Below are 230,686 nucleotides of genomic sequence, written 5' to 3'. Positions count from 1 at the left end.
GTGCGAAGCAAGTGTTGACTGATAGGATCTGATCGCCCCGATCAGAACTTGGCTCGCCAGTTTCTGCGGGGCATTCAATAACGCTGTCGTGTGCGCTCCAGATCCAGTTCCGAAAAACGTCGACCTTCCAGGTTAACCCTCCAGCCCTTGCCGCTGAATTCAAACCGATGCGGTCACCTCAGTCAACGGTATACACCTCTCCCCTTAGTACCTCTGGCGGAGAGCTAGGCACGCCGACGGCGATGGTGCGGTTGTCCTCACCTCTGCTATCAATCGCCATTGGCTAGGCGCCCCAATGCTCACAGTAAAGCTGGGGATGCATAAAGGAATGCTACTCCCGCATTTGTTGCTCAATAGATAGATCTTAATCAACTCCAACGCATTTAAATCGCTCACAAAAACAAACGACTGGACGGTTTTTTATTGCCCCGCTACCGTTGATCGAAGGATCACTGCCAATCTACCGGCACCACTAGCTGCGCTATCGCAGTCTTCAGTGAGGCCACAGAGAAGGAGAGCCACCATGGCTGAAGAAAACACTACCGCGCAAAACCCGGAAGAGGATCTGACAAGCCGCTTTCCAACGGCCTATACCATCCTGCTGCTACTGATCGTTCTAGTTGCTGCGCTGAGCTGGGTTATTCCCGCCGGAAAGTATGAGCGGGTGATGAATGAAGAGGTCGGTCGTGAAGTGGCTGTGCCAGGTACTTACCAAGTGGTCGAGCCCATCCCCCAGGGCTTTATGGACGTCATGCTGGCTCCCATTGCGGGTTTTTATGATCCAGAAAGCTATGTCGCCAACGCCATCGACGTGGCGCTGTTCGTGCTGTTTCTGGGCGGCTTTCTCGGGGTGATAAATGCCACCGGTGCGATCGACACCGGTATACGCAGCGTCATGCAACATCTGGAAGGCCGAGAGATATGGATGATTCCGATCCTGATGACGCTGTTCGCGCTTGGCGGCACGACTTACGGCATGGCCGAGGAAACCCTTGCGTTCTACGGCATTCTGATTCCGATCGTCATTGCCGCCGGCTACGATGCGGTGACCGGGGTAGCGGTGATTCTGATCGGCGCCGGAGTCGGCGTGCTGGGCTCGACCATCAATCCATTCGCCACCGTCATCGCCTCCAATGCGGCGAGCATTCCCTTTACGGACGGCATGCTGCTGCGTCTAGTGCTGCTGGTAGGTGGGCTGGTGATCTGTGCCGCCTACGTGATGCGCTATGCCAAACGAGTCAAGGCCGACCCTTCGCGCTCCGTGGTAGCCAAACAGCGCGATGCCCACCGCAAAATTTTTCTACAGGGGCATGACGATTTAGACGACGTCAAGCTGAGCCTGACCCAGAAACTGGTCCTGTCTATCTTTGCACTGACCTTTGTGGTCATGATCTGGGGTGTTTCCTCCCAGGGCTGGTGGATGGACAAGATGGGCGCACTGTTCCTAGGTGCTGCGATCGTCGCTGGCCTTGTCGCCCGCCTAGGCGAGAAAAAGCTGACCGGCAGCTTCGTAGACGGTGCCCGCGATCTGCTTGGGGTGGCTCTGGTCGTTGGTCTGGCGCGAGGCATCGTTGTCATCATGGAGCAGGGCATGATTGCCGACACGATTCTGCACAGCGCTGAATTGCGCCTGGCCGACATGTCGGAACTGGGCTTCATCAACCTGATGTTCTGGATCGAGACAGGCATGAGCTTCCTCGTGCCTTCGTCATCCGGTCTTGCCGTACTGTCGATGCCCATTCTTGCCCCCCTGGCGGACTTTGCCAATGTCAGCCGCGACCTGGTGGTGACGGCTTATCAATCAGCCAACGGCCTGGTGAATCTAATCAACCCGACCTTCGCGGTGGTGATCGGCGGCCTGGCCATAGGTCGGGTCTCCTATGACCGCTGGCTCGTATTCATCTGGCCCTTGCTGGCGATCCTGACCGTGTTCATCACCTTGGTGATCAGCATCGGTGTCTTCCTGTAATTCCCTGATAAATGAGGTGGCACATGTCTGAACATGCTCTTGGTGTTCACTCCGAGACAGGTATTCTGCGGCAAGTCATCGTTTGTCGACCCGGCCTTGCCCATCGCAGGCTAACGCCCAGCAATTGCGACGCCCTGTTGTTTGATGATGTGTTCTGGGTCAAGCAGGCGCAAAAGGATCACGATGTATTCGCGAACCTGATGCGTGCCCGAGGGGTGGAGGTGCTGGACGTCAATCAACTGCTGGCCGAAATCCTCGACATCGCCGAAGCGCGAAGCTGGATTCTTGACCACCGGATCAGCTGGAATCATATTGGTGTCGGTATGGTCTCTGACTTGCGGGCCTGGATGGAAGAACTACCGGGACACACCCTGGCCGAATTCTTGATCGGTGGCTTGCAAGTGAACGATCTGCCGTTCGATCCGAGCGGTCTGTTCGGCAACCACTTGGGGCCTTATGGCTTTGTCCTGCCGCCCCTGCCGAACTTCCTCTTTACCCGCGACAACAGCGCCTGGATCTACGGTGGCGTCACCCTGAACCCCATGTACTGGGCCGCACGTAAACCCGAAACGCTGCTGACGGCGGCAATCTACCGGTTTCATCCAAAATTTTCTGGCAAGGTCGAGGTGCTCTGGGGGGATCCGCTCAAGGATCATGCGCTGGCCACCCTGGAGGGCGGCGACATCATGCCGGTCGGCAATGGCACCGTGCTGGTCGGCATGGGCGAGCGCTCATCACCCCAGGCGATCGGGCAAATGGCCAATGCACTGTTTGAACGCGGCACGGTCAATCGCGTGGTGGCCTGCCATATCCCCAAAAGCCGAGCGTCCATGCACCTGGATACGGTGTTCACCTTCTGCGGCGGCAATGTTGTTACCGCCTTCAAGGAAGTCGCCGATCAAATGGTTTGTTATGACTTGCGTCCCGGTACGAGCGGCAAGCACCTGACGTTCAGTCAGGATCCTCGCCCGATGTTCGACGTGGTCGCCGACGTGCTCGGCTATGAATCCCTGACCGTGATCCCCACCGGAGGCGATACGCCCGCCGAGCGTGAACGCGAGCAATGGAATGATGGTAACAACGTTCTGGCCTTGAGTCCGGGCGTGGTCATTGGCTATGACCGCAATGACGACACTAACGCCGCTCTGGAAGCGGCCGGAATCGAAGTCCTGAAAGTTCCCGGCGCAGAGCTGGGCCGAGGCCGCGGCGGTGGACGTTGCATGAGCTGCCCGACCATACGCGACGCCATCTGACACTCGAGGAGCATGCAATGGCCTTCAATCTGAAAAGCCGACACTTTCTCACGCTGCGGGATTTCAGCCCGCGCGAAATCGGTTTCCTGCTGAAACTGGCAGCCGACCTGAAAGCAGCCAAATATGCTGGTACCGAAGTGCCACAGTTGTGTGGCAAGGAAATCGCCCTGATCTTCGAGAAAGACTCCACCCGCACGCGGGTAGGTTTCGAGGTGGCGGCCTTTGATCAGGGCGCCAAAGTCACCTATCTGGGGCCGACTGGCACTCATATTGGCCACAAGGAATCGGTCAAGGATACCGCCCGGGTGTTGGGGCGCGTCTATGATGCCATCGAATACCGGGGCTTCGGCCAGACCGTGGTTGAGGAGTTAGCCGAGCATGCTGGTGTGCCGGTCTACAACGGCTTGACGGATGAATTCCACCCAACGCAGATACTGGCTGACTTTCTGACCATGCAGGAGCATGTGGAAAAACCATTGCGTGACATATCCTATGTTTTTATTGGCGATGCCGCCAACAATATAGGGGACAGCCTGCTGATCGGCGGCGCCAAAATGGGCATGGACGTTCGTCTGTGTGCTCCAAAGGTCTGCTGGCCGCATACTAATATCCAGCAGGAAGCACAGCGAATTGCCAGCACCACCGGCGCCCGGATCATGATCACAGAGGATATCGATAGCGCGGTCGCCGGTGTGGATTTCGTCTATACCGATGTTTGGGTGTCGATGGGCGAGCCCGAGGAAAAATGGGCCGAGCGGATCAAGCTGTTGCTGCCTTATCAGGTCAATACCGCACTTATGGAAAAAACCGGCAATCCGCGGGCGCACTTCATGCACTGCCTGCCGGCCTTCCACAACACCGAGACGACGATTGGTAAGGAGATTCAGCAAAAATTCGGTATCGACGCCATGGAAGTCACGGACGAGGTTTTCGAAAGCCCCGCCTCGATCGTTTTTGATCAGGCGGAAAACCGCATGCACACCATCAAGGCGGTGCTGGTCGCCACCCTGGGAGCCTGACATGCTGGTAGTAGCAGCCCTGGGCGGCAACGCCCTATTGAAGCGGGGCGAACCTCTGACCGCGCGTACCCAACGATCCAATGTGCGGATCGCCGCCCAGGGGCTAGCGGCCATCGTACGGGCTGGCCATGATCTGGTCATTACCCATGGCAACGGCCCTCAGGTGGGGCTTCTGGCTTTGCAGGGCGCTGCCTACAAACCGGACGAGGCCTATCCTCTGGATATGTTGGGGGCTGAAACCGAAGGCATGATTGGCTACGTCATCGAACAGGAGCTGGAGAATGCGCTGAATCACGACCGACCAGTAGCTACGTTGCTGACACAAGTCGTGGTGGATCAGCATGACCCAGCGTTCGATAACCCGACCAAATTCATAGGACCCGTGTATGAACGGGCCGAAGCCGAATCCCGGGCCAAAACCGCCGGTTGGCATATCGCTCAAGATGGCGACAGATGGCGAAGAGTGGTGCCCTCTCCCAAGCCGCTTGAAATCCCTGACATGCGGGTGATCAAGTTGCTGTTGGAACAAGGCGTAGTCGTGATCTGCGGCGGTGGTGGGGGCATTCCGATACTACGCAACGAAGACGGTAGTACCGTCGGCGTTGAGGCGGTCATCGACAAAGACGCAGCCAGCGCCCTGCTGGCGCAACAGCTCCAGGCCGATGCCCTATTGCTGCTGACTGATGTCGATGCGATCTATCGGGATTTCGGCACGGACAGCGCAGCGGCGATCAGGAGTTTGAGCGTGGAGGAAGGGCGTGCGCTCGATCTGCCGGCCGGTTCTATGGGGCCCAAACTGGCCGCTGCAGCCGACTTTGCTGAATTCGGAGGATTCAGCGGCATCGGCAGATTGGACGATGCGGTGGGTATGCTGCAGGGTTGCGTCGGGACTAGAATCCAGAGGAGGTTGAACCTGAGACATTCAAGCAGAAACTGAGCGGTCCTATCCTCATTCAATTCTGCAGCCGTTACCTGTGCGCGGACGAAACAGCGACTCCTCAAGACCGCGCTCATGGTATCGACTGCGACCCGGATCGTCGTCAAACATCACAGAATATCAGCGACGAATACGTTCACGTCATGACTATGATTGTGCTAGAACGATGAAACTTAGCCATTCCGAAGTTCGCCTCGTCAGCGGGGAGCCGGCATTTTCCTTGCGTCGGCCACTGGCAGAACTAGCACAGAGGTTTGTGCTCTAGTGCGAAATCAATACTGGACCTTCCCTTACCAGCCGGGCACACCATCGCGTATTACCCGAGAAAAGTCCATATTGTTACCTGCCCGCCGAGCCCGTTCGGTGATTCGTCCCTGCTGACGCAACTCCTCTAGTTTAAGATTCTGCTCTAAACCGCCTACATCCTGGACATATCCGGGTAGATAGCCGGTGAGCAGCAGCCTGTAATCTAGCGGCAACCCGCGGATGATCTGGCGCATCATCTCAAAGACGATGGTGGTGCAGTTGGCGGTAATGGTGTTGTAGAAACGAGGTTCTTGCTGCAGCTGATTTGTCTGCTGGATGTAGGACAGGAAGAGCGCCCGCATCGCCTCTTCGGACATATTTACCCGATACAGATAGACATCTTCGTTGCGAACGTTGGTGCGCACCCGCAACGCGTCTCGCTCGTCGGCGGCAACGATGCTCAGTTCGAACTGTTTGAAGAAGCCGCCAATTTCCGAATAGCTTTCGCCACGCTCTTTGCGGATTTCCACCGTGAATACCACGAACTGGCCATCATCGAAGCCGAACGAAACCAGAACGTGAGCGATGGCCGGCATCCCCCAGTAAGAGGTCGCCAAATCGACCGACGTCAGCTGATCCAGATCGTAGCGGCGGGTTTCCCAACGTGGGTCATAGTCCTCGTCGCTGCGCCAGTCGAAATTGCGCACGTTGTGCAAGGTTACCTGACTGCCCTCCGCACGTCCGTGGGTCATGCCCATCAGATCATCGGTCCAGACCCGATGGTTCGAGGGCTCTAGGGAGTTCCACCAAACCTGCAACAGCGCGAACAGCGACAGGTAGCCGCAAATCGCAATCCAGGGCCGAAGCCGCCAGAGCGCGATGAGCAGCGCCGAGGCGAGGATGCACCACAGGGCTATCGACGCGCTCTTGCCCGCAGCCATCATCGGCAACTGATACCACAGCGCCATGCCCCCCCAGGCTGTCGCCAGCAGCATTGCCAGCGAAGCCAGCACCTGCAGGAAAACACGCAGGGTCATGGTACCGGTCCCGCGAACCGGTCGCCGTCGGACTCGTGCAGATGAACGTGCAGAATGCGGCGGATTTCCATGATGGCCTCGGGCGTCTCCTGCACGCTGTGGCCGAAAGGAATCACGATTTCCGACTCTGCCGCGGCCAGATGGGCACTGGAATACGGCACCACACCATCGCTGGAATCCAGCAGTGACAACGCGGGGGTGTAGTTGCCGATGATCGAGTGGTAGCGCACCGCAGGCGAGATGGGCAGGTCGGCGCTCAGCCTGACAAAGGGGTCGTTGCTGCTGAGATTGTCGATGCTGTTGAGTGGCCGGGTCAACACCTCGGCATTGGCCGAGCCCGGGACGATCAGCAATTGCGCAACATCGGTGATCCGCCCAAGCACCGAGGCCGGCAGCTTGACGAGGCCAGCGGCCCAGCGGGAAATGCGGTTCTCAGCGAATGGCGTGCCGCGGTGCGGGGCCGCGACGAAGATCGCGCGGCTGACATCGGGCAAGGGCTCGAACCTCACATAGGGGCCGACCTCCTTCTGCACCCGCTCGAGCCTACGCCCCTGAAGCGGATACCTCTCAAGCAGGGCGGCCCACAGACGATCTCCGGAAGACGACAGCATCAACCGCGACAGCACCCCACCCATGCTATGCCCGATTACCACCATATCCCGAGAGGCCTGGGCCGTTCCGCTCGGATCGAAGTGCTCAAGGGTCTGCTCAAGGGCCGTACGGATCGCCTTGTTGTTGAATGCCAGCGGGGCGTTTGTCGGGTAATAGACTTGCCAGATCTGGTAGTTTTGCCGCAGGGCTTCGTCGCCCAGCACCTCGTTGGCGACATTGATCCAGGCTTCCGGACTGCTGGCCAGGCCATGCAGCATGATGATGATGCGGCGGTTCGGATCGTAGGGCTGCATCAGATAGACGTGTGGCTTTTCCAGTACCTCGCCCTTGCCCACTAGTGTCAGCAATGACTGGGAGGCAAATCCCGAACGAGCCAGCCAGAGCCCGTAGCCAGAGGTGAAGCTAGCCGCCAGTGGGATCTCTCGCCCGGCCATCGTGATGCTGTCCTGGCGAAATGGGTCGTAGCCGACGATATGCACCTTTTGCGTGCTCAGAACCTCGTCCAGGGTCGCTCCTGGAAAACTCGCCACTGCAGTGACGGCCGGGAACGGCGTCTCGCTCCAGGCCAGCTCCGCACTGTCCTTTCTCACCACTCTGCGGTCAGTCATGGCGACCAGTTCTGCTCCCAACCCGTCCCGCCGATACTGGTTACGCAAGCCCTTAAAGGAAAGCGAAGCCGCTGGAATCAGCGCCTCCGGCAGGTCCCGGCCGCCAGCCAGACGGACATCGCCCACCGTACCCTGAATCTGCCAGCGGCCGCTATGCAGCACGAAGTTGCCCTGGCCTTCGCCAGCCTGTGGCGGGTTGCCTTGATAGCGCGCAAAGAGCCCAGTCAACGCCTTTTGCACGGAGAAGTTGTAATAGTCGCGCACCTGGGTCTGCCTATCGTCCAGGGCCCTCTGCCCCACCGTGCGCTCGGTCATGAACAGGTAAGCGTAAGCGTGCCGGGCGCTTTCCAGGTAAGCATCCAGCATGGCGTCGGTCTGCGCATCGGTCTGCGCCGATCGATCCAGCCGCAACGCTTCCTGCAGCCAGAGTTCGGCCAATACCGACAGCCGTTGCTCGTCGCCCAGCGCTTTCGACTCGCCCAGCGTTCGAAGGCAGACGGCAGCGGCTGCCTTGCATTCGTCCTGGCCGATGCCGACCACCTGCAGCGCGGTCCCCACCGAAGAGCTGAGTTGCCCTGTGCTCAGCACATCCCCGCGGCGCAGGGAGATGTAGTCCCTGGTTTCGAGGGCGGACACCTTGACCCCGGCGCAACCGCTCAGCATCAGCAGCAGAAGCACGAGGAACGCTCCCCGCCGGAGGATGGAGCCATATAACTGTCCGCGGAGCGGAGCTGGTTGACGATTCAAACTGAGGAACTCGAATGCGAAAAAGGAAGCGGCCACCGGCACTCGCAGTACCGGCGCCATGCATGGCTTTTTCGGCCGCCAAGAATACGGAGCCTGTCACGCACCGCCGAAAGTGATGTACATCTTGTATCCCAGCACCGAAAACACACCGACGATGCCCAGTCCGATCAATGCAACCCCCCAGTTCCTCTCGCGCGCGGCGAACCCGACAGTCATCGTCAGGAACGCCACCAGCAGTATGGAAATCATTACATTAAATTCATCCATTTCCAGTTTCTTCCTGTTGAGATGGTTTGCTTGGGCCGCGCAGAGCCCCTCGTCAGCATTACAACCAGGTCGAGAGCGTGATCGAGCCGAACTGGTCGTGCTCCTGTTGTCCCTCGAACTCGCGGGTGCGCCAGACGCTGGCGAACGCCAGTTGCCAGCGGCTCCAGGTCAGCACGCCGCCGAGCGTGGCGTCGCCGACCCATTCGCGGCGATCCACCGAATGGCTGTTCTCGAAGGTGTTGCCGTCGAGGAGCATGTTCTGCGCCATATAGCGGCCCTCGAGATTGGCGAAGCCGTACCAACCGAACCCGCTGCCCGCGTGGAAGAACTGGTTGCCGCTTTGCCCAGGAGTGACCGAAGGAATGCTGAAGCTACGCTGCAGGTTCTGCCCGAGCCGCGCCCCCAGGCCTGTCGATGCGTAGGTGTACAGATTGCCGAGCGAGAAGCCCAGGCTGGGGCCGTATTCCAGCTCCAGCCCGCCCATGCGCTTCTGCAGCCACCAGCGGTGCTGGTAGGCCAGATTGACGAAGGGCTCGTTCTCCAATTGATGTTCCCAGCCGTTGGGCTCGTCGCTGCCGGTGGCCTTGTGCACGGCGCTCTGCAGTCGCTTGCCGCCTGCGGCTGGGCCGACGATGCCGACGTCCAGGTGCAGCTCCTCGGCTGAACGCCAGCCCTCGTGCTGGGTGTCGGAGAACAACGACACTCCGGCGAACATCAGCCCCGCATATGGACGGTCGTCCTTGATCAACCAATGGTTTTCGATTTCCTCAGGCGTATAGATCTGATGGCTAAAGCGATAGGCGACATTGTCCACCGCACTGCCCGACCAGTCCGGCAGGAGATCGGCGAGACTACGGCTCCAGTGATCCTGTTCGGGCTCAAAGCCCCAGATTACTTCCAGGCCGTTGCTGTAATGGCCGTCGCTTCCGGAGGAGATGATGTCGTTTTCCGCCTTGATCGACAGCGTATCGGCTTCTGCCGCGGCACAAGCGACCAGCAGCATGACCAGCAGGCCTGGCCGGAGTTGGCTGCGGTATTTCATCAATGATCCCTCTTGATATGTGTCAAAGGAGCGGGGTGCTCCTCGCTCGCGTGGATCGCATCCGCCTGCCAGCCCCCCCCCAGCGCCTGGTAGAGGTTGATCAGGTTGCCGATGCGGTTTTCTTCGATCTGGATCACCGCCAGCTCGGTGTTGAACAGGTTGCGCTGGGCGTCGAGTTCTTCGAGGTAGGAGGAGTAGCCGCCGCGGTAGCGGTCGCGGGCGATTTCCAGCGACCGCGCCAGAATCTCGCGCCGCGCCTCGACGCGCTCTGCCTGCGCGGCGAACTGCTGGATGCCGGAAAGGGCGCTCTCTACTTCGCTGAAGGCATTCAGCGCAGAGGCTCGATAACGGTAAGCGGCCTGATCGCGCTGAGCGGTAGCGATCGCAACCCCCGCTTCCAGCCGTCGGCCATTGAACAAAGGCGCCAGTACGCTGCCGCCCAGTCCCCAGACCCGCTCTGGATCGTAGTCCAGCGCGTTGACAAACAACTGGCCGATGTTCGCGGAAAGCTGAACCTGCGGCAGAAAACGATCACGCTCGGCGTCGAGGCTGAGATCGCTCGCGGCCAGCAGCAGTTCGGCCTGACGGATGTCGGGCCGGCGCCGCAACAGCTCCGACGGCAGAGCCGCGGGCACTGCTGGGAGGGCGATGGTGTCGAAGTGGCTGCCGCGCGTGACCGCACCGGGCAGCGTGCCGGTCAGCAGACGGATGGCATTCTCCTGCTGGCGGATCGCCTGTTCCAGTTCGGGAATCAGTTGTGCGGCGGCCTCGTATTCGGACTGCGCCTGGGTCAGCTCCAGTTGCGAGGTGTAGCCGAGGCTCGCCCGGTCGCCGGCGATGCGCAGGGCCTCCTGGCGGGATTCGGCGGTCTGGCGGGTCACCTGCAACTGGTAGTCCAGCGATAGCAGTGAGATGTAGGCCCTGGCCAGGGTGCTGACCACCGCGAGGCGCACCGCATCGTGATCCGCTTCGCTGGCCTGGTAATCCAGCTCGGCCGCTTCCCGCAGCTTGCCCAGACGGCCCCAGACATCCACCTCGTAGGATACCTGCAACTCCGGCTGAAAGGCCGTGGTGTGCTGGATTCCCGTCGTGCCGAGATCACGGGCGCGCTGCCCGCCGATCACGGCATCGACCCTGGGCAGCAGGGACGAGCGCGCCAGCCGAACCTGCTCGCGCGCCTCGTCGATCCGGGACATCGCCGTGAGGATGTCGGTGTTCGAGGCCAGTGCGGTTTCGATCAGGCGGTTCAGTTGCGGATCGGCGAAACCCTGCCACCAGCGCAGTTGGATGGCCGACCTGGCTGCCGTGCCGTCGCGCCAGGCATCCGGCACCTCGACCTGCGCCGCCGGCGGTATCGCCTGCCGAGCCGGCGCGCAAGCGGTCAGGGCCATGGCCAGCAGCAGGGGGGACAACGCCCGGCTGACCCTGTCGGGCCGCGTCATTGCACGCCCTCCTCGTCATCGGCGCTGGTATCGACATGGACGACCACTGAGAGGCCCGGACGCAGGCGCTCGGCCAGCGGCTGCTCGGCATTGATGGCGATGCGCACCGGCAGCCGCTGAACCACCTTGGTGAAGTTGCCGGTGGCGTTGTCGGGCGCCAGCACGCTGAACTCTGAACCGGTGGCAGGCGCCAGCCGCTCGACCCGTCCGGTGAGCGTGGCGCCGTCCAGCGCATCGATATCGAAGGTGACCGGCTGGCCGACGCGCATGTGGTGGATCTGGGTTTCCTTGTAGTTGGCGATGATCCAGAGTTGCCGCGGCACCAGATAGAGCAGTTGCGAACCCGCCGAGACGTACTGTCCGAGGCGCACCGTGACCTGGCTGACCTGGCCGCCTCTCGGTGCCTTGATCAGGGTGTTGGCGAGATCGATTTCGGCCAGGCGCAGGGACGCTTCGGCCAACGCGACCTGGGCCTGGAGCCCGCCCTTGGAGACGCCGGTGGCCTTGAGGCTTTCCTCGGCGATCTGGATCGCGGCTTCCGAGCGCTTCACATTGGCGGCGGCCGAGCGCGCGGTGGCGCGAATCTGGTCGCGCTCGCGAACCGAAACTGAGCCCCGCTCGGACAGCTCGTTGACGCGCAGTTCATCGGCCCGCGCACGGTCAAACTCAGCTTTCGCCGCGCCGATTTCGGCGCGTCGGGAAGCCAGCGTCGCCTGATCGGAGGCCAGCGTCTGCACCACGTTATCCAGTTCGAATTGGCGCGCGGCCAGCTCCGCCCTTGCCTGCGCCACCTTCTGACGATAGATGCGGTCGTCGATCCGGATCAGCGCCTGTCCCTGCTCCACCGCTTGGAAATCCTCGACCAGGACTTCAGAGACATAGCCGTTGACCTGCGGTGCCAGCACGGTGATCTGGCCCCGGACATAGGCGTTTTCCGTGGTGACGATGCCGCTGGTAAACGGCGGCAGCCGCCAGGCGTAGAGTATTGCGAGAATCCCGACCAGGGCGACGCCCAGCATCAGAACCACGGTGCGGGCCCTGGGCCTGATCGTCTTCGGCGGCTCGCTCTCGACCGGCCCGGCATCGGCCGGCGCGGCGGATTCCTCGACGACCGGGGCAGCGGGCAGATCTTCGCGGGGCTTCTTTTCGTCGGTCATGGCTCAGGTATCTTGGATATCGGTAGGGGGAGTCACGCTGGCCAGGCTCTCGCGCTTCTTTTGCCGGGCCGCGCGCAGAATGTGGAAGAGCGACCAGCTCAGTACGCTGATGGCCACCAGCCCGATCAGGCGAAACACATCATTGAAGGCCAGCACGTTGGCTTCGCGGCGCACCACCTGGCTCAACTGCGCGGAACCCTGCGCCTGCCTCAGCAGTGGATCGCTAATCAGCGGCGCATAGAGTTGCCCCTGCAGGTGCAGGCGCTGCGCCACGATCGGGTCGGCCGGGTTGATCTGTTCGGTCAGATAACTGGAATGGGCCTTCTCACGCACCACCTGGAAGGTGCCGAATACCGCCGGGCCGGCGAGACCGCCGAGGCTCTGGGTGATCGAGAACAGCACGGCGAAGCTCACCAGATAATTCGGCCCGTTCTTCAGCGCCTTCATGACCCCCGTCAACATCAGCGGCCCCATGAACAAGCCGCCGGCGAAGGACAGCATGCCCTGGCTGAGAAACATATCGTGGGGGCGGGTCAGGTTGGTCGCATCGGTATCCAGAAAGCTGCCCGTCGCGATCAGTACGATGGACAGGACGATCTGCGCGACGATGGTTCTGGGGCCGAAGGTCAGCGCACTGACGACGATGCCGAGCACCAGTCCGATCAGCATCACGGTATAGAGCCCCCGCAACTGATCAGCCCCCATGCCGAGCGTCTGCAGCAACCCGACCGCGCCGTAGTTCTGCTCTGTCAGGACGAAGCGCAGGGCGATCGCGCCGATGGCGAAACGCAGGGTGTCGGCCATACCCAGCCAGCGCGTCTGCACCAGAGGATTTTTCCGATGATGCTCGATCGTCAGGGCGGCGATCATCAGCACCAGCCCGGCGATCAGCGCATAGGCGATCCAGGGCTGCTCGAACCACCACTGCACCCGCCCCTGGGCCAGCACGGCGGCGAACAGCGCCAGCGCCGGAGCGATGAGGAGGAACGTGAGAAAATCCAGCGGTTCGAATGCCTTGATGTGTTCGCCCGGCGGCAGCTTGAGCACCACCACCGCCGCCAACGAGCACAGGGCGAGGCCCGCCTCGAATACGTACAGGCGATGCCACTCCCCCAGATCCAGCAAGGCCGGGGACAGCAGCCAGGCCAGCGGCGTCGCCAGTTGGGATATGCCGATGCCGATGATCAGCCCCTTGGGCATGTCGGCCTTGCGAAACGCCTGCAGCATGTAGAGCACGGCCAAGGTGCTGACCGTGGCACCGGCGAAACCGCTGACCGCCCGAACGAATACGGCCATGCCGAAGCCTTCGACGAAGATATGAGTAACGGTCACGAGCGCGTAGATCGTCAGGCCGATCTCCGCGAAACGGCGCAATCCGTATTGCTGCCGAAACTTGATCAGCAGGAGATTGGTGGAAACGTTGACCATCAGGTAGGCGGCGGGCAGCCAGGCGCCCTGCTCGGGCGTCAGCCCCAGCTCCCCCTGGATGGCGGCGAGATTGGCGCTAAACAACGCATTGCCCAGGCCGCCGGTGATGCCAACCAGCATGGCGACGAGCGCATAGGCGAGCCTGACCGGATTGCTGTGCAATGGCGTCGACGGCGAACCCGGCATAGATGGTCGCTCGTGAGGCTCCCAATTCGGATTGGGCTTCAAATACTGGGGCTGGGCCATGCGAGTCGATCTGGGATGAAGCTGCGCATGTTACTTAACTAGAAGTTTCTGTCTAGTATTACTGCACTCTTCGCTGCGTTCCGCTAGCATTCAGGCCATGACCCCAGAACTAGCGCCCACCACGCGTCCATCTGTGAAAGCAGGCCGGACGCCCCGCAAGCCACAGCAGGACCGTGGACACGAGCGTGTCGCCGCCATTCTGGATGCCTGCGCGAAGGTGTTGCAGCGCGATGGCGAAGCGGGCCTGACGATGCATCGTCTCGCCAAGGAGTCGGGCACCTCCATTGGCTCGCTCTATCACTTCTTCCCCGACAAGCACAGCGTCCTCGCCGCCCTCAATCAGCGTCACACCGACGCGCTGTGTACCATCACCAAGCGACTGGAGCAGATCGACGATCACGTCTGGAAGCGCCTTTCTACAGCGCAGATGGTGGAACGGCTCATCGTTCCCTTTCTTGAATACATTGCTCGTCACCGGGATATCCAGTTGCTGCTCAGCCCGACCCTAGGCGATCGGCAGCTTCATTCGCCAGCGCTTCGCGCCGCAGTGCGTTCCATCTACGAAAAGGTTCTCCACATGAGGTTGCCCGACGCCAGTGCCGAAGATTTGCGCGCCTATAGTGCGGTTCTGTTATCCATACCATCCGGGATGTTCCATTCGGCTCCTGAGACGGACGAAAGCCTGGAGCGGATCTGGCTACAGGAGATTCCGCGCGCCCTGATTGGCTATCTCAATGCGCTTGGGGACTGAAGCGAGAGCACCATCTCACCAGCAGAGGAAGACGCCGCAGATAGCGCGGACAGGTCTCCTGGCACCTCGGGCGCTCGCGGGCCACGGTCATTGGTGAGCGGCTCATTCCCCATGCTGGTGACGCCGACCTCGTCGGTCAGCCATTGTTCAAATAGCCGGCTTGCGGCTTGCCCTTCCCTCGCCGCGTAATAAACCAGACGTAGATCGCGGTCGACATCGATCGTAAGAGACGTATGGTCGAACACTACCAGCCCAATGTCCGGGATTCGCAAGTGCCGTACACCCTGGCAAGGACCGTGGATGTCGTGCTGACGCCACCAGGTCCTGAATTCCGTATCGACCTTTTCCAGATCCTTGACCAGCGTGCCGATGTCCGGATCGAGCGGCGCCCTGACGAAGTCGCGGCGGAAACTTGAAAGGATCTGCAGTGCCTGATCGTCCCAAGGATCAAACAGGGTCCGAATCGTAGGTGCGGTGAACAGCAGCCAGAGCAGGTTGCGGCGCTCGACTGGAAAACTAGAGAAGCTGAACACCCTGTCGGCCGCCGCATTCCAGGCGAGTACGTCCCAGCGCAGGTTCAAAACATACGCTGGGCGCATCGGCAGATCGGCTATCAATCTGTGAATCAGCGGCGGCACCACGCACCAAGTTTTACCAGGCTCCGGTGGCAATCGCTGGTGGGCCAATAGAAACAGATGGCGACGCTCTGTCGCATCTAGTTTGAGCGTCCTAGAGAGATTCTCGAGAAATGCTGCCGAAACGCCGATCTCCCGCCCCTGCTCGAGCCAGGTGTACCAGGACAAACCCACCCCAGCCAGAGCCGCGACCTCCTCACGTCGAAGTCCCGGCGTGCGTCGCCTGCCGCCCGACGGAAGCCCCACTTCCTCGGGCGTAATGCGTTCGCGGCGGCTGCGCAGGAAGTCCGCAAGCTCGGCCCGGTTTCGATCGAGGCTGCGTGGCGCGCTCATCTGGTGACCCTCAGTAACCCCTTAACGCCGCACTTAGACTAGCCAACGTCGCGCAAAACCCATTTCAGAGCGCTCAATCATGGGTGAGGCGGCTTGATCGATAGGAGATAAACGGATGTGTCATTTATTGCTTCACGAATAGCTGGAGTCATTGAAGTCGCCCAACCAATACCGCACTTTCACGACACTCATCCGCATCTGTGACTAACACCCCCGGCCCAAGCCCCACGACAATGACCAGCAACCGGTCGATTGTCTAATGCAGCAACGACTAATGGGCATGTTTCACGGTGACCCGATGGCGACCGCACCGACCACCGATCGTCTGTGAGACGGATAGGCTTAGGATGGATGATTACGCCATAGTGCAGCAAAATGCGAGCTACTAGAAAAACAGGCCTGAAAGGGAGACTACTGGTGGTAGTGCATAAAAGCATGGGTGCTCGTTCGAACATCCAACACCCGCCGTTATCTCAACGGAAGTATGCACTTGCCGGCCTACCTGGGATGAAGTGACAAAAAAGCAGAAAGTGCTAAACATCGCAATACGCAACATTTTCATGGCTCATGCCCCTTTTATTCTGTGTGAGGGTGAATGTCCAAGACTCAAGATAGGCTTTAGCTGGCCCTAGCGCCACTACCATTCGGAGCTTTTTTAGGCGTTATCAACAAAAACGTTTAAATAATGCCGTCGCTTTAGCTGATCAAGGCTAAGGGGGCCAGCGAAAACGATCTAAGCCCACAATCAGGATCGTCGACTCATCATCCAGTCAGCCAGCGTCGCGCCGAGCAATTCAGGGTCAGTTACAAACGGTTCATGTGGCGTATCGATTTCGATGAGGTGCTCACAGCCTAATCTTTCAGCGAACCGGCGCTGCCATTCCGGCGGCAAAATGCCATCCCTGGACGTTAGGATGTAAACCGAAGGTACGGAATTTGCGTAGCCTTTTCGGGTTGCCGGCTGGGTGGCTACTGCAGGAGGCGTAACGTCATCGGCTGCTTCTCCCAGTAACCAAACAAGCTGAGCGTCGCTCATATCAGCACCAAACATTGCTTTCTGCATGTCAGCTGGCGGGGTAGTAAGAGGATTCAGCGGCCAACCAACCTCTTCCGAATTCTGGCCATGCAAGGATGAACCGAGCAGTTGCATGATCGATTGACCTTCGGCCGGTATCGCAGTTGCGAGGTAGACAAGCCCCGAGTAGAGCGACTGATCTTCGAGGACCATCATTGGCAGCAAAACACCTGCAATCGAGTGGCCAAGCAGCACCGCGTCGCGAACGTTCGCAGCTCTCAACTCATCGTTGAGTTCTTTGACAATGTCGCCCAGGGTCAGCGTCGTTACATCCCGCCCACGCTTCGTGCCGCAACCAGGCATATCAAGGCAGATGACCCGCTCGAACAAGGCCTCGCGCTGCTTGACCGCATCGACCAAAAACTTCCAGCACCAAGACCCGTGTTGCCCGCCATGAAGCAATACTAGGTCGGTCATCGATACACCCTCCTTTAGCACCCTGTCCTACGCCGGTCGGCCATTAATCCAGTTTCATTGATTTCTCATACGAACCGACCGCGACGGCATAACCATCGACCTTTCTTAAAAGGGTCTTCTTATACTCGGTTTGGCCGGTTACAGGGTTGCGCCATATATATGAGACTTCCCCGGTATCGCCCTGCGCCATAGCCCGCAGCATCTGCTTCCCTATCGGCTGGCCGTCGGCAGAGCGTAACGCCTGGAAATCGGTGCCTACCAAGCGGCGTATGAAGCCATGAGCAATAAACTTCTGAGTGTTCAAATCAACCACGAATGCGTACAGGTCATCCTGACTCAGCGCCTTGTCGTGCCTGTTGATTCGGTCGAAAGTCGTCTTCGGATCGGCTTTTACTTCGCTGGCGACTTTCTCGAGCAACTTTTCTGCCGCTTCACTGCTGGAACGAGGCATGTAGTAGCCGACTGAGATGATGCGGTCGCCAACTCGCTGATAGAACACCTGCTTGCGTTCGACCTTGCCATGCTGCCAGTTCCACCAGCGGTAATCCGCGCTGCGAACCGTACCGTCTTCAGGCGCTTTTAATGCGGCTTCGAACGCAGCCTTCAGATCCTCGTCCAGAACATTGGTAACCTGCTTGCCAATCAGCGTCGCTGAAGGGCCACCACTGGCGAGCATCACCCCCGAAGTATCGACAACATAGATGTAGAGCTCACCATCGATGTAGTCGCCTTGTCGGCTGAACTTGGCCAACGCTTTGTCGCCTTCCGCCTGGTAAGCCGTCACGGCTTTGCCCAACAGCGCACTGGCGCGTTCGGCCTCAGCGCTATAGTCGTCCGCCTGACTGACGGGCTGGGCAACGCTCAGCAACGAAACCGCACTCAGGCACAAAGCAAGAAAGACTCGATAGAAGCCCATGGGTGTCATTCTCCTAGCTCCCGCTGGCTGGCATTTTGGAAATGTCACAAAGCGCGGCCAATAATTTCTTTCATGATTTCCGAGGTGCCGCCATATATACGCGCCACTCGGGCATCGACCCAGGCACGGCTAATCTTATATTCGCTCATGAACCCATAGCCGCCATGAAGCTGAAGGAACTCGTCGAGCAATTTGCCCTGCATTTCGGAGCCCAGCAATTTCGCCATTGCTGCGACGTCGGGTGTAAGCTCGCCACGCATGACCTTTTCCAGGCAATCATCAACGAATACACGCAGCATGGTCGCCTGCGCCTTGGCCTCCGCCAGCTTGAAGCGAGTGTTTTGGAACTCCAGCACCGGCTTGCCGAATACTTTGCGCTCGCGCGTGTAATCAATGGTTTCCTGCAACAAGGTTTCAATTGACTGCGCTGCGCGGATCGCAATAATCAGCCGCTCCCAGGCAAGCTGATGGGTGAGGTACTTAAAACCCATGCCTTCTTCGCCCAAGCGATTAGCGGCCGGGACTCGCACCTCATCGAAAAACAGCTCAGCGGTATCCTGGCCTTTAAGGCCGATCTTTTCCAGCCGCCGCCCTTTTGAAAAGCCCTCGCGCTCTTCTTCGATACAGATCAGCGTCAGCTCTTTAGCGGCTGGATCGAGCTTGGTTGCCGTGACTATCAGCCCAGCATTGCTACCGTTGGTAATGAAGGTTTTTTGTCCGGAAACGATGTAGTCATCGCCATCATGCCGGGCCGAGGTGCGCATCGAACGCAGATCGCTGCCGATGCCCGGCTCGCTCATGGCGATGACCCCAATCAGCTCACCGCTGACCATCCGGGGAAGCCACTTCTGTTTCTGCTCTTCACTGCCATAAGCAACGATATAAGGCGCGACTATTTCCGAATGAGTGGTGAACCCGACGGCGGTCGCATTGGCCCGCGCAAGCTCCTCGATCATGACGGCGGAGTGGCCGAAGTCGCCACCGGAGCCACCGTACTCTTCAGGAACGGTCGAACAGAGCAGCCCCAATTCGCCGGCCTTGAGCCAGACCTCCTTGGGCACAATGCCGTTCTTTTCCCACTCATGCAGGTTCGGCACGATTTCGCGATCGACGAAACGCCGGGCCATTTCGCGGAACATATTGTGATCTTCGCGGAAAACGCCACGCATCATTACTACTCCTAAATTCTTCGTTGCTTCTGCAAACGGCGCTGATCAGCGATCCAGGTAGTCAGGGTTACGCTTCTCGACGAAGGCAGCCACCGCTTCCTGATGATCTTCGGTGTGATGCGCCAAAGACTGGTACGCCGCGGACAGCTCCAGCAATGAGTCGAGTCGCATATGTTGGCCTTCGCGCAACAGGCGCTTGCACAGCCGTAGCGCATGCCCAGGATTGGCGGCGATTTGCTGAGCCAACGCCTGCGCTTCCGCCTGCAGCGTTTCATGTGTGCAGACTTGCTCCACCAAACCCCACTCCAATGCTTTCGCAGCATTGATGGTGTCGCCGGTGAACGCCATCAGGCTGGCCTTGGGGATTCCGATGATTCGCGGCAGCAACCAGGCGCCGCCATCTCCCGGCACGATGCCCAAGCGCACGAAACTTTCAGCAAAGAGTGCCGAGCTCGCAGCCAGACGGATGTCGCACATACAAGCCAAATCGAGGCCCGCACCGATCGCCGGGCCGTTGACCGCAGCGATTATGGGAATGTCCAGCTCATACAACGCGAGCGGGATCCTTTGAATACCGTCACGATAGGTGTTGCGCAGCTCATACGGCGAACCGGCGAAGATACCCGCGCGGTCGCGCATGTCCTTCACGTTGCCACCGGCGCAGAATGCACTGCCATTACCGGTCAACACCATTACCCGCGCGGTGCGGTCGCTGCGCAACTGGGCACAGAGATCGACGAACTCCTGGATCTGCTCGGGGGAAGTCAATGCATTGCGGGTTTCGGGATGGTTCATGCGAACGGTGACGATGCCGCCATCACGCTCGATTTGCAGGAATGTACTCATAGCGGTTTCTCCGCAGGGGTTGATAGCGACTGGCTGGCATGGCCAGTGATCAGCGGCCAATAGCCTCCACCACCTGATGAGCAGACCAACTGGCCGATGCGCTGGCTCCAGACGCTGGCCGAGCCGAACTCGCTGCGCCACGCCCACAGCCGGCGGGAAAACAGATGCAGCGAATATTCCTGGGTAAAGCCGATGGCACCGTGCACCGAATGGGCAATGCCTGCGCCAGCGCTGGCCGCCTCAGCACAGCTGACCTTCGCAGCTGCAATGGTCACCCCCGCAAGTGCGGCATCCGACTCAGCAAAGGCTGCCTCGGCAGCGACGTTCGCGGCTGCCGTCTGTTCGGCGAACACCGCAAGCTGCTGTTGAACGGCCTGGAATGCGCCGATTGGCCGCCCGAACTGTGAGCGCTCAGTGGCGTAGCCCGATGTCATGTCCAGCAGCGTATGCAAGGCACCTGCGATCTGCGCCGAGCGCAGCATGGCGCCACCCAAAAACAGCACATCGGCGGACAGCTCGTCAGGCAACGGAGCGCAAGCCAGTACCTGGGCTTTGTTGAAATGCAGGGAATCGCGAGGCTCGCCCGCGACGTTCAGGCTCAGTGTCTGACCGGCCGCGCTGGCTACCGACAGCAACACGACGCTGGGCGTCTCGCTACCCACGTCGGCTATAGCGACCAGCGACTCGACATGACGGCCCCACGGCACGTCTCGCACGGTGCCGTGTACCACCCCGCCATTCAGGCTCAGCTGCGCATTGGCTGAAAAACTTATGGCCGCGGTCCTCGGCTCAAGCCCGGCCTTACCCAGCAACCAGTTAGCCAATAGCGCTTCGCCCAGCGGCACAGGCGCGGCGTACCGTCCAGCAGCGCGCGCCAAGACATACACATCACCCCATCCCGCTTGTGCTCCGCCAAGGGATTCTGAAACAGCAGCCAGCGCAAATCCGGACTCTTCCACCGCAGCCCAAAGCTGCGCAGGCCACTCGCCGCCTTCGCAGCCTTGTACGTATTCAGGTGTCGCCAGATCAGCGAGCAGGCGCTCGATAGTCGATTCGAATAGTTCTCGCATGATTATCGCAACCCCAATCCGCGCGCGATGATCCCGCGCAGGATTTCGCGGGTGCCTCCGCGCAGTGAGAAAGACGGTGCCATTTGAGTCAGGTAGGCAAGAACCTGCGCGTGTTCGCTACCGCCGTTCTGACGAGGCTCAGCTTCGAGCAGCAATTGGGCGATCTCGGGTATTTCCTGCTCGAACTGGTTACCCAGGTCTTTCACGCATGACGCAGCCCAGGCTGGATGTGCGCCGGCAGCCAATTGTGCGGCCACTGCCAGCGACATGTTGCGCAACGTCAACAGCTTCGCGGTCAGTCGCCCAATTTCGCGGCTTTGCAAAGCGTCCGGCGCTGTGCCCATCCCGGCGATCAACGTTTTGAGCAGCTCTATACAGCTGAGAAAACGCTCCGGGCCGCTGCGCTCAAAAGCCAATTCGGCCGTTACCTGATCCCAGCCTTTGCCCTCGGTCCCAATCAGCGCGTCTGCATCGAGTTGCACATTGTCGAAGAACACCTCATTGAAATGCTCGCCGCCAGCAAGATCGCGAATTGGCCTAATGGTGATGCCCGGCAACTTAAGATCGACGATGAACTGCGACATGCCTTCGTGACGCGCCGCTTGTTTTTCACCGGTGCGCACCAAGGCGATCATGTAGTGCGAGTGCTGCGCGTTGGTCGTCCAGACCTTCTGCCCATTGAGCAGCCAGCCGGCGTCATTACGCACCGCTGAGGTCTTAATCGAGGCGAGATCGGAGCCGGAGTTCGGTTCGCTCATTCCGATGCAAAAATAACTCTCACCACGGCAAATCGATGGCAGATAGCGCGCTCTCTGCGCGTCGGTGCCGAATCGGTTGATCAGCGGCCCGCTCTGCCGGTCAGCAATCCAGTGCGCCGAAACCGGCGCGCCGGCTGCGAGCAGCTCTTCGATGATCACGTAACGGGCAAACGGACCTGCCGCGGCGCCGCCGTACTGTTCGGGCAACGCCATACCAACCCAGCCCTGGGCGCCTAGCTTGCGACTGAAGGCAGCGTCGAAACCCATCCAGGACTGCGCTTTGGCTGTCGCCGGATAGTCGGCAAGATTGCTTTTGAGAAACTCCCGCACCTGCGTCCGAAGGGACTCAGCCTCGGCGGGAATTCTGCTGTAACTGAACTGAGTGATAGACATGTGCACGCTCATCAACTGGACGCAAGACTCTAGAGGTAACCCCAAGGCAGGCGCACTCGCGAGGCGTTAGGACCTATCGCAAATGAACCTGCCCCAACGGGCAATTGTCGCGCCTTGCCGCTACTTTTTTACGGGCTTTTAGAGAGCAGTTCCGGCATCAGCCTTCTCGAACATCGCGTTGATGTCTCCCGACGTGACCGGCTTGCCGTCATTGCGTCCGTGGTCGGCGCCGCCGAGCCCCAATGCGGGCTCGATCTTAACGTGCGTCGCTTTCTTACGAAGCTCGCCTACCGTGCAGTTCTCGCGCCCATGAATGGAAAATGGATCGAAGGAGAATTCACGCATGGCGTTGAGGTGGGTGACCTTGTCGATGGTTTCCTTGGACAGGTGCTGCAGCCCTTCCCATGCGGACTCCGGCGAGTTCGGCCAGGTGCAATCCGAGTGCGGGTAGTCGCTTTCCCAGGTAACCATGTCTTCGTTCATGAATTTCAGGTTCTGCAGACCGAAGTTATCCTCGATGAAGCAGGTGATGAAATGCTTGTGGAAGATGTCGCTGGGCATCTGCCCGCCGAAGTTCGAGTTGGTCCACGCGTTGTGGTGGCGGTGCGTGAAATCGGCGCGCTCGAGCAGATAAGGAATCCAGCCGATGCTGCCCTCGGACAGCGCCATGCGCAGGTTGGGGAATTTCTTCCACATCGGTGCCCAGATCCAATCGGCCGCAGAGTTGGCGATGGAAATAGGCATGGACGTGATCCAGGCATCGATTGGCGAAAGGTCAGAGGCATGATTGGCCTTTACACCAGTACCAATGTGGCAGCAGATCACGACGTTATTATCCGAACAGGCTTGCCAGAGCGGATCCCAGTAATCGCTGTGGATCGACGGGTAGCCGTGGATCGCCGGATTGTCCGACAGTGACAGCGCATGCACACCCTGTTTCGCCAGGCGCGTGACCTCGGCGGCGGCGGCCTGCATGTCCCACCAAGGAACGAGCATCAGCGGAATGAAGCGGCCCGGCGCAGCGTTGCACCAGTCGTGCAGATGCCAGTCATTGTAGGCCTGAATCGCGGCCAGGGACACGGCGCGATCCGGATGATTCTGGAAACGCTGACCGGCAAAACCTGGGAACGTCGGGAAGCACAGCGAGCCGAGCACGCCGTTGGCGTTCATGTCGTCGACACGATCAGCCACGCTCCAAGTACCGCGACGCATCTGGTCATAACCCAACGGCTCCATGCCGTACTCTTCCTTCGGTCGGCCCACTACCGAGTTCAGGCCCATGTAGCCGGTGGCCTGCTCTTCGAAAACCCATACATCGCGGTCGCCGCGTTTGACGACATGAGGCTCGCGCCCTTTGAAGCGCTCAGGCATGTGGCGAGCAAAGGCGTTTGGTGGCTCGATGGCATGGTCATCAACGCTGACGAGAATGAGATCTTCAACCTTCATTGTTCTTCCCCTTCGCAAATGGGTTTGTTGTTGTGTCCAAAGCATAGAACACGTTGCGATCAAATTAAACACATATTTCGATTGTGTTCAAATCCAATCTTGAGAGCGAACACATTCATTTACCGGTACCAAGCACCGCAAAATTCAACGAGGGAAAAACAACAAGGGCAGGCGCCCTTCCCTGCGGGGCAGGAAAGGGCTGGACGTGGCGTGAGGGCAGTAAGCCGATGCCTCAATCCCAGAGGACGTGGAGATAGTGCGGTCCGCGCAACTGGGCGCCGATAATCTCTGGTGCAGGCTTGGAAGGATCCAGGCGGATATTCGGCATAAGGTCGAGAATCGCGTTTAGCGCGCAGTTGAGTTCCGTCTTCGCGACGAATTGCCCGATGCACATATGCGGCCCGAAACCAAAGCCGAACGAGGGTTTCGGTCGTCTGTCGATGTCGAATACGTCACCGTGCTCGAAGGCATCCTCATCACGGTTCGCCGAGGTGACGATGCACTGCACCATAGCGCCCTTGGGAATCTGCACACCGCGGATTTCCATATCCTTTGCAGCCTGGCGCACCTTAAAGGTGGCGACAGGCTCCAGACGTACGGCTTCGTCGATGGCCTTGGAGACCAGGCTGCGATCGTTGCGCACCCGCTCCAGTACCTCAGGGTTCTCGAGCAACAATGTCATTAACGTACCGAATGTGCGCGTAGTGGTTTCGCTGGCGGCCGGCAGCAACGAACGCACAAAGGTCGCGATTTCATGATCATCAAGCGAACGGCCTTCATACTCGGCTCGGATCAACCGACTGATCAGGTCATCCCCTTCGGCACCGGTTGCGCGGCGCTCGGCTACGACAACCTTTACGACGTCATAGAGCGCTTTGGCAGCTTCCATCGCGGCACCACGCGCGGCGGCGGCTTTTTCAGGATCAACTTGCGGGCCGGCAAGGATCGCCAGCGCCCAGGCAGCATATTGTTCGATCTCGTCCGGACGATCCTCAGGAAAGCCGATCAGGGAATAGATAACCCGAATCGGAAAATACAGGGCAAAGTCCATCAGATCGCCGCCTTTGCTCGGCACCAGCGGCTTGATGTATTCCTCGCGAATAACCCGATCGATCTTGGTTTCTTTCCAGCGGTTGACAGTTTCAGGCATGAACACCGGCTGCAGCAGGTTGCGAATGTTCTTGTGCGCGTCTCCATCCATCGCAGTGAGGATCAGCCCGTCAAAAAAAGCGCCCAGGCCTTCAGCGATAAAACCACTGGTGAAGTTGCTGGCATCGCGCATTACTGCCATGACATCGTTGTATTTGAACAAGGTGAACGTAGGACGGTTGGCGTCCAGGCCGGCGATGCTCGGCACCCCCAGACGCGCCATGAAGTTCTCTTCAAGAACCGGCGAATTCATGCGCATCTCGCGGTATACCGCATGAAGGTCCACATCGCTTCCACGATAGTTGCTGGCGACGTCCGCGAACGCCTTGCCCAGATTGTCCCGCGCCTGTGTAGACATTGTTCTTCTCCTTGTTATTGTTCAGGCATACGCCATTGCGTCTAAAAACTGACTGCATGGGCGAGATACTAGGCCCAACTGCGCACTTATTGAACGGCTTTTTACATTTCGATCAAATTTATCGGGCGGTCTGCTCCACATCCATGCAGGGCGTCGACCCGCTCAATACGCCTGCTGCACATAGGTCATCCGACCGCCCGCCAGCATCAGCGCGCAGTACATGTTCAGCTCGACCACTTGAGCCTCGGAGAAGAACTCGGCGAGACGCGCATAGTGTTCGTCGCTGATGGCCATGTAATCGCTGGCGAACAATTCAGCGAAGATCAAAGCAGCTCGTTCAGACGGTTCGAAACGATCGCTATTTGAAGAAAGGCAGGCGATGTCATCTTCCGTCACGTGGTCGGATTTACGAGCGAGTTGGCACGCTTGGCAGGTGGTGATGCTGGCGATTTTCAGGCGCACCAATTCACGCAGGCGCTCATCGAGCAGGCTGTCCTGATGCAGGCTTTCCAGCAAACCAAGCCAGGCTAATGCTGCACCGGGCCGATGCGCCCAGACCTGAACAGGTCTGGGCGAGCTCAGCATCCGACTTTGCTGGCCGCGCGCAACGGCGCTACGTAACTCTTTCGGCATTTCATCCAGCGGAACGAAAGACACGCGCGCCATAACCGCTACCTCACTGTCGGAAGATCAGTCGAGCCGCTCGATAATCGTTGCAGTACCCAGGCCGCCAGCGCAACAGATCGTCTGCAGGCCATAGCGGGCGCCCCGCCGCTCAAGTTCATTGAGCAGCGTAGTCATCAGCCGCGCGCCACTGGCACCCAGCGGGTGACCCAACGCAATGGCTCCGCCGTTGACGTTGAGCTTGTCATGCGGCACACCGGTTTCCTGCATCCAGGCAAGCGGTACCGAAGCGAAGGCTTCGTTGACCTCAAAAAGGTCGATGTCATCAATGGACAAACCAGCCTTGTCCAGCACCTTTTTGGTCGCCTCGATAGGGCCGGTCAACATCAGCGTTGGGTCTGCACCTACGGTCGCGAAGGCGCGGATGCGCGCGCGAGCCTTGAGGCCCAGCTGTTTGGCGGTGTCCGCGGACATCAACAGCAGCGCAGCGGCGCCATCGGATATCTGCGATGAATTACCTGCCGTGATCCGTCCATTCTCCGGGCGGAAACTGGTTTTCAGCGTCGAGAGCTTTTCCCTTGAGGTATCGCGACGGATGGTTTCGTCCGCCGCCAGATCAGCTGCTGGTTCGGTCAGCGCGCGCTCACGCAACGACTCGACCGGTACCGGAACGATCTGGCTATCGAAATAACCCGCATCAGCTGCCTTCGCGGCACGCTGATGACTTTCGAAAGCGTAGTCATCCAACGCTTCGCGACTGAGTGACCATTTGTCAGCCATCCGCTCGGAAGCCTCGCCCTGGCTTGTCAGCTCGTAACGCTCCGCCGCCATCCAACCAAAGGCTTCGCCGTGGATTTCACGATTGCTACCCATGGGCACGCGGCTCATGTTTTCCGCGCCGCCTGCAACGATGACATCAGCCATACCAGACGCAATAGCGCCTACCGCGGCATGCACCGCGGCTTCGCCCGAGCCACACTTGCGGTCGAGTGTCAGCCCCGGAATCGTCACCGGCCAGCCAGCGCCGAGAAGCGCGGTGCGTGCGATGTTTGCTGACTGCTCACCGATCTGCGTAACACAGCCGAAAATCACATCGCCGACCTGCGATGGCGATAGGTCGACACGCTCGAGCAGCTTGCCGATGACCAGCGAACCCAGATGGTCGGCTCGCACGCCCGCAAGACTTCCACGGAAACGACCGACCGGTGTCCGCACCGCATCAACAATTACGATGTCTTTCATAGCGCACTCGCCTTCAGACCGGAGCCCGACACTCGATTACCGTCCTCGTAACGATAGACGCCATGCCCCGTCTTGCGACCCAGACGTCCGGCGGCAACCATCTTGATGATCAGCGGACAGGGTCGGAACTTCTCTCCCAGTGTCTGGTGCAAGTACCGCAGCACCGACAGACGAGTATCCCAACCTGTCAGATCGCCGAGTTCCAGCGGCCCCATCGGATGGTTGAAACCCATGCGCAGCGCAGTGTCGATATCTTCGGCCGTCGCTGTGCCTTCCTGCAGCATGTACATGGCTTCGTTACCAAGTAGCGCGGACATGCGGCTGGTAGTAAGGCCGGGCGACTCGTTGACGGTAATCGAAGTCTTGCCGATCGCATCGCACAGGGCCTTGGTACGCACGACGACCTCGTCAGTGGTGGCCAGGCCGCGCACCAGTTCGACCAACTTCATCTTGTGCACTGGATTGAAGAAATGCATGCCAACGACCCGGTCGGCAAAGTCGGGTACCGATGCGGCAATCTCGGTGACGCTCAGCGCTGACGTATTGGTCGCAATGATCGCGTTCGGAGCCAGCAGAGGCGCAGCCTGACCGAGAACGGACTTCTTCACGGCAAGCTGTTCGGAAACGGTTTCGACCAGCCAGTTGGCACCAAGCGCCGCCTCAATCAAGTCACCACAGGTAATTAAATTCGCCAGCGATGATTGGGCTATCTCATCGGTAATTTTTCCCAGCTTCACGCCGGTGCTGAGAATGTTTTCGATGTTGCCTTTGGCACGGGTGAGCGACTCGGCGTTAGTGTCCACCAACAAGGTGGCGAATCCTGAACTGGCGAATGCATGCGCAATGCCGGTACCCATCAAGCCGGCACCAACCACTACAATTTTGTCTTCTTTATTAGTCATTTAATTCGCTCTCGATTTAGACGCTGGGCTTTTCGCCAACTACATTACGTAGCGTACCGATACCTTCCACGGTCGCCTCGACCACATCGCCAGGGTTTAAATACACGCCAGTTCCCATCCCGACTCCGGCCGGCGACCCCGTGAACAACACGTCACCGCAAGCAAAGCTGGAGCGCTGCTGGACGAAGCTGATCAACTCACCAACATGCCAGGTCATTTCGCTGGTAGAGCTGTCCTGACGGGTTTCGCCATTTACTTTCAAAGTCAACCTGAGAGCAGGAGACCCCGCCGGAAACTCATCCTTGGTAACGATCCATGGACCAAGTCCGGTGGTCTTGTCCTGGCTTTTGGCGGCGAACAGATCCATTCCGATCCCCGGCGGCCCGCTAAGCTGCAGGTCGCGGGCACTTACATCATTGCCAACGGTATACCCCAGGACGCAACCCAAGGGATCAGCCAGGTCGATTTCGCTGCTGCCAATGACTGCCACCAGCTCGACCTCGTGATCGAGCTTTTCGGTCAGCGGCGGAAAGCGAATCGGATCGTGGGCTCCAATGAGTGCACCGTAGGCCTTGAGGAAGGCCACGGGCTGTACCGGCGCGCTGAGACCAAAATCCTCGGCGAGGTGCTTGGTGTAATTCGCCCCAGCGACAACCACTCGATTAACGGGCTCGATCGGCGGTAACAAGCGAACCTGGGAAAGCGGCGCTGGCCGCCCCAGCAAACGCAACGCACTGACTCCCTTGCCTTGGGCGATGGCAGGAGCCCACTCGGAGAACGGGCCGACAATGGGAGTGACTTCGTCCTGTTGGATATCGACGATCGCCCAAAAGGGTTCTCCCTCATTGTGGGAACAACGCGCCAGCTTCATCAGACACCAACCTTCCCGACTTTAGCGGGATCAAGGCGCAGCAATTCGCACGCGTTCTTCCAGCGGATTTTCTGCAGGTCTTCGTCCGATAGGCGCAGCCCCTCGGTCAGGTCGTGGCGGACTGCGTCGCTGCCACCGAAGTTCGATCCATAAAGCACCCGATCCGCGCCGATCACATCGACCATGGCCTGACGCATGGGAAGCTCGTGAAGCTCCACGTCGAAATAGAAGTTCGGCAGATAGTCGAGAAAGGGCTTTTTGTTGTGAAAAACGTCGAGGTTCGGGTTGGTCTGGGCAAGCCGACCGAGCTGATAAGGAACGAAGCCACCACCGTGGGTGATGTAGATCTTCAGATTCGGGAAGCGATCGAGCACTCCGCCGTTAATGAGATACCACAGGCATTTGGTTTCGTCGTAATTCATACCGACGATCGCGGTCGTTTCATACCGATCGGTATTGGCGTCCTTGCCCCAGGTCACGGACTGGTTGTAGCCGTGAACGAAAATCGGCAGGTCAACTTCGCACAACGCTTCCCAAACCGGGTCCAGCTCTGGCGAGTCATATTCCAGCCCACCGAAGTTCGAGCCACCGGCGCTCAGGCCTTTCGCTCCCAACTCGTTGCAGGCGCGGCGGATTTCCTTGGCTGCTTCAAGGGGAACGTTCAACGGTGCGTGCGCCCAGAACATCAGCCGATTGGGCGCTGCCGAGCAATACTCAGCCATCACATCGTTGACCTTGCGAGCGAACGGGACCGCGAATTCAGCTTCGGTCCAATACATGTAGCAATGACTTGGAACGGACAGAACCTGAGCATCCTGCCCCGCCGCGTCCATAGCGGCGAGACGGTTGCTCGGGTCGCGCCATTTGGCCATGTATTCCTCGACGTTCAAGGTCTCGCCCCGGGCATGGGCCTCGCGCAAAGCTCTCTTACGCTCTGGTGCGCCTAGAGAAAGAATCCACTCACCGACACGCAATTTGATGTCGCCATCGGGCTGCGACTCAAAAGCCGGCCCCCAATGGGGATGCTGGTCATAGTAGTCAGGGTGTGGCGCGTGGGCGTGAAGATCGATAAGCATGTCCGGTTACCTCAGAAATTGTCACTTTTTGAAATTATGTATAGCGCAGTGCAGCTGCGCCGTATAACCGGGGTCAACTGTCCGTGAACGGCAGTCCTCAAGCCCCATTAGCAGAGCATAAAATTAATCTGCTCATAAATCAAAAAACTGTTCAATTTATTTTCACAAACACACCGAAAGCACTGCTCTAGAGCGGCTCATACCTGAAGCCATCACCTACAGAAACGTGTGAATTCGCCGGCATTGCGGCTCCATTCGCATGCTGGCTGCAAAAATGGTGCGCAAAAAAAACAGAGCTCTCGGAAGGAGAGCTCTGTTTTAGGTGAGGCGGGATGGAGGAACTAGCGGCGCGAGCGTGAAGTCGACCCGACCGTCAGCGCTGCAATCAGCTTCCTCACACGAACAGGAAGCATGCGACGGTTAGCCGATTCAGACACCAGCGTTTCGCTCATCACATAACGAATGATCAACTCACTGATCAATTCGCGATCAAGCCTGACGCCAAGACGTTCGTCCCACTGGTCGAAAACAATATCGAGCACATCCTGGAAGCGGACAATGGAGTCATGGAAAATTCGGCGGAAGAACCCCAGCGCATATTCAGGCGCGACCGTCAGCAGGCGCTGCGCGCGACTTTGCTCGAGGTAATTGTCCAAATAGACGATAAGCGCGTTGAGCCGCGCATCCGGATCGGCGATATCTCCCAACGCCTGGGTCAGCGATGTATGGAAACTGTCGCGCTTGTGTCTAGAGAAGGTATCGAGCAGGTCGTCTTGCGACGAGAAGTATCGATAGAACGTCCCACGGGAAACACCGGCGACCTGGCACACGTCAAGGATCGAAATGCGATCAGCACCTGATCGCAGCACTACTTCTTCGGTGGCCGCGAGGATATTGGAGATTGTCTCTTCCGACCGGCGGTTGGGTTTTACCTTGGCGCCAGAAGATGAAACGCCAATGCCCTGACGAACGGTTTTCTTGACGGTACTCACAGGTTTCACACGGGGTGCGGCCTTCTTTTTCGACGGAGGTGACGCTGCTTCAGCAAGCTGATTTGCGCGCTTTGGCATGGGTGCACGGGCTCATAACAAGAAAGATACGCAACACTAGCATATGAATAGGCAACATAATCTAGATTTGTTCAACTTTTGCCTAAAGACATTCTGTGAATTTGTATTTAGAATCGAATTCTCCCTTCAAAATAACATCGGGCGATCCAGCGACTGGCGGCGCCCCACAAGGAGAAGAGCCATGAGCGGCACGGGAAATTCAGACACCTGGGCAGTAGGCGAAAGAGACACTGTTATCGCAGCGCTTGAGCGCGCTGTGGCGCGGCATCCAGACAAGGTTCTGCTTGATTTTAGTGGTGAGTTATACACATACAGAGAAACTGATCTACTTTCCACCAAAATGGCTCATTCACTGGCTTCGTTGGGTGTGCAGGCAGGCGAAACGGTACTGACGATGCTGAACAACAACATCGACGCCGTCGTGACATGGCTCGCGATCAACAAGCTTCGCGCCGTTAGCGTGCCGATCAATACCGCCTTGAAGGGCGAGTTTTTGCGCCACCAGATAGCCGACACCAATACCAAGGTGGTGATCTGCGAGGCGGCCTATCTGGATCGTATAGTGCCGCTTGCATCGAAATTGTCTGAGGTGCAGAGCATTCTTTACCGTGGCCAGCTGGAATCGCTTCCTGAATGCGCCATTTCGGTCGCTTCGCTGGATGAGTTCCGCGGCCATGACGAAACGCCTTTCGAAACCAAGCCTCAGCCATCCGATCTCTCCTGCCTCATCTACACCTCGGGAACCACGGGACCATCGAAAGGCTGCATGATCAGCTACAACTTCATGTGCAACTTGGCGCGCCTGCAATTGCGGGCCGGACCTGCGAACGAGAACGACGTAACCATCACGCCGCTGCCGCTGTTTCATATGAATGCCCTGTGCGTGTCGATTATCGCCAGCATTCTGGTGGGCGCCCGGGCAGCGATACTGCCGCGCTTCTCCGTTTCCAACTTTTGGCAGGAAGTCGAACGCTCAGGTGCCACCATTGCCTCGATTCTCGGTGGCATGGGCGGGCTGCTGGCAAAGGCGCCTGAAAACGACGCGATGAAGCGGTGTTATGGCCAGATCCATACGGCTCGCGGCAATCCGTATACTGAGGAGACCAAGAAAATATGGCGTGAACGCTTCGGCACCAAGCTGGTAGGCGGTAATGGCTACGGTCTCACCGAGGCCTGCGTGATTACCTCGCTTGCAGGTGGCGAATATGCGGCGCCTGGCTCGTCAGGCAAGCGCATCCCGGACTTCGATGTACGTATTGTCGATGATGAAGATCGTGAAGTACCGGCGAACACGTCCGGTGAGGTTGTGGTACGCCCGCTGCGTCCGGACATCATGTTCCAAGGCTATTGGCAGCGCCCGGAGGACACCCTGAAGCTGATGCGCAACATGTGGTTCCACACGGGCGACATCGGCAAGTTCGATGACGACGGCTTCTTCTATTTCGTCGACCGGAAAAAGGACTACCTGCGCAGGCGTGGCGAGAACATTTCCAGCTTCGAGATGGAGGCCGCCTTCGCCGTGCACCCGGACATTTCCGAAGTTGCGGTACACGCCGTTCCGTCGGACAAAGGTGAAGATGACGTAAAGGTCACCGCGGTATTGCACGATGGCGCGACACTTCAGCCAGAGGAGCTATTCAGGTGGGCTACCGACTCGGTGCCTTACTACGCGCTGCCACGGTACATCGAATTCCGCGAGACACTGCCGAAAAATCCCCAGGGGCGAGTGTTGAAATACCTCCTTCGGGACGAAGGTAAAACAGCCTCGACCTGGGACTGGGAAGACACGGATATCAAGGTCGATAAACGCTAGGACTGCTGCGAGGGGCTGAGCACAGCCCTTTCCCGCCTCGCAAAGCAACCGGGGCGGGCTAAGGAATGGGAATGGCATGTGGGGGCAGCGAGAGCTGCGCCCACAATTGTTTCAGTACTCCCGAACTGGAACGTCTTTAGGGCGTGAGTTGTAGCCCGGCAAGTGCAGGCCGCCATCCACGTGAATGGTCTCGCCAGTAATGAAACGCGACATCTCCGATGCCAGAAATACGACTACCGGGCCGATGTCCTCCTCCGGATCGCCACAGCGTCCCAATGGCCGCATTGAGGCCGACATTTCCGCGAACCCCGGGTTTTCCGCCGCCAGCTTGTGAAAAGTAGCGCCCATGGCTGTGGGCGCTACGGCATTAACGCAAATGTTGAACCGCCCCCACTCCGAGGCAGCGCTGCGGGTCAGGCCGACAATGGCTGATTTAGCGGTGTTGTAATCGCCATGCAGCCACGCACCGATCTCGGTGTCGATGGAGTAGAAGTTGACTATCTTTCCACCGCCGCGTGCCTTCATATGAGGCAGCGCAGCCTTCATCGCCCACCAGGCCGCCCATACCGTGGAGTTAAGCGTTTGGGCCAGCATCTCATCGGTCTTATCTTCAAGCAGGACGTTGGGCGTAGGCGCGAAGGCGTTGTTCACCAGGACATCGAGCCCACCGAATTCATCCACGGCAGCCTGAATGGCCGCCTCGATGTCTTCCTTACTGGAAACATCAGTCTTCACAAAGAGGGCCCTGCCCCCCAACGCTTTCAGCTCTTGCGCAACAGCTGTACCACTTTGTTCGTCCAGCTCTGCAACTACCACCGCAGCGCCCGCCTTGGCGAAGCTCAACGCGACACCTCGACCTATACCGCCGCCCGAACCAGTAATAAGCGCCACACGCTCTTGTAGCAGTTTCATAGCCCCTCCTTTCTTGTTGTTAAGTAGACATTTTTCACTATAGTGTCCAAATATACTCTTGTCCGCATCCTCGGGCATTGTTCAGCAAAAAAGGATCACAAGATGAGTACGTTTCGCCGCCGAGTGGACATAGCGACCTGCGAAGAACACGGCGAAGGTGAAGTTCGCGCGGCTCTCGAAGATGACTTTCACCACTTTCGCGTTTGGGCAAAATACCAAGCTGGCGCACTCATCGCAGTCGGTGGCGAAGCGATACGGTACCCCTACACCGCTTGCCTGCAGGCAAGCGAGCCCCTTGTGCATCTGGTCGGCATGCAGCTCAGCCGGGTCTCGCATTCGGTAACACGCCAGACGGACGCAAAGCACCAGTGCACGCATCTACTCGATCTCGCGGGACTGGCGATTGCCGCAGCTGCCCGTCAGAGTCGGCGACGTCGTTACGATATCGAGATTCCTGGTCGGGTCGACAATCGAACAATCGCGAGATTGACGCGAGATCAGGACTGGAAACTTGAATGGTCCGTTAATGGTCCGCTTATCGAGGCTCCCAACACTTATTCCGGAGTCAATCTGCGCGAGGGAATGGCCCGCTGGGCATTGCAAACGTTATCGCAAGAGGAAGCGGAGGCTGCTTTAATTCTGCGCCGCTGTACGCTCATCTCGTTGGGAAGAGAACTTGACCTAGACAGGCAGATACATGCAGCCCCGAGCGGCCTTTGCTATAGCCAGCAACCCGAACGGGCCGAACAGGCCATACGGATGAAGGGGTCGACGTGGGATTTCGGATCGGCGCAAGAAGAGCTGTGCGCGACTGATCAGGATTGGCTGTCAACCGTGGGTCATAGAGAAGTATGAGTTTTTGCAATGAAAGGCCCGCATCCCGAAAGGCATGCGGGCTCACCATTAGAGGAATACAGCGAGGTTCGGAGTGCCCAGAACAGCCTGGTCGATAATGACTTCGCGACGCGCCAGCTTGAAGCCATCTTCATGCATACGCAGCACGTCGCGACGCTCGCCACTGACGATGTCGACATGGTGGTCCTTGAACCGGCTGCGCGTCAACAGCAGATAACTGGTTACCACATACTCATCAGGGGTTGCGGTTTCTTCGACGAAGACATTCGTCACCAGCCGCCGTGTACGCGATGGCGGGTCTTCCGCCCAGGCGCTCTTGCCGGAGAGACGCAGCACTCGCCCCATGATCGACCGATAGTCGTCGTGGTAATGCTGAACAGAACGCACTATGCTCGCCGACAGCTCGGACTGGGTGCGGGTATGCCGCAGCGGTACGGTATAGATTAGATCGGTATCAAGCCGTGCTGCCCACTCCTGCAAACGAATTTGATCCAGTAGCGTTGCTTCCTCATAGAGGAATGTCACGACTTGATTGTAAATATCCGCCCCGACCGGCACACGCTTGATACCGATCGGAGAGCCCGGCTGGATCTGGTCCTCGCCGCGTTGTTGAACTTCTGCCATGGAAATCTCCATTACTTTTTATTGTCATGACCCGGCCAGCGAGCGCTTATTTTTCGTCTGAAGCGGTCATCAGCTCATGCCAGTACTGCCACCAGTGCCACTGGGTGTCGTCTTTGGTAAAGCCTTCATTGACGATGCCAGGGCCAGGCCATCCTTCCGGGGCGCCGGTTTCGAAGCAGGCTTGATACTTCAGAGTGCTCTTGCGCCCCATCGCGCCCTTCGCGGCGTGAGTCATGTGTGGCCAAGTATCGGAGTCGTCCTGCTCAACCATGCCGGATGTGCCGAATAGCTGGATAGTCTGCTTAAGCATTTTTTCACGAAGCTCTGGCGGCGCATCCTTCTCGGCGAACACCCAATTGACAAACTCAAGCTTGTCCGGCCCTTGAGGAACATAGGCATGCAGAGTCATGGAACCAACCACGCTGCCATCCGGCTGCGGGATATATACGAAACCAAATAGGATATTCGGGAACATGCCTCCCACCTGCGGCGGCATGCTTGTCAGCACCTTGAGCTGATCTTCACTGAGATTACGCGCGAGTTGCTCGACCATGTCACGGGTCATGCCAGCAGGTGGCAGCGCGTTCAGTTTTTCCTGGACCGATAAGGTGGCCGGATCTAGGCCAGTCAGGCGCTTGATCTTGCGCGCCAGATCAATGCAACGCAGTGCATGGCCGTGGGGGGAGCTAATCTCAACGCCGATCATTTCCGGACTCAGGTCAGTACCTTCCCCCTCACCTTCGCCTTTTTTAGCATAGTTGCCCACTTCACCCAGCCAGCGATGCAAGGTGAGAGTATGGAAACCATCGGCAGCGGACTGCTCGCCAGCGGTCTTCCAGTTCGCGTTCACAATGAACCGCTGCGGTGGGCCCAACACCTCCATGCCCTTGTCGCTGCGGCAGAAGAGCATGTCGTAATACCATTTGGCATCGCCCAGGAACTCATCGAAAGAGGGGCCGTCGACGTTCCAGGTTGCGAAGATCAGACCGCCATAAAGCGTTACGCGCGCCTTTTTCAGACCCAGCTCTTCCTTAGCCATCATTTTGCCATGCATACACTCGCGCTCGACCGGCGAGCCGATGAAGTCACCGTTTGGCCGGAACGCCCAACCATGGTAGATGCACTTGTGAATCTGGGTATTACCGCAATCGGCGGTGCTGATGCGCATGCCGCGGTGTGGGCAAACATTGAGCGATACGTGAATTTCGCCGTCTTTAGTTCGGGCGGCGATCACCGAATCCGAGCCCATGTCGCGCACGATGAAATCGCCAGAGTCAGGGATTTCAGATTCGTGGCCGAGCAGGACCCAGATCTTGCCGAAGATCTTTTCCATCTCCAGCTCATAGATTTCCCGGTCGCTCAGGACCCGCATCTGTACTTCGCGTGTCGCTGGGTAGATAAGATCCGAGACCTTGGTTCCGTCGGACAATACGGGGCTCGTTGTTGTTAGCATGATTGCCTCCTATTTATAGGGCATAGCCGCCGATGGCGATTAGGACAAGCCAAATATAAGACACTTTTCGATAATATGTATACTAGATGACCATGTTCTTTATGTGACATCTTGCTGCTGAAATAAACCGGCATGGTTAGCTTGAGGCGCTGAGCAAGGCGAACTAGCCAAACTGGCGTACCTCAGGCATCGTTCGTGGCGGTGCCGACACGTGTTCGCAGCACGCCGATACCCTGCACTTCCAGCTCCACCAGGTCTCCTGGTTTGAGATACCGCAACTGCTCCAGCCCGCAACCATTGCCCACGGTACCGGAACCGAGAAACTCACCGGGGTACAGGGTTTCCGCACGCGAAACATGAGCGATGACATCTTCGAACTGCCAGCGCATGTCTCGGGTGTTGCCCCGCCCCCACTCCTCCCCATTCACCCGCGCCACCATTTCCAGGTCATAGGGATCGCCCAACTCATCGGTGGTGACCAGGCAGGGGCCCATGATGTTGGCCGTATCAAAATCCTTGCTCTTGGCGGGACCGAGCATCCCGGACATCTCTTTCGCCTGGGCGTCGCGCGCGCTCATGTCGTTGAAAATGGTGTAACCAACGATATGCGAGCGGGCCGCATCACGGCTAATATCCTTGCCACGCTTTCCGATGTAGCAGCCAAATTCCAGTTCGAAGTCCAGTGCCTTGCTAAAGCTCGGCCACTGGAACTCATCGTCGATACCGACTACCGCAAAGCGATTGCATTTGTAATAGATCGGCTGTCGGTTGAACGTCTCGATTACCCGGTCATCGGCACCCGTATTCATCGCTTTCAGCGTTGCTTCCGGATCCGGCGTACGTAGAGCACGCGCGCGTCTGGCAGCGGCGAAACTCTGTTTCAGGTGCAGTTCGAAGCATGAACAGTCACGCATCTGCGGCGGTGGCTGGATCGGCGCACGCAGCTTGACGGTGGCGCGTTCAATGACAGCCGCGGAAGGCGCCTTGGCTACCAGCGTCCGAGCCTGTTCGAGCACCTGCTCGCCACCTTCAATCAACGCCAGAACGCTCGCGAATTCAGGGCTCTCGCGACCTTGCAAGCTGCGATAGGCAATCTGCAGGTCGACAATCAGTCCATCGTTTTCGATCAATGCCCCGGCGCGCTCGAAGCCAGCACCATCGATATAGGTTACGAGTCTCATACGCGACCACACACAGGCAGACAGGCGCCGGTTACGGGGGCTGCGTCATTCGACAGGAGAAACGCGATTACCGACGCCAGAGCCGCTGGCGATACCCAGCGGCTCGGATCGGCATCCGGCATGTCGGCGCGATTGGTCGGCGTATCGATGATGCTTGGCAGCACGGCATTGACAGTGACGCCCCGATCCTTGACCTCCTCTGCCAGCGCCTCGGTCAGACGAACCACGCCAGCCTTGGACGCAGCGTAAGCACCCATACCCATGCCAGCCTTGAGTGCGGCCAATGCGCCGACATTTACGATCCGCCCCGATCCAGTCGCGGCGAGATGGGGCAGTGCCGCCTGGGAGGCTACCACCGCCGTGCGCACGTTCATTTGATACATGCGATCCCAGGTATCGAGGCTTCCGGATTCAAGCGTTTCCCAAGCGAAACCGCCGGCTACGTTGACCAATCCATCGATGCGCCCGAAGTGCTCGACTACCCTGTTAAATGCCTCCGCTGCCGCGTCGACGGACGTCAGGTCAACGCCGCCGATGGCATGCAATTTTGCAGCTTCAGCTAATGAGCCGGACAGCTCGGCGCGATCGAGTAGCGCTACTCGGGCACCTCGGGCCAGAAGCAGATCGCCAAGGGTTCTACCAAGCACGCCGAAGCCGCCCGTGACGACAATGGTCTTGTCTTGCAAAGACTGGGACATACTGAAAGCCTCTTGTTTTTTTCTACGACGCACCGCTCGGGGCAGTGCCAACTCAAAACGAAATATGACACTTTTCGATTTTATGTACAAATGATAACGTAACTGGAAGATGCGCACCTGGATGGAATGTCGATGCCTAGAAAACTACCCGCGCTGAACGCCGATACCCTCGCCTTCTGGCAGGGCGGCAAGCGAGGTGAACTGCTGATTCACCATTGCGAAGCATGTTCTCGGTTCTTTCATCCTCCCGGTCCCATATGTCCTCGCTGTGCCAGCTTCGAGGTCGGCCCACGCTCAGTCTCCGGTAAAGGTACGGTGGTGAGCTACACGCTTAACTACCAGCCATGGACCGCCGAACTCGACGTGCCGTACGTCGTAGCGATCATTGAATTGATCGAGCAGTCGGGTCTGCGCTTTGTCAGTAACGTTATCGGCATGGATCCGCAACAGGTGCATATCGACATGCCGGTCCGAGTCAGCTTCCTGAACGTCGAGGACGTCTGGCTGCCCATGTTCGAAAGGGATCAGTGAATGTTCGATCGTCGATACGATAAACAAGTAGCCATCACCGGCATCGGACAGTCCGAAATCGGGCGGCCATCTTCGCTGTCAGCAATGCGTCTGACGCTTGACGCCTGCCTGGAAGCCATTACCGACGCAGGCCTAGAGCGTAGCGACATAGACGGAGTCGCGTGCTGGCCGGGGGACAACAATAACGGCGACCCCTTTTCTCCCGTTGGCCCCAGCGCGCTCAAAAGCGCACTGGGCCTGAACGTAAACTGGTTCGGTGCCGGCTATGAAGGCCCCGGCCCGCTTGCTGGCTTAATCAACGCAGCCATGGCCATCGAAGCAGGCCTGTGCAAACATGTGCTGGTATTTCGCACCATCACCGAAGCATCCGCCCGCATGTCGAACAAGCAGGCTGGCGCGCTCACCAACAAGACTCAGGGCCGCGACAGCAGCTTCGCATGGCAATGGTTCACGCCGTTCAACGTAATGTCCGGCATCAATCTAATGGCGCTCTATGCGCAGCGCCATTTTCATGAGTACGGCACACGACCCGAACAGCTGGCTCAGATAGCCCTGACCTGTCGCCGAAATGCGATGCGCAATCCCAAAGCGCTTTATCGAACGCCGATGACCATGGACGACTACATGGCATCGCGGATGATCTCGACTCCACTGCGTATGTTCGATTGCGACGTACATTGCGATGCATCCACCGCAATCGTACTGTCGCGGCGAGATACCGCGCGCGACACACGCAATACGCCGATTCGTATCGAATCCATTGGCGCGGCCTTGAATCAGCCTTGGTCGTGGGATCAGATCTCACTCACCCAGATGGCGGCTTTCGACGTAGGTCGGATGATGTGGGACCGCACCGACTATTGCCCCCAGGATGTCGACTCCGCGCAGCTATACGACGGCTTTTCCATCCTCACCATGATCTGGCTGGAAGCCCTGGGGCTCTGCCCGACCGGCGAAAGTGGCGCTTTCGTCGAGGGCGGTCAGCGTATCGCGCTGGACGGCGAGCTACCTATCAATACTAATGGCGGCCAGCTTTCCGGCGGTCGCACCCACGGCCTGGGCTATGTGCATGAGGCCTGCCTGCAGCTATGGGGGCGAGCCGAGGGGCGGCAGACTAGGGAGAACCGAGTCTGCGCAGTGGCGGCTGGAGGTGGGCCATTGGGCGGAAGCCTTTTGCTGGTTCGGGAGTAGCTACTAGAAGAGAACGCGGGTCAGTTCGATACAGAATTCGACGAGGGCATCGCCCAACTCGGCAATTCCCTCCTCATCACGCTGACCGCGGAACATCACTGCCGAAACCGTAAAGTCAATGCTGCCGCCGGGGGAAAAAACAGGCGCGGCAACAGCAAGAATGCCCACGGAAAAATGACCATCGTCTGTTGCCCAGCCTCGTTTCTGAGCCTCGCGTACCTCTTCCCGGTACGTATCGAAAGGCAACGGTCGAGCCCAGCGGATGCTGTCGTAGGTCGCGCGTATTTCCGGGCTGTCAAGATCGATCTGCGTAGCGAACAATCTGCCGCTGGCACCCATCAGCATCGGCAGACGTTGCCCTTCGGCCATATCGATTCGAACGTCCGTGGGGCTCGCCGCGGAACTGACGATCACAATGCGGTCCGCACCCAGGCGCCGCCACAACGTGACCGTGATGCTCTGCCTCGCAGCCAGGCTTTGTAACAGCGGCTTCGCCAGCTGCACCCGCTGCCCCTGGGTGACCAGCTGCTCAACGAGACGCGCCAGCCCTATCCCCGCCGAATAGCGCTTTGACATGAGATTGAAATCCACCACGTCTTCAGCGACCAATGTGCGCAGGATGTTAAAGCATGTGCTTGGATTGATAGAAAGATGGCGTGCGATATCAACGGAGCGCTCAGGCGTACCGACTTGGCTCAGATGTCGCAAGATACGAATCGCATTAGACACCGGTTTGACAAGGACGGCACCGTTGGCCTTCTGCTGTTCACCTAGGTCTAAAATTTCATTGCTATTCATCAGATCCCTAACTCATGCTCGATTTAGATCTGTATTCTATACTGAGAATAAAACGCCGCAACTAACTCAGCATACGGATGCCAAGCGGTATTACTGATCGTTTACCGACGGGGCTTGGTAGATGTAGCGGCGCGTTGCCAAAGTGTCACATCGGAATCGCTGCAAGCTATTTTCTCTAGACTCGTCACCTTTGGTGACTCTAGCCTGCTGGCGCAGATATTCGAGCCAGGACTCGACGATAAAACGCTCAACGTAAAGGTTTTTTTCACTCAGATCGCGGTAAAGCCGCCAGTTCTGTGCCCCGTTTCGCCGTCTGGATTGGCCGACCTCATAGGCCGTGCGCACGAAAATGCCATGTTCGGCATCATTGACTCGGTAGCTGATTTCCACAGACACCGGACCATCGGAGTGAGAAACATCGCGTGCCAGCACCAGCTTGTCGGTCTGCTGTGCTTCAGCGAAATCAGCTTCGTTACCCAACTCGATTGGGCCATTACGGGTGATGAGAAGCCCCAACAGAATAGTCGCGGCAGAAATGATGAGCGCGTTATTGAGTCCTATATATTCTGCCAACGCCCCCCACAAAACCCCGCCCAGCGCCATGGCTCCCATAAGCATTAGCAGGTACACCGAAGCGACCCGGGCGCGCACCCAGTTCGCCGCGTAGGTTTGCACGACCGTGGAGATGGTCGCATTCACGGCCATCCAGCCCATTCCAGCGAAGATCAGCATCGCCCACACGACGTAACGGTTATGCGTTAGGGCAGCAGCAAGTGTTGCAGCTGCAAAAGCGATCGCGCCTGAGGCAATGAGCGTGCGCAACGTAAATCGGCGATACAGCTTCGTTAGATTGAGAGCAGCTACCACTGCTCCTCCGCCCATGAATGCCATGAGCAAGCCATAGCCGCCAGCGTCCATGTCGAGCTCTTCCTTGGCTACCAGAGGCATCAGCGCCCAAAGTGCGCTGGCGCAACTGGTAAAAACGAACACCTGTTTCAAAGCATTGAACAAGACTGACGAGTGCCGGATATAGCGCAAACCGCTGCGCATGCCGCCGCTAAACGTTTCCGGTGGCAGGTCATGCGCCTGCCGGCTGGATTTCAAGGTGAGAATAAACAGGATCACGGCCGTCATGCACAGTGCAATCACCAGAAACACCGATGCCGCGTTCCAGTATGCGATCAGCACGCCGGCAATCGCCGGCCCCAATGCCCTAGCGGCATTGGTCGCGATGCCATTCAGCGATACTGCGGCCGGAACCTCACTTCGCGGCAACACATCAACGATGGTCACCATCCACGCGGACATTCCCAACGCGCTGCCAGTACCCAGAACAAATGTCAGCAAAAGCAGCGTCCAGGCACCCAGTAGGCCACTGTAGGCAAGCAGACATAGCACTGCGGCCGCGCCGAGCATCGTCGCCTGCGTTACGATCAGCCAGCGGCGGCGATCCACCAGATCGGCGATCACTCCACCTGGCAGGCCGAATAAAAAGACCGGTAGCGTCATCGCTGTCTGTACCAGCGAGACCATCAGCGGTGACGACGACAGCGTCGTCATGATCCAGGCCGCACCTACCGTTTGCATCCAGATGGCCAGGTTTACGACAGCAGCAGCAAACCAGAGGCCTCGGAATACTCGGTGACGGAACGGAACCCAGGGTGATCCCTCTTTCATTGCTGCTCCTTCACACAAGGCCGCGAACGATGGGCGCCAGTTAGCCTATAACGTCATCACCCGCAGGCAGCCCAAGCCGGCCCACCTTGCGTGCAGCATGCAGCTCGCGCCGCTCACCGACGCGGTTGCACAGCTGCCCAACGCCCTCAATTCGGGCATCGATCGCATCGCCGGGTTTGAGGAAGTTGCCCGTTTCTAGCGCCACGCCATGCGTCGAGCCAGTAAAAACCAGATCCCCTGGGCGAAGCGCTATCCGTGCATCGAGGTAGTTCAGTAGCTCGTCCACCGGGAAAATCATGTTTCCAGTGTTGTCCCGCTGACGCAGTTCACCATTGACGCTTAGTTGCAAATTCAGTGCTGGCTGACCGGGACCACCGAGTTCATCGAGCGTAACGATCCAGGGACCTATTGGCGTGGTGCGATCCATCGCCTTTTGTGTAAGAAGGTCGAGACGGCCGATCAGCCGGCCTGCATCCCGCGCACTGATGTCATTGCCAACCGTATAGCCGAGCAAGCACGAGCTCGCCTGCGGCTCGTCCAATAAAGGACGCGCGACCACAGCGACCAGCTCAACCTCGTAGTCGAGCTCATCCGTCACGGCAGGAAACTGAATATCATCTCCCGCACCAACCAGAGCCGATTCCGGAATCGAATACGCCAAGGTATGTGCCGGTGTTTTACTACCTAGCCGCTCGAGATGGGTTAGATAGTTGAGACCAACGCCGAAAATGCGCCCGCCAGGGTGAAGTGGCGGTAACAGGCGGCACGCCGATAGCGGAATCCACTCAGGGTCGAGGTCCAGCGCCGCTTCCCCTTGATCACCAACCGTTTTTACCCATTCACTGAAAGACGCACGAATGGCCCGCAGGCGTACGCTGTCGGCGTCCAGCAAGGCCCAAAAGGCCTCACCGGCAACCTCCACACGCGCAATGCGCATCTCAGCGCTTGCTGGCCAAATAGTCCGGATCGAGCACCTCTTCAGGCGTTTTTACGCTCGGGCCGAGGATCGGGCCAACCATTTCATGCCCCCACACGCTCAACACTTCTGGATTGAGCTCGAACGGATCGCCCTGCCACGGCTCGATCTCGGCGATAGTCTCGATGGCGAAGCCCGAAGGCGTGAAATGGTAGAAGGACACGTGCGGGTCCTGCGCATGCTGACCGAGCGTCATCATCATTGGCAGCTCACGTTTACGTACGATGTCGTAGGTCTCTCCAACGTCGCGGATGCTGTTGACAACGATACCGACGTGCTGCACACCCATACGCCCCGGCCCAAAACCATATGCGATGTCATGGCTGGTGTGATGGTTCAGTTTGGAACGGAAAAAGCCAGTGCGGCCCTTGCCTGCGCCGGCGCCATACCAGCTGAAGCCCATCACATTGATCAGGAAATTCTCGAGTTCGGGGCCGTATTCCGGCGTGATCACCACGACGTGGCCAGCACCACGCTCATTGGCAACGAAGCCGCCATGGCAACGCCCTGGCATAAAGGAGCGTGGCGTCCATTTTTGTGCGTAAAATAGTTCATGCTGATAGCCGACCGGATCGCGAAAACGGATCAGCTCGCGCACGCCGCGCTTCTCGCAAAGCTCCGCGTCGCCGCGGGTGAACTCGACGCCGGCAGCGGTGAACTTCTTCAATGCATCCTCAAAGGCCATCCGCCCTATCGCTTCCCAGCCTATATAGGCGAGACGGTCGACCTTACCGGGGTGGAAGGCAAAACGATGGCGACGATCGTCGATCTTGAAATAAAGCGAATCGGGGTCGCTCTCGGGACTGCGGCCGATTCCGAAGCCCATGACGTTTGGACCATAGTCACGCCACTCATCGAGTTTAGTGGTTTCGAAGCCCATGTAACCGATGCCGATTATATCCACGAGAATTCACCTCTTTGTTGTTCTAGGTTCACGGGCGCCACCGGTGCCCGCACGGGCGCTGCTAGATTGCAAGCAGACCGCCGTCTATGACGAAATCCGACCCGGTAATGAACGAGGCCTCACTAGAAGCCACAAACAGTGCCATGGCGACCACCTCTTCAGGCTCACCGGGACGATCCATTAGTACGCCATCTAGCAACGCTGCACGCGCTTCCGGATTTTCCAGAAATGCTCGGGTACCAGGCGTCGCAACGAATCCGGGGCTGAGGCTGACAGCTCGTATGCCAACCGGCGCACCTTCCACCGCGAGCTGGCGGGTAAAGGACACCACCGCACCCTTCGCAGCCGAATGCGCCGATATACCGGCGACCTTGGAGCCGCCCCAAGCTGCAGTGGATGAAATATTGATAATCACGCCACGCTGCTCGGCAAGATGATGCCAAGCGTATTTGGTGGTGTAGAACAGCAGGTCCAACTCGTTCCGGATGGTGTAGTGCCAGTCATCGATCGACATCTCGTTAACCGCACCAAAACGCGCGGCCGAAGCGTTGTTATATAGGATGTCGATGCGACCGTGCTCGGCCACGGCGGCGTCGATCCAGGCCTTGGCCTGTTCGTGGTCGCCAAGATCCAGCGGAGCCATGCCATATAAGCGGAAACCCTGCTCCTGCATCAGCGCAGCGGTTTCCTCATGCGCCGGCCCATTGAAGTCGCAGCCGACCACAATGGCGCCTTCTTGAGCGAAACGCAGTGCGGCTGCCCTGCCCTGCCCACCACCAGTACCGGTGATCAGCGCAACCTTGTTCTGTAAGCGACCCACCATTGCTGTCCTCCCGATACCCCGTTCTGCCTAGTCCTAACTACCAGCGCCTAGGCCGATTCGTAGTTCATTTGATTTCTTCGAGCCAAATCGCTTCGGCGGGGCAAGCGGCCGCACCCTCGCGGGCTTCTTCTTCGAGCTCTACGGGAACAAGATCACTATCGAGATACACAAGACCATCTGCATCGAGCTTGTAGATGCTCGGGCAGACTGACGCGCACAGACCATATCCACAGCAGCGGCTACGGTCAGCAACCACTTTGAATTGTACTTTTTCTGAACTCATTTCTTGTCTCCTTATCAGGTCCAGCTACCACCGATAATGAACACTTATCGATTTTTTGTACATTATTATTTTGAACATTCCATCGCTTCAGATTCGAAGCTGAAACGGCCCACCGCAAGGTTGAGTTCCTGTGAAAGCTCGCGAAGCCCCGCAACAGCGCTTGCAACACTGTGAGTGATCGCATCCCCCTCGCCAGCCATACGCGCTATGCGCTCAACATTCGAGGCTATATCACGCCCACCTTCACTTTGAGTCTCGACTGCCCTTGCGATCTCATCCACGCCGCGTGTCGAATCCCCTACCAGCGCGGCTGCCTGTTGCAGCGTCCTCTCAAGTTCCACGAGGAGCTTACTGCTGTCGTCCAGCGCGACCGTACCAGCTTGCAGCGCTTGGTCGACCACTCCCGACTGATCATCCAACCTCAAGGTGAGGTCATTGATTGAATTCGCTGCCAGAGCAGAGCGTTGCGCCAGATTCCTTACCTCGTCGGCGACCACGCTGAAGCCTCGCCCGCTCTCGCCTGCACGTGCCGCCTCTATCGCCGCGTTCAATGCAAGAAGATTGGTCTGAGCCGACAATTCCTTTACCTGCGTGATGCTCGCTGTGATTGCCGATGTGCTCTCTACGAAATCACCCACCGACACGCGGATGGCGGCGAAGGCCTGGCGCACGCTTTCTATTTCTCGAAGCAGTCGCGTCAGTGTCGAGTGCCCCGCCTCAGCCCCCTTCAGGCTGGCATCGGCGGAACTGCGCAGTTCTTGGGCATGGGACGATATCGAGGCGATGCCAGCGCTCATTTGCTCGACCGTAGCGGATACCTCCGTCACTGCAGAGGATTGACTGGCCGAACTCTGCGCGACCTGCGTCGATGTCACAACCAGCTCCTCCGCCGAAGCCCCCACTGCTGCCGCCACGCCCGCCACGCGCCGCACCGCCTGCTGAAAGCTCTCGATCAGCTCGTTGAACGCTTGGCCTGTATGGGCGATTTCGTCACGACCGATGATTCGTACACGCTGAGTCAGATCGCCATCGCGCAGCTTGATCGACGCGCGCTCGATTACACGGATGGATCGGACAATCTGGCCCCGCAACATGACGCTCGCCAGCAAGGACACCGCCATTGCAGCTAACAGCACGCCGGCGAGCACTTCCACTACGGTTTTCACCCGGTCGCTGGCGCCGGCAAACGCAGCGGAGGTGAGCTCTTCCTGCAGCGTTAGCAAGCGGCTGAACTGCCCGGAAAGACTGTTGAAATCCGAACGTACAATGCCAAGAAGCGATACCGCTTGCGGTGGGTAGCTCAGGGCTGCCTGTTTCATGTCCGCCAAACCGTGCGCATAAATTTCCGCTTGTTCCCGCACGGTCTGGTAAGCAGTCTGCTCATCCTCGACAAGCCGTGTTTCTTTCGCCGCCGTGTCAAGCAGGCTTAGCATCTCAGCGGAACTCAAATCCATCTCTTCCAGATAGAACTCCAGCTCCTCACTTGAAGCCTGCCCATTGGACTCGAGAATTCGGACCACCATGGCGTACGCGTTGATCATCGCCGTCTGGGAAGCCGCGGACGTTTCAAGAACCCGCTTGTATTGTTGAAATCGCAACTGGTCTATTTCATCTATCACGGCCTGCTGCTTTTCAAGCCCCTGGTAGGCGACGCCCGAAAGGAAGACCAGCGAGACGATGAAAAACAGCGGAAGCAAGAGGAGCTTTGCTCCAATGGTGAAGCTGCCTAGGGTTGGCATGATTGTTCTCATCTTGTTGTTATAAGTTTGAGCCTCTATGGCTAGACAAGCTGCCACAGTCGCTTTATTCTCAATACAGTATTTGATTTCATATTAAGAATTCAACAGTACACCGCGTTTCACTTGGCTCAACAAAATCTATAAGGAAGCCAAACCATGCCCCCTTCGAAGAGCGAAGTGGCGATCGATACCCTCGAATTTCGCCAGAGCTGGAAAATCCTGATTCTCGCCGTGGCGGGCGTCGCGATCAGTATCAACGCGGCACTTCTCTACGGCTTCGGTACCCTCGTCGTACCGCTGGGCGACGCCTTTGGCTGGAGCAAGAGTGAGCTTCAAGCAAGCATCACTTTTCTGTTCGGTGGCGCGGTCATTTCGCTGCAGCTTGTCGGCTGGTTCAACCTTCGCTACGGCATGAAGCGGGTCACCGTCGTTTCCCTGCTACTGCTCTCTCTCGGTTACCTAGCAACCACGTTGTTGACTGGATCTATCTGGTCGCTGTATTTCGCCTTCGCCGTACTACCCATTCTTGGCATGGGTGCGCTGGCAGTCACCTGGACCCAATTGCTCAGCCTTTGGTACGACCGCAACCGTGGGCTGGCTCTGGCGATCGGGTTGTCCGGCACAGGCATCACGGCCGCAACCATTCCCCCATTGATGGCCTGGGGGATCGGCCAATGGGACTGGCGCGCCGCGTTCGTAATTCTGGCTTTGCTGAATCTGCTGGTACTGCTTCCGCTTATCCTACTTTGGTTTAAGGTTCCAGGCGCTGCCGGGGCCCAGTCAGACAAAAGGGAGGCCGATCTACAGAAACTGCCCGGCATGTCCTTCCGCAAAGGTATGACCTCGCGAAAGTTTTGGACCTGCAACCTCGCGCTCGGGCTGGTAATTTCCTCGATCGTGGGAATGGTCACCAGCACGGTACCGATGCTGCAGTCCAGAGGCTTGTCGGCAAGCGATGCGAATTTGATCTTCAGCGGCTTTGGCTTTTCGCTTATTTTCGGCCGCATGTTGATCGGCTATTTACTCGACCGTGTGTGGCCGCCCGGAATATCGGCCATTAGCCTGGCGCTTCCAGCCATCGGATGTGCGATCTATCTCAGCGGAACGGGGGAGTTTTCTTCACTGCTGCTGGCCGCGGTGCTCGTCGGCTTTGGCGCCGGGGCGGAGTTCGATATAGCCGCATTTCTGATCGCACGCTATTTCGGTCTGCGCGAATACGGCCGGCTGTTCGGCGTGCATCAAGGCTTGAACACCGTGGCCTCTGCTCTCGCCCCGTTGCTGTTCGCGTACATGCTGAGCACCACCGGAAATTACAACGCCATGCTGCTCTACTCAGCCGCCTGTTGCCTCGTTGGCCCGCTGTTGCTGCTTACATTGGGGCGAACACCGCGCTTTGCCGCGTTGCCCATGCTGACCCATCCCTGACCCACAATAAAAACGGAGCAGACCATGCCTACCTTGATCTTTATCGAACACAACGGCACGCAACATCAGGTTAGCGGTGCCATCGGTCAGTCGGTGATGCAGGCCGCAACCTTTGCCTCGGTTCCCGGACTTCCGGCGGACTGCGGTGGAGCCTGCGCATGCGCGACGTGTCACGCTTACGTCGAAGAAGCGTGGATGCAAAGACTTCCTGCCGCCGAAGGCATGGAGTCGGACATGCTGGACTATGCGTTCGAGCGGCGCGAGAACAGCCGGTTGACCTGTCAGCTGGTGATCAGCGAAGCCATGGACGGGTTGGTTATCCACCTGCCCGAGTCCCAATTCTAAGCGCCGAATGCTAGCGTAATTCAAGGAGGTCTTATGTCACTCGCCTCGGTAGTGATCATCGGTGCCGGCCACGCCGGCTTTCAGGTAGCTGCCTCGCTGCGTCAGGAAGGCTATGACGGAAAAATCACCCTAATCGGTGATGAGCCTGGCCTGCCCTATCAGCGGCCGCCTCTGTCCAAGGCCTACCTGCTCGGCAAGATCACCGAGACGAGTCTGCTCTTCCGTCCTGCCGAATTCTTCGACACTCAACGTATCGAGCTGTTGCATGACCAGGCCACGGCGATAGACCGTTTGAACCGCAGGGTATTGCTCGCTTCCGGCGCCGTTGCCACCTACGACCATCTGGTGCTTGCCACCGGCGCGCACAATCGTCCGCTGCCCGTTCCTGGTGCCGAACTGGAGGGTGTTTTCGGCATCAAGGCCAAGGCCGATGCTGATGTGCTGGCGCCGCTGGTAAAGGAAGCGCGAAATGTCGTCGTGGTTGGCGCCGGCTTTATCGGCCTCGAATTCGCAGCAGTCGCAGCAGCGCTTGGCACTAGCGTTCATGTGCTGGAACTGGGTGATCGCCCAATGGCCCGCGCACTGTCGCGAGAAATGTCGGAGCTATTCAGGGATGCACATGAACATTGGGGCGTCCATTTCGACTTTCGTCAGGGTCTCGCGCGCGTGGTTGGCGACAACGGGCGGGTTTGTGCCGTGGAAACTTCCGGTGGCCGTACGCTCCCGGCCGACCTCGTGGTCTTCGGCATCGGCGTGATCCCCAATGTACGATTGGCGGCGGAAGCAGGCCTACAGATCGAAAACGGCATCAAGGTCGACGCCAGCCTGCTCACCGTGGATCCACAGATTTCCGCCCTTGGCGATGCCGCTTGCTTCCCCTGTCTATATAACGATGAGCAGCCAACCCGGCTTGAGTCGGTGCAGAACGCCGTCGATCAGGGCCGCTGCATCGCGGCGCGGCTGACGGGCAAGCCCGCGCCCTACTCCGCCTTGCCGTGGTTCTGGACAGATCAGGGCAACCTCAAATTGCAGATAGCCGGGCTCTCGACCGGCTACGACAGCACCGTAGTGCTAGGCTCGGTCGAGTCGCGGGAAGTATCGGTCTTGTGTTTCCGCAATCAGCATCTGGTTGCTGTGGAGTCCTGTAATCGCATGGGCGATCACATGGCCGCACGCAAGATTCTTGCCCGCCCGCCTAGGCTCACTCCCCAGACAGCGGCTGCCGAGGGCTTCGATCTGAAAGCCTGGGAAGCGGCCAACCGCGATTGAACCTCGATGGCAAGCAGGCATTGACCACCACCTAAAGGAACATGAAATGAGCAGAACCTGGTTCATTACCGGGGCTTCTCGCGGCCTCGGCGCGGCGATTGCTCAGGCAGCGCTCGCCGCTGGCGATAGTGTAGTGGTCAGCGCCCGCCGGCTCGAACAGCTGGAGCAGTTCGTCGCGCAAGCTCCAGAACAGACGCTTGCAGTGGAGCTCGACGTTACCCGCGAAGACCAGGCAGCAGCGGCGGTTGAGGCTGCCATCACACGCTTCGGACGCATCGATGTGCTGGTCAACAACGCCGGCTATGGGCAACTCGCCCCATTCGAAGAAAATACAGCCAGCGATGCCGAGCGACAGTTCGCCACCAACGTATTCGGTGTGTTCAACCTATGCCGAGCGGCCTTGCCGATCATGCGCAAGCAGCGCAGCGGCCATATCTTCAATGTCTCGTCTGTAGCCGGCGTGGTAGCTATGGGCGGCGCCGCGCTGTACTGCGCCTCCAAATTCGCCGTGGAGGGATTTTCCGAGTCGCTGGCTCAGGAAGTCAGCCAATTCGACATCACGGTTACACTGGTTGAGCCCGGCGTGTTCCGTACGGATTTTCTCGATCCAAGCTCCGCAGCTTTCGGCGCCAATGGGCTTGGGGATTACGCAACGTTTACCGCGAAGATCAAGGCAGGCTCAGCCGCCAACAACCATCGCCAGACAGGCGATCCCGCCAAACTGGGTGAAGCGCTTGTGCAGCTGGCCAGCATCGAAAAGCCGCCGCTCCGTTACGTCGCGGGGTCCGACGCCTACCACGCGATTACCAGCAAGCTCGAAAAGGTGAAGGAAGAAATCGAGCAATGGCGTGACTTGTCCGCTTCATCTGACGGCGTTTCCTAGCCGAAACGTAGCCCGAATGCTCGAGCGTACGCACAGGTTCGCTCGGCCCCCTTCCTTCCTCTCGAGGTAAAGGCCAGCGTCGTCCATCTCAGGAGCAAGCCGCTTGGATACCGGAACTACAACCCCCACGCGGCTCAACCTGTCGATCATCTTCATTGTCTGCTTCAACTTCATGTCATACATAGCCAATGGACTGCCCCTGGCCGTGCTGCCCGGCTTCGTTCTCAACGACCTTGGATTCGGCACTGTCTTGGCAGGCATCGTAATCGGCACGCAGTACGTGTCAACCCTGCTGTCACGACCACTGGCCGGAGTGCTGGCTGATCGCTTCGGTGCGAAATGGGCTGTCATCGTCGGGCTGACCGGCCTTGCGCTTTGCGGCGTACTGACCACGGTGGCTATTGTTATGCATGCCTCGCCATGGCTCAGTGTCTCGACCCTGATTGGCGCTCGCATCATCCAGGGCATCGCTTCTGCCATGATTTCAACGCCTTGTTGTACCTGGGCCATCGGTTTACACGGCAATGCGCATACCGCACGAGTGATGTCCTGGAACGGCATTGCCGCCTATGGCGGTATCGCCGTCGGCGCGCCTTTGGGAGTACTGATCAGCGATCAATTCAATCTGGCCAGCATCGGGCTGTTCATTATTTTGCTGGGCCTGCTTGCGCTGCTCCTGGCGGCAGTTAGGCGTCCAGCCCCGCTGTTGCGCGGCGAACGGCTGCCCTTTTTCGACGTGTTCTGGTCGGTGACGCCCAACGGCTTGGCATTGGCATGCAGCTCGGCGGGCTTTGGCAGCCTCACTGCCTTCATTGCGCTGTATTTCGACAGCCTCGGCTGGGCGAACGCCGCATGGTGCCTGACCGGCTTCGGCGTCGCCTTCATTGTCACCCGGCTCGTCACGCCTAACGTGGTGGTACGTTTCGGGGGCTACGCAGTCGTGACAGTTTGCCTGCTGATACAGGGCCTCGGACTGCTGCTCGTCTGGCTGGCCCCCTCGCCCGAGGTCGCGATTCTCGGAGCCTCGCTGACTGGCATGGGAGTATCCTGGGTTTACCCCGGGCTTGCCGTAGAAACCCTGGCGCGTACGCCAGACGCCAATCGCAACTCCGCGTTAAGCGCGCTTTCGCTGTTCTTCGACCTGGCGGTCGGGTTGGCAGGCCCCTTGATGGGTTTGGCAGCGGTCAGCCTAGGCCTTGGTCACGTGTTCCTTGGCTCGGCGCTACTCTCTGCTATCGGCTTCATGCTGGTGGTATCCCTTCGCAGACGATACCAGAGCCAGCCGCTACTAGCGCGCTGAGCCACTCGACCTCACTGAATCAAAAAGCCGCCGTCGACAGCGAGTGTGTGCCCGTTGACGTAGCCGGCCGCAGGCGAACAGAGCCAGACAATTGCGCCGGCGATTTCCTCCAGCTGCCCCCAGCGCTTCATTGGGTTAGTCTGGGCAACCGCTTCATGTTTATCCCCGCTGAACAGACGTTCGGACATCTCGGTGGCAAATACGCCTGGCGCAACCGCGTTTATGCGCAGGCCTTGGGCGCCATATTCAATGGCAGCTGCGCGAGTCACGCCCAGAACGCCGTGTTTGCTGGCATGGTAAGCCGCTCCGAGAGACCCACCGTTGACGCCGCCGATCGATGAAACATTGACGATGCTCGCGCCCTGCTGCCGAAGCAGGTGGGGTATCGCGTATTTCATACAGAGCCAGGAGCCTTTGAGATTGATCCCCAATACCCGATCCCAGTCATCCTCGGAATAATCGGCTACCGGGACGAACGGCGTACCCTCAATGCCAGCGCTATTGATCAGCATATCGAGCTGCCCCCAAAGCCGCACCGTTTGCTCGACCAGCCTCTGTACTTCGGCGCCTCGGCTGACGTCGGCCTGAACGAACTCTGCTAGCCCTCCTAGCTCGCGAATGGTAGCAACAGCCTGCTCGCCCTCTCTGGTACGCCTTCCGGACACCACAACCCGAGCGCCTTCTGCGCCCAAAGCCAGCGCCGCTGCCAATCCAATCCCCGTCGTGCCGCCGGTTATCAACGCCACCTTTCCGTTGAGCCCAAGATTCATCTGCTTCGCCTTGTCGTTTTGCCTGCTTCCAATGTAGCCAACCCAATGAAATACACAAATTCGCAATCTGTCTTACTTTCAGATAAGGACGCGGAGGCCTCGAGTCAGACGCCAAGCGAGCTTCTTTTTTCTTGGATCGGACAGTTTACGTCTTCACTCATTTGCCCGCTGGCACCGGCATGCCTGGCGAATGGTTATGAAGCTGGCGAAAAAACTGCGATACGCGACTCGTATCGCGACGTGCCCATCTGTTGATCCATGTCAATTGCCTAATGGGAATCACGTGGATACTCGGCGAAACGTTGCACACTTATCCATTTTCTGTGCAGCGTGATAATAACAATGGATGGAGAGCGCAATGGTTACTAACACGAATCCGGTCCTGAGTGACGGGACTGCAGTGTCTGACCTCATCGACTTGGAAACTCATGAAGTGAAGATGCGGACACTGTCCGACCCCGAGCTTTATGCCCTGGAAATGAAAAAAATCTTCGCCAAGACCTGGGTCTTTCTCGGCCACGAAACCGAGATTCCGAACAAGGGCGACTTCATCGTCCGCGACATGGGCTCCGACTCGGTGATCGTCGCCCGCTCGAGTGACGAGCAGATTCATGTCTCCCTGAACGTCTGTCCGCACCGAGGCATGAAGATTGCCACGGTCGATGGCGGCAACGCCGCTGCTCATGTGTGCATCTACCACGGCTGGACCTTCAGGCCCAACGGTGACTTCATCGCCGCGCCGATGGAGAAAGAGTGCATGCACGGCAAAATGCGCACGAAGGCCGAACTCGGCCTGCACAAGGCCCGCGTGTCTATCTACGGTGGCTTGATCTTCGCCACCTGGAACATTGACGGACCGTCCTTCGAGGATTTCCTCGGCGATGCCAAATGGTATTTCGATACCCTCTGGTGCCGCACCACCGCCGGCATGGAAGTGCTCGGCCCACCGCAGCGCTTCATCATTCGCGCCAACTGGAAGACCGCCTGCGAGCAATCCGCCTCGGACGGTTTCCACACCCTGACGCTGCACCGCTGGCTTGGCGAGGTCGGCCCCTATGCGAAGAAACCGGATGCCGAAGGCAAGGGCGGCGACCTCAGCCCGGAAATGTACGGTGTAGAAGTCTGGACCGAGCACGGTCACACCATGCGTTGCATCGAACTGGACCGCAAGATTCAGCGCCTCACCGGACGCGACCCGTCGAGCATGAGCGCAGAGGAAAAGCTCACCCTGCTACCGCCGCCGGGCATTACGCGGGAAATGGTGCCCGAGCTGCTCAAGCGCTTCAGTCCGGAGCAACTGCACGTCATGAGCTGGCGTCCGCCGCAGGTAGGTAATTTTTTTCCCAACGGCCTGTTCGAGTTCATCTACCTGCCGCAGCCGGATGGCACTGTCCTCGGCGCCATGGCCTTGCATGCCTACATCCCCAAGGGTCCAGACAAGTTGGAATTCGTCAACTGGATCCTCGCTGAGAAGGACACCCCACCGGAAATCAAAGCGCGGATGCTCCGCCAGTCGATCCAGCTGCTCGGCACGTCCGGCATGGTGGAGCAGGATGACTCCGATACCTGGCCACATATGACCCTGGCCGCTAAGGGGGCGATGAGCGAGGACATCACCCTGAAGTATCAGGCCTTGTACGAAGACGACGCCAAGCCTGCCGACTGGCCTGGCCCCGGTTATGTCGGTGAGGGCTTCACCAAGGACGATACACAGTGGCAATGGTGGAAATACTGGCACGCGCTGATGACGGCCTGAACACCATCCATCTACACCATGCCCGGCTGCGCAGTGCGGCCGACGGCACGCACAGCCTCACGGAGCCCCCATGAACGACTTACAGACCCTACTCGCCCCCACCCCTCTGCCGCTGACCGACCGAAGCAAACGCATTGCCAGCGGCAGCCCGGTCCATAGCGAAATCGTCGACTTTCTCCACGACGAAGCGGAATTGCTAGACACCCTACAGCTGAAACAGTGGGGCGAAATATTGGCCAGCGATATCGAATACAACGCTCCGCTGCGCCTCACCCGCCCCAACCGGCAGCAACAGCAGACGGTGGTGCGCAACGTCCAGCACCTGCACGAAAGTCATGCCTCGCTGATGGTGCGGATCATGCGAATCACTGATACCCGCAGCGCTTGGGGCGAGGACCCGCCTTCGCGCACCCGGCGTCTGGTCAGCAATATCCGCGTGTTCGGAACCGAACGACCCGACGAATACAAAGTGCTGAGCTACCTGCTGGTGACTCGCAGCCGTTTCGACTTCGACGAATTCGACCTGATCCCCTGCGAACGCCATGACATCCTGCGGCGCGAGAATGGACAACTGAAACTGGCGCGGCGCGAAATCCTGCTCGATCAGGCAGTGATAGGCACCCCCAACCTTGGCATTTTTCTTTGATCGACCCGACAGGGGTTAAGGCCGCAGCCACGGCGGCCAACCACGGAGAACAACAAGAATGAAACTCGAAGACATGATCCTAGTCAGCGTGGACGACCACGCCATCGAACCGGCCGGGGCTTTCGACCGCCACATGCCGGAGCGCTTCAAGGGCCGCCAGCCGCGAGTTGAGCAGCACGGCGGCCGCGACGTCTGGGTATTCGAAGGCCAGGCCACCGGCTACATGGGCCTCAACTCGGTGGTGGGCCGGCCCAAAGAGGAGTACGGCATGGAACCACTGGGCTACGAGCACATGCGCCGTGGCACCTGGGACATCAAGGCCCGGGTCGATGACATGAGCGCTAACGGCATCCTCGGCTCGATCTGCTTTCCGACCTTTCCTGGCTTCGCCGGCCAGCGGTTCCAGAACCACCCGGACCGCGCCGTATCCCTGGCGGCGATCCAGGCCTACAACGACTGGCACCTGCATGACTGGTGCAACGTCGCGCCGGGACGCTTCATCCCGCTGATGCTGGTGCCCTGGTGGGACATGCAGGCCGCCGCCGCCGAGGTCACCCGCCTGGCGAAACTCGGCGTGCATGCGCTATCGTTGTCTGACAATCCGGCGCTGCACGGTTTTCCTTCGATCCACAGCGATTACTGGGACCCACTGTGGAAAGCCTGCGCCGACAACAAAGTGGTGATCTGCTGCCACATCGGCACCGGCATCAAGGCCGAGCACGCCTCCGAGCTGTCGCCGATCGACGCCTGGATCACCTCCATGCCGATATCTATCGCCAACTCGGCGGCCGACTGGATCTGGGCACCGATGTGGAACAAGTTTCCCGACCTGCGCATGGCCCTGTCCGAAGGCGGCATCGGCTGGATTCCATATCTACTGGAACGCGCCGACTTCACCCACCGCCACCACCACGCCTGGACCAACGCCGACTTCGGCGGCAAGAAGCCCAGCGACATCTTCCGCAAGCACATCATCACCTGCTTCATCGAGGACGATTTCGGCCTGCGCAACTTGCCGGACGTGGGCGAGGACATGGTCACTTGGGAATGCGACTACCCGCACTCCGACTGCACCTGGCCGAATTCGCCGGAAGTGGCTTGGGAAAGCCTGCGCAAGCTCCCCGAGGCGACCATCGACAAGGTCACCCACCTCAACGCCATGCGTGAATTCTCATACGACCCGTTCCCCCTGCTCGGACGGGAAAACTGCACGGTCGGCGCGCTGCGCGCCCAGGCCACGCACGTCAATATCGAGCCCGCACTGGGCATGGGTGGGGCTGCGCCCAAGCGCGAAAAAGGCAAGCCGGTGACCTCCGGCGACATCAACGCGATGTTCGCCCACGCGGACGCCCAAACCGCGCTGTAGGAAAGGCCAAGGCGCCCTCCCGGGCAGGCTGGGAGGGGACGGCTCAAGACAACGACACGAGGCCAGCATGGACATCATCGGCATTGGCTACCTGGGCTTCGAAAGCCCGAACCTGGACGCCTGGCACGAGTACGCACCGCAGGTACTTGCCCTGGGGCTGGGCAACGCCCCGGCGGGCGACCCCGACTCCCTGTACCTGCGCAGCGACGACCGCCGCCACCGCATTGCCTTCCACCCCGGCCCCGTCGACCGCATCGCCTACATCGGCTGGGAAGCGCGCGGGCGACAAGCCTTCGACGCGGCGGTGGCACGCTTCTGCGACGCCGGCGTGGCCCTAGAGGTGGGTAACGCCGCCCTCTGCGAGATACGCGGCGTGCGCGAGCTGGTGCGGTTCCGCTGTCCGGCGGGCTACCGCCATGAACTGTTCTACGCGCAGAAATGGACGCCCCGCTCGTTCGTCCCCGGCCGTCCGCACGGCGGCTTCATCGCCGGCGAGCGCGGCGTAGGCCACATCGTCCTGATGACTCCGGATTACGGCCCGGAACTGGAAGCCTTCTTCATCGACCTGATGGGCTTTCACTGGTACGGCGCCGGCGCCGGCAAGGGCCGCACCGGCTTCTTCCGCGCCAAGCTCAACGACAAGACCAGCCATGACATCGCCTTCGGCCACGCTCCCGGCATGAAAGGCGTGCAACACATCGGGCTGTTTGTCAGAAGCCTGCGCGACCTCGGCGAAACCTACGACATCGTGCGCAAACGCGAGCTGCCGATGCAGATGACCCTCGGCCAGCACAGCCAGGATCCGCACGTTTCCTTCTACCACTTCAGCCCGTCCGGCTTCGCCGTGGAGTGCATCCACGAACTGCAGCCCTGGCACCACGACGGCTTTGAGCTGAACCCCGAGCACCTGAGCGTCTGGGGCCATGAGCGGGTCGGACCGATCCTTGGCCCCAGCGTCATGCCCGTGGAGCGCTACCCCGACGACTGAGCGCGCGAATCCAACACCAACATCGACAGAAAAAGGACAAGAAGATGAGCAAGACCTACGACATCGTCATCGCCGGTGGTGGCCACAACGGCCTGGTCGCCGCCTGCTATCTGGCCAAGGCCGGGCGCAGCGTGTGCGTGGTGGAAAAGAATGACAAGGTCGGCGGCGGGGTCATGACCCGCGAACTGACTGTGCCCGGCTTCAAACATGATGTCTGCTCGGTGGCACATACGCTGCTGCAAGCCAATCCGCTGCTGCGCAACGACGAACTGGAACTGAAAGCCAAGTTCGGCCTTACATACATCAATCCCGACAAGATGACCGCGATCTTTTACGACGACGGCAGCACTTTGGAGTTCTATACCGACCTGGAGCGTACCTGCCAGGCTATCGCCAAGTTCTCCGAGCGCGACGCCGACGCCTATCGTCGCTTCAACCATCAGGTATTTCAGAACCTCGACATGCTTGTCATGGGCATGTTCAATACGCCGCCCAGCGCCTCGCACCAGGCGTTGATGATGGAGCAGAGCCTCGTTGGCCAGGAACTGATGCGCACCCAGGCGATGAGCGCATGGGACTACATCAGTGAATGGTTCGAGAACGACAAGGTCAAGATCGCCCTGGCCCGCTATGCCTCCGAGGCGATGATGAATCCGTTCGATAACGGTACCGGCTTCGGCTTTTACATCATCCTGCCGCTGATGCACCGCTATGGTGTAGGCATCCCGGTCGGCGGCTCCGGCGCCTTTGCCGATGCCCTGCGCGCGTGCCTGGAGCATCATGGCGGCGAAGTGCGGACCGAAGCACCGGTCAAGCAATTTAAGATCGAGGGCGGCAAAGTCATTGGCGTAATCCTTGAGAGCGGCGAGGAGATCCTGGCCCGCCAGGGGGTGATCTCCACGCTGCACGCAAAGCAGGTGTTCCCCGACATGGTGCCCGGCTGCGAATTACCCGAAGGCTTCGAGCAGCGAATCCGCACCCTCAAGCACAGCAGCTTCCAGCCGTTCAACATGCACGTCGCCCTGCGCGAGGCACCGCGCTACAAGGTCGGCCCGGCGGTGGACGATTTCTTCTGGGTGGAGCGCTCGCATTCCGACCCAGAGGAGTTCGCCCGGGCCTTCCGCGATCTGGAGTACGGTATCCCGCGCCGCGACTTCATCGCGTACGTGACCCAGGACACCTACGACAAGACCCGCGCCCCTGAAGGCAGTCGCGTGCTCAACATGTACGCCTTCTGCCCCTACAACCTCAAGGGAGGTGCCCAGCGCTGGGACGACATCGGAAAAGAGGTGGCCCACTCCTTCCTCGACGACCTGCGCAAGCTCACCACCAACATGGACGACGACAACATCCTCGGCTTTTCCTGGATGACTCCGCTGGACATCGAACGCCACAACAACGCCATGATCGGCGCCGACATCCTGCACTTCGGCTCATACTCCTGGCAGATCGCCGGCAACCGACCAGCCCCTGGCTATGCCCAGTACAAGTCACCGGTCGAGGGACTCTATATGGCAGGCGCCAGTACACACCCGGGCGGCGGAGTAACCGCAGCATCCGGCCGCAACGTCGCACGCGTATTGCTGGAAGAATATGACTATGATTTCGACAAACTGGTCCAAGCATGAACCGTCGCCGACTAATCACTCCTGCCAGATACGCGCACCGTGTCTGCGAGGCACAGACAACGCATCGCCGCTGAGACGCGGTAATCTCGTCGGGGAGCGCTTTAAACGATGAAGATATTCAGCAAAGAAGGCGTGGAAATGATGGACATCAAGTCCATCTCCCGCGATGGCGAGCGATTGATAGTCAAAGGCAAGGTCATGGGCGCCATGAGCACTACCCTTCTGATCAAGCCGGAAGATTGCTGGCAAGCCGCTCGATTGCTAGGGTTGCGCGTGATTATGTACCTGCCGCTGCTGCTGCTAAAAGGGTACTGGTCGTTACGCAAAAAGGATGTAGCCTAAATATCGGGTTCGCAGAAACCAACCGAACAAAATTGGCGGAAAAACACAGACAAGGGGCGGCATCCCGCCTCTTGCTTGCTCATCAGCCTCTACACGGCTGATATCAGTTCTTGATGAAATAACGCACCCACAGCCTGCCGCCGTCGAAGCGGTACAGCTCAATGGTTTCGATACCACCATTACCGTCACGCATTGCGTTGTAGTGGTAGCACGCGGCCTCTTCACCGTTAATGATGGTTTCCCTGACTTCGATGCGGCAGCGCGGTTGTTGCTGCGCCCACATCCCTTCGAGGATTTCCCAAGAGTCCGTCGGCAGCGGTCGTCCCACGAATTCAATGCTCAGACCGCTACGAGTCACGCTGCGGTAATGCTCGAAAAAACCTTCCTTGTCGCCGTTGTTCCAGCACTCCACTTGGCCATGCAGGAAGCGTTCGATAGCTTGTTTTGCCTCGTCACTCATTTGATTTCCTCGTTTCGATGAAGGCAGCTGTACCCGCCGGTCATGGTTAAAGCCTGGGCAGTCGCCTCAGGCGGTTTGCTGTTGGCGGGCGCGATATGCCGGCTCCATCCTCAGCCAGAGCAAAATCGACGGGCCAACAATCGCGAAAACCAGACAGCTCGTCAGCACAGCGGAGTAACCGTCATAAAGCTCGAACAGGTAACCAAAAAGCATTGGCACCATGCCTGAGACAACGGTAATCAACCCCAAGTGCAGGCCGAATATGCGGGCGTAGTCCTTGAGTCCGAAATAGCGCGCCATCAGGAACGCCGCCAGGTCGAACTCAGCACCGGCACTCGCCCCGATGGTCAGCGTAGCCAACACCAACAGCGGCACGTTCTGGCCATCGGAAAACAGAAAGATGGCGCAGCCAACCGCCGGCAGAGCCAAGCTGATCGCGGCCACGAGCGATGGCGAATAGCGGTCTAGCAGATAGCCGACCAGCAGCCGCCCGACGATGATCGCGATGCCGAAGGTTCCGAAGACCTGAGCAGCCGTCTGCGCGCTCAAACCTGTGCCTTGAAGCATCGGCACCATATTGGTGACCATACCGACGGTAAGCGACACCGACAGAATCAACGCAACGTTGAAACCCCAGTAGGTTCCGGAACGCAGGGCTTGCTTATATGACATACCGGGCAGTTCAGTGCTTTTATTCTCTGCAGTCTGATTTCGGGCCACAGTCTCCGAGGGCAAGCGCAACCACAGCAACGACAGCGGCAAGGTCGCCAATAGCGGCATCGCACCCAGCGCGAAAAAACCCGCCTGCCAGCCGTACTCCGAAACGAGCCGCGCCACCAGCGGGGGCAAGACCATTGCCATCAGCCCAGTCCCGCAAAGAATGACCGCCAACGCCAGCCCCCGGTTCCTCTCAAACCACAGATTGACCAGCTGGGTCCAGGTGATCGCGATAGTCCCCGCGCACACGATCGGCATCAGAAAAAAAGCCAGGTACAACCAGCCGATCGAACCCTCGATTTGGGTGATCGCGAAATAGCCGATGATTTGCAGCACGATAGAAATGATGGCGACCCGTCGAAGCCCGAAGCGCCGGTACAGCGGGCCAACCAATTGAGTGGAAATGGCGACTCCGGCAAACAGGAACGTGATGGACGCTTGCAGATCGCCCCGGCTCCAGCCGAAGGCCTGTTCCAGCGGGATGACCATGGTCCCGAAGCCATAGAGCAACGCGGCGGTGATGCTGGTGCAGATGCCTACCAAACCAAGCAGCACGATGCGCCAGCCCTGCTTGAACTCATTTGTTTCGTTTGTCGATGTCATGACGAGACTCCTGGCGCACTCCGCGGGCGATGAATGGGTGACGTGGTTAGTGCCCCTTGAGTATTTCATCGATCGGCAGTGAGACCATGGTTGCGCCGCCGTCCACCAGCAGCGACGTGCCGGTTATGTAGGAGGCCTCGTTGGAGGTCAGAAACAGCACGGCATTAGCGATGTCCAGAGCCTGCCCGAGGCGCGCAACCGGGAAATGCTCAGCCAGCTTATGGGGCAGATCTTCGCCCAGCGCTTCGGTCATCCGGTCAGTGCCGATCAGGCCTGGCTCGACCACGTTGACCAGGATGTTCAACGGTCCGAACTCCACCGCCAGCCCGCGTGCGAAAGCGTTCATGAACGCCTTGCTCGAGCCATAACCGATCAGCATCGGCGTGTATTTGCGGTTGGCTTCGCCAGAAGAAATGAAAATGAGGCGACCTTTGTCCTTCGCTTTGGATAAATGCGGCGCGGCATCCTTAGCCAGCCAAAATAGCGATTGGACGTTGCTGCGCACGAGACGATCGATGCTGTCGTCAGTCATCTCGGCGATGAGTCCATGAGGGGCGTCAGCAGCGCAATGCACTACGATATCCAGCGCGCCGAATGCTTCCGCGCCGCCGTCGACCATCGTTTTTATCGCTGTTCGATCAGCGATATCGCCCCCGACCAAACAGGCACTGCCACCGAGCGCGGTGATCTGTTCAACGGTTTCTTCGCCGTATCTCGCTGTCCGGGCCGACACCACGATCTTGGCGCCCTGCTTGGCATATTCCAGGGCAATGGCGCGCCCCATGCCACGGCCGGCGCCTGTGATCAGCACTACTTTGTCGCGGAATTTCATCGCCGTTCCTCATTCTTATTTTTGTTCTTACGAAAGCCGCGATACTTTATGCGCCGCAGCCACCCGATTCGCTATCGGATATCCACGCCAGGGACGTTGCGCGCCGAGCCGTTGCGTCGGTCTGACTCGCCCCAGCCAAGCCAATGCGACGGCTCGCGGCTATCGCCCACCCGACGCCAGCGCCCTTCCTGCTGCGCGGTAACTGGAAAACCGCCAACGAAGTCGATCATTTCGCCCTTCTCGTCCGGCAGAAACTCCCATTCTTCCCTGCCCTCGATGACGATCTTCGCGGACTTGAGGAAATAGCTGCCGTCCTTGTGTTCGGTCTGGCCTTCAATATCAGTGGTGACGCGCACCTCACCTTTTTCATTGTTGAAAATCGCGTAACCGAGGTGGTCGTGGCCCACCATGAACGAGCCAGCATCCCAGCTGCCGTCCTCGTATACCGTGACAAAGGACCACCAGAGGACGTGCTTGTTGTTATTCACCACCAGATCTTTTTTGTAGTGAATGGCGCCCCCTTCAGCCATGTAAAACTGATCGAGTGCAATGGCGCCTTTCACCGGACGGCCCTCGACCACGCCAGCCACATCCCACAGCTGCGATACGTAGAACGTGCCCCACTCCACGCCCGGCAGATACCACTGCAACCCGGTAAGCAAACGACCTTCGAGCTGAAACAGCCCGTCTTCCTTCCAGGTTAACCGTTCACTATTGGCGGTGATTTCCCAGTGATTGCCTTGCTCTGCTGGTTGGTTCGTCCAACGCACGGTGTCGCCTTCCAAGGTCTGGACTGGCATGGGTGTAAGGGCCTGCAGCGCCATCTTGTCGAAATCCATGCGCAGGTTCTTACCGTCCACATGGTTGTTCAAGTATAAGAACTTGGTTGGGTTCGGCGTACCGTTTGGCGCCATCAGCGATCGGACGAAGGAATAGATATTGCCCTCTTCGTCACGGACAGAACCGAACGGCGAGCTCTTGCTCAGCTGCAGTCCAAAAAAACCGCGAGTACCGGCCATGGCGGCACCGGTCACCTTGTGCGGCCCCACCAGCTGCTGAAAGCCGAAGTCTCCGCGTTCTGGAATGGCGTTAAAGGTTCTCATGAGTTCCTCATTTTATTGTCGTGGCTAAAGTACAGGCATAGCCGAGGTGGTCAGTTCCAGATCACCGGGATTGAAGAGACGCCACGCGGTTGCGCACCGCTGATCACGGGCACGGGCTTGCTTGCATCACGGCGGATATTGGGAAAAAGGTCGAGAATCGCGTTGATCGTACAGGTCAGCTCGAGCTTGGCTACGAACTGCCCGATGCACATCTGCGGGCCGAACCCAGCCAAATGACGGCTTGGTCTTGCGGTCGATGTCGAACAAATCAGGGTTCTCGAACGCATCCTCGTCACGGTTGGCCGACACGACCATGCACTGAACGAACGAACCCTTGGGAATCTGCATGCCACCGATCTCGACATCCTTGGACGTCTCGCGAACCTTGAATGTGGCGACAGGCTCATCGCGCACGGTCTCGTCGATCAGCGCGGGTATCAGGTTGCAGTCCGCCCGGATGCGGTCGATCAGCCCCGGAGTGGTCATCATCAGGGTGATCACAGAGCTGCAGGTACGCGTCGTGGTTTCGCCCGCGGCTGGCAGCAATGAACGGACAAAGCTGGTGACCTCGTGGTCATCCAGCATCCGGCCCTCGTGCTCGGCGCGCAGCAACTGACCGATCAGATCATCGCCTTCACTACCTGCGGCGCGGCGCTGGAGAACGACTTCCATGATGGCATCATAAAACGCCTTCACTGCGATGCCCGCCTGGCGACGGGCCTCAGGGGCTTTTGCCGGATCGATCTGATTGCCACCGACCATAGCCAATGCCCAGGCCGCGTACTGGCGGTACTTCTCCGGATCGCCATCAGGGAAGCCCATCAACGCGTACATTTCACGGATCGGAAAGTTGAGCCCGAAGTCCATCAAATCGGCGCGCTTCTGTTCAACCATGAGCTCAAGAAAATGATGGCGGATCACGTAGTCAATCTTGTCGCGCCATTTGTTCACTGTTTGCGGCATGAAGGCTGGCTGCAACAGCGCGCGCACCCGCCGATGCTGCTCACCGTCCATGGCGAGAATGATCAGGCCATCGAAGAACGCGCCCAGTCCTTCAGCGATGAATCCGCTGGTGAAACTGGTCCCGTCCCGCAGGACAGCCATCCCGTCGCTGTACTGGAACAGGGTGAATGTAGGGCGCGTGCCCTGTTGCATTCCGGCGTTCGTCGGTACGCCAAACTGAGCCACGAAATCACCCTCGTATACGGGAGCGTTGTGGCGCATCTCCCGGCTGAGGGCGTGGATGTCCAGATCCGCGCCGCGGTACATTTCGGATACCGCCGAGTAAGCGATTTCCAGATCCATCGCGGTATTTTCGGTGCTCATCAAAACTCTCCGGCCATCGAACAGTGGGGAAGCGAGTTGCCGCGATGCGCTCCAATCCACCGATATTCCTGCCCGCGATGCACGAGCTCAGCGCAAATCGCCAAGCTGATCGCGAGCGTGCAAACCGGAATCAGGTCTTGCTGCGACCAATTCGCCTTAATTTGCAAAGGCTTCGATCAACACCGGTCGGATGGGGTTCGATTGGCATGACGCGTCTCTTGTTTTTATCGTTCACCGCACCAAAACTGTCCGATTCGGAAGCCAGGCGGCTAGTCCCTCACCCAAGTCAACATCAATCCGAACCATGGGCTGAACACTGAAATCGATGGTAGGCGCCTTTGCGGCAATACGTACTTCGATTCGTTTGACCCATGGTCAAACGAACGCCCATCCCCTGGCAGCGTTACGATAAGGAGAATAAGAACGTGAAGAGTCCGGAGCCGGCCGAGTCAGGCAAGCGCAACACTATGAACAAACTGTTAGCTGCCGCGCGCAACGAGTTCGGCAGCAAAGGGCTTGGCGGTGCGAGGGTGGAAACCATCGCGAAGGAAGCGGGCGTCACTAAGCAGCTGGTCTATCACTACTACGGCTCCAAGGAGAGTCTGTTCGTCGCGGTGCTCGATGAATCGTCTGAAAGCATCATGTCCGAGCTGGTAGCGCTGGAAATAGAGCAGCTGACGCCGCCCGCCGCGCTGCGAGCGATGCTTAACCGATTCTTCGACCAGTACTGCCACGACCCACTACTCGGCGCGCTGGCACTGGAGGGCATCCGTTACCACCATGCCCACGAGACCCCGCGCAACCGGTTCTTGGAAATGGCTCCGGGGCTAATTACCAAAGTCGATGACATCCTCCAGCGTGGCGCCGCCACGGGAGAATTCAAGAAGGAAATCAATCCAAGATTGCTTCTTGCCACAGCGGCGCTGGTCACCACCGGCTGGTTCACCAATCGTTATTCGATGTCGACCCTGACCGGACTGAATACCGCCTCACCCGAGGGCATGGCAATCTGGCGGCAACATTCGGCGGATTTCATCCTGGCGGGTATCTCGGTTGCGCCTGGATGTGAAGTACAGGCGCCCCGATAGCGATCCAGAGAAACCCGCATGCGCAGGACGCGCAGCTTGTTCAACTCCCGTATTTGCTTACCTTGGCCAAGTATCTGGCTACGCGCTTGGCCGCGAGACGCCCCGCCATGCCGTTTACACCTCCGCCCGGATGGATGCCGGCACTGCCAAGGTAAAGACCTTCCACTGGCAAGATATTGCCGCCCAGTCCATGGGCTGGACGCATGGTGCTGGAGCGCAGGGTGGTGGTATCGATATGCACTACGCAGCCATTCACCGTATTTAAACGCGCGGTGAAGTCAGGTGCAGCCTCGATTCGCCGGCCGATGATGTTGCCCTTGAGCCCCTCGACATATTCCGAAGCCTGATCGATTATCTGATCGGCTACACGCTCTCTTATAGCGTCCCAACCTTCCACGGGATTGACCGGCATCACTGGCGGATATATGTATAAAACGTCCTGACCTGCGGGTGCCTGGGACGGGTCCGCCGCGCTGGGAGCTGCCATAGTGATGTAGGGAAGCGTCGGCACTTCACCTCGTATGGAGGCTGCAAAGTTCTCCAGCACGGCCTCCTCGGTACCTATCAGCAGACAGGTGTTGCGTAGGTCAACTCCATCGCCTCTGGCCGCCTCATACCGGGGCACCGATATTTGCCCGCTCAAAGCGACATCCACTTTCAACGGACCGGAGCCTTTGGCGTTGGCCGGTGCCATCGCGATACGCGTCAACAGATAGGACGGAATTTCGCCCGTGCTGACCATTTCCAGCGCCACTTTGGGATGACAGCCGGCTATCACCGCGCGCCCCGTGAATTCGCGGCCGTCGACCAACCGCACGCCCTTGACCCGACCGCCAGCCGAGACGATCTCAGCAACCGATGCGCTGACCAATACTTGGCCACCGAGCTCTTCAAGCCGTGCCTGCATGGCGTTGCTCAGCTTCTGCATCCCCCCCATAACCCGACCAACGCCGAAGCGATGAAGGAAGCCCAGCAACGCGTAATAGATGCCGCCGCCATCGGCGCTTATATCGCCCGCGAGCCCGGTCAGCGCGCACATCGCCGATATCGTCACGGGATGCTCGAAGCGTTCACGGGCGGCTTGATGAGCCGAGCCGGTCATCAGCGCCATCAGCTCGGGTTTGAGCTTGCGGTTCTTCAGCGCAGAGCCTATGACCTTGAACTTGGCCCCCAGATTCAGTTCGGCCGGGTCTGCGCGCATCATCGGCAACGCGATGTCCAGGAACATGTCGATCACGTCCATAAATTTGAGAAATGCCGCTGCGTCAGCTTCGCTGTAGCGCCTGATTTCCGCTGCAGTTCTGTTACGGTCTCGCCAGAAGATTAGCGATGTACCGTCCGGATGCAGGTAGACATAACCCGGCGTCAGCTCTATCGATCTGAACCCGTGCCGTTCGAGATTAAGTTCCTTCGGAACATGAGCGTGAACCCGCATTGACATCATGTCCAGTGCACAGGGATGGACGAGATGCTGGGGCGCCTCGGGGATCAAGTATCCCGAGGAAGCCATTCCGCCGACTTTGTCCAGGGCTTCAAGCACCAGTACCTTCTTGCCTTCCAGCCCCAGATAGCAGCCCGCTGACAAGCCGTTCGTGCCGCCGCCGACGATGATGACGTCGAAATCTGTATTTTTATTATTCATTCTTTGTTGGTCCTATCGGATTCCAACAACATTTGCCCAACGCAAAAGCCGTTGCAATCCACTTGCAAGAGTTCGGTTTAGAGCCGCAACATCGGGCAACGTGAACGCGACTGCCCACTCGGCAAAGCCAGGAAAATCGCGTTCAAGCAAGACGGTCAACGGTTTGTCTGTTGCCCATATCTTGGCGCTGAGCAGCACCCTAGCAACAAACGTCACCGGGCAACCCGGCATCCGTTTTACCAACGGTAAAAGAGTCGTAGAGCAGCGACGTGCAATACATTTTCAATAGGACGAGCAGCCCGCAGGCGAGAAATAGAAAACCAAAGCCGCGTCCAGCCCCGCTTTCGAGCAAGCTCGCGCCTACCAAAGGGGCAGCGCGGGTAACCTGCCGTATATGCAGCGCAGCCTGAAACGGCCTTCGCGCGCGGACGGTGTCTGAAATGACGATCGACGGAACGCCCGGCTCCCCTTACGTGGGCCGGGCGATCGGTACTTACATGCCTGTTCGCCCCATCTTTTCAAACAGGGCTCGCATGGCTACGAGGGAAGGCGTGTGGCTACTAAAACCACCGTCTGCGACGAGCGTTGTACCGGTCACGAACGAGGATTCGTCAGAGGCCAGGAACGCGACCACATCGGCAATCTGTCTAGGCGTGCCCAGTTCGGCCGTGCAATGGTTGTCACGCATGATTTCCAGCAGCGGCGCGGGCATTTCGTGCTGCGGTGCGAGGCCGATCTGCACTGCATTGCCACGGATCCCTTGCTTACCGTATTGAGACGCGACCAGGCGCGGAAGCATCATCAGCGCCGCTTTGGAGGTCGCATAGCCAGTCAGCGACATGTCGCCCTGCATCCCCAACCCGGAGGTGGCGAAAATGATCGAGCCTTTGCCCTGCTCCAGCATCACCGGAATGACGTATTTGGTGCAGAGCACGGAGCCACGCAGATTTACCGCTATAGCGCGGTCGAACGCTTCCATATCCAGGTTGGCCAGATCACGGTCCCGCTGGCGTTGGTCGGCGTTCAGCACGGCCGCATTGTTGTGCAGTACATCGATCCGACCAAATTTCTCCATTACCTGGGCAATCACCGCCTTGACGTCTTCCTCGGAAGAGACATCGGCGCGAAAGCCTTGGGTTGGCATGCCTTGCGCCGATATCAACTCCGCCACTCGGTTGGCGGCGTCGCCGTCGACATCTACTACCGCGACAGAAGCGCCGTGCTCGGCCAGCACCCGAGCGCACTCGGCGCCCAGCCCGTTGCCACCACCGGTGACGATCGCAACACGCCCCGCCAGCTTGCCCATACTCATCTGGTGTTCCTTATTTTGTTGTTAGCCATGCCAATCCTACTCGCCCGTGAAGCGCGGCTCGCGTCGCTCACTAAAAGCTTGCGCTGCTTCGCGCACATCCTTTGTTGGCGCTAGAAGGGCAAACAGGTCGAGTTCGAGATTGAGTCCGCTTTTCAGGTCCAGTTCCAGTGCAGCCCGAGCGGCCTGCTTGACGAAGGCCGACGCCGCTGGCGGCTTACTGGCGATGCGCTCGGCAAAAACTCTGACCTCCTCGACCAGAGTCGCGTTATCCGTAGCCAGGCGGCTAACCAGCCCGATCTGGAACGCTTGGTCAGCATTCATACGGTCACCCGTCAGCAGCATATCGAGTGCGCGCCCCGGCGCCACGACTCGCGAAAGCCGCTGAGTACCGCCACCGCCAGGAATCAGGCCCAGGCCGGTTTCCGGAAGCGCAAAAATCGCGTTGGGGGCGGCGAATCGAATATCGCAAGCCAAAGCAAACTCCAGCCCGCCACCCATGCAATAACCTTGGATTGCAGCGATGACCGGCTTGGCAATTCCGTCGAGCGACTCGATCCAGCGCGAACGCTCCATCCGCTGGCGCACCTGCAGAGAGGTTTCTTCACCGCGACGTTCCTTAATGTCGGCGCCAGCGCAAAATCCACGCTCGCCTTCACCGCGGATGACAATGACCCGCACCTGCGGGTCGTTGTCGAGCAATTGAAGCGCCTGAGGAACACCCTGACGGATGCTGTCGTTGATCGCGTTGATCTGGCCCGGGCGGGTCAATACGACCCAGCCGACCGAGACGCCGCGCTCTACCCGGACTGACTCGTTGATAACCAGCGGTGCCTGCTGATTGACTTCGGCGCTCATACTGAGCACTCCTCGAACTCGAACACCTGGCCATCCAATTCTTTCGGGTCGATTTTGATCAGCGGCTTGCCGCCTACGGCTTCGGACGACTCGATCCACTCGAAGGCCGTACCGCGAGCGCGCAAATCTTCAGCCTTGGCGGCCAGATCGTTAACGCCGATGCGGATGTAATACGGGCCCGGCCCCCAGTTGTTTACATAATGACCGGCGTCGGTATTCCAGTAAGTTGCCTCAAGCACGTCCAGCGTAGCGCTATTGGCGACGGTAAAGCCCATGCGCGCACGGCGGTAGCCTTCAGTTGCAATGTTCTCCACCGGGCAGGAAGGCTCCCAGTCGAGGTTGGTGGAAAGCTTGCGCAGCGTTTCATCGAGATCGCGTACCAAAAAGCCTCGCGCCGTAACACGCACCATGTCACCCGGCTTCTGCTCACGAGGCTGCGCCGGCGGCGTTGCATAGGTTTCCGGCGGCATCTGCAATGGTTCGGTGGGCATGATTTCGATGCACAGGCCGCCGTCCACGGATGGCTCGTAATACGGCTTCTCCGGCGTTGCGCCCAACCACAAACGGTCGAACGGCATTTCCGGTGTGCGCTGAGCCATGCGGAATGGCAGACGACGGCGCATCAATTTGCTGACCAGGGCATCGAACTTGTCGCCATGCAGGGCGAGCACAATCGAGTGAGTGATCATGGGCCGATGGTGGCCCTGGTAGTCCTTCAGGCTTTCCAAAAAATCATGAAACAGCGGGTCGCCCGGATTTGGACGATCCAGATGCCACTGCGGCTCGATACGGGTAGGTGAAACTGCCAGTGACTTGTGTACGCGCAAAAAATGCGCAATGTACGGATGGTTATCGAACGCCTGGCGCCAGCGCTCATGCTTGAAGATGCCGAGCTTATCCACCAGCTTTTCCGTCATCCCGTCCGGATCCGGAACCATCATGTCGGCACTCATCAACAACTCGAACATAACCCTCTCCCTTCAATAGCGCGCCATAGCTCTGGGCTTGGCTTTACAGTCAGTGGAAGCGCCAACCGGGCGCGTCCGATCAATGAGCGGCAGCCGCGTCAGTTAGTTTTTTTTTCTGGATAGCCTGTTCAACCGGCGTATCAAGCATGGCTGGCGATTCCGGTGAGGCCGAAGTGGTTTTTGGGTTCAGCAGGAAATGCGACAGAGCCGGGATCAGCACTAGGGCGCCGAGCATGTTCCACAAGAACATGAAGGTCAGCAAAATGCCCATGTCAGCCTGAAATTTGATGGGTGACCAGGCCCATGTAATCACTCCAGCCGCCATGGTCAAGCCGATCAGAGCGACCACTCGGCCGGTAAAGTCCAGAGAGCGGCGGTAGGCCACTGCCAGCGACCCGCCCCGCTCCTGTACGGCGAGCTGCACACTGAGCAAATAGAGTGCGTAATCCACGCCTACTCCCACGCCAACCGCAATAACCGGCAGGGTTGCCACTTTCAGGCCGATACCGAGCCAGACCATCAAGGCCTTGCAGATGATGGTGGTCATGATCAAAGGAACGAGCGCGACGATGGTGGCGCGAATGCTGCGGAACGTCAGCAGACAGAGCAAAGCAGTAGCGCCATATACCGCCAGGTACATGGTGATGATGCCTTTCTCCACCTCGATGTTGGTCGCCGCTTCGATACCCGCGTTGCCTGCGGCCAAGAGAAACTCGACCGGACGTTCTGAGTCAGCCGTGGTGTTGTATTCGGCGGCAAAGGCCTCGACCACCCCCATCACGCGACGCAACGTGTCCGCCTTGTGATCGGTGAGATAGGCGATCAGCGGTGTAACCGAGCACTGCTGGTTGGTGATGCCTGGCGAAGAAATCATCGCGGCATCGACCGACGCGTTGGTGATGGCCTGGTCGCGGCTGATAGTCAGCCACTTGCCGCTGCCTTCAGCCATGCCTGAGGTCACGAAACGAGTCGACTCGGCAAGCGAACTAGTGGTCTGCACGCCAGGAGTCTGACGCAGTTGCCATGCAAGCCGGTCCATGGTCTGCAGCGTCTGGTACAACCGACAGCTGTCCGGATCGGTTTTCATGATCACGACGAACTGGTCGCTGGACAGACCATAGTGGCTGGTGATGTAAGCGTTGTCCTGGTTGTAGCGCGAGTCGGCGCGTAGCTCTGGCGCACCTGGATCCAGATCACCGATCTTGAGGTCGAGCATGACGATGCTGCAGATGACAGTGACGACAACCGATAGCGAAATCACCGCAATCGCCCAGCGCCGCTCGGTGAAACGGTCCAGGCCGTGCCAGATATGACCAAGCCAGTTGCGGTTTTCGGCTCCGGCACGCTCTTTCTCGAGAGCGATCAACGCCGCTTTTTTGCTCACGCCGATATAGGACAGCGCGACGGGTATCAGCAGTAGTTTGGTAAATATCAGTACCGCAACACCGATGCTGGTGGTTATCGCCAGATCCCGGATTACCGGAATGTCGATGATCACCAGTACCGCGAAACCGACAATGTTGCACAGTAGTGCGGTAAGTCCGGTGAGAAAGAGACGGCGGAAGGTATAGCGCGCCGCCACATACTTATGCGTACCGCGGCCAATGTCTTGAAGAATACCGTTCATCTTCTGCGTGCCATGGGAGACACCAATGGCGAAGATCAGAAACGGTACCAGGATCGAATACGGATCGAGATCATATCCAAGCAGCTGCATTAGACCGAGAAGCCATACGACCCCGGCCACCGCTACGCCGATCAACAAAATCGTGCTGCGCAGACAACGCATGTAAAAGTAGACGAAGATCCCGGCGATCAGGACGGAGATGGCAAAGAAAACCATCACGCTGTACAGCCCGTCGATCAAATCGCCGACCAACTTACTGAAACCGACGATATGAATGCTGATCTTGTCGCTTTCGAAGGAGCGGATCTTCTCTTCCAACTGGTCGGAGAATTCACCGTAATTGAGCGGCTCTCCGGTCTGAGGATGCGAGTCGAGCAACGGGGCGACAATCATGCTCGACTGTCCATCATTGGCGACCAGATTCCCGATGATTCCGGCACGAGAAATGTTGCGCCGTAGTTTCGTTATCGACGTCTCGCTGCCGTCATAGTCGGAAGGCATTACCGCACCGCCACTGATTCCATCCTCGGTGACTTCCTTCCAACGGACAATCGGCATCCACAGCGATTTCATCCAGGAGCGGTCGACTCCAGGGATGAGATACAGCGTATCGTTTACTTCCTGCAGAACCTTCAGGTATTCCGGATCATAGATATCGCCCTGCTTGTTTTCCACAACGATACGAATGCTGTTGCCCAAACCAGGGAGCTGATCCTTATATGCGAAGTAGTTCTTGATATAGGGACTGCTGCTCGGAATCATTCTTTCGAAGCTGGCATTTACGTCTATGCGAGCAGCGAAGTAACCAAGTACAACGGTGGCCAGCAGGCAGACCACGAGCACAAGTACGCGGTTATTGAAAATAACACGCTCGAAAAACCCGCCGGACGACTTGTCGAAATCGCGAACATCCGGAACTACGGGCATTCCACTATTGTACTTTTGATCTACCATTTTCTTGTTCTCACTAAGCATGCCGCGTTATTAGTTCGCCTTGGCTATCTCGACGAGTTTTGCACCCGAGAAAAAAGTCACGACCATTTCGCCATCTCGTCCGGTACCACTGGCCGCGAACACTTCGCCCACGCGTGAGGCCTGCAGGGGTGTGACGCTCAAACTTTCTTTGTCGAGCGCGATCATCGCGCCGCTCTGGCTAACCATGATCAGTTGCTGCCCTGAATCCACCGCGCTGATCAGACTTGCGTTAAGGCCGGTGTCTATCTGCTGCCATTGCCCCCCATCGTCCCTGCTCGCATATAGGTTGCCACGCAGGCCGTAGGCCAGAAGCAGGTCGGGAAGCGCGCGCACACCGAAGTAAGTACCGTTATAGGGCGTTTCGATCGTTGTGAACTGTTGAGTCTGGAGATTCAGGCGCATGAGCAAGCCCTGCTCTCCAGCGATATAGAAAACGCCGTCGCGTTCGTCCAGGCCATACAGGTGCATACGGCGGGTATTGTCGGTTTGCTCGATCCAAGGATCCCAGGTCGCACCATCATCGGTACTTCTCAGGATCATCCCGAACGCACCAATGACGTAGCCAACCTTGTCCTCATTGAACATGACGTCGAGAAACGGTGACGCCAGCACATCGGGCGTCGCCGACGTGTTCATGGCAAACTCCACTTCTTGGAGCATGTCTGCAGCGCCCTCGATGCCACGTTCCGCACGCTCACCGTAGAACGCGTTGAGACGCGCAAGCACCGTGCGACCGTCGAGTTGAACGGACCAGGTCAGACCACCATCGGTGGTATTCAGCAGCACAGAATCGTGACCGACGGCCCATCCGTTCATAGGGTCACGAAAGCGCACCTGGACCAAGTCCGTGGAAACAGGGCTCTGCACTTGCTGCCAGGTCGTCCCGCCATCGGTGGAGCGCTTGATCATGCCGTGCAACCCGACGCCAACAAGCACATCACCCGCTCGATCCATACCGAGGAGCGGCACCGAAGCGCTGATCGGCTTCGACGGTTCTCGCAAGGGATCGATACCCTCCGCCGCAACAGACGCCTCCACACCAAATGGCACCAGCAGAACAAACAACATCACGCCTAGCCATTTCCCGGATAACCGGGTAATGGTCGCCGGAGAAGCATTTGGCGTAGCAAGCGGGACCGGGAATATCATTATTTTTTATCCTCAACCAGCGTAATCAGAATGCGTACGATGCCTGCCGACATAACTCAACATCGCTTGCAGACCTAGGAACGAAACCCGATCGGCAGACCTGCATATGCAAGCGCACATGCAGACCCGCAACTAATCAGCGCTGGGTTTCCCTCATTACAATCGCTTCCGGATTTAACGAACGCTCGGAACGCGGCTCGGTCAGAACTCGATAACCACCATCCAAGCCATCGTTGATTACGCCGTACATGCCTTTATTGAAGTCATATATAGAGTGTTTGACGATATAGGGGATGTCATGGTCGTAGAACTGAACACCACCAAGCATCATTGCGCGATAGAGCTGACCGCTTTGATCCCATGCGTCGTACAGGCCCGCACCATAAGTATCTTCGTCGAGATAGTAGGTGCGCTTACTGTAAACGTGGCGCATACCGGGCTTCAAAGTCGCCTCGACTTCCCATACCCGGTGTAACTCCCAACGCTCACAGGCAGGGTTAGGATGCGAGTCTTTAAGTTGATCGTCGCAGTCGAAGTAGAACTTGTAGGTGTTGTAGGGGATGTACATCTCCTTTTTGCCTACAAGTTTGAAATCGAAACGGTCCTGGACGCCGGAGAACATAAACAATTCATCGAATAGCTCGAGACCGCCCATGCTCGCGACCGGGGTGTCGTAGGCAAACTCTGGGGCTAGCTTCACACGGCGTTGTCCCGGCGTATAACTCCAGGCCCGACGGGGTTTGACGGTTGGGTCGAGGTAGTCGTTGAGGCCGGTCAGCTCACCGGCCTTTCGGGCAGGAGCCTTGGTCAGCGAGTAAACCCGATACGCCATTTCTGGATCACGGCCTTCGACATCGGTCTGGTAATAAGGACGCTCGACAAACGTTGATTGCGTGGCGGTTTTGGTTACGCCGCCGTTACTGTCCACAACCCAGGTGTTTGAGGAAGACGTCGTGGTTCCGAATTTGCCGTCGTTGTAGCGAAGCAATTGATTCCACATCACCTCATTGCCGGTCTGGGGGATCGGAAATGGAATACCGCCCCGGCAGTCGGTCTCTACGGCCAAACCGTCCTTCTTGGTTTCGCATTCGGTCGCATTACGCACTGTGGCCTGCAGCACCTCTTCCGGGTATGCAGCTGTGCGATGTGTCGGGTAAATATCCATGTAATAGTCAGGGTTGCGCTTGAGCACCTCTTTCTGACCATCACTTAGCTTGTCGGCGTGTTCAGCCATGTTTTCAGCAGTAATACGAAACAGGGGCTTTTCGTTAGCGAAGGGATCGACCCATACACCACTGTCGGGCTCGAAGCCCGGCGGCGCAGTACGCAGACCGCCTTCATAGGCGGGGATGGTGCCTGCTTCGTTACCTGCTGCGATGGCGCCAACGCGAGTGAGTGTATCGCCCAATTTTGCAGCTTCCTCGGCAGAGACCGCAGCCATCGATAGTGAAGAAATACCGCTGAGCATCAGACCAAGAGCGACTTGGAGCTTCATTGAATTCCCCTTTTTATATGTTTTAGAAGGAAGTTTTATAAGTGAACGCAAGCCAACCGCGGTCGGTTGTACCCACCGCACCGTTGCCGCCAACCCCACCGTTAAGCAGATTTTTTTCCTGAGCGGAAGTATCTGCGTAACGCAGGCTGAATTCATGGTGCTGGATGTAGGTCATTTTTGCGCCTACAGACCATGCCAGAGCACCTTCGCTTCCGCCACCCGCGCTTGCGGCATTACCGCTGATGCCATAGTTGACGGTCAGCGGAACCTCAAGATCCCAAGAAGGGAAGATCGAAAGGTATTGAGGGGTATAGTTCACAGCGACAGCGTAGTAGTCATCAGTCGAGCAGCCGTCTTCTTTACCTCCCGGAAGAGCTGAACTTCTGGCGTCACGGCACCCAGCGTAGCCATCACCCTTGTAGAGCTCTTCGTGCTTGGTCACCTTGTCCAGATGGCTGTAGGCAAATTCGCCAACCAGGGTCGCGTTGTTCGCGATGAAGTTACGTGGAACGCCATATACAGCGTTGGCTACGAAATGAATGGTGTTACCACGAGGGCCCTCTTCGTCAACAGGACTTACGCCTGTTGCGTTCAGTGCACCGTTTTTGCGATAGGAAAGATCCATGCCCACCGCTACGGAGTTAAAGACGCGGGAAAAGCTAAGTCCCGCTAGTTTCACATCACGCGGATGGACGAGCCGGTAATAGCCATCGGGAGCAGCGACCAGCTCGGGGGCGAGCCAAGGCTGATAGTCATCGAACTCGCGATAATAGGCGCCGACCGTGGACTCGATCTGTTCCAGGTTGAGCTTACCCATCACGCCCCAGTTAGCAGTGTCGCGCCCGCGCTTGGTGCTTCGCTTTTCAAGATTGAAGCCCGGAGCAAGCGGGAAGCGATCTGGCCCTTCGAAGAAAGGATCTGCTGGTCCGAAATAGGTACCGCCATAGGGCATGCGAGTGTTGTCCCACTCGAAGAATTGCTGCACCGCTACCGAAAGGGTATCGGTCAGCTGGGCCTTGATCGAAACCTGCCCCACCGGCAAAAACACTTCTTTCGTCTCGATACCAGGGCTAGTAACGGCCTTCACGCCGTCGCTAGGTGCCTGCGAATAGGACACCGCATGCGCACCGAACAACAGGCCTTCACCCCAGTAGTTAGTATGCCGCCCCACCTTGAGGTTAACTGGCACCGGCCCAATGTTGAAATTAGTCCAGATAAAGGCGTCGAGGATCTCGCCGGAAGGGCCATGAACATAGCGATCCACTTCGGAGCTGTACTTATCACCGTTGTAGCTCGTCGAGTAGCCGGGAATGCTGCTTTCGACGGAGCCATCCTTGTACGCGTCGTCGTACCACGCTGCCGCGCTTAGGCGAGCGCCCCAAAGATACTTATAAGCAAAATCCACCTCACTGAGCAGATCGACGCGATTCGTCACGATATCGCCTTTATCGAACTTGCCATCCGACTCGTCCGTCGTCGGCGTGTTCATGATGCGATTGTCCTGATCCTCCATCCGAACACCAAGGTTGTAGCGGATGGTGTTATCGAAGCGCAGACGGTAATCCGGGTTACCCAGATCAATTTCGATTGCGCAAGCGCTTCCTGCGCCACCGAGTACAGCTACCGCTAAGGCGATGCGGGTTAGCTGCGAGGGCTGAGATCTGAAACGGCGGCATTCTTTCATCGTTGTGATCCTTTTATTTTTATTTTCAGTGGTTTACACCCAGACGGGCTCCACCTAGGAAGCCTTCGTACGCTGGCGAAACCGTCCGATCGCTATGCATATAAACCGCATTGGCTGGCTAGTTCTCAATGCTTAGCGCAACCCTAGCGGAAATTTTCCTAAAATTCCACAATGAGATTCGTATTCTTTATGCAGAATTTTCATCAGGATTAGGGGCACACCCATAGCAGACACCCAGGCTTACGCCCGAATACATAGACATTTATCACGGATTCGTTCATTTTTCTTCCAGCGAATATTTTCATCGGCCGAAATTGGCAAAAACACGCCGCATTGCTCGTAAGGCGGCCCAACGTGAGGCGGGTATCCAATGAACATCGATTTAAGCGACAAGCGCGTCATCGTTACCGGCGCCTCAAGAGGCATCGGATTGGCCATCGCGCGCGCATTTGCCGCTGAAGGCGCGCGTGTTGCCATCTGTGCGAGATCTTTGGAAGCCGTGGAAGCAGCCGGCCAGGAGCTTGCCAAGAAAGCCGCTGGCGTGATCGCACGCGCGGTCGACGTAACCGACACGAACGGCGTGCGCCGCTTCGTCGATGAGGTGGCCGAGGCTTGGGGCGGCGTGGATGTACTGGTGAACAACGCCGGCCAGGGCCGTAGCGGCAATATCGACACCCTCACCCCTGAAACAATTCTCGAACACGCTAATGTTTTGCAGATGGGGCATTTCCGTTTCGTTCAGGCAGTGGTGCCTCATATGCGCAAGCAGAACTGGGGGCGTATCATCGAAATCAATGCGCTGGCAGGAACCATTCCGACACCCGACGGCATTCCATCGGTGGTCAACCGTGCGTCCTGCGTGGCCCTGTCCAAGTCGCTGGGCATGTCGTTGGCCAAGGAAAACATCTTGGTGAACAGTCTGAATATGGGATGGATCGATACCGGCCAGTGGGACCGTCACTACAAAGAAATGGGCCCTGGCGTGAGCCGCGAGGAATTCGACGAAATGGTCATGAAAGTGGTACCGGTTGGCCGTTACGGTAAGCCCGAGGACGTCTCCGGCATGGTGCTGTTCTTGTCCAGTGAATATGCGAGTTTCATAAGCGCCGCATCGATCGATATAGCCGGAGGCATGGGCGGGCAGATCGCATACTTCCCTACGCTCAAACGCGACTTCGCCGCGGCCATCAAGGCGCGAAACACCGCTAATTGACAGAGGGACCAGCCACTACACTGGCTGTCAGGCACGTCGGCAGAGCATCTGCCGGCGTCGCTGGCACCGCCGGTTACTGGACTTTTTATGCCCGGTTTGATGAATCTGCTGTTTCCCGTGCTGGCCACACTGATATGGGCTGCCAGCACCGTGGTGAATCGAATGGCTGTAGGCCTGATCGACCCTGCAGCCATTTCCTTCTACCGCTGGCTCGTTGCAGCCGTTGTGATAACACCCTTCGTGTTTACAACGGTCTGGAGCATTCGGCGAACAATTCAAACACATCTTGCAAAACTGTTCGCTCTAGGTTGCCTGGGCATGTCGCTGTACCAGTCGCTCGCCTATTTCGCTGCTTACAGCATCACCGCTACGTCTATGGGGCTAATTCTGGCAACCATGCCCATGCTGACGGTTCTTCTGGCCATCCCGCTGCTACGCGCCAGGCCCACGGCGGGGACGCTTGCAGGCGCACTCATATCCTTTCTCGGGCTAGCCTGGTTGATCAGCACCGGCGACCTGGCTGCGCTCTTTCGCCAAGGCATGGGCAAAGGCGAGTTCATGATGCTGATGGCGACGTTGTCTTATGCGCTCTATTGCGTACTGGTCAAGCGATGGCAAATTCCTTTGCCCATCTGGGTGTCGCTGTATGTGCAAATTCTTTGCGGTACATTGGTACTGGTGCCGCCTTTCCTACTGGCGCCTTCGGCTGCGTTGACCCGCGATAATCTGCCATTGGTTCTCTTCGCCGGCCTGTTCGCCTCCGCCATGGCACCTGGGCTATGGATGCGCGGACTCGTCTCGCTGGGTGCGGAAAAAACCGCCGCGCTAATGAATCTGGTGCCGCTGTTCACGGCTGTGCTGGCGATCATGCTGCTCGGCGAGACGCTGCATCTCTACCACGCGATGGGCGGCAGCCTAATCCTGGTCGGCATAGCCCTGGGGCAGATGAGCCAGCGACGCATCACTGACCCACCACGGCCTCAGACGACCGGCACGGAGACGTCCAGCTTGAGCAGCTCAATGGCGTTGCCGCTGCGGATGCGCTCCCGTTCCTCCTCGGACAAACCCAGGCCATGAGTAAGGTCGCCATGATCGTAGGCGCCGCCGAAATTGGTGCCGTATAGCAGGCGATCCGCTCCGACCACTTCCGCTACCCCACGCCGCAAGCCCGGCGCATGCACGTCCAGATCGAAATAGAAATTAGGCATGTATTCCATCAAGGGCCGCTTGTTTCGGCTGTCCGGCGCCATGGCGCGGTTGAGCTCGCTCAGCCGGCCAAGCTGAAACACTGCCATGCCGCCGGCGTGGGTAATGTAGGTTTTCAGGTTGGGAAATACGTCCAGCGCGCCGCCGCAGATCAGATACCAGAAGAACAATGTCTCATCGACGCAATCGCCAATGATCGAGGTGGTTTCGAACTTGTCATCGGTATGCTTTTCGCCCCAGTAGATCGACTGGTTAAAGCCATGCACCATGATCGGCACGTCGAGCTGAGAGAGCTTCTCCCAAACCGGGAATAGCTGCTCGTCATACGCTTGCAGTCCATTGAAATTGGCCCCGCCTACGCAGACGCCGCGTGCGCCCAACTGCCGCACGGCGCGATCAATTTCCTTCGCTGCCGCCTCCGGGTCCGCCAGATTGGCGTGGCACCAGAAATCGAAATGCTCCGGATCCTCGCGACAGAACGCAGACAACTCGTCATTACAGACCCGCGCGTATTCGTTTGCGAAATCGCCCGCCCAGTACATGAAGCAATGGGATGGAGTGGACATGACGAGTTTGTCGACGCCCCGCTCAGCCATCAGCTTGCGTCGGCTTTCGTGGGTCATTCGGGCAAGAAGGTTGGCCTGCGCTTCCTCATCCGAAGACGCTTTGGCGGGCTGCTTGGTACCGAGCGCAAAGTGCCCCACCGTAAGCCCTTGGACCTTCATGAAAGGTCCCCAGAATTCGTGGCGGTTGAACATCCCTTCGGTCAACAAATGAGCGTGGACATCGATCAGCATGGCATTCCAATCCTTTTCTTGTTTGAGGGTCCCCTTAGGGATTTCTCGGTTCTGATTACGCCTGCACTAGAACATGCGCATCAGCGGAATATAGACATATACTCATTATATGTTTACAAGAATAGATACCAGAGGCAGAACATCCGCACTGTCACCCGCACATCACCCGCGTGATGGCATGTTCTGATGACGCTCTGGTAATGCCCACCTACCTCTGTATGCCAAGGACAAGCAGCCATGTTTACCGATCATTCCCTGGTTTTAGGTAGCGGCGGAATCACCGGTATCGCCTGGATGACCGGCCTTCTGCTTGGCTTGAACGAAATGGGCGTAGACCTGCGTGAATGCGGCAAGATGCTAGGGACATCAGCCGGCGCCACAGTCGCGGCGCAGATCCGCGAAGACAGCGACCTCTGGGAACTGTACGAGCGTCAGGTCTACACATCGAAACAGGTTCAGGAACTCGCGCCTCAAATACGACTGCTGCGATTACTGCCTTTGGCAATGGCCATATTGCCGAAGCTGAATGCTCCCATCGAGCGCACCAGGCGAATCGGTCAGCTGGCGCTACGAGCCGAGGCCGAGAATGCACAAGCCAGGCAGTCCGTCATTACTGCCCGGCTGCATCCTCGACAGGACTGGCCAGCCAAGCCTCTTGCCCTCGTCGCGGTCGACGTGCTGACTGGCGAAACCAGAATGTTCGACCGACGTTCCGGCGTGGGATTGGCCGATGCGGTCGCCGCCAGCTGCGCCGTACCCGGTATCTGGCCGCCCGTCAATATCGACGGACGGCAATATATGGATGGCGGAATACGAAGCTCGAGTAATGCCGATCTGGCCGAGCGTTCCTCAGGAGTGATCATTGTGTCGCCCCTTGGCGCCAACCGCGGAATTCCTGGCCGCACGCTGTCCAGGCAAATAGCGAAACTCGAGCAGTCCGGGACGCGCGTTCAGGTTATCGGCCCCGACAGGACAGCAGCAGCAGCGATGGGCAAAAATCCGCTGAATCCAGCGCGGCGCGCTATCGCAGCGCAGGCCGGCAGAGCGCAAGGCCATCTGATCGCGACCGCCTTCGAGCAATATTGGCGTTGAGCCGACATGCGGATCACTCAGGATGCGCACGCCATGATGAGGAACTGGCGAAACGCTTCAGCGGTTTGCGGCAACTCCGTCTCGCGGCGCCAGATCAAGCCCAGTTCCATGGGCGGGATAGCGTCCACCAACGGCCGCGCCTCGATTTTCTTACCCTCCAGCGACCAGGCCCGATAGAGCATGTCGGAGAGAATCGCTACGCCGAATCCATGGGCGACCAGCCCCCGCAGACCTTCCATCGAAGACGTCCGGAACGCCACACTTGGCTCCAGGCTGCGAGAATTCCAGTAGCGATAGGTGGAGCTCTCCCCTTCATCGACGGTGGGCAGAATGTAAGGGTGACGCGCCACATCTTCGAGTGTAATGACCGAGGCCCGCATCAGCGGATGCTCGCTGGAAAGCCACAATTGGCGTCGCGAGCGAATCAGCACCTGGTGCTCGAAACGCTGCAGGTTCTCGGTATTGGAGACGATGGAGAGCCCCATATCCAGCCGTCCCGCAACGATGGCATCTTCGATGACAGGCCGATCCATATCGACCAGATCGATTTCCACCTGCGGATAGCTCCGCTTGAACCGCGCCAGCAGCGACGGCAGAAAATAGCCGAGCACCGTGTAAGAAGCCCCGACGCGAATCACCCCTTGGATCGAATGGCTCAGAAAAAGCGGTTCGCTGAGCGCGTCCTGCAGCGTGTCGAGAATATGGCCCGCATGCTGAGCGAACTTATGGCCCTCTGCGGTCAGGGTGACGCCGTAAGGCAGCCGATCGAACAACCGAACGCCCAATGTCTGTTCAAGTTGCAGAACGGCGGCGGTGATCGCCGATTGCGATACATGCACTTTCACCGCTGCCTGGGAAAGCTGCCCCGCCTCAGCCGCGGCCATGAAGTAACGCAGCTGGCGCATTGATATGTCTTTGCCCTTCGCCATCCCGTTACCCTTCACCAACTCAGTGCGACCACTCAGACTAGTCGCGCACCATACAGCGAACGCAAGATTCGGTCACGGTGTCGAGCAGGTGTTATATGCGCAGCCCACGTTACGCGCTATGACGTAACGGTGAGATGACCATGAGCGCTCCAATGGAGCGAGCGCCCCTAACGAGACCTGCGCGAGACTCGGCAAAACGCGATGATCAATTGGCGCGAGCGCTGCGCGGTTCTTCTCCATGCGTCGCGACGATGCTAGCCAGAATGAAATCGGCACAGTGTTTGCGCCAGGTTTCCATGCCTTCCTCGGAAGCAGTATCAAGGCCGACGAGCGCTGAGGTGGAGTAAGCGTTGGTAAACCAGCCGGTAGCGATGAGAGCCGCGGTGGCAAGCAGTAGCCGAGGCTGGGTGTCCGGCTTGAAACTACGGCATTCAATGCCTCGCTGAACGATCCCGCCAACCTTATCGACCAGGGCCGGTGCCAGTTCCAGGAAGCGGTTGCGCGGCGTTTGATTGTAATCGTGATAGCGAACGCCCTCCTGCGCTAACCTGGCGAGCAAGGGATCGTTGCGATATTGATCGAAGATGTGGTTGAGCAAGGCTCGAAGCGCTTGCGTCGGGGTCAGCTGCTCGACATCGAAATCAACCCACCCGGTCATGAGTCTGTCAGAGGTTTCGTCAAGCACCGCGACAAACAGGCCTTCCTTCGATCCGTAATAGTGGAAGATCAGCTGTTTGGTAACGCCAGCATTGCGGGCTATTTCGTCAATACGCCCGCCGGCCAGTCCCTTGTTGCAAAACTCCTGATGCGCGGCGGCAAGCATTCGGCTCATTGTCTGACGTTTATCGGACTTCGAGCGGGTCTGTGTTTGCATCTTCAACGCTCCTTTGCCACGACATCAGGCGGTTTATATATATGCAACACGTTGCCATGTTGGCTATGCGCGAGCCGTCTTTTTGTTTTACCAATAGTCAACCGCCAGTGTTTCCGGTTTGGTAAAACTTGATATAGCCCCGGCGCCTTCGAGCAGGTCCGATTGACCAACGCCCTCAAGTATCCACCACAGCTATTTTCCGATGAGCATTTCGAGACTCCAAAACAAACAGGCATTTGACCGCCGGTCAAACAACTCAAGCGTATCGATAGCGTGTTTGCCTTGTTGACGCAGCGCGCCTGATCAACACTCGGGTTTACGCCGAATACGTGAGTAAGTGCGTTTCCGCTGTCGTACGGTTTCTACAGGAAGCCGCTTATATTTCGCCTTTAGAGATAAAAACAACAATGACCAGTATCGAAGAGTTGCGCACGGCGCGCCCTTATCCTGCACGTCAGGGCAGGCTCCCGCGTCACCTGCAAGACGTTACGCCCCATTGGTTGACGAGCCTGCTTCAGAACCGCTACCCCGGGATCGCGGTGAATGATTTCGAGCAGGTAGAGGTGCGTAACGGGCACACCACCAAGCTACGGCTCGCGCTGAACCTCAATGAGGTTGGCCAGGCCGCTGGCATTCCGCGCAACGTTTGCCTCAAGTCCAACTGGTCGGAAGGGTTCGAAAGCGGCGAGATCTGCGAGTTGGAGGCGCGCTTCTACCACTTCATGCGCGAGCGTCTGCACACGCCGGTGCCGGACAGCTATTTTTCCGACTGGGATGGCGATGGTGGGGGTCGGGGCGTCGTCGTGATGGAAGACCTCGGAATGGCGCCAGGCCAGTTCGGTCACAGTACCCATCACCTCGGCGTCGATGGCGTGGCCCAGGGGCTGGAGTCGCTGGCGATGTTGCATGCCGCACTGTGGGGAAGTTCTGAACTCAAGGTGCAGAGCTGGCTGCCCACCTCCATGGATCACCCGGTCGACTACGATCAGTTTTTACGCATGTACGACTACATTCGGCTGAATCTGCGCAAGCCTGAGTACCAAGCCATCCTGCCGAAGTGGATGTATGAAACACCGGAGCTGTTTGGGCATGCCTTTGACGAGTTGCGCGCTTATGAACTTGAGCAGGAGACACCCATCTGTCTCGTTCATGGCGATTCTCACCAGGGCAACAGCTTTCTGCGCGACAGCGGCGAGAGGGTCTGGCTTGATTGGCAGCTTGTGCGCAAGGGGCGGCCATGGCGCGATATTGCCTATTTCATGCTCGGGGCGCTGACAATCGAGGAGCGGCGGGCTTCGGCCTGGGATCTGGTCAAGGTCTACCGCGAGAAGCTGATCAGCCTGGGCGCCGAAGGTGTCCTTGGACAGGACGCCGCCTGGGAACAATTTCGCCGCTGGCCCGTGTATGGCATGCAGGCATGGCTGGCCAATGTCGATGAGTGGGGCCAGGACGGGCGCATCATGGTGGAGCGATTCTTCGCCGCCGCGGAGGATTTCGAAACCGTGAAAACGCTGACCGCCGGCAAAGCGCCACGCCGCCACGTGAAGCTGGGCGAGGGCGCGCGCCAGGTTCTCCCGCAGTTCCGGCATTTGCTGGATGATTGATGGCTTGGATCATGGTGCAACGAACAAAAACAATAAACGGAGTGCAATCGAAATGACGACGCAACTGAATGCTGAAAGTATCCAACGTTTTATGAAGGGCCAGGTCTCGGCATGGAACGCCCACGATCGCGAGGCCTTTCTTGACTGCTATCGCCAAATTGCGCCTGAGTCGCTGGTCATCGAATATGCTGGTCGCACTGACACGCGTGATGGCTGGTTTATCCTCGAAGAGATGTTCGACAAGCACAATGCGGACATCTCTCTGGAAGTGGTGGAGACCATCTACAACGGCAACGACGTTGCGGCTCATCATCGCAATTGCCTGAATAATACCGGGCTGGCCATTGAAAGCATCGAAACCTACCGTTTCTCACCAGGCAAACTTCAGGTGTGCTATTTCCTTAAACCGCCGGTGACCGACAACCTGGATCTCACCCAATTTCGGGGATTCGCCTCCGCTTGATCACATTAGGCGAACGTTCGAGCATTCAGATATGAGAGTCCCGATGAATCTGCAGTTAGCAGGCACCGATAATTTTCGTAGTCTCAAAGGCTTGCCGGCCCATGACGGCCGGCGCATCGCCGGGCATACGTTGCTACGGTCCGACCAGCTGCACATGCTTGCCGCCGAGGGCTGGGAAACCCTCAGGACCCTTGGCGTAAAGACCGTATGTGACCTGCGCAGCGAGGGTGAGCGCCAGCGGACGCCCAACAATCTGCCTGTTGAACTTGAGCAGCTGGCACTTGAGGTCACCGGCGACATGCGCGCCGACAAAACCGTGTCGAGCCTGTTGGTTGAAAGCCCGGATCTTGCCGGCGCCGAGGCCATGATGTTCGAGGTATACCGGCGTCTGCCGGGCATGCTGGCGCCGCATCTGCCGAAACTGTTCGGGTTGTTCGAGACGGGTAACGTGCCCGTGCTGGTTCATTGCGCAGCGGGCAAGGACCGCACCGGTTTTGCCGTCGCGGTTATTCTTCACGCGCTCGGCGTAGCGCGGGACGTCATTGTCGCTGACTATCAGCTGTCGGCCCGCCGAATGGTCGACGCCAGCGACGTCCGGCGAGAGCTGATGAGTACGCTGGTCAGCAACATGATCGGCAAGCCCTGTCCTGACGAAGCGGTCGACGTGATCATGGATGCCCGCCCCGAGTACCTGCAAACGGCCTACGACTGCGTGGACAAGCACTATGGATCGATGGACGCCTATATCGAGACGTGTGTCGGCCTCGATGCGTCGGGCCTGAAGAGTCTCAGGGACCGTTATCTCACCGCTGACTGATTGCCGGCTGGCCGTTCGTAGCAGATCCTTCCCTCTTAAGCACATTCCCCCCGATGTCGTTCGGGGCGATTGCTTGCGAATTCGCCCCTGGAGCGTTTCGCCACATGGCGTCGGTGTGGTGTGTAAGCAGGGCACTGCTGCAAAAAAAAGCTGCTCGCCTCCAAGGGGTTGAGCAGCGAAACACCAGTCGCTCCTGGTTCATTGGGCTCGCTCACTACTTCGGGCAAGTCGAGCCGCTGACTCGTACCGCTTCATCAGCCATCGCAGCAGGCCGCTCCGCCCGCTGCGCGATTAGTTGATATCGCTGCCAGGGACATTGCGTGCCGCGCCATTGCGCCGGTCCGACTCCCCCCAGGCCACCCAGTGATCCGGCTCGCGAGTATCACCCACTCGCCGCCAGCGGCCTTCCTGCTGTGCAGTGACGGGAAAGCCGCCAACGAAGTCGATCATTTCGCCGCGCGGATCGGGCAAGAATTCCCATTCTTCACTGCCGTCCAGCGTGATTTTGGCGGCCTCCAGAAAGTAGCTTCCGTCCTTGTGCTTGGTTACGCATTCGATGTCGGTGGTGGTACGCACTTCGCCCTTTTCATTCTGGAAAATCGCGTAGCCGAGGTGGTCATGGCCAACCATGAACGAGCCGACATCGTAGGTGCCGTCCTTGTAGACCGTGGCAAAGGACCACCACAGCACGTGCATCTTGTTGTTCACCACCAGGTCTTTCTTGAAGTGAATCGCGCCGCCCTCGGCCATGTACACCTGGTCGAGCAGGATCGCGCCCTTGACCGGACGCCCTTCGCAGACGCCGCTGACATCCCAGATCTGGGAAACGTAAAAGGTGCCCCACTCGACGCCCGGCAAGTACCACTGCATACCGTTGCCGAGCAGGCGGCCTTCGAGCTGGAACAGGTTGTCTTCTTTCCAGGTGAAGGTTTCGCTGTTGGCGGTCAATTCCCATGGATGCCCGGTGTCATCAGGCTGGTTGGTCCAGCGAACGGTATCGCCTTGCAGCGACAAGGCCGGAACCGGCGTCACGCCGCGTTCCGCCATGCGTGCCTGGTCCATGCGGATGTTCTTGCCATCGATGCGGGTGGACAGATAGAAGAATTTGGTCGGGTTCGGCGTGCCGGTTGGCGCCATGACCGAACGGGTGAACGAATAGATATGTCCTTCTTCGTCACGAACCGAGCCGAACGGCATGCTCTTGCTCAACTGCAAGCCGAAAAAGCCACGGCCACCATGCATCGACTCGCCGGTCACCTTATAGGGCGCGACCAGGGTTTGATAGGCGAAATCGCCTCGCTCGGGGATCTTGGAAAAAGTCTTCATCTTTTATCTCTTGTTATTGAGTCGTTGAACGGAGGGTTACGCAGAGGCCTGACCCGTTCGAATTTAGATACAGACGCCTGAAGAACCAGCTTGCAATAAGGGAAAAATGGAAACATGGGCATGGCTTTAGCGTTTGCTCTTATTAAATTCAACGTAACGTCGGCTTCAAATCATCAGGCGCTTCGTGGTTTCGGCTGACGGGCTTCAGGTTAGGACCAACTGCCGGTTTTAACACCACTAAATATCCGCTTTCGTTTTACCGTGGGTGAAACGGTATGAACGGCATGTAAACGCGTATTGGCTAAGTTAGAGGAGCGATGCATCACGTCTTCTTACGGCTCCATATAAATCCAATAAGCGGAGACTGCTCATGATTTCCCGATTCGCGTTAAGCATTGTCTTGACCGGCATTTCCACGTTTGCCTGCGCTGCGGTTTCGCCAGAAGAGGCGCAGAAACTGGGTAATACGCTCACCCTGTTCGGGGCGATAAAAGCCGGAAACGCCGAAGGCACTATTCCGCCCTACCAAGGCGGTTTGCGGACCGCTCCAGCGGACTTCGAACCCGGCAAAGCCTGGGCCGATCCTTTCTGGGATGAAAAACCGCTGTACCGGATCACCGCACAAAACGTGGATCAGTACGCAGACAAATTGAGCGCGGGCAGCAAGCCCTGCTGAAAAAATATCCGGACACCTGGTACATGGATGTGTACCCGAGCCATCGCACCGCTGCCTATCCGGATAACGTGCTGAAGGCAACGGTTCGCAACGCCACCGGATGTGAAACCTTCAACGGAGGCTTATCGCTTGAAACCGATTGCCGGGGCGGCCTGCCGTTTCCCATCGCCAAGACTGGTAACGAGATGATGTGGAACCAGCTGTTGCGCTACAAAAACGGACCGACTGGCGTCCTGGACGAGCACACGAGTTGGGTTGTCGACTCCAACGGCAACATCACTAAGACGGCGCAACAGCGAGCTTATGAGGAATTTCCTTTCTATCAGACGCATCTGGAGGACCGTGATCCACAGGTATACGGTCGTGCCGGGTCGATCAACAACGAGCCGGCGCGCCGGGCGGGGGAGATGACCGGTATTTCCGATTTTCTGGACCCGACCGAGAAACCGCGTCGCGCCTGGAGCTATTCGCCAGGTCAGCGCTGCGTCAAGTTGGCGCCGGAGTTCGCCTATGACACGCCGGTAGCGAGCCAGGGCGGCATTTCCCTGTTCGACGAGCTGCAAATGTTTGCCGGCAAGCAGGATCGCTTCGATTTCAAGCTGATAGGACGCCAGGAGATGTACATCCCCTACAACGCCTACAAGTGGTACTTCGGAATCGAAGCGCCCGAGCAGTTCATGAAGAATCACGTTAACCCGGCGGTGGAGCGCTGGGAATTGCACCGCGTCTATGTGGTGGAGGCGACGCTCAAGCCTGGCCAACGCCATGTGTACAGCAAGCGGCGCTATTACATGACGAGGACACCTTCGGCGCGGGCCTGTACGACGCCTGGGACCAGGAAGGCAATCTGTACCGGACCGTGTACATGGCCGGGGTGCAGATCTATGACAAGAACATTCCCTACGCGACCAAGCTGGCGATCTTCGATTTCAACAAAAACATGTATGGCGTGCTCAACGACTTCCTGACCGGACGACTGGAGTTTGCGGAGGAGGCACCGTCCAACAGCACGCAGAATCCGGAAGCCATCGTATCCAAGTACACGCAGCGCTGATCGCGCTGGTATGGCCGGGCTGTCTGGCGCGCATAGTCATGGCCTCGTCGATACAAGGCGCGGCCATGGCGTTCCGCGAGGCGCTTCATGCCACACCCGAAAACAACAATGACAGGAGATAAAACGGATGCAACGTCTGGCAGGCAAAGTGGCAATCGTAACCGGCGGCGGCGGTGGTATCGGCTCGGCGACCGCGTTGCGCCTGGCGCGTGAAGGCGCGAAAGTCGTGTGCGCCGATATCAATCTGGAAACGGCACAACGTGCTGCCGATGCGCTGGAGGGCAACGGCTTGGCCATGCGGTTCGATGCCGCCGATGCCGACAGCATCGAGGCAATGGTGAGCCAGACGGTTGAGCGATTCGGTCGGCTGGACATTCTACACAACAACACCGCGATCACCGACCCGCAGACTCACGGCCAGGACCTCAGTCTGCTGGAAATACCCATGGAGGTATGGCGCAAAACCCTGGACGTGAACCTGACCGGCTACATGCTGGCCTGTCGGTTCGCCATTCCCCACATGATCGAAGCGGGCGGCGGGTCGATCATCAACACCGCCTCCGGCTCCGGCACCAAGGGCGACCTGGTGCGAATCGCTTACGGCACCAGCAAGGCCGCGATCATCAATATGACGCGCCACATCGCGACGCAATATGGCCGCCAAGGCGTGCGCTGCAACGCCATCGCACCGGGGGTCATCGTGACGCCTGCAATGGAGGCGACGGCTCCGCAGATCCTTGCCTTTGCGAGCAAGTACGTCCTGACCAAACGCCTCGGCACGCCTGAAGACATAGCGGCGCTGACCGCTTTTCTCGCGTCCGACGAGTCCGGCTACATCACAGGCGAATGCATCGAGATCAACGGTGGCAAGAACAGCTGTCAGCCGCATTTTGCCGAGCTGTATCAACAGACCCAGCAGACATCGGACTGAACCGGCGTACGGGGCAGCACCCTCATCTCGATCAGTTTCAGAAACAACGGAACCTACAAGAATGAATGACAATCCGGTGATAGAAAAAGACGTAGTCGTCGTCGGCTCTGGCGGCAGCGGCATGACGGCCGCGATTGTCGCCGCAACCCAGGGCCTCGACGTTTTGCTGGTAGAAAAGACCGGGCTGTTCGGCGGCACCACCGCGCTTTCCGGCGGCGGCATCTGGGTGCCGTGCAATACCCAGGCGGCCGAGGCCGGTTTGAAAGATGATCCAGAGCAGGCCTTCGCTTACGTTCAGGAAGTGGTGGGGCCGACACTGCGTACCGATCTGCTGCGGGCTTTTCTTGATGCCGCGCCGCGCATGGTCGATTACCTGCACGCGCGTACCTCGGTACGTTTCGCCGTGCAGCGCGGTTTTGCCGACTGGCATCCGCAGGCCAAGGGCTTTTCCGCCGATGGCCGTTTGCTTTGCCCGGTGGAATATGACGGTCGTGAGCTGGGCGAATACTTCGACCAACTACGGCCCCCGCTGACTGAATTCAACGCGCCGGGCGGCATGATGTTCGGCATTGGCGACATGCCGCACATCGCCAAGGTCACCAAGTCGTTCACCTCGTTCAAACACATCGCTAAATTGGCGGTGCGCTTTGGCGTGGATCGGCTGAGCTATTCGCGCGGTACGCGTCTGACCATGGGCAACGCCATGGCTGCCCGGCTGCTGCGCTCGGCGATCGATGCCGGGGTGGAGCTGTGGAAAGACACGCCCATGCGCAGCCTGATCCACGAGCATGGGGCGATCAAAGGCGTGGTTGTCGAGCGCGACGGCAAACCGGTAGAAATTCGCACGCGCCGTGGCGTCGTGCTGGCCACCGGCGGTTTTTCCGCCAATCCGGACATGCGCAAACAATACATTCCGTTTGCCGAACACCATGTGTCGCTGGTGCCGGAGGGCAACACCGGCGACGGTTTGCAGCAAGCCCGCGACGCTGGCGGCCGCTTCGATGGCGAAAACCTGAGCAATGCCGGCTGGGTGGTGGTCTCGCTGCTGAGGAGGCCCGACGGCGCAATACGCAAATTTCCGCACCTTTATATGGATCGCGGCAAGCCAGGCTGCATTGCGGTCAACCGGGACGGTAGGCGTTTCGGTAACGAGGCGGCGACCAACCTGGTGGAGCCCATGCACCGCACCGGCTCGGTGCCGGCGCACCTTGTCTGCGACCACCCGTTCATCAAGAAATACGGCCTGGGCCTGGTGCGCCCGGGCGGCTTTGGGCTGAAAGGGCTGATTGCCGCCGGCTATATCCTCACCGAGCCGACCCTCGATGCGCTTGCCGCGCGTATCGGCGTCAATCCCGGCAACCTCGCCGACACTGTCGCGCGCTTCAACCAGCAAGCCGCCCGGGGTGTGGATAATGACTTCGGGCGTGGACGGGACAAGGCCGATATGCCTCTGGGCGATCCCAACCACAAACCCAATCCCTGCCTCGGGCCGATTCAGCAAGGGCCGTTCTATGCCGTGCAGATATTTCCCGGCGACTCCACCACCACGGTCGGCCTGCGCATAGACGGCAAGGCGCGCGTGCTGGACGGGAACGACCAGCCGATTCCCGGTCTGCACGCGGTGGGTCTGGACATGAACTCGCTATGGCGGGGCCGCGCGCCGGGCAACGGCGCGAACAATACGCTCAGCCTGACCTTTGGCTATCTCGCCGGGCTGGCCCTGGCTCAGGACGATGTCCCACAACCGGCTATCGAGCCTGCCGCGCAGATAGGCGCTGAGCAGCTGAATTGACCCTGTGACATGACCCGCCGGGCGCTTGAAAGCCCGGCTGAGGGTATCGCCATGACAACAATAAGAGGACGCCACATGGCCGTTTCCGCCGCTAAGCCCCACACCTCTCTGGCTATCGACTGGACAGAGTTCCGCCAGGGATGGCGGGTGCTGCTTCTGGCGCTGCTGGGTATCGCCACTTCGGTCGCCGTCGCGCCCATCTATGCATTCGGCACGCTGGTGCTGCCGTTACAGGAGGCCTTTGGTTGGTCGCGAGGCGAAATCCAGACGGCGGCGGCCTTTCAGTACGGCAGTTCCATCATCGCCTTTCAGGTTGCCGGCTGGCTGAACAAACGCTACGGGCCGCGTCGCGTGACCCTTTGCTCGCTGATCGCGCTGCCGCTCGCCTACTTCGCCATGGCCCTCAACACCGGCCACTTGTGGCAATTGAATCTGGGCTTTGGTCTGCTGGCGTTTGCCGGGGTGGGCACGCTACACGTGACCTGGACGCAGCTGACCTGCCTCTGGTTCGACAAGAACCGCGGCCTGGCACTGGCGATCATCCTGTGTGGCACGGGCCTGGCCGCCCTGGTGCTGCCCTCGTTGCTGAGCTGGGCAATCATCCGCTGGGATTGGCGCGCCTGGTTCTGGGGCTTGGCGCTGTTGCCATTGCTGGTGACCTTGCCGCTTTCGTTGCGCTGGTTGAGCACCCGAGGGGCCGTGGAACAGGCGACACAACGATCATCTCTCCCTGCGCAGCCGGACGTCGGACTGACGGGCTTCTCGCTTCGCCAGGCGTTGCACTCGCGGCGCTTCTGGGTTATCAACTGCGCGTTGTTCCTCGCGATCATGGGCATGATGGGCATGATCATCAACGCTGTGCCCATGATGCAGGACAGCGGCCTTTCAGTAACCGAGGCGGCCAAGGTGTTCGGTGCGTTCGGCGTGTCGCTGATTTTCGGGCGGCTGTTCATCGGCTATCTGATCGACCGGGTGTGGGCGCCTGGGGTGGCCTTTTTCGTCTTGCTGCTTCCCGGCGTCGGCTGCCTGTTGTTCAGCACGGTTGGCGCACATGTTCCCCTGTTGGCGCTCGCCTGTGTCTTCGCCGGGCTGGGCGCCGGCGCCGAAATGGATATTGCGTCGTATCTGATCGCGCGCTATTTCGGGCTGCGCGACTACAGCCGGGTTTTCGCCTTTCAGATGAGCTTTGGTGCGATCGGCAGCACCATGTCTCCGGCGTTCTTCGGCGCGCTGTTCGAGGCAACCGGCTCCTATCACGCGATGCTGATGTTCTGCATGGTCAGTTTTGGTATCGGTGCGTTGCTGCTTTTGACGTTGGGGCGTTACCCCACCCTTCCCACGTCTCCTGGGGAAGTGGCGACAGCCACCGTTACGGATGGGGCGATAACCGAGCCGGCAACTTGAGGCGATGACTGGGGACGGGCACGCAATCGGTACTGGAGTTCGCGCAGTGGGCAAGGGGCTGTTGCCTGCTCGCCGCAACACCGCATGACTGCACCAGCCGCCGCCAGACGGGGCGGCGCTTGGCCAGGCAGGCCGCCTTCGTTCGATTTACAGTTTTGAGAATGGCCGGCTAAGCAAGGCGCGCCTCGGTGGAGGCCTTGGTATCCATGTATTCGCGGCCTTCGACGATCAGGCCGTCGCGGATCACCAGCAGGTTGTGGTAACTGTTGCGATAGACGCGGTCGGCAAACGCCATCTCGCCCTGCGCTTCATAGGCGACGCGATCGCCTTCAGCGGTCAATCCGGTGATTACCACCGAGCGCTTGTCGGCACTTAGCAGGCCGCTGCGTACTGCGGTATTGAACGCTTCGCGGCTCATGTCGCCTCGGGTCAACGTCCACCATTTGACATCCGGATGCTGCAACGCCTCGAAGGTATCCATGTCGCCGTCGATAACGGCCTGTACATATCGACGCACCAGCGCTTTGTTGTCCTCGATCGTGTTACTCACGGTTCTCTCCGTTGTCTATTGTCCGCAAAATCGGGTCGGGCAGGCTTTTCAGCCGTTGCGGTATGGAAAACTAGGCCGAGCCTGCACCCTTGTCCATCGGTCAGCTTTGACTGCGGGACAAACGAGAATCCGATTGAGCTGGGTAAAACCTCCGCCGTCTGAGAAGCTGCCCAGCAGTTGCCGCCACGAATAGCGCGGCTGGCGCAGCGAGTGGCTGGCGCCCCTGGCCATCAAAACTTCAAAATCTGGCTCCGAACGCTATCACTCGCCAAGCTTGATCTGAAAGTACACTCGGAGACGGTCCTCATTTCGTAAACCTGCATCTGGCATGTCAGTCAGCGACAGGAAAGCTCAGCATCAACAATAAGAACGGCTGAAGGAAGCGACATGAATGTCATCGAATATCGGGAATACGAGTCCCCCCATGCGGGCAATTTTTCCACCGAAGCCGGCTTGTCCAACAAGGGCTTTGAGGTTCGCGTCGAGCATGCACATTGGTCCAGCTCGGGAGCCGCGCTGATTCACCTGACTGATCACTGTCTGATCAGGCTACTGCTGGCCGAAGCTCCCGAAAACGCGCCGTTGTCAAATCGTGGCACCCTGTCGGGCAACCGCGGAAGCTGCCAGCCGCTCGGCCAGACGATCTTCATCCCACCGGGAAGCGACTTTCACTTCAAGCATCGGGCTTGTCAGCAAAAAGCGGTGATCTGCCTGTTCGACCCCGCTGCCATCGCGCCGCTCGCGGCTTACCGCTGGGACTGGGAACACTGCATCACGGACGCCATGTTGAACCTCCAAAGCAACTATCTGCAGGCCTCGCTGCGCAGGCTTGGCGAAGAGGTTGCATTCCCCGGGTTTGCCAGCGAGCTCCATATCGAATGCCTGATGACCGGTATCGCGCTGGAACTGCGCAAGGAATTTCTTGGCAAACAGCGCGATGACGACGAACCCGGCAAGCTGAGTCGCCGTCAGCTGCAGCACTTGAGGGAAGCTCTGGACGCCGATGCAAACGATATTTCGCTGCGCAAGCTGGCCGATCTGTGTGCCTTGCCGGAACGAAAGCTGTCGGTTTATTTCAAGAACACCACGGGCAAGACCCTGCGCCAATACTCGGCCGAAGCACGGGTCAACCGGGCAATGAGGCTCCTCGGCGACCCTTCCCTGTTGATCAAGCAGATCGCCTACATGACCGGGTTCCAGAGCGCCGCCGCCTTTTCCGCGGCGTTTCGAAAAGCGGTCGGCTGGACGCCCGAGGAGTTCCGTCGACAGCGCTCACCAGGCCAACGCGAGGCCTGGCCTGATGAGCAGAACGCCAGCTAGACCGGTGCGGCCTCCGCCTCGCGCTCGAACACCGGGTAGCCGCCTAATCCAAGCAGCAACAATGGCCCCACGGTAAAGCAGATGCAGCAGAAGGCCAGCAGGCCGGTATAGCTGCCGCTCGCGCCATACAGGGCGCCGAACAGCAAAGGCGCGGCAGCGGCCCCGGCAGTGATCAGGCCCAGATGCACGGCGAACAGGCGGCCGTAGTCACGCATACCGAAATAGCGGGCGATCAGGAAAGCGGCGATGTCGAATTCCGCACCTGCGCCAAGGCCGACCAACAGGGTTGCAAGAACGAACAACCAGATGCTGGCATCTGCATAGAGAAACACCAGACAGGCCAAGGCGGGCATCAGCAAGGCCACAGCCGCGACGCCAGGTGCCCACAATCGATCAATCAGGTAACCCACCACTAGGCGACCAAGGATCAGCGATATCCCGAAGGTGCTGAAGATCTGGCTGGCCTGCTCCGCCGCGATGCCCTTGTCCCGCAAAAGCGGAATGATGTTGGTCACCATGCCAACCACGCAGGACACCACCAGCGTCATCGAAAGATTGCAGATCCAGAAGCGCCACGAACGCAGCGCATCACGCAGCAGCATTCCCGGATGGCTTCGCTCGGCGCCGCTCTGCATCGAGTGTGACGCGTGGCCCTTGGCCACCGGCAACAACCAGCGCAGCGTCAGTGGCAACGCCAGCAGCACCGGCAACGCACCCAGCGCAATGAAACCCGCCCGCCAGTCCCAGCGCGAGATCGCCCAGGTCGTGATGAGCGGCAGCATGATCGCCGCCAGCCCGGAGCCGCTCAGGATGATCGCCAGGGCAAAGCCTCGGTTCTCCTCGAACCAGAGATTGACCAGATGCGACCAGGTCACCTGCAGCGTCCCCAAACCGGCCAGCGGAACCAGGAAAAACCCCAGATAAAGCATCCAGATCGATCCCGAGGCACGCGACAAGGCGAACATACTGAGTGCCAGCGTCACCAGGGAGATCAGCGTGACCAGCCGCAAACCGTAACGCAGGTTTAGCCAGCCGGCCATTTGCGCGGCAATGATGGTCCCCAGCGAAAGCGCGGTGATCGAAGCCTGGAGGTCGGCGCGCGGCCAGCCCATCGCCTCCTCGAGCGGAATCACCATCGAGCTGAAGCTGTACAACAGCAGGGAACTCGAGCTGGTGGCCACCCCGACGATTGCAAGGATGAGAATCCGCCAGCCCCGTTTGAACTCCGTATTGTCGAAATTTTTCATGTTTCGGGACTCTGCCTGGTGTATGGAAAACCCACTGCATTTACTGCCGAGCACGGCGCTGCGCCGCCCCATATCTGATGAGTGCTAACCCATCGCTGCATACTCGACCGGCCGCCCTCGCTCCACGGTTTCAATCACCGATAAAGAGTGCAGACTCTGCGCTAATCCGCAGTACGTGTTCGCGCCGCGCCTGCCCCGAATGCGACCCGGTGGGCGACTCGGCCAGATCGTCGGGATGGATCAGCGTCGGCCCGTTGGGTAACTCGCGTAGCGCGATCGCAGCGATGTCCTCGGCCTTGGCCAGTTGCATGGTCAGGGCGCCGGCGATTCCTTGCCTGACCATCGCGTCGCGCATGGTTGGCGTATCGACCGTGCCGATCAGCAGGTTCAGCACATCGACGCCCTGCCCCTTCCATTCGGCCCAGAGCCCTTCGCCCAGCGTCATGGCGAAAGACTTGGTGGCCGCGTACATGGCCAGCTTGCGCACGCCACCCAGCGCAGCCTGGGAGCCAACCAGCAAGACCCCACCGGCGCCACGCGCAACCATTCGGCCACCGAACGCATGGCAGCAGCGCATGATCGTCCGGGTATTGAGGTGCAGCAATTTGCTCCAGTCTTCAACCGGCGTGTCGAGGAAGCGGGTGATGTATGGATCGCCGCCGGCGTTATAGATCAGCAGCCCTACTTCCCGGTCCGCCACCGCTGCCACCAGCCGGTCGGCGGCATCGTCCAGCGTCAGGTCAAGTGTGACGACCAGCACCTCGACGCCATAACGGTCGACAAGCTGGTTCTTCAAATCGATCAGGGCATCTTCGCGCCGGGCAACCAGCACGCAGTTCAGACCCTTTGCAGCCACCTGGTCGGCAAGCGCGGCACCAACACCGTGGGAAGCACCTGCGATGACGGCCCAAGGGCCATATTTTTTCGTGAAGGCGTGAGTGTCTTGCTCGGACATGGAACAACTTCCTTTCTAACTGAACGGGTGGCTTGGCTACGGCAATGATTGGCCGGTTTCAGCGGGGCTCGATCGGCGGCAGATCGATATGGCTCGCCGAGCCACCAATCGCGGTGCGGCCGAACACCAGCACGCGCCGCTCGATCTGTTTCATGAACAGTTTCAACAAGGGCTCGTCATATTCCGGGCCGGCGCTGCGCACGAAGTCCTCCAATGCCGCGTCGATCTCGCTGTAATGGTCGAATGTGCGGCCCAGTAGCGCTTCGGCGTCCGCCTGTTCCAATGCCTGTAATCGCAACGTCATGGCGTCTCCCTTGACGAGATACTCGACCAGCTTGCTCACCGACTTGAGCTTGGATTGCTGAAACTCATCACTCACCTTCACCTGCGCGACGGCGTCCTCGAGCATCATCAACAGTGCCGCGTTCGGCCCTTGCGTGGCGATGTCCAGTGCCGGGGTTTCCAAAGGAACGCCCATCGCTTCGGCCAACGCATGCACCACCACACGGCGCAAGGCGATGTCGAACTCGGTGTAGGTGTCGTGCGGATCCCCCGGCTGCGGCGTCGCCACCGTGCTGGAAAACTGCATGGCGCTGACAGTGGAAAACAGCGCTGTATGAAAGCGCACCACGTCCGGCTCCGGCCGCTCGCCCGTGACTTCCTGGTAGTAGCGATAAAGATCGCTGAAGGTGTCGCCCAGCGGTTCATAGTTGTCGCGCATGCGCGCCGAGGCGAGGTCGGCCAGCGGGTCACCGATCATCGCGAACTCGAAGTCATAGAGCGCGTTCAACTGTCCGTTCTCGAACAGGTACTGGCCCGAGTCGTATTGCACGAACCGCGCCTCGGTGCGGTGCATGGGTACGTTGCGGCGCAACCAGCCGAGAGCGAATTCCACCAAGGGTTGCGGCCGGGTCTTGTTGCGTTCGTAGAGCGGGTAGTACGCCTCCAACCCCGCCAGCGAGATGGACTCGGCGCCCTCGGGCCGGTCGATGCCCTGCGCCACGAAGGGCTCGACTGGCAACTGATGCATGGCGGCCATGGCCCGCACGTACTGGCGAGCCAGATCGCGCCGTTCTTCATCGCTGCGGGCAGCGGAAAGATCACGCGTTCCGCGCACCAGCTCCATGACTATCGCTGGCGGGTCTTCGCAGAATCCATGGATACGCGGCACCGGAATGCCCTGCTGGCCAAGCAGCTTGAGAATATCGGCCTCGCGGCGCAAATCCGGGAAGGGGCTGACGTCGCCGCCGCGTTCGCCACGCAGGTGCAAACGCAGCGTCTGGCCATTGCTGTCGACTTCCAGGTTCCAAGCCGGCCGCCAGCGAACCAGCCGCTGCATGCTCGTGACCCGCCCGCCCGTGAGTTGCTCGACAAATGCCTTCAACTTGCATTCGCTGGTTGCAGCGGCGCTATCTTGTTTTTTTACTGCCGTTTCCATTCCACACTCCTAAACAATGAGGCTCAGCGCTCAGCCGCTTGAAGGTTCGGGCCGCCTACTTCGGCGACCGAAACACCTAGCTTCTTGGCCAGATCTGCGGTATCGAGATATTCACGCCAGGCCTTGATCAATCCCTGCTCGTCGAGCTCATAGACGGCCACCATCGAGTGCGGCATCGGCTTGCCGCTGGACACGGCATAGTCGTCGCGCTCGGTCATGACCACGTCATCCGAAGACACGATCTGGCGGATCGTGCATTTGTTGTGGGTGACGTAGCTCATCTGCCGTTCGATCTCGCGCCTGAGCGCCTCGCGTCCTTGAATGACCGGCCCGCCCGGCACCCAGAGTTGCCAGACGGCGTCTTCGGCCATCATCGAAATGATCTTGTCGACCTGCGGACGCGATTCGGCGGTGCCGTCGCCCCAGGCGTCGAGGAATTCGCGGATAAACGTCTCTTGTTGTATGCCCATTTTTGTTATCCAGAAGAATTGATGACGTTTCCCGCCGGATGGCGGATGACTGCTCAGAGATAGGCGCGTACCACCGGCACCATCGGCGTGGCGCAGCTCATGCCGCCGTCGACTCGCATGAGGGTGCCGTTGACATACCTGGACTCGTCCGAGGCGAGGTAGACGGCCATTGCGCCGATGTCCTCGGGTAGGCCGAGGCGCGGCACGTTCTGGATGTCCAGAAAGCCCTGCACCATCTTGTCGTTGGCCCAGCCGTCGAGGGCGGCGGTGCGAATTACGCCCGGCAGGATTGCGTTGCAGCGCACGCCGCGCTTACCGAAGGTTGCCGCCAGCGTCTGCACGTACCAGTTCACTGCTGCCTTGGAAGCGCCATAGCTGAACTGGGCAACTTCACCGGCAATCGAGCTGGTGGACGAGGTGAAGATGATCGAGCCCTGCCCCTGCTCGAGCATGTGTGGCAGCGCGTGTTTGCAGGCGAGCACACCGCCGAGTACGTTGACGCGCATGTTGGCGTGGAACAGGTCCTCGTTGAAGGTGAGAAAATCCACGTCTCTTGCAGTGTCGGGGTTCTTGTTCACGGCATTGTTGAACAGCACGTCGAGACGGCCAAAGGATGTCATCGCAGTGTCGACCATCTGCGCCAGCTCTTCCTCGCGGCCCACGTCGACCTTCATCCCTATCGCCTTGCCCCCCGCCTGCGAAATAGCTTCGGCGACGCGCTCGGCCGCGTCGGCGTAGAGGTCGGTCACCACGACCTGAGCGCCCTGCGCCGCAAACATCTGCGCGCATGAGCGACCAATACCGCTGCCCGCGCCGGTGATCAGCGCCACTTTGTTTTCCAGTCGATTGCTCATCCACAACGCCCCTCTTCTTTATTTATCTAGGCCACCCGTGACACCAGCGGCGGCAGCGATCGCCTGCCCCGCTTTCAGCGACGGCCACGGCGCTCGCCCCGCCCGGTGCTCAGCGCGTCTGGCCGCCGGCTATGGTTTGTGGATTGGCTTCGCGCTCGGCGATCGGTTTGTCGCGATAGCGCGTCGGGCCGTTGCCGAACATGCCGTACTGGCTGCGGGTGAAGTCGTACAGCGAGTAGGCGTCCTGCTGAGGATTGTTGGGAATGCCGTAGGCCTGGATGTTGTATTGGGCGCCGGTCCGGAACATTTCGCCGCTGTCGTCCCACGCGTCGTAAACCGCTGCGCCAAAGGTGTCCTCGTCGATGTAGTAGCGGCGTTTGCTCTGCGCGTGGCGAACGCCCTCCTTGCGGGTTGCCTCGACCACCCAGACGCGGTGCAGCTCCCAGCGCTCGCAGTCAGGATTGATGTGGTTGGGCATCAGTTTGGTATCCATGTCGCAGCCCCACTTCAGCTTGTAATTGCTGTAGGGAATGAACATTTCCTTCTTGCCGACCAGCTTCCAGTCGAAGCGATCCATCTTTCCCGAGAACAGGAAAATCTCGTCATAGAACGCCACGCCGCCAAAGGCCGAGTTGGGCGTGTCGTAATTGAATTCGGGTGCCTGGCGGACTCGGCGCTGGCCGGTGGTGTAGCTCCAGGCGTAGCGCGAACTTTTCACCGGATCGAGGTAATCCCAGTACCCCGATGCCTGCCCGGCGGTACGGGCTGGCGCAACGACGCGCGACCATATGCGCTGCGCCATCGCCGGGTCCCGACCGTCCACGCCAATCTGGTAATACGGTTTTTCACCGGTGGATTGATTGGTGTTAGTCAGCGTGGCGTGGCCCTGGTTGACGACATAGGCGCTGTGGTTCCAGTCCCAACCGTTGATGCCTTGGTAATTGAGAATGTAGTTCCACATCACCTGCTCACCGCTTTCGGGCAGCGGAAAAGGCAAGCCACCCCGACAGTCTTCGGTGATCGAAAGGCCATCGTTGATGGTTTTGCATTCCGGGCTCTTCGCATTGCGCTCGGTGGCCGCCAGAAATGCCTCCGGGAATGCCGCGGTGCGGTGCGTCGGGTAGATGTCCATGTAATAGGTGTCGGGATACTGCTTGAGCAACTTCATCTGCCCCGATGAAAGCTGCTCGGCATATTCATCGGCGTTGGCTGCCGTTATCCGAAGCCGAGGTTTCTCGCCCTCGAACGGATTCGGCCATTGACCGTCGCCGGGCTTCAGGCCTGCCGGTACTTTCAGACCACCGTCATAGGGCGGGATTGTGCCCGCTTCGTTGCCTGCGGCTATCGCACCGAATCGGGTCAGCTCATTGCCAAGGTCAGCGGGCGTATAAGGCGCTGCGAATGCTGACGCTGCGCTCATGGCGGCCAGCAACCCGGTCACAGATCGGTTGAAGAACATGTATACCTCCAGTCATCGTTGTTTTTGTCATCGCCTGGAAAGCGCGCCTGCCCGTCGAGCAAAGTCTCGGCAATACCGGAAAAGCGCGCAGATTCGCGGAGGGCCTGCATGCAGGCCGACGCGTGGTGATCTACTCAGAATGCCGTGCTGAATGTGAGCGATAGCCAGTTGCGGTCAGACAGGCCGATGTCGCCGCTGCCGCCGACGACGGTCTTGCCGACGCCGGCGATATAGTCGTAGTTGCGCTGGCTGCCATAGCCGATGTAAGCCAGGGTGAAGTCGTAGCGCTCGTCGAACAGCGCCTTCACGCCGACCTTGTAGGTGTAGCGGCCTTCGTTGCCGCCACCTGTCGCGGCGTTGCCGGAAATGCCGTAATCCACGCTCATGGGCATGGACAGGTTCCAGCCGGGGAACACGCCCAGCCACTGCGGCGTGAAGCTGAGCGCCGCGCCGACATAGTTGCGCGTGGCGCAACCCCATTCCTTGTCCTGCCCCGCTGCGCAGCCGCCGTAGCCTTCGCCGCGGAACAGGCCCTCGTTATGGGTGACCTTGTCCAGATGGCTGTAAGCCATTTCGGCGATCAGGGTGCCGGTGTCGAAATAGTCCGTGCGCGGCAACAGCCACAACCCGTTGACCACCATATGCAGGGTGTCGCCACGCGCGCCCTGGTTGTCCGCCAGGCTGATGCCACTGGATACCAAGGGCGCATCCTTGCGATAGGAAAGATCGATACCTACCGAAGCGCCGCCAAGCACCGGCCCCATCGACCAGCCCAGGCCGTAAAGCTTGGTTTTTTCAGCGTACACATAGCGGCCGAAATCCGGCCCGACCTGTAGGCCCCAAGGCGTGTAGTCATCGAATTCACGGTAGTAGGCGCTGACCTCGGAATGCATGAAGTCCAGCCCGTAGCTGGCCATTACGCCCCAGTTGCCGCTGTCGTCGGGTTCCAGCGGGTCGACGATGGGAAAAGCAAAACCCGGTGCAACCGGCAATTGGTTGGGGCCTTCGAGGGCAACATCGGCCGAGGCCAGATAGGTCCCGCCTTCCGGCGCCCTTGTGCTGTCCCACTCGAAGAAATACTGGCCGGCGATGGACAACCGGTCGGTGACCTGTGCCTGGGCCGAAACCTGAGCCAGCGGCAGGAAGATTTCCCGTGTTTCGGTGCCAGGATTGGCGAGCGCTTTGCGGCCATCCAGCGGTGCCTGGGAATAGGACAACGCATGTCCCGCGATCAACAGTCCGTTGCCCCAGTACACCGTATGCCGACCGGCGCGCACGCTGACCGGAGCATCGCCTACATAGAAGCGAGTAAACGCAAAGGCATCCAGCAGTTCGCCGCTGGGACCATGGTGATAACGCTTGGTATGGCTCGAATATTCCCCGCCGCGGTAGCTCGGAACGCTAGCGCCAGGAAAGGCGCCCGGGTAGTACACCGCGCCCGAACCGGTTTCGACATCGGTATCGGAATACGCCTGGTCATACCAGGCTGCGCCGCTGATGCGAAAACCGTGGTAGCGCTTGTAGGCCAACTCGAATTCGCTCATCAGGTCGACGCGATTGGTCACCACATCGCCGCGGTCGAACTTGGAGTCGGATTCGTCATAAGTGGCGTTGTTGGCCAGTGCGTCATCACGACTCTCGGCACGAATGCCCAGGTTGTAGCGCAAGGTATTGTCCCAACGCATCGAGAGGTCGGGGTTGCCTAGATCGTATTGAGCCGCCTGCGCCTGACTGACCCAGACGAGAGCCGCCGCCAGGCTCAGCGCCGAATTGGCAATTAACGTGGTCTTGAACATCACATTCTCCGTCGCGCCCATTGTTTTTATTGTCAGCTGACCTGCGCGCCCCTCTAGCCAGGGGCAGCTGCTTCAGTAGACGGGACGACTCACGGCGACACAACGAAACCGGCTATCGCTCAAATGCAAAGCGATATCGCTGAAACGCATCACTCATGCCTGCAAGCGCCACGGACGATCAGCGAGGGCGCAGCCGTTTGCTGGGCAAAAAAAAACGGCCCACAAGGGGCCGTTAATGAGCTATCGAAAACCGATCGGGATGGCGCCATGAACGGCGCCATGTGTTGCCGAACGCCTTATCGCCCGATGGGATAAATGATGGATTTTTCCTGGGTGAACTCTTTCAGCCAATCCGGGCCGAACTCGCGGCCGATGCCCGACCGCTTGAAACCGCCGATTGGCGCATAGGGCATCTTGCCGCCACCCCCGTTGATATAAACGCTGCCCGCGCGGATGCGTCGGGCCATTTGGTAGGCAACCGCGGCGTCGGCCGTGGCGACCGCGCCATTGAGGCCATAGCGCGAATCGTTGGCGATGGCGATGGCCTCTTCATCGGTATCGAAACCGATGACCACGCCCACCGGCCCGAAGATTTCCTCTTGGGCGATGGTCATGTCGTTGCGCACATCATCGAACAGGGTGATGTCGCTGAAGAAGCCTTTGTCCAAGCCCTGCGGGCGACCGCCACCGCATACCAGCGTGGCACCCGAATCGCGGCCACTGGCAACGAAATGCTCGACCTTGGCCCGCTGCGATTCACGAATCAGCGGACCCATCACCACGCTCGGGTCGGCCGGGTTGCCAATCTTTATCTGGCTGGCCACCGCCTTGGCCATTTGCACAAACTGCTCCCGGATGGAGTTGTGCACCAGAAAGCGCGTAAGCAAGGCGCAGCCTTGCCCGGCATTGACCGTCAGACCGGCAATGGCGCCCAGGGCCGTGCCCTGGATGTCGGCATCCGGCCGCACGATCAAGGCGGATTTACCGCCCAGTTCAAGGTGCACACGCTTCAGCGTCGGCGCAGCCTGAGACATGATGCTCACGCCCACCGATTCGGAGCCGGTGAACGAGACCATGTCCACCCGCGGATCGCTGCTCAGCAGGCTGCCGACCTCGACACCACCCGTGACAATATTCAGCACACCCTTGGGTAAACCGGCCTGCTCGGCAATTTCACCGAACAGCAGTGCCGAATAAGGCGTGAACGGCGACGGTTTGAGCACCAACGTATTGCCCGCCAGCAGCGCCGGGAAGATCTTCGCCAGATTGAGCAGAAACGGGAAGTTATAGCCGGTGATGCCTGAAACCACGCCGATCGGTTCGCGCTCGATGCTGCCGCTGCCAAGGATCATCGGCCCGCCCGGGTTGAACGGATTGGGCGTTGCTTCCACGGGAATCTGCTGCGTCGCGTCGTGCAGCGACTGGTCGATGGCTGTGAGCACATGAGCCAGCGGCATATCGACCTGCATCGCATAGGTTACACCTTGCGCGCAACCGACCTCGGCGATGATCAGCGCGGCGATTTCCTCCCGGCGCGCCACCAGTGCGCTATGCATACGACGCATGTAGTTGGCACGTTCGGCCATGCTCAGCCACGGCCATGGACCTCTGTCGAACGCATGGCGCGCGGCGGCAATGGCGGCGTCAGCACTGGCGCTATCGCCCACCGGCGCTTGGCCGATCACCTCTTCGGTGGCGGGGTTGAGCACGGCTTCGGCCGGACCGTTTGCCGAAACCCAGGCGCCGTCGATATAGAGCTTGTTCAGCTGCGTAAATGGAATGCTCATGCCGCTACAGCTCCTTTGGTTATGCCAGTGAAAGCGGTTCCAGTGATGATTTCAGCGGCGCGCATGGCAATGACCATCGCCGGTGCATTGGTGTTGCCCGAGACCAGGCTCGGCATGATCGAGGTATCGACGACGCGGACACCCTCGACCCCACGTACCTTCAGCTCGAGATCGAGAACCGAATCGCTGTCCGCGCCCATCCGGCAGGTGCCGGAAACATGAAAAGCGGTCTGGCCGAAACGGCGGAACGCGGCGAGGATTTCCTCATCGCTTTGCACCTGCGGTCCCGGCGTCAGCTCCTGAACGATGAATGATTTAAGCACCGGCTCGGCAGCCAGACGGCGAATCCAGCGCAGCAGCGAGATGGCGGCGACCCGATCGGCCTCGGCGGTGAGGTAGTTGGCGACGATCTTCGGCGGCACGGCTGGATCGGCCGACTGAATGGTGATTTCGCCCTGGCTCTGGGGATGCATGAAATAGCCGCCAATGGTCAGGCCGGGTTGCTTGTCGATCACCACCGTCTTGCCGTCGCCGTCCATGGAATACAGGCTGACGCCGATCTGCGCATCCGGGCGATCCAGACCCGGTCGGGTCTTCACGAAACCGCCCGCCTCGTGCGCGGCGTGGGTCATCGGGCCTTTTTTACTGAAGAAATATTGCGCCACCGAACGCAGCAGGCCCAGGCCTGCGAAACAGTGATTCAGGCTGCCGCTGGTAACCCGATACTGCACCGCCATATAGACGTGCTCACGCAGGTTGCGACCTACGTTTGGTGAGTCCTGCACGAGCGCAATGCCATGCTGCTTCAACAATTCTGCCGGCCCGATGCCGGACAACTGCAACAGCTTCGGCGACTCGATGGCGCCCGCGCACAACACCACTTCCCGGCTGACCGCAAGACGCTGAGCTCCATCCTTGTCACGCACATGCACGGCGACCGCGCGACGCTCCTGGAACTCGATGCGCTGGACGTGTGTACCAGTCATCACGGTCAGGTTGGGACGGCCACGAACCGGATCGAGGAAGGCTTTGGCCGCACTGAAACGCTGACCCTTCCAGGTGGTTTGTGGCTGATATCCAAAACCACCCTGGCTGACTGCATCTACATGATTGGTATCTTCGACGCGAGCGGTTCCAAGGGTATCGGCAGCGTTGATGATCGCTTCGCACAGCGGATCGCCAGAAGGATGCACCGTGATCTTGAGCGGCCCGCCAGCGCCACGCCACTGGGAAGCGCCGAGCTGGTGATCCTCCAGCGCGACGAACTGCCGGCCGATATCTGCCCAACCCCAGCCGGTGCAACCCTGCGCTTCCCAGCCATCGTAATCGGCCGGCGCGCCGCGCACGTAGACCATGCCATTGACCGAACTGGAGCCGCCGATGGCCTTACCCTTGAGCCACAATTCGGTGGCCATGCCTTCACCGCGCGAGGCCTGGTAGTCGTAAACATGCGGGTTTCCGGGTATCAGCAGTTTGCCGATGCCGCGCGGCATTGCGATCAATGGGCTGGTGTGGTCGGGGCCGCTTTCGATGAGCAGTACCGAGGCGCTGGGGTCGGCGGATAGCCGGTTGGCCATCACACAGCCGGCAGAGCCGGCACCGACAATGATGTAATCGTAGGATTGGCTCATTGTTATTCTTCTTCGTCTGAATGGGTTGAATGTCGCGATCTGCTTGATGCGTTCTATTTCACGGATTGGGGCGTTGCCGAAGCAAGCACTTCGCTGGCCGATTAGCCGGCCGCCCCCCTGCCCTCAGCCGCTCAACAGGTAACGCTCAACAACTAACCGAAGCGGCTTGATCGACGCCCATCTGCAAGACCCCGGTGCTTGGGGATGAGAGAAAGGTAGGTTTCGACTGAAGAATCCACAACGGACAGAATTCCCGATCTGTTCGATTTCGCCGCACAGGGACGACTGTTGCGCTCGCTCAATCGAACAAGCCTTGTCCGCGGTGAAGCGCACGTGCCAGTCTCCATGCTCATGCCAGCTACGCTTACAGGTACTGGCGCCACGACCGACAAACACACTTCGCAGAGGTAAAGGATGAAGCAGCACATCTCTGCTGTGCCGGAACGACCGACCAAGCCCGACATGGCCAGCAAGCGCCACGCGTTACGCACACAGCGAACCCGAGAGCTGCTTCTGGACGGGATGTATCGATTGGCGTTGGAAAAGGATTTTCGGGACATCTCGGTGCAGGAACTGCTCAGCCATACCGGGGTAGCACGCTCGACGTTTTATGCACACTTTCGTGACAAGGAAGACTTGCTGGTGGCCGGTTATGAGTCCATCGGCCTGCCGCAAACCCGCGCTTGCGATGTCGCCGGGGAAAAACGGATCGTGCTCGATGTTTCAGCATGGCTGTTCAACGCCACCGAGCGGCATGCAGCCCTGACCACCTCATTCTTCAACAGTCCTTCACAAGCGATCGTTCTTGCTCACCTGGAAAATTTGCTACTGATTCTGGTGCGCGAGCACTACCGCAAACATGGCATCTACGAGTGCAGCGGATTGCGCGGAGAGGTGGCGGTGCGCAGCTTCGTGGGCGCGCTGATCGGCACATGGCTGTGGTGGGTGCGTCATGACTACCCTAGTTCGGCCAACAAAATGACAGAAGCATTCGATAGCCTGATGAACAACGGCACCTGGCCTGCCGCCGACTGACCTGTCGGGCCAAGGCATCGCAGCTCGCAATCACGCGATGCCCCGTAGCAGTGATGATCGCCGACGCCGGACAATAAAAGCACAAAGACGCGAACCGCGTGCCGCCGGACATCCCACACCAGAAGCGGCAGGCAATGTTACTGGCGCAATCCTCTGGCGATTTGGTCGACTTCGGCAATCGTCGACCGCATATAGCGTTCAGCCCCGTTGGGCGCCCAATTTCCGTCCTGTTTGAGGATCACGCCGCGGACGAACGAGTACTCGCGTGCCGCATGCTCAAGCGCCTCGGCAAGTGCCGGATGGCCGGCCGACAAACGCTCGAACGCATCGATTACTTCGTGATCGAGTTGATGGGTTTTTTCGTCTCTCAGTATCCATGTTTCGGCGCCAAGACGATTGAACGACGCGATCTGATAGTTCACCAGCAATTCGCCCATAGCGCGGCTGATGGCGTGTAGTTTTCCAAGTTCACCCAGAGGCTCGTCATCCTGCAGCTGGGCGTAATGGGCATCCAGTAAGGCTTGCAGATGTGCGTGCGACTCGATTACCGGCAACAACCTACGTGAATAAGAGGGTTCGGTAGAGCGTAGGGCCGCGCTGGTTTGGGGTAACTCGTCAGTATCATCGAGGCGTGTTTGCAGGCGCTGCACTTCATCTATAACGTCCGCAACGCCCAGACTTTTGGCCAGGCTTCGCAAGCGGAGGATTCTTTGTTCATAGCCCTGCTTGTTACGCAACTCGTAGGGGCTTCCGTTCTGATTGAAATACACCAATGCATTTGCGCAGGTCAGAAAGGCCAGGGATCGGAGTTCCTGGGTCGTCTGCAGCTCTTGCTGTATGCGCCCGGCTTGAGCCGGCACGGCAATAATCAAAAACAACATGAGTATTGCCGCTCTATTCATCCTGTGGATATCCATTGTCGCTCCCTAAGTTTTCCACCGCTTCGAGCTGACCGCCAGGCAGCGCCCCTGGTCAGGATTGGGCCGGATTGGTACACGAGTGCCGCCGCCATAGTCCGGCTAGCTGGGCGCCCCGTCACCGCCGTACCCATCAAGCCGAACCAGAGACCACGATGCTCGGCCGGCTAGCGCGAGGCGGCCGGCCGTACATTGGCTCAGCGGCGCACGCTCGCCGTGATTTTCGCATGCGGGCCAGACACCTGCGCAGCCCAGGCCTCGGCGGCCTGGTCGAGGGTGTAGTCGACGTAGTCGATCTGGATTTCCTGCTCCCTCGCGATCTTCAGCAGACGCAGCCAGATTTGCTCGCGGTCAGCGGGCGGGCGCTGGCCCGTGCCAATGCACGACAGCGAACGGAACAGCAGATCGGCAATGTCGAGATCGAGCTTGCGCCCTGCCCCGGTGCCGATGGTCATGATCCGTGCGCCCCAGTTGGTAGCCTTCAAAGAGCTAAGCATGGGTTGGCCGCAAACCAGATCCAGCACTACGTCGAACCCACCGTCGCCTGCGTCTTTCAGTGCCGCAACATCATCGGCGCCGCCCAACGTCACCACGTCATCGGCGATGCCGCGCGACTTCAAGCGCGTCAGTGCCTCGGCAGAGCGTGCCGCACCCACGACCTTTCCGGCGCCCATGCCACGAGCCAGCTGCAGCGCGATCTGGCCAAGGGTGCCGGTAGCGCCGAGCACGAGCACTTTTTCGCCTTTCTGGATTTGCGCCTTTTCCAGCGGCACGATGGCGCCGGTCCCGGCGATACCCATGCTGATCGCGGTTTTGTCATCTACGTCGTCCGGAACGTTCCAGACCTCCGCAGCCGGTACCAGCGTGCGCTCGGCCCAGGCACCGAACGGCAAAACCGAACGCTCGCCGAAATACACTCGACGGCCGTCTTCCGCGCGACCGACACCTTCGCCACGAATCACACAGGGATACTCGACCCCGAGTCGATAAGCGCCGAGCACGTCCCAACCGCCCAGGCCGGCAGTGTCGACGTCAATCATGACGGAGCCTTGCTGCGGCTCAGGTTCGCGAAACTCGCCTACTACCGGTGGAGCATTGCGCTCGGAAATGATGGCTGCACGCATGCGAATCTCCTTCTTGTTTGTCTTGTTGTCGGGGTTGAAGCCAGGGTATTAGTTGAACATTTTAACGTATTTTGTCCAGCAATAATTCCGTTATGGAACCGTGGCGCCGGCTTCGCACTATCCCTCGAATGACCACAAAGCGGTGACCTACTCGACTACCAGATAATCTGTTCACTTTTTGTGAATTTGTATCGTTATTCTGCTTTTCTCCAGTAATCTTCGTCTAGGCTGAAAATTTCATAACAGAAGGAGGACATCCATGGCTTCAATCTTCGATATCCCGGTGCAATCCAATGATGGCCAATCGCTTACGCTGGAGCGCTACAAAGGCAAGGTATTGCTGGTCGTCAATGTGGCGTCCAAATGCGGGCTGACGCCACAGTACGAAGGGCTTGAAAAGCTCTACGAAGACAAGCGCGAACAAGGCTTGGAGGTGCTGGCGTTCCCCGCCAATAATTTCAAGGAGCAGGAGCCGGGCAGCGACCAGGAGATCAAGGAGTTCTGTACCTTGACCTATAACGTGCAGTTCCCGCTTTTCGCCAAGGTGTCTGTCGCCGGCGAGGATCGTCATCCGCTCTATGGGGAATTGACCGCCGCCAAGCCAGACGCTACCGGTGAAGGTCCCATGCGAGAGCGGCTCGCCGGTTATGGCATCCAGACCAACGCTGCCCCGGAGGTGCTCTGGAACTTCGAGAAGTTCGTCATCGGTCGCAACGGCCAGGTGGTGGCGCGTTTCTCGCCGGATGTCAGCCCGGATGACCCACGCCTGCAACAGACGATAGAAGCCGAACTGGCCAAGTAATAGCGAATTGGGTGATCGCCGCAACGGCGGTCGCTCGTTATCCAGGCGATTCCGCTCAGCCAATCGCTCCATCCCTGCGGCTTCGTTATCTCCCCTCTCCTGCGTCTCCTGATATCTGTTTATCTGATACCAGATAGCCGATTTTATCGTTTTACGATATTTACACGTAAACAGATAATCTGTTCAAATCATTCGCGCCGCCATGTGCCGCGTAGACAAGAACAATCTGGAGGTTGGCCGTGAGCAAAACCCCATCGCTGGACGACAAGTACGTTCAGCAGACCGGCAAAGTCCTAATGACGGGCATCCAGGCGCTGGTGCGTCTGCCGTTAATGCAGCGTCAGCGCGACCTTGAGAATGGGCTCAATACTGCAGGCTTCATCTCTGGCTATCGCGGCTCGCCCCTTGGCGGGTTCGATCAGGCGCTATGGAAGGCTCGTGACCATCTGAAGGAACACCACGTTCACTTCCAGCCAGGCGTCAACGAAGACCTGGCGGCCACCTCGCTGTGGGGCACCCAGCAGGTCAACATCTTCGAAGGCGCCAAGTACGACGGCGTGTTCGGCATGTGGTACGGCAAGGGTCCGGGCGTCGACCGCTGTGGCGACGTGTTCCGCCACGCCAATGCCGCAGGCACCTCACGTTTTGGCGGCGTGCTGGCGATTGCCGGTGACGACCACGGAGCCAAGTCTTCATCCCTGCCGCACCAGACCGAACACATCTTCAAAGCCGTCATGATGCCAGTGCTGGCACCATCTGGCGTGCAGGAATACTTGGACTACGGCATGCATGGCTGGGCCATGTCGCGCTTTTCCGGTTGCTGGGTTGCGCTCAAGGCGGTGGCCGACACCGTAGAAAGCGCCGCCATCGTCGACGTCGATCCTCATCGCGTGCAGCCGATCATCCCCGACGTGCCGATGCCGGAAGGCGGCGTGAACATCCGCTGGCCGGACCCGCCGCTGGATCAGGAAAAGCGGCTATTCGAGCATAAGGTTTACGCCGCGCTAGCCTACGCCCGCGCCAACCGCCTCGACCGTATCGTTGTCGATTCGTCCAAGGCGCGCCTGGGCATCATCACTTCTGGCAAATCGTATCTCGACGTGTGCCAGGCGCTAAAGATTCTTGGCATCGACGACGCGCTCGCTCAACAAATCGGGCTGCGCATCTACAAGGTAGGAATGATCTGGCCGCTCGAGGCCGAAGGCGTGCGGCAGTTTGCCGAGGGCCTGGAAGAAATCGTGGTGGTCGAAGAAAAGCGCCACATGATCGAGTACCAGCTCAAGGAAGAACTCTACAACTGGCGCGAGGATGTGCGCCCCGTCATCGTCGGCAAGTTCGACGACAAAGGCGAATGGGCCAGGCCACATACCGACTGGTTGCTGCCGGCCATCGGCGAGCTCACGCCCGCGCAGATTGCCCGTGCGCTGGCGCGGCGGATATTGCGGGTCTATCAGGGCGGTGAGTTGCAGGTCCGCCTGGCTGTCCTGGAAGCGCAACTGTGCAGCAAGGGCCACTTGGTCAACCTGATGGATCGCGTACCTCACTACTGCTCCGGCTGCCCGCACAACACCTCGACCAAGGTTCCCGAAGGCAGCCGAGCGCTGGCGGGGATCGGTTGCCACTACATGGCGGCCTGGATTTACCCGCAAACCCAGACATTCAGCCAGATGGGTGGCGAAGGCGTAGCGTGGGTCGGCCAGGCGCCCTTCACTGCGACCAAGCATGTGTTCGCCAATCTCGGCGACGGCACCTACTTCCACTCCGGGCTGCTGGCGATCCGCGCGGCTGTGGCTGCCAAGGTATCGATCACCTATAAGATTCTTTACAACGACGCGGTAGCGATGACCGGTGGCCAGCCTGTCGACGGTACTCTCAGCGTGTCGCAGATTTCGCGTCAGTTGGCCGCAGAGGGCGTGACCAAAATTGTGGTGGTCAGCGACGACACGGACAAATACGAGCATGTAAAAGACCTCGCCCCTGGCGTTCCGGTGTATCGCAGAGACCACATGGACGACGTGCAGAACGAGATGCGCGAGTTCAGCGGCGTCTCGGCCATCATTTACGACCAGACCTGCGCCGCCGAGAAACGGCGCCGGCGCAAGCGCGGCAAGTTTCCGGACCCTGCGCGCCGGGTGGTGATCAACGAGGCCGTCTGTGAAGGCTGCGGCGACTGCAGCAGCAAATCCAACTGCATGTCCGTGGTCGCGGTGGAAACCGAATTCGGGCGCAAGCGCGAAATCGACCAGTCCTCCTGCAACAAGGACTTCACCTGTCTGTCTGGCTTCTGCCCGAGCTTCGTCACGGTCGAAGGCGGCAAGCTGCGCAAGCCCAAGGCATTGGCGGAAAACCCCGAGGACCACTGGGAGCTGCCACAGCCCGCCCCACTGGCGCTGGATGAGCCCTATAGCATTCTGGTCACTGGCGTTGGTGGAACTGGCGTGGTCACTATCGGCGCCCTGCTCGGCATGGCTGCCTTCATCGAAGGCAAGGGCGCGCTGAACCTCGACATGGCCGGCATGGCGCAGAAAGGAGGTGCGGTGTGGTCGCATATCCGCATTGCCGCTCAGCAGGATCAGCTTTTCGCCCCGCGCATCGCCGAGGGCGAAGCTAGCCTGCTACTGGGCTGCGATCTGGTGGTCAGCGCCAATACAGAGACGTTGTCGAAGATGCGCCAGGGCGTGACCCACGCAGTGATTAACAGTGAAGAAAGCATCACCAGCGCATTTGTCCGTACCTTTGCCTTGCAGGCGGAAAGCGGCGACCTCGAAGCACACCCGGACCCGCGCTTCCAGACTGCCAATATGGCAGCACAAATTCGCGAAGCCGTAGGCGACGGCCAGGCGACGTTCGTAGACGCCAGCAAGCTCGCCACTGCGCTGATGGGCGACTCGATCGCGACCAACACGTTCATGCTGGGTTACGCCTATCAGAAAGGCTGGCTGCCGGTGGGCGAAGCGGCCCTTATGCAGGCAATCGAATTGAACGGCACAGCCGTAGAATTCAACCGCAACGCCTTCGTCTGGGGCCGTCGCGCAGCGGTCGATCTGCTGCGCGTGCAATACAAATTGGAGGCCGGCAAGCTCCAGAACCGCGATCAGCAACTCTCGCAGTCGCTGGAGGAGTCCATTGAACGGCGTAGCAGCTATCTCACCGACTACCAGAACGCGGCACTGGCCAAGCGTTATCTGGATCGCGTCGAGCAATTCAGCACCAAGGAAACGGCGCTCGTCGGCCAGCCTGGCGCGCTCACAGCAGCGGTGGCCCGCTACTATTTCAAGGTCCTGGCGATCAAGGACGAGTATGAAGTGGCGCGACTGTTCACCAATGGCGACTTCCTGAAAAAGATCGAGGCGACATTCGAAGGCGATTACAGCCTGCGTTTTCACCTCGCGCCGCCTGTGCTCAACAAGGCCGAGTCCGGCACTGAGCCAGCCAAGAAGAGCTTCGGCCCCTGGATGCTCAAGGGTTTCAAGCTGCTGGCCAAGCTGAAATTCATGCGCAACACCTGGCTCGATCCTTTCGGCTACACCCAGGAGCGCAAGGTCGAGCGGCATTGGCTGCAAAATTACGAAGAGCTGCTCGACGAACTCCTGACTGCGGTAACGGCGGACAACCTCGGTCTGGCTGTGAAACTGGCCGAGCTGCCAGATGCGGTACGCGGTTACGGCCCGGTGAAGGAACGCTACCTCTCGCATGCCGAGAGCAAAAAAGCGCAGCTACTTGAGCAACTGCGATCGGGCTCCAGTTTCTACGACGCGAGCCAGACCGGAACATCGAAACGCATTGACGCCGTTCAGCTCTGATGCATCCGGCCTTCAATGAAGGCTGGGTGATGCAACAGCTAGTGACACAAACCTGACGGGCCTGAAACAAGCTTTTTTCGACGGGCCCAGTCGGACGTTAACGTGAAGGAGAGGTGTCACGAGTGGACATGTCCAACATCTACAGCATTTCCGAACTTGCTCGCGAGATGAAGGTGACCACGCGTGCCATTCGCTTCTACGAGGAGCAGGGATTGCTGCTGCCCGAGCGACTCGGTCAGAAGCGCCTCTACTCGCTGCGCGATCGGGTAACGCTCGAGCTGATCATGCGTGGCAAGCGCATTGGACTGTCGCTGGCCGAATGCAAGGAATTGATCAGCATGTACGACCCAGCCGGCGGCAACAGCATGCAGCTGAGCCGATTGCTGGAAACGATTTCAAGCAGGCGTCAGCAGCTCGATCAGCAGGTGATGGACATTCAAAAGATGCAGGCGGAACTAGACCTTGCGGAACAACGCTGCCGGTTGGCACTGGAGCGAGCCAGCGGCGTTTCCAAAGAAACCAACAATGACAACAGGAGAGCTGGACCATGAGTGGCTTGCCCGGATTAAATTTTTTCCTCGGTGAGGAAATCGACATGTTGCGCGATTCCGTTGCCGGTTTCGCTGCAAAGGAAATCTCCCCGCGTGCCGAGGAGGCGGACCGTATCGATCAATTCCCAATGGACCTTTGGCGCAAGTTTGGCGACATGGGTCTGCTTGGTCTGACCGTTTCAGAAGAATACGGCGGCTCCGGCATGGGTTACCTGGCTCACATGATCGCCATGGAAGAAATATCGCGCGCCGCTGGTGGCATCGGCTTGTCCTACGGCGCCCACTCCAACCTCTGTGTCAACCAGATCAACCGCAACGGCAGCGAGGCGCAAAAGCGCAAGTTTCTACCCAAGCTGATTTCAGGAGAGCACATCGGCGCGCTGGCCATGAGCGAACCCAACGCCGGTTCCGACGTGGTTTCGATGAAGCTGCGCGCGGATAAGAAAGGCGACCGCTACGTGCTCAACGGCACCAAGATGTGGATCACTAACGGCCCCGATTGCGATGTGCTGGTGGTCTACGCCAAAACCGATCTGGCTGCCGGCCCCAAGGGCATGACCGCTTTCATTCTCGAGAAAGGCGCACCCGGCTTCTCGGTTGCGCAGAAGCTCGACAAGCTCGGCATGCGCGGCTCGCACACTGGCGAACTGGTGTTTCAGGATGTCGAGGTGCCGGAAGAGAACGTACTGGGCGGTGTCGGCGAAGGCGTCAAGGTGCTGATGAGCGGCCTCGACTACGAGCGTGCGGTACTCAGCGGCGGACCACTGGGCCTGATGCAGGCGGCAATGGATGTGGTCATCCCCTACATCCACGACCGCAAGCAGTTCGGCCAAAGCATCGGCGAGTTTCAACTGATCCAAGGCAAGGTTGCCGACATGTACACCACTCAGCAGGCATGCCGCGCCTATCTGTACGCCGTGGGCAAGCACCTCGATGCGCAGGGCAGCGGTCATGTTCGCCAGGTTCGCAAGGACTGTGCCGGCGTCATCCTTTACGCGGCTGAAAAGGCGACTTGGCTTGCCGGTGAAGCGATCCAGATTTTGGGCGGCAACGGCTACATCAACGAATTCCCAGTCGGACGCCTATGGCGTGACGCGAAACTATACGAAATCGGCGCGGGCACCAGCGAAATTCGTCGGATGCTGATTGGTCGCGAGCTGTTTAATGAAACCAAATAAGAGCGGATGCAAGTAAGTAGGGCGGGCCGGGCGGCGTTTCCGCTTCAGCCCACCAGGCCCGTAATGCGGTGGGCTGAAGCCCACCCTACGAAACTGTTCAGCGAAACGAAATAAACACACTCGTAGGGTGGAAAACCGCGAAGCGTTTTCCACCAGAGCCGGTGGATGAATAAAGCGTCATCCCCCCTACGGATTGAACCGGAGCCAAGCGATGGCCGTCCTGCACACCCAGATCAATACCCGTTCGCCTGAGTTCGCCGCCAATAGCGCGGCAATGCTCGAACAGGTGAACAACCTGCGCGCCCTGCTCGGCCGCGTCAGCGAAGGCGGCGGTGCCACCGCCCAGCAGCGCCACGTCTCGCGCGGCAAGCTCTTGGTGCGCGAGCGCATCAACCGCTTGCTCGACGCTGGCTCGCCGTTTCTCGAAATCAGCCAACTGGCGGCTTACGAGGTTTACGGCGAAGAGGTTCCAGCGGCCGGGTTGGTGGCCGGCATCGGCCGGGTCGAAGGCGTCGAGTGCATGATCATCGCCAACGACGCCACCGTGAAAGGCGGCACCTACTACCCGCTGACGGTGAAGAAGCACCTGCGCGCGCAGACCGTCGCCCGCGAGAACCGCCTGCCCTGCATCTACCTGGTGGACTCCGGCGGCGCCAACCTGCCGCGCCAGGACGAGGTGTTCCCGGACCGCGAGCACTTCGGCCGCATCTTCTTCAACCAGGCCAACATGAGCGCCATGGGCATCCCGCAGATCGCTGTGGTGATGGGCTCCTGCACTGCCGGCGGCGCCTATGTGCCGGCGATGGCCGACGAAACCATCATGGTGCGCAACCAGGCGACCATCTTTCTCGCCGGCCCGCCGCTGGTGAAGGCTGCCACCGGCGAAGTGGTAACCGCCGAGGAGCTGGGCGGCGCCGACGTGCACTGCAAGACCTCGGGCGTCGCCGACCACTACGCCGAGAACGACGAGCACGCCCTTTCCATCGCCCGCCGCTGCGTGGCCAACCTCAACTGGCGCAAGCTCGGTCAGCTGCAGACCCGCGAACCGCGCGCACCGCTGTATGCCGCCGACGAGCTGTACGGCGTGATCCCGGCGCAGGCCAAGCAGCCCTATGACGTGCGCGAGGTGATCGCGCGGCTGGTGGACGGCAGTGAGTTCGATGAATTCAAGGCGCTGTTCGGCACCACCCTGGTCTGCGGCTTCGCCCATCTGCACGGCTACCCGATCGCCATCCTCGCCAACAACGGCATCCTCTTCGCCGAGGCGGCGCAGAAAGGCGCGCACTTCATCGAGCTGGCCTGCCAGCGCGGCATTCCGCTGCTGTTCCTGCAGAACATCACCGGCTTCATGGTCGGGCAGAAATACGAGGCTGGCGGCATCGCCAAGCACGGCGCCAAGCTGGTCACCGCAGTGGCCTGCGCCCAGGTGCCGAAGTTCACCGTGCTCATCGGTGGCAGCTTCGGTGCCGGCAACTACGGCATGTGCGGTCGCGCCTACGACCCGCGCTTCCTCTGGATGTGGCCCAACGCACGCATCGCCGTGATGGGCGGCGAACAGGCCGCCAGGGTACTCGCCCAGGTCAAGCAGGAACAGAGCGAACGCGCCGGCAAGAGTCTCGGCGACGATGAGGTGGCGGCGATCAAGCAGCCGATCCTCGAGCAGTACGAGCGCCAGGGCCATCCGTACTACTCCAGCGCGCGACTGTGGGACGACGGCGTGATCGACCCGGCACAGACCCGCGAGGTGCTGGGGCTGGCACTGTCCGCCGCGCTGAACGCGCCGATCGAGCCGACCCGCTTCGGCGTGTTCCGCATGTAATCCAAGCCGCCGGCAGCCAAGCGCGCCGGCGACTGCAGTCCCATCGAGGATGCCGAGATGACCGATTTCCAGACCATCGAACTGAACAAAGACGCGCGCGGCGTGGCCACCCTCTGGCTCGACCGCGCGGACAAGAACAACGCCTTCGACGCCCGGGTGATCGGCGAACTGAACGCGGCGCTGGCCCAGGTGCAGGACGATGCGGGCATCCGCTTCCTGATCCTGCGCGGGCGCGGCAAGCATTTCTCCGCCGGCGCCGATCTCGGCTGGATGCGCGAGTCGGCCAAGCTCGACTATCAGGCCAATCTCGCCGACGCCCATGAACTCGGCGAGCTGATGCAGCGCCTCTACCAGCTGCCGCAGCCGACCCTGGCCGTGGTGCAGGGCGCGGCCTTCGGCGGCGCGCTGGGGCTGATCGCCTGCTGCGACATGGCCATCGGCGCCAGCGACGCGCTGTTCTGCCTGTCGGAAGTCCGCATCGGCCTGGCCCCGGCGGTGATCAGCCCGTTCGTGGTCAAGGCCATCGGCGAGCGCGCCGCCCGCCGCTACGCGCTGACCGCCGAACGCTTCGACGGCCAGCGCGCCCGCGAACTGGGCCTGCTCGCCGAGACCTACCCGGCCAGTGAACTGGACGCCGCGCTCGAGCAATGGGTCGACAACCTGCTGCTCAACAGCCCGCAGGCGCTCAAGGCCTGCAAGGACCTGCTGCTGGAAGTGGGCGACGGCGATTTCAGCGCCGACCTGCGCCAGACCACCGAACAGGCCATCGCGCACCTGCGCACCAGCCCGGAAGGTCAGGAAGGCCTGAGCGCCTTTCTGGAAAAACGCACGCCCGCCTGGCAGGAGAAGAAGTGATGAATCGCCATATCGATACCCTGCTGGTCGCCAACCGCGGCGAGATCGCCTGCCGCGTGATGCGCACCGCCAAGGCCATGGGCCTGACCACCGTTGCGGTGCACAGCGCCATCGACGCCACGGCGCGCCACGCCCGCGAAGCCGACATCTGCATCGACCTGGGCGGCGCCAAGCCGGCCGACAGCTACCTGCGCATCGACAAGCTGATCGAAGCAGCCCGCGCCAGCGGTGCCCAGGCGATCCACCCGGGCTACGGCTTTCTTTCGGAGAACGCCGAGTTCGCTCGCGCCATCGAACAGGCCGGTTTGATCTTCCTCGGCCCACCCGCCTCCGCCATCGACGCCATGGGCAGCAAGTCCGCCGCCAAGGCGCTGATGGAAGAAGCCGGCGTGCCGCTGGTGCCGGGGTATCACGGCCAGGCCCAGGACTACGAAACCTTCCGCGCCGCCGCCGAGACCATCGCCTACCCGGTGCTGCTCAAGGCCACCGCCGGCGGTGGCGGCAAGGGCATGAAGGTGGTCGAGCGCGAGGCCGATCTAGCCGAAGCGCTGGCGTCCGCCCAGCGTGAGGCGCAGTCGTCGTTCGGCGACTCGCGCATGCTGGTCGAGAAATACGTGCTCAAGCCGCGCCATGTGGAAATCCAGGTCTTCGCCGACCAGCACGGCAACTGCCTGTACCTCAACGAGCGCGACTGCTCGATCCAGCGCCGCCATCAGAAGGTGGTCGAAGAGGCCCCTGCCCCCGGCCTGTCCCCCGAGCTGCGCCGCGCCATGGGCGAAGCCGCGGTGAAGGCGGCCAAGGCCATCGGCTACGTCGGCGCCGGCACCGTGGAATTCCTGCTGGATGCCCGTGGCGAATTCTTCTTCATGGAAATGAACACCCGTCTGCAGGTCGAACACCCGGTCACGGAGGCCATCACCGGCCTCGACCTGGTCGCCTGGCAGATTCGCGTCGCCCGCGGCGAGCCGCTGCCGATTCGTCAGCAACAGGTGCCGCTGATCGGCCATGCCATCGAGGTACGGCTGTACGCCGAAGACCCGGGCAACGATTTCCTCCCCGCCACCGGCACCCTCGAGCTCTACCGTGAGGCCGCGGATGGTCCGGGCCGTCGCGTCGACAGCGGCGTCGCCGAGGGCGATACCGTGTCGCCGTTCTACGATCCGATGCTCGGCAAGCTGATCGCCTGGGGAGAGAACCGCGAGGAAGCGCGCCTGCGCCTATTGGCCATGCTCGACGAGACCGCCGTCGGCGGCGTGCGCACCAACCTCGCGTTCCTGCGCCGCGTCGTCGGCCATCGCGCCTTTGCCGAGGCCGAGCTGGATACCGGCTTTATCCCGCGCCACGAAAGCGAACTGCTGCGTCCGGCCGGCGAACTGTCCGATGCCTTCTGGCAACAGGCTGCCGAGTGCTTCGTGCAGAGCGAGCCGACCACCGTTCGCGACGACGATGCCCATTCGCCGTGGTCCAAACGCGACGGATTGCGCTTCGGCATGCCGGCGCAGATCAGCCTGCATCTGCAGTGCAATGGCGAAAGCCGCCGACTGAAGGTCGATCCGGCAGCGCAGCAGCCAAACGTCCGCACGCCCAAGGCGATCCGCCAGGGCGATGCGCTGTATCTGCAGTGGAACGGCGAATGGCTGGCCGTGCGCGCCTTCGACCCCATCGCCGAAGCCGAAGCCAGCCACCAGCATCACGGCGGCCTGACCGCACCGATGAACGGCAGCATCGTGCGTGTACTGGTGGAGGCCGGTCAGCATGTCGAAGCCGGCACCGCGCTGATCGTGCTGGAAGCGATGAAGATGGAACACAGCATCCGCAGCGCCCAGGCAGGCGTGATCAAGAGCCTGTTCTGCAGCGAAGGCGAAATGGTCAGCGAAGGCGCGGTGCTGCTGGAGATGGAAGAGGCTTGATCCGTAGGGTGGGCTTTAGCCCCCAGCAGTGCCGGAGCACTTTCGGTCAGCCTGCGGCGACATCGGTGGGCTGATGCTCACCCTACGGTGAAGGCGTGCAGATTTTGTAGGGTGGGCTTTAGCCCACCAGCAGCGCCACAATTCAACGACACGGGTGAAGGCTCGCTAAGCATTCGCCCTCTGGAGGACATATGAGCCTGCCCAAACAAGTCCGGCTGGTGGAAGTCGGCCCGCGTGACGGCCTGCAGAACGAGCAGCAGCCGATCAGCGTGGCGGACAAGGTGCGCCTGGTGGACGACCTGAGCGCCGCCGGGCTGTCCTATATCGAAGTCGGCAGCTTCGTCTCGCCCAAGTGGGTGCCGCAGATGGCCGGCTCCGCCGAAGTCTTCGCGCAGATCCAGCGCAAGGCCGGGGTCACTTACGCGGCGCTGACGCCGAACATGAAGGGCCTGGAAGCGGCCATCGAGGCCGGCGTGAAGGAAGTCGCGGTGTTCGGTGCGGCCTCCGAAGCCTTCTCGCAGAAGAACATCAACTGCTCCATCGCCGAGAGCCTGGCACGCTTCGCGCCGTTGATGGAGGCTGCCCGCGAGCACGACATTCGCGTGCGTGGCTACGTTTCCTGCGTGCTCGGCTGCCCCTACGAAGGTGAAGTGGCGCCAGCCAAGGTCGCCGAAGTCGCCCGCGAGCTGTATGCCATGGGCTGCTACGAGGTTTCCCTGGGCGACACCATCGGCACCGGCACACCGGGCAAGACCCGCACCCTGTTCGATACCGTGGCTCGTGAAGTGCCGCGCGAACGGTTGGCCGGGCATTTCCACGACACCTACGGCCAGGCGCTGGCGAATATCTATGCGAGCCTCTTGGAAGGCATCGCGGTGTTCGACAGCTCGGTCGCCGGCCTCGGCGGTTGCCCCTACGCCAAAGGCGCCAGCGGCAATGTCGCCAGCGAAGACGTGCTGTACATGTTCAACGGTCTGGACATAGCCACCGGCATCGACCTCGATGCGCTGATCGCCGCCGGCGACCGCATCAGCCGCGTGCTGGGCCGCGTCAACGGCTCGCGGGTGGCACGCGCCCGCCATGCAGGCTGATCGGCATCGTTGTTGCATTGACGCATTCACCCCGTGGCCGGTTCAGCCGCGGGCACGGACACAACAATAAGTAGAGGTATTTCATGAACAAGCTCTACCCCAGCGCCGCCCACGCCCTGGAAGGCCTGGTCGAGGACGGCATGACGCTGGCCGTCGGCGGCTTTGGCCTGTGCGGCATCCCCGAAGCGTTGATCGCTGCCTTGCGCGACTCCGGGAAGAAGAACCTTACCGCCATCAGCAACAACGCCGGCGTCGACGGCTTCGGCCTCGGCCTGCTGCTGGAAACGCGGCAGATCAGCAAGATGATTTCCTCCTACGTGGGCGAGAACAAGGAGTTCGAGCGCCAGTACCTGGCCGGCGAGCTGCAGCTGGAATTCACCCCGCAGGGCACCCTGGCCGAGAAGCTGCGCGCCGGCGGCGCGGGCATTCCGGCGTTCTACACCAGGACCGGCTACGGCACGCTGGTCGCCGAAGGCAAGGAAACCCGCCAGTTCAACGGCGAGTGGTACGTGATGGAGGAATCGCTGACCGCCGATATCGCGCTGGTCAAGGCGTGGAAGGCCGACAAGGCCGGCAACCTGCTGTTCCGCAAGACCGCGCGCAACTTCAACCCGCTGGCGGCGATGGCCGGCAAGGTCTGCGTCGTCGAGGTCGAGGAGATCGTCGAAACCGGCGAGCTGGACCCGGACCAGATCCACCTGCCGGGTATCTACGTGCAACGCATCGTGCACAACCCGAACCCGGAAAAACGCATCGAAAAACGCACGGTGAGGAGCTGAGACCATGGCCTGGACACGTGAACAGATGGCGCAGCGCGCCGCCCAGGAGCTGCAGGACGGCTTCTACGTCAACCTCGGTATCGGCCTGCCGACCCTGGTCGCCAACTACATCCCCGAGGGCATGGACGTCTGGCTGCAGAGCGAGAACGGCCTGCTCGGCATCGGCCCCTACCCGACCGAGGAAGAGATCGACCCGGACCTGATCAACGCCGGCAAGCAGACCGTCACCGCCCTGCCCGGCTCGAGCTTCTTCGACAACGCGCAGAGCTTCGCGATGATCCGCGGCGGTCACATCAACCTGGCCATTCTCGGCGCCATGCAGGTGTCGGAAAAAGGCGATCTGGCCAACTGGATGATCCCCGGCAAGATGGTCAAGGGCATGGGCGGCGCGATGGACCTGGTGGCCGGCGTCAAGCGCGTCGTGGTGCTGATGGAGCACACCGCCAAGGGCGGCGCGCACAAGATCCTGCCGGCCTGCGACCTGCCGCTCACCGGCCTCGGCGTGGTCGACCGGATCATCACCGACCTCGGCGTGCTGGATGTGACCGAGCAGGGCCTGAAGCTGGTGGAGATGGCCGAAGGCGTCAGCTTCGATGAGCTGCAAGAGGCCACCGGCTGTCAAATCCTCGCAAGCTGATGGTCTTTGGCGCTCGCCGTTTTTACAAAACTCGCCGGCGGGTGTGTCTTTTTAATGCGCACTCTAAAGGTCAGCCAATCGAAGGCGGCCGACGGGAAGTCCCAGGAGAATAGAAATGCAAGAAGTCGTAATTGTTGCGGCCACTCGTACAGCAATCGGTGCTTTTCAGGGCGCTCTAGCCAATATCTGCGCAGTCGATCTGGGCAGCACAGTCATCCGTAGCCTGTTGAAAACAACCGGTATTGATCCGAATAGCATTGATGAAGTAATCATGGGTCAGGTACTTACCGCCGGCTGCGGCCAAAACCCTGCTCGGCAGGCTGCGATCAGCGCCGGACTACCCTACAGCGTACCAGCATTGACCGTAAATAAGCTCTGCGGTTCCGGGCTGAAAAGCGTTCACCTTGCGGCCCAGGCAATACGCTGCGGTGATGCCGAAATCGTCATCGCCGGCGGCATGGAAAATATGAGCCTTGCGCCTTATGTACTGCCAAAGGTTCGCACCGGCTTGCGTATGGGCCATGCCCAACTGGCCGACTCGCTGCTGCAGGACGGATTGCTCGATGCCTTTCACGACTATCACATGGGTATCACCGCAGAAAACCTCGTGTCCTGCTACAAACTGACCCGGGAGGAACAGGACGCCTTCGCCGAGCAATCCCAACAGCGCGCGGCGGCCGCTATCGAGGGCGGTCGCTTCAAGGCGGAAATCACACCCGTATCCATCCCGCAGCGCAAAGGCGATCCCCTGCTGTTCGATACCGATGAGCAGCCCCGGACAGACACCACCATTCAGTCTCTGGCCAAACTCAAACCAGCCTTCGATAAGAACGGTAGCGTCACAGCCGGCAACGCCTCGACGCTTAACGATGGTGCGGCAGCGGTGCTGCTGATGAGCGCGTCCAAGGCCAAAGCGCTTGGCCTACCGATTCTGGCCACCGTCAAGGGTTACGCCAGCGCTGGCGTAGATCCGGCAATCATGGGGATTGGACCGGTCAGTGCGACTCGCAAGTGCCTGGACAAGTCCGGCTGGACACTCGAAGAAGTCGAGCTCATCGAAGCAAACGAAGCCTTTGCCGCACAGGCACTGTCGGTCGGCAAGGAGCTGGGCTGGGACAGCGACAAGGTCAACGTCAATGGCGGTGCCATCGCTCTGGGTCACCCTATCGGCGCATCCGGTTGTCGTGTGCTGGTTACCCTGCTGCACGAGATGATGAGCCGTGACGCCAAGAAAGGTCTGGCCACGCTTTGCATCGGTGGTGGCCAGGGCGTCGCATTGACATTGCAGCGCGACTAACCGTGAACCGCTCCCTGCGCGCAAGCTGCCAACGGGGCAGATCGCTACCGCTGATTGACCTCGCCCACGGCGACGCCAGCCGGCCAGTGCGGGCTGACACACCGCCGGTGCATGAGCAACTACGAACAGTGGCGCTAACACTATTCGTCGAGCATGGCTTTCAGGCGGTCAGCCTGCGCCAGTTGGCCATGGCACTCGGCATGCAAGCCGGCTCGTTGTACAACCATATGGAGAGCAAGCAAATCCTGCTTTTCGAGCTGATCGAGGAGCACGAAACGGACCTTCTGGATCTACTGGAGGCCGATGATCCCTGTCAGGCGGACGGGCTGACCCGTCTGCGCAGCTACGTCGACCTGCACATTCGATACAACCTGATGCATCAACATCGGTTGGTGCTGGCTCGCCGGGAGTCCCGCTGCCTGAGCGCCGAGCAACGCGCTTCAATCGAAGCAACTAGACAGGCTCACGTCGATCACTTGGAGAAAATTCTTCGGCAGATACCCTCACCGGCCGCGGCCGAACAAAGTAGTGCTGTCGCGCGCAGCCTGATGTCGATCCTCGAAGATGCACCCACGTGGTGGTCACCGGACGATGCCCCTGCAGTCGAGGGTTTTATAGCAGTAGTGACGCATATGGCGGTTGGTGGGCTGGCGGGTCCCAGCGCGGAACAATCTTTACCGCTGGCTCGCTCGGCCTGAGCGGCCGGCGCAGTTGCTTCAAATACAAAGGGGCTTCACCTCAATGCCAATAGCCTCCGCACAATCGAGGCGAACGTTAAGGAAGCAGTTATGAACGAAGACATGATTCAGCACTATCGCGGCATTCTCGAAGGTGTCGGCGAAAACCCGGAACGCGAAGGTCTGGTGGACACACCCAAGCGAGCCGCAAAAGCCATGCAGTACCTCTGCCAGGGTTATGGCCAGACCGTTGAGCAAGTCGTCAACGGCGCACTTTTCGAGTCGGACAATGATGAAATGGTCATCGTCCGTGACATCGAGCTCTATTCAATGTGCGAACACCACATGCTTCCTTTCATTGGCAAGGCTCACGTTGCCTATACCCCTACCGGCAAAGTCCTCGGCCTGTCCAAAGTGGCGCGAATCGTCGATATGTTCGCCCGGCGTCTTCAGATTCAGGAAAACATGACCAAGCAGATCGCCGACGCGATCATGCAGGTGACCAATGCCGCTGGCGTCGCCGTGGTCATCGAAGCGCAGCACATGTGCATGATGATGCGGGGCTGCGAGAAGCAAAATTCGGTAATGACAACTTCGGTGATGCTCGGTGGGTTCCGTGATTCGTACAACACTCGCCAGGAATTTCTGCAGCTCATTCGAGGCCGCTGACATGCCGAGACTGGAACCGGGAATGGCGCGAATTCATGTCAAGAATCTGCGCCTGCGTACCTATATCGGCATCAAGGAAGACGAGATCCGTAACAAGCAGGACGTGCTGATCAACCTGACCATCCTGTACCCGGCCGCCGATGCGGTACGCGATAACGACATCGAACAGGCTCTCAATTACCGCACCATCACCAAGGCGATCATTCGGCACGTCGAGGAAAACCGCTTCGCCCTGCTCGAGCGGCTGACCCAAGAGGTGCTGGATCTGGCGATGGCGCCACAGGCCGTACGCTATGCCGAGGTGGAAATCGACAAGCCACATGCCCTGCGCTTTGCCGAATCGGTGTCGATCACCCTAGCCGGGCACCGCGATTGATCGCCTCGGCGAGCACTAAGCCGCGAAGCCTGCATGGTCGTCGGACGTGCGGACAAAAAAAAGCTGCTCACCCGAAGGTTGAGCAGCGAACCACCAGTCGCTCCTGGTTACGGGGATTCGCTCGCATGGCGAGTCGAATCAGCATCAGTACCTGATTGTCGGTCGTTGATCGAGGCTTACGCCTGGCGCCTGCGATGTATTGATTGATTGGAACCTGCCGTCACGGGGTGCTGTACCTCAGCCTACAACCTCACCATTTATTCGCCAGCGGCTCGGCGCTGTTTCGTTTGACCCGAGATAAAACGGTACGCAAGCCGCAAAAACCGTTAACGGCTAGGGTAGATCTTGATGCACGACATCGCTCCTACTCGAAGAAGCTCCATTAATAAATCCAAAAACGGAGACTGACCCCCAATGAAATTCCAGCTCGCTCTTTGTGCTGCCCTCAGTGGCATCACGACTTTATCCATTGCCGCCGTCAGCCCTGAAGAAGCCAAGCAACTGGGCAACGAACTCACCCCTTTTGGCGCGACCAAGGCCGGTAATGCCGAAGGTACGATCCCAGCGTATGAAGGCGGACTCACCACGGCCCCTGCCGACTTCAAGCCTGACAGCGGCTTCTGGGCCGATCCGTTCAAGGACGAAAAGCCGCTGTTCCGTATTGATGCGTCCAACGTCGATCAGTATGCGGACAAGCTCAGCGACGGTCAGAAGCACCTGCTCAAGAAGAATCCGGAAACTTGGTACATGGACGTGTATCCGAGCCATCGCACCGCCGCGTATCCGCAAAAGGTGATGGAAGCAACGGTGCGCAATGCCACCGCCTGCAACACCTATAACGACGGGCTGTCCATCGAGCCGGAGTGCCGCGGGGGCCTTCCGTTCCCGATTCCGAAAACCGGCAATGAAGTGATGTGGAACCAGTTGCTGCGCTACAAGAACGGGCCGACCGCCACCACCACGACCTCCTCCAACAGCTGGGTCATCGACAGCAATGGCACCATTACCAAGGCGGCGGAACAAGCTACCTTCGAAGAGTTTCCCTACTACCAGACAGATCGCGATGATCGCGATCCCGAGATGTACGCGCGGGTGTTCTCGCTGAACAAGCAACCTGCACGCCGAGCCGGTGAGGTGGTGGGGATCAACGACTATCTAGATCCGACCAAAAAGCCGCGCCGCGCTTGGAGCTATACGCCAGGCCAACGCCGCGTGAAGCTCGCGCCGGAGTTTGCCTATGACACACCAGTAGCTAGCCAGGGCGGCGTCACCCTGTTCGACGAACTGCAGATGTTCGCCGGAATGCAAGACCGTTTCGACTTTAAGCTCGTTGGCAAGAAGGAGATGTATATCCCCTACAACGCCTACAAGTTCAACTTCGAAGCCGATCAGATGGACCAGTTCAGCGACCATCACGCAAACCCGAAATACGAGCGCTGGGAGCTGCATCGCGTCTATGTGGTGGAAGCCACACTCAAGCCGGGCATGCGCCACGTCTACAGCAAGCGGCACTACTACCTGGACGAGGACACCTTTGGTGCCGGCCTGTACGACGCTTGGGATCAGGAAGGCAACCTCTACCGCTCGATGTTCCTGAGCGGCGTTCAGCTTTACGACAAGCAGATCCCATACGCGGTCAAGAACGTCATCTACGACTTCAACAAGGGCATGTACGGCGTGATCAACGACGGGCTCAAGGGCGGCTTCAGGATTCCCAAGGAAGCGCTACCTGAGCGGCAGATGAACGCCGAAGCCATTGTCAGCCGCATCACGCAGCGCTGACGACCGTGTCGCCGGTGGGCACCCTATACCCCCACCGGCCGCGTTCTATCAAACCCCTCACTAGGAGAGCGACAGTGGCGCTCACCATGCACCAGTCATCTGTTTTTTATTTCACTCGCCTGCTGAACAACCTCTCAAACATCCTGGCCAAGGCGCAGGCCCATGCGGACGAAACAGGCACCGATCCGAAAGACCTGCTCGAAGCCCGGCTGGCTGAAGACATGTTCAACCTCAGTCAGCAAATTCAGATGGCATGCTTGCATCCCATGCTGTTTGTCGCAGGCATCACGGGCAAGCCTGCCGAACTCCAAAAAGATGAGGATCGCAGCTTCGCCGAGCTGCGCTCGCGGATTAGCGAAACCATTTCCGTGCTGGAAAGCATTCGCCCCGAAGATCTCAACGGTAGCGAAGACCAAGAAATCGTGCTGGCCACACCGCGAGCCGACCTTCCGTTCACTGGCCAGGGCAGCCTGCAGATATTTTCGTTGCCGAACTTTTTCTTCCACGTCGTCACCGCCTACGACATTCTCCGGCACCGCGGCGTACCGCTAGGCAAGATGGACTTCCTAGGCGGCCTCAAATAACACGACAGTGCTGCAGGCGGGGATGTGCTTATAAAGTGCGTCCCTATGGCGTGCTAGAAGGACGAATCGCCGGGCATATGCCCGGCGATTTCTTTAGCACTGCATCAGTGAAAATTTATTGAGGCTCGCAGACCAACTTGGCTTGCAGGGGTGCACCGGTGTATTTACCCGGCACGTCGAGGCTGGTCTGTTCGCCCGGCTCTATGGTGGTGGGTGGCGGTGCATCGCTTTGAGCTTCAGCAGGTCTCGGCTGCAATTCGCACGTAACGCTGACATCAGCATTGTTAGTGATTTGCAGCATCTGCGTTGTGCTGGTAGTGGCCGTGCCAGCACTCCCTCCTCCGCTGGAACCGACCACCTCGGTCTCGATGTCGAGACCGTTCAGCTGCTTGTCCAGATCGAGCCCATCAGCCATTGCCGTTACAGGCAGACAGATAGCCAGACCGCAAAAGATCAACATGTTCTTGTTCATTGTCGTTACCTCCGGTAAGGCGGGGCTGATGCCCCTCAATGTCAAAACCGCTCCGTGGCAACTGGTGCTCCGGTCGCTGACTTAGCTCAGCATCAACATTCCGCCGTCGATCATTAGAGTCTGGCCTGTTACGAAGCGCGAGCCTTCGCCGGCAAGAAAAACCAGAACGGGTGCCAAGTCTTGCGCGGCATCGCCAAGCCGACCTCCCAACGGGATCAGACTGGCCATGAATGCATCGTGCTGTTCGAGCTGTGTATCACTCATGCTGGAGCGAGTGGCGTCGTACATCGGCGTCCATATCGCCGGCGCGATGGCGTTAACGGTAATGCCGTACGGACCCCACTCGCGGGCGACAGTGCGTGTCCATGCCAATACCGCGCCCTTGCTTGCTGCGTAATGCGCCTTGCCTGGCTGCCCGCCCACGCCAGCGGCCGAGGCGAAGTTGATGATCCTCCCCCCACCTTGGTGCATATGCTCGTAGGCTGCGCGATTGGTCAGAAAGGTGCCGCGAGCATTCACCGCGAACACTTTTTCCCACTCATCCAGGGTGATTTCATCTGCAGTGGCGTTAGGCGCAATTCCGGCAGCATTGACCAATACGTCCAGCCCGCCCAACTGTGCGGCAGCCCAAGCAAAGGCCCTTTTTACCGATTCCGTATCCGAGACATCGCAGATATGCGAACGAGCCCAGCCATTGCCCTCGATTGCCTCCTGCGGGGCGCTTTCGCTTAAGTCGAGACTCGCCACATGGGCGCCTTCGTTTACAAAAGCCGCGACTACCGCGGCGCCAATTCCTCGTGCGCCACCCGTAACGATGACGCGCTTGTTATTCAATTGCATGCCTGTGCTCCAAACTAAATGTGCCTTCGTATAAAGGCGGCTTCCTGGCGATCAAGTCATGTTTCGCGCAACGGCAACGGGCATGAGTGAATGAAGTTCATCCAGAAGCTTAGTAAGCAACATCGGACGCTGCGGCCGTATCGCCATTTACATACGGTTTTTCGTTTAACCCGAAGTCAAACGGAATGTAGAGAACCTTTCATGTATTGAGTTTTTGCGCACCAGCGCTGCTTGCTCGAAATACTTGGAGAAAACCCAAGCCTCCGTACCCAACGGGGCCTTGGATCGACAAGTCGCAACGCCGCGCTAACGGCGGACCAAGGAGAATTCGCACCCTTGTCCTGAGGCGTTTGGGCACCACGACTTTACGCCGTGTAAACGGCTTCCCGCCCGAGGAATCGCTGTCGCTGTTAGGGTGAGCGCTCTGCTGAACAGACGCCCAAAGCGGACACGCGAATGACTCGGTTATCGCCGCTCGGGAAACGAATGCCACACGGCTCCAACTTGCCTGGATGCCGGGCACATGGCCAAGCCGCCTGTTCGAGGCATGAGAACAACTACAACAAAACCAAATCGGAAATCGAAGCCAATGAGCCAGTTTGAACAACTCGACATCGTCGCGGCCTATCACGCCGTAAGCGACACTTACCTCGGCACCGATGTAGACATTCACGCGCTGTGCCGCCAGTACCGCCATAACGAACCGGTGATGAAGGGCGATTTCGTCGATACCTATTTGAAGGTGCCGACAAACGCTGGCGCCAAAGCGGCCAAGGCGACGGTGACAGTGTTCAAGCACAAGGACATCATGGCCATCATGCGCGACGCCGAAACCTACACCAATGGTTTCATCGCCGAAGGGCTAGGCGCGTTCTTCGACGGTCTGATCATCCTTGCCATGGATGGCGAGCAGCACCGCCGGACCCGGGCGCTGCTGCAACCGGTGTTCATGCCAGAGACGGTCAACAAGTGGCGTCCGGAAATCGACCGGGTTATCCGCGAGGACTATTTGCAACCGATGGTGGCGGATAAGCAAGCCAACCTGATGGACTTCGCACTGGATTTCCCGATACGCGTGATGTATGCCCTGATGGGCTTTCCAACCAGCGACACGGAAAAATACAAGACGTACGCTACTTGGGCGTTAGCCATGGTGGCGGGCAATCAGATCGACCCGGAAAAAGCCAAGATCTACGGCCCACTGGCTGGTCAGGCGGCCAAGCACCTTTATGATGGAATCAAGGAGGTCGTCGTTGCACGGCGAGCCCAAGGCACCCAAGAGACAGACCTGATCAGTCGCCTGATCAACGCCGAAGCCGAAGGCCGCTCACTGGACGACCATGAGATCACAACATTCGTCCGCTCGCTGACCCCGGCAGCTGGGGAAACCACCACTCGCACGTTCAGCTGCATCATGACCAACCTGATGCAACGTCCCGAACTAGTGGAGCGGATACGCAACGACCGCAGCCTCATCGGCAAACTCATCGACGAGGGGATCCGCCACGAGCCTATCTCGACCTTCAAGGTTCGCCAGACCTCGAAGGAAGTGGAAATTGGCGGGATCATCGTGCCGAAAGGCGGCATGGTTCAGTGCATGACCATATCCGGCAACCGCGACGAGGACGTCTTCGAGAACCCGGACGAGTTTGACATCGACCGCAAAGTAAAGCCGTCATTCGGCTTCGGCTTCGGCCCGCATATGTGTATCGGGCAGTTCGTCGCCAAGGTGGAGCTGAACTGCGCGATCAACGCAATGCTCGATCTGTTTCCAAACATGCGCCTGGACCCATCCAAGCCAGCACCCAGAATTTCCGGTGGACAGCTGCGTGGTACCCGCGACATCCATGTGCTGTGGGATTGAGCGCGTGACGAGCCACGTAAACGAGGCGGCCGCAAGGCCGCCCCTCCACCGTTGTCTAACGCCCGCCGGAAATCGCTGCACTACGGGAGGACATCATGCCTGAACCGAGCAAATGGGCAGCGTTACGGAAACGAGCAAGCCTCTGGGGCGTCCTCATTTTCGCCAATCTGCCGCTCTGTCATTAAACCTGGCCGGAGAAACACCATGAGCCTGCACACAACCCAATACCAAGTAATCGCCGACCGCAGCCGTTGCTGCGGTTACGGACTCTGCGCTGCGGTCTGTCCGGAAATCTACAAACTAGACGATGACGGCATTGTCTATCTAACCATCGACCGCGTGCCGCCGGAGTTGGAAGAAGGCGCTCGCGAGGGCGCCGCTGCCTGCCCCGCCGAAGCGATTTGGCTGGAGGCGATCACAGACTGAAACGCACGGGATGCGATTCTGCGCAGCCAAAGTAAATTCCGATATCGAGCCTACATTCCACTTTGAGGGCAGGCAGACCTCAATCATAACGGTATGCATCATTCACTGGCCTGGCTGCCCTGGCCGAGATGGCTTAGGCTCAGATGCTTACCAATAAGATGTCGAGACACCATGCATCCGCCACGCGAGACCGAAGCCTTTTCCCGAAAACGCGCCACTCTGGAGCGTCTACTTGCGGAGGCGCGCAGAATCTTTGCGGAAAAGGGCCTCGCTGGTGCGAGGCTAGAGGAAATTGCGAGCGCGGCAGGCGTCACGCGCCAATTGATCTATCAATACTTCAGCAATAAGGAGACTCTGTTCACCAGCGTGCTGGACGAAAGCACGGCGCAAATTATAAAGGACCTGCTATCAATGGACCTTGATCAGTTGCCGCCACGCCAGGCGCTGACAGCTCTACTGGAATACCTTTTTGATCAATACGGCGCGGATCCTGAGTTGCGATCACTCGCACAGGAGAGCTTTCGCCTCCATGAGCATGGGACGCACAACCAGAATCGCTTCGGCGCCATAGCTGCACCGCTTATAGAGCTGATCGAACGAATCCTCAAACGCGGCGTTAAAAGCGGAGATTTTCTGCCTGACGTAGACGCGCGTATGTTCTGCGGTGCCTCCATGTTACTGACCACCCTCTGGTTCACCAGTCGCCACATCACTTCCACCGCAACGGGATTTGACACCAATACACCCGCAGGTTTGAAAGCGTGGCGCAGCTACGCGATCGATTTCGTGCTTAGCTCCGTGTTGGCAACGAATCGACCCTCGTTGAGTCGACCCAAGGTTAACGCTGGCTAGCTCAGCGAGGCCGGTTCGCTCGAACAGCTAGCCAATACGCTCTAACGCCTTCTCGAAAAGCCGTAGCGCCGAGGCATGGTGTTTTCTGCCGTGTTCTATCGACACTTTGCCCGCGCAGGCCCGGGCGTAACTGACTTCGAGAAATATGCCAAGCTTGAAAGCCGCCAGTACCAGATACCAGGTAAAGGCTTCGAAGCTTCGGGAGCTGCCCACCACGTAGCGCGCCACCAATTCATCCGCTGCGGGAAAGCCGTCCCAGGGATGCACCTCGATCGTGCCGGCGCCATGGCCGCTGGCGTCCGGCCATGTCACCACCAGCCAGGCCAGATCAAGCAGAGGATCGCCAATGGTAGCCAGCTCCCAATCGACGATCGCGCTGAGCGCCGGCCCCTCGCGGCTGAACATCACATTGGACAGGTGATAGTCGCCATGCAGGATGCTGGGGCTGAACCGTTGCGGGCAGTTGTCATTCAGCCAGCGCGCCAGCCGGTCGAGTCCGGGAAGACTGTCTGCGCCCGGCCAACCGGCATAGCCGGCGACGCTTTCGAGCTGATGCAGCCAGCGCGCGACTTGTCGTTGATGGAAACCGTCGGGGCGCCCGAAGCCGTCGAGGCCGATGGCTCGATAGTCCAGCTCATGAAGGCAGAGCAGCGCATCGACCATGGCCAGCCCCATGCGCCGACGCATGTCGCGGTCGGCGGCGTGGGGCAGCGGCAAGCCGGCCGCGGAATTGGGGTTGAAGCCATCCACCGGTTCCATCAGGTAGAACTTCGCGCCCAGAACGGCCTCGTCATCGCAGGCGGCGACCAAGCCCGCATGCGGCACCCGACTGCCCGCCAGCGCTTTTAGCATGCGAGCTTCGCGCGCGATGGTCTTGCCGCCTACTTCTCGTAGCGCCGCCGATGGCCGACGCAGCACGAATTCACGCTCGCCTCGCCGAAAGCGCAGCAACAGATTCTGGGTGCCGCCGGTCAGTCGCACGGCGTTTTCCAGCGGCCCGGACGCGAGCTCCCGCTCATCCATCCAGGCGCCCAAGCGGGCGAGATCGACCAGCTCATGCCAGTCAGCCCCGCCGCTCAACGCTGCTCTCCGCTTTGTTCCAGCGTCGCCAGCGCTTCAGCATATTTTTCACGCGCCAGTGCCGTCGCAGTCGGGCGATGGTAGCTGGGAAACAGGCTGTCGCTTGGCTGATAGTCGCGCAGCAGCTGTCTGGCCACCGTCACCTTGTGCACCTCGGTCGGCCCGTCCGCCAGCCCCATCTGGAAGGAGCGCAGGATGTACCCGGCGAACGGCATCTCTTCGGATACGCCGATCGAGCCATGCACATGCAGCGCGCGGGCGGCAATGTCATGCAGCACCTTGGGCATGGCTGCCTTTACTGCAGCGATGTCTTTACGCACGCGCAGATAGTCCTGGTACTTGTCGATGCGCCAGGCGGTGCGCATCACCAGCAACCGGAACTGCTCTAGCTCGATCCAGGAGTCGGCGATTTTTTCCTGCACCATCTGTTTTTCGGCCAGCAGGCCGCCTTGGGTGGTGCGCGACAGGGCGCGCTCGCACAATGCATCAAGCGCTCTTTGCGCTTGCCCGATAACGCGCATGGCGTGATGCACGCGACCACCACCGAGTCGCACCTGGGCAACGACGAAGGCTTCGCCGGGCTTGCCGAGCAGGTCGGCGGACGATGCCCGCACCTTGTCGAAACGCAGGTAGGCGTGCGTCGCCTCCGGATCATCCGCTATGCCGACGTTGCGCACGATGGTCACGCCCGGCGCATTCGCCGGCACGATGAACATGGTGGTGCCCTTGTGCACCGAAACGCTCTTGTCGGTCACCGCCATGACGATGAAGAACGCCGCATAGCGGGCATTGGAGCCGAACCACTTCTCGCCGCTGATCAGCCAGTCATCGCCGTCGCGTACGGCCTCGGTGGTGAACACGCTAGGGTCGGCCCCGCCCTGGGGTTCGGTCATGGCGAAGCAGGAGACAATCTCGTTATCGAGCAAAGGTTCGAGGTATTTGCGCTTCTGCTCCTCACTGCCGTAGTGGGCGAGAATTTCGCCGTTGCCCGAATCCGGCGCGTGACAGCCGAACACGATAGGCGCGAACAGTGCGCGGCCGAGAATTTCGTTGATCAGGGCCAGGCGTACCTGGCCGTATCCCGGCCCGCCCAGCTCCGGACCAAGATGACAGGCCCAGAGTTTGCGCGCCTTGACCTGCGCCTGTAGTGGACGCACCAGTTGTTTGAACAGCGCATCGTGGATGTTCCAGGGGCTGCCCAGTACATGTTCCAGCGGCTCGACCTCTTCGCGGACGAAGCGGTCGATCCAGTCCAGTTCCGTTTGAAAGTCCGGATCGGTTTCGAAATCCCAGGCCATGTCGTGCTCCTTAAAATATGAGTGGCGCTCAAGCGAGCAGCATGCCGCCGTCGACCAACAGGGTCTGACCCAGCATGTAGCCAGCCAGCGGCGAAGCCAGGAACAGCGCAACGTTGGCCATGTCCTGCGGGGTGCCGAGGCGGCCCAGCGGGATACCACGAAGCGCACCTTCGAGACGTTTGGGGTGTTCCGTGGTGATGCGCGTGAGCTTGGTTTCCACCAGGCCCGGCGCGATGCCGTTGACACGGATTCCCTCACGCGCCCAAGCCTCGCCGAGCGTGCGCGTCAAACCGAAAGCGCCGGTCTTGGAGGCGTTGTAGGCCGGATTGCCGCGGGTCGAATGGAAGGCGGCGGCCGAGCTGACGATGAGCATTGCGCCTCGTGATTCCTTCAACAGTTCGAAGAACTTCTGCGCGCAAACCATCAGGCTGGTGAGGTTGATATCGACTACTTTCTTGAAGCCGTCGGTGAGAAATTCCTGACGGTCGTACAGCACCGTACCTTGCGCCTGAACCAGCACGTCGAGTCGAGTGAACGGCACGATCGCCGCCTCGATCAGGTTGGCATTGGAGACATCGACCTGCGCGTAGTGCAGCCCTTCAAGATGCGAATCCGCCGAGTCGGCGTAATCCTGCGCGCTCGGACGAGTGCCCCAGACGTGCACCTCGGCGCCGCGTTGACGGAAGTTCTGCGCGATACCGTTACCGATGCCGCTGGAGCCACCGACGACCAGCACCGTTTTGCCGCTGAAATCCAATTCGTTCATGCGTTATTCCGGTGTGTTCAACCCAACCCGCGATCGAACGATCGGGTCGGGTTCATCGTTGACTTCAGCCGGAGTGGGCCGCCTTTGTGCATCAATTGCTTACAGCCGAACCACACCGGCCGCGGCCAGACGTTCCAGTTCGCTGTTTTCCAAGCCAAGCCCGCCGAGTACATCGCGGCTGTGCTGGCCGAGGGCGGGCGGCGGACGATCCAGCGACAACGGCAGATCACCGAAATCCCAGAACGCGCCAATCTGTTGCAGCTCGCCGTACACCGCATGTTGATAGTGGGTATGCAAGCCAGCCGCGGCGTGGTCGGGGTTGTCGAGGAAGGGGTCGAGCTGCGCCTCGAGAACGGCTTCGGCGGGCACGCCTTGTGCGCTCAAGGATGACAGCGCATCGGACTGTGTCCGCCCGACGAAATACGTTTCAGGGTCCGCTCCGGCCAGCGCACGGAAACGCTGCGCTTCTTCGGGCTCCAGCGCCGCCACGGCGATCCAACCGTCATTGCAGCAATACAGCCGGTGCGTGTCGCAAAGGCCGGTCTGGCTGGCGTCCAGATGCGCGATGGGCGTGACCCTGCCGTCCTCACGGCCCACCGCTTCGCTCATGGTGAGCAAGGTCGCGCCAAGCAACGACGCGTTCACCATCTGCCCTTCACCGGTCCGCGCGCGCTGGTAAAGCCCCAACAGCAGAACGTACAACGAAGAAAGTCCCGCAAAGAAATCACCAACGCCAAAACGCAGCCACATCGGCGGTTGGCCGGCACCGCCCTGCTCCACTTCCCAACCGCAGGAGGCTTGCATCAACTGGTCGAAGCCGGGCCAATCGGCACGTGGTCCGGTGGGTCCGTAAGCGCTGACGTGGCAATAAATGAGTTGCGGATTGATCCGCTTGAGACTGTCGTAATCGACCTTCAGCTTGCGCGCCGCCGGCAGGCGCATGTTGTGATGGACCACATCGGCCCAGCGCACCAGCGCCTCGACCGCCGGTTGACTCAGCTCATCGCCGAGTTTTAGCGCGACGCCCAGCTTGCCGCGCTGAGTTCCACTGAAAATGCGCTCCAGTCGGCGCATGGCATCGCCGGTCGGGACCTCGACCTTGATCACCTCCGCGCCCAGATCGGCCAGCATCATGCAGGCGAACGGCCCAGCCAGATAGGCGCCCAAGTCGAGCACCTTGAGACCATGCAAAGGAGGCAACGGCTCGCCCTGACGCCCAGTGCCCGGAACCAGACGCAGCGTTGGCGAGTCCTTAAAGTCGCTGTCATTGTCCGCGCCGGGCTGAGGTGCGGAACGGCCGATGCGTGCCGGTGGGGTGATCATCCAGGCTGGCCCCGGTTGCAGCGTCTTGCCGAGCGTGGCGTCTTCCACTTCGACCACATACCCGTTCAGTCGCGCCTGCTCGTCGAAATAGATGTCGCCGAAGGGCGCGGCAATCTGCGCCGAAACATCGTGCTGCCAGAAATGCTCGACCCACTCATGAGCGGGCCGCGTGGCGATGATGGCCCGGTTGGCTCCGAAATTCGGCGCCACGTGGCTCGGCGGCCATTGCGCATTGAGCCGGGCGACTTCCGCCTCGCCCAGTTCTGCCATGGCATTGGCCATCAATGGGGCTTTATCCGGCGAGTAATGCACATGAATCCAGCGGCCGTCGGCGCACTGGTGCAGCGGGATCGGAATGTGCTTGTCCAGCCCCTTGGCGAATACCGGCGTCGGTGTTTGCGCGCGGCTCCAGTGCATGGTCATCGGGACCAGCGCGGCCTGAGCCAGACTGGTGTGCGCGGCGCCGCCACGGCCATCACGATCACGCGCGATCAACCGCGCCATCACGCCCACCACACACAGCCAGCTTGCCAGCCAATTGGCAAAGGGCATGCGCACGAAGACCGGCCCAGGGCGGTGGCCCGGCTGTTCGTCGAGCAGGCCCAGGCGTGCCAGCACCAGCGTTTCACGTGGCACTGCCCCAGCCAGTGGATGCTTCTTCGGCCAGCCGGTAATGGCCGAAACGATCAACGCAGGAAATCGCTGCGCCAGCTGTGCATCGTCGAGCCCCAGCGTCGCGGCCTGCTTGGGAGTGAATTCGTGAATAAGCACGTCGGCCGCGGCCAGCAGCCGTTCGAGCCGCTGCTGCCCATCCGGCACGTTGATATCCAGCGTGACACTGCGCTTGCCCCGATTGAGCACGGCGAACAGCGCTTCCTCGCGCCGAGCCGGGTTGTCGGGCGGTTCGACCAGAAACACCTCGGCACCCGCTTCGTACAGCTGCAAGCCCGCCGCAGCACTCGCGATACCCGACCCCAGACTGACCACACGCAGGCCGTGCAGCGTTGACTCGTTCATAAGCACCTCTGGGTGTCTTGTTATTGTTCCAATGTTTCACTGTTCTGCTGTTCTACGCCGGAGCGAAACCGAGCCCGGCCTCGTTCGGCGAATTAAGAAGCTAGTGCATGAACCAGGATGATTCCAGTGTCAGACTGATAGCTTTTATACAGAATCCTATAAATTGTTTATTCGCACCGACTTCGTACGATTTTTTGCAGCCTACTGTGGCTAACCCCCGGCAGCGCCTAGCCGACGCGCCTGCCAGCTACCCGCCAGCAGCACGCCACTCATCAACCAGAACAGCGATGCGGCACCGAGCGCCGCGCCCAGCACGCCGAACAGCAGCGGCATGCAGGCTCCGGAACAATTGATAAATACCGAGCGCACCGCCAGCCCTTCGCCGTGACGCGCACTGGGGGTCACATGGTGCAGTTGTGTCATCAACGCAGGCTGAATAGTGCCCAGCGCAACACCCAGCGTGGCGGTTCCCAGGGCCATCGCCCAGGCGGGGCCGAGCCAGGGGTAGATGGCGTACACCGCTGCGGTGAGCAGCAGGGCACTCAAGATGATCGAGCGCTGCGACAGACGATTGGCCAGTAGCGGTATCAACAGCAGCCGCACCAGTGTCGAGGTGACGGCGTAGGCGGCGAGGATCGCGCCGATCACCGAGGCGCTCATGCCCCGGGCACTGCCCAGAATCGGCAAGGCGAAGGAATGCACATCCCAGCTGGCCGACACCAGCCAGTTGATGAATAACAATCGGCGAAACGACGGCTCGCACAGCAGATCCCATGCAGGGCGTCGCTGCTCGCGCGATACCGGGGCGGCCATCTGTTCGCGAGGCACCCACTGCGATAGCAGTAGCGTACCGAGGGGCAGTATCGCCAAGGCCGCAAACGCAATGCGAAAACCGTAATGATCGATCAGCAGTCCCGTTCCCAGAGGTCCGATCAGGCTGGCCAGGGCCGGCGCGATAGCGATCCAACCGAATACCTTCATGCGCTCGCCTGCGTTACTGGCCAGACGCGCCGCCGTGCGCTGAAGCGCGATCAACCCGAAACTGGAGCCGCCGCCACAGAGTGCGGCAGCCAGACAAAGCCACAGGTAATGACTCGTCGAACTGGCGATCACCGCGCCGGCAAAGGACAGGCTCGCGGCGATGCGTGTCGGGCGGTGATAGCCGTGTCGGTCCGCCATACGACCCGCGGTCAGGGCGAGGAATACCGGCGCGGTCGCAAACATCGCCATCACCACGCCGACCGCCCAGACATCCATATCGCGTTGCAGCAGCTGCAGTGGCGCGGCCATGCGCATCCCGGTCAGGCATGAGTGCATGCCGATCTGGCACAGCACCAGGACCCACAGCTTGAAGTAGGCAAAGGGCTCAGCAAGCGCTCCGTCAGATGACGCCGACAGGGTCACGAGCGGTGCCGTAAGCGGAAGGGATTGATGCAGGGCGTGAAGCAGAATCGGATGCGTACATTCAAGTCATTCTTATTGTTGGAGTCTTGAATATAGACAGACATCAGCTATATGTACAATTACCTAGCATCGCGATGCCAGCATCTGTTCATATGCGCTGCGACCACATCCAAGGGAGAGCTTCGTGATCGAACGAATGGACCACTTCACGATCGTGACGGATCAGCTGCAGGCAACGCGCGAGTTCTATATTGACCTGCTCGGGTTGACCGAAGGCCCGCGCCCGCCTTTTCCGGTGGCTGGCTTGTGGCTCTATGCCAACGGCCACCCGCTGCTGCACGTGGTGCAGGTGCAGCGAATGCCAGAGCCCCGCCGCGGCGTGCTCGACCACATGGCGTTTTGGGCCGAAGGGCTGCGGCAGACATGGCAACTGCTCGAAGATCGCGGCATCGAATTTCGTGTCATCAGAGCGCCGGGGGCGGTCCGTACCTGGCAGCTGTTTTTCCTGGACCCCAATGGCGTGGAAGTGGAGCTGGACTTCGCGGCTGAGGAAACGCCTCCCGAACACTGGAAAGCCCGCTTGCCGCCGCTTCAGATCAAGCCATCGTAGCTCCCGCCATCCACTTGAAGGTTTTGCCCCGAGATGTAGCTCGCCTGAACAGAGCAAAGGAATGCACAAGCCGCGGCGAATTCTTCCGGTTTACCGAACCGCCGCGCCGCTACGGGCCTGAGCATCTCGGTGCGCGCATCTTCCAGGCTCAGCTTTCTGTGCTTGGCAAGCTGCTCGGTCATGTAGCGCAAGCGGTCGGTTTCGATGCGTTCAGGTAGCAGGTTGTTGATGGTCACGTTGTCGCGCACCACTTCGCTGGACAACGCCTTGGAAAACGCCGTCAGCCCTGCCCGAGAGGCGGTGGAAAGTCCCAAGGGCAGGCGCGGCGATTTCACCATGGCCGAGGTGATGTTGATGATCCGTCCGAAGCGACGCTCGCGCATGCCACCGACCACGCCTTGGATCAGCATGATCGCCGACAACATGTTTGCCTCGATGGCCTTCAGCCAGGCCGCATGGTCCCAGTCTTCGATCCTGCCCGGCGCGGGGCCGCCGTTGTTGGTGATCAGTATGTCGGGCGCAGGACATGCGGCGATCAGGGCGGCTCGGCCTTCGTCGGTATTCAGGTCGCCGCGCACGACAAGCGGCCTGTGACCTGTAGCGGTCTCGACTTCCGCCCCCGTGCGCTCCAACTGCTCGGCATCGCGACCGTTGATCAATACGCGGCAACCTTCCTGCGCCAACGCCAGCGCGCAGGCCTTGCCAAGGCCACGAGACGATGCGCAGATAATTGCGCTGCGCCCTGCGATTCCCAAATCCATAACGCTGCTTCCTGTGGTTGCCAATGGTGCCGGCGGATTGCGTGTTCGACGTCCTGGCGCAGGTGAGGTATCAGCCGTCCATACCCAGCAATTGGGTGATGTCCCGACCCGGTTCGGCATCGGAGCCATAGGAAAAATCGCCCTTGCGCTGACGTTCGGCCAGCTGCTCCATCTGAAAGCGATAACGCGTGCCGGGCGCATCGAAGCGCGAGTGCAGGTCGATGCGCTCACCCGGCTCGAAATACCGCTGGTTCTGCGGACGAACCACCGAGTTGTCCTGCGGCTGGATGATGTAATTGATGCGCGGCATCAGATAGCGGAACGGTGCCGGTGCCGCCGTGGTGTTGAAGGTCACGTCGCAGCGCGAGCGGTGTTTGCCCACCGGCAGGAATGGCTGCAGGTTGGGCACGTCGTAACCCGGACGAAAGCGCGGATAGGAGATACAGACGTTGCTGCGCAGATGAATATGCAGCACAGCGCGAAAATCCTGGTACTTCGCTCGCACACCGCCGACCCAACGCATCACTGGCGCGACGGACTTCTGCGCGACCGTGCGGGTACGGGTCACGGTTTCCGAGGTCCACTCCACTTCCACCACGTCCGATTCCGATATTCCGTCGCCGATGGTATTGGCATGTAGAAAGTCGGCGTGGGTCAGGTCGATGAGGTTTTCCACCGACAAGGCAGAACTGGCATCGAAACGAACCGTGCGCTGGGTGTAACCAGGAAGACTGCCATCAACCGGCAGAAACGGGATGTGCGGCAGCAGCAAAGAATCAGCCGCATCAGGATTGCCATACCAGGCCCAGATGTAACCGTAACGCTCGACAACCGGGTAGTAGCCCATACCGCCGGTAAACTCGGTGAACGATGCACGCTCGCCATGCAGCCGCTCGGGATGAAACTCGGCTGCGAATGGCCTACCGTCCTTTCGCCAGAGGTAATAGCTCTGGGAATGAATGATCCGGCGAATGGGCCGCTCGGTGACATCGCGGCTGTGGGATACCGGGAACCAGGTATCGCGCAGGTCATAGTTGATCGGTGTCCAGTCTTTGCGAATCCGGCGCGCAGCGGCTTGCGGCTGTGCATCGGAAAGAGGCGTGGCGGCGTGCATGGAATTCTCCGGGTTCAACTGAATGAAGTCAGACGGCGAGGCGTTGTTCAACGACTATCTGCTGACGCAACTCATATAAGTCACGCGAGGGTGCAACCAATAACGCGGCGATAGCCGAGCCATCGATCGTGGCATTCACGCTGAATGGCGCTCTGCCTGCAGTCCGTGAGGCGCGCCAGCGCAACGGCGCACCCGCCATGCTGGACGTGTGCTGGAAACCGCGCCAACAGAGGCTGGTGGTGCCTCGTCGGTTGGCGCTCGCACTGATGAAAAGCGTGCTGAGCGGCGTTTCGTCCTGGCTCAGCAGATCCACCCGGATGGTGCCGCCACGCAGCGGAACCGCCGTTCGAACGATCAGCGGGTAGTCGGCAACGAACTGCGACGGCAAAATCTGACTCGACCAGACCGCGCCCCTGTCGAGCACGAGACGGTCGTTCATCAGTTGCGGATCGCCCAGGAAGAAATCCGTTATTTGCACTGCGTCGAAGCTCAACAGGCAGTTGGCCCCATCCAGCATCACGGCGAGGTACTCATCGTGCGTCATACTTACGACGGCGCTTCCCGTGTACTCACGCCCCGTAGGACAATAATCGGCACTTGGCAGGGTGGCGCCCGGCTCGCCGTCGCCCACCCATACATGCACGAAACCGTTACTTTCTTTTGCCATAAAGGCGCGCGCCGCATGGCGTTGCGGGACGCGTTCGCTGGCGCTCAGGTTCGGGATGGCAGTACAGGCGCCGCTGGCTCCATCGAACGTCCAGCCGTGATAGCCACACTGCAGCCCGGAACCCACCACGCAGCCTAGCGATAACGGCACCCGCCGGTGCGGACAGCGATCTTCCAGGGCGAAGACCTGCCCTTCAGCGTTGCGGAACAGAACCAGTTCTTCCCCGCCGCAGATCACTGCGAGAGGCTTTACATTATTCACGGATTCGCAAAGGGCCGAAGCCCACCATGAGCTGGTCGCCATCGAATGTTTGCCTCGTATTGTTATTGTTTGTGCGATCAGTTGGTCCCCGGACGCCTAAACTATCGCTTCAGAGCAAAGTAGACCGTGGCGCCTGACGAGGCAACAATAAATAGGCAATTTTTTATTTTGTGTTCATTTTAAGGGCGTTGCTGAATACAGGCTGCTCACAGCTACCTGTCGCCGCACTCCCGATGCCATTACTTAGGCAATTGGCAACCTTGTTCACCGAGCGGCATCCAAGTCTGCGCTTCCAGCTGGTCGCCTTGAGCAGCGATCAGATTTTGGGAAGGCTGAACCAAAACCAGTTCGACGTGAGCATTCCTATCTTGAGCGTCTCGACCAGGCGTATTTCGCGAGCCTGCCGCTGGGTGCAACACGGTTGCTGCACGACCGGCGTCACTTTCGCTTTCCAGGTGCCTGTGACGTGGGAAGGCGCTGGCGAAGCTTCCGCTCGCCACGTTGTGGAGCGGCATGCATTTTCGGCAATCACTCGATCACGCGTTGCGCAGTCGCGGCTTGAATCCCGCCCTGGACTGGAAACCGATGCGGTATGCCGAATCTGGAACACCGCGAGCGTTCGTGCTCAGTCCAAGCATCATCCACTGCCATTGGACCTGTTGACGGAAACGACCAGCCGCGACGGCCAGACGCCGGACCTCATCTTGCAGACCCTGCGTTGCGCGAGGTTGTGCTTGTCAGTCCGCGCGACATTCCACGGCTCGGGTTCGAGAATGGAGAAGTTGTGGAAGGTCGCGCTCTCGGACGACGGCGTCGATCGGAAGGTGCATGGTTTCAGTCTTCTCGCCTACGGCACCCCGTGGGCCAGGCGGACGCGAGACCAATCCATCGGTACCGCTTGGCAGCTTCGGTGAAGCAAGCCATACACCGACGTCCAAATTCGTAGCCATCAAGGCGATGAAAATCGAAAAACAGACAGAGCGGAATTTATGAGCGCACGCATGACGAAGCGATGCTCGCGTCCGTTTAGCTAGCCCAACCTGGCATCGGCGAACCAGCAATCTTCAGAGTTGGCGGGATCGTCTGGGCGCGTCACAAACGCCTGGGATAGCTGCAGCTGTCATTGGCAAAACCCGGCGTTCATTGACCTCCCCAAATGAGGTCATCGATTATCGCAGGCTGACAGCAGCGGGCTTTTTTGACGGTCACCCAACTCGCTGCGGCAAGCAACCCGGCCGCTAAGAAAGTCCCCGAGCCAAGAATAGGCACCCAGCTTTCACCGCGCCTTTTCCGACACACAGGACTGCCTATCAAAGTCATTGTGCATCGTCCATCGGCACAGATATAAACAACCACCTCGGCATTCGCCTTGCTGCGGCGCGCGTCAATTCTCGGTTCACAGCGGGTTCGTTTTAGCAAATTTGCGTTTGACAACGAATCGCGTGCAACTTACTTTCTGCACGCTTTTTGATATTTTGTACATGTTTTAGAAATCTGCTTGAACAGTTCTAAGCGCAGCAGGCTGCAAGATCAGCCTTATTCGTTTTATAACGCCCGGCTTGCTCTGCCCTTTCGGCTTTCACAACTTAACCCGACTATCCGGCCTGCTTTCAGGGCCCGCATGAGAGAACATTGTGCTCGAAGCTTATCGAATCCTACTCGAACAACGCGCCAGCCAAGGACTTCCCGGCTTGCCCCTGAACGCCGAGCAGACCGCAGGCCTGGTCGAGCTTCTGAAGAACCCGCCAGCTGGCGAAGAGCAATTTCTCCTCGACCTGATCACCAACCGCGTTCCGGCGGGCGTGGATGAAGCCGCCTACGTCAAGGCCGGCTTCCTCGCCGCCATCGCCAAGGGTGAAGCCGCTTCTCCGCTGATCAGCAAGCAGCACGCTGTCGAACTGCTGGGTACCATGCAGGGCGGTTACAACATCGTCACGCTGGTCGACCTACTGGACGATCCGGAACTGTCCGATACCACCGCAGCGCAACTGAAGCACACCCTGCTGATGTTCGACGCCTTCCACGACGTCGCCGAGAAAGCCAAGGCTGGCAATGCCAACGCCAAAGCCGTTCTGCAGTCCTGGGCCGAGGGCGAATGGTTCAAGAACCGCGCCCCGGTCGCCGAAAAGATTAGCCTGACCGTATACAAGGTCACCGGCGAAACCAACACCGACGACCTCTCCCCCGCGCCTGACGCCTGGTCGCGCCCGGACATCCCGCTGCACGCCCTGGCCATGCTGAAAATGGCTCGCGACGGCATCACTCCCGACGTTCCTGGCTCGGTTGGCCCGCTCAAGCAGATGGAAGAGCTGAAGACCAAAGGCTTCCCGGTTGCTTATGTCGGTGACGTGGTTGGTACAGGTTCTTCGCGTAAGTCCGCTACCAACTCGGTGCTGTGGTTCTTCGGCGACGACATCCCGAACGTACCGAACAAGCGTGCAGGCGGCTTCTGCTTCGGCACCAAGATCGCGCCGATCTTCTACAACACCATGGAAGACGCAGGCGCCCTGCCGATCGAGTTCGACTGTTCCGACCTGGCCATGGGCGATGTGATCGACGTTTACCCCTACAAGGGTGAAGTCCGCCGCCACGGCAGTGACGAGCTGGTCACTACCTTCCTGCTGAAAACAGACGTCCTGCTCGACGAAGTTCGCGCTGGCGGCCGTATTCCGCTGATCATTGGTCGCGGCCTGACCGAAAAGGCCCGCGCCGAACTGAGCATGGGCCCATCCGACCTGTTCAAGAAGCCGAAAGCCCCCGCCGAGAGCAACAAAGGCTTCACCCTGGCGCAGAAGATGGTTGGCCGTGCCTGCGGCCTGCCGGAAGGCAAAGGCGTTCGTCCGGGCACCTACTGCGAGCCGAAGATGACCACCGTCGGTTCCCAGGACACTACCGGCCCGATGACCCGCGACGAGCTGAAAGACCTGGCTTGCCTGGGCTTCTCGGCTGACCTGGTAATGCAGTCGTTCTGCCACACCGCGGCCTACCCGAAGCCGATCGACGTCACCACGCACCACACCCTGCCGGACTTCATCATGAACCGTGGCGGTGTGTCCCTGCGTCCGGGTGACGGCATCATCCACAGCTGGCTGAACCGCATGCTGCTGCCCGACACCGTCGGCACCGGTGGCGACTCGCACACCCGCTTCCCGATCGGCATCAGCTTCCCGGCCGGTTCCGGCCTGGTGGCCTTCGCCGCTGCCACCGGCGTCATGCCGCTGGATATGCCGGAGTCGGTACTGGTTCGCTTCAAAGGCAAGATGCAGCCTGGCATCACGCTGCGCGATCTGGTCCATGCAATCCCCTACTACGCCATCCAGAAAGGCCTGCTGACCGTCGAGAAGAAGGGCAAGAAGAACATCTTCTCTGGGCGCATTCTCGAAATCGAAGGTCTGAACGAGCTGACCGTAGAGCAAGCCTTCGAGCTCTCCGACGCCTCGGCCGAACGCTCTGCCGCGGGCTGCACCATCAAGCTGCCGGAAGCGGCGATTGCCGAATACCTGCAGTCCAACATCACCCTGCTGCGCTGGATGATCAGCGAAGGCTACGGCGATGCCCGTACCCTCGAGCGCCGCGCTCAGGCCATGGAAGCCTGGCTGGCCAACCCTCAGCTGCTGACTGCCGATGCTGACGCCGAGTACGCCGAAGTTATCGAGATCGACCTGTCCGAAGTCACCGAGCCGGTTCTCTGCGCACCGAACGACCCGGACGATGCCCGTCTGCTCTCCAGCGTACAGGGCGAGAAGATCGACGAAGTCTTCATCGGTTCGTGCATGACCAACATCGGTCACTTCCGTGCTGCCGGCAAGCTGCTGGACAAGGTCGAAGGCTCCCTGCCGACCCGTCTGTGGCTGTCGCCGCCGACCAAGATGGACCAGCATCAGCTGACCGAGGAAGGCTACTACGGCATCTACGGCCGCGCCGGTGCGCGCCTTGAAATGCCGGGCTGCTCGCTGTGCATGGGTAACCAGGCACGCGTGGAAACCGGTTCGACGGTAGTCTCCACTTCGACCCGTAACTTCCCCAACCGCCTGGGCGACGCGACCAACGTGTACCTGGCATCTGCCGAGCTGGCAGCGGTCGCTTCGATTCTAGGCCACCTGCCGACTGTCGAAGAGTACATGGTGTACGCCGCGCAGATCGACACCATGGCAGCAGACGTCTACCGCTACCTGAGCTTCGATCAGATCGCTGGGTTCCGCGAGTCAGCGGCCAAGGCCAAGATCGACATGGTTGCTCTTTAATTTGAACTTAACCAGGCGGTCTCCGTTATGACCTCTAACCAGCTTCTCTGGGAAGGCGTTGAACTTATGCTGTTCGGCTTAGGTTCCGTTTTTGTTTTCCTCGTTCTGTTGATTGCCTGCATTCGCCTGATGTCTGTTGTGATTGGCCGCTTCGACAGTGCGCCCTCCGCTCAGTTGGCTTCCAGCAAGCCCGCTGTGGCTGAAGTGGATGCCGATGTCATTACGGCAATCCAGACCGCTATCCATCAGCACCGCGCTCGTCGTGGTTGATTCAGAACAGGGAGTTCCCCTCATGACATCTGTCAAACAACCGCTCGGCATTACCGATGTGGTGCTTCGTGATGCGCACCAATCCATTCTGGCCACCCGCGTTCGTCTTGAAGACATGCTGCCGATTGCCGGCAAGCTGGATCAGGTTGGCTTCTGGTCCGTCGAATCCTGGGGTGGGGCGACTTTCGATGCCTGTATTCGCTATCTCGGTGAAGACCCTTGGGAGCGCATTCGAGAACTGAAGAAGGCGATGCCTAACACCCGGCAGCAAATGCTGCTGCGTGGCCAGAACCTGCTGGGCTATCGGCATTACGCCGATGACGTGGTGGAAAAGTTCGTTGAGCGCGCGGCGATCAACGGCGTTGACGTGTTCCGTGTGTTCGATGCTATGAACGATCCGCGCAACCTGGAGACCGCTCTGCGAGCGGTCAAGCAGCAGGGCAAGCACGCACAGGGCACGATTTCCTACACCACTAGCCCTGTACATACTCTGGAGATGTGGGTCGACCTGGCCAAGCAGATCGAGGATATGGGCGCCGACTCGGTGGCGATCAAGGACATGGCTGGCATTCTCACGCCTTACATGGCTTTTGAGCTGGTTTCGCGTTTGAAGGCAAGCCTATCCATTCCGATCCATATGCAGTGTCACGCCACGGCGGGCCTGTCCACTGCGGCCATTCTCAAGGCTGTCGAGGCGGGCATCGACAACGTTGATACCGCCATTTCCTCGCTCTCGATGACTTATGGACATTCGCCAACCGAGTCGGTGGTGGCTATTTTCCAGGGCACCGAGCGGGACACCGGGCTCGATCTGTTGCTGCTTGAAGAGATCGCTGCGTACTTCCGTGAAGTGCGCAAGAAATATGCGAAATTCGAAGGCACGCTCAAGGGCGTCGACTCGCGGATCCTCGTGGCACAGGTGCCGGGTGGCATGCTGACCAATATGGAAGGCCAACTGAAGGAGCAGGGTGCGCTCGACAAGTTCGATGAAGTGCTCGCCGAGATTCCTCGCGTTCGCGAAGACCTCGGTTTCATTCCGTTGGTGACGCCGACTTCGCAGATTGTCGGAACTCAAGCCGTGATTAATGTGCTTACCGGCGAGCGCTTCAAATCCATCACCAAGGAAACCGCCGGCATCCTCAAAGGCGAGTACGGCGCCGCGCCTGCTCCCTTCAATGCCGAACTGCAGCAACGCGTGCTCGACGGTGCAGAGGTCATCACCTGCCGCCCTGCTGATCTGCTGCAGCCAGAAATGGACAAGCTGACGGCCGAGCTAAAAGGGCTGGCGCAAAAAAAAGGCATCAAGCTGGCCGAGGACGAGATCGATGACGTCCTCACGTATGCGCTGTTTCCTCAGATCGGCCTGAAGTTTTTGGAGAACCGCGGTAATGCCGCTGCTTTCGAGCCGGTGCCGACCGGCAAGCAGCAGGCGCCACGCGAAGCGGGCGCACCCGAGGTCTATACCGTCGAGGTCAACGGCAAGTCGTTCGTCGTACAGGTCAACGACGGCGGCGACATCGAGGGAATCAAGCCTGTTGGCGGCGAATCAGGCATAGCACCAGCGGCTGCTGCGCCGGCCGCAGGTACGGGCGAACCTCAGCCGGCGCCGTTAGCCGGCAACATCTTCAAAGTCCTCGTACAGCCCGGTCAGATGGTTCAGGAAGGAGATCTGGTGATCATCCTCGAAGCCATGAAGATGGAAACTGAAATCCGTGCATTCAAGGCCGGCACCGTCTCAGCTGTGAACGTCAAGGTCGGCGACGCTGTGTCGGTGGGCGACAGCCTGCTGATGATCGCTTAAGGAGTGCGGCATGGATAAGTTGCTCAAGCTGTGGCACAGCACCGGTCTCTATCACATAGAGCCTGGTCAGCTGCTGATGATCGTGGTGTGCCTGACATTGATCTATCTGGCGATTCGCAAGGGGTTTGAGCCCTTGTTGCTGATCCCGATTGGATTCGGCGGTGTGCTCGCCAATATTCCCGTCGCCAACATGGCCGAGGGTGCTGGCATCCTCCACCTGTTCTATGAAGTCGGTCTACCGACCAGTGTGTTCCCGCTGTTGATCTTCATGGGCGTCGGTGCCATGACCGACTTCGGGCCAATGCTGGCTAACCCCAAGACACTGTTGCTCGGTGCGGCAGCGCAGTTCGGTATCTTCGCGACGTTGCTCGGAGCATTGGGGATAGCATCGATGGGTATTCCGGGAATGGAGTTCACCCTGCGTGAAGCGGCGTCGATTGCGATCATTGGCGGTGCGGACGGCCCGACCTCAATCTTCGTTACGGCCAAACTCGCGCCGCATCTGCTGGGGCCGATTGCTGTCGCAGCCTACTCTTACATGGCGCTGGTTCCGTTGATTCAGCCACCCATCATGCGCGCCCTGACGACGAAGGAGGAGCGCGCCATTGTCATGACGCAGCTGCGCCATGTCGGTCAGACAGAAAAGATTGTGTTCCCGCTCATGCTTGCGCTGATGGTTGGCTTGCTGCTGCCTGACGCAGCGCCGTTGGTGGGCATGTTCGCGTTTGGTAACCTGTTGCGCGAGGCTGGTGTCGTGGATCGTCTGGCCGATACCTCGCGCAATGCGCTGATTAATATCGTGACCATTGCGCTGGGGCTGACTGTCGGCTCCAAGCTGTCCGCTGAAGCCTTCCTGCAGATGAAAACGCTTGGGATCTTGCTGCTTGGAATGGTTGCGTTCTGTGGTGGTACGGCGGCGGGTGTGCTGATGGCGAAGGTCATGAACATCTTCAGCACAAACAAGATCAATCCGCTGATTGGGTCGGCCGGTGTATCGGCAGTGCCAATGGCGGCGCGAGTGTCCAATAAATTGGGGCTAGAGGCGGACCCGCAGAACTTCTTGCTCATGCATGCCATGGGGCCTAACGTAGCGGGCGTCATTGGCTCGGCGGTCGCCGCGGGCATTTTGCTGAGTTTCGTAGGGTGACTAACCGCTAGGCTGAGGCAATCACCTGTCGTCAGGAACACAATTACAACTGCCTAGTGGTACGACCAGTAGAGAAAAGTTTGAGAGAAACAATGCGACGAACAAAAGAAGACGCCAAAAAAACTCGGACGGCACTTCTCGCATCTGCGGAGCGGCTCTTTCTAGCTAACGGAGTGACACGAACGAGTCTCAGCCAGATTGCCCATGATGCGGGCGTAACGCGTGGCGCAGTTTATTGGCATTTCGAAAACAAATCCGACCTATTAAACCAACTACTCGACCAGGTTCGAATATCGCCTGAGAAAATAATGGGAGTGACCAATGATAATTCTTCACAACATTCGTTGCGCTCATTACGGGATTTATGTGTAGAAGGCCTAAATGCTCTGGCGATAGACCAGCAAAAAAGCCGCGTCATGAAAATTCTTCTGCATCGCTGCGAGTTCACCGACGAGCTTATCGCGAGCGGAAGCTCGCCACAATTTCTTGATAATTCAGCTTATTGATCAATGCGAGCAGATATTTGCCAGCAACATTGAGATACTGCAGCAAGGTGTTACACCTCGAATGGCTGCAATCTCGATACATACTCTTATTATTGGCTTGTTCACTGACTGGACAAGAAACCCGCAATTGTTCGATCCCATAGTGGACAGCGGTCCGTTGATCGACCCGCTTTTTCGAGGCCTCGTCAGAAACTGGGACAGTATCTAACGACTTGGCATCCTTGCTGTCAAGATTTTATGGATTTGACGTAACAACGTCGCTGCAAAACATAGTGACCGAAATGCGCTGGCAAGTCAGAAAGACTAGCTCTAAAAAAAATTACTGTTTTCCGGTAGCATTGGTAACTTGATCATTTACCTTTTCAAAGGCTTTATAGGAGCCATGCCGCTTGAGTAAATTAGGCAGGCCGATGTTCGCAACAACCATCAGCGGTTGGCCTAACCTACCCATGTAGCTCCAGCCTTTTCATAGCCTCTCAGGCCAGTTCGGATCATCGGCTTCGTGCGCCTTTACAAGCCCCGCGGTTAAGTACGTAATGCTGCAAAGCGGTCCGACAGCCTGATGAGAGAAACACCGTATCGTTGAAGCTTGTTTGAATTCGGCGTACACCGGAGTCTTAGTAACCATGTACTCTGTGCGACCCGCCTACCTCACTTACCCCAAGTATTGGGTAAAGGCCTGCTACACGCCGATCGCGTTTCCGCTCGAGGTCGTCAGCCATCGCTCAAAATGCCGGCTTTGTACCTGCCCGTCTTTCGCCGCATAGTAGACAAGCCGCAAGTCACGGTCGACATCGATCGTGAGTGAGGTGTGATCGAACACCACCTTGCCGATCCCGTCGATCTGAAAATTCCGGATGCCCTGGCAGGGTCCATGAATATCCTGTTGCCGCCACCAGGTCCTGAAATCGGTATCGATCTTCTCCAAATCTTTAACCAATGCTCCAATGTCGGGGTCCTCGGCTGCCCTGACGAAATCACGGCGAAAACTCGATAGCATTTGCAAGGCCTGATCCTCCCACGGGTCGAGCAATGCGCGCATCGAAGATGCGGTGAACAACAGCCAAAGGAAGTTGCGCCGCTCTGTCGGAACGCTCGAGAAAGCGAAGACCTTATCTGCAGCCGCGTTCCAAGCCAGCACATCCCAGCGAAGATTGAGGACGTACGCCGGACGCATTGGGAGATCGGCCATCAACCGATGAACGAGCGGTGGCACGACACACCAGGTTTTGCCCGGCTCTGGCGGGAGCCTCTGATGCGCCAGCAAAAAAAGATGCCGTCTTTCGGTGGCGTCCAGCTTCAATGTGCGCGACAGATTTTCGAGGAAAGTCGCAGATACGCTGATCTCTCGCCCCTGCTCCAGCCAGGTGTACCAAGACAGGCCTACCCCGGCGAGGGCTGCGACTTCCTCCCGTCGAAGCCCCGGGAGTCCGCCGTCTTGCACCAGAAGGCAAGCCCGCGTCCTGTGGAGAAATACGTTCACGGCGGCTTCGCAGAAAGTTAGCCAGCTCCGCCCGGTTTCGCTCAAGGCTGCGAGGAGCGCTCATCCAATTACTCTCCAGTAATAGTATAAGAGGTCAAATTGTAACCCCATTGAAGCGGGATTAAGAATAACTCCTCGTCGCCAATGCCCCGTTCCAGCCAGCTGGCCGGCATCGAGCGGCTTGATCGTTCAGGAGATATTCGGATGTACCAATCATTGCTTCGTCAGCAATTGGAGTTACTGAAGTCCTCCAACCAGTACCGCACCTTCACCACTCTCAGTCGCATCTGCGGCCAGTATCCGTTCGCCAAGCTGAACGGCGAGCAGCCGGATCCGGTCGTTGTGTGGTGCAGCAACGACTACCTAGGAATGTCGCAGCACCCGACCGTACGCGAGCAGATGCACCTGGCATTGGAAACGTACGGCGCTGGCTCAGGCGGTTCGCGCAACATAGGTGGCTCCTACGAGCTTTATGAGCGACTCGAGGCGAGTCTTGCCGACTGGCACGATAAAGAAGCGGCACTGGTTTTCCCGACCGGCTTTGGCTCGAACGACGCCACCCTCCAATGCCTGCTGAGGCAAATCCCCGATTGTGTCGTGATCAGCGATGCGCTGAATCACGCATCGATCGTCAACGGCATCCGAGCAACACCGAATGAACGGCAGGTGTTTCGCCATAATGACGTGGAACACCTGGCCCAGATACTGTCCCGCTATCCAATTGGTCAACCGAAGCTGGTTGTGTTCGAGTCGATCTACTCGATGGACGGCGACATCGCACCGATTGCCGACATCGTGGAAGTTGCCAAGCGCTTCAACGCGCTGACCTATCTCGATGAAGTTCATGCGGTCGGCATGTACGGCGCTCGAGGGGCCGGCATCGCTGCCGAGCTCGACCTGGTCGACAAGATCGACAAGATCGACATCATCCAAGGCACCATGGCCAAGGCCATCGGCGTGATCGGTGGTTACATCGCCTCGACCCGTGTCATCGTGGACGCAGTACGTTCCTTTGCGACAGGCTTCATCTTTACCACGTCCCTTCCTCCTGCCGTCACGGCTGGCTGCCTGGCAAGCGTCGAGCATCTCAAGTCCAGCGATGACGAGCGCCAGAAGCTACAGATCAATACCGCTTTATTGCGCGAGCGTTTGAAACAACACGACATTCCCGTCATGCCCTGCTCGCAGACGCACGTATTGCCGGTATTGGTCGGCGACGCCGAGCGCTGCAAAGTTGCCGCCCTGCGGCTTCTACATACACACGGGGTCTATCTCCAACCAATTAACTACCCCTCTGTGCCGGTCGGTACGGAGCGCTTTCGGGTTAACGCAACGCCCAACCACAGCCAAGCCCAGATCGAGAATCTAGCCGTTTGCCTGCGCGAAACCTTCGACCATTTTGCGATCCCTTTGGCATCCAAAACCTTCACTTCGGAGGTGGCCTGATGAACAACTTATCGTTCACCGTGCGAAACGCGACGCAGGAGGACATCGAGTGGCTGATAGAACTGAGGTCCTTCTTGCTGGACGGTACGTCGGCCATTTACGCCAGCCGCAGCCAGACGGACTCTGAAAGATGGCGTACGGCGTATAAGCACTGGCTAGCCGCGCACCTAGGGGTACATGACAGTGTACAGGTGCTCGTAGCTGAGCACTGTGAAACTCGGCAAGTCGCCGGCTGTGCTACTGGAATCATCGATCTCAGGGCGCCCACCGCTGCAAATGCTAACGGTCTGTCCGGATGGATCCAGTCGGTTGTGGTTGATCCGCAATGGAGGGCGCACGGCATCGCAACTCAGCTCATGAATCATCTGCTTCGCTGGTTTGGCAACCGGGACGTTGCAACGGTAGCGCTCCAGACTACAGCAGGCGCATCCGGGCTGTACGAACGTCTTGGCTTCTGCCCAACAGGCGAGGGCCTCCTGCTTCGCCAGGGGGCGTCAGCATGAACGTGTTGATTATTGGCTTGGGCTACGCCGGACAGCGATTTCGCCAAGCATTCGAACATGTCACAAACCGAGCCGGTGTTTCGACCTCTATCGCATATGTCGGACGACGTCAGAAAGCTACGCCACTGCGTTACTTCGCCTGCATTGACAGTGCGCTCCAGCATTTCACACCCGATATCGTAGTGGTCAGTGCCAACGATATAAGTCACGCCGATGTATTGCGCCAGCTTGCGGGCTACCAAGGCTTTGTCGTCTGCGAAAAGCCGCTCGCCACACCCACTGACGCGCTGAATGGCGTCCAAGACGCGCTCAGCGGTGTCGGCGGATTCGCGCTGAATTTGATTGAGCGCTATTCGCAGGCGACGCAGATCTTGCGTGAATGGGTTGCCCGCCATGGGTGGGAATTGGTACGTGCCAGCTTCTATTGGGGCAAGGATCGCATCAATGACTACCGGCCCACTTGCGGAGTTACCAGTGAAGCGATTCATGCGTTGGATCTGCTGCGCTGGGTATGCCCGACTGCGGGTCCGCTGCGGCCGGATGGCGTTCTGGGTATCCGGTCAGACTTTTCGGTATCTGGACTTGCGGTCCTCGACACCGTGCAGCTGACCGCTGTCCTTGGTTCCGCGCCGGTCACCGGCTATAGCAGCTTTGTCAACGTCGTTCGCCAACGCACCGTCGACTTCAGCTTTGTCGATTGGGAAGACCAGCTTATCCATGCGCGACTGACCTTCGATACGCCGCGCTGGGATCATGACCATCTGCGGATCTGGATGCGGGATATCGACGGCACGGAACTCGTGCTGCACGAGCTCCGACTCTCTCCCAGCCAGTCGGGACTCGAGACCCTGCACAAGCTTTCTGAGTTCTGCCAACAGGTCCTTGACTGGGTCGTGCGGCGCCAGCCGCCTCCCCACCCATTCGCCAGCCTGGACGACGCCGTCGAGCTACAGGAATTGCTCAATCAACTGGAGCATCGCGCGCTCACCCCTGCCGCGGCCCGTTACAACCGTGGCGCTCAGCGCGCCTTGCTCGTCGAGGGCAGCGACCTGGAAAGCCTCGGCTAATGGATATCAGCAGGAGAACCACATGTGTGGAATAGTTGGATGGCTGTCCTACAGCCAGGACATGCAGGCGCAACGCAATACGCTGAAGCGCATGACCGAGACGATGGCAAATCGGGGGCCCGACGCCGAGGGGATCTGGATAACGGGTCCAATCGGCTTTGGCCATCGAAGGTTGTCAATAATCGACCTGGAAGGTGGTCGGCAGCCCATGCTGGCTCGACGCGACGACGGGTTAGAAGCGGCGGCGATCACCTACAGCGGTGAGGCCTACAACTTTCGTGAACTGCGCGCCGAGCTGAAAGGACGCGGCCATCGTTTCGAAAGCCTCAGCGACACTGAAGTGGTCCTGCGCGCCTACCTAGAATGGGGAGAGGGATTCGTCGAGCGGCTCAACGGGATGTATGCCTTCGCGGTTTGGGACCTCACAACGCAGGAACTACTGCTGGTTCGTGACCGGATGGGCGTGAAGCCGCTTTATTACTACGAGACGGTCGACGGGGTGGTGTTTGGGTCCGAACCCAAGGCCCTGTTAGCCAACCCGCTCGTGCCCCGTACCGTAAGGGCCGACGGGCTGCGTGAGATCCTGGAGATGGTCAAAACTCCGGGCCATGCAGTGTATGACGGCATGCGTGAAGTCTTGCCTGGCGAGGTCGTCCGCATCAATCGTCAGGGCCTCACACGACACCGTTATTGGCGACTCGAGGCTCGTGAGCATGGTCATACGCTTGACCAGACCGTCCGGCATACGCGAGATCTCCTGGAAGATATCGTGCAGCGGCAAGTCGTTTCGGATGTACCCCTGTGCAGCCTGTTATCCGGTGGTCTCGATTCGTCGATCATCACCGCCTTGGCGTCCAGAAAACTGCTTGCTGAAGGCAAGGAAAACATTCACTCGTTCTCGGTCGATTTTCTCGATCACGGCAGCAGTTTTGCCAGCGATGCAGTCAGGGGCACGCCTGATGCGCCCTTCGTTCGCGACTTGGTTGAGCGTATCCACTGCAGTCATCACGAGATCGTCCTGGACAGCCGAGAGCTGGCCGATCCGGCGCTTCGCCATCGACTCATCGAGGCGCTCGATCTACCGCCTGCCTTCTGGGGCGACATGTGGCCATCGCTCTATCGGCTGTTCCAGGAAGTGCGCCAGCACTCCACCGTTGCACTGTCCGGAGAAAGCGCGGACGAGGTCTTTGGGGGCTACCGCTGGTTCCACGACCCCGCGGCGATCCAGGCCCAGACCTTTCCCTGGCTGGTGTCTGTGACTGGCAAATACTTCGACGGCAAGACCCTCTTCGACCCGGCGCTGCTACATCAGCTAGACCTGCCCGGGTTCGTACAGGACAGCTACAGTCAGGCGCTCAGCGAAACCCCAGTACTGCCGTCGGAGGAGCAAACGGATCGGCGCATGCGCCAGATGAGCTACGTCAACCTGACCCGCTTCGTCCAGACACTGCTTGATCGCAAGGACCGGATGAGCATGGCCGTCGGTCTTGAGGTCAGGGTCCCCTTCTGTGACCACAGGCTTGTCGAGTACGCATTCAATATTCCTTGGGAAATGAAGACCTTCGACGGCCGCGAAAAGAGCATCTTGCGTGCGGCGACTCGTGACCTATTGCCCGAATCGATCAGCGATCGGGTCAAGAGCCCCTACCCCTCGACGCAGGATCCTGCTTACGAGCAGGCGCTTCGCACCTCGCTCACCCAGATCATGGCCGACAAGGATGCACCTGTGCGAGCCCTTCTCGATGCATCGCAGGTCAAGCGCACCCTGGAGAGACCCGTTGGCGACACCTCGCCCATGTACGACCGAATGGGCATGGAGCTGGCGGTTGGCCTGAACACCTGGCTGACCGAACAGGATGTCAGCCTCGATCTTTAACTCAGCGCGACGCGGTCCGACGGCCGCGTCCAGCCTTCTTCATGGAGCGGCGATACTATGAATACCCCGTATCCCAACAAGCAACTTCCCATCTACCTGATCGCACTCGGTGCATTTGCGCTGGGCATGGCCTCCTATGTCACAGCAGGCCTGATTCCGCTAATTGAGGCCTCCTTTTCCGTTTCGGTCGCTGTGGCTGCGCAGCTGGTGACCGCCTTTACCCTTGCCTATGGCCTTGGCTCGCCGCTTTTCGTTGCGCTGACCCCGCCCGATCATCAACGCACCGGTTTGCTGTTTGCCCTTGGATTGTTCGTTCTGGCAAACGCGGCCAGCGCCCTCGCAGCAGAGTTTACCGAACTAGTGATCTGGCGGGCCCTAGCCGGAATAGGCGCTGGCGTCTACCTCGCCATGGGCATCGGCGCCTCAGCAGCGCTCTCATCGCCCGAGCGGCGCGGAAAGTCGATCGCCATCATTATGGGAGGCATGGCAAGCGGCGTTGTGCTGGGTGTTCCAGTGGGTTTGATAACTGCAGACAGCTTCGGCTGGCAAGCTGCACTTTGGCTCGTCACCTTGCTGGGGTTGTTAGCTTTTGCGGGCCTGGTATTGATGTTGCCGAGGCTGCAAGCGACGCCCACCAGCTCCCTGGGACAAAAGCTCAGGATCCTTGCCGATGGGCACGTGATGACCATCCTTCTGATTTCCCTACTAGCTGCCGTTGCCAGTCTGGGCATGTATACCTTTATTGCTCCACTGCTCGCCGACCCGGAACTCGGTGCAGTCCGCTCGGTAACGCCTTATCTCTGGATCTGGGGCATCGGCGGCGTGCTCGGCAGCTTTCTGGTAGGCCCGGTTGTCGATCGAGTCAGGGGGCCCGTGCTGGTCTTCGCCATTATGGTCATCCTCTCGGCCTCCTTGTTCCTCATACCGGTTGCGGCCACGCTCGGCACGTGGCTGGTCATGCTGCCGATCATGGCATGGGGAGCCGTAGGTTGGGCCCTGCAGGTACCGCAGAACAACGAACTGATACAGGCCAGGCAGGCACACGGCGACGGCAACCTTGCCATCGCGCTCAACGAATCGGCGCTGTACCTGGGCAGCGCCATAGGTGCGGCCGCGGGTGGCTTCGTCCTGCTGCTACAGATGCCCACCTGGACGCTGGCCGCCTGTGCCGGCTTGATCGCCTTACTCGGCGCACTACTTCAGATTCTCAACCTTCGTCGTCAGCGAGCCTGGCCGCGCACAGTCCAACCTAAAACCAACCATTGACCTAGCTGGAGGTGCAAGTTGGAGCTTCGTCATCTTCGCTGTTTCGTGGCCGTCGCCGAGGAGCTGCATTTCGCACGGGCTGCCGAACGTTTGCATATGGAGCAATCGCCCTTGTCGCGGACCATCAAGGACTTGGAGTACCGTTTGGGTGTGCAGCTGTTCGAACGCACAACGCGCCGAACGCGTCTCACCTGGGCCGGCACGGTCCTGTTGCAGGAAGCCCGGCGTGTCATTGCGGTCGTAGAACAGGCCAAAGCGAGCGTGAAAGGCGCCGCTTCGGGTTACCGAGGTCAGCTCCGTATTGCCCTGTCCGACGGCGTCCCGCAATCGCGGCTGGCGTCGCTGCTCGCGCTGTGCCGCGAGGAAGACCCCGACATCGAAATCTTCCTGCGCGAAGTGCCGTCTGCGATGCAGACCAGAGGCCTGCTGGACGATTTGTTCGATGTCGGTCTGTCGCAAACCACATACCAGGCTGACGGGCTGCTGGCCGTGCCCGTATGGCATGACCCGCTTGTCGTTGCCCTGCCAGCACGCCACCAATTGCTCGCCCACCGCGAGATTCCGCTGGAGGAACTCGCCGGGCACCCATTGGTGCTTTGCGAGCCTCAAGTCTGCGAAGGGTTCTGGCAGCAGCTACAGCTCGTACTACGGCCTATTGCGCCCAGACTGACCATCGCGGAGCGTGTCCCAACCCTCGATCTGATGATCGCGTTGGTAGCCGCCGGTTACGGTCTGGGGTTCTCCAGCCTGCCGCGAATTTCAGAGCTCCACAATCCGGACATCGCCACCCGTCCCCTGGCGGGCCAGAGCAAGCTGACCACCTACTTGGTCCGTCGCAATAGCGAGCCGTCAGCACCATTGGATCGTTTTATCGACCGAGTGGCACGGGTTGCGTGCGGCATGGATGATCATTCCGGCCACCAACCGACAGGCTTGCGCTCTCTGGACGCATAGGTACGGACCTGAGCCACGAGTCCAGTGGGTACTCGCGAGGATTTGATGCAGCTACAACCTCAAGCCCCGCTATGCCTTGCGCAACGGCGGGCTTCAAGTGCTCTGAGCGCTCGGCGTAGAAAGCGACGAGGATCTAGAGCGGTTTGCCTCACGTTTGAACCCGCGGTCCCCTGCCATGAAGGCCTCCAGCATGTACGGGATGAGGGTTACCGCATCAACCGGCTCGCCATATGTCTCCACGTGCATCGAGGCGTAACGGTCTAGATCGGCCTTAAGACTTGCAGGACAGAGAAAGGTCAGCTTGGTGTTCTCAGTCTTAGGCAGCGGCCCCAGTCTCAGCTTGCGCGTCGCGCTCATCGTGATCCTCCACTGTTAAAGAACAAGGGTTGGTAAGGTCGCAGCACCAAGTCCCGGTTAACGATGATGCGCACCGGCAAGCCTGGTCGTTCGGTCAATGTCGGCTGGATGTTCATATTGCGCCGGGTCATTTCCTGGCCCACCTGATTGACGCTGTCTTGAAGGCCATCGCGACCAGCGATGATGACGCGGTCTCCGTCCTGTCGGTTTTCCGGTGCTGCCAGCTCGGCGCCGATACCAAGCAGCGTGGTCAACGCAGCGCCGGCGAAGACGCGATTCCAATGCCAGTCGGTCCCATCCTCCAGGCCGGCGTAGCCGGCCGGGTCGGTGCCGATCAAATTATCCAGCGTCAGCGAACTGGTGTCCGGCAGGATGATGCGGTTCCACACCACCTGCACGCGGCTCTGCCCGTAGCTGACCTGGCTGTTGTAACGTCCAAGTATCCTCGAACCCTGCGGGATGAGTAGGTGCTTACCCGTTGCCGTGTCGTAGACCGGCTCAGTCACGGTACCGATGATGTCGCCTGGAAGATCAGACTTTATGCCGGTCACCAGCGCGCCGGCGATGACCGTGCCCGCCATAACCTGATAAGGCGATGCCGGTAGCTGCAGGTCCCCTGTGTTGCGTGTGGCCCTGGTGTCCGGACGCAGGAACTGTTCCTTCTGCTGCTGTCGATTCTGCACAGCCATCGGATCGGTTGGCTGCGCCACTTCCGAGCTCGACACCGTCGCCAGCGGATCAAAAGCCGCCAGCATGGACGCTTGCGCCGTTCGCTCTGACGAGGCGTTTGCAGTTGAAGCAGAACGCCGACTGTCGGTTTGAAAAAACAGCGATGAGCCAGCCGCCTCTTCGGCCTCTTTCAATCGCGCCAGTCGCTCGGCCTCGGCGGGATCCTGGCCGGCTGGCGTGTATATGGGTACCGCGGGCCGCTGGAACTTCAAGATGGCTGGCCCGAGGTCGCCCGGAAGCGGAGGCCCCAGTTCAGGAGGGTGCGCCAAAGATGTTGGCGGTAGCTGAGAGTAGTCTGTCGGCAAACTCTCGAGCCCCTCGGAGCGAGAGACGCGATCGACGTTGTATAGCTCGGCCGGGCCGTGACGTTCGCGTCGCTCCGGAGGCCGCAGCGACCAGATCGTGGCACCCAGCACAGCGACAGCGAGTCCACCTACAAGCGCTGCCAGAGTACGCCGGCTCAAGCGTTTGACGGGACGTGGCTGAGCGCGCAACGCCACCGCTTCCGGCGGGACCTTATCAACCGGTGGCGCTAAGCGCTCGGGATTGTCTTCCTGGCTCATGCTTATCGCCCTCGCGGCAGACCGTCGGTACGCTCGATACGCACCACGTCGCCCTTGTCTGCCCCCAGGCGCAGTTCAGCTGCACCGAAAAGCCGGTCGACGATGTAGTACGGCGAGCGGAAGCGGTAGTTGACCAATTGCCCATCGCCCTGCGCGCCAATCACGAACATGGGCGGCAGTTCGCCCTGAGCGATGCCGGAGGGAAACTGGATGTAGACCTTTTCGCCGTCATCAAAGGCCCGTAGCGGCTGCCAGGGTGGGTTGCTCCCGCTGATCACATAGCGAAAGCGGATCCGCTCCAGTGAAAGACCGGCATCGACCGGTGCGCTAACCTGTGCGGCCCGTGCCTGACGCTGCAGCGCCAGCATCCGGTCTTTCGGATAATTCCAGGAAACCGAGGCCATCCAGGCTTTTTCGGTAGAGGTCAGTTCGATCAGGTAGGTCCGCCGGCTGGTTGTAATCACCAGGTTGGTTTTCAGGTTCGAACGTATTGGCTTGACCAACACACTGACGCGCAACGCGTCGCCAGCACCGCTGAACGTATCGCCGACGATCCAGCGTACGGTGTCGCCAGCGGCCACTGTCACCAGCTCCTCTCCTTCCTGCAGCCCGATCACCGTGACCCGCCCCGGCGCGGCATATACCTGATACAGCGCCCCTTCGCTGTACGGCCAGACTTGGATGGCATTGATGTACCCCTCGCGGGTAGGGGGCATTCGGGCCTCGCGGTTCGCCTGGGTAACGCGTCGCTTCTCATCGGCCGGCTCCGGCGAGGTCTGGTTATTGGCAGCGCCCGGTAGAGGTTTCATCTGCGCAGGCATCGGCAACACTTGCGGTACCTCGACGACTGCGATGGGCTTCGGCGGCTCGGGCAGCGGTTGCGCCTGCACGGGCTCGTTGAGCGATATACGCGGCGCCGGCTTGCCTTGAGTCGCACAACCGGCCAACGCCAGTACGATGGCCGACAGCGTAACCGCGGGGCAGAACAGGTTCATGGCTTTGCTCCTTCAGACGCATCCAGTTCGCGGCTCCAAGACAGCCCGTTGACGTAAATACCCAGCGGGTTTTTGCGCAGACGTTGTTCGGTGCGCGGGGTCTGCTGAACAATGGAAATCACTGCGTTCCAGCGTTCGGTGCCGGCAGACCCACCGTTGACGAAGCGCTGCTCGGTCCAGCGCACGTTGAATGAAGCATCGCTGGCCCGCACTACGCTGATCACCTGCACCGTGACAGACTCCTTGCCGACGCGGGCAAACGGATCCTTGTTGCGTGCGTAGTCGTTGAGCACGGCGGCACCGCGATCAGTGGTGTAGTTGTATGCGTCTAGCCAGTTCTGCCGAACGACAATCGGGTCGATCGACAGTGAGCGCACCAGGGTGACGAAGCACGCCAGGTGGTAGGCCACCTGGGCATCGGATGGCCGGTAGGGCATGGCGGCCTCGCCGACCGTCCGCACCTCGCCGCTGCTAGCGACCTCCACCACATAAGGCGTGACGATGGACTGTGCCGAGCGCCAAACCAAACCACACGCCATTAGCAGGGCAAGCGATAGGCAGCCAAAGGCCATGAGGCGCCAGTTTTTCGCCTGTACGCGCGCCGAGCCAATGCGCTCATCCCAAGCCTGCCCAGCGGCTTGATATGGTGTAGCAGGTTGCGGCGTCTCGGCGTAGCGCACACGTGGTCGTTTGAAGCGCATGACTCCCCCTTATCCATCTGCATCGCGCAGGTTCGGCCCACTGCCGGAGCCACCGCCGTCACCGCCGCGTAACGTGTGCGCAACGGTGGTAGCGGCATGGCTGATTTGCTGACGCTGCTGCAGGCGCCTGGCCCAGGCAGGTTGCGCCTTGGTATTGGTGAAGGCGTTTGCGGTGTTGCTCGGTGCAGCCGCGTGACCTGCGGCTGCTCCTCCGCCTGCTGTTGCAAACTGGCCTTCAAGCGTGCGCGCGCCTGCTGCGAGTTTTGCGCCGGACGCCATACGCGCCCCGGCGGCAACTGCGGTGCCTACACCGGTCGCTGCGGCGCCGACGCCCGCCGCCAGCCCGGCTGTGCCAAGGGCAGCACCGGCCATGGCCCCAGCACCTAATTGTGGTCCTCCGGAGATCAACCCGGTCGCGATGCCAGGGCCGAAAATGCCCAGAGCGAGTAGCGCCAGTGACGCCAGCACGACGACCAGCGCATGATCAATGGAAGGCTCGTCGGGATGTACCTGGAACTCGGCGAACAGACCTGTGCCGATGCCAACGATTACGGCCAGCACCAGGACCTTGACGCCCGAGGACACCACATTGCCGAGCACCTTCTCGGCGAGAAACGCCGTTTTGTTCCACAACGCGAACGGCACCAGCACGAACCCGGCAAGCGTGGTCAGCTTGAACTCGATGAGGGTGATGAACAGCTGCACGGCCAAGGTGAAGAAACAGACAATGACCACCAGGTAGGCCAGAAACAGGATAACGATGGGTTCGAGATTGACGAACACCTCGGGGAAGCCGGTCAGTTTGCCGATCTGCTCTAGGATCGGCGCACCGGCATCGATACCCGCCTTAGCCAACTGCCCGGGGTGTAGAAAGCTCTCCATGCTGAGCGAGCCGGTTGCCGTCAGACCCAGCCCGGCAAAGGAGTTGAAGACGATGCCAGCCAGCCGGTTGAAGTTGCCAATGATGTAGGCGAAGGCACCGACGTAGAGCACCTTGCGGATCAGCTTCGCCATGACATCCTCGCCCTGGCCTGAGGCATGGCCGAGCGCCCAGTACAGGCCGGCAATCGTCATGTCGATGGCCACTAGCGTGGCGGTCAGGTAGGCAACTTCTCCTTGCAGCAGCCCGAACCCCGAGTCGATGTAGCGGGAAAACGTATCGAGGAACCGGTCAATGACCGTGACGTCATTCATGGGCAACCCCCTGACGCGCAAGCGGCCTACGGCTCTCATCGGGATAAACCTCAACGGGCCCATCGAATGTCGGCGGAATCGCGGGCAGTTGCCTTAGGGTTCCGAATTCGTCGGGGCCACCCTTACCGCTGAAAAAGCGGTGTCGATACACCTCGGCTGTAGCCATACTCGGCCTGCCGCCGACAGCTATGTGCAGTGCGTGTTGCGTCTCGCGCCGAATTGGATCGCCTGCCAGCCCATCCCAGGGTTGGTCGCAGGCGACCAACAGTCCGGTCCACAACACCAAAACATAGCGCATGGCCATTTCAGTCAGTTCCCGTAAAAACGGACGGGAAAGGGTGTATACGGCGTGCCGTCGCCCAAGAACCGGCGGCGGATTTCGCGGGCACGCTCGGTGGCTGCCGCCTGCCGAGCAAGCTCCAAAGAGGCGGCACGGTCCTGTGTAAGCTGAAGCTGCTGTGCCTGGATCGACTGTTTTGCCTGCAACGCCAACAGCTGGTTGGTGGCCTGCATGGCCTGCAGCGAGCCGCTGGCCGACTGGCTCTGTCCCACCAGGTCGGCTAACGCCCTCTCGTCGTCGGCGAGGTTGCCAGAGACCTGGGCCTGTACACGCATGGCGGTGTGCAGCCCATCGAGCGTGTACGCCCAACGTTTACGCGCGTCCCGGTACATCTGATCGCCGCTGATGGTGGACGCATATTCCTCTGGGTACAGCCGAGCAAGCTCACTGTCGAGGCTCTGCACGTCGTAGGCCAACCCTCGTGCCTCTGCGATCAGCTTCTCGCTTTTCGCCAGTGACGCATGCAGGCGGTTAAGGACGTTGTAATCGAGGCTCGCCAGGTTGCGTGCCTGATTGACCAGCATTTGCGATTCGTTCTGCAGCTGCTCGACCTGGTTATTGATCTGCTCCAGCGTGCGAACCGCTGTCAGCGTGTTCTGCACCAGGTTGGTGGGGTCGATGACCGTCATGGCTGAAATTGGCTGCACTGTCAGCAACGACCATGCAACAGCGAGGGGCCAGAAATGCACGCCTTTGCTCATCAAGCGTCCTCCTCCGGTTCGGTAGAAACAGCCGGCGGTGGTGCAGATGGCAGCAAGTCAGCCGCCCAGTCGAGGCCGCGATGACGCAGCCAGGCGCCGACGAACCCTGGCAGGCTGGCGTCGCGAAGCATCTGATCGATTGCTTGCTGGTCCTGTGGCGACGAGGCGCCGGCAAACGCAAGCGCAACCGGCCCAAGATCGAGGTCGAACAGGCGATTGCCTGCACGGGACTGGTAGTAGTAATCGCGCTTGGGCTGAGCATTAGCGACGATCTCGATCTGCCGTGCATTTAGGCCGAAGCCTTCATAGATGCTGCGAATCTGTGGCTCGGTTGCCTGCGAATTGGGCAGAAAAATGCGGCTCGCACAGCTCTCGATGATCGCCGGGGCGATGCTTGAATCCTTGATGTCGGCCAGAGACTGGGTGGCGAAAATGACGCTGACATTCTTCTTGCGCAGGGTCTTGAGCCACTGGCGGATGCGCGCGGAGAAGATCGGGTCGTCGAGGAACAGCCAGGACTCATCGAGGATCAGCAGCGTCGGCGCGCCATCGAAGCGTTCCTCCAAACGCGCGAACAGGTAGCCCAGCACGGCCAGAACCGCGGCCTTGCTAGGCATCAGCTCCTCCATTTCGAAGCACTGCACATCGGCCGTACTTAGGTAGTCGAGGTCGGAATCGAGCAGCTTGCCGTGCGCGCCACCGAGCACATAAGGCGCCAACGCCTGGCGTAGCGTGTTTGACTGCAGTAGCAGCGACAGACCGGTGAGAGTGCGCTGTTCGACAGGAGCCCCCCCGAGGCTGCCGAGCGCTGACCAGATAGCCACCTTTTCATCGGGGCCGACGGCCACTCCTTCTTGAAGCAGACGCCCTTCGACCCACTCAGCAGCCCGGCTACGACTGCCCTCCTCGTTGACACGTGCGAGCGGTTGGAAGGCGATCGCGCCATTACCGCCCAAGTCGTAGTGTTCGCCGCCCAGACCCAGCACGGTCGCTCGCATCGAGCGCCCCATGTCGAAGGCAAAAATCCGTGAACCCTTGTAGCGACGGAACTGCATCGCCAGTGTGGCGAGTAAAACCGACTTGCCCATGCCGGTCGGACCGACGACCAGCGTATGGCCAACATCGCCGACATGTGTCACGAGCCTGAACGGCGTCGCACCCTCGGTACGGGTCACGATCAGGGGTGGCCCGTCGAGGTGGGCGTTGCGCTCCGGTCCGGCCCATACGGCGGACAAGGGCATCAGGTGCGCGAGGTTCAACGTCGACACAACCGGCTGACGCACGTTGGCGTAGGCGTTGCCCGGGATGGACGAAAGCCACGCTTCCACTGAGTTGAGGCTTTCTGCAATGGTGACGAAGCCTCGTCCCTGTATGACGCGCTCCACCCTGCGAAGCTTCTCGTCGGCCAGGTCGGCGTCTGCATCGAGCACCGTCACGGTGGAAGTCAGGTAGCCAAAGGCAACCTGATCACTGCCCAACGCCTGGAGGGCAGCGTCCGCATCCGCCGCTTTATTACTGGCGTCGGTGTTGAGCAATGGGCTCTCCTGCTGGAATAGGGTCTCGCGCAGCAGCGCCAGCACGCTCTTGCGTTTGGCGAACCATTGGCGACGCAGGCGACCCAGCTCCCCTTCCGCCTCGTCCTTGTCGAGACATACAAAGCGTGTACTCCAGCGATAGGCAAAGCCCAGCCGGTTGAGGTCATCGAGGATCCCCGGCCAAGTTGAGGTCGGGAACCCACGCAGCGTAGTCACACGCAGGTGCTCATCGCCCAGCATCGGCGCCAAGCCACCTAGTAGTGGCACGTCCGTCAGCAGCATGTCGAGGTGGAACGGAACCTCCGGAACCCCGACGCGATGACGCCGTGTCGAGACGGTCGTATGCAGGTAGCTCAGCGTCTCACCATCATCCAACCAGCCGATCTCCGGCATCACGCCCGCGAGCAGGTCGAAAATGCGCTCAGTCTCGGCAATGAAAGCCGTGAGGCGCTCGCGCCAGTCCACGCCGGCCGTCGAGGTGTTTTCATAGATCAGCTTGGCAGCGCGGGCACGCGACTCTTCTGGAGGCAGGTACTGCAGCGTGAGGTGGTAGCAGCTCTCGAAGTGGTTGCCACCTTCTTCGAACGCCGCGCGGCGCTCCTCGTCCACCAGCCACGACAACGGCTCGGGGAAGTCGGAGTGCGGATAACTTGCCGCCGGACAACGCTCGGCTTCGACGAACATCGCCCAGCCGGTGCCGAGCCGGCGCAATGCGTTGTTCAGCCGCGCCGTGGTGGCGACCAGCTCGCTCTGCGTCGCGCTGTCGAGATCAGGGCCGCGAAAGCGTGCCGTGCGCTGGAAAGAACCGTCCTTGTTCAGCACGACGCCGGGCGCAACCAGCCCGGCCCAGGGCAGCCAGTCGGCGAGCAGCGCTGGGCGTTGACGGTATTCGGTGAGATTTAGCATTGCAGCGCCTTCCCTTTCACACGTCCAGCAGCGGCTTGTGCTTGAGATGCCGGGCAAACACCTGCATGAACTGTGGATCGACGCGCGCGCCCCAGACCCCCAGCGCGTGGCCAATCAGCCACAGCACCAGCCCCGGCAGCCAGAGCTGCAAACCCAGCCCGACGGCCACCGCCAGCGTACCGTTGGCAATGGCCACGGTCCGCGGCGCCCCACCCAGCAGGATCGGCTCAGTCAGTGCTCGGTGCAGCGGCACCTCGAAGCCCGGCAAGTCGACTTCGGCGCTCATACAACCGCTCCGCCAGCGAAGCTGAAAAACGTCAGGAAAAACGACGACGCGGCGAAGGCAATACTCAGGCCGAACACAATCTGGATCAGCTTGCGGAAACCACCCGAGGTGTCACCGAATGCCAGCGCGAGGCCTGTGGCGATGATGATGATCACCGCCACGATGCGCGCGACCGGTCCCTGGATCGATTCGAGAATGGATTCGAGCGGACCTTCCCAAGGCATCGAGGAGCCGGCCGCCCTCGCCGTACCGACGGTCGTCAGCATGATGGCTGCGAGCAACAGGCCGCTGTCGACAGACGCAGCCAGGCGACGCAAGTGCGTCAGGCCCAACCTCAGGTTGGCGACCGGGCGGGAAACAGGGGCATACGCGGCTTTCATGGCAGTTCTCCAGGCGTGGTTGAGGGTAACGAAGCAGAAGCGTTTGGGACGGCATTAGAGGCGTGCTGCGCGTCCGCCAGGTGATAACCCGCGCCGTCGTAACCGACCACGCGGGCGATGCTCTGGATTCGGCGAAGCCGGCCGCGCCCTGCGATGACGATCACCACGTTGACCGCCTCGGCGATCAACGCTCGAGGCGGATTTACCGCGACCTCCAGCACCAACTGTTCCAATCGCAGCAGTGCGCCCTGAGCGGAGCTGGCATGGATGGTGGCGATGCCGCCCGGATGACCGGTGCCCCAAACCTTGACGAGGTCCAGCGCCTCCCCACCGCGCACCTCTCCCACCACCACGCGATCGGGACGCAGCCGCATCGTCGTGCGCACCAGTTCGCGCATGGACACCACGCCTGCACGGGTGCGAAGCGGTACGTGGTCGCGGGCGGCACACTGCAGTTCGATGGTGTCTTCAAGCACCAGCACCCGATCGCCAGTGCAGGCAATCTCGGCGAGCAGCGCATTGGCCAGCGTGGTTTTACCGGTACTGGTGCCGCCGGCGATCAGGATGTTTTGCCGTTCACGCACGATCTCGCGCAGCCAGGCGGCTTGGGCTGCGGTCATCATCCCGTCTGTCACGTAACGCTCCAGTGGGATGACGCCCACGGCCCGCTTGCGTAACGCGAAGGCGGGACCCGGTGCCGCGGGCGGCAAGATGCCCTCAAAGCGCTCGCCGGTTTCCGGCAGCTCGGCGCTCAGCAGCGGTTTGCCGCGATGCACCTCCACGCCGACATGCGCGGCGACCAACCGGATGATGCGCTCACCATCCGCTTCGGAGAGCTCCGCGCCGAGCGGCGCGCGCCCTGACGACAGCCGGTCCACCCACAGCGTCCGGTCAGGGTTGAGCATGACCTCGACGACATCGGGGTCTTCAAGGGCAGCTGCGATGACCGGACCCATCGCGGTGCGAAGCATGGCGATACGCCGGTCCAGCGAGACAGCCTGAGTGGCTTGGCCAGCAGCACTCATCGGCCTCGCTCCCGTGGTTCGTCCGCCGCGCTATCCAAGTGCCGTCCCTCCGGGTAGAGCTCCTCCACTACGTCGCGCACCAGACTGCGGCCACGCAAGAGGTGGCGACCGAGCTGCTCGACGAACTGCTCGAAGCGCGCCTTGCCCTGCGCTTTGGCTGCCTCTTGATGCGCCTCCGGCACGGGTGTGCTGACGGTCAGGAAGTAGCGCACAAACAAGGCCAGCGTCTCGATCTCGATGGCCTGGTCGCGTTCGAGACGCTCGAACTGCCGTGACAGGCGATCCAGTCGCTTGGCGATGGCGGCTTCGCGCTGGTCTCCGGCTTCGGGCGACAGCCAGGACGCCAGCGCTGCGGCGACGATGGAAGATTTGGAAACACCCTTCTTAGCGGCGAGTTCGTCCAGTCGTCGAGCATGTTCAGGTTGGATGAACAGGTTGAGGCGGTACTGGCTCATAGCTGGATACCGTCGTCGGGGTCGAGTGCAGCCTGCCGAGCGACACGTTGCATGGCGGGATCAAACTGGCGAGGCAGAACGGGCGGCGCGTCGTCGTCATCGAGCAGAGATAAATCGTTTCCGACAGGCACCTGCTCGGGATCGTAGGTAACGGGTGCGGACAGTTCGGCCTGTCGCTGCGAACCTCCCTCATCGGCGAAGCCGAATGCTAGGCTGTCGCCACCTTCCGATGGCACAGAGGCTACGGGCGATGCCAGGTTGGTCCAGTCGTCTTCGCGCCCTGGCGGCACGTCGGCGTAATGCCCCGCCACGAGGACCGGTGGAGGCAACACACGCTGCTTGAAGTTGGCATCGTTGTAGTAGCGCAGCTTTCGAGCCTTGATTGGTGCGACGCTGGCGACCATCACCACGGCCTCGTCCGGTGGCAGTTGCATCACCTCGCCAGGCGTCAGCAGTGGCCGGGCCGTTTCCTGGCGCGAGACCATCAGATGCCCCAGCCACGGCGCCAGCCGATGGCCCGCGTAGTTGCGCTGTGCACGCAGCTCCGTTGCGGTACCCAGCGTCTCGGAAATGCGCTTGGCGGTGCGCTCGTCATTGGTGGCGAAGGTCACGCGCACATGGCAGTTGTCGAGGATCGAGTGGTTCTGCCCGTAGGCCTTGTCGATCTGGTTGAGCGACTGCGAGATCAGGAAGGCGCGCAAACCGTAGCCTGCCATGAAGGCCAGCGCCGACTCGAAAAAGTCCAGCCGGCCCAGCGCAGGGAACTCATCGAGCATCAGCAGCAGCGTGTGACGCCGCTGTACTCCGTCGCTGCCGTCGAGCGATTCGGTGAGGCGTCGACCGATCTGGTTGAGGATCAGGCGGATCAGCGGCTTGGTGCGGCTGATGTCTGAAGGAGGCACCACCAAGTACAGCGAAACCGGGTGTTCGGCAGCAATCAGATCGGCAATGCGCCAGTCGCAGCGTGAGGTTACCTGGGCCACCGTAGGATCGCGGTACAGTCCAAGGAACGACATGGCGGTGCTCAACACACCCGAGCGTTCGTTCTCGCTCTTGTTGAGCACTTCACGGGCAGCAGACGCCACCACTGGGTGGGTCTCGTCACCCAAGTGCCGCGTCGTCATCATCCGGTGCAGCGTCACCTCGAAAGGGCATTGCGGGTCGCTCAGGAAGTTGGCGACGCCACGTAAGGTCTTGTCCTCACCGGCATACAGCACGTGTAGGATGGCGCCGACCAGCAGCGCATGGGAGGTCTTCTCCCAGTGATTGCGCCGCTCCAGCGCGCCTTCCGGATCGACCAGAATATCGGCGATGTTCTGCACATCGCGGACCTCGTGCGCACCCTGGCGCACCTCCAGCAGCGGGTTATAGGCGGCCGAAAGCAAATCGGTCGGATTGAACAGCAGGCAGTGCGAAAACCGTGCGCGCCAACCGGCGGTCAGGTTCCAGTTCTCCCCCTTGATGTCATGGATCACCGCCGAGGCAGGCCAACTCAGCAAAGTGGGAACAACCAGACCGACCCCTTTGCCCGAGCGAGTCGGTGCAAAGGCAAGAACATGCTCAGGGCCCTCATGACGCAGGTAATGGTCGTCGTGCAGCCCGAGAAGCACACCGGCCGGGCGGGTGAGCCCCGCCTTACGGATGTCTTCAGGTTCGGCCCAACGCGCCGAGCCGTAGGTGGTGACCTGACGCGACTGGCGGGCGCGCCATATCGACATGGCGATGGCGACGCCCACCGCGACCAGGCCGCTTACACCGGCGATGGTACCGCCGATGTCGAACACCTCCGGCGCATAGGCACCGAAGAAAAACCACCAGTCGAACAGTCGCCAGGGGTGATAAATCGGCGTTTCGAAAAGCTCGAACCACGGCAAACCCAAACGAGGCTGATAGCCCAGCGCAGCAGCCGTCCATTGCGTCGCGCTCCACACCCCGGCGATCACGACACCGAACACAACGGCAATTTGTCCGAACAGTACGTTGGTACCGAGCATGACGGCGCTCCCCCTTTTGCATGCAGCACGCTTGAGCTGGCTGCTTGGGGGGAGCTTCGGTGCCGTTCCGGTGCCGGTCAAAGACCGTTATCGGAACAACAGTGGCCCAAAATGCACCAATGAAGGCTTGGGCTAGTGGCAACGAAACGCCGCAAGCGTGAACGCGTTGCGGCGTATCGGTGGGACCGTTGGAGATTTTGCGAGGGGTAACGCCTAGAATTTGGGCACCTCTTTCGACGGCGTATAAGGCACCCTTCCGTCCCCGATGAAGCGCCGGCGCGTTGCTTCGGCCACTCGATTGCACAAGGCATCACCGAGCTTGGCGCGGTCCAGCTTGCATTGCGGGCGCAGCTCTTCCAGCCGCGCAAGGTCGGCGGCCAGCTCGTCAACTGTCGGCAGCGGCGCCTCAGGTTTCCCGGTTTCGCCGCAGGCGGTGAGTGCCAGTGCACAGAGTATCGGTGTCAGGGTTCTCATGGCTCGTTCCTCAGGGTTGCGGTTGAAAATCGAAAGGGGCAGGCCCGCTAGCCTGCGTGCGTAGGCGACCAGATAGACGGTTGCGGAGGTCGCCCGAGAGCAGCCGACAGACAGAACAGCGTGACGAGGCCTTCAAATCCCAACACCGCGGGACCTTCCAAGCTCCCAAGAAACCGAATTACCCCGTGCCGTCGCGGCAAGCTGCTGACCCAGGCGCGGCTCAATGACAGGTTTCCACGGCACCAAGCTGAACGCCTTGGCATCCTCCAACAGGGCGTAACGGCCACTGGCGAGCATGACGCTACGGCGATAGAGGCCGGCCACGCGCTGGCCGTCTTTCAGCGGCCGGTACGTCAATCCAGTTTCCGTGGCGACCTGCTCAGCTACCCGGGTGAGCTCCCGGTTACGTAGCGTCGCCAAGAGATTGCGCGACAGAACCACGCGCTGAGCCTGACGCTCGGCCAGCCCCTGCTCCACGAGGAAATCGGCGCGTTGGTGCAAGGCCTGCTTCACCTCACCGGCAAAGCCGAGGTCACCCAGCCCTCGCTCGCCGCCGATCAGTTGCTGATCGAGCCAGGTGGCACCGATCACGCGAGCTTGCCGTTCAATCGGCAGATGGGATTTCAACTGGATGACCACCCCACCCAAGCGCTTGGCGTCGTACTGGCGGCCGCGCTCGGGTAGATCGGCCGGCACTTTCCACAGTCCGTCCGCCAAACGTTCAACGATGCCCGCCCGACGCAGCGCTTCGAGTCGCCGCACATGGGCTGCGACGAGTTCCTGTGGGTCACGGTTACCGTTCGCCTGGCCCTTGGTGATCGCCAGATGATGGTCGCAACGGTACAGACCATCGCCCGCGAGTGCGGCGATGGTACGGTCCGTCTCCCGTATCTTGGCCGAGCCGCGTACGCTCACCACCGAGCCGGTCGGGTAGTTGGCCAGTTCGTCGCTCGCACTGAGGGAGACGTAGTGCGCTTTGCCATCCAGACCATCGACGACCAGATAACCTCGGTCACCGAGCTCATCGGATAAGCCTTTGGCGACCACCCGCCCTGTGACTGCAACCCCGTCCTCTTTTGGCGCGAACACGGCCAACTCGCGCGACCGTCCGCTCATGGCACGCTGCAGGGTGCGAATGATGTCGCCCCGTTCACCCAGGGTGCGCAAGGTTGTCTGCGCGTCGGTCTGAATGGACCATGTCCCGGGCCGGACCTCTTCAGCCAGTCCCATTTGCTGTAGTCGCTGGAGACGGCCAATCAGCGCCAGGCGCTGGCGTTGCAGCGGCGGCTGGTTAAAGCGTTCGATTCGCAGCGTCCGCTCAGGCCCGGCTTCCAGGCACAACGTGCGATCCAGGCTCGTCCAACGCTCCTGGTTCACCTCACGTTGCAAGGATTGCTGAAGTTCCAACTCGGTGCGGGGGCCGAGCCATTCGGTGGCCAGTTCGGCGGCCCGACGGCGGAAGCCGTGGGCGATGTAGTCGCTGGCAATGATGAGGTCCTTGCCGGTGTCATCGCGTCCTCGAACGACGAGGTGTGTATGCGGGTTGTCGGTGTTCCAGTGGTCTACCGCCACCCAGTCCAACCGCGTACCCAGGTCAGCCTCCATACGTCCCATCAGCTGTCGGGTGTAGGTGCGCAAGTCGTCAAGTTCAGCCCCGTCCTCCGGTGCGACAATGAAGCGAAAGTGATGGCGATCATCAGCACAGCGCTCCCGGAACGCGCCCAAATCAACCTCATCCGTCTGTGGTCCGTAGGCTCGGCCTGCTTCGCCGTCGCGGCCCGCGCCATCACGCTCGATATAACCCAGGTGCTTGGCCAATGATTGCGGGCTAACCTGGCGCTGGTTGACCAGCAGGGTCTTGATGGTCACCCGGCGTGAGAACGGTGTGAGCGAGGCGCCTGCGAAGCGCGCTGCTGTTTGCCCTCGCCCCAGCCGCGAGCCGGGCCGCTGACCAGCGTACCGGCCCTTGCCACTGGCCAAAGCCGGACGGCGTACAGCCGACTTTCCGCCAGCCTTGCCAACCTGCCTGAGCACCTTGGAAACGAAGCCCTTATCGCGACTCTTCGGCGCACCAGGGCGAAGGCGAAAGTCATCATCGCGGCGGTCGGTCATGACGGTGACCTCAGCAAGCAGAGGCGAAGCCCGGCGTGTGAGGCACGCAGAAAGGCCAGCATTAGTGCGCCTTGCACGCCATATACGGCACGGCGAAGACGCAGCCGCGTGCCGCACCTCCTCCTCGTGCAGACTGGCGTTGCGACCGTCCGGGTGCCGCCCCCTTTTGTCTTGCCTTCCGCCTTTGCCAGCCGCATATGCTCCAGGCGTCGATGGTCTGTCGCAACTGTGTTGCTCGCGGCGAGGTCGCCGACGGACATCGCAACGGCCGCTAGCTGCTTATGCTCAAGGCAAGACAGCTGCACGCAGGTTGGCTGCGCCGGTTGCAATCCGTAGCTCGATGCGAACACGTCCGTGCTCGCACGACGATACGAAGGCAGGCGCAAGTCCTGCACACGACTTGAGGCGACAGGGAATAGCGAGTCGGCACGCTTCATTGTTCCGACCCCAGCCCAAGCGAATGCGCAATACCGAGCACGGCGGAGGTATCAACGGGTCCGAAATAGCGACTATCGAACGACGCCGGGTTGGTCGGACTCAGCAGAAACAGCTCACCGGGTCGAAGCCGCCGGCATCCCGACCAAGCCTGCAGGCGCCGACCCACCCTGTCTGTATGCAGCGCTACAGCCACGGCAGCGTTGTCGATGTGCACGGTGCGGTCAGCGATGCACACGTGCTGTCCTGCCACTGCGGCCACGCGCTTGAGCAAAGGGACGTCTGTCGGCAGGTAGCCGCGCTGCGCTGCAAGCGTGGCGGCGGCGTCCGGGAGGCGAATCAGCACGATGCGGCCAACAGGCCACGCGTTAGCCTGCCGTCCTGCTGGATCGATTCGATACCAGCCAACCGGCACGCTGTCCGAAGCGTTGTAGACGAACCGGGCATCGGGGCGCATGAAGGCCGACCACGCCAGTGCCGCTAGCCCACAGGCGCTAAGCGCTGCGACCACAAGGCGACCACGGCCTCGTGACGATTGATACAGGTCGGCAATGCTCATCACTGCAGCCCCCGCCTCGTCAGCCAGGCGGAGTGACGCTCGGCGGTGTAGACGGGCATGGCCAGGCGTGCGGCGAGCCGGTTATTCAGCATGCGCCAATACGCTGGTGACACCGTTGTCGGATCGATGCCCTGCGCCTCGATGGCATCAATCAGCGGCAGCACCATGCGCACTGCCGGCTTGCCGATGGCGTGCAGCAGCAACCGAGCCCCAGGCACCACGCCGGCAATACGCTGCACCGCGTCCCGTTGCGTGCATCCCTGCATCACCGTCAGTTGCCAGCTGACCGTGCCGTACTCGTTGGCTTGCCAGCGAACGCGGCAGAAGATGGCGCCGGGCAGGAACACGGCTATACGCCTCATAGGATCCAGGCGGGTAATACGCACCGGATCACCGAAGCGCAGGTAGACCTGGACGCGCAGCGGCACGTGAATGAGCGACACGCGCGTCAGCGACGTCGCGTCAGTCTCGCCGAAACGCATGGCAACAACGGAGTTCGTCGCCGGCGTGGCAGTAATTGTTTGTACAGTCATCCTGTTTTCTCCGGAAATTCGCGCTCCAAGAGCCCCCGCAGCAACTCGGCCACCGTCATGCCTTGGGTGAATGCCGATACCTTGATCCGGGCGCGCAACGCCGGGGTGATGTCGAGGGTCAGGCGCGCGCTGTAGAGGTCGCGCCTGTGCACGACGTTGGCGTCCCTCTGACGAACCCAGGCTTCGGCATGCGGGTCCGCGTGAGGACGCACGCCGATGGGCGTGCGTTTGTCGCCAACTCGGGTCATGCCGACCACCCCAGCAGCTCGTCCACCAGGGCAGTGATTTCGCGCGCGGCGGCGCTGTCGGGTGCCGTCTCGCAGGCAAGACGGCCCGACGCCACACTGTCGGCGAAGACAATGCGCTGGCGAACCTCAGCACGTAGCGCCGGTATAGGCTGCTCCGCCAGCGCCTGACGCGCTTCACGGCCGATGATGGTGGTGCTGATGCGCCGGTTGATGACAAACGCTGCCGCCAGCTCAGGGCGAAAAAGCTGCGCCTCGCGGATCAGTGCGACCATTTCGTCGCTGGCCCACAGGTCATACGGGCTGGGTTGTACAGGGATGATGACGCGGTCAGCGGCCAGCAGAGCAGAGCGTGCAAGCGCCGCGATCCGGGGTGGTCCATCAATTACGACGTGATCAGCGCGACGGGCCAGCTCAGGCGCTTCCTGGTGCAGCGTTTCACGGGCTAGTCCCACGGCACTGAACAGCTCGGGCAGGCCCTGTTGCGCGCGCCGTTGCGCCCAGTCCAGCGCTGAACCCTGCGGGTCGGCGTCTAAAAGGACGACATGCTGACCGCGCAATGCGAGTTCACCTGCGATATGTGTCGCTAAGGTGGTCTTGCCGACCCCTCCTTTCTGATTGAGCAGCGCAACGATCATGGCCTGGCCCTCCTCACCCAGGAACGGGCCAGCGCGTGCCATCTTTCGGTTGTCCACCGAAACGGGAGGCGCCTATAAAAAGTTAGAGCTTTTAAGTTAGAGAAGTTAAGGGACGCTGGAGACCGCACCAGCCCTGGCCTACAGCGGATTTGACACGCCTGATAGCACGATAGGGACACGCCCGATAGCACGATACCCGACACGCCTGATAGCACGAGCCCGTCCACAGGTTGTACCGCGACTATCCCCGTGCCGTAGACGGCACGGGCCGGAACGTAAGCAGTTCGGTTCTGCTCTCCGGGATCTGCTCGATGCCCAGCACATAGCCCGGCAACGACTGCCGCGCCACCAGGGCACGCAAATCGCAAGCGAAGTCGTAGGGCCTCGCGGTACTTCCTGACTTGCGATGCAGATGCCTGAAATCGAACTGCCAACCATCGGGCTGCTTGCCGCCGTGCTTGCGAACCAAGCGATATAGCCAACGTTCGATCCCTCCGGTGAGCCGGAAGTAGGCGGGGTCGATGGTCAACACCAACGCTGCATCTAACACACCCGCGAAGAACCAGTCCGGCAGGATCAGTTCGATGCCCAACGGCGTACCTCGAGCGTCGGCCAGTTCCTTCCACTCGTTGATCCAGGAAAAACGATGCAGCCGCCGCCCGGTCGTCTCGCGAATAGACGTGGCCACCGTGGTCGACTGCAGGCGATCCAAAGCCGCCTTTAAGCGCTGATAGTCGCGCAGCGACACACCGCGCCCGATGAAGCGCAAGATCTCGTAGGGCGTCGCGCGCATCAGCCGTGACGGAGCGATGCCGGCATCGCGAGCCGCCACGATCTGGCTGGCCGCCCAGATCAGGATGTCGGCATCCCAGATTGTCGCAATGCCATATTCCTGAGTGCCCTCCACGCGGACCGTGACGCCAGCCGTGCGGAAGTCGATTGGCGTCGTACGCCGCGACTTGGATAACGAGAAGAACGGATGTGCCATCAAGTCCTGGCTGTCGCGCGGCGCCATGTCGCCTGGCAGCGCGCGGAACAGGTCGAGCTGGGCACGCTCGTGCTCCGAGCTGGCCATACGGCCGCCAGTCAACGCGCACGGCTGTCAGCCGAGTGCTGCTCGGCATATTCAGGATCGGAGGTGGCCTCGAAACTGTGCTGGTCGGCCCAGGCATCGAGGTCGACGATGGCATACATGACACGGCGACCGAACTTGCGAAAGCGCGGGCCACCGCCGATCACACGTTGCTTTTCCAGCGTACGTGGCGACAGGCGAAGGTAGGTGGCCGCCTCTTCGTTCGTGAGGTAGCGCTGCGGCTGGACAGCAGCAAGTTGCATCGATGTGCCGGGCGCAGCAGCACGCTGCACAGGAGCAGGTCGCATAAGGTAAACCTCCAGCATTCAGGACAGTCGGCCGCACCAGTGCAGCCGGATGGAGCCAGTCTCAGACAGCTGGGCTCCCCTGCTCAGGGTCGTTTTGGTGATGGCTCGGAACGGCCCTCCCCTGCAGGTCGAGCCGTGCCAGACGCCGATAATCATCGAGCATTAACCTTCGGCCTCGCCGGACCAAGCGGCGAACCTTCGATCGCAGACTCGCGTCGGCATGCCAGCCCTGTGTTACCGCCGCGGAACCAAAGAGGCACAAGGCGACCTCCCGTAGAGAGGCACCCGCCAGGCTGGCATCCAGCGCTTGCAAAGTGTGCAGTTCAAGCAAGGCGGTGGCGCTCGGCCTAGAAAAAGTCTGTGCGAGTGGCGTGGTATGGGATCCAGCGGCCAGTTCGTTCAGCGCTTCAGTCATGACGCGCGCACGAGCCCCTGGTAGGCGGCCTGGGCGCATGGCGACAACGAACGCGTCGCCATCTTTCAGGCCAGGCGCCATTGCCAGCCTGATCCGGCAGCCGGAAATACTGGTGGCCACGCGCAGACATAGACCGTCATGGACTAGGCCCTTGCGGCCCGGAATGCGCCAGAAATTAAATGCTGCCGCGTCGGGTGTGGAATAAACGTCGGGGTGGAGCTGGACCAGCCTTGGATGGTCGACAAGCCAGAGCGGATGCGCGTCGCGGGCGTCCAACCCCGGATCTTCCAGCACACGCAAACCCCAGCGGTGCGCGGTCGCAGCCCGGCGCACGCAGTCTTGCCAGTCACGCCGGTACTCCGGGTTTCTGCGCAGGTACTCCCAGGCAAGAGCATGCTCATCGAGGTGCAGAAGGTAGAGATAGGCCGCGGTGGGACACTTCTGCTCGGCGTTGCGATGAGCCATCGGCCAACCTCCCTGCTTCGAGATAGCCGCCCCTGGCTCGCAACGGAAAAACGACGGCCGCTATGCGAAGCCGATAACGCCGGAGCGCCAGCCGAGCCATCTGTTCGCGACGCGACTCAAGGACGTGCAGTGCTGAGCCATCCTGCATCGCTTGGGGGTTAAACGATGATGACCCGATAGGTCAGGCTTACGTCCGTAGAAGACAGAAACACCGATTCAGACACTGGCGGTCTGACCGCTTACGGTTAGTCACAATTACGCTTTTGGAGGGATGGGTTTGTGCACGAAACCGCCGAGCTGCCGATACGGGTTTGTGCATCGCTCCAAATGAACGAACCCGCCTACGGACGAAACCGTAAAAGAGCAAAAGCGGAAACCCGGCTTTGCATGTTTCTGTAAAGATGTAAAAAGCGCTTTGACGTTTCTGCCCGAAACGGCCACCGATACTTTCTGAAAAAGCACGAAAACGTCATTGCAATAAAACGATTTCCCCCCATTCAGGCGCGACCGATCGAGCGAGGCCTGAGCAGAGCCAGCTAAAAAGCGGCCAGAATCGAGTACGCCGGCGTGGCCGAGCTCTGGAACGTATTGCCGCGCTGGATAGCATTGTTCACGACGCCGGCACGTTCGGCTGTAGTTCCGTAACAGTGCCCCGCCACAACGGGCGGGGCGATGAGGTGGTCAGGCTACCGACTTGCTGCGCGACCAGATCAAGTTGTGCGTACCGTTCTCGTCTTCTATCAGACGGGCGTAGATCGTTGCCGGAAACGAAGGATCTTCCAGGGTCACGGACAGGTATGCCCGATCGGCCTGGCTGACTTTCTCCCATGCCGCGCCGATGTCGTAGCCACCGGCCGTCTGGATGCGATAGTCGGGGGCGTTTTCGCTGCTCCTGTCGTTGGGAACGAACTTGACCTTGACGTTGAGCGTCAGGGTGCGAACAGTGCCGGTGAAGCCGTCGTTCTGTGCGGTGAAAGTGCCGATGTTGGCCATGGTGATTTCTCCTTTCGGGGTACCAAGGTCGCGCCCATCGCGTCCTTGTTGTGAACCGGCAGACGGAGGTCGGGCTGGCCGCACCGCACAGCGGCCGCAACAACGTGGAGGACCGAGAGGCGCACAGAATTTGTGGGTGAGGAATCCGCACAGCGGAGGGGAAATTGTTTGCGCCGAACGGTTGCTGCCATGAAGCCCGAGGCACAGCCGTACCACCGTCAGGATTCACGACGAGCCAAGGACGCAGCGGGGCGAACTTTCCCCAAAAGGAGATGGGCCGATTCGGTCTTCCCGCGTGACGGCTTCACCGGCCTGCTCCTTGATGCTGGCAAGGTCAACACCCCGACGACCGCGAGAACGTCCCTGACACAGCCTGCTGCAAACGGACCTGAGGCATGGGCTGGACGTGCTTTAGCGAAGCCGAGCGGCTTGTTCGTGGCCCATCCTTCGCGTTCCAAAACCATGAGCCGTCGGCGTCGGAGATGGTGCTCACACGTACCCTGTCGCAGCAAGCCCGGGCGTGGCTCAAAGCGTTTGACCAAAGAGCGATCGACTAATCTTTTGACTATCACTCATGATCGGCAGGAATCGGCCCAGGCTGTGTGAAAACGCATTCCCGTTTTGAAGTCTGGGTCCCTACGTAAAATCTGACGGAGCTTGGCTGTTCAGCAGACCTGGATTTTTCGTAGCGACGCGATTTTGGGGTCAGTTCAGCTGGCCGCATCCAGGCAGAAACGTTTTTACACAACCTGGGCCAAAAGCGGACGTCGCTGATCTGCCGTCAGGGCTCGCCTCTACAGATACTTGCTGTAGAACAGATCGAGCTTGTCCTTTGCATTCGTGGCCTTCGAAAGCACTTTGTGAATCCCCTCAGTTTTCCTAGACGCGCTTGGAGTGTCGCGATCATCCGCCAGAGGAAGCTGGCGGCCAGAGATGCACGATGACGCTTACAGCGGGTTGCCGGTAAAACTGCGTTGTTATATTCCTCTAACAACACTATATTTACCTAACAACCTACGCTTGGGGTTTTGCCATGAACAGGACTGAAAAATGCATTTTCGAGCTGCATTTTGCCGAGTTGTACCACACCGGAATGACACTAGTTCCGGCATGGAAGATCCTTCATCTATTTGGAAAGGATGGGGGACGAATCACAAAGCCATTCATCCGAGATGAGATTTTCGCCCAGTGGAATGACTACATCGAGGGGGTTGACTACATCCACATCTCCGCCACTTTGGTCCGTGCTGATCATGGCGTTGCCAAGCCAGCAGCTTATCTCCTTACGCGCGATGATTTCCGCTACACCGGTACTAATTCCGACGATGCAGATGAAGACTAAAGCTGCCTATGCCAGGTCAGGCGACGAATCGTTGAGGCCGCTCATTTACTTCATCTCTAGCCGCATCTGAGTACCTGCGCACCATGGCTGATCGAAAAAATATTCCAAAAGAAACGAAGCTACGACTCTTCTCGGAGGCGGCAGGCTACTGCCAGCACCCCGACTGCCTCCAGCCTCTTTTCCCCAACGCAATGGGCGGAGACAAGCATATAGCCGAGATGGCACATGTGATTCCGCATGGAGAAACTGGCCCGCGCCACGAAGACAGGCCCACCGGAGCTTTTGAGGCTGACTCCTTTGAAAACCTGATCTTGCTGTGTCCGACCTGTCATACGGTTATCGACAAGGATCCTGACGGATACAGTAGGGCTACCCTACTAGATTGGAAAAGCAATCACCTGGTCGCCCTGGCACTTAAGCAAGGAATTCGTGCCTACGACGAAAGAGGCCAAGTTAGGGTAGCCGTCACTGCCGCCATGGCCGAAAACAAGGCCATTTGGGAAGAATTTGCCCCCGTCGATGGCTCCAGCTTTGAATACGATCCTGAATCTGAAACTGCTGTGACGTGGGGACAGAGGATGCGAAATGTCATTCTTCCTAACCATTTCCGCATTCAAGCCATCATCAAGGCAAATCTGAACCACATGACGGATGCCGAGAAGCACACATTCGCTCGATACCAGGAGCATGTTCGAGGCCTTTCAGAGCGTCATGTGTGCGGTGTCTTCGGTGGCGCTATTCGGTATCCCGCAGAAATGGACGGAATCTTCGCATGAGCTGGCAAGTGAACTACGCCTTGGAATACATCCGGCAAAATCGGAAGGTTGCGTCCGCAGAGCAAGTCCGCGGGGACGCCATCCGGATTACGATCCAAGAGCAGCCCGACGTAGTTGCGGTTATCTCAGCCGCCTACACGATCACAGCCGCACTGGCGATGCAGTACCACACAGATTTTCCCAACATGGATTTCCTCTGTGGATATCGAAAGAACTGCGTGTGGGAAGGCGGTGCGATCAGCTACCTAGAAACCAACGGAATAGGATGGGGAAGCTCGGGCACCCTAAGCACTGCCATTCACGAGGACAGCGTCAGAGCTGCCTCCCATAAAGACTATTTCTTCTCGTATCGGCTCATCAGCCAAATGAGAGAAATTACGCACATCGATAGAGAGTTTGATCGCGTCTTCACGATGACACTCGCCAGTGGGAATACCTTTAGGGTAGGCATGATCATGGAGTACGAGCCAACAGCCAATGCCGTTCGCACCCTCTGGGAACGATTCGGTCGCATCGATGTTGCCTGGCACATCAACCCCAACGGAAATCCCACTAGGAGCGCCATCGATGCCGGGCGAAGCCTTGGATGCGAGGTAATGACGTGGGACGAACTGAAGGCTCTGCTGCGAAGCCGTTGATGACGGCATGTGAAGTCGCGAAACACCTGCTCCAAACCTGCCAATCACTGCGGGACTTCGAGTCCTTCATGTTTGGCTCATCGCTGTTGGGTGTAGGCAGCGATTTTGACATCTTGATCGTTGGCCCGGCCGGCGACCCGCTGTGCCGGCTGAAGGCAGAGTTGAGGCATGCAGGCCAGGAGTTACCGCTCGATGTACTGTTTATGCTGCCGGCAGAGGTCGAGGAGACGGGATTTGTTTCGAGCGAGGGGTGCATTAGCCTTTCGCAACTGGCCGAGTCCAACTGACTGAATCGCCCCAGGTAGTCTAGACACATTCGGAGTGTCTGCTCCTGGCCGATTCTGTTGAAAAAGTCCCACCGCGATTTTTGCCCATGAAAGAGCGTTAGCGACGTTGAAATCTGGTTCGCCAGAAAACTGAGCTGTATTAGTTTTTACGTAGCAGCGCCGGAATCGAGCAATTTTTGAGCTGCCGAAAAGCAGCTCTCTCAAAAACCGACTTTTTCAACAGAATCGGCCGATGTCCGCCGTTCGTCATCGGCCGCATGGGTCGGTCGAGAGCTACCCCGCGACTCTGCAAGCTTCAACACGCCCATCTCCCTACTTACGCCCCAGCACGTTTGCCCTCTCAAAAGCCTCGCGCTAGACTGACCTGGTCGCGGTAAATGCCGCGGCCGGGTGTAGCAACCTGAGAAAACCAAGGGCGCAGTTGCGCCGTAGCGCACAGTCGGTACTTGTACCGCGCTGTAGCGACGCTATGGCGGACCGTGCGGGGCAGGCTTCGGCCTGGCCGGTTCCCTTGGTTTCCGGTTTGCTACCCCCGTGCGGTCCGCCACCCATAACCGCGTAGCAACGGCGGGTGACGGCTCCTTAACCAAACCAAGGAGCACCAAAATGCGCTATTCCCTTTTTACGCCCGCGCCCCGCCTCGTCGTTTTATCTACTATTGGCTGTTGTGCCACTTCGCGTCGCGAGGTGCGCCATGACTAAGCAGCCTTCCAATCTCCTGCCCTTTCCTTCTACTGCCCGTTCGGGCTATTCGGCAGCCGTTTCGTTGCCTGGTCCACTAGCCGACGCAGAAATGCGCGCCGAGATGATCCGGGGGCTGCTCTGCCAGCTTACCGACAACGGGGGCGCTCAGACCCTCGATCTGCGTGCTCACTTACTGAGCTATGCAGCTCAGGAACTGCTCGACGAGATGGTCGTGCTGTATCGCCGCGCACTTGGGGCGAGTGCGGCGCACGGCTGATTGCTCTGGGCCGCCCGCTGCGGCGGCCAATTCTTTCTTTCGCTGGCATTGTCAACACAGAAAGCCAGTTCCCATGCCAAGCACATTGGTATACGCCGCCACGAAACACCCATGATTATCGCCGAGTTCGGCAATCCAAGTTCTTTTCGCTACTAACGAAACTGCCATAAAATATGGCTGTACCATCCTTTAAAACGAGACGCTCGTGACCCTGACTGATGCGACCATCGCACTTCTTCTTACCGCCAAGCTCCACGGCACGAATGCGGCAGTAAAGGCCACTGCCAAGCGTTGCTCCCAAGCTCTCCCCCGCAGCAAACGCGACCTCATGTTTACCGTGATGAACAGTCGCGAGCCCCTGAAGCTCGTCGGGCACATCGCTCAAAACTTGGACCAATAGCGTCTTCGGTAGCAGTCGGCTGATCCGAGGTCTCGATTCAACTCTCCGTGGCGGAACACCACGCACGGTTACGACAACGTTCGAAATATATGAGGGGCCGACCGCCCGACGGCCCCTCCGGGTGGGCTTCAGGCTTTCAACTGGCGCAGGCCATCGGCCAGAAGCCACAGGGCACGGTTCAGGCGTAGGTCCTGGTCGATGCCCTGCACGGGGCGGGTACGCTGACGGCGTCCGCTATTGCTGCGCCCGACCAGACCGCCACGAATGAGGTTTTCCTGGGTTCGGTTGAACACGCTCCAGAGGTCGGCTCGGTTGTCGTCGAGACGGCGCGGGGCCAGCACCTGCCGTTCGGTGATCGGCGCCGGCTTGGCGTGATCGTCATACTTGAGAGCCAGCGCGGCACGGGCGAAGACTTCGGCCTCGCCGCCATCCAGGGTGACAGCGCGCATGGCCTCGCGCGACACCTGCGCCTGCTCGAAACCGTGCAGTACTTGGTAAGCGCCCTCGATCACCTGGGCGGCCACGTCGCCTTTATGCGGCACGCGCGCGTCCGCTACGGTGTCGCCGCAGACTAGGCCGTTCTGGCAGACGAAACGGAACATGCCGGCCAGCATCTGGTAGCTGCTGGTGCCGTCGTGCGAATTCAGCAGGATGATTTCATTGGCCTCGCCTCGGGCATCAATCTGGCTGGCATGACGCAGGCGGATCATGTGCTTGGTGAATTCGCGCCGGTCGTCCCGGCGCACCCGGGTCTGACACACCATGAAGGGCTCGAAGCCCTCGCCGCGCAGCTCCTGCAACAGGGTCGCGGTCGGGATGTAGCTGTAGCGCTCGGAGCGGCTTTCGTGCGGAGCCTCGGCGAAGATGGACGGGGCCACATTGCGAATCTGCTCATCCGACAAGGGGGATTCCGAGCGCAGCACCGGGGAGCGGTACGAGAAGTTGGAAGCAAGTTGCATGGTCGTTCTCCTGACAAGGTTTGCTGTTCAACCCCCACCGGATTCCTAGATTCGGAGCCCGCTTTCGGCTCTTCCGGTGGGGTCGGCACGAACACCTGGGCTGGCCTCGTTGCCACCGTCTTTCCTGAGTTCATCGCCCGCGACGGTCAGGAGCACGCGGACGGGTGCCGTCAAGGAAGCAAGCGCCGGGAGGGTGCGGCCCGCAGGCGCAGCCGAGGACACGGCCCGGCGCGCCTTGAAGGCGCGAGGCCGCGCGCTACAGTCGCGACAAGGTGATGAAGTCAGGGAAAGACGGATCGACAGGCAATGGCCGCAGCATGGGCAACGGCCTTCGCAAGCGCAGCGCGCAGGCCCGGAGCAGCCGGGCCGAAGGCATTAGCCGAGCACAGCGAGGGAACGATGGAAGCCCAAAGGGCGAGACTTGCGCAGCGAGGCTCGATGCGCAGCACGACAGCGCGCCCGGCCATAGGCGGGGATGCCCAAACAGCTGAAGTACCTCAGAGCCGGTCAAGCAATGTGGTTTGGGGTACCGACACACCCAGCAAGGTCAAATAGGCTGAAGCGACTTCAACATAAAGGATGACACATGCCTACAGCGCAGACCACCACCCCGCAGCAAGTCTGCGAAAACATCCTGATCGGCGAAAAGCGCTACAACACCGACCCGCGCCGCGTCTACAGGAACGCGGCCTTCGCGAACCGACTTCTTCAAGGCATTGTTTGCTGCCGTTGAGGAAAACAGCGCACAGAGCGGGGGACCTCTGCCCGACGATTTTCGGCTCAGCGATGGTGTGCTCGCCTCGTTGGCGAATTGCGCGCTGGACTTGGGGCCGGATGAGCTTGCGGACAGCACCTACGTAAAACGACTTCGCCAACGCCTCCGCGACAAGTGGTGTGTGCCGGCCGCCTTGAGTGGCGCAGCACAAAGATGGCCGAAGCCCCCTGCAAAGCAGGAAGAGGCATTACGGGCACGCAGCTACCCCAAAAGTTCTCACGGACGCAATCAACAACATTTAGAGTCGTACCAGCTATGCAGGCAATACACATATCCGCCCAGGCCCCGCCGGATGTGGCAGCCACAACGATCTGTAGCCAGGCGGGTCAGATGCCGCGCTCACGCACTCTTAAGCAGGCTGTGTAAAACGTTTTGCATGGGATACCCTATCAGCACGAATCAACGATGAAGCTGCGAACTGAACGATGGGTTTTGAACTACTAGCAGAGCTACGAGACCGCCTACGAGCTGAAAAGGTGCAGGAAAAGGCTGATGCTACGCAGCAGCGTATGCAGAAGCCTTCTCGGAAGACAGAGCCTCGCGAGCAAGATCCTGCGGTGGAAGCGATCTGGCGGTTGCAGAAGCGTTTTCCATTGGCTTTCCCGGTCAGTCCGGCCCCCAAGGTACCCCTAAAGGAAGGGATTCTCCAAGATGCTGAGCAACACCTGGATCTGCTCGGAATAACCAAGGAACAGCTCAAACAAGGCATCGCTATCTGGTGCCGAGGAAGTCGCTACTGGGCATGCATGACGGAGAATGCGCCACGCATGGACCTGAATGGTCAGGCGGTTGGCGTGGTGACGGCGAACCAGGCGCTGCACGCGAAGCAGCAAGCTAAGCGGCAGCGCGGCCAAGCACGACGTAGTCAAAAAAAGCCAAAAGAGCGTATGCCGGATAAGGCCGCCGATTCCGCTGTGGAACGGGTAGCGGATGAAAAACAAGTGGACTCCATGCCGCCCGCATTCGACGGCGCAGCAAAAAAGGGGGCCGAAGCCCCCTGCGGCTAGAGCAAGCCCTGCTCTGCGAACGAAACCGTTGCCTCGCCGCCCACTATGATGTGATCCAGCGTGCGTACATCCACCAGCGCCAGCGCCTCCTTGAGGCGCTGGGTCAGCACCTTGTCCGCCTGGCTTGGCTCTGGATTTCCGCTCGGATGGTTATGCGAGAAGATCACCGCCGCAGCGTTAATCCGCAACGCCTCCTTCACCACTTCGCGCGGATACACCGAAGCCTGATCGATGGTGCCGCGGAACAACTCAACGTACTCAAGCAACCGATGTTTGCTGTCCATGAACAGCGCTGCGAACACCTCGTGCTCGAAACCGACCAGCTTGGTACTCAGGTAATCTTTGACCACTTCCGGTGCGTCAAACAGCGCCCCGCGCTGGTACTTCTGATCAATCGCCTGACGCGCCACGCTCAGGATCTGATCTACAGATGCCGGCAGGTAGCGCCCCTGTGCGTCACGCACCAGCAGCATGGCATCGAACGAGGAAAAGGAAAGTTGCGACATAGTCGTGCTCCGGTTGCTCGGGCGGAATTGCCCGGAACCGGCACCAGCACGGCGCAGCGCAGCTGTCAGGGGTCAACGACGACCGCCAGGACGCCAGCGTGCAAGGCACGCGCAGCCCTTGACGGCGAGAACGCCGTGATACGGTGAAGGGAACAGCAAGACCGCCCCCCATTCCACCCATGCCACGGATCGAGGCAAGCGGAGCGCGCAGGCCCTCAAGGGCCGAAGACATCACGGATCAAAGCCGAATGGCCGCGACCCGGCACGAGGCGCGGGGCGCAGCAGCCCGCGAGCCCGACGGCGGATCGCCGGATGCCTCAAAATGGGAATCCCTCAGACAATAGAGCGAAAACGTGAGGTCGGACGGCGGAAGATCATTTAGCAGCTTTCGGCCAGAAGCGGACGAACGCCCTTTCAGAGACTCAACAGGGACAGGACTGACAGGTGAACTGGATAGAACCAGTATCCCCATCGCCCAACAGGCCATGCACGAAGAGAACTGGACTGCCGCAACAAGGCAATGGCCAAGTGGGCTGCGGCACCAGCCATGACGAGCATCGCCAGTGTCTCCGGCGTGCCCCCCAAACCGACCAACCAGCGATTACTACCCACAGGGACAGACCATGGTTTGGCTTGAACAATATAGGTAGAAGCGAAATTAATCGTGGTCTGTCCCCGATTATGCAAGAGCAACGTCGATGCGGTGGAGCGGCTTTCGTCGCTCAAGGGTATGACCAAAAGGGCATTGGCCGGCGATTAGGCGGCGTCATTCCTTTCACTGAGAGGGCATTGCGGTGCGCAAGCATCAATTGCTAGGCACGCCGAGGAGTGGCTAGTCCCTACTTGGTTAGCTTGGGCTCGGTTTGGCATGGGCCGTAAACGGCATAGACAGCGCGCCTTCGGCGCTCTTTCTGTTTTCGGGCGCTGGAGACCTGAGATGATTATCTGATATTCGTTTCTGGATGGATATACAGTTCTTGCTATAGCTTCGCTATGAAACTATGGAAGACCATCCAGAGAAGGATCTCCAAATGTTTGTCCTCAAGCACGCCATCATCCACAGCTTCACCAAAGAAGCTCACACCGACGTAATTGGTAAGGTCGTCAAAAAAGACATTGTTCTAGATACCGAGAACCGGGCACTAATCGCGTTGGCGCAAGGAATTAATGGTCTGATTGGCACCACTGGCAATAGCGTTGTTTATGGCCAGTTTTCCAATGACGAGCGACAAGGGCCTTTCCCTGCTGCCTTTGATGCGTACACCGGCAACCTGCCTGACGCTACAGCATTTCTTTCGCTTTCACATCTCGTGATGGATCAACTGGTCGAGCAGGCAGCAAAGCGCGTGCTGTCGACCGGTGGCCATATCCTGTGCGCTCTATATGAATCCCAAGGCTCCCAGTTCTTCCTGGTCGCCAGCATGAAGCAGAGGGGGGGCATCCAGCTCGATGAGAACTATGTACCCAAAGAGATTCAGGAAATCGATCTGAATAAGGTCCAGCAGGCTGCCCGTATCAACGTCAATGACTTTGCATACATCACGCACCAGCTTGCTCAGGAAGAGGCTGAAATTGAGGATGACGCGGAGGCTAAAGAAGCCTTGGAAGAGCGTATTGATACGACTTACCTGTGCTTCGTAAGCCGCGGGAGAGACAGCCAAGCGTCTGACTATTTCATCTACGCGCTTGGGTGTGCGAAAGGCGTTGCATCTGGCAGAGCTACGAAAGGAGCAGTCGATGCTGTCGTCGCGTTCTTTCAGTCCAAGCCAGCGCTAAAGGGGTTTAGCTACAAAGCCAAAGAGGCGGTAATTAAATACCTCGAAAAACAACTGGAAGATAAAAAGTCAGCGCGACTGGATGGTGTTTGCCTCGCGGCTGTAAAGAATGTGCCCGAGGACCTCGCTGAGCATATTGAAGGCATTAAGGATTTCCTTAATGATGAGAAATATAAGGTTCCGGTAGAGTTCTCTGTTAACGCAAAAGGCCTTAAAGAGAAGACCCGAATTAAATCTGAGGCTGCAAGTTGGTCCATTCAGTTCGAGCGCGGCGCCTTAGGCAAAGAGGAAGTTGCAGATGTGTTTTATGATGAAAAAACTAAAAAGTTAATCTTGACTAACTTGCCTGACTCGCTAATATCTCTGATTGAAGAAGAGATAGCAAGCAGGGATAAATAATGTTCGCCAAGGTCGTTGATTTATACAGATCAACAGGTCGTAAGCCAGTTGTAGATGGCGCCTTTTCCTATGAAGGGGGTTACGACAAAGGCCTTGCGGATAAGCTTGAAGCGCTGAAAGAGCTACCTCAGCACTTCGGCCGTTTTTTGGAAGTGGAGACCTCACCTGAAACAGGGTGCTCATTTACTTTTAAGTTACCATCTAATGAGCACGGTAAGTTCTTTCCAGATATCAAGACGCTTTTGGCTGGTAGCACCTCTATTAATAAGGGCGTGTTTCCTGAAAACATCTACATAGTAGATCTGAACTGGATGTTTTCAGACAAGAATGCACCTGGGCCGATAGCAAACCTCAAGAAGGTCTGTAGGCTGGTGCATCTGCTCTCGGAGCTGGCGATAGGGGTCGATCGGGAGACGAATCGGGCCTTTTTCAATCTGTTTTTCGCCCTACCTCAAGATGGAGTGAAGCCTCCGCGCACGTTCCTAATTGCTACCAAGGTTACTCCTGAGATGGCAGAGGTACGGCTGAATCATTTGGACCTGCTGGAGCAGATTCTCCACCCTAAAAATTCCAGCAAGCCTAACCTACTTGAGCGCGTGATGATGTTCAGGCTGTCCATAGCTGATGTTTTAGATGCGGCCGGGGACTGTGGTGACCCATTCATGATTGTAGTTCAAGAATGGAGTAAGGTTCTTTATCAATACCGAATTAATCTTCAGTCTTATGTTCATGGGTTCTCATTCGAGAAAGTTCGGCAGGAGGTCGCTCGCGCTGAGCTGGAGTATGCGAAGAGCTTAAGCGAAATTCTTGGTGATATTGCAGGTAAGCTACTTGCGTTGCCTGTGTCTATCGCCGGGATTTTATTGGTATACAAGAGCAATGACCCCTTGGAAGTGTGGGTGCTATCTGTTGGATTAGTCGTTGTTTCGTTCATTCTGCTGTCAACGATTAAGAATCAGAAGCTTCAGGTAAAGAGGCTTCAGCACAGTTTTACCATGGCTTTTGAAGGTTTTGAGTCTAGGATGAATACATACCCTAGAAGAATTCAGGAGCTGCTTGCAGAAACCGCAACCCAGCTTGAGGTGCAAGTAAAATCGTTAAATAATACTTTCGAAATATTGGGCAAGGTGTCATGGTTGCCCGTATGGGGCGTTGCGGTAATTCTTGCAACCAAGGTAGTACTCTTTTTCATTGAGTGACCGCTATCGCCTGATAGCGTGCGGAACATCGCAGGGCCTCCAGCCCGCTAAAAAACGTCTGAACAATCGGCATAGACCACGGTATTGGTTCTGAGGGGGCGGCTTTTGGCCGTTAGGTGCCTTCTTGAGTCGGGGGTATCCCTTCAGTTCCCGTTTAGTCCGCTGTCGCGCGTCAGAAGGCGGCGCTTCCAATGGATTTCTTTCTGCTTCATTTCGTCCTTCCCTGTATGTTTATCCGCAATTTCGAGAATGCTGAACCTGAAATTTTCTGCGAATTTTTTGCCACGCTTGTTTTGCAGATCTCGTATGCGGGTATTTCCACCATGCCCGTTATTAGAGTAGTTAACCCAGCGATCCCACAAACCGCCCGTCCCGGTCGCGGAGCCTACGTATAGCTGATGCTCGCCTTCAGTACGGTCAGATATGAGATACACACCTGCTACGCTGGAAAGCGCTGTTTTCCAAGATTCCAGACCTTGTTTGACGATAATGTTCAATTCCCTATGAGATATATCTACTTCCTTGAAGCCGGGAAATTTTCCGACTGTCATAGGCTTTTCCAGCACCGATGATACAACCATGCTTTTCAGGCACGTTTCCAGCCAGAGATAGTTACCTCGTGGTTTCGTGTAGTCGAGTATTAAGCGGCCTTCCAGCTCGGCAAATTCAGGTACACGGCGGTAGTCGTACACAAAGTCACGACTCTCTCTACTACCCTTCAATTCGTTGACCTTGAGTGAATCGTACACACCAGCCAGTAACCATTTTTTGGTGCCGGGTAGTTCGACCAGACCAATCACGTAATCGCATTCGAAGTTCCTTCGGGACTGCCATGACTGCCAATCGTCAAAATCGCCCGCAAGGTATACGTCCATTGGGTGTTCGAACCCATTGTGTTGTGCAAGATGCACCTTTGTTTTTTGTATTGTGAGTGACGGCAGGATGCTGCTTAGGAGTTTCATAAGCATGGATGGTTGGCTCTGCTGGAAGGGACTGCGTGCCCCAAGGATTCCATGGCAGCGCTAAGGCCGTCCAGATCGTCTTTCACGTAGTTTTGATTGGTATAGACCTGATGGCTAGGTACATCAGCGTTTGGCCGGAAGCAGCCGGATATGACTAACCGTTTCTGGCTGGTAGCCGTCGCTGGGGAACGTCCGCTTATGGCCGGTAGCTGCCAGTCGTGACCGGCTGCAATTGCCCGTAAGCCTTCGTGGTGGTGTTGTCCTTCGCTCGCTGGCATCAACTGAATCCCGCGACTACAAAGGCATTGCAGATGGATCTAGGTTTCGTTCCTCTACGCTGCAACAGGTTGTCTCGATAGGTACCGAACCGCACCATGCCGCTTCCGCAGACTCCCTTAGTCAACGTGGAGCCACAATCGCCTATGCCCAGCTTACTGATTTCTAAAAACAGCGAGCCACTGCCCATTCCAGAGACAGACGGCTACGACGTGCTACCACAGTTTCCGAAGCAAAGCCCCCTACCGTTTCGGCGCACCATCCGGCGACAAGAGCTAAGACAGATCATCCCTCTGTCCGAAACGACCATCTACGAGATGGAGCGTCGTGGCGAGTTCCCTAGACGCTTTAACCTGACACCGCGTTGCGTCGTATGGGACTTAGCTGAGGTGGAGGCGTGGATCGAGGAGCGCAAGCAGGCGCCTCGTAAAAACATCAGTGGCCCGGATGTCCGCCTACGGAAAACCCGCCCGGTTCGGTCGAGCTCAGATTAGGTATGCGGCCGATGCAGGCCTCAGCCAACTAGAGCTTCCAGCTCCGTAGAAGTCGAGCGAGGTAGACGCCGACTTTCCTTCGCCAGATTGACCTGCAAAGCCACTTGAGCCACCTCCAGAACATCCCAGGCCAGCGAGTAGCTGCCCTTGGTCTGCAACCAGGCCAGCACGTCCGCCAGGTGCCAGATTGACGCACTGCCCTCGTGCACCGGTGCGGGGAAGCTGCCCGGATTGGCCAGCATCAGCTTGCGCATGTTTTGTCGCGATACCCCAACCATTTCGGCCACGTCGGTTAGACCGACCAGATCAGGGGCGACCTCGATCAACCTAGCTGAGGGCACTGCATGGCGCACATCGGCCAGTGCACTGCGCACAGCCGCATCCGCACTCTCCGCCTCTCGAGTGAACTCCAGCGCCAGCCGACCCGGCTGGCCGATGCCGACCAGGGCATCGTCGCAGCCCGCTTCGCCAAGGCGCTCGACCAGAATATCCGGGGTACGGTCATTGTCGGCGAGCTGGTATTTCAGGGTGAATGTGTATTCCATCGTGCTACTCCTCTGCATCGTCGGCAGTATCCTGCTGCTTACGATGCGTGGTGCAGTTGTCCACCACGCGGCGTAAGGCGCGTGCTTGGTTGCTGGGGTTCTTCGGCGTACTCCACACGCTGGTGATGCAGAACTCGCCGCAGCGACATTCCTCGTCGTTATAGGGACAGTAGATCCGCCCCCAGGCGTGACTGCCGCCAACTTCGATGCGCCACCCCTGCCCTTCGGCATGTTTAAGCGCTTCTTCGATCTCTTTCTTCGGATGTGAAGGACGGGCCATGGATAGTCTCCAGTATTCGTATGATTCGACAGGTTGTCAACTGACAACCTGCCCATTCCTTTATACGGCTGCACTCAATACCGGCACGGACACATTGTCCGGCAACAGCTTCGGCAGGTGAGTCCGACCATCGATCCAGGCATCAACCATGTCTGCCCACTCTTGCAACATGTGGCGCCGCTGCTCCGCGTACTCGGCCTTGTTGTAGACCGAGCGCGAGGAACGCCCGTCCTCATGCGCCAGGCACTTCTCAATCCAGTCACCGTTGAACCCCACTTCGTTGAGTAGCGTAGAGCCAGTCCTGCGCAGGTCGTGCACCGTAAACGGCTCCAGCGGCAACCCCGCCTCCTTGGCCCGCGATGCGATCAGTTGCGTGATTCGGTTCAAGGTCGCGTGCGACATGCAACGGTGGATGTCGTAGCGAGAGGGCAGGACAAACCTCGATCCTGCAGCACACGTATGCAGTGCCACGAAGATATCCAGAGCCTGGCGCGACAGGTGAACCACGTGGGGATTGCGTCCCTTCATACGCTGCTTGGAGATCGTCCACGTGGCGTTCTCAAAATCCACCTCATTCCAAGTAGCTTCGATCAGCTCGCTTTTACGCACCAAGGTCAGCAGTACCAGGCGCAAGGCCAATCGAATGGTGGGGTACGCCGCAATCGACTCCAACTGGTGAAAAGCCAGGCGAATCTCGGTCGGGGTCAGCGCTCGGTCTTTCGGCACGAAGGTGGCGATCGATGCGGCCTTAACACCGTCGGCCGGATTCTCCACTTTCTCACCGTGCAGGATTGCAAACGCAAAGACCTGCTTCACGATGTCGCGAACGTGAACGGCTGTGGCCGGCGCCCCGCGACCCTTCACCCTGGAGCAGAGCGCACGGAGATCGTCTGCGGTGATTTCGGTCAGGAGACGGTTCTCGAAGACCGGCAGGATGTCGCGATCAATGATGCTCTTGCGCATGGATCGCGTGCTGTCGGCCATACGCGCATCAGCCAGCCATCTCTTCAGCATCTCACCAAACGACTTGGCAGCAGTCAGACGCCGCTTGGCTCGCTGCTTTTCCAAGGAAGGAGATATGCCTTGAGCAACCATTCGCTTGGCATCCAGCAGCTTTTCGCGCGCCATGGCCAATGAAATCCCCGCTGGTCCATATCGTCCGATGGTCAGCGTTTCCCGGCGTCCGTTGAGACGGTAATCGTAGCGAAAGGTGACGGTACCGCCGGGCGATACCGTTACGTACATTCCGTCGCGATCGGAAGCCTTGTAGGGCTTGGCTTTGGGCTTGAGATTGCGCAGTGCAGTGTCGGTTAGCATCGAGGTTTTTCCTCCGGTTCATGACGGCTTTTACCGTCAAGGGCCAGGAGACCTGCTGATGCCGGGAAAGCCGTATGGCGCAAGCTTTCCGGAGGAGAGATTTACCGTCAAAGACCGGTTTGGTCTCGATAGTAAACGGGAGGGTCCGAATCCGGGCATCGGTTCTTACCGTTACCAGTACCGCCAAACCATCCCGCTGCCTGGCGATAGCTACCGATAGGTGCCGCGACGTATTTTATTATAAATCAACACGTTACAGCATCTTATCGATAGGTACCGATAATCCCCGAAGGACCTGATATCACTCCCACTCGATGGTCGCTGGCGGCTTGCTCGAGACATCGTAGGTGACGCGGGAGATGCCCTCGATCTCGTTGATGATGCGGTTGGACACCTTCTCCAGCAGCTCATAGGGCAGGTGCGCCCAACGCGCCGTCATGAAGTCGATGGTTTCCACCGCGCGCAGGGCGACGACCCAGGCATAGCGACGGCCGTCACCGACCACGCCCACGGACTTCACCGGCTGGAACACTACGAAGGCCTGACTGGTCTTGTGGTACCAGTCGAAGTTGCGCAGTTCCTCGATGAAGATATGGTCGGCGCGACGCAGCAGGTCGGCATACTCCTTCTTCACCTCGCCGAGGATGCGCACGCCCAAGCCGGGCCCCGGGAACGGGTGACGGTAGACCATATCGTAGGGCAGACCGAGCTCAAGGCCGATCTTGCGCACCTCGTCCTTGAACAGCTCGCGCAACGGCTCAACCAATTGCAGATTCATCTCTTCTGGCAGGCCGCCGACGTTATGGTGGGACTTGATCACGTGGGCCTTGCCACTCTTGGCTCCGGCCGACTCGATCACATCCGGATAGATGGTGCCCTGGGCAAGGAACTTGATGTTGTCCAGCTTGCTGGCTTCGGCATCGAACACGTCGATGAAGGTACGACCAATGATCTTGCGCTTCTTCTCCGGGTCCGCCTCGCCTTCGAGGTTGGCCAGGAACTGCGCTTCGGCGTCGGCACGAATCACCTTGACGCCCATGTTCTCGGCGAACATGGCCATCACCTGATCGCCCTCGTGCAGGCGCAGCAGGCCGTTGTCGACAAATACGCAGGTCAGCTGGTCACCGATCGCCCGATGCAGCAGCGCGGCGACGACCGAGGAATCCACCCCACCGGACAGGCCGAGCAGCACGTTGGCGTTACCGACCTGGGCGCGCACCTGGGCGATGGCGTCTTCGACGATGTTGGACGGCGTCCACAGCGCTTCGCAGCCGCAGATTTCCAGGATGAAGCGCGACAGGATGCGGCCGCCCTGGCGGGTGTGGGTCACTTCCGGATGGAACTGCACGCCGTAGTAGTGGCGGGTTTCGTCACCGATGGCAGCGATCGGGCAGCTCGGAGTGCTGGCGATGATATGGAAGCCGGCGGGAATCTCGGTGACCTTGTCACCGTGGCTCATCCAGACGTCCAGGCCGAACACGCCGTCGTCATCCATGTGGTCTTCGATGCCGTCGAACAGCTTCGACTTGCCCACCAGATCGACGCGCGCATAACCGAACTCACGAACGTCCGAACCCTGCACCTTGCCGCCGAGCTGCTCGGACATGGTCTGCATGCCGTAGCAGATGCCGAACAGCGGCACGCCGAGATCGAACACCGCCTGCGGCGCGCGCGGGCTGCCTTCTTCATGAACCGACTCGGGGCCACCGGCGAGGATGATGCCGCGCGGTGCGAAGGCACGGATGTCTTCCTCGCTCATGTCCCACGGGTGCAACTCACAGTAGACGCCGATCTCGCGCACGCGGCGGGCGATCAATTGGGTGTACTGCGACCCGAAGTCGAGGATCAGGATGCGGTGGGCGTGGATGTCAGGATGAGCCATATGGGCATCTCTCGTGGTAGTCACAAATGACACGGGGCCGATCGAACAGCCCCGTTGTTCATGTATTGCAAAATCGATTTGCGGCGTCGCTAGCTATGGGCAGACAACGAGGAGAGAAACGAGAAAGCGGTGTTTGCCGAAGCAAATGAGCATTCCGAGTTCTTCACCAACGCGGCATGACCTGGCGCAGCCGCGTCAAATCGATTCTTCAGCCGACTCGGTAGTTCGGCGCCTCTTTGGTGATCTGCACGTCGTGCACATGCGACTCGGCCATGCCAGCGCCGGTGATGCGCACGAACTGCGGCCGCGAGCGCATCTCGTCGATGGTGGCGCTGCCGGTGTAGCCCATGGAGGCGCGCAGGCCACCCATCAGCTGATGAATGATCGCGGCCAGGGAGCCCTTGTAGGGTACGCGGCCTTCGATACCCTCAGGCACCAGCTTCTCGGCACCGGCAGAGGAATCCTGGAAGTAGCGATCCGAGGAACCCTGAGCCTGGGACATGGCACCCAGCGAGCCCATGCCGCGGTAGGCCTTGTAGGAGCGGCCCTGGAACAGCTCGATCTCGCCCGGGGCTTCTTCAGTACCGGCGAACATCGAACCCATCATCACCGCGTTGGCCCCGGCGACGATGGCCTTGGACAGGTCACCGGAGAAGCGGATACCACCGTCGGCGATCATCGGCACGCCGGTACCTTCCAGCGCGGCTGAGACGTTGGCGATGGCGGAAATCTGCGGCACGCCGACACCGGCGACGATACGGGTGGTGCAGATCGAGCCCGGGCCGATGCCGACCTTGACCGCGTCGGCGCCGGCCTTGACCAGATCCAGCGCTGCCTCGGCGGTGGCGATGTTGCCGCCGATCACCTGCACCTGCGGGAAGTTCTGCTTGACCCAACGCACGCGGTCGAGCACACCTTTGGAATGTCCGTGGGCGGTATCCACCACCACCACGTCTACGCCCGCCGCAGCCAGCGCCTCGACGCGGTCGCCGGTATCGGCGCCGGTGCCGACCGCGGCGCCAACGCGCAGACGCCCCTGGTTGTCCTTGGAGGCCAGCGGATAAGTCTTGGCCTTCTCGATGTCGCGGAAGGTCACCAGGCCGCGCAGATGGAAGTTGCCATCGACCACCAGCATCTTCTCGATACGGTGCTCATAGAGCTTGGTCTTGATCTCTTCCAGGCCGGTACCTTCCTGGACGGTGACCAGCTTGTCCTTGGGCGTCATGATCGCCGCGACGGAATCACCGGCATTCGGCGTGAAACGCAGATCGCGACCGGTAACGATGCCGACCAGTTCCTTGCCGGACACCACCGGGAAGCCGGAGAAGCCCAGCTCATGGGCCTTGCGCAGCAGCTCGCTGATCTTGGTTTCCGGGGTCACGGTCACTGGGTCATGGACGATCGCCGTCTCGTGGCGCTTGACTTTGCGCACCTCGGCAGCCTGCTGCTCGATGCTCATGTTCTTGTGAATGATGCCGATGCCGCCTTCCTGCGCCATGGCGATGGCCAGGCGGGCTTCGGTGACGGTATCCATCGCTGCGGAAACCAGGGGAATGTTCAGCTCGATTTCGCGGGTCAGGCGGGTTTTCAGGCTGACATCCTTCGGCAGAACCTCGGAATATCCCGGGATCAGGAGAACATCATCGAAAGTCAGGGCTTCTTGGCTGATACGCAGCATGGCGGGGGCTCCCAGGCGGGAAAAAGGAAGCGCGGCATTATACCCACGCGAACCATCGCGCTCAATGCGGTTGTGCAGAGCCTCGCGCAAGCTCAAAAACCGGCTCCCGGGCCGATGACCCAGCGGTCACGACTGATCGATCACCAACGCCACCGCAAAGCCCAGGCGCTCAGCGAACTCATCAAGGAAAGTCTGGCGAAAGCCCGCCTCACCCCAGCCATTGAAGATGAAGCCGAGGTTGGAGAAGGCACAGGGCGGAATGAACAGGAAGCCGTTGATGTCATCCTCGAAGCCGCATTCCGGGCAGGTGAAGTTATCGCTCTGGCCGGGCATCCACTCATCGAGACTCTCGAACAACGCCTCGCCAATCTCGCGGCGACACTCGGGACAGCCGGCCTCTTCGGCGAAATCGCGGGTCGGTGTGTAAATGCAGCGCTTGGTCACCACTTCGAGACCGTTGATGGCCTCGCCAAAAGGCAAGCGTTCCGGGTGCAGCACAACGGAACGCGCGCCAGAGGCAATCGCGTAGCCCATGCCGCCAACACCGCGACCACAGGTGGTCGGCAGTGCCTCGATGATGCGCCGCTCGACCAGCCAGCGCAGGATCACCCGCGCCTTGGCTTCGTGACCAGGGAACGTGGAAATGCGCGGCACGATGATAGCTTGGCTTTGGCTCATGGAGACTCGGAACAGGAGACGAAGGAAAGCCGCGCAGCTTAGCGCCACCGCTTGGTCGGTCAAGGTCAGCTGGACGGACGCGCAACAGTTTCAGTTTCCGCCTGACCGCGCGCGGCTTATCATCGCCGCCATGCTCAAAGATCCCTTCGAACGCCTCAATCTCGATCGCGACGTGCTGACCGTCAGCCAGCTCAACGGCCGCGCCCGGCTGCTCCTCGAGGACGTGTTCGCGCAAGTCTGGGTCGAAGGTGAGATCTCCAATCTCGCCCGCCCTGCCTCCGGCCACATCTATTTCACCCTCAAGGATAAAAATGCGCAGGTACGTTGTGCGCTGTTCCGGCAGAACGCGGCGCGGGTGCGCCAGGCGCTGCGCGACGGCCTGGCGGTGCGGGTGCGCGGCAAGGTGTCGTTGTTCGAGGGGCGCGGCGACTACCAGTTGATCCTCGACAATGTCGAGCCAGCCGGCGACGGAGCTTTGCGTCTGGCCTTCGAAGCGCTGAAGGAAAAGCTCGGCGCCGAAGGCCTGTTCGCCGCCGAACGCAAGATTGCGCTGCCCGCCCATCCGCGGCGTATCGGCATCGTCAGCTCGCCAACCGGCGCGGTGATCCGCGACATCATTTCGGTGTTCAAACGACGAGCACCGCAGGTCGAGCTGACGCTGATCCCGACGGCTGTACAAGGCCGCGAAGCCACCAGCCAGATCGTCCGGGCACTGCAACTGGCCGATGCCCAAGGCTTCGACGCACTGATCCTGGCGCGCGGCGGCGGCTCGCTGGAAGACCTCTGGTGCTTCAATGAAGAAGCCGTGGCGCGTGCCGTGGATGCCTGCGCCACCCCGGTCGTCAGTGCCGTAGGTCACGAGACAGACGTATCGATCGCCGACTTTGTTGCCGACGTGCGTGCGCCCACGCCATCGGCGGCAGCCGAACTGCTGGCCCCATCCAGCGCGGACCTGCAGCAACGGCTGAGCGGCCTGCAGCAACGCCTGGTGCTGCGCATGCGCGACCGCCTGCACCGCGATGCCATGCGACTGGAGAGTCTGACCCGCCGTATGCGCCATCCCGGCGAACGCCTGCAACAACAGGCCCAGCACATAGACGACCTTGAGCAGCGCCTGCTGCGGGCCATCGACCGGCGCCTGGACAGTCGCCGTGAACACCTGGCCCACCTGGAGACACGCCTCGCCGCGCAACACCCGGGGCGGACGCTGAACCTGTTGCGACAGCGCCTCGAGCACCTGTCCGACCGGCTACCACGCGCCATGCAGGCAATCTTGAAGGGCCGGCAACAGCAGCTACAGGGCCTGGCCCAGACGCTCAACGTGGTGAGCCCGCTGGCTACCCTCAGCCGTGGCTACAGCATCCTGCTCGACGAGCGCGGCCAGGCGATCCGCCGCGCCAGCCAGACCTCGCCCGGCCAGCGTCTCACGGCCAAGCTTGGCCAAGGCGAGCTGGACGTCCGGGTCGAAGACAACCATCTGGAGCCGGTCACCCTGCCGCTGCTCTGACCGGCGATGGCGAGATAACCGGCCTTTTCCCGAGCGCCGCTTTGCGCGAGGATGGGCCGTTTCTTCCAGCGGAACCGCTCATGCCACGCGTCCTCGCCCTACTTTTGTCTCTTGCACTCGCGCTGCCCGCCCATGCCGAAGGTTTCATCACCCGTCTGCTGAACAAGCCGGTCCCTGGCGGTGTCGCCGTCATTGCGGTCGGCGATGGTCCGACGGCTCCGCGGACACGCTATCAGGGCAAGCCGACGCTGGTGGTGCGTGAAGACGGCAAACGCTGGATCGCCATCGTTGGCATCCCACTGACGGTAAAACCCGGTGCGCAGCAGTTGGAGGTCGATGGTCACCAACAGAGTTTCCAGGTCGAGAACCGCGAATATCGCGCGCAGCACATCACCCTGAAGAATCAGCGCCAGGTCAATCCGAACCCCGCCGACCTCAAGCGCATCGAGCGTGAGTTGGACGAGCAGAACCGCGCCTATCGCCAGTTCAGCGCCAATCAGCCGAGCAACCTGCTGTTCGATCGTCCGGTGGATGGTCCGCTGTCCTCGCCATTCGGCCTGCGCCGGTTCTTCAATGGTGAGGAACGCAACCCACATTCAGGCCTGGATTTCGCGGCCAAGGCCGGCACGCCGATCAAGGCACCGGCGGCCGGCCAGGTGATCCTGACCGGCACCTACTTCTTCAACGGCAAGACTGTGTTCGTCGACCACGGCCAGGGGCTGATCAGCATGTTCTGCCACCTGTCCGAGATCGGCGTGAAAACCGGCGACCGACTGGCCCGTGGCGAGGTGCTTGGCAAGGTCGGGGCCACTGGCCGTGCCACCGGCCCCCATCTGCACTGGAATGTCAGCCTCAACGACGCCCGGGTAGACCCGGCAATTTTCATTGGCGCGTTCAAGCGCTGAACGCCTCGCACAAGGAAACGAAACCATGCGAATCAAAGCCACGGACTCGACCCTGTTGATCATCGATATCCAGGAACGCCTGTTGCCGGCCATTCTCGATAGTGCCGCGATGGTGGAACACACCGCCTGGTTGCAGCAGGTTGCGCAGCGCGTCGGCGTGCCGGTGCTGCTCACCGAGCAGTACAGCAAGGGCCTCGGCCCGACTTCAGCAGCGCTGCGCAGCGCTGTACCCGACAATGCCATCCTCGAGAAGCTGCATTTCTCTGCAGCCGCCGACGGCGAGCTGTTCAAGCGCCCAGGCGGCGAGCGCCGGCAATTCATCGTCTGCGGCTGCGAAAGCCACGTTTGCGTGATGCAGACGGTGCTCGACCTGCTGGAACGGGACAGCGAGGTCTTCGTCGTCGAGGAAGCGGTCAGCTCGCGGCGTGCTTCGGACAAGACACTTGCGCTGGCACGCATGCGCCAGGCCGGCGCACAGATCGTCTCGCGCGAAATGGTGGCCTTCGAATGGATGGAGCGGGCCGGTAGCGAGCTGTTCAAGACCATCAGCCGCGAGTTCATCCGCTGAGCGCCCCTCGCAGCCGCACCACAGGGTGCGAATTTGCTAAGGTCCCGTCGTTTCAGGGCGGGAGCGTTCTCCGCCTGCCCTTGCTGGAGCTCACATGAAGGAAGAACTGACCGTCGCGCTGGACTGGCTTGGCGATCATCCCGAACTGCAAACACTGCTCGCCTGCACCGCGCTGATCTTCGCCGCCTGGCTGTCCAACTGGGTCGTCAAGCGCATCTTGGTACGTGGCCTCTACCGACTGCTGCGCCACCTGCGCGATGCGCAGTTGCAGGATTTCGGCGTGATCAAGCGGCTATCAAACATCGTGCCGGCACTGGTGCTCTCGATCGGGGTAAATGCCGTGCCCGGCTTGCCGGAAGCGGCGGTGACGGTGGTACGCAACGTCTGCGGCGGCTTCATCGTCCTGACCATCGCGCTGGCACTGGGCGCGGTGCTGGACATCGTCAACCTGCTCTACCAGCGGCGCTCGGATGCCCGTCTGCACCCGATCAAGGGCTATCTGCAGGTGGTGAAGATCGTCATCTATGCCATCGCCACCATCCTCATCATCGCCACCCTGATCGACCGTTCGCCGCTGATCCTGCTCTCCGGTCTCGGTGCGATGGCAGCAGTGCTGATGCTGATCTTCCAGGACACCCTGCTGTCGCTGGTGGCCAGCGTACAGATCACCTCCAATGACCTGATCCGCGTCGGCGACTGGGTGGAAATGCCGCAGCTCAACGCCGACGGCGACGTGATCGATATCGCCCTGCACACCGTCAAGGTGCAGAACTGGGACAAGACCATCACCAGCATCCCGACCAAACGCTTCATTTCCGATTCGTTCAAGAACTGGCGTGGCATGCAGGAAAGCGGCGGGCGACGTATCAAGCGCAGCGTATTCCTGGATCAGCAGAGCGTGCATTTCCTCGATGCCGAGGAGCGCAAGCGGCTGTATCGCTTCAGCCTGCTGGAGGACTATCTGGTCAGCAAGCGCAAGGAGATCGACGAGTGGAATGCCAAACTCGCCGAGCGCGGCCAGGAGCCGGTCAATACTCGTCGCGTCACCAACCTCGGCACCTTCCGCGCCTATGTAGAGCGTTATCTGCGCGCCCATCCCGGCGTTCACCAGCACATGACGCTGCTGGTACGCCAGCTGAGCCCGACCGCCGACGGTCTACCGCTGGAAATTTACTGCTTCACCAACACCGTGGCGTGGGCACAGTACGAGGCGATCCAGTCGGATATCTTCGATCACCTGCTGGCGATCCTGCCCGAGTTCGGGCTGCGGGTATTCCAGCATCCGAGCGGTGGCGACATGCGTGACTGGGGACAATCGCTGGGGCAGCGCGGCGCGCCGGCCCTGCAGCAGCCGGAAGGACATCCGGCCGAGGGAAAAAGCTAATCGTAGGTTGGCGCTGAGGCACGAAGCGCTTGGCATGGCACCCGACACTGCCCATTGCATCGTCCCTGACGCCAGCGCCGCGAGCCACCCCAACACGCCCCGCGCCTCAGCGCCAACCTACGTCCGGAGCGGGATTTGCTCCCGCCCCTTGCCGCCGTGAATCAGAAGCTCATGTCGACCCGTGCCCAGTAGGTGCGGCCCGGTTCATTGACGCGACTGGTGGCATCGAGTCCGTAATCAGCGAAGCCGGCACTGCCAGCCAGGTTGAGGTGCTCGCTGTAGTTCTTGTCCAGCAGGTTGTCGACGCCGGCGCTGAGCTTGAAGTTCTCGTTCAAGCGATACGCACCGTTGACCGCCAGCACGCCGAACCCGGAGCTCTCATCGAAGTCCTTGCCGACCACAGTGCCTTGGTTCTCGGCTACACGGCCTTGCGACGCAACTACGCGCCAGAGACCGCTGGTACTCCAGTTGTCGCGCTCGTAGGTCAGCCCCAGGCGTCCCTCCAGCGGCGGGATCTGCGGCATGGCGCGATCATCGCTGCGATTCTCGCCCCACGCGTAGGCCACGCTGGCATCACCCTTCCAGTTGCTGGTGAAGCGGTAGCTGGCGCCCATCTCGGCGCCAGCGATGGTGGCGTCTATGTTGCTGACCTCGGCACGGATCATGTTAGCCATCACCCCGGGCACATAGCTGAACAGGATGTAGTCCTCGACGACCCCGGCGTATGCAGACACCCAGGCTTCCAGCGGCCCCTTGGCGTACTGCAGGCCGACATCCAGCTGCGTGGTCTTCTCCGGACGTACCGAATCGAACGGCTGCACGGTGCCGACCGGCCCCGGGTTGGAGACGAACAGCTCCCAGTAGTCCGGGAAGCGTTCAGCGTGGCCCAAGCCCGCGTACCAGGTCGCCGGTAGGCTGGCGAGTTCTTCCTCATAGCGTACGAAGCCGCTGTAGAGGGTGTCGCGGCGGGTTTCACCGGCGGTTGGGTTATCCCAGTTACGCTTGACCATCGGCATGCTGGAAGGATCGTGGCTGTTGAAGAATTCGCGCTGATCCTCGGCCTCGTGTAGATCTACCCGTACGCCACTAACGACCTTTTGAGTGTCGGTGATATCCCAGGTCAGCTCTCCAAACAGCCCATAACTGTGCAGCATGGCATCCGGCACCCAAGGCAGCGCTGCGCTACCGGCCGCGAGCACCATTTGGTTAACCGCCTTGGTCGGGTCCATCACCTTGCGGTGTTCGCTGCGCTGCGCATCGACACCCGCCTTCAGCTCGACATCGGTCCACTGCCAGGTGCCGACCAGCCGCCCGCCAAGTGTCCGACGATCGACCCGCGAAAGCGTCGGATTCGGCATCATCCCGCCCGGACTGCGCAAGCTGTAGTTATCCATGATGTGGTCGGCGTAGTTGTAGTAGACCTGCGCCTCCAGTCCGTAGAAGGTCTCGCCGATGTTGGTCTTCTCGAAACGCAGCCCCAGGCTCTCGCGCTGGAACTGGCTGCCGTCCATGCCGCGCCCTGCGTAGCGCGCATAACCATCGCCGCGCCCGGCGGTCAGCTCAACGAGCGTGTCGGCATCCGGCGTCCAGCCCAGGGCGACATCGGTGTTCCACTTGTCGTAGCGCGACGGCACGGTATCGCCATTGCCATCGGCATAGTCGTCCGCCTGCGAGCTGTTCGCCATCAACCGCGCATAGCCCTGCTCGCTACCGGCGGCGGCATCCAGATTGCGGTCGAAGCGCCCGTTGGAGCCGGTCAAGAGACTGCCATTAATGCGGTAATCGGGCTCGCTGAACTGCTCCGGCTCACGCTCGAAGAGCACGGTGGCGGCCGAGGCACCAGGCCCCCAGAGCACGGTCTGCGGCCCCTTGATGACGGTCAGTTTGTCGAAGGTATCCGGACTGATGTACGAGCTCGGCGAATCCATGCGGTTCGGGCAGGCGCCGAGCATCTCGCCGCCGTTGCTCAGCAGCTTCAGGCGCGAGCCGAACATGCCGCGGAACACCGGATCACCATTCACCCCACCATTGCGCACCGCGGAGAAGCCGGGAATGGTCTTCAGGTAATCGGCTCCGTCACTGGCCGGCATCGGCTGGCGCGGGATCTTCGGGTCGGTGACCACAGTCAGCGGCGACTGCTGGGCGACGCCGGTGATGACCATCGGCGCCAGCTCGACCGAATCGGCTGCCTCGGTATGGTGCGAGTGATCCATCGACTCGGCAGCGAGTGCGGCACCGCTGAGCAGGCTCAGCAACGCAGCGTGAGCCAGTTGCCAACGACGGCGCGAAGGACGGAGCGAAAAATCAACGGACAGGCGCGAGCGCGCCGCACAGCCAATAGTGTTACTGGACATAATTCTTTCCACATCTGCATTTTTTGATAGCCGCGCGTTTGACGGCCTTGAAAACTCAACTCTGCAGATATGGCGGGGCGCGCGGATGGCCGCTGCTGCGGCGCAGGGCAGACAGCAGCGGCGTCTGCGGCAGGGCGTGGAAATAGGCAGGACGATGCAGCGGCAGCGCCAGGTCGACGGACAGGATCAACGGCGGGTTGAGTGTGAGCAGTTCGCAATAGCCGCACAGCTCCAAGGCCGTCAGCCAGGCCGGACCGTCACTGGCAAGTGCTCGATGGTGCGCGACCGCCTTGGTCGGCGCGCCCTCATCGGCGTGCTCATGCGCCGCATGGTGATGCTCGCCCATGACCGCCGGTGCCGGCGGTGATACCTGGAGCGCGGAATACAGCGGGCCAACATGAATCATCAGCATGGCGAACAGGCCAAGCCAAATGCTTAATGTCGAGAACCCTTTACGCGTCACCGGCGCATCCCTTATCCAAACAGCACTTCTTAACCCCCGGAGGAGCGGCCGGATGATCGCACGTCACAGGCGCCGCGCGGTGCGACATGTGGCCGCAACGATGGAAAACAAGCACGCTGCTGTTTTCTCATTATTTGACCCTGAAAATTGCGGAATAATTCGAATATTAGACAGTTCTGCCAATTTTAAAACCCTTCTTGCAATTAACCCAAGCCAGGCAATAAGTTTTCCCCATAAATGACTGCAGCGAGCGGGATAAGCCGTCTCCCACTTGCGCCATCAACAGGAAAACGCCATGACCATGCTCAAGAATCCGTCGACGAAATACCGCGCCTTTCCGACCATCGATATTCCGGATCGCACCTGGCCGTCGAAGACCATCACCCAGGCACCGATCTGGCTGAGTTCCGACCTGCGCGATGGCAACCAGTCGCTGATCGAACCGATGGATGCGGCGAAGAAGATGCGTTTCTTCAAGACGTTGGTTCAGGTTGGCATCAAGGAAATCGAGGTGGGCTTCCCGTCGGCCTCGCAGACCGACTTCGATTTCGTCCGTGAGCTGATCGAAGGCGGCCATATCCCCGACGACGTCACCATCCAGGTGCTGACCCAGGCCCGCGAGGACCTGATCACCCGTACCTTCGAGTCGCTCAAGGGTGCCAAGCAGGCCATCGTCCACTATTACAACGCCACCGCACCGAGCTTCCGCCGCATCGTCTTCAATCAGGACAAGGCCGGCGTGGTGAGCATCGCCGTGAATGCCGCGCAGATCATCAAGCGCCTGGCCGCCGCCGCGCCGGAAACCGACTGGCGTTTCGAGTACTCGCCAGAGGTGTTCAGCTCCACCGAGACCGACTTTGCCGTCGAGGTGTGCAATGCAGTGATTGAGGTGTTCCAGCCGACCCCCGGACGCAAGTTGATCCTCAACCTGCCGGCCACCATCGAGGCTGCCACGCCCAACATCTATGCCGATCAGATCGAGTATTTCGGTCGCCATATCGACAAACGCGACAGCGTGCTGATCAGCCTGCACACCCACAATGACCGCGGCACCGGCGTGGCCGCCACCGAGCTGGGCCTGATGGCCGGCGCCGATCGCGTCGAGGGCTGCCTGTTCGGCAACGGCGAGCGCACCGGCAACGTCGACCTGGTCACCGTCGCGCTGAACATGTACACCCAGGGCGTCGACCCGCAGCTGGACTTCTCGGACATCGACGCCGTGCGCAAGGTGGTCGAGGAGTGCAACCAGCTGCCGGTGCACCCGCGCCATCCGTATGTGGGCGACCTGGTGCACACCGCCTTCTCCGGCTCGCACCAGGATGCGATCCGCAAGGGCTTCGCTCAGCAGGACCCGAACGGCATCTGGGAAGTGCCCTACCTGCCGATCGACCCGGCGGACATCGGCCGCAGCTATGAGGCGGTGATTCGCGTCAACAGCCAGTCCGGCAAGGGCGGTATCACCTTCCTGCTCGAGCAGGAATACGGCATCAGCCTGCCGCGGCGCATGCAGATCGAATTCAGCCAGGTGGTGCAGAAGGAAACCGACCGCCTCGGCCTGGAGATGAGCGCGGCGCAGATCTATGCCTTGCTGGAAGCCGAGTATCTGCGGGCGACCGCGCCGTATGCGCTCAAGGGTCATCGTCTGCAGGAAGAGAACGGCACCAGCGCGGTGGACGTGGAGGTCGCGGCCGATGGCGAAGTCGCCCACTGGCGCGGCATCGGCAAGGGCCCGCTGGAGGCGCTGGTGGCCGCGTTGCCGGTCAAGCTGGAGATCATGGACTATCACGAGCACGCCATTGGCGCCGGCAGCAACGCCAAGGCCGCGGCCTATATCGAGGTGCGCCTGGACGGCGAACGTCCGTTGCACGGCATCGGCATCGACGAGAACATCACCACGGCCAGCATCCGCGCCCTGTTCAGCGCGCTGAACCGTGCCTTGCGCGAGGCGCAGGTAGCGGCGGCCTGACACTGTTCAGCAGGCCATTCGGCCTGCGCGCAGATGCAGCGTAACGGCGGGCGCATCCTCGATGCGCCCGTTTTCATGTGCGCAGCTCATCCACAGCGTTATCGCTGACTGAACTGTCCGCTCCGAACACTCTCCGAATTCAGTCGGCAGTGCCAGCCGCGGCGATCAGCAGAAACGCGTAAGCCATCGGCAGGATTGTGCAAACGGTGCCGGTGCCATCGCCATTAGGCTTGCCCTGTGCAACCCCGATCATCAAAGGAGCCTTCATGAGCAAGACCCTCGGTTACGCCGCCCTCGATCCGAACAGCCCGCTCGCCCCCTATTCGTTCTCGCGCCGCGAGGTGGGGCCGAATGACGTCAAGATCGACATCCTCTATTGCGGCGTCTGCCATTCGGACCTGCATACCGCACGCAACGAGTGGAACAACACGCTCTACCCATCGGTGCCCGGCCACGAGATCGTCGGCCGCGTGACGGCGGTCGGTTCGGCCGTGAGCAGGTTCAAGGTCGGCGATGTCGCCGGTGTCGGCTGTCTGGTCGACAGCTGCCGCAGCTGCTCATCCTGTGGCGAAGGCCTGGAGCAGTATTGCGAGAACGGCTTCGTCGGCACCTACAACGGTCCGGCGTTCGGCGGCGGCGAGAACACCCTCGGCGGCTACTCGGACAACATCGTGGTGGACGAGAAATACGTGCTGCGCATCAACCACACCGACAACCTGGCCGCGGTCGCGCCGCTGCTCTGTGCCGGCATCACCACCTACTCGCCACTGCGCCAGTGGAAAGTGGGTCCGGGGCAGAAGGTGGGTGTGGTCGGTCTCGGCGGGCTTGGCCACATGGCGGTGAAGATCGCCAACGCCATGGGCGCGAAGGTCGTGCTGTTCACCACCTCGCCAGACAAGCGGGAAGATGCCCTGCGTCTGGGCGCCTCGGAAGTGGTGGTGTCGAAGAACAAGGATGAGATGGCGGCACACGTCAACAGCTTCGACTTCATCCTCAATACCGTCGCCGCGCCACATAACCTCGACGCCTTCGTCAACCTGCTCAAGCGCGACGCCACGATGACGCTGGTCGGCGCACCGCCTTCGCCGCACCCGTCGCCCAGCGTGTTCGGGCTGATCTTCAAGCGTCGTCGCATCGCCGGCTCGCTGATCGGCGGCATCGCCGAGACTCAGGAGATGCTCGACTTCTGCGCCGACCACGGCATCGTCTCGGACATCGAGATGATCCGCATGCAGGACATCAACGAAGCCTACGAGCGCATGCTCAGGAGTGACGTGAAGTACCGTTTCGTCATCGACATGGCGACGCTGAAAGCCGCGTGATCGTTCGGGCTGGCGTGCCTGTTGGTACGCCAGCTCTTCCCTCTTTCTAGCGCAGCCGCTAAGGTCGCCGGCCTTCGTCGAGGAGGCGACATGCGCTATCTGATCTTCGTCACCCTGCTCTGGGCCTTTTCCTTCAACCTGATCGGCGCTTACCTGGCCGGGCAGGTGGACAGCTATTTCGCCGTGCTGACCCGAGTGATTCTCGCCGGGCTGGTGTTCCTGCCACTGACGCGCTGGCGCGGCGTCGCGCCCGGCTTCATCGTCGGCGTAACCTTGGTCGGCGCGCTGCAGTTCGGCGTCACCTACCTGTGCCTGTACCTGAGCTTCAACGTGCTGACGGTCGCCGAAGTGCTGCTGTTCACCGTGCTCACGCCGCTGCACGTGACGCTGATCGACGATGCGCTCAACCGGCGCTTCAACCCTTGGGCGCTGGTGGCGGCTGCGGTCGCAGTACTCGGCGCCGGGCTGATCCGCTATGACGGCATCTCCGGCGACTTCCTCGGCGGATTCCTGCTGCTACAGCTGGCCAACTTCACCTTCGCCGCCGGCCAGGTGTTCTACAAGCATCTGGCGCAGCGGTACCCATCCGACGTACCGCTGCACCGCCGCTTCGGCTACTTCTTCCTCGGCGCACTGCTGATCGTGCTGCCGGCGTGGCTGCTGTTCGGCGATGCGCAAAAGCTGCCGAGCACCACGACGCAATGGACGGTATTGATCTGGATGGGCGTGCTGGCCACCGCCTTGGGCCAGTTCTGCTGGAACAAGGGCGCGACGCTGGTGGATGCCGGCACGCTGGCGGTGATGAACAACATGGCGGTGCCGGTGGGCCTGGTGCTCAACCTGCTGTTCTGGGGCACCACAACCAACCTGCTGCTGCTCGCCGTGGGCGGCGCGATCATCCTCGCCTCGTTGCAGATCAATCGACTGGGGCAGATGAAGGCCCAGTGACATCAGACAAACCCTTGTTTTATATGGATTTCTATCAACAGAGCGGTAGAATGCCGGCCCTTCGCATGGATGCAGAACTCGTTCAGTCGTCGAGATTTCCATGTGCCGCTTCAGCTTTGTCCTGCTCGCCCTGCTGTTTTCCTCCAGCGTTTGCGCCGACGCGCCTCGCACGTTCCGCGAGGCCAAGAAGATCGCCTGGACCCTCTATGCCGATCGTCCGGTGGATTTCTATTGCGGCTGCCAGTTCAAGGGCAATCGCATCGATCTCGCCAGTTGCGGCTACATTCCACGCAAGCAGCCCAAGCGCGCCGAACGGGTGGAATGGGAGCACATCGTACCGGCCTGGGTCATCGGCCATCAGCGCCAATGCTGGCAACAGGGCGGACGCAAGCACTGCACGGCCAACGATCCGGTATTCAGCCGCGCCGAGGCCGACCTGCACAACCTGGTGCCGGTGGTCGGCGAGGTGAATGGCGACCGCAGCAACTTCGGTTTCGGCATGCTCAGCGAGAAGCCCAGCCAGTACGGCGCCTGCCCCTTCGTGGTCAACTTCAAGCAGCGCACGGCGATGCCGCCCGAATACAGCCGCGGCGCCATTGCCCGCACCTATCTGTACATGAGTGAGCGCTACAAGCTGCGCCTGGCGAAACAGGATCGGCGCCTGTACGACATCTGGAATCGCCAGCATCCTGTCAGCGACTGGGAACGCACCCGCAACCAGCGCATCGCCTGCGTGCAAGGCAACGCCAATCCGCATGTCGGCGCGGTGGATCTGCGCAGCTGCGCTCGCCCACGATCCCTGGCCAGCCGCTGAGCCACGGCAACGCGCCTTGCTGGCGCTCGTCTGCGCCGGCATGCTGTAGCCATCGACCACTAGCGGCTGGGATGGCATGCAGCAGAACACCCTTTATGCAACGCTCGGGCTGACGGTGCTGCTGGCGCTGATCCTGTCCGGTATCGATCCCTACGATAGGGCGACCTGGCTGCTGGAGGTCGCTCCAGTGCTGATCGCCGCGCCGATACTGCTGCTGACCCATCGCAGCTTTCCCCTCACCCGTCTGCTCTACGTGCTGATCGCCGCACATGCGCTGGTGCTGATCCTCGGCGGCGCCCATACCTACGCACGGGTACCGCTGGGCTTCTGGGTGCAGGAACTGTTTGATCTGCAGCGCAACCCCTACGACAAGCTCGGCCACTTCATGCAAGGCCTGGTGCCGATGCTGGTCACGCGGGAGATCTTGTTGCGCCACCGTTATCTGCTGCGTGGGGCCATGCTCAACTTCCTAGCGATTTGCGTGGCGCTGGCGATCAGCGCCTTCTACGAGCTGATCGAATGGTGGGTAGCGCTGGCCGCCGGCGGCGGCGCCATCGAGTTCCTCGGCACGCAGGGTGATCCCTGGGACACGCAATCGGACATGTTCGTTGCGCTGCTTGGTGCCAGTAGCGTGCTACTCGGCCTCGATCGCCTGCAGAACCGGCAGATCGCCGCGCTGAAGCCGCAGATCGAGCGTGGTAGCTGACCCTATGCTCTACCGCCTAGCGGCCGACGCCCTACTAGTGCTGCACCTGGGCTTCGTGCTGTTCGCCCTGTTCGGCGGCTTGCTGGTGGCGCGCAAGCACGGCGTGCTGCCGATCCATTTGCTGGCGATGGGGTGGGCGGTCTATGTGGAACTGGCCGATCGCGGCTGTCCGCTCACCGGTTGGGAGCAGACGCTGCGCCTGCAGGCTGGGGATGCGGGCTACAGCGAAGGCTTCATCGAGCACTATCTGCTACCGATTCTCTATCCGCAGTGGCTGACGTGGCCGGTGCAGTACGTGTTGGCCGGCGTAGTACTGGTGGTCAACCTGCTGATCTACGGCTGGCTCTACTGGCGGCACGTCCGTCGCCACTAGCTCAGCGCATTGCCGAATCCAGGGTGATCTCCTCCCCCGCGAGCATGAATTTGCCATAGCCTCGATGGTGAAGCGTGCGCGGCGCCTTCACCGCGGGGTCGCACCAGGCCTGAACCACCTGAAGGATGAAGAAGTTGTAGCGCCCGACCAGCTGGCGATCGACCACCCGACACTCCAGGTTCGCGTAACACTCCTCCACTCGCGGAACCTGAACGGCAGCACTCGGCGCGGCGGTCAGCCCGTAGCGGGCGTACTTGTCGAGTTCGTCGCCGTGGCTGTTGCCGCAGTCAACCAGCTGCTGCGCCAGTTCGGCAGTCGGCACGTTCAGCACGCACTCGCCCGTCGCCTCCAGCGCAGCGAAAGAATGGTTCGCCGCGCTGACCACACAGCCCACCAGCGGGGGCTCGAATTCCATCATGCAATGCCAGGACATCGGCATCAGATTGGCCCGGCCATCCTGTGCTGTGCCCAGCAACAGTACCGGTCCGGGCTCGAGAATGGCATAGACTTCGGCGAGTGGAAGTGGGGTCTTCATTGGACACTCCTAAGCTGAGGAATCACCTCGACTCCAACCATAGCGCAGCAACACAAGGCGGACACTTGAGCGACTCGCACACACCCGACCAGCACCTCCAATGGGTGCTCTACCGGATCGACGACAACGGCAACGAGGTGGAGATGCGCCGCTTCCCCGACCGCTGCGGCGCCGAGCAGGCGATGCGCGACTATGAACGACGTGGGCACAAGCAGGCGTATCTGGTGCGCAAGGCACGATGAGCGGGCGGCACACGGACGTCGCCCGCCGCGCCCTCAGAGTTGCAGTTCGAACTCGTCGCCGTCGTGATAGGCCGGGAAGCGCTCACGGAAGCCCGCCAGGTCGCGACTACGCAGCGTGCAGCGAAACACCCCGTCCTCGTCACCTGCCATGAGCAGGCCGTCGCCCTTGAAATCCAGCACCTGGCTGTCGCCGCTATAGAGGTAGCCCTTGCCATCTTCCCCGACGCGGTTGACCGCGGCTACGTAGCAGAGGTTCTCGATGGCACGCGCCGGCAGCAGGCGATTCCAGGCATCGCGACGGGCTGCCGGCCAGTTGGCGGTATACAGCAAGAGATCGGTGCCGTGTGGATCACGACTCCACACCGGGAAACGCAGGTCATAGCAAATCAACGTCCGCACCCGCCAACCATTGATCTCGAATACCGCCTGCTGGGCACCCGGGGTGTAGTGCTTGTGCTCGCCGGCCATGCGGAACAGGTGGCGTTTGTCGTAATGCAGCACCTGGCCATCCGGGCGCGCCCAGAGCAGGCGATTACGATGGCTGCCATCGGCCGCCTCGATGATTACCGTGCCGGTAATCACAGCGTCCAGCCGCGCGGCCTGCTCGCGCAACCAAGCGTAGCTCGCGCCCTCCTCTGGCTCGGCCAGCTTCGTCGACTCCATGGAGAAACCGGTGGTGAACATCTCCGGCAGGATGATCAGGTCGGCACCCCGGGCCTGCTCCAGCAGCGCAGCGAAACGTCCGCGGTTGGCGTCAGCGTCCTGCCAGACCAAGGTGGTCTGAACCAGGGCGAGCTGGAGATCGGGCAGATTGTTCAGATCGCGCATAGTCGTTCCGCCGCCTGGCGCAGCGTCTCCTCTCGTTTGGCAAAACAGAAGCGAATCAGTCGCAGGTCCTGCGGTGCCTGTTGGTAGAACACTGAGATCGGAATGCTCGCCACACCATGCTCGCGGGTCAGCCATTCAGCCATGGCGACATCATTCAGGTCCGGGCGAATAGTCGAATAATCGACGAGTTGAAAGTAGGTGCCCGCCGCACGGGTGAAACTGAAACGCGAACCAGCCAGCAGGTCGCAGAACAGATCGCGCTTGGCCTGGTAGAACCCCGGCAGCTCGCTGAGGTGTTCCGGATGCGCCGCCATGAACTCCGCCAACGCCCACTGCAAAGGCGTCACACCGGTGAAGCTTACGTACTGATGCACCTTGCGCAGCTCGGCGCTCAGGGCCGGCGGTGCAACGACGTAACCGGTCTTCCAGCCGGTGACGTGGTAGGTCTTGCCGAACGAGCTGATGACGACGGCGCGCTGATACAGCTCATCGTGGCGCAGCACGCTGGCGTGCTCGCGCCCGTCGAACACCAGATGCTCGTAAACCTCGTCGCTGAGCAGGTAGATGTCGCGCTCGCGGATCAGTTCCGCCAGGCGATCCAGATCGCTGCGTTCGAGCAACGCGCCGCTGGGGTTATGCGGCGTGTTGAGCACGATCATCCGCGTGCGCGGAGTGATCGCATCGGCGAGCCGCTGCCAGTCGATGGCGAACGACGGCAGGCTGAGCTGCTGATGCACACAGACACCACCCGCCAACTGTACCGAAGGCTCGTAGCTGTCGTAACAGGGATCGAAAACGATGACCTCGTCGCCGGGACGGATCAGCGCCTGAATCGCGCAAAAGATCGCCTGCGTCGCGCCGGGGGTGATGGTGACTTCCCTGTCGGCGTCGACGGAGCGCCCGTAGAGCGTACGCACCTTAGTCGCGACCTGTTCGCGCAGCGCCGGCAGGCCGGTCATCGGTGCGTATTGGTTGTGCCCGCCCAGCACATGCCTCGCCACCGCCTCACGCAGCGCCAGCGGGCCATCGAAGTCTGGGAAACCCTGGGAGAGATTAATCGCACCGGTTTCGGCCGCTAACTGCGACATGGTGGTGAAAATGGTCGTGCCGACGTTGGGCAACTTGCTAGCAATCATCGATCGAGCCCCTGAGAGCGGACGCTACCCGCCGTAAAACCTGTAACTGCCCCCCGCACACTCCGGCAGCCGCGAAACCGCGACCGGAGCGGCGTTGGCGATGCTCAACGCTTGTCCTTGCGCTTCTTCTCGGCCTTCTTGTGGTGCGACATCAGCCGGCGCTTCTTGTTGACCTGGCGATCGGTGAGCGTGTTCTTCTTGCCCTCGTAGGGATTCTCGCCACCCTTGTACTCGATGCGGATAGGCGTACCGACCAGCTTCAGCACGCGCCGGTAGGTGTTTTCCAGATAGCGCGAATAGGATTTCGGCACCGCATCCACCTGGTTGCCGTGAATCACGATCAGCGGCGGGTTGGCTCCGCCCAGGTGGGCATAGCGCAGCTTGATCCGTCGCCCGGCCACCATCGGCGGCTGATGTTCGCGTACGGCGTCTTCGAGAATCTGTGTCAAGCGGCTGGTAGGCCAGCGAGTGACTGCGGAAGTGAAGGAGGCCTGCACCGACTTGTACAGGTGCCCGACCCCGGTGCCGTGCTTGGCAGAGATGAAATGGATATCGGCGAAGTCGACGAAGAACAGTCGCCGCTCCAGTTCGGTTTTCACGTAGTCCTTCTCGCCCGGCTCCATGCCGTCCCACTTGTTCAGAGCGATGACCAGCGCCCGACCGGTCTCCAGCACGAAGCCCAGCAGGTTGAGATCGTGCTCGACCACACCCTCGCGTGCGTCCATGACGAAGATCACCACGTTAGCGTCCTGGATCGCCTGCAGCGTCTTGACCACGGAGAACTTTTCCACGGCCTCGAAGATCTTGCCGCGGCGGCGCACACCGGCCGTGTCGATCAGCGTGTATTTCTCGCCGTCGCGTTCGAACGGAATGTAGATGCTGTCGCGGGTGGTGCCGGCCTGGTCATAGACGATGACCCGCTCCTCGCCGAGCATGCGGTTGACCAGCGTCGACTTGCCGACGTTGGGGCGGCCGATGATGGCGATCTTGATACCATCCTTCTCGCTGGGCCCGGGAATGCGTTTGGCTTCCTGGCCCTCGGCGACCTCTTCTGCCACCGCGCCTTCGTCGGTCTCGGCTTCCTCGACGTTATCCCTGGGAAAGATCCCCAGCGCCTCTTCCAGCATATGGCTGATGCCACGGCCATGAGCCGCTGCGATCGGCAGCGCATCGCCCAACCCCAGCGGGCTGAACTCGGCCCGTGCCAGATCCGGGTCGACAGTATCGACCTTGTTCGCCACCAGGAAGCAGCGTTTGTTCCGCTTGCGCAGGTGCTCGGCGATCATCTGATCGGCCGCGGTCATGCCAGCGCGCGAGTCGACCATGAACAGAACGGCATCGGCCTCTTCGATCGCCTGCAGCGACTGCTCGGCCATCTTGGCATCGATGCCTTCCTCGTCACCAGAAATCCCGCCGGTGTCGATCACGATATAGGTGCGGCCCTGCCACTTGGCCTCGCCATACTGGCGATCCCGGGTCAGGCCGGCGTACTCAGCGACAATGGCGTCGCGACTCTTGGTCAGCCGGTTGAACAGGGTGGACTTGCCGACGTTCGGGCGGCCCACCAGGGCTATTACGGGAACCATGCGGCTCTCCACTGCGATAATTCAGAAAACACGAAGGCCGCTGCAAAGCAGCGGCCAGATATTCGAACGCCCTGCCCTGGCAGAACGTCAGGATGACCCCACGGGTATCAATCCACCCGGCGAATGGTCAATGCGACCAGCTTGCCGTCGTTGGCAAAGGCATACAGCCAGTCGCCTTCGACAACCGGGCGAACACGCACACCCGAGCTGTCGATACGCTCGCGGGCAACGAAGCGGCCGTCGACCTGACTCAACAGATGAAGGTAGCCCTCACGATCGCCGACTGCCACATAGCTGGAGAAAACTGCCGGTGCCGAAAGCTGGCGCCGTGCCAATGAATCGTTACTCCACAGCGCAGTGGTGGAACGCTCGTCGACGCCTTCTACCGTACCGTTAGCCAGGCTCAGGTAGACGCTGCCATACCCCAGCGCTACGCCGGAGTAAGTGGATGCATCGCGTTGCCACAGTATGCGCCCGCTTTCCACATCCAGCGCCGCAGCCCGACCTTGATAAGTCGCGACGTACAGTGTGCCGCCGGAGAGCAGCAATCCCCCGTCGATATCGACCACACGCTCCAGCTCGGAACGGCCCTGCGGAATGGCCACGCGCTGTTCCCAGACCGGCAGCCCGCGTCGAGTGTCGAGCGCTATGACCTTGCCGCTGGACAGCCCCGCGAGCGCCAGCTGGTTCGTCAGCAACGGTGCGCCGGTCCCGCGCAGGGTCAACACGGCCGGGCTGCTTTCGTAACTCCAGCGTTGAGCGCCGCTGTCAATTTCCAGGGCGATCAATCGATCATCCTGGGTCTGCACCAGCACGATATCGCCATTGACTGCCGGAGCAGCCAGCACCTCGCTGCTGACCTGGCTTCTCCAGCGCTCTTCGCCGCTGGCGACGTCCAACGCGATTACCTCGCCGCGCAGCGTACCGACCAGCACTAGCCCATAACCCGCGCCAACCGCGCCGGAAACCGGGACTTCAAGGTCCGTCTTCCAGTTCACCTTGCCGGTCAGCCGATCCAGGGAGACGATGAGGCCTTCGATGTCGGCGGCATAGATCTGCTCGCCATATACCGCCGGAACAAGCAGATTGTAGGTTTCGCCCTGACCCTCGCCTATAGAACGACTCCATTCGGTCTTCAGCTCGATCTCGGCCTCGAACTTCGTCAGCTCGGCAGGCTCAGGCTCTTTCGTGTCATTGCTGCTACAACCCGCCGCCATCACGGCGAGGGTCAGCAACGCTGCAGTTTTCCAGCGCATTCGTTTACGCCTCCCCTCGGGCCAGATCATCGAGTTTCAGTTGCAGGCCACCAATCGCAGCCTCCTCCGACAGCGCTTGCTTGGCCTTGGTGTAGGCAGCGTGAGCTTCGTCTTCGCGGCCCAGCTGTACCAGCAGGTCCCCACGCAGCTCTTCGCGACTCGCGGCAAAGGCTTGGTCAGCCTCACCCTCGAGCAGCTTGAGTGCGTCCTCGGCCTTCTCCTGCGCTGCAAGCACGCGGGCCAGGCGCTGACGCGCCAGCTCGCCGAGCGTCGCGTCGGCAGGCTTGTCGACCACCGCACGGAGCACCGTCGCCGCTTCATCGAGGCGACCACTGTCGACTGCCACCTTGGCAAGAAACAGGCTGCCGTACTGAGCGTAGTGAGTGCCGGCAAAATCTTTCTTTAGCTGGTTACCCAGTCGCGCCACCTCAGCAGCATCGGTCTCGCCAGACTCCAGCGCAGCTACCAGCAATTGCTGATACAGCACGGACGCGCTCTGTGCCTGATTGACCCGATGGTTCTGCCAGAGCTGCCAGCCGAACACCAGCACCAGGGCGAGTACGCCGCCGACGAGCAAGGGCTTGCCGTTGCGCTGCCACCATTCCTTGATTTGCGCCAGTTGTTCTTCTTCGGTACCCGAGGTCACGCTGTCACTCCTTTCATTCGCTTAGTCTCAGACCTGCTCGAGGCAGGCAGCCAGACGCTCGGGCAGAGCATCCCAGGCAATGCTTTGTTGTTCGCTGTCATCGCGCAGCGGCTTGCAACCTACCACGCGTCCAGCCAGTTCGTCCTCACCCAGAATCAGCGCGTAGCGCGCACCGCTCTTGTCCGCCTTCTTGAACTGGCTCTTGAAGCTGCCCCCGCCGGCGTTAACCAGCAGGCGCAATCCCGGCAGCGAATCACGCAAGCGCTCGGCCAACGCCAGCGCCGCCAACTCGGCCGCTTCCCCGAATGCACAAATGAATGCATGTGCAGGACGGTTCAGAGCGTCAGGGACCAGCCCAAGAGTTTCCAGCAACAGCACCAGCCGCTCGACCCCCATGGCGAAACCGACGCCCGGTGTGGGTTTGCCACCGAACTGACTGACCAGCCCGTCATAGCGTCCGCCAGCACAGACGGTGCCTTGCGCACCCAGCTTGTCGGTTACCCACTCGAACACGGTGCGACCGTAATAATCCAGCCCGCGCACTAGCTTCGGATTGATCTCATAGGCGACACCGACCGCGTCCAGACGCGCCTTGAGTCCTTCGAAATGACTGCGCGATTCATCATCGAGATAGTCATGCAAGGTCGGCGCATCGGCCAGCAGCGCCTGCGTCTGCGCATTCTTGCTGTCGAGGATGCGCAGCGGATTAGTGGTCAAGCGCCGCTGGCTGTCCTCGTCAAGCTGCTCGAAGCGCTGCTGCAGATAGGCTACCAACGCATCCCGGTAGGCGGCGCGCGCTTCGCTGGAACCCAGGCTGTTGAGCTGCAACGTCACCGCTTCGGCCATGCCGAGCTGCTTCCACAAACGTGCGGTAAGCACGATCAGTTCGGCGTCGACATCCGGCCCAGGCTGGTTGAAGACCTCCACGCCAATCTGGTGAAACTGGCGATAACGGCCCTTCTGCGGCTTCTCGTAACGAAACATCGGCCCGGTGTACCACAGCTTCTGTACCTGGCCACCGCCGGTGAGACCATGTTCGAGTACTGCACGGACACAGCCAGCCGTGCCTTCCGGACGCAACGTCAGCGACTCTTCGTTGCGATCTCGGAAGGTGTACATCTCTTTGTCCACCACGTCGGTACCCTCGCCGATTCCGCGCGCGAACAGCTCGGTGTACTCGACGATGGGCAGACGGATTTCGCTGTAACCGTAACTATCGAGCAGCTGCGCGAAGGTGCCCTCCAGATAACGCCAGGTAGGGGTCTGCGCCGGCAGAATGTCGTTCATGCCACGAATGGCTTGCAGGGACTTGCTCAAAGGGATTCCTTAACAATCAACTGCGCGCGATAAGCGCGGCGTCCGCTTCGATTTTTTCAGCGGCTTTGCGGCGAATCAGTTGCTCCAGCTCATCGACAAGATTCTCGTTGTTGAGCTTCTGTGCCGGCTTGCCGTCGATATAGACCAGGTTGCTCGGGCTGCCGCCGGTCAGCCCGATATGCGCTTCCTTGGCTTCCCCGGGACCATTGACCACGCATCCAATGACCGCGACGTCCAACGGAACCAGCAGATCCTCGACGCGTGCCTCGAGTTCGTTCATGGTCTTGACCACATCGAAATTCTGCCGTGAGCAGCTTGGACAGGCGATGAAATTGATACCGCGCGAACGCAGATGCAGCGACTTGAGGATATCGAAACCGACCTTGATCTCTTCCACCGGATCGGCTGCGAGCGAAATGCGGATGGTGTCGCCGATTCCCTCGGCAAGCAACATGCCCAGACCGACTGCCGATTTCACCGTCCCGGAGCGCAGACCTCCAGCTTCGGTTATCCCCAGATGCAGCGGTTGCTCGATCTGCTTGGCCAGCAGCCGATATGCCTCGACGGCCATGAATACGTCCGAGGCTTTCACGCTGACTTTGAAATCAGGGAAGTTGAGGCGATCCAGATGCTCAACGTGACGCAACGCCGACTCGACCAGTGCCTCGGGGGTCGGTTCGCCGTACTTCTTCTGCAGATCCTTTTCCAGCGAACCTGCGTTGACGCCGATACGGATCGGGATCCCTTTGTCACGTGCCGCTTCCACCACTGCCCGCACACGATCCTCACGACCGATGTTGCCGGGGTTGATGCGCAGGCAGTCGACACCCAGCTCAGCGACGCGCAGTGCGATCTGATAGTCGAAGTGAATATCAGCAACCAGCGGTAGTTGAACCTGCTGCTTGATCCTGCCGAAAGCCTCGGCGGCGTCCATCGAGGGAACCGAAACACGCACGATATCCGCACCGGCGTCGGCCAGACGGCGGATCTGTCCGACCGTAGCGTCGACATCGCAGGTCTCGGTGTTGGTCATGCTTTGCACCGAAATCGGTGCATCGCCACCGACGGCAACGTTACCGACCCAGATCTTGCGAGACTGGCGTCGCTTGATGGGAGACTCGGAATGCATGTTTACTGTCCCAGCTTGAGGCGGGCCGTCTCGCCGCGGGTGTACGGGGCAAGATTGACGGCATCACCGTTGTAACTGACTTGCGCGCCACGCGCGTAGCCAAGGTGAACATCGAGCGGAGCCTTGCCGGTAACGATCCGCTCGCTCCCGGCTTTGGCTAGCGCGCTATAAAGAACACGACCATCGACGTCGGTCACGCGTGTCCAGCAATCAGCGCTGTACTGCAGCACCAGGCGCGCCTCACCGGCAGCCGGGCTATTTGCCGATTCAGCCGGCGAAGCTGCTAGCAGCTCGCTGGTCTCGGGAGCGGTAGGTGCGGACGCCGGCGGCGCCGTAATAGTTGATACGGGATCTTCGACAGGTAACGTTTCGCTATCCTCAGCGGGCGCCGTCACTTCCGACGGGGCATCCTCAGCCTGCGACGTTATCGCCGTCTCGGACGGCTCATCCGTTGACAGCGGCAGCTCATCGCCACCTTCGGTCACCGGACCACCATCCTCGCTCGCCTGCTCTTCCGCCCGGTCGAGCATGTGAATCTGTGTGGTGCCGTCCGCAGTCTCCACTTCGATACGTTCCAGCGCGGTCACGCCGGGAGCACTCTCCGCACGCTGCGAACGCTCCTGCCACCAGTACCAACTGGCACCTGCGATGATCACCAGTAGAGCAAAGCCGAACAGGCGCATGACGCTGCGTGACAATCGTCCCGGCTCCTCGATGCGACCGAGGCTGATGACACTGCTGCCCGAAGCGTCGGTGCCGGTATGTTGATCGAACTCTTGGACGAGCCGGTTCTGATCCAGACCCAACAGCTTCGCATAAGCCCTAACGTAACCTCGGGCGAAGGTATGCCCGGGAAGCTGGCTAAAGTCGCCTGCCTCGATTTGCGTCAACGAGCGCTCCGACAGATTAAGCTGCTGGGCGACGGATGCGAGCGACCAACCCTTGCTCTCACGTGCCGTACGCAGGGTTTCGCCCGGATTGGCGACCATCGCGACGGACTCTTGGTGCGGCGCTGTCATCGTTGCTCCGAAAGATATTGCTGGTATTCGGCCGTTCCGGGATACAGACGCTTGAGCTGCAGTGCCAGGCTCGCCGCCTTGTCGCGATTCCCGTGGATATGGGCCAAGTGGATCCCAAGCAACAGACTACGGGCGTTCTGCTCGGAAAGCCGGCTGAAGCTGTCGTAATAATCCTTGGCGGGGACGTACTGCTTGGCTTCATACGCCAGCAGCGCCAGCTCCAGAAGTGCGCCGGGCTGACGACTATCCAGACGCAGCGCACGTGTAAAATACTTCTCGGCCAGCTCCGGTTGATTCAACTTCAACGCGGTCATGCCCATATTCTGAAAGACCCTGGCGCGCTCCGTGTAAAGATTGTCTTCGGACGCCTCGGTGAAGCGTTCGAGTGCCTCCGCATAGCGCTGCTGCTCGAACAGAAAACTGCCGTAATTGTTGAGAATTCGGGCGTCCTTACGGTTGGCCAGCGCTTCGCGATAGTGCTTGTCGGCAAGATCGTTTTCCATTTCAGTCTGGAAAACCAGCGCCAAGGCGGCATGCGCATCGGCACTGCGCGGATCGAGTTCGAGGGCCTTGCGCAGCGGCGTCTTGGCTCGCGACGCGGCGCCTTGCTGCAGATAACCGATACCGAGCTGGATATAGGCATCACGCGCCTGTTGACGACCTTCCTCGGTCTTAAGCGGATCGACATTCCCGGACGACACACAACCTGCCATCAGGCAGGCCAATAGAAACAGCAGCGCAACGCGCAAGGTCATCAGTATCCCCCTCAGGATCGGTTCGAAGCAGTACGCACAGCATCAGGCTCGGCCTGAAGTTCACGCACGGCGATATAACGCTCGCTCCGACGGGTACGGTCCAGCACCTGACCGACGAGCTGACCGCACGCGGCATCGATATCTTCACCGCGAGTCGTACGCACCGTCACATTGTGCCCGGCTTTATGCAGGATGTCCTGAAAACGGCGGATGGCATTGTTGCTTGGCCGCTCATATCCGGAATGAGGGAATGGATTGAACGGAATCAAATTGATCTTGCAGGGAATTTTGGCCAGCAGTGCAATCATCTGCTCGGCATGCTCGGGTTGATCGTTGACCCCCTGCAGCAGCGTGTACTCGATCGTCAGTACGCGCTTCTCGCCCAGCCTCGAGATGTAGCGCTGACAGGCGGCCAGCAGCATCTCCAGCGGGTACTTCTTGTTGATCGGTACCAACTGGTCGCGCAAGGCGTCGTTCGGCGCGTGCAGCGACAGCGCCAGGGAAACGTCGATGACTTTGGCCAGCTCGTCGATCATCGGCACCACGCCTGACGTCGACAAAGTGACCTTGCGTTTGGAAATGCCATAACCGAGGTCATCCATCATGATCTGCATGGCGGCGACCACGTTGTCGAAATTCAGCAGCGGCTCACCCATCCCCATCATCACCACGTTGGTAATGGCGCGATCGACTTTCGCCGGGACGGTGCCGAAAGACTTGTTGGCAATCCACACCTGACCGATCACTTCGGCAGCGGTGAGGTTGCTGTTGAAACCCTGTTTACCAGTGGAGCAAAAGCTGCAGTCCAGCGCACAGCCGGCCTGCGACGAAACGCATAGCGTGCCGCGACCGCCCTGCGGGATATATACCGTCTCCACACAGCTGCCCGAAGCGACACGTACCACCCATTTGCGGGTGCCATCGTTGGAGATGTCTTCACTGACGATCTCCGGGCCGCGAATCTCGGCACAGGCCTTGAGCTTTTCGCGCAGGGCCTTGCCAAGATTGCTCATGGCATCGAAATCATCGACGCCAAAGTGGTGAATCCATTTCATCACCTGACCGGCGCGAAAACGCTTCTCTCCGATGGACTCGAAGAAGCTTTCCAGTTGCGGCTGGGTTAGGCCCAGCAGATTCACCTTACCGGTCGTGGCAATCATTGGATTCACCTTCGCTCACTCAGCGAATGCGTGCGCACACTTCGGTGGCAGCGAAGAAGTAGGCGATTTCGCGGGCGGCCGAGGCTTCCGAATCGGAACCGTGAACGGCGTTCTCGTCGATGGAGACAGCGAAGTCGGCGCGGATGGTGCCCGGAGCAGCTTCCTTCGGGTTGGTAGCACCCATCAGCTCACGGTTCTTGGCAATGGCGTTTTCGCCTTCCAGCACCTGAACAATGACCGGACCGGAAGTCATGAAGGCAACCAGGTCCTTGAAGAAGCCACGCTCGCTGTGCTCGGCGTAGAAACCAGCAGCTTCGCGCTCGGACAGCTGAACCATCTTGGAAGCGACGACGCGCAGGCCGGCCTTCTCGAAACGGGTGGTGATTTCGCCGATCACGTTCTTGGCGACAGCGTCAGGCTTGATGATGGAGAAGGTGCGTTGCAGGGCCATGTAGGACTCCAAAACTGATGGGTTAAAACAAACGAGTAAACCCGCGAATCATACGCGGGTTCGGGCCAAAACATAAGGGTAGCCAGCGGCCACGAGGAAGAAGCGCATGCCCCTGCGGTGGAGCATGACAGCGGTAGCGCAACGAGTCTGAAGGCTACCGTGCCTCTTCGATCCATGCTGCCTGGATCGCCTCAAGCACCTTCTCGCCACCACGCTGGGGATCGTCGCCGAAATCCGGAAGCTCGACCACCCAACGATGCAACTCGACAAAGTTCACGTAGCGCGGATCGACATCCGGCTTGGCTTCCGTCAGCTCGATGGCGATATCCAGTACATCGGTCCAATGCAGACTCATGAATGCCCTCCTCGCCTCAGTGCCCTTCGGAAACCTGATTTATGGTGTACTTCGGAATCTCCACGACCAGATCGACATTGTCGACGACCGCCTGACAGGAGAGCCGCGAGGTCGGCTCCAGCCCCCACGCCTTGTCCAGCATGTCGTCTTCCAGCTCATCGGACGGCTCAAGACTGCCGAAGCCTTCGCGAATCACCACATGACAAGTGGTGCAGGCACAGGACTTTTCACAGGCATGCTCAATGTCGATACCGTTGCGCAGAGCGGCATCCAGTACAGTCTCACCGGCTTGCGCCTCGATTACGGCACCCTCGGGGCAATGCTCGGCGTTGGGCAGAAAGATGATCTGCGGCATCTAGGTCAATCCTCGATATCGTTGAGCCGTCGCCCGGCCAGAGCGGCCTTGACGGTTGAATCCAGCCGACGCGCAGCAAAGGCATCGGTTATCTGGCTGAGTCGTTTGATCTGACGCTCGATCGCCACACCATCCTCGCTGTCGAGCATGGCACGCAGCGTTCCCATTTGCGCCTCGATCGCCACCCGCTCTTCGGCGCTCAGCAGGCGCTCACCATCGGCTGCGAGCGCCGCATCCACGGCTTCAAGCAAACGCCGGGCATCGACCAGCTGCTCGCGCAGAGCACGCGCCTGCTTGTCTTCGCCAGCCTTGCGGAACGAGTCCTCGAGCATGCGCGCGATCTCGCCATCGGTCAGCCCGTAGGAGGGCTTTACCTGGATGCTGGCCTCGACACCCGATGCCAGCTCGCGCGCGGAAACGCTCAGCAGGCCATCAGCATCAACCTGAAAAGTCACACGGATCTTCGCTGCGCCGGCGACCATCGGTGGGATGCCGCGCAACTCGAAGCGCGCCAGCGAGCGGCAGTCGCTGATCAGCTCACGCTCGCCCTGCAACACGTGAATCATCATGGCCGACTGACCATCTTTGTAAGTGGTGAAATCCTGGGCACGCGCAACTGGAATAGTAGTGTTGCGCGGAATGATCTTCTCCATCAGGCCGCCCATGGTTTCCAGCCCTAACGACAGGGGTATCACGTCCAGCAGCAACAACTCGTCGCCATCGCGATTGTTGCCCGCAAGAGTTTCGGCCTGGATGGCCGCGCCGATCGCCACCACTTCGTCAGGATCGATATCGGTCAGCGGCTCACGACCGAACATCTGCCCCACTGAACTGCGCACAAATGGCACTCGTGTCGAGCCGCCAACCATGACGACGGCGCCGACCTCTTCCAGTTCGACGCCCGAATCCCGCACCGCACGCCGACAGGACTTGAGACTGCGAGCAACCATCGGCTCGATCAGCGCATCGAAGGTGGAGCGATCAAGCACACCCCGCCAGTCAGCATATGCGACGCCCACAGCATCAACATCGGTCAGCCGCTCCTTGGCGCTACAGGCGGTCTTCAATAGCTCACGCTGGGCACCAGGCTCCAGATCACCAGAGATGCCCGCCTGTCCAAGGATCCAGCCAGCCACCGCATGATCGAAGTCGTCACCGCCCAAAGCAGTATCACCGCCCGTGGCCAACACCTCGAATACACCCTTGGTAAGCCGCAGAATGGAGATATCGAACGTGCCACCGCCCAGATCGTAGATGGCAACCACCCCCTCCGCCTGCCGGTCAAGCCCGTAGGCGACGGCCGCCGCAGTCGGCTCATTGAGCAAACGCAGCACATTCAAACCGGCAATACGCGCCGCATCCTTGGTCGCCTGTCGCTGCGCATCATCGAAATACGCCGGAACCGTGATCACCGCGCCGACCAAATCGCCACCCAAGGTAGCCTCGGCACGCCGGCGTAGCTCACCCAGAATCTCGGCAGATATCTCCACCGGGCTTTTAGGCCCCTGCACCGTCTCGATGAAGGGCATCTGCGACTCGCCCTCGCGGAAACGATAAGGCAGTTGGTCGCCCAACTGCTTCACATCGGCAAGCCCCCGCCCCATCAGCCGCTTGACGGAACTAATGGTATTGAAAGGATCGTCGGCGGCGGCCAGCTTGGCGTTGTCACCAACCTCGATGCGATCGGCGTGGTAACGCACCACGGATGGCAGGATCACCCGCCCCTCGGCATCGGCCAGCGGAGCGGTGACCCCGCTGCGCAGCGCAGCAACAAGTGAGTTGGTAGTTCCCAAGTCGATCCCGACGGCGAGGCGTCGCTGATGGGGCTGGGGAGTTTGACCGGGCTCGGCAATCTGAAGTAAGGCCATATCAGTCTGACATCGGGCGCAGCGCCAAGCGCCACGCGAGGGTTAATCGTCGAGGCGCTCTTCGAGTTGGCGCACTTCCTGGGATAGCTTGTCGAGAAACTGCATGCGGCGCACGAGACGCTCGGCCTCTTCGCGCAACGCGGCATCGCGCCAGACCTGCGCAAAGCGCTCATCCAACGCAAGCTGTGCATCCTTCAAGCGCAACTTGAAAGCCGTCACACCGGCGAGATCGGCCCGCTCGTGCAACTCTTCCAACTCCTCACGCCAGTGCATCTGCTGCATGAGGAACGCCGGATCCTGCACAGTGGCTTCCAGCGGCAGATCATGCCCATCCAAGCTCAGCAGATAGCGAGCCCGTCGCGCAGGGCTTTTCAGCGTCTGGTAGGCCTCGTTGAGGTTGGCTGAGCGCTCCAGCGCCTGGCGCTGTTCGGATTCACCGGCATCCGCGAACCGATCCGGATGAACCTGGCGCGCAAGATTGCGGTAACGCACCGAAAGATCGTTGAGATCGACATCGAAATCGGGCTGGAGATCGAACAGTGCGTAATGACAGGGATTGCCCACAGCGCCCTCAGATATTGAAGCTCTCGCCGCAGCCACATTCGCCACGCACGTTCGGGTTGTTGAACTTGAAGCCTTCGTTGAGCCCTTCGCGAACGAAATCGAGCTCGGTACCGTCGAGGTACACCAGGCTCTTCGGATCAATGATGACCTTGACGCCATGACTCTCGAACACGGCATCCTCTGCCGCCGTCTCATCGACGAACTCAAGCACATAAGCCAGGCCGGAGCAGCCGGTGGTCCGCACCCCCAGACGCACCCCAACCCCTTTACCGCGCCCCTCGAGCGACCGGCGAACGTGCAGAGCAGCAGCTTCGGTCATGGTGATAGCCATCGACAACCTCCTTAGAGCAGGCCTTTCTTCTCGCGATAGTCGCGCACTGCTGCCTTGATCGCGTCTTCAGCAAGCACCGAGCAGTGAATCTTCACTGGTGGCAGCGCCAACTCTTCGGCGAGCTGGGTGTTCTTGATGGTTTCGGCTTCCTCCAGCGTCTTACCCTTCATCCACTCCGTAGCCAGGGAGCTGGAAGCGATCGCCGAGCCGCAACCATAGGTTTTAAACTTGGCGTCTTCGATGATGCCTTGTTCGTTTACCTTGATCTGCAAACGCATTACGTCACCGCACGCCGGAGCGCCAACCATCCCAGTCCCGATGTTCGGGTCCTCGGCGTCGAACTTGCCGACGTTGCGCGGATTTTCGTAGTGGTCGATGACCTTTTCACTGTAAGCCATGGTGCAATCCTCTTTGAATCAAGCGTTGCGGAACTCGACGCGATCAGTGGGCCTGCCACTCGACCTTGGAAATGTCGATACCGTCTTTGAACATGTCCCACAGAGGGGAAAGCTCGCGCAATTTGGTTACCGCCTCGCTCACCTTGTTCGCGGCGTAGTCGATCTCTTCTTCGGTGGTGAAGCGGCCGAAGGTGAAACGGATCGAGCTATGTGCCAGCTCGTCGTTGCGCCCCAAGGCGCGCAGTACGTAAGAAGGCTCGAGCGATGCAGAGGTGCAGGCAGACCCGGAGGAAACCGCCAAATCCTTGAGCGCCATGATCAGCGACTCGCCTTCCACATAGTTGAAACTCAGATTGAGGTTGTGCGGCACGCGAGCGGTCATGCTGCCATTCACGTACAACTCCTCGAGATGCTCCACCTGCTTGAAGAAGCGGTCGCGCAACCCACGGATACGCTCGTTCTCCTGCGCCATTTCTTCTTTCGCAATGCGGAACGCCTCGCCCATGCCAACCAGTTGATGGGTCGCCAGCGTGCCGGAGCGCATACCACGCTCGTGCCCACCGCCATGCATCTGCGCTTCGAGACGTACACGCGGTTTGCGACGCACATAAAGCGCGCCCACGCCCTTCGGCCCGTAAGTCTTGTGCGCTGAAAAAGACATCAGATCGACCTTCATGGCCTCCAGATCGATCTCGACCTTACCGGTCGACTGGGCGGCATCGACATGGAACAGTACGCCGCGAGAGCGAGTCAGCTCGCCGATGGCCGCGATATCGTTGATCGTGCCGATCTCGTTGTTCACATGCATCACCGAAACCAGAATGGTGTCATCGCGCAGCGCTGTCTCAACCATTGCCGGAGTAATGATGCCGTCCTCACCCGGCTCG

At 59.9% G+C, this 230,686-nt stretch carries 210 protein-coding genes and 6 pseudogenes (1 of these 216 only partly in view); 88 read left to right on the top strand and 128 right to left on the bottom strand.

Features of this window, described 5'->3' with window-relative positions; translation table 11 throughout:
• The first annotated feature begins 523 nt into the window (after positions 1–523).
• From N8H22_RS09140 to arcC, 4 genes are read left to right on the top strand one after another with little or no spacing between them, the layout of a single operon-like run.
• On the top strand, positions 524–1,969 hold the full coding sequence (locus N8H22_RS09140; protein WP_042928813.1) for a YfcC family protein: 1,446 nt from the start codon (positions 524–526) through the stop codon (positions 1,967–1,969).
• 23 nt (positions 1,970–1,992) lie between these two features.
• The gene (locus tag N8H22_RS09135) at positions 1,993–3,222 is read left to right on the top strand and encodes an arginine deiminase (protein WP_042928812.1); all 1,230 of its coding nucleotides are present in this window, start codon (positions 1,993–1,995) and stop codon (positions 3,220–3,222) included.
• A gap of 17 nt (positions 3,223–3,239) precedes the next feature.
• The gene (gene argF / locus N8H22_RS09130; RefSeq protein ID WP_042928809.1) at positions 3,240–4,241 is read left to right on the top strand and encodes an ornithine carbamoyltransferase; all 1,002 of its coding nucleotides are present in this window, start codon (positions 3,240–3,242) and stop codon (positions 4,239–4,241) included.
• A 1-nt stretch (position 4,242) separates the two neighbouring features.
• Positions 4,243–5,178 (top strand): carbamate kinase, encoded by a 936-nt coding sequence (gene arcC, locus N8H22_RS09125; protein ID WP_044316085.1) that lies wholly within the window; start codon positions 4,243–4,245, stop codon positions 5,176–5,178.
• A gap of 290 nt (positions 5,179–5,468) precedes the next feature.
• On the opposite strand, the gene N8H22_RS09120 is transcribed toward arcC, so the two are convergent.
• The 7 genes from N8H22_RS09120 to N8H22_RS09090 are packed head-to-tail and all read right to left on the bottom strand — an operon-like array spanning position 5,469 to position 13,950.
• Positions 5,469–6,461 (bottom strand): DUF4105 domain-containing protein, encoded by a 993-nt coding sequence (locus N8H22_RS09120; protein ID WP_044316086.1) that lies wholly within the window; start codon positions 6,459–6,461, stop codon positions 5,469–5,471.
• Positions 6,458–8,488, bottom strand: a complete 2,031-nt coding sequence (locus tag N8H22_RS09115) for a GPI inositol-deacylase (RefSeq protein WP_264590199.1) — start codon at positions 8,486–8,488, stop codon at positions 6,458–6,460. Before N8H22_RS09115 ends, N8H22_RS09120 begins: the two co-directional genes overlap by 4 nt.
• Before the next feature lie 36 nt (positions 8,489–8,524).
• The gene (locus tag N8H22_RS09110) at positions 8,525–8,695 is read right to left on the bottom strand and encodes a hypothetical protein (protein ID WP_264590198.1); all 171 of its coding nucleotides are present in this window, start codon (positions 8,693–8,695) and stop codon (positions 8,525–8,527) included.
• A 58-nt stretch (positions 8,696–8,753) separates the two neighbouring features.
• A complete protein-coding gene (locus N8H22_RS09105; RefSeq protein ID WP_264590219.1) occupies positions 8,754–9,698 on the bottom strand; it encodes a lipid A deacylase LpxR family protein in 945 nt (314 codons plus the stop codon).
• Between the two features lie 38 nt (positions 9,699–9,736).
• The gene (locus N8H22_RS09100; RefSeq protein WP_264590197.1) at positions 9,737–11,179 is read right to left on the bottom strand and encodes an efflux transporter outer membrane subunit; all 1,443 of its coding nucleotides are present in this window, start codon (positions 11,177–11,179) and stop codon (positions 9,737–9,739) included.
• Positions 11,176–12,336 carry an HlyD family secretion protein gene (locus tag N8H22_RS09095; protein ID WP_264590196.1) on the bottom strand — a complete coding sequence of 387 codons (1,161 nt, stop codon included), beginning with the start codon at positions 12,334–12,336 and terminating at the stop codon, positions 11,176–11,178. The genes N8H22_RS09100 and N8H22_RS09095 overlap by 4 nt, the downstream gene beginning before the upstream one ends.
• 3 nt (positions 12,337–12,339) lie before the next feature.
• Positions 12,340–13,950, bottom strand: a complete 1,611-nt coding sequence (locus tag N8H22_RS09090; RefSeq protein ID WP_264590195.1) for an MFS transporter — start codon at positions 13,948–13,950, stop codon at positions 12,340–12,342.
• Between the two features lie 157 nt (positions 13,951–14,107).
• Between N8H22_RS09090 and N8H22_RS09085 the strand changes: the two genes are divergently transcribed.
• Positions 14,108–14,761 (top strand): TetR/AcrR family transcriptional regulator, encoded by a 654-nt coding sequence (locus tag N8H22_RS09085; RefSeq protein ID WP_042928799.1) that lies wholly within the window; start codon positions 14,108–14,110, stop codon positions 14,759–14,761.
• A gap of 137 nt (positions 14,762–14,898) precedes the next feature.
• Here N8H22_RS09085 and N8H22_RS09080 read toward each other — a convergent pair.
• The 15 genes and pseudogenes from N8H22_RS09080 to N8H22_RS09010 all read right to left on the bottom strand — a co-directional run.
• A pseudogene (locus tag N8H22_RS09080) lies at positions 14,899–15,729 on the bottom strand (helix-turn-helix transcriptional regulator); the annotation flags it as partial.
• 745 nt (positions 15,730–16,474) lie between these two features.
• Positions 16,475–17,221: an alpha/beta fold hydrolase gene (locus tag N8H22_RS09075; RefSeq protein ID WP_264590194.1), complete on the bottom strand. Its 747-nt coding sequence runs from the start codon at positions 17,219–17,221 to the stop codon at positions 16,475–16,477.
• Between the two features lie 43 nt (positions 17,222–17,264).
• Positions 17,265–18,137 (bottom strand): cache domain-containing protein, encoded by an 873-nt coding sequence (locus N8H22_RS09070; RefSeq protein WP_264590193.1) that lies wholly within the window; start codon positions 18,135–18,137, stop codon positions 17,265–17,267.
• A 44-nt stretch (positions 18,138–18,181) separates the two neighbouring features.
• On the bottom strand, positions 18,182–19,306 hold the full coding sequence (locus N8H22_RS09065; RefSeq protein WP_102832537.1) for an acyl-CoA dehydrogenase family protein: 1,125 nt from the start codon (positions 19,304–19,306) through the stop codon (positions 18,182–18,184).
• A gap of 45 nt (positions 19,307–19,351) precedes the next feature.
• A complete protein-coding gene (locus N8H22_RS09060; RefSeq protein WP_102832451.1) occupies positions 19,352–20,152 on the bottom strand; it encodes a crotonase/enoyl-CoA hydratase family protein in 801 nt (266 codons plus the stop codon).
• Entirely contained in the window at positions 20,149–21,222 is a 1,074-nt protein-coding gene (locus N8H22_RS09055; protein WP_264590192.1) for an acyl-CoA dehydrogenase family protein, read from the bottom strand. The genes N8H22_RS09060 and N8H22_RS09055 overlap by 4 nt, the downstream gene beginning before the upstream one ends.
• Before the next feature lie 2 nt (positions 21,223–21,224).
• Complete coding sequence (locus N8H22_RS09050) at positions 21,225–22,373, bottom strand: acyl-CoA dehydrogenase family protein (RefSeq protein ID WP_264590191.1); 1,149 nt, start codon at positions 22,371–22,373, stop codon at positions 21,225–21,227.
• Positions 22,374–22,511: 138 nt separating this feature from the next.
• Positions 22,512–23,819, bottom strand: coding sequence for an amidohydrolase family protein (locus N8H22_RS09045; protein WP_042928790.1), 1,308 nt, complete (start codon positions 23,817–23,819; stop codon positions 22,512–22,514).
• Between the two features lie 232 nt (positions 23,820–24,051).
• Entirely contained in the window at positions 24,052–25,326 is a 1,275-nt protein-coding gene (locus N8H22_RS09040) for a cytochrome P450 (RefSeq protein WP_042928789.1), read from the bottom strand.
• A gap of 162 nt (positions 25,327–25,488) precedes the next feature.
• On the bottom strand, positions 25,489–25,992 hold the full coding sequence (locus N8H22_RS09035; RefSeq protein WP_042928787.1) for a carboxymuconolactone decarboxylase family protein: 504 nt from the start codon (positions 25,990–25,992) through the stop codon (positions 25,489–25,491).
• A gap of 24 nt (positions 25,993–26,016) precedes the next feature.
• Positions 26,017–27,192, bottom strand: a complete 1,176-nt coding sequence (locus tag N8H22_RS09030; RefSeq protein ID WP_264590190.1) for a thiolase family protein — start codon at positions 27,190–27,192, stop codon at positions 26,017–26,019.
• Complete coding sequence (locus N8H22_RS09025; protein WP_264590189.1) at positions 27,189–28,094, bottom strand: 3-hydroxyacyl-CoA dehydrogenase; 906 nt, start codon at positions 28,092–28,094, stop codon at positions 27,189–27,191. The genes N8H22_RS09030 and N8H22_RS09025 overlap by 4 nt, the downstream gene beginning before the upstream one ends.
• A gap of 16 nt (positions 28,095–28,110) precedes the next feature.
• Positions 28,111–28,965, bottom strand: coding sequence for a fumarylacetoacetate hydrolase family protein (locus tag N8H22_RS09020; RefSeq protein WP_042928784.1), 855 nt, complete (start codon positions 28,963–28,965; stop codon positions 28,111–28,113).
• Positions 28,965–30,041 carry an amidohydrolase family protein gene (locus N8H22_RS09015; protein WP_264590188.1) on the bottom strand — a complete coding sequence of 359 codons (1,077 nt, stop codon included), beginning with the start codon at positions 30,039–30,041 and terminating at the stop codon, positions 28,965–28,967. Before N8H22_RS09015 ends, N8H22_RS09020 begins: the two co-directional genes overlap by 1 nt.
• 341 nt (positions 30,042–30,382) lie before the next feature.
• Positions 30,383–31,111 carry a TetR/AcrR family transcriptional regulator gene (locus N8H22_RS09010; protein WP_042928783.1) on the bottom strand — a complete coding sequence of 243 codons (729 nt, stop codon included), beginning with the start codon at positions 31,109–31,111 and terminating at the stop codon, positions 30,383–30,385.
• Positions 31,112–31,292: 181 nt separating this feature from the next.
• Here N8H22_RS09010 and N8H22_RS09005 point away from each other — a divergent pair, with 181 nt between their 5' ends.
• The gene (locus tag N8H22_RS09005) at positions 31,293–32,924 is read left to right on the top strand and encodes an ATP-dependent acyl-CoA ligase (protein ID WP_031310965.1); all 1,632 of its coding nucleotides are present in this window, start codon (positions 31,293–31,295) and stop codon (positions 32,922–32,924) included.
• Between the two features lie 111 nt (positions 32,925–33,035).
• Here N8H22_RS09005 and N8H22_RS09000 read toward each other — a convergent pair whose 3' ends face one another.
• Entirely contained in the window at positions 33,036–33,836 is an 801-nt protein-coding gene (locus tag N8H22_RS09000) for an SDR family oxidoreductase (RefSeq protein ID WP_102847583.1), read from the bottom strand.
• 102 nt (positions 33,837–33,938) lie between these two features.
• On the opposite strand from N8H22_RS09000, the gene N8H22_RS08995 reads away from it, so the two are divergent.
• Positions 33,939–34,691, top strand: coding sequence for a DUF2889 domain-containing protein (locus tag N8H22_RS08995; protein WP_021207960.1), 753 nt, complete (start codon positions 33,939–33,941; stop codon positions 34,689–34,691).
• 48 nt (positions 34,692–34,739) lie between these two features.
• Here the strand turns inward: N8H22_RS08995 and N8H22_RS08990 are convergent, their stop codons facing one another.
• The 4 genes from N8H22_RS08990 to N8H22_RS08975 form a co-directional block, all read right to left on the bottom strand.
• Positions 34,740–35,315: an aromatic-ring-hydroxylating dioxygenase subunit beta gene (locus tag N8H22_RS08990; RefSeq protein WP_021207961.1), complete on the bottom strand. Its 576-nt coding sequence runs from the start codon at positions 35,313–35,315 to the stop codon at positions 34,740–34,742.
• 46 nt (positions 35,316–35,361) lie between these two features.
• On the bottom strand, positions 35,362–36,768 hold the full coding sequence (locus tag N8H22_RS08985) for an aromatic ring-hydroxylating dioxygenase subunit alpha (protein WP_031310967.1): 1,407 nt from the start codon (positions 36,766–36,768) through the stop codon (positions 35,362–35,364).
• Between the two features lie 182 nt (positions 36,769–36,950).
• A complete protein-coding gene (locus N8H22_RS08980) occupies positions 36,951–37,949 on the bottom strand; it encodes a fumarylacetoacetate hydrolase family protein (RefSeq protein ID WP_102847584.1) in 999 nt (332 codons plus the stop codon).
• On the bottom strand, positions 37,946–38,647 hold the full coding sequence (locus tag N8H22_RS08975) for an SDR family NAD(P)-dependent oxidoreductase (RefSeq protein WP_264590187.1): 702 nt from the start codon (positions 38,645–38,647) through the stop codon (positions 37,946–37,948). The genes N8H22_RS08980 and N8H22_RS08975 overlap by 4 nt, the downstream gene beginning before the upstream one ends.
• 132 nt (positions 38,648–38,779) lie before the next feature.
• On the opposite strand from N8H22_RS08975, the gene N8H22_RS08970 reads away from it, so the two are divergent.
• Positions 38,780–39,178, top strand: a complete 399-nt coding sequence (locus N8H22_RS08970; protein WP_031310968.1) for a Zn-ribbon domain-containing OB-fold protein — start codon at positions 38,780–38,782, stop codon at positions 39,176–39,178.
• Entirely contained in the window at positions 39,179–40,369 is a 1,191-nt protein-coding gene (locus tag N8H22_RS08965) for a thiolase family protein (protein ID WP_003288975.1), read from the top strand.
• A 3-nt stretch (positions 40,370–40,372) separates the two neighbouring features.
• Here the strand turns inward: N8H22_RS08965 and N8H22_RS08960 are convergent, their stop codons facing one another.
• The 7 genes from N8H22_RS08960 to N8H22_RS08930 all read right to left on the bottom strand — a co-directional run bounded on the left by N8H22_RS08960 (position 40,373) and on the right by N8H22_RS08930 (position 47,569).
• Positions 40,373–41,167, bottom strand: coding sequence for an IclR family transcriptional regulator C-terminal domain-containing protein (locus tag N8H22_RS08960; RefSeq protein ID WP_264590186.1), 795 nt, complete (start codon positions 41,165–41,167; stop codon positions 40,373–40,375).
• A 90-nt stretch (positions 41,168–41,257) separates the two neighbouring features.
• A complete protein-coding gene (locus N8H22_RS08955) occupies positions 41,258–42,844 on the bottom strand; it encodes an MFS transporter (protein ID WP_264590185.1) in 1,587 nt (528 codons plus the stop codon).
• 40 nt (positions 42,845–42,884) lie between these two features.
• Positions 42,885–43,781, bottom strand: coding sequence for a fumarylacetoacetate hydrolase family protein (locus tag N8H22_RS08950; protein ID WP_042928775.1), 897 nt, complete (start codon positions 43,779–43,781; stop codon positions 42,885–42,887).
• A gap of 1 nt (position 43,782) precedes the next feature.
• Entirely contained in the window at positions 43,783–44,724 is a 942-nt protein-coding gene (locus tag N8H22_RS08945) for a VOC family protein (protein WP_264590184.1), read from the bottom strand.
• Positions 44,725–44,785: 61 nt separating this feature from the next.
• Positions 44,786–45,544, bottom strand: a complete 759-nt coding sequence (locus N8H22_RS08940) for an SDR family NAD(P)-dependent oxidoreductase (protein ID WP_031310970.1) — start codon at positions 45,542–45,544, stop codon at positions 44,786–44,788.
• Between the two features lie 67 nt (positions 45,545–45,611).
• Complete coding sequence (locus N8H22_RS08935) at positions 45,612–45,830, bottom strand: ferredoxin (RefSeq protein WP_021207972.1); 219 nt, start codon at positions 45,828–45,830, stop codon at positions 45,612–45,614.
• Positions 45,831–45,895: 65 nt separating this feature from the next.
• A complete protein-coding gene (locus tag N8H22_RS08930) occupies positions 45,896–47,569 on the bottom strand; it encodes a methyl-accepting chemotaxis protein (protein ID WP_021207973.1) in 1,674 nt (557 codons plus the stop codon).
• A 156-nt stretch (positions 47,570–47,725) separates the two neighbouring features.
• Between N8H22_RS08930 and N8H22_RS08925 the strand changes: the two genes are divergently transcribed.
• The 5 genes from N8H22_RS08925 to N8H22_RS08905 all read left to right on the top strand — a co-directional run bounded on the left by N8H22_RS08925 (position 47,726) and on the right by N8H22_RS08905 (position 52,791).
• Positions 47,726–48,994 carry an MFS transporter gene (locus N8H22_RS08925; RefSeq protein WP_021207974.1) on the top strand — a complete coding sequence of 423 codons (1,269 nt, stop codon included), beginning with the start codon at positions 47,726–47,728 and terminating at the stop codon, positions 48,992–48,994.
• A gap of 24 nt (positions 48,995–49,018) precedes the next feature.
• On the top strand, positions 49,019–49,339 hold the full coding sequence (locus tag N8H22_RS08920; RefSeq protein WP_021207975.1) for a 2Fe-2S iron-sulfur cluster-binding protein: 321 nt from the start codon (positions 49,019–49,021) through the stop codon (positions 49,337–49,339).
• A gap of 33 nt (positions 49,340–49,372) precedes the next feature.
• The gene (locus N8H22_RS08915; RefSeq protein ID WP_021207976.1) at positions 49,373–50,608 is read left to right on the top strand and encodes an FAD-dependent oxidoreductase; all 1,236 of its coding nucleotides are present in this window, start codon (positions 49,373–49,375) and stop codon (positions 50,606–50,608) included.
• Positions 50,609–50,654: 46 nt separating this feature from the next.
• Positions 50,655–51,491, top strand: coding sequence for an oxidoreductase (locus tag N8H22_RS08910; protein WP_021207977.1), 837 nt, complete (start codon positions 50,655–50,657; stop codon positions 51,489–51,491).
• 103 nt (positions 51,492–51,594) lie between these two features.
• A complete protein-coding gene (locus tag N8H22_RS08905) occupies positions 51,595–52,791 on the top strand; it encodes an MFS transporter (protein WP_021207978.1) in 1,197 nt (398 codons plus the stop codon).
• 11 nt (positions 52,792–52,802) lie between these two features.
• On the opposite strand, the gene N8H22_RS08900 is transcribed toward N8H22_RS08905, so the two are convergent.
• Positions 52,803–53,561 carry a glucose 1-dehydrogenase gene (locus N8H22_RS08900; RefSeq protein WP_021207979.1) on the bottom strand — a complete coding sequence of 253 codons (759 nt, stop codon included), beginning with the start codon at positions 53,559–53,561 and terminating at the stop codon, positions 52,803–52,805.
• Between the two features lie 358 nt (positions 53,562–53,919).
• Here N8H22_RS08900 and N8H22_RS08895 point away from each other — a divergent pair, with 358 nt between their 5' ends.
• The 6 genes from N8H22_RS08895 to N8H22_RS08870 all read left to right on the top strand — a co-directional run bounded on the left by N8H22_RS08895 (position 53,920) and on the right by N8H22_RS08870 (position 60,287).
• Positions 53,920–55,317 carry an aromatic ring-hydroxylating dioxygenase subunit alpha gene (locus tag N8H22_RS08895; protein ID WP_264590183.1) on the top strand — a complete coding sequence of 466 codons (1,398 nt, stop codon included), beginning with the start codon at positions 53,920–53,922 and terminating at the stop codon, positions 55,315–55,317.
• Positions 55,318–55,387: 70 nt separating this feature from the next.
• On the top strand, positions 55,388–55,963 hold the full coding sequence (locus tag N8H22_RS08890) for a 3-phenylpropionate/cinnamic acid dioxygenase subunit beta (RefSeq protein WP_021207981.1): 576 nt from the start codon (positions 55,388–55,390) through the stop codon (positions 55,961–55,963).
• A gap of 58 nt (positions 55,964–56,021) precedes the next feature.
• Positions 56,022–57,329 carry an amidohydrolase family protein gene (locus N8H22_RS08885; protein ID WP_021207982.1) on the top strand — a complete coding sequence of 436 codons (1,308 nt, stop codon included), beginning with the start codon at positions 56,022–56,024 and terminating at the stop codon, positions 57,327–57,329.
• 67 nt (positions 57,330–57,396) lie between these two features.
• On the top strand, positions 57,397–58,317 hold the full coding sequence (locus tag N8H22_RS08880; protein WP_021207983.1) for a VOC family protein: 921 nt from the start codon (positions 57,397–57,399) through the stop codon (positions 58,315–58,317).
• A 44-nt stretch (positions 58,318–58,361) separates the two neighbouring features.
• Positions 58,362–59,945 carry an NAD(P)/FAD-dependent oxidoreductase gene (locus N8H22_RS08875; RefSeq protein ID WP_021207984.1) on the top strand — a complete coding sequence of 528 codons (1,584 nt, stop codon included), beginning with the start codon at positions 58,362–58,364 and terminating at the stop codon, positions 59,943–59,945.
• 108 nt (positions 59,946–60,053) lie between these two features.
• Positions 60,054–60,287 carry a hypothetical protein gene (locus tag N8H22_RS08870; RefSeq protein ID WP_021207985.1) on the top strand — a complete coding sequence of 78 codons (234 nt, stop codon included), beginning with the start codon at positions 60,054–60,056 and terminating at the stop codon, positions 60,285–60,287.
• Positions 60,288–60,390: 103 nt separating this feature from the next.
• On the opposite strand, the gene N8H22_RS08865 is transcribed toward N8H22_RS08870, so the two are convergent.
• The 5 genes and pseudogenes from N8H22_RS08865 to N8H22_RS08845 form a co-directional block, all read right to left on the bottom strand.
• Complete coding sequence (locus N8H22_RS08865; protein WP_042928773.1) at positions 60,391–60,747, bottom strand: hypothetical protein; 357 nt, start codon at positions 60,745–60,747, stop codon at positions 60,391–60,393.
• A 66-nt stretch (positions 60,748–60,813) separates the two neighbouring features.
• Entirely contained in the window at positions 60,814–62,067 is a 1,254-nt protein-coding gene (locus N8H22_RS08860) for an MFS transporter (protein WP_042928772.1), read from the bottom strand.
• A 46-nt stretch (positions 62,068–62,113) separates the two neighbouring features.
• Positions 62,114–62,899 carry an SDR family oxidoreductase gene (locus N8H22_RS08855; RefSeq protein WP_042928771.1) on the bottom strand — a complete coding sequence of 262 codons (786 nt, stop codon included), beginning with the start codon at positions 62,897–62,899 and terminating at the stop codon, positions 62,114–62,116.
• Between the two features lie 71 nt (positions 62,900–62,970).
• Positions 62,971–64,002, bottom strand: a complete 1,032-nt coding sequence (locus N8H22_RS08850; protein WP_042928770.1) for a hypothetical protein — start codon at positions 64,000–64,002, stop codon at positions 62,971–62,973.
• 50 nt (positions 64,003–64,052) lie between these two features.
• Positions 64,053–65,328, bottom strand: a pseudogene (locus N8H22_RS08845) (cytochrome P450).
• Between the two features lie 425 nt (positions 65,329–65,753).
• Here N8H22_RS08845 and N8H22_RS08840 point away from each other — a divergent pair.
• Entirely contained in the window at positions 65,754–66,416 is a 663-nt protein-coding gene (locus N8H22_RS08840; RefSeq protein WP_042928769.1) for a TetR/AcrR family transcriptional regulator, read from the top strand.
• Positions 66,417–66,456: 40 nt separating this feature from the next.
• Here the strand turns inward: N8H22_RS08840 and N8H22_RS08835 are convergent, their stop codons facing one another.
• The 8 genes from N8H22_RS08835 to N8H22_RS08800 all read right to left on the bottom strand — a co-directional run bounded on the left by N8H22_RS08835 (position 66,457) and on the right by N8H22_RS08800 (position 78,123).
• Positions 66,457–68,058 carry an NAD(P)/FAD-dependent oxidoreductase gene (locus N8H22_RS08835; RefSeq protein WP_264590182.1) on the bottom strand — a complete coding sequence of 534 codons (1,602 nt, stop codon included), beginning with the start codon at positions 68,056–68,058 and terminating at the stop codon, positions 66,457–66,459.
• A gap of 493 nt (positions 68,059–68,551) precedes the next feature.
• Complete coding sequence (locus tag N8H22_RS08830; protein WP_021207993.1) at positions 68,552–69,370, bottom strand: SDR family oxidoreductase; 819 nt, start codon at positions 69,368–69,370, stop codon at positions 68,552–68,554.
• A 36-nt stretch (positions 69,371–69,406) separates the two neighbouring features.
• Positions 69,407–70,225, bottom strand: coding sequence for an enoyl-CoA hydratase/isomerase family protein (locus N8H22_RS08825; RefSeq protein WP_021207994.1), 819 nt, complete (start codon positions 70,223–70,225; stop codon positions 69,407–69,409).
• The gene (locus tag N8H22_RS08820) at positions 70,222–71,193 is read right to left on the bottom strand and encodes a lactoylglutathione lyase (RefSeq protein ID WP_021207995.1); all 972 of its coding nucleotides are present in this window, start codon (positions 71,191–71,193) and stop codon (positions 70,222–70,224) included. The genes N8H22_RS08825 and N8H22_RS08820 overlap by 4 nt, the downstream gene beginning before the upstream one ends.
• A gap of 79 nt (positions 71,194–71,272) precedes the next feature.
• Positions 71,273–73,774 (bottom strand): MMPL family transporter, encoded by a 2,502-nt coding sequence (locus tag N8H22_RS08815; protein ID WP_264590181.1) that lies wholly within the window; start codon positions 73,772–73,774, stop codon positions 71,273–71,275.
• 30 nt (positions 73,775–73,804) lie between these two features.
• Positions 73,805–74,863, bottom strand: coding sequence for a YCF48-related protein (locus N8H22_RS08810; protein ID WP_264590180.1), 1,059 nt, complete (start codon positions 74,861–74,863; stop codon positions 73,805–73,807).
• A 217-nt stretch (positions 74,864–75,080) separates the two neighbouring features.
• Entirely contained in the window at positions 75,081–76,439 is a 1,359-nt protein-coding gene (locus tag N8H22_RS08805) for a DUF1329 domain-containing protein (protein WP_131647973.1), read from the bottom strand.
• 22 nt (positions 76,440–76,461) lie between these two features.
• The gene (locus tag N8H22_RS08800; RefSeq protein ID WP_264590179.1) at positions 76,462–78,123 is read right to left on the bottom strand and encodes a DUF1302 domain-containing protein; all 1,662 of its coding nucleotides are present in this window, start codon (positions 78,121–78,123) and stop codon (positions 76,462–76,464) included.
• Positions 78,124–78,493: 370 nt separating this feature from the next.
• On the opposite strand from N8H22_RS08800, the gene N8H22_RS08795 reads away from it, so the two are divergent.
• Positions 78,494–79,336: an SDR family oxidoreductase gene (locus N8H22_RS08795; RefSeq protein ID WP_264590178.1), complete on the top strand. Its 843-nt coding sequence runs from the start codon at positions 78,494–78,496 to the stop codon at positions 79,334–79,336.
• 87 nt (positions 79,337–79,423) lie between these two features.
• Complete coding sequence (locus N8H22_RS08790; RefSeq protein WP_230697615.1) at positions 79,424–80,413, top strand: DMT family transporter; 990 nt, start codon at positions 79,424–79,426, stop codon at positions 80,411–80,413.
• Here N8H22_RS08790 and N8H22_RS08785 read toward each other — a convergent pair.
• Complete coding sequence (locus tag N8H22_RS08785; RefSeq protein ID WP_264590177.1) at positions 80,317–81,339, bottom strand: amidohydrolase family protein; 1,023 nt, start codon at positions 81,337–81,339, stop codon at positions 80,317–80,319. The genes N8H22_RS08790 and N8H22_RS08785 overlap by 97 nt on opposite strands.
• Positions 81,340–81,576: 237 nt before the next feature.
• Here N8H22_RS08785 and N8H22_RS08780 point away from each other — a divergent pair, with 237 nt between their 5' ends.
• Positions 81,577–82,431: a patatin-like phospholipase family protein gene (locus tag N8H22_RS08780; protein ID WP_021208002.1), complete on the top strand. Its 855-nt coding sequence runs from the start codon at positions 81,577–81,579 to the stop codon at positions 82,429–82,431.
• Between the two features lie 17 nt (positions 82,432–82,448).
• On the opposite strand, the gene N8H22_RS08775 is transcribed toward N8H22_RS08780, so the two are convergent.
• Both N8H22_RS08775 and N8H22_RS08770 read right to left on the bottom strand, forming a co-directional pair.
• Complete coding sequence (locus N8H22_RS08775; protein WP_042928760.1) at positions 82,449–83,360, bottom strand: LysR family transcriptional regulator; 912 nt, start codon at positions 83,358–83,360, stop codon at positions 82,449–82,451.
• Positions 83,361–83,565: 205 nt separating this feature from the next.
• Entirely contained in the window at positions 83,566–84,234 is a 669-nt protein-coding gene (locus N8H22_RS08770) for a TetR family transcriptional regulator (protein ID WP_264590176.1), read from the bottom strand.
• 407 nt (positions 84,235–84,641) lie between these two features.
• Between N8H22_RS08770 and N8H22_RS08765 the strand changes: the two genes are divergently transcribed.
• The 3 genes from N8H22_RS08765 to N8H22_RS08755 are packed head-to-tail and all read left to right on the top strand — an operon-like array spanning position 84,642 to position 87,118.
• On the top strand, positions 84,642–85,838 hold the full coding sequence (locus N8H22_RS08765) for a phosphotransferase (protein WP_264590175.1): 1,197 nt from the start codon (positions 84,642–84,644) through the stop codon (positions 85,836–85,838).
• Positions 85,839–85,890: 52 nt separating this feature from the next.
• Entirely contained in the window at positions 85,891–86,301 is a 411-nt protein-coding gene (locus tag N8H22_RS08760) for a nuclear transport factor 2 family protein (protein ID WP_126190599.1), read from the top strand.
• A gap of 43 nt (positions 86,302–86,344) precedes the next feature.
• Positions 86,345–87,118, top strand: coding sequence for a tyrosine-protein phosphatase (locus N8H22_RS08755; RefSeq protein WP_264590174.1), 774 nt, complete (start codon positions 86,345–86,347; stop codon positions 87,116–87,118).
• 291 nt (positions 87,119–87,409) lie between these two features.
• On the opposite strand, the gene N8H22_RS08750 is transcribed toward N8H22_RS08755, so the two are convergent.
• Positions 87,410–88,444, bottom strand: a complete 1,035-nt coding sequence (locus N8H22_RS08750) for a hypothetical protein (RefSeq protein WP_021208008.1) — start codon at positions 88,442–88,444, stop codon at positions 87,410–87,412.
• 370 nt (positions 88,445–88,814) lie between these two features.
• On the opposite strand from N8H22_RS08750, the pseudogene N8H22_RS08745 reads away from it, so the two are divergent.
• The 4 genes and pseudogenes from N8H22_RS08745 (at position 88,815) to N8H22_RS08730 (ending at position 94,301) form a co-directional block, all read left to right on the top strand.
• Positions 88,815–90,174, top strand: a pseudogene (locus tag N8H22_RS08745) (DUF1329 domain-containing protein).
• Positions 90,175–90,301: 127 nt separating this feature from the next.
• Positions 90,302–91,105 (top strand): glucose 1-dehydrogenase, encoded by an 804-nt coding sequence (locus N8H22_RS08740; protein WP_264590173.1) that lies wholly within the window; start codon positions 90,302–90,304, stop codon positions 91,103–91,105.
• Positions 91,106–91,166: 61 nt separating this feature from the next.
• Positions 91,167–92,897: an FAD-dependent oxidoreductase gene (locus tag N8H22_RS08735; RefSeq protein WP_264590172.1), complete on the top strand. Its 1,731-nt coding sequence runs from the start codon at positions 91,167–91,169 to the stop codon at positions 92,895–92,897.
• Positions 92,898–92,972: 75 nt separating this feature from the next.
• Positions 92,973–94,301 (top strand): MFS transporter, encoded by a 1,329-nt coding sequence (locus N8H22_RS08730; RefSeq protein ID WP_264590171.1) that lies wholly within the window; start codon positions 92,973–92,975, stop codon positions 94,299–94,301.
• A 169-nt stretch (positions 94,302–94,470) separates the two neighbouring features.
• On the opposite strand, the gene N8H22_RS08725 is transcribed toward N8H22_RS08730, so the two are convergent.
• Complete coding sequence (locus N8H22_RS08725; protein WP_264590170.1) at positions 94,471–94,851, bottom strand: nuclear transport factor 2 family protein; 381 nt, start codon at positions 94,849–94,851, stop codon at positions 94,471–94,473.
• Positions 94,852–95,238: 387 nt separating this feature from the next.
• Between N8H22_RS08725 and N8H22_RS08720 the strand changes: the two genes are divergently transcribed.
• Positions 95,239–96,171 (top strand): AraC family transcriptional regulator, encoded by a 933-nt coding sequence (locus N8H22_RS08720; protein ID WP_102832410.1) that lies wholly within the window; start codon positions 95,239–95,241, stop codon positions 96,169–96,171.
• Here the strand turns inward: N8H22_RS08720 and N8H22_RS08715 are convergent.
• The 9 genes from N8H22_RS08715 to N8H22_RS08675 form a co-directional block, all read right to left on the bottom strand.
• Positions 96,168–97,418 carry an MFS transporter gene (locus N8H22_RS08715; RefSeq protein ID WP_021208015.1) on the bottom strand — a complete coding sequence of 417 codons (1,251 nt, stop codon included), beginning with the start codon at positions 97,416–97,418 and terminating at the stop codon, positions 96,168–96,170. The two genes, N8H22_RS08720 and N8H22_RS08715, sit on opposite strands and share 4 nt — an antisense overlap.
• A 130-nt stretch (positions 97,419–97,548) precedes the next feature.
• Positions 97,549–98,373 (bottom strand): SDR family NAD(P)-dependent oxidoreductase, encoded by an 825-nt coding sequence (locus N8H22_RS08710; protein ID WP_264590169.1) that lies wholly within the window; start codon positions 98,371–98,373, stop codon positions 97,549–97,551.
• Between the two features lie 58 nt (positions 98,374–98,431).
• On the bottom strand, positions 98,432–99,811 hold the full coding sequence (locus tag N8H22_RS08705) for a phosphotransferase family protein (RefSeq protein WP_264590168.1): 1,380 nt from the start codon (positions 99,809–99,811) through the stop codon (positions 98,432–98,434).
• 23 nt (positions 99,812–99,834) lie between these two features.
• Complete coding sequence (locus tag N8H22_RS08700; RefSeq protein ID WP_264590167.1) at positions 99,835–100,281, bottom strand: nuclear transport factor 2 family protein; 447 nt, start codon at positions 100,279–100,281, stop codon at positions 99,835–99,837.
• Between the two features lie 53 nt (positions 100,282–100,334).
• Positions 100,335–101,135 carry a glucose 1-dehydrogenase gene (locus N8H22_RS08695; protein ID WP_264590166.1) on the bottom strand — a complete coding sequence of 267 codons (801 nt, stop codon included), beginning with the start codon at positions 101,133–101,135 and terminating at the stop codon, positions 100,335–100,337.
• A 109-nt stretch (positions 101,136–101,244) separates the two neighbouring features.
• Positions 101,245–102,555 carry a DUF1329 domain-containing protein gene (locus N8H22_RS08690; RefSeq protein ID WP_264590218.1) on the bottom strand — a complete coding sequence of 437 codons (1,311 nt, stop codon included), beginning with the start codon at positions 102,553–102,555 and terminating at the stop codon, positions 101,245–101,247.
• Positions 102,556–102,728: 173 nt separating this feature from the next.
• Positions 102,729–104,390 (bottom strand): DUF1302 domain-containing protein, encoded by a 1,662-nt coding sequence (locus tag N8H22_RS08685; protein ID WP_264590165.1) that lies wholly within the window; start codon positions 104,388–104,390, stop codon positions 102,729–102,731.
• Between the two features lie 296 nt (positions 104,391–104,686).
• The gene (locus N8H22_RS08680) at positions 104,687–106,177 is read right to left on the bottom strand and encodes an aldehyde dehydrogenase family protein (RefSeq protein ID WP_264590164.1); all 1,491 of its coding nucleotides are present in this window, start codon (positions 106,175–106,177) and stop codon (positions 104,687–104,689) included.
• Complete coding sequence (locus N8H22_RS08675; RefSeq protein WP_264590163.1) at positions 106,174–107,808, bottom strand: GMC family oxidoreductase N-terminal domain-containing protein; 1,635 nt, start codon at positions 107,806–107,808, stop codon at positions 106,174–106,176. Before N8H22_RS08675 ends, N8H22_RS08680 begins: the two co-directional genes overlap by 4 nt.
• Positions 107,809–108,222: 414 nt before the next feature.
• Between N8H22_RS08675 and N8H22_RS08670 the strand changes: the two genes are divergently transcribed.
• Complete coding sequence (locus N8H22_RS08670) at positions 108,223–108,843, top strand: TetR/AcrR family transcriptional regulator (protein WP_003288903.1); 621 nt, start codon at positions 108,223–108,225, stop codon at positions 108,841–108,843.
• A 137-nt stretch (positions 108,844–108,980) separates the two neighbouring features.
• Here the strand turns inward: N8H22_RS08670 and N8H22_RS08665 are convergent, their stop codons facing one another.
• Positions 108,981–109,760, bottom strand: a complete 780-nt coding sequence (locus tag N8H22_RS08665) for a hypothetical protein (RefSeq protein ID WP_264590162.1) — start codon at positions 109,758–109,760, stop codon at positions 108,981–108,983.
• A 197-nt stretch (positions 109,761–109,957) separates the two neighbouring features.
• Positions 109,958–110,884 carry a zinc-binding dehydrogenase gene (locus N8H22_RS08660; RefSeq protein WP_003288901.1) on the bottom strand — a complete coding sequence of 309 codons (927 nt, stop codon included), beginning with the start codon at positions 110,882–110,884 and terminating at the stop codon, positions 109,958–109,960.
• A gap of 259 nt (positions 110,885–111,143) precedes the next feature.
• Between N8H22_RS08660 and N8H22_RS08655 the strand changes: the two genes are divergently transcribed.
• From N8H22_RS08655 to N8H22_RS08580, 16 genes are all read left to right on the top strand, one after another.
• A complete protein-coding gene (locus N8H22_RS08655; protein ID WP_003288900.1) occupies positions 111,144–111,686 on the top strand; it encodes a glutathione peroxidase in 543 nt (180 codons plus the stop codon).
• Between the two features lie 239 nt (positions 111,687–111,925).
• Positions 111,926–115,489: an indolepyruvate ferredoxin oxidoreductase family protein gene (locus N8H22_RS08650; protein WP_264590161.1), complete on the top strand. Its 3,564-nt coding sequence runs from the start codon at positions 111,926–111,928 to the stop codon at positions 115,487–115,489.
• 128 nt (positions 115,490–115,617) lie between these two features.
• Positions 115,618–116,040: a MerR family DNA-binding transcriptional regulator gene (locus N8H22_RS08645; RefSeq protein ID WP_264590160.1), complete on the top strand. Its 423-nt coding sequence runs from the start codon at positions 115,618–115,620 to the stop codon at positions 116,038–116,040.
• A complete protein-coding gene (locus N8H22_RS08640) occupies positions 116,037–117,218 on the top strand; it encodes an isovaleryl-CoA dehydrogenase (RefSeq protein WP_264590159.1) in 1,182 nt (393 codons plus the stop codon). The genes N8H22_RS08645 and N8H22_RS08640 overlap by 4 nt, the downstream gene beginning before the upstream one ends.
• A 211-nt stretch (positions 117,219–117,429) precedes the next feature.
• Positions 117,430–119,037, top strand: a complete 1,608-nt coding sequence (locus N8H22_RS08635) for a carboxyl transferase domain-containing protein (RefSeq protein WP_264590158.1) — start codon at positions 117,430–117,432, stop codon at positions 119,035–119,037.
• Between the two features lie 57 nt (positions 119,038–119,094).
• A complete protein-coding gene (locus N8H22_RS08630) occupies positions 119,095–119,892 on the top strand; it encodes a gamma-carboxygeranoyl-CoA hydratase (protein WP_264590157.1) in 798 nt (265 codons plus the stop codon).
• Positions 119,892–121,802, top strand: a complete 1,911-nt coding sequence (locus N8H22_RS08625) for an acetyl/propionyl/methylcrotonyl-CoA carboxylase subunit alpha (RefSeq protein WP_264590156.1) — start codon at positions 119,892–119,894, stop codon at positions 121,800–121,802. The genes N8H22_RS08630 and N8H22_RS08625 overlap by 1 nt, the downstream gene beginning before the upstream one ends.
• A gap of 191 nt (positions 121,803–121,993) precedes the next feature.
• Positions 121,994–122,893: a hydroxymethylglutaryl-CoA lyase gene (locus N8H22_RS08620; RefSeq protein ID WP_264590155.1), complete on the top strand. Its 900-nt coding sequence runs from the start codon at positions 121,994–121,996 to the stop codon at positions 122,891–122,893.
• Positions 122,894–122,976: 83 nt separating this feature from the next.
• Entirely contained in the window at positions 122,977–123,672 is a 696-nt protein-coding gene (locus tag N8H22_RS08615) for a CoA transferase subunit A (protein WP_165595309.1), read from the top strand.
• Between the two features lie 4 nt (positions 123,673–123,676).
• On the top strand, positions 123,677–124,309 hold the full coding sequence (locus N8H22_RS08610) for a CoA transferase subunit B (RefSeq protein ID WP_264590154.1): 633 nt from the start codon (positions 123,677–123,679) through the stop codon (positions 124,307–124,309).
• Between the two features lie 115 nt (positions 124,310–124,424).
• Complete coding sequence (locus tag N8H22_RS08605) at positions 124,425–125,606, top strand: acetyl-CoA C-acetyltransferase (protein ID WP_264590153.1); 1,182 nt, start codon at positions 124,425–124,427, stop codon at positions 125,604–125,606.
• A 2-nt stretch (positions 125,607–125,608) separates the two neighbouring features.
• Entirely contained in the window at positions 125,609–126,304 is a 696-nt protein-coding gene (locus N8H22_RS08600) for a TetR/AcrR family transcriptional regulator (protein ID WP_165362568.1), read from the top strand.
• Positions 126,305–126,394: 90 nt separating this feature from the next.
• Entirely contained in the window at positions 126,395–126,952 is a 558-nt protein-coding gene (gene folE, locus N8H22_RS08595; RefSeq protein ID WP_042926793.1) for a GTP cyclohydrolase I FolE, read from the top strand.
• Between the two features lies 1 nt (position 126,953).
• Entirely contained in the window at positions 126,954–127,328 is a 375-nt protein-coding gene (gene folX / locus N8H22_RS08590; RefSeq protein ID WP_042926794.1) for a dihydroneopterin triphosphate 2'-epimerase, read from the top strand.
• A 414-nt stretch (positions 127,329–127,742) separates the two neighbouring features.
• Positions 127,743–129,110 (top strand): DUF1329 domain-containing protein, encoded by a 1,368-nt coding sequence (locus N8H22_RS08585; RefSeq protein ID WP_042926796.1) that lies wholly within the window; start codon positions 127,743–127,745, stop codon positions 129,108–129,110.
• A gap of 74 nt (positions 129,111–129,184) precedes the next feature.
• Entirely contained in the window at positions 129,185–129,694 is a 510-nt protein-coding gene (locus N8H22_RS08580) for a DUF1993 domain-containing protein (RefSeq protein ID WP_042926798.1), read from the top strand.
• 115 nt (positions 129,695–129,809) lie between these two features.
• Here the strand turns inward: N8H22_RS08580 and N8H22_RS08575 are convergent, their stop codons facing one another.
• The gene (locus N8H22_RS08575; RefSeq protein WP_264590152.1) at positions 129,810–130,166 is read right to left on the bottom strand and encodes a hypothetical protein; all 357 of its coding nucleotides are present in this window, start codon (positions 130,164–130,166) and stop codon (positions 129,810–129,812) included.
• 81 nt (positions 130,167–130,247) lie between these two features.
• Positions 130,248–131,006, bottom strand: coding sequence for an SDR family oxidoreductase (locus N8H22_RS08570; protein ID WP_042926801.1), 759 nt, complete (start codon positions 131,004–131,006; stop codon positions 130,248–130,250).
• Between the two features lie 589 nt (positions 131,007–131,595).
• Here N8H22_RS08570 and N8H22_RS08565 point away from each other — a divergent pair.
• The 3 genes from N8H22_RS08565 (at position 131,596) to N8H22_RS20070 (ending at position 134,148) form a co-directional block, all read left to right on the top strand.
• Positions 131,596–132,870, top strand: a complete 1,275-nt coding sequence (locus tag N8H22_RS08565) for a cytochrome P450 (protein WP_021208043.1) — start codon at positions 131,596–131,598, stop codon at positions 132,868–132,870.
• 204 nt (positions 132,871–133,074) lie between these two features.
• Positions 133,075–133,296 carry a ferredoxin gene (locus N8H22_RS08560; RefSeq protein WP_021208044.1) on the top strand — a complete coding sequence of 74 codons (222 nt, stop codon included), beginning with the start codon at positions 133,075–133,077 and terminating at the stop codon, positions 133,294–133,296.
• Between the two features lie 171 nt (positions 133,297–133,467).
• A complete protein-coding gene (locus tag N8H22_RS20070) occupies positions 133,468–134,148 on the top strand; it encodes a TetR/AcrR family transcriptional regulator (protein WP_272890736.1) in 681 nt (226 codons plus the stop codon).
• 27 nt (positions 134,149–134,175) lie between these two features.
• Here N8H22_RS20070 and N8H22_RS08545 read toward each other — a convergent pair whose 3' ends face one another.
• The 5 genes from N8H22_RS08545 to N8H22_RS08525 all read right to left on the bottom strand — a co-directional run bounded on the left by N8H22_RS08545 (position 134,176) and on the right by N8H22_RS08525 (position 141,036).
• Complete coding sequence (locus N8H22_RS08545) at positions 134,176–135,228, bottom strand: phosphotransferase family protein (protein WP_230697618.1); 1,053 nt, start codon at positions 135,226–135,228, stop codon at positions 134,176–134,178.
• Positions 135,225–136,526 carry an acyl-CoA dehydrogenase family protein gene (locus N8H22_RS08540; RefSeq protein ID WP_264590151.1) on the bottom strand — a complete coding sequence of 434 codons (1,302 nt, stop codon included), beginning with the start codon at positions 136,524–136,526 and terminating at the stop codon, positions 135,225–135,227. Before N8H22_RS08540 ends, N8H22_RS08545 begins: the two co-directional genes overlap by 4 nt.
• Before the next feature lie 28 nt (positions 136,527–136,554).
• The gene (locus tag N8H22_RS08535) at positions 136,555–137,292 is read right to left on the bottom strand and encodes an SDR family oxidoreductase (RefSeq protein WP_021208048.1); all 738 of its coding nucleotides are present in this window, start codon (positions 137,290–137,292) and stop codon (positions 136,555–136,557) included.
• Between the two features lie 99 nt (positions 137,293–137,391).
• Positions 137,392–139,632, bottom strand: coding sequence for a CoA transferase (locus tag N8H22_RS08530; protein WP_264590150.1), 2,241 nt, complete (start codon positions 139,630–139,632; stop codon positions 137,392–137,394).
• A 210-nt stretch (positions 139,633–139,842) separates the two neighbouring features.
• Complete coding sequence (locus N8H22_RS08525; protein ID WP_264590149.1) at positions 139,843–141,036, bottom strand: MFS transporter; 1,194 nt, start codon at positions 141,034–141,036, stop codon at positions 139,843–139,845.
• A gap of 184 nt (positions 141,037–141,220) precedes the next feature.
• On the opposite strand from N8H22_RS08525, the gene N8H22_RS08520 reads away from it, so the two are divergent.
• Positions 141,221–141,646: a VOC family protein gene (locus tag N8H22_RS08520; RefSeq protein WP_241283931.1), complete on the top strand. Its 426-nt coding sequence runs from the start codon at positions 141,221–141,223 to the stop codon at positions 141,644–141,646.
• Here the strand turns inward: N8H22_RS08520 and N8H22_RS08515 are convergent.
• The 3 genes from N8H22_RS08515 to N8H22_RS08505 all read right to left on the bottom strand — a co-directional run bounded on the left by N8H22_RS08515 (position 141,628) and on the right by N8H22_RS08505 (position 144,491).
• A complete protein-coding gene (locus N8H22_RS08515) occupies positions 141,628–142,407 on the bottom strand; it encodes an SDR family oxidoreductase (protein WP_241283934.1) in 780 nt (259 codons plus the stop codon). The genes N8H22_RS08520 and N8H22_RS08515 overlap by 19 nt on opposite strands.
• Before the next feature lie 70 nt (positions 142,408–142,477).
• Complete coding sequence (locus N8H22_RS08510; RefSeq protein WP_241283937.1) at positions 142,478–143,521, bottom strand: aromatic ring-hydroxylating dioxygenase subunit alpha; 1,044 nt, start codon at positions 143,519–143,521, stop codon at positions 142,478–142,480.
• Between the two features lie 28 nt (positions 143,522–143,549).
• Entirely contained in the window at positions 143,550–144,491 is a 942-nt protein-coding gene (locus tag N8H22_RS08505) for a Rieske 2Fe-2S domain-containing protein (RefSeq protein ID WP_264590148.1), read from the bottom strand.
• Between the two features lie 221 nt (positions 144,492–144,712).
• Between N8H22_RS08505 and N8H22_RS08500 the strand changes: the two are divergent.
• The 6 genes and pseudogenes from N8H22_RS08500 to N8H22_RS08475 form a co-directional block, all read left to right on the top strand.
• A pseudogene (locus N8H22_RS08500) lies at positions 144,713–145,042 on the top strand (LysR substrate-binding domain-containing protein); the annotation flags it as partial.
• A 1,041-nt stretch (positions 145,043–146,083) separates the two neighbouring features.
• Entirely contained in the window at positions 146,084–148,693 is a 2,610-nt protein-coding gene (gene acnB / locus N8H22_RS08495; protein ID WP_264590147.1) for a bifunctional aconitate hydratase 2/2-methylisocitrate dehydratase, read from the top strand.
• A gap of 27 nt (positions 148,694–148,720) precedes the next feature.
• The gene (locus tag N8H22_RS08490) at positions 148,721–148,963 is read left to right on the top strand and encodes an OadG family transporter subunit (protein WP_042926816.1); all 243 of its coding nucleotides are present in this window, start codon (positions 148,721–148,723) and stop codon (positions 148,961–148,963) included.
• A gap of 22 nt (positions 148,964–148,985) precedes the next feature.
• Entirely contained in the window at positions 148,986–150,764 is a 1,779-nt protein-coding gene (oadA, locus tag N8H22_RS08485; RefSeq protein WP_264590216.1) for a sodium-extruding oxaloacetate decarboxylase subunit alpha, read from the top strand.
• 10 nt (positions 150,765–150,774) lie between these two features.
• Positions 150,775–151,911, top strand: a complete 1,137-nt coding sequence (locus N8H22_RS08480; protein ID WP_042926819.1) for a sodium ion-translocating decarboxylase subunit beta — start codon at positions 150,775–150,777, stop codon at positions 151,909–151,911.
• Positions 151,912–152,003: 92 nt separating this feature from the next.
• Positions 152,004–152,625: pseudogene (locus N8H22_RS08475) on the top strand (TetR family transcriptional regulator).
• Between the two features lie 474 nt (positions 152,626–153,099).
• On the opposite strand, the pseudogene N8H22_RS08470 reads toward N8H22_RS08475, so the two are convergent.
• Positions 153,100–153,964, bottom strand: a pseudogene (locus N8H22_RS08470) (helix-turn-helix transcriptional regulator).
• 140 nt (positions 153,965–154,104) lie between these two features.
• Between N8H22_RS08470 and hemA the strand changes: the two are divergent.
• Genes hemA through N8H22_RS08440 form a run of 6 tightly spaced genes read left to right on the top strand, consistent with a single transcriptional unit; the run spans position 154,105 to position 161,012 of the window.
• Entirely contained in the window at positions 154,105–155,346 is a 1,242-nt protein-coding gene (gene hemA / locus N8H22_RS08465; protein ID WP_264590146.1) for a 5-aminolevulinate synthase, read from the top strand.
• Positions 155,346–155,849: a GNAT family N-acetyltransferase gene (locus tag N8H22_RS08460; RefSeq protein WP_021209644.1), complete on the top strand. Its 504-nt coding sequence runs from the start codon at positions 155,346–155,348 to the stop codon at positions 155,847–155,849. Before hemA ends, N8H22_RS08460 begins: the two co-directional genes overlap by 1 nt.
• Positions 155,846–156,916: a Gfo/Idh/MocA family oxidoreductase gene (locus N8H22_RS08455; RefSeq protein WP_042926824.1), complete on the top strand. Its 1,071-nt coding sequence runs from the start codon at positions 155,846–155,848 to the stop codon at positions 156,914–156,916. The genes N8H22_RS08460 and N8H22_RS08455 overlap by 4 nt, the downstream gene beginning before the upstream one ends.
• A 22-nt stretch (positions 156,917–156,938) precedes the next feature.
• A complete protein-coding gene (asnB, locus tag N8H22_RS08450; protein ID WP_126190231.1) occupies positions 156,939–158,792 on the top strand; it encodes an asparagine synthase (glutamine-hydrolyzing) in 1,854 nt (617 codons plus the stop codon).
• A gap of 57 nt (positions 158,793–158,849) precedes the next feature.
• Positions 158,850–160,058, top strand: coding sequence for an MFS transporter (locus N8H22_RS08445; RefSeq protein WP_126190230.1), 1,209 nt, complete (start codon positions 158,850–158,852; stop codon positions 160,056–160,058).
• An 18-nt stretch (positions 160,059–160,076) separates the two neighbouring features.
• A complete protein-coding gene (locus tag N8H22_RS08440) occupies positions 160,077–161,012 on the top strand; it encodes a LysR family transcriptional regulator (RefSeq protein WP_126190229.1) in 936 nt (311 codons plus the stop codon).
• A 93-nt stretch (positions 161,013–161,105) separates the two neighbouring features.
• On the opposite strand, the gene N8H22_RS08435 is transcribed toward N8H22_RS08440, so the two are convergent.
• The 22 genes from N8H22_RS08435 to N8H22_RS08330 form a co-directional block, all read right to left on the bottom strand.
• A complete protein-coding gene (locus N8H22_RS08435) occupies positions 161,106–161,369 on the bottom strand; it encodes a DUF2274 domain-containing protein (RefSeq protein WP_126190228.1) in 264 nt (87 codons plus the stop codon).
• A complete protein-coding gene (locus N8H22_RS08430) occupies positions 161,366–162,661 on the bottom strand; it encodes a TrbI/VirB10 family protein (protein ID WP_126190227.1) in 1,296 nt (431 codons plus the stop codon). Before N8H22_RS08430 ends, N8H22_RS08435 begins: the two co-directional genes overlap by 4 nt.
• Before the next feature lie 2 nt (positions 162,662–162,663).
• Positions 162,664–163,656 (bottom strand): P-type conjugative transfer protein TrbG, encoded by a 993-nt coding sequence (gene trbG, locus N8H22_RS08425; protein ID WP_264590145.1) that lies wholly within the window; start codon positions 163,654–163,656, stop codon positions 162,664–162,666.
• Positions 163,653–164,357 carry a conjugal transfer protein TrbF gene (gene trbF, locus N8H22_RS08420; protein WP_126190225.1) on the bottom strand — a complete coding sequence of 235 codons (705 nt, stop codon included), beginning with the start codon at positions 164,355–164,357 and terminating at the stop codon, positions 163,653–163,655. Before trbF ends, trbG begins: the two co-directional genes overlap by 4 nt.
• A gap of 9 nt (positions 164,358–164,366) precedes the next feature.
• Positions 164,367–165,551 carry a P-type conjugative transfer protein TrbL gene (gene trbL, locus N8H22_RS08415; protein WP_126190224.1) on the bottom strand — a complete coding sequence of 395 codons (1,185 nt, stop codon included), beginning with the start codon at positions 165,549–165,551 and terminating at the stop codon, positions 164,367–164,369.
• 309 nt (positions 165,552–165,860) lie between these two features.
• The gene (gene trbJ / locus N8H22_RS08410; RefSeq protein ID WP_126190223.1) at positions 165,861–166,592 is read right to left on the bottom strand and encodes a P-type conjugative transfer protein TrbJ; all 732 of its coding nucleotides are present in this window, start codon (positions 166,590–166,592) and stop codon (positions 165,861–165,863) included.
• Positions 166,592–169,033: a conjugal transfer protein TrbE gene (gene trbE, locus N8H22_RS08405; protein WP_126190256.1), complete on the bottom strand. Its 2,442-nt coding sequence runs from the start codon at positions 169,031–169,033 to the stop codon at positions 166,592–166,594. The genes trbJ and trbE overlap by 1 nt, the downstream gene beginning before the upstream one ends.
• Before the next feature lie 16 nt (positions 169,034–169,049).
• A complete protein-coding gene (locus tag N8H22_RS08400; RefSeq protein WP_126190222.1) occupies positions 169,050–169,319 on the bottom strand; it encodes a VirB3 family type IV secretion system protein in 270 nt (89 codons plus the stop codon).
• Complete coding sequence (locus tag N8H22_RS08395) at positions 169,316–169,699, bottom strand: TrbC/VirB2 family protein (protein WP_126190221.1); 384 nt, start codon at positions 169,697–169,699, stop codon at positions 169,316–169,318. Before N8H22_RS08395 ends, N8H22_RS08400 begins: the two co-directional genes overlap by 4 nt.
• Positions 169,696–170,724 (bottom strand): P-type conjugative transfer ATPase TrbB, encoded by a 1,029-nt coding sequence (trbB, locus tag N8H22_RS08390; protein ID WP_126190220.1) that lies wholly within the window; start codon positions 170,722–170,724, stop codon positions 169,696–169,698. Before trbB ends, N8H22_RS08395 begins: the two co-directional genes overlap by 4 nt.
• The gene (locus tag N8H22_RS08385; RefSeq protein WP_126190219.1) at positions 170,721–171,179 is read right to left on the bottom strand and encodes a ribbon-helix-helix protein, CopG family; all 459 of its coding nucleotides are present in this window, start codon (positions 171,177–171,179) and stop codon (positions 170,721–170,723) included. The genes trbB and N8H22_RS08385 overlap by 4 nt, the downstream gene beginning before the upstream one ends.
• Positions 171,176–173,173 (bottom strand): conjugal transfer protein TraG, encoded by a 1,998-nt coding sequence (locus N8H22_RS08380; protein ID WP_126190218.1) that lies wholly within the window; start codon positions 173,171–173,173, stop codon positions 171,176–171,178. The genes N8H22_RS08385 and N8H22_RS08380 overlap by 4 nt, the downstream gene beginning before the upstream one ends.
• A 213-nt stretch (positions 173,174–173,386) precedes the next feature.
• The gene (locus tag N8H22_RS08375) at positions 173,387–173,647 is read right to left on the bottom strand and encodes an EexN family lipoprotein (RefSeq protein ID WP_126190217.1); all 261 of its coding nucleotides are present in this window, start codon (positions 173,645–173,647) and stop codon (positions 173,387–173,389) included.
• Positions 173,648–173,779: 132 nt separating this feature from the next.
• Positions 173,780–175,759, bottom strand: a complete 1,980-nt coding sequence (locus N8H22_RS08370) for a relaxase/mobilization nuclease and DUF3363 domain-containing protein (protein WP_264590144.1) — start codon at positions 175,757–175,759, stop codon at positions 173,780–173,782.
• 433 nt (positions 175,760–176,192) lie between these two features.
• Positions 176,193–176,753 carry a S26 family signal peptidase gene (locus tag N8H22_RS08365; RefSeq protein WP_264590143.1) on the bottom strand — a complete coding sequence of 187 codons (561 nt, stop codon included), beginning with the start codon at positions 176,751–176,753 and terminating at the stop codon, positions 176,193–176,195.
• Positions 176,753–177,235, bottom strand: a complete 483-nt coding sequence (locus N8H22_RS08360) for a DUF2840 domain-containing protein (protein ID WP_264590215.1) — start codon at positions 177,233–177,235, stop codon at positions 176,753–176,755. Before N8H22_RS08360 ends, N8H22_RS08365 begins: the two co-directional genes overlap by 1 nt.
• A gap of 47 nt (positions 177,236–177,282) precedes the next feature.
• Positions 177,283–177,534, bottom strand: coding sequence for a hypothetical protein (locus tag N8H22_RS08355; protein ID WP_031311218.1), 252 nt, complete (start codon positions 177,532–177,534; stop codon positions 177,283–177,285).
• Complete coding sequence (parA, locus tag N8H22_RS08350; RefSeq protein ID WP_264590142.1) at positions 177,531–178,169, bottom strand: ParA family partition ATPase; 639 nt, start codon at positions 178,167–178,169, stop codon at positions 177,531–177,533. The genes N8H22_RS08355 and parA overlap by 4 nt, the downstream gene beginning before the upstream one ends.
• Before the next feature lie 241 nt (positions 178,170–178,410).
• On the bottom strand, positions 178,411–179,244 hold the full coding sequence (locus N8H22_RS08345) for a replication initiator protein A (RefSeq protein ID WP_264590141.1): 834 nt from the start codon (positions 179,242–179,244) through the stop codon (positions 178,411–178,413).
• An 11-nt stretch (positions 179,245–179,255) separates the two neighbouring features.
• Entirely contained in the window at positions 179,256–179,549 is a 294-nt protein-coding gene (locus N8H22_RS08340; RefSeq protein WP_264590214.1) for a helix-turn-helix domain-containing protein, read from the bottom strand.
• Positions 179,550–179,610: 61 nt separating this feature from the next.
• The gene (locus N8H22_RS08335; protein ID WP_264590140.1) at positions 179,611–180,429 is read right to left on the bottom strand and encodes a DUF2285 domain-containing protein; all 819 of its coding nucleotides are present in this window, start codon (positions 180,427–180,429) and stop codon (positions 179,611–179,613) included.
• 681 nt (positions 180,430–181,110) lie between these two features.
• The gene (locus N8H22_RS08330; RefSeq protein ID WP_264590139.1) at positions 181,111–181,422 is read right to left on the bottom strand and encodes a DUF736 domain-containing protein; all 312 of its coding nucleotides are present in this window, start codon (positions 181,420–181,422) and stop codon (positions 181,111–181,113) included.
• 1,033 nt (positions 181,423–182,455) lie between these two features.
• On the opposite strand from N8H22_RS08330, the gene N8H22_RS08325 reads away from it, so the two are divergent.
• From N8H22_RS08325 to N8H22_RS08300, 6 genes are all read left to right on the top strand, one after another.
• Complete coding sequence (locus N8H22_RS08325) at positions 182,456–182,764, top strand: hypothetical protein (protein ID WP_264590138.1); 309 nt, start codon at positions 182,456–182,458, stop codon at positions 182,762–182,764.
• An 83-nt stretch (positions 182,765–182,847) separates the two neighbouring features.
• Positions 182,848–183,540, top strand: a complete 693-nt coding sequence (locus N8H22_RS08320) for an HNH endonuclease signature motif containing protein (protein ID WP_264590137.1) — start codon at positions 182,848–182,850, stop codon at positions 183,538–183,540.
• The gene (locus N8H22_RS08315; protein WP_264590136.1) at positions 183,537–184,178 is read left to right on the top strand and encodes a hypothetical protein; all 642 of its coding nucleotides are present in this window, start codon (positions 183,537–183,539) and stop codon (positions 184,176–184,178) included. The genes N8H22_RS08320 and N8H22_RS08315 overlap by 4 nt, the downstream gene beginning before the upstream one ends.
• A complete protein-coding gene (locus tag N8H22_RS08310; RefSeq protein ID WP_264590135.1) occupies positions 184,178–184,465 on the top strand; it encodes a nucleotidyltransferase domain-containing protein in 288 nt (95 codons plus the stop codon). Before N8H22_RS08315 ends, N8H22_RS08310 begins: the two co-directional genes overlap by 1 nt.
• A 694-nt stretch (positions 184,466–185,159) precedes the next feature.
• Entirely contained in the window at positions 185,160–185,426 is a 267-nt protein-coding gene (locus tag N8H22_RS08305) for a hypothetical protein (RefSeq protein WP_241283968.1), read from the top strand.
• A 205-nt stretch (positions 185,427–185,631) separates the two neighbouring features.
• Entirely contained in the window at positions 185,632–185,826 is a 195-nt protein-coding gene (locus N8H22_RS08300; RefSeq protein WP_044316091.1) for a hypothetical protein, read from the top strand.
• Positions 185,827–185,954: 128 nt separating this feature from the next.
• Here N8H22_RS08300 and N8H22_RS08295 read toward each other — a convergent pair whose 3' ends face one another.
• Positions 185,955–186,785, bottom strand: coding sequence for a DUF932 domain-containing protein (locus N8H22_RS08295; protein WP_044316092.1), 831 nt, complete (start codon positions 186,783–186,785; stop codon positions 185,955–185,957).
• A 586-nt stretch (positions 186,786–187,371) separates the two neighbouring features.
• Here N8H22_RS08295 and N8H22_RS08290 point away from each other — a divergent pair.
• Together N8H22_RS08290 and N8H22_RS08285 are read left to right on the top strand one after the other, a co-directional pair.
• Positions 187,372–187,518: a hypothetical protein gene (locus tag N8H22_RS08290; RefSeq protein ID WP_255831502.1), complete on the top strand. Its 147-nt coding sequence runs from the start codon at positions 187,372–187,374 to the stop codon at positions 187,516–187,518.
• 467 nt (positions 187,519–187,985) lie between these two features.
• The gene (locus N8H22_RS08285) at positions 187,986–188,567 is read left to right on the top strand and encodes a ProQ/FINO family protein (protein ID WP_080902139.1); all 582 of its coding nucleotides are present in this window, start codon (positions 187,986–187,988) and stop codon (positions 188,565–188,567) included.
• Here N8H22_RS08285 and radC read toward each other — a convergent pair.
• Positions 188,564–189,073 carry a DNA repair protein RadC gene (radC, locus tag N8H22_RS08280; RefSeq protein WP_255831501.1) on the bottom strand — a complete coding sequence of 170 codons (510 nt, stop codon included), beginning with the start codon at positions 189,071–189,073 and terminating at the stop codon, positions 188,564–188,566. The two genes, N8H22_RS08285 and radC, sit on opposite strands and share 4 nt — an antisense overlap.
• A 1,031-nt stretch (positions 189,074–190,104) precedes the next feature.
• Between radC and N8H22_RS08270 the strand changes: the two genes are divergently transcribed.
• A complete protein-coding gene (locus N8H22_RS08270; protein WP_264590134.1) occupies positions 190,105–191,247 on the top strand; it encodes a nucleoid-associated protein in 1,143 nt (380 codons plus the stop codon).
• On the top strand, positions 191,247–192,446 hold the full coding sequence (locus tag N8H22_RS08265) for a hypothetical protein (RefSeq protein WP_264590133.1): 1,200 nt from the start codon (positions 191,247–191,249) through the stop codon (positions 192,444–192,446). The genes N8H22_RS08270 and N8H22_RS08265 overlap by 1 nt, the downstream gene beginning before the upstream one ends.
• Positions 192,447–192,589: 143 nt before the next feature.
• Here the strand turns inward: N8H22_RS08265 and N8H22_RS08260 are convergent, their stop codons facing one another.
• Positions 192,590–193,414, bottom strand: coding sequence for a GIY-YIG nuclease family protein (locus N8H22_RS08260; RefSeq protein ID WP_264590132.1), 825 nt, complete (start codon positions 193,412–193,414; stop codon positions 192,590–192,592).
• A 368-nt stretch (positions 193,415–193,782) separates the two neighbouring features.
• Between N8H22_RS08260 and N8H22_RS08255 the strand changes: the two genes are divergently transcribed.
• The gene (locus N8H22_RS08255; protein WP_312842055.1) at positions 193,783–194,178 is read left to right on the top strand and encodes an AlpA family phage regulatory protein; all 396 of its coding nucleotides are present in this window, start codon (positions 193,783–193,785) and stop codon (positions 194,176–194,178) included.
• A gap of 20 nt (positions 194,179–194,198) precedes the next feature.
• Here N8H22_RS08255 and N8H22_RS08250 read toward each other — a convergent pair whose 3' ends face one another.
• From N8H22_RS08250 to N8H22_RS08225, 6 genes are all read right to left on the bottom strand, one after another.
• Positions 194,199–194,723 (bottom strand): DNA-binding protein, encoded by a 525-nt coding sequence (locus N8H22_RS08250; protein WP_021209457.1) that lies wholly within the window; start codon positions 194,721–194,723, stop codon positions 194,199–194,201.
• 4 nt (positions 194,724–194,727) lie between these two features.
• Complete coding sequence (locus N8H22_RS08245; RefSeq protein WP_102847618.1) at positions 194,728–195,003, bottom strand: hypothetical protein; 276 nt, start codon at positions 195,001–195,003, stop codon at positions 194,728–194,730.
• 60 nt (positions 195,004–195,063) lie between these two features.
• A complete protein-coding gene (locus N8H22_RS08240) occupies positions 195,064–196,320 on the bottom strand; it encodes a tyrosine-type recombinase/integrase (RefSeq protein ID WP_104097037.1) in 1,257 nt (418 codons plus the stop codon).
• A gap of 301 nt (positions 196,321–196,621) precedes the next feature.
• Positions 196,622–198,202, bottom strand: a complete 1,581-nt coding sequence (gene guaA, locus N8H22_RS08235; protein WP_264590131.1) for a glutamine-hydrolyzing GMP synthase — start codon at positions 198,200–198,202, stop codon at positions 196,622–196,624.
• Positions 198,203–198,410: 208 nt separating this feature from the next.
• Entirely contained in the window at positions 198,411–199,880 is a 1,470-nt protein-coding gene (gene guaB, locus N8H22_RS08230) for an IMP dehydrogenase (RefSeq protein WP_264590130.1), read from the bottom strand.
• A 126-nt stretch (positions 199,881–200,006) separates the two neighbouring features.
• Positions 200,007–200,558 (bottom strand): sugar ABC transporter ATPase, encoded by a 552-nt coding sequence (locus tag N8H22_RS08225; protein WP_264590129.1) that lies wholly within the window; start codon positions 200,556–200,558, stop codon positions 200,007–200,009.
• Positions 200,559–200,688: 130 nt separating this feature from the next.
• Here N8H22_RS08225 and xseA point away from each other — a divergent pair, with 130 nt between their 5' ends.
• From xseA to N8H22_RS08205, 4 genes are all read left to right on the top strand, one after another.
• Positions 200,689–202,065 (top strand): exodeoxyribonuclease VII large subunit, encoded by a 1,377-nt coding sequence (xseA, locus tag N8H22_RS08220; protein ID WP_264590128.1) that lies wholly within the window; start codon positions 200,689–200,691, stop codon positions 202,063–202,065.
• An 80-nt stretch (positions 202,066–202,145) separates the two neighbouring features.
• Positions 202,146–202,970 carry a M23 family metallopeptidase gene (locus tag N8H22_RS08215; RefSeq protein WP_264590127.1) on the top strand — a complete coding sequence of 275 codons (825 nt, stop codon included), beginning with the start codon at positions 202,146–202,148 and terminating at the stop codon, positions 202,968–202,970.
• Positions 202,971–202,995: 25 nt separating this feature from the next.
• Positions 202,996–203,538 carry a hydrolase gene (locus N8H22_RS08210; RefSeq protein WP_264590126.1) on the top strand — a complete coding sequence of 181 codons (543 nt, stop codon included), beginning with the start codon at positions 202,996–202,998 and terminating at the stop codon, positions 203,536–203,538.
• Between the two features lie 94 nt (positions 203,539–203,632).
• Positions 203,633–204,922, top strand: a complete 1,290-nt coding sequence (locus tag N8H22_RS08205; protein ID WP_264590125.1) for a mechanosensitive ion channel family protein — start codon at positions 203,633–203,635, stop codon at positions 204,920–204,922.
• A gap of 161 nt (positions 204,923–205,083) precedes the next feature.
• On the opposite strand, the gene N8H22_RS08200 is transcribed toward N8H22_RS08205, so the two are convergent.
• Together N8H22_RS08200 and N8H22_RS08195 are read right to left on the bottom strand one after the other, a co-directional pair.
• Positions 205,084–207,276: a TonB-dependent copper receptor gene (locus N8H22_RS08200; RefSeq protein ID WP_264590124.1), complete on the bottom strand. Its 2,193-nt coding sequence runs from the start codon at positions 207,274–207,276 to the stop codon at positions 205,084–205,086.
• A 55-nt stretch (positions 207,277–207,331) separates the two neighbouring features.
• Positions 207,332–207,739, bottom strand: a complete 408-nt coding sequence (locus N8H22_RS08195) for a DUF2946 domain-containing protein (protein WP_264590123.1) — start codon at positions 207,737–207,739, stop codon at positions 207,332–207,334.
• A gap of 52 nt (positions 207,740–207,791) precedes the next feature.
• Between N8H22_RS08195 and N8H22_RS08190 the strand changes: the two genes are divergently transcribed.
• Complete coding sequence (locus N8H22_RS08190) at positions 207,792–207,980, top strand: hypothetical protein (protein WP_264590122.1); 189 nt, start codon at positions 207,792–207,794, stop codon at positions 207,978–207,980.
• Between the two features lie 54 nt (positions 207,981–208,034).
• Positions 208,035–209,705: a 2-isopropylmalate synthase gene (gene leuA / locus N8H22_RS08185; protein ID WP_264590121.1), complete on the top strand. Its 1,671-nt coding sequence runs from the start codon at positions 208,035–208,037 to the stop codon at positions 209,703–209,705.
• A gap of 139 nt (positions 209,706–209,844) precedes the next feature.
• On the opposite strand, the gene N8H22_RS08180 is transcribed toward leuA, so the two are convergent.
• Complete coding sequence (locus tag N8H22_RS08180) at positions 209,845–209,973, bottom strand: hypothetical protein (RefSeq protein ID WP_264590120.1); 129 nt, start codon at positions 209,971–209,973, stop codon at positions 209,845–209,847.
• Between N8H22_RS08180 and N8H22_RS08175 the strand changes: the two genes are divergently transcribed.
• The 5 genes from N8H22_RS08175 (at position 209,972) to N8H22_RS08155 (ending at position 213,868) form a co-directional block, all read left to right on the top strand.
• Positions 209,972–211,027, top strand: a complete 1,056-nt coding sequence (locus N8H22_RS08175) for an NAD(P)-dependent alcohol dehydrogenase (RefSeq protein WP_264590119.1) — start codon at positions 209,972–209,974, stop codon at positions 211,025–211,027. The two genes, N8H22_RS08180 and N8H22_RS08175, sit on opposite strands and share 2 nt — an antisense overlap.
• 90 nt (positions 211,028–211,117) lie before the next feature.
• Positions 211,118–211,975: a carboxylate/amino acid/amine transporter gene (locus N8H22_RS08170; RefSeq protein ID WP_264590118.1), complete on the top strand. Its 858-nt coding sequence runs from the start codon at positions 211,118–211,120 to the stop codon at positions 211,973–211,975.
• Between the two features lie 100 nt (positions 211,976–212,075).
• Positions 212,076–212,789: an endonuclease I family protein gene (locus tag N8H22_RS08165; RefSeq protein ID WP_264590117.1), complete on the top strand. Its 714-nt coding sequence runs from the start codon at positions 212,076–212,078 to the stop codon at positions 212,787–212,789.
• 76 nt (positions 212,790–212,865) lie between these two features.
• Complete coding sequence (locus tag N8H22_RS08160; RefSeq protein ID WP_264590116.1) at positions 212,866–213,495, top strand: DUF2238 domain-containing protein; 630 nt, start codon at positions 212,866–212,868, stop codon at positions 213,493–213,495.
• 4 nt (positions 213,496–213,499) lie between these two features.
• Positions 213,500–213,868 carry a DUF2784 domain-containing protein gene (locus N8H22_RS08155; protein WP_264590115.1) on the top strand — a complete coding sequence of 123 codons (369 nt, stop codon included), beginning with the start codon at positions 213,500–213,502 and terminating at the stop codon, positions 213,866–213,868.
• Between the two features lies 1 nt (position 213,869).
• On the opposite strand, the gene N8H22_RS08150 is transcribed toward N8H22_RS08155, so the two are convergent.
• Positions 213,870–214,403 (bottom strand): flavin reductase family protein, encoded by a 534-nt coding sequence (locus tag N8H22_RS08150; protein WP_264590114.1) that lies wholly within the window; start codon positions 214,401–214,403, stop codon positions 213,870–213,872.
• A gap of 65 nt (positions 214,404–214,468) precedes the next feature.
• Here N8H22_RS08150 and N8H22_RS08145 point away from each other — a divergent pair, with 65 nt between their 5' ends.
• Entirely contained in the window at positions 214,469–214,645 is a 177-nt protein-coding gene (locus tag N8H22_RS08145; RefSeq protein WP_264590113.1) for a hypothetical protein, read from the top strand.
• Positions 214,646–214,678: 33 nt separating this feature from the next.
• Here the strand turns inward: N8H22_RS08145 and N8H22_RS08140 are convergent, their stop codons facing one another.
• From N8H22_RS08140 to N8H22_RS08055, 18 genes are all read right to left on the bottom strand, one after another.
• Complete coding sequence (locus N8H22_RS08140) at positions 214,679–215,473, bottom strand: amidohydrolase (protein WP_264590112.1); 795 nt, start codon at positions 215,471–215,473, stop codon at positions 214,679–214,681.
• Complete coding sequence (locus N8H22_RS08135; protein WP_264590111.1) at positions 215,461–216,609, bottom strand: pyridoxal phosphate-dependent aminotransferase; 1,149 nt, start codon at positions 216,607–216,609, stop codon at positions 215,461–215,463. The genes N8H22_RS08140 and N8H22_RS08135 overlap by 13 nt, the downstream gene beginning before the upstream one ends.
• A 104-nt stretch (positions 216,610–216,713) precedes the next feature.
• Positions 216,714–218,195, bottom strand: coding sequence for a ribosome biogenesis GTPase Der (der, locus tag N8H22_RS08130; protein WP_264590110.1), 1,482 nt, complete (start codon positions 218,193–218,195; stop codon positions 216,714–216,716).
• A 107-nt stretch (positions 218,196–218,302) separates the two neighbouring features.
• Positions 218,303–219,451 (bottom strand): outer membrane protein assembly factor BamB, encoded by a 1,149-nt coding sequence (bamB, locus tag N8H22_RS08125; protein WP_264590109.1) that lies wholly within the window; start codon positions 219,449–219,451, stop codon positions 218,303–218,305.
• 4 nt (positions 219,452–219,455) lie between these two features.
• The gene (locus tag N8H22_RS08120) at positions 219,456–220,097 is read right to left on the bottom strand and encodes a tetratricopeptide repeat protein (protein WP_264590108.1); all 642 of its coding nucleotides are present in this window, start codon (positions 220,095–220,097) and stop codon (positions 219,456–219,458) included.
• Positions 220,098–220,124: 27 nt separating this feature from the next.
• Complete coding sequence (gene hisS / locus N8H22_RS08115) at positions 220,125–221,414, bottom strand: histidine--tRNA ligase (protein ID WP_264590107.1); 1,290 nt, start codon at positions 221,412–221,414, stop codon at positions 220,125–220,127.
• Positions 221,415–221,430: 16 nt separating this feature from the next.
• Positions 221,431–222,543 carry a flavodoxin-dependent (E)-4-hydroxy-3-methylbut-2-enyl-diphosphate synthase gene (ispG, locus tag N8H22_RS08110; RefSeq protein ID WP_264590106.1) on the bottom strand — a complete coding sequence of 371 codons (1,113 nt, stop codon included), beginning with the start codon at positions 222,541–222,543 and terminating at the stop codon, positions 221,431–221,433.
• 2 nt (positions 222,544–222,545) lie between these two features.
• Entirely contained in the window at positions 222,546–223,562 is a 1,017-nt protein-coding gene (locus tag N8H22_RS08105; RefSeq protein WP_264590105.1) for a RodZ family helix-turn-helix domain-containing protein, read from the bottom strand.
• Positions 223,559–224,317, bottom strand: coding sequence for a type IV pilus biogenesis/stability protein PilW (gene pilW / locus N8H22_RS08100; protein ID WP_264590104.1), 759 nt, complete (start codon positions 224,315–224,317; stop codon positions 223,559–223,561). Before pilW ends, N8H22_RS08105 begins: the two co-directional genes overlap by 4 nt.
• 11 nt (positions 224,318–224,328) lie before the next feature.
• Positions 224,329–225,477 (bottom strand): 23S rRNA (adenine(2503)-C(2))-methyltransferase RlmN, encoded by a 1,149-nt coding sequence (rlmN, locus tag N8H22_RS08095; RefSeq protein ID WP_264590103.1) that lies wholly within the window; start codon positions 225,475–225,477, stop codon positions 224,329–224,331.
• 19 nt (positions 225,478–225,496) lie between these two features.
• A complete protein-coding gene (gene ndk, locus N8H22_RS08090; RefSeq protein ID WP_102839840.1) occupies positions 225,497–225,928 on the bottom strand; it encodes a nucleoside-diphosphate kinase in 432 nt (143 codons plus the stop codon).
• Between the two features lie 154 nt (positions 225,929–226,082).
• A complete protein-coding gene (gene iscX / locus N8H22_RS08085) occupies positions 226,083–226,283 on the bottom strand; it encodes a Fe-S cluster assembly protein IscX (protein ID WP_264590102.1) in 201 nt (66 codons plus the stop codon).
• 16 nt (positions 226,284–226,299) lie between these two features.
• Entirely contained in the window at positions 226,300–226,638 is a 339-nt protein-coding gene (gene fdx / locus N8H22_RS08080) for an ISC system 2Fe-2S type ferredoxin (protein ID WP_264590101.1), read from the bottom strand.
• Between the two features lie 5 nt (positions 226,639–226,643).
• Positions 226,644–228,506, bottom strand: a complete 1,863-nt coding sequence (gene hscA, locus N8H22_RS08075; RefSeq protein WP_264590100.1) for a Fe-S protein assembly chaperone HscA — start codon at positions 228,504–228,506, stop codon at positions 226,644–226,646.
• 42 nt (positions 228,507–228,548) lie between these two features.
• The gene (hscB, locus tag N8H22_RS08070) at positions 228,549–229,070 is read right to left on the bottom strand and encodes a co-chaperone HscB (protein WP_264590099.1); all 522 of its coding nucleotides are present in this window, start codon (positions 229,068–229,070) and stop codon (positions 228,549–228,551) included.
• 7 nt (positions 229,071–229,077) lie between these two features.
• Positions 229,078–229,401, bottom strand: coding sequence for an iron-sulfur cluster assembly protein IscA (iscA, locus tag N8H22_RS08065; protein ID WP_264590098.1), 324 nt, complete (start codon positions 229,399–229,401; stop codon positions 229,078–229,080).
• An 11-nt stretch (positions 229,402–229,412) separates the two neighbouring features.
• Positions 229,413–229,799, bottom strand: a complete 387-nt coding sequence (gene iscU, locus N8H22_RS08060) for a Fe-S cluster assembly scaffold IscU (protein WP_043296172.1) — start codon at positions 229,797–229,799, stop codon at positions 229,413–229,415.
• A 43-nt stretch (positions 229,800–229,842) separates the two neighbouring features.
• Positions 229,843–230,686, bottom strand: partial view of an IscS subfamily cysteine desulfurase gene (locus N8H22_RS08055; protein ID WP_264590097.1) — the 3' portion only. The gene runs 371 nt beyond the window's last position; 844 of the gene's 1,215 nt are visible here — the last part of the coding sequence; its start codon lies beyond the right edge, outside the window; it ends in the stop codon at positions 229,843–229,845.

The sequence above is a fragment of the Stutzerimonas sp. S1 genome, from assembly GCF_025966695.1.
Taxonomy (GTDB): Bacteria; Pseudomonadota; Gammaproteobacteria; order Pseudomonadales; family Pseudomonadaceae; genus Stutzerimonas.
This window is presented reverse-complemented; position numbering and strand designations above follow the sequence as displayed.

Excerpts from the sequence above, each read along its gene's own strand:
- N8H22_RS08850 (WP_042928770.1), bottom strand. The coding sequence starts at position 64,002 with ATGAGAACCTTTAACGCCATTCCAGAACGCGGAGACTTCGGCTTTCAG.
- N8H22_RS09005 (WP_031310965.1), top strand. The coding sequence starts at position 31,293 with ATGAGCGGCACGGGAAATTCAGACACCTGGGCAGTAGGCGAAAGAGAC.
- N8H22_RS09090 (WP_264590195.1), bottom strand. The coding sequence starts at position 13,950 with ATGCCGGGTTCGCCGTCGACGCCATTGCACAGCAATCCGGTCAGGCTC.
- N8H22_RS08200 (WP_264590124.1), bottom strand. The coding sequence starts at position 207,276 with ATGTCCAGTAACACTATTGGCTGTGCGGCGCGCTCGCGCCTGTCCGTT.
- N8H22_RS08605 (WP_264590153.1), top strand. The coding sequence starts at position 124,425 with ATGCAAGAAGTCGTAATTGTTGCGGCCACTCGTACAGCAATCGGTGCT.
- N8H22_RS08615 (WP_165595309.1), top strand. The coding sequence starts at position 122,977 with ATGAACAAGCTCTACCCCAGCGCCGCCCACGCCCTGGAAGGCCTGGTC.
- N8H22_RS08435 (WP_126190228.1), bottom strand. The coding sequence starts at position 161,369 with ATGAGCGCGACGCGCAAGCTGAGACTGGGGCCGCTGCCTAAGACTGAG.
- N8H22_RS08370 (WP_264590144.1), bottom strand. The coding sequence starts at position 175,759 with ATGACCGACCGCCGCGATGATGACTTTCGCCTTCGCCCTGGTGCGCCG.
- N8H22_RS08250 (WP_021209457.1), bottom strand. The coding sequence starts at position 194,723 with ATGGAATACACATTCACCCTGAAATACCAGCTCGCCGACAATGACCGT.
- N8H22_RS08655 (WP_003288900.1), top strand. The coding sequence starts at position 111,144 with ATGGCTTCAATCTTCGATATCCCGGTGCAATCCAATGATGGCCAATCG.
- N8H22_RS08715 (WP_021208015.1), bottom strand. The coding sequence starts at position 97,418 with ATGAAAAATTTCGACAATACGGAGTTCAAACGGGGCTGGCGGATTCTC.
- N8H22_RS08640 (WP_264590159.1), top strand. The coding sequence starts at position 116,037 with ATGAGTGGCTTGCCCGGATTAAATTTTTTCCTCGGTGAGGAAATCGAC.
- N8H22_RS08935 (WP_021207972.1), bottom strand. The coding sequence starts at position 45,830 with ATGAGTTCAGAAAAAGTACAATTCAAAGTGGTTGCTGACCGTAGCCGC.
- guaA (WP_264590131.1), bottom strand. The coding sequence starts at position 198,202 with ATGGCTCATCCTGACATCCACGCCCACCGCATCCTGATCCTCGACTTC.
- N8H22_RS08225 (WP_264590129.1), bottom strand. The coding sequence starts at position 200,558 with ATGAGCCAAAGCCAAGCTATCATCGTGCCGCGCATTTCCACGTTCCCT.
- N8H22_RS08240 (WP_104097037.1), bottom strand. The coding sequence starts at position 196,320 with ATGCTAACCGACACTGCACTGCGCAATCTCAAGCCCAAAGCCAAGCCC.
- hemA (WP_264590146.1), top strand. The coding sequence starts at position 154,105 with ATGTACCAATCATTGCTTCGTCAGCAATTGGAGTTACTGAAGTCCTCC.
- N8H22_RS08805 (WP_131647973.1), bottom strand. The coding sequence starts at position 76,439 with ATGAAGCTCCAAGTCGCTCTTGGTCTGATGCTCAGCGGTATTTCTTCA.
- N8H22_RS09070 (WP_264590193.1), bottom strand. The coding sequence starts at position 18,137 with ATGGGCTTCTATCGAGTCTTTCTTGCTTTGTGCCTGAGTGCGGTTTCG.
- N8H22_RS08860 (WP_042928772.1), bottom strand. The coding sequence starts at position 62,067 with ATGACATCGACAAACGAAACAAATGAGTTCAAGCAGGGCTGGCGCATC.
- N8H22_RS09110 (WP_264590198.1), bottom strand. The coding sequence starts at position 8,695 with ATGGATGAATTTAATGTAATGATTTCCATACTGCTGGTGGCGTTCCTG.
- N8H22_RS08430 (WP_126190227.1), bottom strand. The coding sequence starts at position 162,661 with ATGAGCCAGGAAGACAATCCCGAGCGCTTAGCGCCACCGGTTGATAAG.
- N8H22_RS09015 (WP_264590188.1), bottom strand. The coding sequence starts at position 30,041 with ATGCTTATCGATCTTCACGCCCACGCGCCACACCCTGACTACTATGAC.
- trbE (WP_126190256.1), bottom strand. The coding sequence starts at position 169,033 with ATGCTAAATCTCACCGAATACCGTCAACGCCCAGCGCTGCTCGCCGAC.
- N8H22_RS09095 (WP_264590196.1), bottom strand. The coding sequence starts at position 12,336 with ATGACCGACGAAAAGAAGCCCCGCGAAGATCTGCCCGCTGCCCCGGTC.
- N8H22_RS08770 (WP_264590176.1), bottom strand. The coding sequence starts at position 84,234 with ATGCAAACACAGACCCGCTCGAAGTCCGATAAACGTCAGACAATGAGC.
- N8H22_RS08385 (WP_126190219.1), bottom strand. The coding sequence starts at position 171,179 with ATGAGCCAGTACCGCCTCAACCTGTTCATCCAACCTGAACATGCTCGA.
- N8H22_RS08775 (WP_042928760.1), bottom strand. The coding sequence starts at position 83,360 with ATGGCGAAGGGCAAAGACATATCAATGCGCCAGCTGCGTTACTTCATG.
- N8H22_RS08375 (WP_126190217.1), bottom strand. The coding sequence starts at position 173,647 with ATGAGAACCCTGACACCGATACTCTGTGCACTGGCACTCACCGCCTGC.
- N8H22_RS08675 (WP_264590163.1), bottom strand. The coding sequence starts at position 107,808 with ATGAGCCAATCCTACGATTACATCATTGTCGGTGCCGGCTCTGCCGGC.
- N8H22_RS09085 (WP_042928799.1), top strand. The coding sequence starts at position 14,108 with ATGACCCCAGAACTAGCGCCCACCACGCGTCCATCTGTGAAAGCAGGC.
- N8H22_RS08880 (WP_021207983.1), top strand. The coding sequence starts at position 57,397 with ATGGACATCATCGGCATTGGCTACCTGGGCTTCGAAAGCCCGAACCTG.
- N8H22_RS08910 (WP_021207977.1), top strand. The coding sequence starts at position 50,655 with ATGAGCAGAACCTGGTTCATTACCGGGGCTTCTCGCGGCCTCGGCGCG.
- N8H22_RS08975 (WP_264590187.1), bottom strand. The coding sequence starts at position 38,647 with ATGTCCCAGTCTTTGCAAGACAAGACCATTGTCGTCACGGGCGGCTTC.
- N8H22_RS08455 (WP_042926824.1), top strand. The coding sequence starts at position 155,846 with ATGAACGTGTTGATTATTGGCTTGGGCTACGCCGGACAGCGATTTCGC.
- N8H22_RS08755 (WP_264590174.1), top strand. The coding sequence starts at position 86,345 with ATGAATCTGCAGTTAGCAGGCACCGATAATTTTCGTAGTCTCAAAGGC.
- N8H22_RS09040 (WP_042928789.1), bottom strand. The coding sequence starts at position 25,326 with ATGTCTACACAGGCGCGGGACAATCTGGGCAAGGCGTTCGCGGACGTC.
- N8H22_RS08490 (WP_042926816.1), top strand. The coding sequence starts at position 148,721 with ATGACCTCTAACCAGCTTCTCTGGGAAGGCGTTGAACTTATGCTGTTC.
- N8H22_RS08325 (WP_264590138.1), top strand. The coding sequence starts at position 182,456 with ATGAACAGGACTGAAAAATGCATTTTCGAGCTGCATTTTGCCGAGTTG.
- N8H22_RS08835 (WP_264590182.1), bottom strand. The coding sequence starts at position 68,058 with ATGAATAATAAAAATACAGATTTCGACGTCATCATCGTCGGCGGCGGC.
- bamB (WP_264590109.1), bottom strand. The coding sequence starts at position 219,451 with ATGCGCTGGAAAACTGCAGCGTTGCTGACCCTCGCCGTGATGGCGGCG.
- N8H22_RS08970 (WP_031310968.1), top strand. The coding sequence starts at position 38,780 with ATGCCTAGAAAACTACCCGCGCTGAACGCCGATACCCTCGCCTTCTGG.
- N8H22_RS08955 (WP_264590185.1), bottom strand. The coding sequence starts at position 42,844 with ATGAAAGAGGGATCACCCTGGGTTCCGTTCCGTCACCGAGTATTCCGA.
- N8H22_RS09075 (WP_264590194.1), bottom strand. The coding sequence starts at position 17,221 with ATGACCGACCTAGTATTGCTTCATGGCGGGCAACACGGGTCTTGGTGC.
- N8H22_RS08395 (WP_126190221.1), bottom strand. The coding sequence starts at position 169,699 with ATGAAAGCCGCGTATGCCCCTGTTTCCCGCCCGGTCGCCAACCTGAGG.
- N8H22_RS08800 (WP_264590179.1), bottom strand. The coding sequence starts at position 78,123 with ATGAAAGAATGCCGCCGTTTCAGATCTCAGCCCTCGCAGCTAACCCGC.
- N8H22_RS08260 (WP_264590132.1), bottom strand. The coding sequence starts at position 193,414 with ATGCTTATGAAACTCCTAAGCAGCATCCTGCCGTCACTCACAATACAA.
- N8H22_RS08345 (WP_264590141.1), bottom strand. The coding sequence starts at position 179,244 with ATGGCCAGCTCGGAGCACGAGCGTGCCCAGCTCGACCTGTTCCGCGCG.
- N8H22_RS09045 (WP_042928790.1), bottom strand. The coding sequence starts at position 23,819 with ATGAAGGTTGAAGATCTCATTCTCGTCAGCGTTGATGACCATGCCATC.
- N8H22_RS09000 (WP_102847583.1), bottom strand. The coding sequence starts at position 33,836 with ATGAAACTGCTACAAGAGCGTGTGGCGCTTATTACTGGTTCGGGCGGC.
- folE (WP_042926793.1), top strand. The coding sequence starts at position 126,395 with ATGAACGAAGACATGATTCAGCACTATCGCGGCATTCTCGAAGGTGTC.
- N8H22_RS08505 (WP_264590148.1), bottom strand. The coding sequence starts at position 144,491 with ATGGCGACCAGCTCATGGTGGGCTTCGGCCCTTTGCGAATCCGTGAAT.
- N8H22_RS08810 (WP_264590180.1), bottom strand. The coding sequence starts at position 74,863 with ATGTTGTTTGTTCTGCTGGTGCCATTTGGTGTGGAGGCGTCTGTTGCG.
- N8H22_RS08680 (WP_264590164.1), bottom strand. The coding sequence starts at position 106,177 with ATGAGCATTCCATTTACGCAGCTGAACAAGCTCTATATCGACGGCGCC.
- N8H22_RS08765 (WP_264590175.1), top strand. The coding sequence starts at position 84,642 with ATGACCAGTATCGAAGAGTTGCGCACGGCGCGCCCTTATCCTGCACGT.
- N8H22_RS09135 (WP_042928812.1), top strand. The coding sequence starts at position 1,993 with ATGTCTGAACATGCTCTTGGTGTTCACTCCGAGACAGGTATTCTGCGG.
- N8H22_RS08210 (WP_264590126.1), top strand. The coding sequence starts at position 202,996 with ATGCGAATCAAAGCCACGGACTCGACCCTGTTGATCATCGATATCCAG.
- N8H22_RS08920 (WP_021207975.1), top strand. The coding sequence starts at position 49,019 with ATGCCTACCTTGATCTTTATCGAACACAACGGCACGCAACATCAGGTT.
- N8H22_RS08175 (WP_264590119.1), top strand. The coding sequence starts at position 209,972 with ATGAGCAAGACCCTCGGTTACGCCGCCCTCGATCCGAACAGCCCGCTC.
- N8H22_RS08980 (WP_102847584.1), bottom strand. The coding sequence starts at position 37,949 with ATGAGACTCGTAACCTATATCGATGGTGCTGGCTTCGAGCGCGCCGGG.
- N8H22_RS08630 (WP_264590157.1), top strand. The coding sequence starts at position 119,095 with ATGACCGATTTCCAGACCATCGAACTGAACAAAGACGCGCGCGGCGTG.
- N8H22_RS08925 (WP_021207974.1), top strand. The coding sequence starts at position 47,726 with ATGCCCCCTTCGAAGAGCGAAGTGGCGATCGATACCCTCGAATTTCGC.
- N8H22_RS08190 (WP_264590122.1), top strand. The coding sequence starts at position 207,792 with ATGATCGCACGTCACAGGCGCCGCGCGGTGCGACATGTGGCCGCAACG.
- N8H22_RS08560 (WP_021208044.1), top strand. The coding sequence starts at position 133,075 with ATGAGCCTGCACACAACCCAATACCAAGTAATCGCCGACCGCAGCCGT.
- N8H22_RS08625 (WP_264590156.1), top strand. The coding sequence starts at position 119,892 with ATGAATCGCCATATCGATACCCTGCTGGTCGCCAACCGCGGCGAGATC.
- argF (WP_042928809.1), top strand. The coding sequence starts at position 3,240 with ATGGCCTTCAATCTGAAAAGCCGACACTTTCTCACGCTGCGGGATTTC.
- N8H22_RS08150 (WP_264590114.1), bottom strand. The coding sequence starts at position 214,403 with ATGAAGACCCCACTTCCACTCGCCGAAGTCTATGCCATTCTCGAGCCC.
- N8H22_RS08995 (WP_021207960.1), top strand. The coding sequence starts at position 33,939 with ATGAGTACGTTTCGCCGCCGAGTGGACATAGCGACCTGCGAAGAACAC.
- N8H22_RS09100 (WP_264590197.1), bottom strand. The coding sequence starts at position 11,179 with ATGACGCGGCCCGACAGGGTCAGCCGGGCGTTGTCCCCCCTGCTGCTG.
- N8H22_RS09025 (WP_264590189.1), bottom strand. The coding sequence starts at position 28,094 with ATGACTAATAAAGAAGACAAAATTGTAGTGGTTGGTGCCGGCTTGATG.
- N8H22_RS08735 (WP_264590172.1), top strand. The coding sequence starts at position 91,167 with ATGAATGACAATCCGGTGATAGAAAAAGACGTAGTCGTCGTCGGCTCT.
- N8H22_RS08820 (WP_021207995.1), bottom strand. The coding sequence starts at position 71,193 with ATGTTCGAGTTGTTGATGAGTGCCGACATGATGGTTCCGGATCCGGAC.
- N8H22_RS08690 (WP_264590218.1), bottom strand. The coding sequence starts at position 102,555 with ATGAGCGCAGCGTCAGCATTCGCAGCGCCTTATACGCCCGCTGACCTT.
- N8H22_RS08245 (WP_102847618.1), bottom strand. The coding sequence starts at position 195,003 with ATGGCCCGTCCTTCACATCCGAAGAAAGAGATCGAAGAAGCGCTTAAA.
- N8H22_RS08815 (WP_264590181.1), bottom strand. The coding sequence starts at position 73,774 with ATGGTAGATCAAAAGTACAATAGTGGAATGCCCGTAGTTCCGGATGTT.
- N8H22_RS09035 (WP_042928787.1), bottom strand. The coding sequence starts at position 25,992 with ATGGCGCGCGTGTCTTTCGTTCCGCTGGATGAAATGCCGAAAGAGTTA.
- iscA (WP_264590098.1), bottom strand. The coding sequence starts at position 229,401 with ATGGCTATCACCATGACCGAAGCTGCTGCTCTGCACGTTCGCCGGTCG.
- N8H22_RS08610 (WP_264590154.1), top strand. The coding sequence starts at position 123,677 with ATGGCCTGGACACGTGAACAGATGGCGCAGCGCGCCGCCCAGGAGCTG.
- N8H22_RS08645 (WP_264590160.1), top strand. The coding sequence starts at position 115,618 with ATGTCCAACATCTACAGCATTTCCGAACTTGCTCGCGAGATGAAGGTG.
- N8H22_RS08540 (WP_264590151.1), bottom strand. The coding sequence starts at position 136,526 with ATGGCCTGGGATTTCGAAACCGATCCGGACTTTCAAACGGAACTGGAC.
- trbG (WP_264590145.1), bottom strand. The coding sequence starts at position 163,656 with ATGAACCTGTTCTGCCCCGCGGTTACGCTGTCGGCCATCGTACTGGCG.
- N8H22_RS08900 (WP_021207979.1), bottom strand. The coding sequence starts at position 53,561 with ATGAATCTTGGGCTCAACGGAAAGGTGGCGTTGATAACCGGCGGCACG.
- parA (WP_264590142.1), bottom strand. The coding sequence starts at position 178,169 with ATGATCGTTGCGCTGCTCAATCAGAAAGGAGGGGTCGGCAAGACCACC.
- N8H22_RS08785 (WP_264590177.1), bottom strand. The coding sequence starts at position 81,339 with ATGCTGATCGATGTCCACGCTCATTTGTTGACCGAAGGGATGTTCAAC.
- N8H22_RS08890 (WP_021207981.1), top strand. The coding sequence starts at position 55,388 with ATGAACGACTTACAGACCCTACTCGCCCCCACCCCTCTGCCGCTGACC.
- asnB (WP_126190231.1), top strand. The coding sequence starts at position 156,939 with ATGTGTGGAATAGTTGGATGGCTGTCCTACAGCCAGGACATGCAGGCG.
- N8H22_RS08305 (WP_241283968.1), top strand. The coding sequence starts at position 185,160 with ATGACTAAGCAGCCTTCCAATCTCCTGCCCTTTCCTTCTACTGCCCGT.
- N8H22_RS08315 (WP_264590136.1), top strand. The coding sequence starts at position 183,537 with ATGAGCTGGCAAGTGAACTACGCCTTGGAATACATCCGGCAAAATCGG.
- N8H22_RS08575 (WP_264590152.1), bottom strand. The coding sequence starts at position 130,166 with ATGAACAAGAACATGTTGATCTTTTGCGGTCTGGCTATCTGTCTGCCT.
- N8H22_RS08760 (WP_126190599.1), top strand. The coding sequence starts at position 85,891 with ATGACGACGCAACTGAATGCTGAAAGTATCCAACGTTTTATGAAGGGC.
- trbJ (WP_126190223.1), bottom strand. The coding sequence starts at position 166,592 with ATGAGCAAAGGCGTGCATTTCTGGCCCCTCGCTGTTGCATGGTCGTTG.
- N8H22_RS08170 (WP_264590118.1), top strand. The coding sequence starts at position 211,118 with ATGCGCTATCTGATCTTCGTCACCCTGCTCTGGGCCTTTTCCTTCAAC.
- N8H22_RS08730 (WP_264590171.1), top strand. The coding sequence starts at position 92,973 with ATGGCCGTTTCCGCCGCTAAGCCCCACACCTCTCTGGCTATCGACTGG.
- N8H22_RS08855 (WP_042928771.1), bottom strand. The coding sequence starts at position 62,899 with ATGAAATTCCGCGACAAAGTAGTGCTGATCACAGGCGCCGGCCGTGGC.
- iscX (WP_264590102.1), bottom strand. The coding sequence starts at position 226,283 with ATGAGTCTGCATTGGACCGATGTACTGGATATCGCCATCGAGCTGACG.
- N8H22_RS09050 (WP_264590191.1), bottom strand. The coding sequence starts at position 22,373 with ATGTCTATCACTCAGTTCAGTTACAGCAGAATTCCCGCCGAGGCTGAG.
- N8H22_RS08255 (WP_312842055.1), top strand. The coding sequence starts at position 193,783 with ATGCCGCTTCCGCAGACTCCCTTAGTCAACGTGGAGCCACAATCGCCT.
- N8H22_RS08155 (WP_264590115.1), top strand. The coding sequence starts at position 213,500 with ATGCTCTACCGCCTAGCGGCCGACGCCCTACTAGTGCTGCACCTGGGC.
- N8H22_RS08720 (WP_102832410.1), top strand. The coding sequence starts at position 95,239 with ATGAATGTCATCGAATATCGGGAATACGAGTCCCCCCATGCGGGCAAT.
- leuA (WP_264590121.1), top strand. The coding sequence starts at position 208,035 with ATGACCATGCTCAAGAATCCGTCGACGAAATACCGCGCCTTTCCGACC.
- N8H22_RS08180 (WP_264590120.1), bottom strand. The coding sequence starts at position 209,973 with ATGAAGGCTCCTTTGATGATCGGGGTTGCACAGGGCAAGCCTAATGGC.
- N8H22_RS08335 (WP_264590140.1), bottom strand. The coding sequence starts at position 180,429 with ATGGCTCATCGCAACGCCGAGCAGAAGTGTCCCACCGCGGCCTATCTC.
- N8H22_RS08695 (WP_264590166.1), bottom strand. The coding sequence starts at position 101,135 with ATGAGCAATCGACTGGAAAACAAAGTGGCGCTGATCACCGGCGCGGGC.
- folX (WP_042926794.1), top strand. The coding sequence starts at position 126,954 with ATGCCGAGACTGGAACCGGGAATGGCGCGAATTCATGTCAAGAATCTG.
- N8H22_RS08135 (WP_264590111.1), bottom strand. The coding sequence starts at position 216,609 with ATGATTGCTAGCAAGTTGCCCAACGTCGGCACGACCATTTTCACCACC.
- N8H22_RS08530 (WP_264590150.1), bottom strand. The coding sequence starts at position 139,632 with ATGAACGAGTCAACGCTGCACGGCCTGCGTGTGGTCAGTCTGGGGTCG.
- N8H22_RS08360 (WP_264590215.1), bottom strand. The coding sequence starts at position 177,235 with ATGCGTTTCGGCGAGACTGACGCGACGTCGCTGACGCGCGTGTCGCTC.
- N8H22_RS08965 (WP_003288975.1), top strand. The coding sequence starts at position 39,179 with ATGTTCGATCGTCGATACGATAAACAAGTAGCCATCACCGGCATCGGA.
- N8H22_RS08445 (WP_126190230.1), top strand. The coding sequence starts at position 158,850 with ATGAATACCCCGTATCCCAACAAGCAACTTCCCATCTACCTGATCGCA.
- N8H22_RS09010 (WP_042928783.1), bottom strand. The coding sequence starts at position 31,111 with ATGCCAAAGCGCGCAAATCAGCTTGCTGAAGCAGCGTCACCTCCGTCG.
- N8H22_RS08400 (WP_126190222.1), bottom strand. The coding sequence starts at position 169,319 with ATGAGCGCCGAAGTCGACTTGCCGGGCTTCGAGGTGCCGCTGCACCGA.
- xseA (WP_264590128.1), top strand. The coding sequence starts at position 200,689 with ATGCTCAAAGATCCCTTCGAACGCCTCAATCTCGATCGCGACGTGCTG.
- trbL (WP_126190224.1), bottom strand. The coding sequence starts at position 165,551 with ATGAATGACGTCACGGTCATTGACCGGTTCCTCGATACGTTTTCCCGC.
- fdx (WP_264590101.1), bottom strand. The coding sequence starts at position 226,638 with ATGCCGCAGATCATCTTTCTGCCCAACGCCGAGCATTGCCCCGAGGGT.
- N8H22_RS08365 (WP_264590143.1), bottom strand. The coding sequence starts at position 176,753 with ATGAGCATTGCCGACCTGTATCAATCGTCACGAGGCCGTGGTCGCCTT.
- der (WP_264590110.1), bottom strand. The coding sequence starts at position 218,195 with ATGGTTCCCGTAATAGCCCTGGTGGGCCGCCCGAACGTCGGCAAGTCC.
- arcC (WP_044316085.1), top strand. The coding sequence starts at position 4,243 with ATGCTGGTAGTAGCAGCCCTGGGCGGCAACGCCCTATTGAAGCGGGGC.
- N8H22_RS20070 (WP_272890736.1), top strand. The coding sequence starts at position 133,468 with ATGCATCCGCCACGCGAGACCGAAGCCTTTTCCCGAAAACGCGCCACT.
- N8H22_RS08915 (WP_021207976.1), top strand. The coding sequence starts at position 49,373 with ATGTCACTCGCCTCGGTAGTGATCATCGGTGCCGGCCACGCCGGCTTT.
- N8H22_RS08480 (WP_042926819.1), top strand. The coding sequence starts at position 150,775 with ATGGATAAGTTGCTCAAGCTGTGGCACAGCACCGGTCTCTATCACATA.
- ispG (WP_264590106.1), bottom strand. The coding sequence starts at position 222,543 with ATGCATTCCGAGTCTCCCATCAAGCGACGCCAGTCTCGCAAGATCTGG.
- N8H22_RS08875 (WP_021207984.1), top strand. The coding sequence starts at position 58,362 with ATGAGCAAGACCTACGACATCGTCATCGCCGGTGGTGGCCACAACGGC.
- N8H22_RS08780 (WP_021208002.1), top strand. The coding sequence starts at position 81,577 with ATGTTTACCGATCATTCCCTGGTTTTAGGTAGCGGCGGAATCACCGGT.
- N8H22_RS09020 (WP_042928784.1), bottom strand. The coding sequence starts at position 28,965 with ATGAAGCTGGCGCGTTGTTCCCACAATGAGGGAGAACCCTTTTGGGCG.
- N8H22_RS09060 (WP_102832451.1), bottom strand. The coding sequence starts at position 20,152 with ATGAGTACATTCCTGCAAATCGAGCGTGATGGCGGCATCGTCACCGTT.
- N8H22_RS08750 (WP_021208008.1), bottom strand. The coding sequence starts at position 88,444 with ATGAAGACTTTTTCCAAGATCCCCGAGCGAGGCGATTTCGCCTATCAA.
- N8H22_RS08870 (WP_021207985.1), top strand. The coding sequence starts at position 60,054 with ATGAAGATATTCAGCAAAGAAGGCGTGGAAATGATGGACATCAAGTCC.
- N8H22_RS09115 (WP_264590199.1), bottom strand. The coding sequence starts at position 8,488 with ATGGCGCCGGTACTGCGAGTGCCGGTGGCCGCTTCCTTTTTCGCATTC.
- N8H22_RS08535 (WP_021208048.1), bottom strand. The coding sequence starts at position 137,292 with ATGAACGAATTGGATTTCAGCGGCAAAACGGTGCTGGTCGTCGGTGGC.
- N8H22_RS08215 (WP_264590127.1), top strand. The coding sequence starts at position 202,146 with ATGCCACGCGTCCTCGCCCTACTTTTGTCTCTTGCACTCGCGCTGCCC.
- N8H22_RS09030 (WP_264590190.1), bottom strand. The coding sequence starts at position 27,192 with ATGAAAGACATCGTAATTGTTGATGCGGTGCGGACACCGGTCGGTCGT.
- N8H22_RS08295 (WP_044316092.1), bottom strand. The coding sequence starts at position 186,785 with ATGCAACTTGCTTCCAACTTCTCGTACCGCTCCCCGGTGCTGCGCTCG.
- N8H22_RS08830 (WP_021207993.1), bottom strand. The coding sequence starts at position 69,370 with ATGAGTATGGGCAAGCTGGCGGGGCGTGTTGCGATCGTCACCGGTGGT.
- N8H22_RS08380 (WP_126190218.1), bottom strand. The coding sequence starts at position 173,173 with ATGCTCGGTACCAACGTACTGTTCGGACAAATTGCCGTTGTGTTCGGT.
- N8H22_RS08340 (WP_264590214.1), bottom strand. The coding sequence starts at position 179,549 with ATGCGACCTGCTCCTGTGCAGCGTGCTGCTGCGCCCGGCACATCGATG.
- N8H22_RS08460 (WP_021209644.1), top strand. The coding sequence starts at position 155,346 with ATGAACAACTTATCGTTCACCGTGCGAAACGCGACGCAGGAGGACATC.
- N8H22_RS08665 (WP_264590162.1), bottom strand. The coding sequence starts at position 109,760 with ATGGATATCCACAGGATGAATAGAGCGGCAATACTCATGTTGTTTTTG.
- N8H22_RS09120 (WP_044316086.1), bottom strand. The coding sequence starts at position 6,461 with ATGACCCTGCGTGTTTTCCTGCAGGTGCTGGCTTCGCTGGCAATGCTG.
- N8H22_RS08705 (WP_264590168.1), bottom strand. The coding sequence starts at position 99,811 with ATGGAAACGGCAGTAAAAAAACAAGATAGCGCCGCTGCAACCAGCGAA.
- N8H22_RS08165 (WP_264590117.1), top strand. The coding sequence starts at position 212,076 with ATGTGCCGCTTCAGCTTTGTCCTGCTCGCCCTGCTGTTTTCCTCCAGC.
- N8H22_RS08290 (WP_255831502.1), top strand. The coding sequence starts at position 187,372 with ATGCCTACAGCGCAGACCACCACCCCGCAGCAAGTCTGCGAAAACATC.
- N8H22_RS08865 (WP_042928773.1), bottom strand. The coding sequence starts at position 60,747 with ATGAGTGACGAGGCAAAACAAGCTATCGAACGCTTCCTGCATGGCCAA.
- N8H22_RS08105 (WP_264590105.1), bottom strand. The coding sequence starts at position 223,562 with ATGACAGCGCCGCACCAAGAGTCCGTCGCGATGGTCGCCAATCCGGGC.
- N8H22_RS08795 (WP_264590178.1), top strand. The coding sequence starts at position 78,494 with ATGAACATCGATTTAAGCGACAAGCGCGTCATCGTTACCGGCGCCTCA.
- N8H22_RS08140 (WP_264590112.1), bottom strand. The coding sequence starts at position 215,473 with ATGCGCGATCTGAACAATCTGCCCGATCTCCAGCTCGCCCTGGTTCAG.
- N8H22_RS08355 (WP_031311218.1), bottom strand. The coding sequence starts at position 177,534 with ATGACCCGAGTTGGCGACAAACGCACGCCCATCGGCGTGCGTCCTCAC.
- N8H22_RS08670 (WP_003288903.1), top strand. The coding sequence starts at position 108,223 with ATGAAGCAGCACATCTCTGCTGTGCCGGAACGACCGACCAAGCCCGAC.
- N8H22_RS08895 (WP_264590183.1), top strand. The coding sequence starts at position 53,920 with ATGGTTACTAACACGAATCCGGTCCTGAGTGACGGGACTGCAGTGTCT.
- N8H22_RS08265 (WP_264590133.1), top strand. The coding sequence starts at position 191,247 with ATGTTCGCCAAGGTCGTTGATTTATACAGATCAACAGGTCGTAAGCCA.
- rlmN (WP_264590103.1), bottom strand. The coding sequence starts at position 225,477 with ATGATTGCCACGACCGGTAAGGTGAATCTGCTGGGCCTAACCCAGCCG.
- N8H22_RS08790 (WP_230697615.1), top strand. The coding sequence starts at position 79,424 with ATGCCCGGTTTGATGAATCTGCTGTTTCCCGTGCTGGCCACACTGATA.
- N8H22_RS09055 (WP_264590192.1), bottom strand. The coding sequence starts at position 21,222 with ATGCGAGAACTATTCGAATCGACTATCGAGCGCCTGCTCGCTGATCTG.
- N8H22_RS08270 (WP_264590134.1), top strand. The coding sequence starts at position 190,105 with ATGTTTGTCCTCAAGCACGCCATCATCCACAGCTTCACCAAAGAAGCT.
- N8H22_RS08825 (WP_021207994.1), bottom strand. The coding sequence starts at position 70,225 with ATGAGCGCCGAAGTCAATCAGCAGGCACCGCTGGTTATCAACGAGTCA.
- trbB (WP_126190220.1), bottom strand. The coding sequence starts at position 170,724 with ATGAGTGCTGCTGGCCAAGCCACTCAGGCTGTCTCGCTGGACCGGCGT.
- iscU (WP_043296172.1), bottom strand. The coding sequence starts at position 229,799 with ATGGCTTACAGTGAAAAGGTCATCGACCACTACGAAAATCCGCGCAAC.
- oadA (WP_264590216.1), top strand. The coding sequence starts at position 148,986 with ATGACATCTGTCAAACAACCGCTCGGCATTACCGATGTGGTGCTTCGT.
- N8H22_RS08620 (WP_264590155.1), top strand. The coding sequence starts at position 121,994 with ATGAGCCTGCCCAAACAAGTCCGGCTGGTGGAAGTCGGCCCGCGTGAC.
- N8H22_RS08950 (WP_042928775.1), bottom strand. The coding sequence starts at position 43,781 with ATGCGCATTGCGCGTGTGGAGGTTGCCGGTGAGGCCTTTTGGGCCTTG.
- guaB (WP_264590130.1), bottom strand. The coding sequence starts at position 199,880 with ATGCTGCGTATCAGCCAAGAAGCCCTGACTTTCGATGATGTTCTCCTG.
- N8H22_RS08710 (WP_264590169.1), bottom strand. The coding sequence starts at position 98,373 with ATGTCCGAGCAAGACACTCACGCCTTCACGAAAAAATATGGCCCTTGG.
- trbF (WP_126190225.1), bottom strand. The coding sequence starts at position 164,357 with ATGCGCTTCAAACGACCACGTGTGCGCTACGCCGAGACGCCGCAACCT.
- N8H22_RS08285 (WP_080902139.1), top strand. The coding sequence starts at position 187,986 with ATGGGTTTTGAACTACTAGCAGAGCTACGAGACCGCCTACGAGCTGAA.
- hscA (WP_264590100.1), bottom strand. The coding sequence starts at position 228,506 with ATGGCCTTACTTCAGATTGCCGAGCCCGGTCAAACTCCCCAGCCCCAT.
- N8H22_RS08585 (WP_042926796.1), top strand. The coding sequence starts at position 127,743 with ATGAAATTCCAGCTCGCTCTTTGTGCTGCCCTCAGTGGCATCACGACT.
- N8H22_RS08660 (WP_003288901.1), bottom strand. The coding sequence starts at position 110,884 with ATGCGTGCAGCCATCATTTCCGAGCGCAATGCTCCACCGGTAGTAGGC.
- N8H22_RS08990 (WP_021207961.1), bottom strand. The coding sequence starts at position 35,315 with ATGGCAGAAGTTCAACAACGCGGCGAGGACCAGATCCAGCCGGGCTCT.
- N8H22_RS08330 (WP_264590139.1), bottom strand. The coding sequence starts at position 181,422 with ATGGCCAACATCGGCACTTTCACCGCACAGAACGACGGCTTCACCGGC.
- N8H22_RS08515 (WP_241283934.1), bottom strand. The coding sequence starts at position 142,407 with ATGGATTTGGGAATCGCAGGGCGCAGCGCAATTATCTGCGCATCGTCT.
- N8H22_RS08740 (WP_264590173.1), top strand. The coding sequence starts at position 90,302 with ATGCAACGTCTGGCAGGCAAAGTGGCAATCGTAACCGGCGGCGGCGGT.
- N8H22_RS08570 (WP_042926801.1), bottom strand. The coding sequence starts at position 131,006 with ATGCAATTGAATAACAAGCGCGTCATCGTTACGGGTGGCGCACGAGGA.
- N8H22_RS08960 (WP_264590186.1), bottom strand. The coding sequence starts at position 41,167 with ATGAATAGCAATGAAATTTTAGACCTAGGTGAACAGCAGAAGGCCAAC.
- N8H22_RS08205 (WP_264590125.1), top strand. The coding sequence starts at position 203,633 with ATGAAGGAAGAACTGACCGTCGCGCTGGACTGGCTTGGCGATCATCCC.
- N8H22_RS08885 (WP_021207982.1), top strand. The coding sequence starts at position 56,022 with ATGAAACTCGAAGACATGATCCTAGTCAGCGTGGACGACCACGCCATC.
- N8H22_RS08985 (WP_031310967.1), bottom strand. The coding sequence starts at position 36,768 with ATGCTAACAACAACGAGCCCCGTATTGTCCGACGGAACCAAGGTCTCG.
- N8H22_RS09140 (WP_042928813.1), top strand. The coding sequence starts at position 524 with ATGGCTGAAGAAAACACTACCGCGCAAAACCCGGAAGAGGATCTGACA.
- N8H22_RS09105 (WP_264590219.1), bottom strand. The coding sequence starts at position 9,698 with ATGCTGCTGGTCGCTTGTGCCGCGGCAGAAGCCGATACGCTGTCGATC.
- N8H22_RS08685 (WP_264590165.1), bottom strand. The coding sequence starts at position 104,390 with ATGTTCAAGACCACGTTAATTGCCAATTCGGCGCTGAGCCTGGCGGCG.
- N8H22_RS08310 (WP_264590135.1), top strand. The coding sequence starts at position 184,178 with ATGACGGCATGTGAAGTCGCGAAACACCTGCTCCAAACCTGCCAATCA.
- N8H22_RS08510 (WP_241283937.1), bottom strand. The coding sequence starts at position 143,521 with ATGCACGCCGCCACGCCTCTTTCCGATGCACAGCCGCAAGCCGCTGCG.
- N8H22_RS08160 (WP_264590116.1), top strand. The coding sequence starts at position 212,866 with ATGCAGCAGAACACCCTTTATGCAACGCTCGGGCTGACGGTGCTGCTG.
- N8H22_RS08320 (WP_264590137.1), top strand. The coding sequence starts at position 182,848 with ATGGCTGATCGAAAAAATATTCCAAAAGAAACGAAGCTACGACTCTTC.
- radC (WP_255831501.1), bottom strand. The coding sequence starts at position 189,073 with ATGTCGCAACTTTCCTTTTCCTCGTTCGATGCCATGCTGCTGGTGCGT.
- N8H22_RS08565 (WP_021208043.1), top strand. The coding sequence starts at position 131,596 with ATGAGCCAGTTTGAACAACTCGACATCGTCGCGGCCTATCACGCCGTA.
- N8H22_RS09065 (WP_102832537.1), bottom strand. The coding sequence starts at position 19,306 with ATGCGTGGCGTTTTCCGCGAAGATCACAATATGTTCCGCGAAATGGCC.
- pilW (WP_264590104.1), bottom strand. The coding sequence starts at position 224,317 with ATGACCTTGCGCGTTGCGCTGCTGTTTCTATTGGCCTGCCTGATGGCA.
- ndk (WP_102839840.1), bottom strand. The coding sequence starts at position 225,928 with ATGGCCCTGCAACGCACCTTCTCCATCATCAAGCCTGACGCTGTCGCC.
- N8H22_RS08635 (WP_264590158.1), top strand. The coding sequence starts at position 117,430 with ATGGCCGTCCTGCACACCCAGATCAATACCCGTTCGCCTGAGTTCGCC.
- N8H22_RS08930 (WP_021207973.1), bottom strand. The coding sequence starts at position 47,569 with ATGCCAACCCTAGGCAGCTTCACCATTGGAGCAAAGCTCCTCTTGCTT.
- N8H22_RS08700 (WP_264590167.1), bottom strand. The coding sequence starts at position 100,281 with ATGGGCATACAACAAGAGACGTTTATCCGCGAATTCCTCGACGCCTGG.